Source organism: Mesorhizobium sp. M0139 (assembly GCF_040322455.1).
Taxonomy (GTDB): Bacteria; Pseudomonadota; Alphaproteobacteria; order Rhizobiales; family Rhizobiaceae; genus Mesorhizobium.
In genome coordinates, this window is the sequence record NZ_JAMYTN010000010.1 from 115,344 (window position 1) to 293,244 (window position 177,901).

The 177,901-nt window shown below is 60.0% G+C and carries 149 protein-coding genes, 1 tRNA gene, 16 pseudogenes and 1 other annotated feature; of the genes and pseudogenes, 69 read left to right on the forward strand and 97 right to left on the reverse strand.

The features are described from left to right. Positions 1-130 precede the first annotated feature (130 nt). The 11 genes and pseudogenes from NKJ58_RS18510 (at position 131) to NKJ58_RS18560 (ending at position 7,816) form a co-directional block, all read left to right on the forward strand. Positions 131-325, forward strand: a complete 195-nt coding sequence (locus tag NKJ58_RS18510; RefSeq protein WP_023681907.1) for a hypothetical protein — start codon at positions 131-133, stop codon at positions 323-325. Positions 326-467: 142 nt separating this feature from the next. Continuing rightward, on the forward strand, positions 468-1,760 hold the full coding sequence (murA, locus tag NKJ58_RS18515; RefSeq protein ID WP_023681908.1) for a UDP-N-acetylglucosamine 1-carboxyvinyltransferase: 1,293 nt from the start codon (positions 468-470) through the stop codon (positions 1,758-1,760). A gap of 167 nt (positions 1,761-1,927) precedes the next feature. Beyond that, entirely contained in the window at positions 1,928-2,362 is a 435-nt protein-coding gene (locus NKJ58_RS18520; RefSeq protein WP_023681909.1) for a DUF2948 family protein, read from the forward strand. 134 nt (positions 2,363-2,496) lie between these two features. After that, on the forward strand, positions 2,497-3,789 hold the full coding sequence (gene hisD / locus NKJ58_RS18525) for a histidinol dehydrogenase (protein ID WP_023681910.1): 1,293 nt from the start codon (positions 2,497-2,499) through the stop codon (positions 3,787-3,789). A 6-nt stretch (positions 3,790-3,795) separates the two neighbouring features. Then, positions 3,796-4,281, forward strand: a complete 486-nt coding sequence (locus NKJ58_RS18530; RefSeq protein ID WP_023669283.1) for a UPF0262 family protein — start codon at positions 3,796-3,798, stop codon at positions 4,279-4,281. Next, entirely contained in the window at positions 4,269-4,733 is a 465-nt protein-coding gene (locus NKJ58_RS18535; protein ID WP_081725519.1) for an arsenate-mycothiol transferase ArsC, read from the forward strand. Before NKJ58_RS18530 ends, NKJ58_RS18535 begins: the two co-directional genes overlap by 13 nt. Positions 4,734-4,918: 185 nt before the next feature. After that, positions 4,919-5,137: a translation initiation factor IF-1 gene (gene infA / locus NKJ58_RS18540; RefSeq protein ID WP_006200926.1), complete on the forward strand. Its 219-nt coding sequence runs from the start codon at positions 4,919-4,921 to the stop codon at positions 5,135-5,137. 19 nt (positions 5,138-5,156) lie between these two features. Further along, the gene (locus NKJ58_RS18545; protein WP_023681911.1) at positions 5,157-5,783 is read left to right on the forward strand and encodes a Maf-like protein; all 627 of its coding nucleotides are present in this window, start codon (positions 5,157-5,159) and stop codon (positions 5,781-5,783) included. Next, entirely contained in the window at positions 5,780-5,971 is a 192-nt protein-coding gene (gene yacG, locus NKJ58_RS18550) for a DNA gyrase inhibitor YacG (protein WP_023669280.1), read from the forward strand. Before NKJ58_RS18545 ends, yacG begins: the two co-directional genes overlap by 4 nt. A gap of 214 nt (positions 5,972-6,185) precedes the next feature. After that, positions 6,186-6,261: transfer RNA gene (locus NKJ58_RS18555), tRNA-Phe, on the forward strand. A 212-nt stretch (positions 6,262-6,473) separates the two neighbouring features. After that, positions 6,474-7,816, forward strand: a pseudogene (locus NKJ58_RS18560) (tyrosine-type recombinase/integrase). A 228-nt stretch (positions 7,817-8,044) separates the two neighbouring features. On the opposite strand, the gene NKJ58_RS18565 reads toward NKJ58_RS18560, so the two are convergent. Both NKJ58_RS18565 and NKJ58_RS18570 read right to left on the reverse strand, forming a co-directional pair. Further along, complete coding sequence (locus NKJ58_RS18565; RefSeq protein WP_031196150.1) at positions 8,045-9,355, reverse strand: type II toxin-antitoxin system HipA family toxin; 1,311 nt, start codon at positions 9,353-9,355, stop codon at positions 8,045-8,047. A gap of 12 nt (positions 9,356-9,367) precedes the next feature. After that, complete coding sequence (locus NKJ58_RS18570) at positions 9,368-9,664, reverse strand: helix-turn-helix transcriptional regulator (protein WP_023707989.1); 297 nt, start codon at positions 9,662-9,664, stop codon at positions 9,368-9,370. 573 nt (positions 9,665-10,237) lie between these two features. Between NKJ58_RS18570 and NKJ58_RS18575 the strand changes: the two genes are divergently transcribed. Further along, a complete protein-coding gene (locus NKJ58_RS18575) occupies positions 10,238-13,843 on the forward strand; it encodes a YobI family P-loop NTPase (RefSeq protein WP_502902314.1) in 3,606 nt (1,201 codons plus the stop codon). Between the two features lie 131 nt (positions 13,844-13,974). Here the strand turns inward: NKJ58_RS18575 and NKJ58_RS18580 are convergent. After that, positions 13,975-14,490 (reverse strand): annotated as a pseudogene (locus NKJ58_RS18580) (IS30 family transposase); the annotation flags it as partial. A gap of 117 nt (positions 14,491-14,607) precedes the next feature. On the opposite strand from NKJ58_RS18580, the pseudogene NKJ58_RS18585 reads away from it, so the two are divergent. After that, positions 14,608-14,758: pseudogene (locus NKJ58_RS18585) on the forward strand (helix-turn-helix domain-containing protein); the annotation flags it as partial. 280 nt (positions 14,759-15,038) lie between these two features. Continuing rightward, positions 15,039-15,431, forward strand: a complete 393-nt coding sequence (locus NKJ58_RS18590) for a hypothetical protein (protein ID WP_156932575.1) — start codon at positions 15,039-15,041, stop codon at positions 15,429-15,431. A 165-nt stretch (positions 15,432-15,596) separates the two neighbouring features. Here the strand turns inward: NKJ58_RS18590 and NKJ58_RS18595 are convergent, their stop codons facing one another. Both NKJ58_RS18595 and traA read right to left on the reverse strand, forming a co-directional pair. Continuing rightward, a complete protein-coding gene (locus tag NKJ58_RS18595; RefSeq protein ID WP_031196156.1) occupies positions 15,597-15,812 on the reverse strand; it encodes a helix-turn-helix transcriptional regulator in 216 nt (71 codons plus the stop codon). 128 nt (positions 15,813-15,940) lie between these two features. Continuing rightward, positions 15,941-18,403: pseudogene (gene traA, locus NKJ58_RS18600) on the reverse strand (Ti-type conjugative transfer relaxase TraA); the annotation flags it as partial. 193 nt (positions 18,404-18,596) lie between these two features. Here traA and NKJ58_RS18605 point away from each other — a divergent pair. The 10 genes and pseudogenes from NKJ58_RS18605 to NKJ58_RS18655 all read left to right on the forward strand — a co-directional run bounded on the left by NKJ58_RS18605 (position 18,597) and on the right by NKJ58_RS18655 (position 26,527). After that, entirely contained in the window at positions 18,597-18,893 is a 297-nt protein-coding gene (locus NKJ58_RS18605) for a conjugal transfer protein TraD (RefSeq protein WP_245261065.1), read from the forward strand. Between the two features lies 1 nt (position 18,894). Then, on the forward strand, positions 18,895-19,140 hold the full coding sequence (locus NKJ58_RS18610; protein WP_023707994.1) for a conjugal transfer protein TraD: 246 nt from the start codon (positions 18,895-18,897) through the stop codon (positions 19,138-19,140). A gap of 728 nt (positions 19,141-19,868) precedes the next feature. Further along, complete coding sequence (locus NKJ58_RS18615) at positions 19,869-20,036, forward strand: RNA-binding protein (protein WP_245261057.1); 168 nt, start codon at positions 19,869-19,871, stop codon at positions 20,034-20,036. A gap of 141 nt (positions 20,037-20,177) precedes the next feature. Next, positions 20,178-20,774, forward strand: coding sequence for a hypothetical protein (locus tag NKJ58_RS18620; RefSeq protein ID WP_023707995.1), 597 nt, complete (start codon positions 20,178-20,180; stop codon positions 20,772-20,774). 1 nt (position 20,775) lies between these two features. After that, positions 20,776-21,843, forward strand: coding sequence for an XRE family transcriptional regulator (locus tag NKJ58_RS18625; RefSeq protein WP_023707996.1), 1,068 nt, complete (start codon positions 20,776-20,778; stop codon positions 21,841-21,843). Between the two features lie 40 nt (positions 21,844-21,883). Continuing rightward, a pseudogene (locus NKJ58_RS31505) lies at positions 21,884-22,339 on the forward strand (IS1 family transposase); the annotation flags it as partial. 415 nt (positions 22,340-22,754) lie between these two features. Continuing rightward, positions 22,755-24,116: a GmrSD restriction endonuclease domain-containing protein gene (locus tag NKJ58_RS18640; protein WP_352853595.1), complete on the forward strand. Its 1,362-nt coding sequence runs from the start codon at positions 22,755-22,757 to the stop codon at positions 24,114-24,116. Beyond that, the gene (locus NKJ58_RS18645; protein ID WP_023708001.1) at positions 24,113-25,285 is read left to right on the forward strand and encodes an AAA family ATPase; all 1,173 of its coding nucleotides are present in this window, start codon (positions 24,113-24,115) and stop codon (positions 25,283-25,285) included. The genes NKJ58_RS18640 and NKJ58_RS18645 overlap by 4 nt, the downstream gene beginning before the upstream one ends. 9 nt (positions 25,286-25,294) lie before the next feature. Then, positions 25,295-26,140 carry a hypothetical protein gene (locus NKJ58_RS18650; protein WP_352853597.1) on the forward strand — a complete coding sequence of 282 codons (846 nt, stop codon included), beginning with the start codon at positions 25,295-25,297 and terminating at the stop codon, positions 26,138-26,140. Positions 26,141-26,404: 264 nt separating this feature from the next. Next, positions 26,405-26,527: a DEAD/DEAH box helicase family protein gene (locus tag NKJ58_RS18655; RefSeq protein WP_245261067.1), complete on the forward strand. Its 123-nt coding sequence runs from the start codon at positions 26,405-26,407 to the stop codon at positions 26,525-26,527. Here the strand turns inward: NKJ58_RS18655 and NKJ58_RS18660 are convergent. Continuing rightward, positions 26,516-26,703, reverse strand: a pseudogene (locus tag NKJ58_RS18660) (integrase); the annotation flags it as partial. The gene NKJ58_RS18655 and the pseudogene NKJ58_RS18660 sit on opposite strands and share 12 nt — an antisense overlap. A gap of 209 nt (positions 26,704-26,912) precedes the next feature. Between NKJ58_RS18660 and NKJ58_RS18665 the strand changes: the two are divergent. Then, positions 26,913-27,239 (forward strand): DUF1294 domain-containing protein, encoded by a 327-nt coding sequence (locus NKJ58_RS18665; protein ID WP_023708004.1) that lies wholly within the window; start codon positions 26,913-26,915, stop codon positions 27,237-27,239. A 168-nt stretch (positions 27,240-27,407) separates the two neighbouring features. On the opposite strand, the gene NKJ58_RS18670 is transcribed toward NKJ58_RS18665, so the two are convergent. Further along, entirely contained in the window at positions 27,408-28,556 is a 1,149-nt protein-coding gene (locus NKJ58_RS18670) for an ImmA/IrrE family metallo-endopeptidase (RefSeq protein ID WP_023708005.1), read from the reverse strand. Between the two features lies 1 nt (position 28,557). After that, positions 28,558-28,929 (reverse strand): hypothetical protein, encoded by a 372-nt coding sequence (locus tag NKJ58_RS18675; protein ID WP_023708006.1) that lies wholly within the window; start codon positions 28,927-28,929, stop codon positions 28,558-28,560. Between the two features lie 102 nt (positions 28,930-29,031). Between NKJ58_RS18675 and NKJ58_RS18680 the strand changes: the two genes are divergently transcribed. The 4 genes from NKJ58_RS18680 to NKJ58_RS18695 all read left to right on the forward strand — a co-directional run bounded on the left by NKJ58_RS18680 (position 29,032) and on the right by NKJ58_RS18695 (position 32,650). Further along, positions 29,032-29,286: a multiubiquitin domain-containing protein gene (locus tag NKJ58_RS18680; RefSeq protein ID WP_023708007.1), complete on the forward strand. Its 255-nt coding sequence runs from the start codon at positions 29,032-29,034 to the stop codon at positions 29,284-29,286. Then, positions 29,261-30,454 (forward strand): DUF6791 domain-containing protein, encoded by a 1,194-nt coding sequence (locus NKJ58_RS18685; RefSeq protein ID WP_084565753.1) that lies wholly within the window; start codon positions 29,261-29,263, stop codon positions 30,452-30,454. Before NKJ58_RS18680 ends, NKJ58_RS18685 begins: the two co-directional genes overlap by 26 nt. Then, positions 30,451-30,852 carry a ubiquitination-like system serine protease family protein gene (locus NKJ58_RS18690; protein ID WP_023708009.1) on the forward strand — a complete coding sequence of 134 codons (402 nt, stop codon included), beginning with the start codon at positions 30,451-30,453 and terminating at the stop codon, positions 30,850-30,852. Before NKJ58_RS18685 ends, NKJ58_RS18690 begins: the two co-directional genes overlap by 4 nt. Positions 30,853-31,069: 217 nt before the next feature. Beyond that, positions 31,070-32,650 carry a hypothetical protein gene (locus tag NKJ58_RS18695; protein WP_352853600.1) on the forward strand — a complete coding sequence of 527 codons (1,581 nt, stop codon included), beginning with the start codon at positions 31,070-31,072 and terminating at the stop codon, positions 32,648-32,650. A 133-nt stretch (positions 32,651-32,783) separates the two neighbouring features. Here NKJ58_RS18695 and NKJ58_RS18700 read toward each other — a convergent pair whose 3' ends face one another. Continuing rightward, a complete protein-coding gene (locus NKJ58_RS18700; RefSeq protein WP_156932577.1) occupies positions 32,784-33,557 on the reverse strand; it encodes a hypothetical protein in 774 nt (257 codons plus the stop codon). Between the two features lie 303 nt (positions 33,558-33,860). On the opposite strand from NKJ58_RS18700, the gene NKJ58_RS18705 reads away from it, so the two are divergent. Beyond that, complete coding sequence (locus NKJ58_RS18705; RefSeq protein WP_502902313.1) at positions 33,861-33,992, forward strand: MucR family transcriptional regulator; 132 nt, start codon at positions 33,861-33,863, stop codon at positions 33,990-33,992. A gap of 105 nt (positions 33,993-34,097) precedes the next feature. On the opposite strand, the gene NKJ58_RS18710 is transcribed toward NKJ58_RS18705, so the two are convergent. The 16 genes from NKJ58_RS18710 to NKJ58_RS18785 all read right to left on the reverse strand — a co-directional run bounded on the left by NKJ58_RS18710 (position 34,098) and on the right by NKJ58_RS18785 (position 48,397). Further along, positions 34,098-34,376: a DUF2274 domain-containing protein gene (locus tag NKJ58_RS18710; protein WP_023708012.1), complete on the reverse strand. Its 279-nt coding sequence runs from the start codon at positions 34,374-34,376 to the stop codon at positions 34,098-34,100. Between the two features lie 13 nt (positions 34,377-34,389). Next, positions 34,390-35,607 carry a TraB/TrbI/VirB10 family type IV secretion system protein gene (locus NKJ58_RS18715; protein ID WP_023708013.1) on the reverse strand — a complete coding sequence of 406 codons (1,218 nt, stop codon included), beginning with the start codon at positions 35,605-35,607 and terminating at the stop codon, positions 34,390-34,392. A gap of 10 nt (positions 35,608-35,617) precedes the next feature. Further along, the gene (trbG, locus tag NKJ58_RS18720) at positions 35,618-36,646 is read right to left on the reverse strand and encodes a P-type conjugative transfer protein TrbG (protein ID WP_031196164.1); all 1,029 of its coding nucleotides are present in this window, start codon (positions 36,644-36,646) and stop codon (positions 35,618-35,620) included. Continuing rightward, the gene (gene trbF, locus NKJ58_RS18725; protein ID WP_023708015.1) at positions 36,636-37,367 is read right to left on the reverse strand and encodes a conjugal transfer protein TrbF; all 732 of its coding nucleotides are present in this window, start codon (positions 37,365-37,367) and stop codon (positions 36,636-36,638) included. Before trbF ends, trbG begins: the two co-directional genes overlap by 11 nt. After that, complete coding sequence (gene trbL / locus NKJ58_RS18730) at positions 37,368-38,690, reverse strand: P-type conjugative transfer protein TrbL (RefSeq protein WP_352853602.1); 1,323 nt, start codon at positions 38,688-38,690, stop codon at positions 37,368-37,370. It lies immediately after the preceding gene. Positions 38,691-38,726: 36 nt separating this feature from the next. Then, complete coding sequence (gene trbJ / locus NKJ58_RS18735; RefSeq protein ID WP_023669263.1) at positions 38,727-39,452, reverse strand: P-type conjugative transfer protein TrbJ; 726 nt, start codon at positions 39,450-39,452, stop codon at positions 38,727-38,729. Beyond that, on the reverse strand, positions 39,449-41,899 hold the full coding sequence (gene trbE, locus NKJ58_RS18740; protein ID WP_023669262.1) for a conjugal transfer protein TrbE: 2,451 nt from the start codon (positions 41,897-41,899) through the stop codon (positions 39,449-39,451). Before trbE ends, trbJ begins: the two co-directional genes overlap by 4 nt. After that, positions 41,893-42,165: a VirB3 family type IV secretion system protein gene (locus NKJ58_RS18745; protein WP_023689361.1), complete on the reverse strand. Its 273-nt coding sequence runs from the start codon at positions 42,163-42,165 to the stop codon at positions 41,893-41,895. Before NKJ58_RS18745 ends, trbE begins: the two co-directional genes overlap by 7 nt. Next, positions 42,165-42,473 carry a TrbC/VirB2 family type IV secretion system protein gene (locus tag NKJ58_RS18750; RefSeq protein WP_023669260.1) on the reverse strand — a complete coding sequence of 103 codons (309 nt, stop codon included), beginning with the start codon at positions 42,471-42,473 and terminating at the stop codon, positions 42,165-42,167. Before NKJ58_RS18750 ends, NKJ58_RS18745 begins: the two co-directional genes overlap by 1 nt. A gap of 11 nt (positions 42,474-42,484) precedes the next feature. Continuing rightward, positions 42,485-43,453, reverse strand: a complete 969-nt coding sequence (gene trbB / locus NKJ58_RS18755) for a P-type conjugative transfer ATPase TrbB (protein ID WP_023669259.1) — start codon at positions 43,451-43,453, stop codon at positions 42,485-42,487. Then, positions 43,450-43,863 carry a CopG family transcriptional regulator gene (locus NKJ58_RS18760; RefSeq protein ID WP_023708017.1) on the reverse strand — a complete coding sequence of 138 codons (414 nt, stop codon included), beginning with the start codon at positions 43,861-43,863 and terminating at the stop codon, positions 43,450-43,452. Before NKJ58_RS18760 ends, trbB begins: the two co-directional genes overlap by 4 nt. Positions 43,864-43,980: 117 nt before the next feature. After that, complete coding sequence (locus NKJ58_RS18765) at positions 43,981-46,011, reverse strand: conjugal transfer protein TraG (RefSeq protein WP_023708018.1); 2,031 nt, start codon at positions 46,009-46,011, stop codon at positions 43,981-43,983. A 313-nt stretch (positions 46,012-46,324) separates the two neighbouring features. After that, positions 46,325-46,726 carry a ubiquitination-like system serine protease family protein gene (locus NKJ58_RS18770; protein ID WP_023708019.1) on the reverse strand — a complete coding sequence of 134 codons (402 nt, stop codon included), beginning with the start codon at positions 46,724-46,726 and terminating at the stop codon, positions 46,325-46,327. Continuing rightward, a complete protein-coding gene (locus NKJ58_RS18775) occupies positions 46,719-47,897 on the reverse strand; it encodes a ThiF family adenylyltransferase (protein WP_352853604.1) in 1,179 nt (392 codons plus the stop codon). The genes NKJ58_RS18770 and NKJ58_RS18775 overlap by 8 nt, the downstream gene beginning before the upstream one ends. Then, on the reverse strand, positions 47,872-48,141 hold the full coding sequence (locus NKJ58_RS18780; RefSeq protein ID WP_031196169.1) for a multiubiquitin domain-containing protein: 270 nt from the start codon (positions 48,139-48,141) through the stop codon (positions 47,872-47,874). Before NKJ58_RS18780 ends, NKJ58_RS18775 begins: the two co-directional genes overlap by 26 nt. Before the next feature lie 16 nt (positions 48,142-48,157). Further along, a complete protein-coding gene (locus NKJ58_RS18785; RefSeq protein ID WP_023708022.1) occupies positions 48,158-48,397 on the reverse strand; it encodes a DUF2188 domain-containing protein in 240 nt (79 codons plus the stop codon). A gap of 136 nt (positions 48,398-48,533) precedes the next feature. On the opposite strand from NKJ58_RS18785, the gene NKJ58_RS18790 reads away from it, so the two are divergent. Then, a complete protein-coding gene (locus NKJ58_RS18790; RefSeq protein WP_023708023.1) occupies positions 48,534-48,854 on the forward strand; it encodes a helix-turn-helix domain-containing protein in 321 nt (106 codons plus the stop codon). Between the two features lie 132 nt (positions 48,855-48,986). On the opposite strand, the gene NKJ58_RS18795 is transcribed toward NKJ58_RS18790, so the two are convergent. Both NKJ58_RS18795 and NKJ58_RS18800 read right to left on the reverse strand, forming a co-directional pair. Beyond that, complete coding sequence (locus tag NKJ58_RS18795) at positions 48,987-49,184, reverse strand: hypothetical protein (RefSeq protein WP_156932381.1); 198 nt, start codon at positions 49,182-49,184, stop codon at positions 48,987-48,989. Next, positions 49,171-50,487, reverse strand: coding sequence for a hypothetical protein (locus NKJ58_RS18800; RefSeq protein WP_023708024.1), 1,317 nt, complete (start codon positions 50,485-50,487; stop codon positions 49,171-49,173). Before NKJ58_RS18800 ends, NKJ58_RS18795 begins: the two co-directional genes overlap by 14 nt. An 806-nt stretch (positions 50,488-51,293) precedes the next feature. Here NKJ58_RS18800 and NKJ58_RS18805 point away from each other — a divergent pair. The 4 genes from NKJ58_RS18805 (at position 51,294) to NKJ58_RS18820 (ending at position 58,273) form a co-directional block, all read left to right on the forward strand. Then, positions 51,294-52,592: a hypothetical protein gene (locus NKJ58_RS18805; protein ID WP_023708025.1), complete on the forward strand. Its 1,299-nt coding sequence runs from the start codon at positions 51,294-51,296 to the stop codon at positions 52,590-52,592. Continuing rightward, positions 52,589-53,830, forward strand: a complete 1,242-nt coding sequence (locus NKJ58_RS18810; protein WP_023708026.1) for a caspase family protein — start codon at positions 52,589-52,591, stop codon at positions 53,828-53,830. Before NKJ58_RS18805 ends, NKJ58_RS18810 begins: the two co-directional genes overlap by 4 nt. Continuing rightward, entirely contained in the window at positions 53,827-57,840 is a 4,014-nt protein-coding gene (locus tag NKJ58_RS18815) for a DNA/RNA non-specific endonuclease (RefSeq protein ID WP_084625864.1), read from the forward strand. Before NKJ58_RS18810 ends, NKJ58_RS18815 begins: the two co-directional genes overlap by 4 nt. 208 nt (positions 57,841-58,048) lie before the next feature. Beyond that, positions 58,049-58,273 carry a hypothetical protein gene (locus NKJ58_RS18820; protein WP_023708028.1) on the forward strand — a complete coding sequence of 75 codons (225 nt, stop codon included), beginning with the start codon at positions 58,049-58,051 and terminating at the stop codon, positions 58,271-58,273. A 423-nt stretch (positions 58,274-58,696) separates the two neighbouring features. Here NKJ58_RS18820 and NKJ58_RS18825 read toward each other — a convergent pair whose 3' ends face one another. The 4 genes from NKJ58_RS18825 to NKJ58_RS18840 form a co-directional block, all read right to left on the reverse strand. Then, a complete protein-coding gene (locus NKJ58_RS18825; RefSeq protein ID WP_352853606.1) occupies positions 58,697-60,508 on the reverse strand; it encodes a 5'-methylthioadenosine/S-adenosylhomocysteine nucleosidase family protein in 1,812 nt (603 codons plus the stop codon). Then, positions 60,466-60,981, reverse strand: coding sequence for a hypothetical protein (locus NKJ58_RS18830; protein ID WP_156932383.1), 516 nt, complete (start codon positions 60,979-60,981; stop codon positions 60,466-60,468). The genes NKJ58_RS18825 and NKJ58_RS18830 overlap by 43 nt, the downstream gene beginning before the upstream one ends. Continuing rightward, positions 60,935-61,435 carry a hypothetical protein gene (locus tag NKJ58_RS18835; protein WP_023708031.1) on the reverse strand — a complete coding sequence of 167 codons (501 nt, stop codon included), beginning with the start codon at positions 61,433-61,435 and terminating at the stop codon, positions 60,935-60,937. Before NKJ58_RS18835 ends, NKJ58_RS18830 begins: the two co-directional genes overlap by 47 nt. A 503-nt stretch (positions 61,436-61,938) precedes the next feature. Next, a complete protein-coding gene (locus NKJ58_RS18840; protein WP_198020971.1) occupies positions 61,939-62,832 on the reverse strand; it encodes a nucleotidyl transferase AbiEii/AbiGii toxin family protein in 894 nt (297 codons plus the stop codon). A gap of 477 nt (positions 62,833-63,309) precedes the next feature. On the opposite strand from NKJ58_RS18840, the gene NKJ58_RS18845 reads away from it, so the two are divergent. From NKJ58_RS18845 to NKJ58_RS18860, 4 genes are read left to right on the forward strand one after another with little or no spacing between them, the layout of a single operon-like run. Further along, positions 63,310-63,606: a DUF2604 domain-containing protein gene (locus tag NKJ58_RS18845; protein WP_023708032.1), complete on the forward strand. Its 297-nt coding sequence runs from the start codon at positions 63,310-63,312 to the stop codon at positions 63,604-63,606. Further along, complete coding sequence (locus tag NKJ58_RS18850) at positions 63,599-64,216, forward strand: putative metal-binding protein (protein WP_023708033.1); 618 nt, start codon at positions 63,599-63,601, stop codon at positions 64,214-64,216. The genes NKJ58_RS18845 and NKJ58_RS18850 overlap by 8 nt, the downstream gene beginning before the upstream one ends. Further along, positions 64,213-64,701: a Mov34/MPN/PAD-1 family protein gene (locus tag NKJ58_RS18855; RefSeq protein ID WP_023708034.1), complete on the forward strand. Its 489-nt coding sequence runs from the start codon at positions 64,213-64,215 to the stop codon at positions 64,699-64,701. The genes NKJ58_RS18850 and NKJ58_RS18855 overlap by 4 nt, the downstream gene beginning before the upstream one ends. Before the next feature lie 3 nt (positions 64,702-64,704). Continuing rightward, complete coding sequence (locus NKJ58_RS18860) at positions 64,705-66,261, forward strand: E2 ligase fold family C protein (protein WP_023708035.1); 1,557 nt, start codon at positions 64,705-64,707, stop codon at positions 66,259-66,261. Positions 66,262-66,459: 198 nt separating this feature from the next. Here NKJ58_RS18860 and NKJ58_RS18865 read toward each other — a convergent pair whose 3' ends face one another. Next, positions 66,460-67,875: a mannose-1-phosphate guanylyltransferase/mannose-6-phosphate isomerase gene (locus NKJ58_RS18865; RefSeq protein WP_023708036.1), complete on the reverse strand. Its 1,416-nt coding sequence runs from the start codon at positions 67,873-67,875 to the stop codon at positions 66,460-66,462. A gap of 240 nt (positions 67,876-68,115) precedes the next feature. Further along, positions 68,116-69,102 carry a nodulation protein NodZ gene (locus NKJ58_RS18870; protein ID WP_023708037.1) on the reverse strand — a complete coding sequence of 329 codons (987 nt, stop codon included), beginning with the start codon at positions 69,100-69,102 and terminating at the stop codon, positions 68,116-68,118. 995 nt (positions 69,103-70,097) lie between these two features. On the opposite strand from NKJ58_RS18870, the gene gmd reads away from it, so the two are divergent. The 3 genes from gmd to NKJ58_RS18885 all read left to right on the forward strand — a co-directional run bounded on the left by gmd (position 70,098) and on the right by NKJ58_RS18885 (position 73,884). Continuing rightward, positions 70,098-71,168: a GDP-mannose 4,6-dehydratase gene (gene gmd / locus NKJ58_RS18875; protein WP_023672397.1), complete on the forward strand. Its 1,071-nt coding sequence runs from the start codon at positions 70,098-70,100 to the stop codon at positions 71,166-71,168. Further along, positions 71,168-72,112 carry a GDP-L-fucose synthase gene (fcl, locus tag NKJ58_RS18880; RefSeq protein ID WP_023689384.1) on the forward strand — a complete coding sequence of 315 codons (945 nt, stop codon included), beginning with the start codon at positions 71,168-71,170 and terminating at the stop codon, positions 72,110-72,112. Before gmd ends, fcl begins: the two co-directional genes overlap by 1 nt. Positions 72,113-72,462: 350 nt before the next feature. Further along, the gene (locus NKJ58_RS18885; protein ID WP_023708038.1) at positions 72,463-73,884 is read left to right on the forward strand and encodes a phosphomannomutase; all 1,422 of its coding nucleotides are present in this window, start codon (positions 72,463-72,465) and stop codon (positions 73,882-73,884) included. Between the two features lie 169 nt (positions 73,885-74,053). Here the strand turns inward: NKJ58_RS18885 and NKJ58_RS18890 are convergent, their stop codons facing one another. From NKJ58_RS18890 to pdxR, 4 genes are all read right to left on the reverse strand, one after another. Beyond that, the gene (locus NKJ58_RS18890; protein WP_023697832.1) at positions 74,054-76,450 is read right to left on the reverse strand and encodes a transketolase; all 2,397 of its coding nucleotides are present in this window, start codon (positions 76,448-76,450) and stop codon (positions 74,054-74,056) included. A 51-nt stretch (positions 76,451-76,501) separates the two neighbouring features. Then, positions 76,502-77,452, reverse strand: coding sequence for a PDR/VanB family oxidoreductase (locus tag NKJ58_RS18895; RefSeq protein ID WP_023697831.1), 951 nt, complete (start codon positions 77,450-77,452; stop codon positions 76,502-76,504). 6 nt (positions 77,453-77,458) lie between these two features. After that, a complete protein-coding gene (locus NKJ58_RS18900) occupies positions 77,459-77,950 on the reverse strand; it encodes an MOSC domain-containing protein (RefSeq protein ID WP_023704114.1) in 492 nt (163 codons plus the stop codon). Positions 77,951-78,108: 158 nt separating this feature from the next. Then, on the reverse strand, positions 78,109-79,605 hold the full coding sequence (gene pdxR, locus NKJ58_RS18905) for a MocR-like pyridoxine biosynthesis transcription factor PdxR (RefSeq protein WP_023708039.1): 1,497 nt from the start codon (positions 79,603-79,605) through the stop codon (positions 78,109-78,111). Between the two features lie 83 nt (positions 79,606-79,688). Between pdxR and NKJ58_RS18910 the strand changes: the two genes are divergently transcribed. The 5 genes from NKJ58_RS18910 (at position 79,689) to NKJ58_RS18930 (ending at position 88,914) form a co-directional block, all read left to right on the forward strand. Further along, positions 79,689-80,921, forward strand: coding sequence for a trans-sulfuration enzyme family protein (locus tag NKJ58_RS18910; RefSeq protein ID WP_023708040.1), 1,233 nt, complete (start codon positions 79,689-79,691; stop codon positions 80,919-80,921). Positions 80,922-80,973: 52 nt separating this feature from the next. Then, entirely contained in the window at positions 80,974-81,876 is a 903-nt protein-coding gene (locus NKJ58_RS18915) for a dihydrodipicolinate synthase family protein (RefSeq protein WP_023685525.1), read from the forward strand. Between the two features lie 1,163 nt (positions 81,877-83,039). Then, entirely contained in the window at positions 83,040-83,498 is a 459-nt protein-coding gene (locus NKJ58_RS18920) for a (2Fe-2S)-binding protein (protein WP_023708041.1), read from the forward strand. Positions 83,499-83,501: 3 nt separating this feature from the next. Continuing rightward, positions 83,502-85,712 carry a xanthine dehydrogenase family protein molybdopterin-binding subunit gene (locus NKJ58_RS18925; RefSeq protein ID WP_023708042.1) on the forward strand — a complete coding sequence of 737 codons (2,211 nt, stop codon included), beginning with the start codon at positions 83,502-83,504 and terminating at the stop codon, positions 85,710-85,712. 1,138 nt (positions 85,713-86,850) lie between these two features. After that, positions 86,851-88,914, forward strand: a complete 2,064-nt coding sequence (locus tag NKJ58_RS18930) for a carbamoyltransferase family protein (protein WP_023708043.1) — start codon at positions 86,851-86,853, stop codon at positions 88,912-88,914. Between the two features lie 644 nt (positions 88,915-89,558). Here the strand turns inward: NKJ58_RS18930 and NKJ58_RS18935 are convergent. Further along, positions 89,559-90,197, reverse strand: coding sequence for an FMN-binding negative transcriptional regulator (locus tag NKJ58_RS18935; protein ID WP_023672382.1), 639 nt, complete (start codon positions 90,195-90,197; stop codon positions 89,559-89,561). Positions 90,198-90,245: 48 nt separating this feature from the next. After that, a complete protein-coding gene (locus NKJ58_RS18940; protein ID WP_245266008.1) occupies positions 90,246-91,046 on the reverse strand; it encodes a helix-turn-helix domain-containing protein in 801 nt (266 codons plus the stop codon). Between NKJ58_RS18940 and NKJ58_RS18945 the strand changes: the two genes are divergently transcribed. Beyond that, positions 91,045-92,124: a trans-sulfuration enzyme family protein gene (locus NKJ58_RS18945; RefSeq protein ID WP_245261060.1), complete on the forward strand. Its 1,080-nt coding sequence runs from the start codon at positions 91,045-91,047 to the stop codon at positions 92,122-92,124. The two genes, NKJ58_RS18940 and NKJ58_RS18945, sit on opposite strands and share 2 nt — an antisense overlap. A 548-nt stretch (positions 92,125-92,672) precedes the next feature. Then, on the forward strand, positions 92,673-94,319 hold the full coding sequence (locus NKJ58_RS18950; RefSeq protein ID WP_352853609.1) for an MFS transporter: 1,647 nt from the start codon (positions 92,673-92,675) through the stop codon (positions 94,317-94,319). A gap of 408 nt (positions 94,320-94,727) precedes the next feature. Here the strand turns inward: NKJ58_RS18950 and NKJ58_RS18955 are convergent. The 11 genes and pseudogenes from NKJ58_RS18955 to NKJ58_RS19010 all read right to left on the reverse strand — a co-directional run. Further along, a pseudogene (locus tag NKJ58_RS18955) lies at positions 94,728-95,120 on the reverse strand (nodulation factor fucose acetyltransferase NolL); the annotation flags it as partial. Between the two features lie 1,289 nt (positions 95,121-96,409). After that, entirely contained in the window at positions 96,410-98,377 is a 1,968-nt protein-coding gene (rlxS, locus tag NKJ58_RS18965; RefSeq protein WP_023708047.1) for a relaxase/mobilization nuclease RlxS, read from the reverse strand. Between the two features lie 186 nt (positions 98,378-98,563). Beyond that, complete coding sequence (locus tag NKJ58_RS18970; RefSeq protein ID WP_023704126.1) at positions 98,564-99,250, reverse strand: lytic transglycosylase domain-containing protein; 687 nt, start codon at positions 99,248-99,250, stop codon at positions 98,564-98,566. Continuing rightward, positions 99,238-99,786 (reverse strand): S26 family signal peptidase, encoded by a 549-nt coding sequence (locus NKJ58_RS18975; RefSeq protein WP_352853611.1) that lies wholly within the window; start codon positions 99,784-99,786, stop codon positions 99,238-99,240. Before NKJ58_RS18975 ends, NKJ58_RS18970 begins: the two co-directional genes overlap by 13 nt. Beyond that, the gene (locus tag NKJ58_RS18980; RefSeq protein ID WP_023672373.1) at positions 99,783-100,052 is read right to left on the reverse strand and encodes a helix-turn-helix transcriptional regulator; all 270 of its coding nucleotides are present in this window, start codon (positions 100,050-100,052) and stop codon (positions 99,783-99,785) included. Before NKJ58_RS18980 ends, NKJ58_RS18975 begins: the two co-directional genes overlap by 4 nt. 171 nt (positions 100,053-100,223) lie before the next feature. Further along, a complete protein-coding gene (locus NKJ58_RS18985) occupies positions 100,224-100,547 on the reverse strand; it encodes a DUF736 domain-containing protein (RefSeq protein ID WP_023672372.1) in 324 nt (107 codons plus the stop codon). After that, a complete protein-coding gene (locus NKJ58_RS18990) occupies positions 100,544-101,764 on the reverse strand; it encodes a hypothetical protein (protein WP_352853613.1) in 1,221 nt (406 codons plus the stop codon). Before NKJ58_RS18990 ends, NKJ58_RS18985 begins: the two co-directional genes overlap by 4 nt. Beyond that, positions 101,682-102,425 carry a hypothetical protein gene (locus NKJ58_RS18995; protein ID WP_245261062.1) on the reverse strand — a complete coding sequence of 248 codons (744 nt, stop codon included), beginning with the start codon at positions 102,423-102,425 and terminating at the stop codon, positions 101,682-101,684. Before NKJ58_RS18995 ends, NKJ58_RS18990 begins: the two co-directional genes overlap by 83 nt. 265 nt (positions 102,426-102,690) lie before the next feature. Next, positions 102,691-103,110 (reverse strand): annotated as a pseudogene (locus tag NKJ58_RS19000) (DUF2958 domain-containing protein). Between the two features lie 246 nt (positions 103,111-103,356). Next, positions 103,357-104,319 (reverse strand): ArdC family protein, encoded by a 963-nt coding sequence (locus NKJ58_RS19005; RefSeq protein ID WP_023753774.1) that lies wholly within the window; start codon positions 104,317-104,319, stop codon positions 103,357-103,359. Positions 104,320-104,858: 539 nt separating this feature from the next. After that, positions 104,859-105,092: a helix-turn-helix domain-containing protein gene (locus NKJ58_RS19010; RefSeq protein ID WP_023708050.1), complete on the reverse strand. Its 234-nt coding sequence runs from the start codon at positions 105,090-105,092 to the stop codon at positions 104,859-104,861. Positions 105,093-105,196: 104 nt separating this feature from the next. Between NKJ58_RS19010 and NKJ58_RS19015 the strand changes: the two genes are divergently transcribed. Then, complete coding sequence (locus tag NKJ58_RS19015; protein WP_081731646.1) at positions 105,197-105,478, forward strand: DNA -binding domain-containing protein; 282 nt, start codon at positions 105,197-105,199, stop codon at positions 105,476-105,478. Between the two features lie 94 nt (positions 105,479-105,572). Here the strand turns inward: NKJ58_RS19015 and NKJ58_RS19020 are convergent, their stop codons facing one another. The 12 genes from NKJ58_RS19020 to NKJ58_RS19075 form a co-directional block, all read right to left on the reverse strand. Continuing rightward, entirely contained in the window at positions 105,573-107,483 is a 1,911-nt protein-coding gene (locus tag NKJ58_RS19020; protein WP_023708051.1) for a putative bifunctional diguanylate cyclase/phosphodiesterase, read from the reverse strand. Between the two features lie 293 nt (positions 107,484-107,776). Then, complete coding sequence (ubiM, locus tag NKJ58_RS19025; RefSeq protein WP_023708052.1) at positions 107,777-108,958, reverse strand: 5-demethoxyubiquinol-8 5-hydroxylase UbiM; 1,182 nt, start codon at positions 108,956-108,958, stop codon at positions 107,777-107,779. A 415-nt stretch (positions 108,959-109,373) separates the two neighbouring features. Then, positions 109,374-109,490, reverse strand: coding sequence for a cbb3-type cytochrome oxidase assembly protein CcoS (ccoS, locus tag NKJ58_RS19030; protein WP_352886926.1), 117 nt, complete (start codon positions 109,488-109,490; stop codon positions 109,374-109,376). A 101-nt stretch (positions 109,491-109,591) separates the two neighbouring features. Then, positions 109,592-110,584 carry a cbb3-type cytochrome oxidase assembly protein CcoS gene (gene ccoS, locus NKJ58_RS19035; RefSeq protein ID WP_198023244.1) on the reverse strand — a complete coding sequence of 331 codons (993 nt, stop codon included), beginning with the start codon at positions 110,582-110,584 and terminating at the stop codon, positions 109,592-109,594. Beyond that, positions 110,581-112,869, reverse strand: coding sequence for a cation-translocating P-type ATPase (locus NKJ58_RS19040; protein WP_352559076.1), 2,289 nt, complete (start codon positions 112,867-112,869; stop codon positions 110,581-110,583). The genes ccoS (NKJ58_RS19035) and NKJ58_RS19040 overlap by 4 nt, the downstream gene beginning before the upstream one ends. Next, positions 112,866-113,363, reverse strand: a complete 498-nt coding sequence (locus tag NKJ58_RS19045) for a FixH family protein (RefSeq protein ID WP_352853615.1) — start codon at positions 113,361-113,363, stop codon at positions 112,866-112,868. Before NKJ58_RS19045 ends, NKJ58_RS19040 begins: the two co-directional genes overlap by 4 nt. Beyond that, the gene (gene ccoG, locus NKJ58_RS19050) at positions 113,360-114,919 is read right to left on the reverse strand and encodes a cytochrome c oxidase accessory protein CcoG (RefSeq protein ID WP_352853616.1); all 1,560 of its coding nucleotides are present in this window, start codon (positions 114,917-114,919) and stop codon (positions 113,360-113,362) included. The genes NKJ58_RS19045 and ccoG overlap by 4 nt, the downstream gene beginning before the upstream one ends. Before the next feature lie 128 nt (positions 114,920-115,047). Then, entirely contained in the window at positions 115,048-115,911 is an 864-nt protein-coding gene (ccoP, locus tag NKJ58_RS19055; RefSeq protein WP_023708059.1) for a cytochrome-c oxidase, cbb3-type subunit III, read from the reverse strand. A gap of 2 nt (positions 115,912-115,913) precedes the next feature. Beyond that, positions 115,914-116,063, reverse strand: a complete 150-nt coding sequence (locus NKJ58_RS19060; protein ID WP_023690689.1) for a CcoQ/FixQ family Cbb3-type cytochrome c oxidase assembly chaperone — start codon at positions 116,061-116,063, stop codon at positions 115,914-115,916. A gap of 11 nt (positions 116,064-116,074) precedes the next feature. Continuing rightward, a complete protein-coding gene (ccoO, locus tag NKJ58_RS19065; protein WP_023708060.1) occupies positions 116,075-116,806 on the reverse strand; it encodes a cytochrome-c oxidase, cbb3-type subunit II in 732 nt (243 codons plus the stop codon). 11 nt (positions 116,807-116,817) lie between these two features. Continuing rightward, positions 116,818-118,428 (reverse strand): cytochrome-c oxidase, cbb3-type subunit I, encoded by a 1,611-nt coding sequence (gene ccoN, locus NKJ58_RS19070; protein WP_023708061.1) that lies wholly within the window; start codon positions 118,426-118,428, stop codon positions 116,818-116,820. 551 nt (positions 118,429-118,979) lie between these two features. Continuing rightward, positions 118,980-119,726: a Crp/Fnr family transcriptional regulator gene (locus NKJ58_RS19075; RefSeq protein WP_023708062.1), complete on the reverse strand. Its 747-nt coding sequence runs from the start codon at positions 119,724-119,726 to the stop codon at positions 118,980-118,982. A gap of 152 nt (positions 119,727-119,878) precedes the next feature. Here NKJ58_RS19075 and hemN point away from each other — a divergent pair, with 152 nt between their 5' ends. Continuing rightward, on the forward strand, positions 119,879-121,228 hold the full coding sequence (gene hemN / locus NKJ58_RS19080; RefSeq protein ID WP_023708063.1) for an oxygen-independent coproporphyrinogen III oxidase: 1,350 nt from the start codon (positions 119,879-119,881) through the stop codon (positions 121,226-121,228). Positions 121,229-121,464: 236 nt separating this feature from the next. On the opposite strand, the gene queE is transcribed toward hemN, so the two are convergent. From queE to queC, 3 genes are read right to left on the reverse strand one after another with little or no spacing between them, the layout of a single operon-like run. Continuing rightward, a complete protein-coding gene (queE, locus tag NKJ58_RS19085; RefSeq protein ID WP_023708064.1) occupies positions 121,465-122,199 on the reverse strand; it encodes a 7-carboxy-7-deazaguanine synthase QueE in 735 nt (244 codons plus the stop codon). Continuing rightward, positions 122,196-122,552 (reverse strand): 6-carboxytetrahydropterin synthase QueD, encoded by a 357-nt coding sequence (queD, locus tag NKJ58_RS19090; RefSeq protein WP_023708065.1) that lies wholly within the window; start codon positions 122,550-122,552, stop codon positions 122,196-122,198. Before queD ends, queE begins: the two co-directional genes overlap by 4 nt. Beyond that, positions 122,552-123,250, reverse strand: coding sequence for a 7-cyano-7-deazaguanine synthase QueC (queC, locus tag NKJ58_RS19095; protein ID WP_023708066.1), 699 nt, complete (start codon positions 123,248-123,250; stop codon positions 122,552-122,554). The genes queD and queC overlap by 1 nt, the downstream gene beginning before the upstream one ends. Positions 123,251-123,810: 560 nt before the next feature. Between queC and NKJ58_RS19100 the strand changes: the two genes are divergently transcribed. Then, entirely contained in the window at positions 123,811-124,200 is a 390-nt protein-coding gene (locus NKJ58_RS19100; RefSeq protein ID WP_023673549.1) for a hypothetical protein, read from the forward strand. 407 nt (positions 124,201-124,607) lie between these two features. Here NKJ58_RS19100 and NKJ58_RS19105 read toward each other — a convergent pair. Further along, positions 124,608-125,557 (reverse strand): annotated as a pseudogene (locus NKJ58_RS19105) (IS1380 family transposase); the annotation flags it as partial. Positions 125,558-125,653: 96 nt separating this feature from the next. Beyond that, positions 125,654-125,755, reverse strand: a pseudogene (locus NKJ58_RS19110) (LysR family transcriptional regulator); the annotation flags it as partial. Positions 125,756-126,329: 574 nt separating this feature from the next. Between NKJ58_RS19110 and NKJ58_RS19115 the strand changes: the two are divergent. Both NKJ58_RS19115 and NKJ58_RS19120 read left to right on the forward strand, forming a co-directional pair. Further along, positions 126,330-126,605: an acyl carrier protein gene (locus NKJ58_RS19115; RefSeq protein ID WP_023708072.1), complete on the forward strand. Its 276-nt coding sequence runs from the start codon at positions 126,330-126,332 to the stop codon at positions 126,603-126,605. Continuing rightward, positions 126,606-127,811 (forward strand): beta-ketoacyl-[acyl-carrier-protein] synthase family protein, encoded by a 1,206-nt coding sequence (locus NKJ58_RS19120; protein ID WP_023708073.1) that lies wholly within the window; start codon positions 126,606-126,608, stop codon positions 127,809-127,811. On the opposite strand, the pseudogene NKJ58_RS19125 reads toward NKJ58_RS19120, so the two are convergent. The 5 genes and pseudogenes from NKJ58_RS19125 to bluB all read right to left on the reverse strand — a co-directional run. Then, positions 127,798-127,962: pseudogene (locus NKJ58_RS19125) on the reverse strand (LysR family transcriptional regulator); the annotation flags it as partial. The gene NKJ58_RS19120 and the pseudogene NKJ58_RS19125 overlap by 14 nt on opposite strands. Positions 127,963-128,130: 168 nt before the next feature. Next, a pseudogene (locus NKJ58_RS19130) lies at positions 128,131-129,013 on the reverse strand (IS1380 family transposase); the annotation flags it as partial. Positions 129,014-129,714: 701 nt separating this feature from the next. Beyond that, positions 129,715-129,969, reverse strand: coding sequence for a helix-turn-helix domain-containing protein (locus NKJ58_RS19135; RefSeq protein ID WP_031197535.1), 255 nt, complete (start codon positions 129,967-129,969; stop codon positions 129,715-129,717). Between the two features lie 451 nt (positions 129,970-130,420). Further along, positions 130,421-132,241: a glutamine--fructose-6-phosphate transaminase (isomerizing) gene (gene glmS, locus NKJ58_RS19140; RefSeq protein WP_023708077.1), complete on the reverse strand. Its 1,821-nt coding sequence runs from the start codon at positions 132,239-132,241 to the stop codon at positions 130,421-130,423. Positions 132,242-133,122: 881 nt separating this feature from the next. Further along, a complete protein-coding gene (bluB, locus tag NKJ58_RS19145; protein WP_023690605.1) occupies positions 133,123-133,758 on the reverse strand; it encodes a 5,6-dimethylbenzimidazole synthase in 636 nt (211 codons plus the stop codon). A gap of 2,146 nt (positions 133,759-135,904) precedes the next feature. Between bluB and NKJ58_RS19150 the strand changes: the two genes are divergently transcribed. Then, positions 135,905-136,660 carry a Crp/Fnr family transcriptional regulator gene (locus tag NKJ58_RS19150; RefSeq protein WP_023706251.1) on the forward strand — a complete coding sequence of 252 codons (756 nt, stop codon included), beginning with the start codon at positions 135,905-135,907 and terminating at the stop codon, positions 136,658-136,660. A 538-nt stretch (positions 136,661-137,198) separates the two neighbouring features. On the opposite strand, the gene NKJ58_RS19155 is transcribed toward NKJ58_RS19150, so the two are convergent. The 7 genes from NKJ58_RS19155 to panB all read right to left on the reverse strand — a co-directional run bounded on the left by NKJ58_RS19155 (position 137,199) and on the right by panB (position 142,474). Beyond that, positions 137,199-138,173, reverse strand: coding sequence for a hypothetical protein (locus NKJ58_RS19155; protein ID WP_023708080.1), 975 nt, complete (start codon positions 138,171-138,173; stop codon positions 137,199-137,201). A gap of 170 nt (positions 138,174-138,343) precedes the next feature. Beyond that, positions 138,344-138,754 carry a DUF2285 domain-containing protein gene (locus NKJ58_RS19160; RefSeq protein ID WP_023673629.1) on the reverse strand — a complete coding sequence of 137 codons (411 nt, stop codon included), beginning with the start codon at positions 138,752-138,754 and terminating at the stop codon, positions 138,344-138,346. Positions 138,755-138,812: 58 nt separating this feature from the next. Continuing rightward, entirely contained in the window at positions 138,813-139,187 is a 375-nt protein-coding gene (locus NKJ58_RS19165) for a transcriptional regulator domain-containing protein (protein WP_352498917.1), read from the reverse strand. Positions 139,188-139,209: 22 nt separating this feature from the next. Next, positions 139,210-139,842 carry an acyl-homoserine-lactone synthase gene (locus NKJ58_RS19170; RefSeq protein WP_023707030.1) on the reverse strand — a complete coding sequence of 211 codons (633 nt, stop codon included), beginning with the start codon at positions 139,840-139,842 and terminating at the stop codon, positions 139,210-139,212. A gap of 92 nt (positions 139,843-139,934) precedes the next feature. After that, positions 139,935-140,660 carry a LuxR family transcriptional regulator gene (locus NKJ58_RS19175; RefSeq protein WP_023708081.1) on the reverse strand — a complete coding sequence of 242 codons (726 nt, stop codon included), beginning with the start codon at positions 140,658-140,660 and terminating at the stop codon, positions 139,935-139,937. Between the two features lie 93 nt (positions 140,661-140,753). Then, the gene (gene panC, locus NKJ58_RS19180; RefSeq protein ID WP_023685567.1) at positions 140,754-141,617 is read right to left on the reverse strand and encodes a pantoate--beta-alanine ligase; all 864 of its coding nucleotides are present in this window, start codon (positions 141,615-141,617) and stop codon (positions 140,754-140,756) included. After that, entirely contained in the window at positions 141,614-142,474 is an 861-nt protein-coding gene (gene panB / locus NKJ58_RS19185; RefSeq protein WP_023707031.1) for a 3-methyl-2-oxobutanoate hydroxymethyltransferase, read from the reverse strand. Before panB ends, panC begins: the two co-directional genes overlap by 4 nt. A 162-nt stretch (positions 142,475-142,636) precedes the next feature. On the opposite strand from panB, the gene NKJ58_RS19190 reads away from it, so the two are divergent. The 11 genes from NKJ58_RS19190 (at position 142,637) to groL (ending at position 154,627) form a co-directional block, all read left to right on the forward strand. Then, complete coding sequence (locus NKJ58_RS19190) at positions 142,637-143,605, forward strand: NUDIX hydrolase (RefSeq protein ID WP_023673634.1); 969 nt, start codon at positions 142,637-142,639, stop codon at positions 143,603-143,605. A 67-nt stretch (positions 143,606-143,672) separates the two neighbouring features. Beyond that, complete coding sequence (gene nadA, locus NKJ58_RS19195; protein ID WP_352853620.1) at positions 143,673-144,647, forward strand: quinolinate synthase NadA; 975 nt, start codon at positions 143,673-143,675, stop codon at positions 144,645-144,647. Further along, positions 144,644-146,185, forward strand: a complete 1,542-nt coding sequence (locus NKJ58_RS19200; protein WP_352544301.1) for an L-aspartate oxidase — start codon at positions 144,644-144,646, stop codon at positions 146,183-146,185. The genes nadA and NKJ58_RS19200 overlap by 4 nt, the downstream gene beginning before the upstream one ends. Beyond that, positions 146,185-147,039, forward strand: a complete 855-nt coding sequence (nadC, locus tag NKJ58_RS19205) for a carboxylating nicotinate-nucleotide diphosphorylase (RefSeq protein ID WP_352447893.1) — start codon at positions 146,185-146,187, stop codon at positions 147,037-147,039. Before NKJ58_RS19200 ends, nadC begins: the two co-directional genes overlap by 1 nt. Positions 147,040-147,131: 92 nt before the next feature. Continuing rightward, positions 147,132-148,145: a biotin synthase BioB gene (gene bioB, locus NKJ58_RS19210; protein ID WP_023727898.1), complete on the forward strand. Its 1,014-nt coding sequence runs from the start codon at positions 147,132-147,134 to the stop codon at positions 148,143-148,145. Next, on the forward strand, positions 148,142-149,293 hold the full coding sequence (locus NKJ58_RS19215) for an 8-amino-7-oxononanoate synthase (protein WP_023727897.1): 1,152 nt from the start codon (positions 148,142-148,144) through the stop codon (positions 149,291-149,293). Before bioB ends, NKJ58_RS19215 begins: the two co-directional genes overlap by 4 nt. Further along, positions 149,290-149,925, forward strand: a complete 636-nt coding sequence (gene bioD / locus NKJ58_RS19220; protein WP_023673640.1) for a dethiobiotin synthase — start codon at positions 149,290-149,292, stop codon at positions 149,923-149,925. Before NKJ58_RS19215 ends, bioD begins: the two co-directional genes overlap by 4 nt. Next, complete coding sequence (locus NKJ58_RS19225) at positions 149,925-151,190, forward strand: adenosylmethionine--8-amino-7-oxononanoate transaminase (protein WP_023727896.1); 1,266 nt, start codon at positions 149,925-149,927, stop codon at positions 151,188-151,190. The genes bioD and NKJ58_RS19225 overlap by 1 nt, the downstream gene beginning before the upstream one ends. Next, positions 151,187-152,170: a 3-oxopimeloyl-[acyl-carrier-protein] synthase BioZ gene (gene bioZ, locus NKJ58_RS19230; RefSeq protein WP_352853622.1), complete on the forward strand. Its 984-nt coding sequence runs from the start codon at positions 151,187-151,189 to the stop codon at positions 152,168-152,170. Before NKJ58_RS19225 ends, bioZ begins: the two co-directional genes overlap by 4 nt. A gap of 432 nt (positions 152,171-152,602) precedes the next feature. Next, on the forward strand, positions 152,603-152,899 hold the full coding sequence (gene groES, locus NKJ58_RS19235) for a co-chaperone GroES (RefSeq protein ID WP_019863563.1): 297 nt from the start codon (positions 152,603-152,605) through the stop codon (positions 152,897-152,899). 63 nt (positions 152,900-152,962) lie between these two features. Further along, positions 152,963-154,627, forward strand: a complete 1,665-nt coding sequence (gene groL / locus NKJ58_RS19240; RefSeq protein WP_286460910.1) for a chaperonin GroEL — start codon at positions 152,963-152,965, stop codon at positions 154,625-154,627. An 843-nt stretch (positions 154,628-155,470) separates the two neighbouring features. Here the strand turns inward: groL and NKJ58_RS19250 are convergent. From NKJ58_RS19250 to NKJ58_RS19315, 14 genes and pseudogenes are all read right to left on the reverse strand, one after another. Then, positions 155,471-155,629: pseudogene (locus tag NKJ58_RS19250) on the reverse strand (ATP-binding protein); the annotation flags it as partial. Positions 155,630-155,801: 172 nt separating this feature from the next. Continuing rightward, a complete protein-coding gene (locus tag NKJ58_RS19255; RefSeq protein WP_198025870.1) occupies positions 155,802-156,338 on the reverse strand; it encodes a DDE-type integrase/transposase/recombinase in 537 nt (178 codons plus the stop codon). 306 nt (positions 156,339-156,644) lie between these two features. Next, on the reverse strand, positions 156,645-157,331 hold the full coding sequence (locus NKJ58_RS19260) for a response regulator (protein ID WP_023679590.1): 687 nt from the start codon (positions 157,329-157,331) through the stop codon (positions 156,645-156,647). A gap of 718 nt (positions 157,332-158,049) precedes the next feature. Beyond that, positions 158,050-159,090: a P-type DNA transfer ATPase VirB11 gene (virB11, locus tag NKJ58_RS19265; RefSeq protein ID WP_023673699.1), complete on the reverse strand. Its 1,041-nt coding sequence runs from the start codon at positions 159,088-159,090 to the stop codon at positions 158,050-158,052. Then, positions 159,074-160,213 (reverse strand): type IV secretion system protein VirB10, encoded by a 1,140-nt coding sequence (gene virB10 / locus NKJ58_RS19270; RefSeq protein ID WP_031203435.1) that lies wholly within the window; start codon positions 160,211-160,213, stop codon positions 159,074-159,076. Before virB10 ends, virB11 begins: the two co-directional genes overlap by 17 nt. Then, positions 160,206-161,090: a TrbG/VirB9 family P-type conjugative transfer protein gene (locus tag NKJ58_RS19275; protein ID WP_352853623.1), complete on the reverse strand. Its 885-nt coding sequence runs from the start codon at positions 161,088-161,090 to the stop codon at positions 160,206-160,208. The genes virB10 and NKJ58_RS19275 overlap by 8 nt, the downstream gene beginning before the upstream one ends. After that, positions 161,087-161,800 carry a type IV secretion system protein VirB8 gene (locus NKJ58_RS19280; RefSeq protein ID WP_023707035.1) on the reverse strand — a complete coding sequence of 238 codons (714 nt, stop codon included), beginning with the start codon at positions 161,798-161,800 and terminating at the stop codon, positions 161,087-161,089. Before NKJ58_RS19280 ends, NKJ58_RS19275 begins: the two co-directional genes overlap by 4 nt. Next, the gene (locus tag NKJ58_RS19285; RefSeq protein ID WP_081726271.1) at positions 161,797-161,955 is read right to left on the reverse strand and encodes a type IV secretion system lipoprotein VirB7; all 159 of its coding nucleotides are present in this window, start codon (positions 161,953-161,955) and stop codon (positions 161,797-161,799) included. The genes NKJ58_RS19280 and NKJ58_RS19285 overlap by 4 nt, the downstream gene beginning before the upstream one ends. Before the next feature lie 27 nt (positions 161,956-161,982). Then, entirely contained in the window at positions 161,983-162,870 is an 888-nt protein-coding gene (locus NKJ58_RS19290; protein ID WP_023673703.1) for a type IV secretion system protein, read from the reverse strand. 58 nt (positions 162,871-162,928) lie between these two features. Continuing rightward, the gene (locus NKJ58_RS19295; protein WP_023673704.1) at positions 162,929-163,612 is read right to left on the reverse strand and encodes a TrbJ/VirB5 family protein; all 684 of its coding nucleotides are present in this window, start codon (positions 163,610-163,612) and stop codon (positions 162,929-162,931) included. A gap of 13 nt (positions 163,613-163,625) precedes the next feature. Further along, a complete protein-coding gene (gene virB4 / locus NKJ58_RS19300; RefSeq protein WP_023685155.1) occupies positions 163,626-165,995 on the reverse strand; it encodes a type IV secretion/conjugal transfer ATPase VirB4 in 2,370 nt (789 codons plus the stop codon). Then, positions 165,995-166,321 carry a type IV secretion system protein VirB3 gene (locus NKJ58_RS19305; protein WP_023673706.1) on the reverse strand — a complete coding sequence of 109 codons (327 nt, stop codon included), beginning with the start codon at positions 166,319-166,321 and terminating at the stop codon, positions 165,995-165,997. The genes virB4 and NKJ58_RS19305 overlap by 1 nt, the downstream gene beginning before the upstream one ends. Continuing rightward, positions 166,321-166,626: a pilin major subunit VirB2 gene (gene virB2, locus NKJ58_RS19310; RefSeq protein WP_023673707.1), complete on the reverse strand. Its 306-nt coding sequence runs from the start codon at positions 166,624-166,626 to the stop codon at positions 166,321-166,323. The genes NKJ58_RS19305 and virB2 overlap by 1 nt, the downstream gene beginning before the upstream one ends. Positions 166,627-166,700: 74 nt before the next feature. Next, positions 166,701-167,486: a type IV secretion system lytic transglycosylase VirB1 gene (locus NKJ58_RS19315; protein WP_023673708.1), complete on the reverse strand. Its 786-nt coding sequence runs from the start codon at positions 167,484-167,486 to the stop codon at positions 166,701-166,703. Positions 167,487-168,777: 1,291 nt separating this feature from the next. Here NKJ58_RS19315 and virG point away from each other — a divergent pair. Beyond that, positions 168,778-169,503, forward strand: a complete 726-nt coding sequence (gene virG / locus NKJ58_RS19320; RefSeq protein ID WP_023685159.1) for a two-component system response regulator VirG — start codon at positions 168,778-168,780, stop codon at positions 169,501-169,503. 689 nt (positions 169,504-170,192) lie between these two features. On the opposite strand, the gene virD4 is transcribed toward virG, so the two are convergent. The 3 genes and pseudogenes from virD4 to NKJ58_RS19335 form a co-directional block, all read right to left on the reverse strand. Continuing rightward, a complete protein-coding gene (virD4, locus tag NKJ58_RS19325; RefSeq protein WP_023746487.1) occupies positions 170,193-171,938 on the reverse strand; it encodes a type IV secretion system ATPase VirD4 in 1,746 nt (581 codons plus the stop codon). 247 nt (positions 171,939-172,185) lie between these two features. Continuing rightward, the gene (locus NKJ58_RS19330) at positions 172,186-172,962 is read right to left on the reverse strand and encodes a hypothetical protein (protein ID WP_245263145.1); all 777 of its coding nucleotides are present in this window, start codon (positions 172,960-172,962) and stop codon (positions 172,186-172,188) included. Positions 172,963-173,261: 299 nt separating this feature from the next. Continuing rightward, positions 173,262-173,564 (reverse strand): annotated as a pseudogene (locus NKJ58_RS19335) (integrase core domain-containing protein); the annotation flags it as partial. 30 nt (positions 173,565-173,594) lie between these two features. On the opposite strand from NKJ58_RS19335, the pseudogene NKJ58_RS19340 reads away from it, so the two are divergent. Beyond that, a pseudogene (locus tag NKJ58_RS19340) lies at positions 173,595-175,042 on the forward strand (IS30 family transposase). On the opposite strand, the pseudogene NKJ58_RS19345 reads toward NKJ58_RS19340, so the two are convergent. Further along, positions 175,021-175,912: pseudogene (locus tag NKJ58_RS19345) on the reverse strand (IS3 family transposase); the annotation flags it as partial. The pseudogenes NKJ58_RS19340 and NKJ58_RS19345 overlap by 22 nt on opposite strands. Further along, positions 175,545-175,661 (reverse strand) — a sequence feature (AL1L pseudoknot). It overlaps the preceding pseudogene by 117 nt. Positions 175,913-176,414: 502 nt before the next feature. Between NKJ58_RS19345 and NKJ58_RS19350 the strand changes: the two are divergent. After that, positions 176,415-177,901, forward strand: a 1,487-nt coding sequence (locus tag NKJ58_RS19350) for a potassium transporter Kup (protein ID WP_352853624.1), incomplete at its 3' end; no start/stop codon positions are given.

Here is a 177,901-nt window from a genome sequence, read left to right on the forward strand (position 1 = left end):
CCATATAGAACCGGCAAGCGCAAGGCGTCTGTGAAAGGCTTTGCCAGACAAGTTTCGCTGACACGGCGGCGCCACAATGCTAGCTATCCCTTGAACAGCAGGCCCTGCCAGTCGCGGGCGGGACGGAACGATGGACGACAAGACAATTCCACCGAAAAAGGCTGATCCGGAAAAAAAGGACGGGACTGACCGCAAGGACCGTCTGGCCGAGCAGCTGCGCGCCAATCTCACGAAGCGCAAGACGCAAGCGCGCTCGCGGCGCACCGGTGATCCTGACCAGCGGCCCGAAGGACTGCCGGCTGCTGAAAAAATGCACAAGGACTGACCGATATCAGCCACACTGGCCGGTCACCTTGGCCAAAGGGGCTCAGAAATCCTATTTCTTGAACCAAGCCGGCCAATGGTCTAGACGGGCCGATACTCAAACTGACGAAAACCGGCCTATCGGGCCGAGGGGACATTCTCTCATGGATCGCATCAGAATTGTCGGCGGCAACAAGCTCGCCGGAAGCATTCCGATTTCGGGCGCGAAAAACGCCGCTTTGCCGCTGATGATCGCCTCGCTGCTCACCGACGACACGCTGACGCTGGAAAACGTGCCGCATCTGGCCGATGTAGAGCAGCTGATCCGCATTCTCGGCAATCACGGCGTCGACTATTCGGTCAACGGCCGCCGCGAGAAGCAGAATGAGGGCTATTCGCGCACCATCAATTTCTCGGCCCGCAACATCGTCGACACGACCGCGCCTTACGAGCTGGTGTCGAAGATGCGGGCATCGTTCTGGGTGATCGGCCCGCTGCTGGCCCGCATGGGCGAGGCGAAAGTGTCGCTTCCCGGCGGTTGCGCCATCGGCACGCGGCCGGTCGACCTGTTCCTCGAGGGCTTGCAGGCGCTGGGCGCCGACATCGATGTCGACACCGGCTATGTGCTGGCCAAGACCAGGAACGGCCGCCTCGTCGGCAATCGCTATGTCTTCCCGAAAGTCTCGGTCGGCGCCACCCATGTGCTGATGATGGCGGCGGCGCTGGCCAAGGGCGAGACGGTGCTGGAAAACGCCGCCTGCGAGCCCGAAATCGTCAACCTCGCCGAATGCCTCAACGCCATGGGCGCCAAAATTTCCGGCGCCGGCACGCCTGTTATCACCATCGATGGCGTCGAGTCGCTGTCGGGCGCGCGCGTGCGCGTCATCCCCGACCGCATCGAGACCGGCACCTATGCCATGGCGGTGGCCATGACCGGCGGTGATGTCGTGCTCGAAGGCGCCCGCCCCGAGCTGCTGCAGACCGCGTTGGATGTGATTGCCCAGACCGGTACCGAGATCACGCCGACCAATTCCGGCATTCGCGTCCGGCGCAACGGCGCCGGCATTTCGCCGGTCGACGTCATGACGGCGCCGTTCCCGGCCTTCCCGACCGATCTGCAGGCGCAGTTCATGGGCCTGATGACCATGGCCAAGGGCAAGTCGCGCATCACCGAGACCATCTTCGAAAACCGCTTCATGCATGTGCAGGAACTGGCCCGGCTCGGCGCCCACATCACGCTGTCCGGCCAAACGGCGATCGTCGACGGCGTCGCCAAGCTGAAGGGCGCACCCGTGATGGCGACCGATCTGCGCGCCTCGGTGTCGCTGGTCATCGCCGGTCTGGCGGCCGAAGGCGAAACGACGGTCAACCGCGTCTACCACCTCGACCGCGGTTTTGAGCGGCTGGAAGAAAAGCTCTCCAATTGCGGCGCGGTGATCGAGCGGATTTCAGCTTGACCGCACGGCAGTTGCTTCAGACAGACAGGCGTCTGGTGCTGCCTTCATTCACCGCCAACACTTCAAACCCGAGGCGCTAGCCTCGGGTTGAATTTGTGTCGCGGTTGCACGGACCGGAAAGACCGCCTAACAGAAGGCTGAAACCAACTTTCAGGTGTGCATTCGGCATGGCAGCCCTCAAACTCATTGCGCTCGACGATCAGGATCTGAGCATCGTCTCGGCTCACGTCCAGGACGCCGTAATGAAGGTCTCCGACCTCGAATACCTGCCTTCGGCCAAGCGTTTCATATTGACCATGAACCGCTTCGTCTGGGAGGCGAAATCCGGACTGTTCAGCAAGCACAATGAGCGGCGCCAGGCGGTGTTGCATTTCGACCGCGTGCTCGGCGCCAAGACCAGCGGCATTGCCCGCGATCGGCCGGCCGAGGTGCTGTCGCTTCTGGCAATCAGCTTTATCGAAATCAGCAAGCCGGCCGGCATCGTCGAGTTGGTCTTTTCCGGCGGCGGCGCGATCATGCTCGACGTCGAATGCATCGAGGCACGGCTTGCCGACATAGGCGGCGCCTGGGAAGCCACCTCGCGTCCGGTGCATAGGGTCTAGAGCATGATCCCAAAAAGTGGGTGCCGGTTTTTGTTGGACAAAACGGGAATCGTTTGTCCAGAGATCATGCTCCAACAAAGGGCTAGATCATGATGAGATTTCAACCAAATCTCACCATGATCTAGACGCAGCCGATGGCCATTACGCTTATCCAGTCCGATGCCGGTTTCGCGCAGCGTTTCGCCGCCTTCCTGACCACCAAGCGGGAGGTATCGGAGGACGTCGACACTGCCGTGCGCGCCATCATTGCGCGGGTTCGTGCCGAGGGCGACGCTGCCCTGGTCGACTACACGCTGAAATTCGACAAGGCCGACCTCAATAGTCTCGGCATCGCCGTGTCGAAGGACGACATCGCTCAGGCCTACAAAGACGCCGATCCGCAGACGGTCGAGGCGCTGAAGTTCGCCCGCGACCGCATCCGATCCCATCACGAACGGCAAAAGCCGCAAGACGACCGCTATACCGATGCCGCCGGCGTCGAACTGGGCTCGCGCTGGACAGCGATCGAGGCGGTCGGGCTCTATGTGCCCGGGGGCACGGCGAGCTATCCAAGCTCGGTGCTGATGAACGCCGTGCCGGCCAGGGTGGCAGGCGTCGAGCGCATCGTCATCGTCGTGCCGGCGCCAGGCGGTGTCATCAACCCGCTGGTGCTGGTGGCCGCCGATATATCAGGCGTTTCGGAGATCTACCGCGTCGGCGGCGCGCAGGCGATTGCCGCCCTTGCCTATGGCACCGAGACGATCCGGCCGGTCGCCAAGATCGTCGGGCCCGGCAATGCCTATGTCGCCGCCGCCAAGCGCCAGGTGTTCGGCACGGTCGGCATCGACATGATCGCCGGACCGTCTGAAGTGCTGGTGGTGGCAGACGGCAGCAACGACCCCGACTGGATTGCCGCTGATCTTCTCGCTCAGGCCGAGCATGACGTGTCGGCGCAGTCGATCCTCATCACCGACGATCCGGCCTTCGGCAAGGCCGTCGAACAGGCGGTCGAGCGGCAGCTGCAGAGCCTGTCGCGCGCCGAGACGGCGGCTGCCAGCTGGCGCGATTTCGGTGCGGTGATCCTGGTGGAGACCATCGAGGCCGCGCTGCCGCTGGTCGACCGCATCGCCGCCGAACATGTGGAACTCGCCATCGACGATGCCGAGGGCTTCCTGGCCAGGATGCGCAATGCGGGTGCTGTGTTTCTGGGACGCCATACGCCCGAAGTCATCGGCGACTATGTCGGCGGCTCCAACCACGTGCTGCCGACGGCGCGTTCGGCGCGCTTCTCTTCGGGCCTGTCGGTGCTCGATTTCGTCAAGCGCACCTCGATCCTGAAGCTCGGGCCGGAGCAGCTGAGAGCACTTGCGCCGGCGGCGATTGCGCTGGCCAAGGCGGAAGGCCTCGACGCGCATGGCCGCTCCGTCGCCATCCGGCTGAACATGTAGGCGGCGATGGCGGACGGCGATCAAACCCGCGCAAGGCTGATCGATGTCGAGCTCGACGAGTCGATCGGCCGTTCGACGCCCGATGTCGAACATGAGCGCGCGGTGGCGATCTTCGACCTGATCGAAGAAAACAGCTTTCAGCCGGTCAATGATGACGGCGCCGGGCCCTATCGGCTGAAGCTCTCGCTGGCCGAATCCCGGCTGGTGTTTGCGGTCGCCCGCGAGGATGGTGCTGATGTCGTCACCCATATCCTGTCGCTGACGCCGCTCAGGCGCATCGTCAAGGACTATTACCTGATCTGCGAAAGCTACTACGACGCCATCCGCTCCTCGACGCCGAGCCATATCGAGGCGATAGACATGGGCCGGCGCGGCCTGCACAATGAAGGCTCCCAGACGTTGATGGACCGGCTGGCAGGCAAGATCGACATCGACTTCGACACGGCGCGGCGGCTGTTCACGCTGGTCTGCGTGCTGCACTGGCGGGGTTAGACCTGACTGGGGCGCCCCGCTCGATCCTGTTTTTGTGCGGCATGAACGCCGTGCGCTCGCCGATGGCCGAGCAGCTGGCGCGGCGCATGCTGCCGCCGGCCACTTTCGTCGCCTCTGCCGGCGTGCACAGGGGCGAGCGCGATCCGTTCGTCGACGCGGTGCTGGCCGAAGAGGGCCTGACGCTGGGCGAGCGCCAGCCGCGCTCGATGGACGATCTCGAGGACGATTATTTCGACCTGATCGTCACCCTGGCGCCGGAAGCCCACCACGCCGCGCTCGAGCTCACCCGCTCGCTTGCCGTCGACGTCGAATACTGGCCGATGCCGGATCCGACCGATGTCGGCGGCAGGCGCGAGCAGATCATGGCCAGCTATCGCGACGTGAGAGAACGGCTGAAAGCGCGCATCAGCCGACGTTTTCTGCTTCCGGAGGTAAAAAACGCGGCGGATTGATGCATCTCGCTCAAAAGCGGTCCCGGTTTTGAGACAACGACATGCATAAAACGAAAGCGTGGAGCGCGTCGCATATGACGCGATCTAAGCGTGTTCACAAGCGCACGATTATCATATAGGTTCCGCCGAAATTCCGGCCTGGGCGCTCCAGGGCGCCGGAACTGCAATCCAAGCAAAGGTATCGAATGCCGAAGGAAGAAGTCCTCGAGTTTCCGGGTGTCGTGACGGAATTGTTGCCCAACGCGATGTTCCGGGTGAAGCTCGAAAACGAACACGAGATCATCGCCCATACGGCTGGCCGCATGCGCAAGAACCGCATCCGTGTGCTGACCGGCGACAAGGTCCTGGTCGAGATGACGCCCTATGACCTGACCAAGGGCCGCATCACCTACCGTTTCAAGTAACAGTCCGGCGCGAACCGCGATGAGCATCCTGCAGAAGCTCGTGCTTGCCTCTGGTTCGCCGCGCCGGATCGAACTGTTGCAACAGGCCGGCATCGAGCCGGACCGCGTGCTGCCGGCCGATGTCGACGAAACGCCGCTGCGCGCCGAACATCCGCGCTCGCTGGCCAAGCGGCTGTCGAAGGAAAAGGCCGAGAAGGCGCTGGCCTCGCTGAAAAGCGAGGAAGACTATGCGCCAAGTTTCGTGCTGGCCGCCGATACGGTGGTGGCGGTCGGACGCCGCATCCTGCCCAAGGCCGAGACGCTGGACGACGCCGCCAATTGCCTTGGACTGCTTTCGGGCCGTTCGCACCGGGTCTATTCCGGCATCTGCCTGATTACGCCGGGCGGCAAGCTGCGCCAAAGGCTGGTTGAATCCAGGGTACGCTTCAAGCGGCTTCCACGCGAGGAGATCGACGCCTATGTCGCCTCCGGCGAATGGCGCGGCAAGGCCGGCGGCTATGCCGTCCAGGGTCTCGCCGGTTCGTTCGTCGTCAAGCTGGTCGGCTCCTATACCAACATTGTCGGCCTGCCGCTCTACGAGACGGTGGCGCTGCTTTCGGGCGAAGGCTTCAAGGTCCACACCAGCTGGCATACCGCGCGGCCATGAGCCTGGACGATAAGGTCACACCACTGCGCCCGAAGCGCCCCTGCCCCGAATGCGGCAAGCCGTCGGCGCGCGAGACCTATCCGTTCTGCTCGAAGCGCTGCAAGGACATCGACCTCAACCGCTGGCTGAAGGGCGCCTATGTCATCACCGCGCGGGATGACGAGGACGAGAGCGACGAGCCGAAGTAGGGTTTGGGCGGTGCCGGCCGCGCAATTCCACTTCGCCGACCTTACGCAATTGCTGCTTTGCCGGCGTCGGTATTGTCTGCGACAATTGCCCCGGAAAATCAGCGCTTAGGCGCTGGACAGGCCGGATTCCCGTGCTATAACCCACGCGCTTTCAAGGGGTGCCCCACGGCGCTTTCCTGAAATCCGGTCAGGCGATGTCTCGTTTGCCGGCGAGGCCCAGATAGCTCAGTTGGTAGAGCAGCGGACTGAAAATCCGCGTGTCGGTGGTTCGAATCCGCCTCTGGGCACCATCCGCTCTTCTCCCGACACTCCCTTTCGCCGAAGTTTCTACGCTGGAGTTTCTGCAAGCGACCGGAATTGTTGATCTTTTGCAGTCGCATGACGCAATTAAGCGGGACAGGGAACGCTTCAGGCGCATTTGGTCCAACGAGGCGGGGGGATGGTATTTCCGTTGGTATTCGACATCCTGATGGTATCGAAACAGCCAAGGGAGACCTGACGAATGCCCCTCTCCGACGTGAAATGTCGAAGCGCCCGCCCCGCTTCCAAACTCGTGAAATTATCTGACGGGGGCGGGCTGCAGCTGTGGGTACAGCCTACGGGCTCTCGCCTCTGGCGGCTCGCCTACCGCTTTGAGGGCAAGCAGAAACTGCTCGCGCTGGGCAGCTATCCCCTTATCTCTCTCGCCGAGGCACGGGAGGCGCGCGATAATGCTAAAAGGCTCCTGCTAGCTGGCGTCGACCCTGGAAAGGAACGCAGCTTGCGGAAGGCCGATTCGGCAAAGGACTCCTTTCGCTCAATCGCGGACGAATATGTCGACAAGCTAAAGAAGGAGGGACGTGCCGACCGGACGATCAGCAAGGTCAATGGCTGCTCGATTTTGCCTATCCGATAATCGGCGACAAGTGCATTCGGGAGATCGATACGGCCACCATCCTTACCGCCCTCCGTCGCGTCGAGGTTCGCGGTCGATACGAGTCGGCCAGGCGACTGCGCTCCACCATCGGCAGCGTGTTTCGATACGCAATCGCGACGGCACGCGCCGAGACAGATCCGACCTTCGCCCTCAGAGGCGCACTCATCAGTCCGACTGTAACGCCTCGCGCCGCGATCACTGATCCGAAGGCCTTGGGCGGTTTGCTGAGGGCAATCTATGCATTTGACGGACAGCCTACAACCCGAGCTGGTCTGAAGCTGATGGCGCTGATGTTTCCCCGCCCCGGCGAGCTTCGCTCCGCTGAATGGGAAGAGTTCGATTTTGAAAGCTCGGTATGGACCATCCCTGAGGCACGCATGAAAATGCGACGGCCGCACCGCATACCCCTATCAAGGCAGGCGATCAGCGTCCTGACTTCACTGAGAGAGATCTCTGGTGGTGGATCGCTGCTGTTTCCTAGTGTTCGATCGGCTTCGCGTCCGATTTCCGATAACACGCTTAACGCCGCGCTGCGCCGTATGGGTTACGGCAAGGAAGAAGCAACCGCGCATGGTTTTCGAGCAACGGCATCAACTCTGCTGAACGAATGCGGCAAGTGGCATCCGGACGCGATAGAGCGGCAGCTGGCCCACATTGAGAACAACGACGTTCGGCGCGCCTACGCCCGGGCAGAGCATTGGGACGAGCGCGTCAAGATGATGCAGTGGTGGGCCGATTATCTGGATGAACTCAAGAGCAAAAACCTGCGGGTGATCTCAATCGAGGGACGCCGCAAGCCTGCTGTCCACACACCGCGACCATCCACTTTGAACCCAACAGCGGCCGTTCATCAAACGCCGATACAAATCTCCAACCGCCGGAATCATACTGACCGTCGAAAAACGCCACAACTCAACGCCAAATCGTAGGCCCGCATTGTCAGATTTCCTGGAGAGAAAGTTGGACCGCGTTCGGCGGGAAGCTGCCGTTCTGCAGCCGACCCCATTTCCGTCTTTCAAGCTGCCGATGGCCGGTTCCGAAACCGGCCATCTACCCGGCCCGGAGCCGGGGCGCTATTAGAGCGAGAATCCCGTGGGCAGTGTGCGGTCCGTCCTTTCGCCGGCATTAGTCCGTGGATCCGCTATCCCCGCCCGACTTTAACCTCCACAACCTTCCTCTCCATAGATCCGGGACAAGCCCTTGATGCGCGTCGCGATCGCGTCGACGAGGCGACCAACGATCTCATGGATGATCCCCTCCTGGCGAAGCTCTTGGGCGCACTCCGATGCCATGTCGGGCATCACCGCGAGCTGATGGCGGATTGTCCGCACCGTGTACTCGCTGCCAACCTTTGCTGAGGACGCACAGCGCCCCCAGTGGCGCGGCATGATCTCCTCGATGGGATAGACCCTGTCGATCTTCATCGCCAGTTTAAGGTCGCGCATCTCAGATTGGATCTCTCCCCCGAGGTGCGGCAGAATGGAGGAGATGTCGTAGAGCGGAGCTAGGCGGGCCTCGCCCTGGGCACCGAGCAGCATCGAGTAGTTCTTTGCATGCGCGTCCGTGCCGGCGATGATCCAGTTGAAGACGTTCGCGGCCATGAAGATCTGACGGTCTTGGACGGGGTCGAGGGAGGCCGACAGCACCTTTCTGGAGATCGTCGTGATACCTGGCCCACCCTGGTTCTCGTACTTGAGCGTCGGCATCACCGACAGGGCCTGGCACATGTCCTCCTGATGGATGCGGATGGTCTTGCCCTCGATGTTGCGGCGGTCGTAGCGCTCGATAACGATCGCCTTTTCGCCTGCGAAGTCGAGAACCTGGCTATGTGCAGCATCCATGCCGAGCTTGGATGCAAGCTGCAGGCAGAAATGCTCGTTCTCGGTATGCCCGTGCAAGTGCGGCAAAGGCGGCTTGAAGATGTGTGTCGTGGGCGTGTCGCCTAGAGGGATCCCCCAGCGATTGCTGCCCTTATCGAAATAGAACGCCGTCTTTGCCTGCGCACCAGCGAGACTGAACTGACCAGGATCGCCGATTCGCCGGGTCGCTGCACCATCCTTGCGCAGGTCGCGCAGGCGGTCGCCGATCTGCGCCTCGGTGAGCAACTCCACGTTCTCGCCGCGGGAAACCTGATCGTCACGCGGAAGGAACTGGACGGCGCCCGCGCAGTCGCGGCCGACGTTCTTGAGCAGGGCAAACGGGTTTCGGGCGGAGACCTGGAATCTCTGGGCCCATCTGGCGAGGGTCTGCTCATTATCCGGCAGCAGGCCCCAGAGGAATGCCTCGACGACCTTGCCCTCGTAGGTCCTGGTGATCGTCGGCATTGACAGGGAGAGCGGGATCGCCACCCGGCCCTCCATCCATGCCTCGTGGTAGGAGAACGAAAGCTTACCGCCCTGCAGGTGGTGGAGCCCCCCAACTGGTCTGCCAGCGATATAGACGCCGAGGGTGTCGATCGGGTTCACCATGATCATCGTCACCTAGAGCTTGTAGGGAATCTCGTCGTCGTCATCGTCGACATGCCGTTCTTCGGCATTATGATGATGATTAGCAGCCGACGTCGGCGCCGGCGGGATCTGAAAGTCCAGCTCCACACCAAGCGTGGTCAGCGCCAGCAGCACGTTGCCGATCTCGGCGCTGGGCTTGCCGTTCTCGATCCACGACACCCACGTCTGCGTGGTGTTGATCATCTTGGCCAAGGCAGCCTGTGACAGGCCGCGCCGGGTGCGGGCCTCCTTGATCAGCATACCAATGTCGCGAGCTGTTCTGATCTTCATGGCGTATATCGGTTTCAGTATGATCTAGCTTGATATAGAATCGTATATTACAGGCGTCAATATGCGCCGCTATATCAATTTTCGCTATATATGTTCCCATATGGGCGATCTCCATATACTAACTTATATAACTCATTGCGCCACGCAAACACTATCGGCATGTGCGATCAAACCTTCGACAGGGTACCATCGAGAATGACCGCGCGCTGGTCGAGAACTGGAACGACGTTGTTGGCCTGGACCAGACTGTCAGGTCTTGGTAAGACTTGGCGATGAGCGGTCAGTTCGGCATCCCGCCCGCTTGGTGTCGGACTGCAGGTCTCGCCTCAGCCGGCCCCGCGCATAGACCCAGGTTTCGTGACCATCTATCCATCAGTTGGGCAGCGGCAGCTGGCCCTGGTTTGACCACGAGGTTGAGCTTGCACCCGGACTGACGACCAGCTCGTCCGCCTTTTCGGCTCTCGAAGGAATCGCCGACATCACTCATATTCGGACGTCCCCCACCCATGTTCTAAATCGGCTTTGGCCATACTTGTGCGCATGCTAAGCGTTGAAGCGCTAACGCCTCTGTTTATGGGACTTCGAAATAGCTTGCGGGAAATCATCGCTAGAATCCTTAACTTGCTTTGCCGCTCGAACGACGCGGTCGATGTACAATCAAAGTTTATCGATCTTGCGCCAACCGAGAAGGCAGACGAGGCAGGAGTATATTCCGATGCGCTCCTGTACGCGACGAGCAATCCCAGAGTTTCGAACATCGCTTTGACCGGGCCTTATGGCTCGGGAAAAAGCAGCATCATCAGGGCCTTCCTAAAAAAATACCGGCATCCAATTCTGCAGATATCGCTCGCCGCGTTCCTTCCTGAGGCAACCGCCTCCGGTGGCGCTGTGAGCAAACAGGAGATCGAGAGAAGCATCCTTCAACAGATGCTCTATGGCGCGGATGCGAACCAGCTGCCGCTCTCGCGATTTAAGCGAATTAGGTCGCCCAGTAGATGGTCGATCTTGCTTTCTCTGTACGTGATCCTTGGCGTCGTGGCCTGTTGGCATCTTTTCCAAAAACGCGATGACGTCATCAATGGCAGCTTCTTCCTGCCTCTTTCGATAAGTAACTGGCCCACTTTTCTGTGGTTTGCCGTGGGAGCATCGTTCCTCTGGCTGACGGTCTACCAATTCTACAAGATCAGCTTCGGCCTGTCTCTCAAGAGTATTTCTCTAAAAGATATTGAGATCACACCTGTGGCGGTCAGCCAAGAATCGATTCTTAATCGGCATTTGGACGAGATTATATACTTCTTTCAGTCAACGAAGTATGTTCTCGTCATTATCGAAGATCTCGACAGGTTCAACAATTCCGAGATATTCATTACTCTCCGCGAGATAAATAGCCTCGTAAATGCGAATGCTGGCGTGAAGCGGACAATACGCTTCCTTTACGCATTACGCGATGACATGTTCGCCAACACGGACAGAACGAAGTTCTTTGAGTTCATCATCCCCGTCATACCAGTCATCAACAGCTCGAACTCGATCGATAAAGTCCTGGAGCAGGGGAAGCGGCTTTCGCTGGACAGTCGACTTGATCGCCAGTTTCTACGTGAAGTTTCGCGATATCTGAACGACCTGAGGCTCATACAAAACATTTTCAATGAGTATGCCATCTATGTCGCTAATCTGGAGACTGATGGCGACAATGTGCTGGACGCAAACAAACTCCTAGCGGTTCTGATATATAAGAATGTATTCCCGAGTGACTTTGAGAGCCTTCATCGTGGCAAGGGCAATCTCGCGGAGATCCTTGGCAAGCATGATGAGTTTATCGCTCGCGGTGAGGCAGAATATAAGGCCGCTATTGAGCGCATCGAGCATGAGGCCGACGTTGCCGAACGGCAAATTCCAGCCGATCTGCTCGATCTCCGCCGAATTTATGCGATGGCGTTGTTTGAGAAACTACCTGCTCAGGCGTCCCACATCGGTCAGAATGGACAGACCCAGATTGAGATTAGCACACTCGCGAGAAGTGAAAATTTCGACCAGATCATCAGTAGCCAAACTATTACCTATCGTAGTCTCAACGGGTATCACCAGACCATCAACATCTCGAGCTTGCAGTCCGAGGTCGATAGTCTGAGGACGTTTGCGCAGCGCAAGGAAGAGGTTGAGCAGCGGACTGCTGAGGCTAGGAGCTCTACCTCTAGAAGGCGGCGAGCGCTGCGGGAGAAGATCGCCGCTCTGCGCTCCGCTAAATTCAATGAGGTTATTCGACTGAATGTAAAAGAAATGAGCGATCTTTTTGGCGCGTTCGGCGAAAATGGCGAGCTGCCTCGCTTTCTAGTGATGGAAGGCTATATCGACGACACCTACTACCAGTATACATCGCTGTTCCATTCGGGTCGACTGTCGCCCAACGACAACAAATTTCTCATTCAGATACGCGGATTCATAAACCCGGACCCCAACTTCCTGATCGACAATGCGAAGGAAGTCGTGGCTGCGATGCGTGGCGAGGATTTCCGTCAGCACTACGTCCTCAACGTCAAGATCGTCGATTGCCTGCTGGGTGACGACGCCGCGTATGCGGACCAAGGGGCGAAGATGTTTGAGTATTTGGCTTCTGATTTCGAGGATTGCGGCGCCTTCTTCACTAGTTACTACGCAGCGGGAAAAGAAGTGCCCAAGTTGGTTGCAGGACTGCGAGCCGGGTGGCCAGGCTTCATTCCGGCTGTCCTTGCCAATCCCGGGCATCTCCCCCATGTTGGTCAGATAATCGCGCATTTGCCTGAGCCGGCCCTCAAAGCGCTGCCGGCCGCATATCCCGAGATTTCGCCATTCGTCTCCGAAAAGCTGGCTCAGATTCTCGCGCTCGGGACCAACATCGACCCGTCTCGTCTAAAGCCCCTTGGGATCGAGCTGGAAGACCTCAGAAGTATAGAAGGTTTTCCTGGAATTGCTCGCTTCCTTTTTGAAGAGGGTTCCTACACGCTCTCCGTTGAGAACCTAGAGTTCATTTTCCAAACTGTTCTAGGAGTTGACGATCTCGAGCCCTTGCGCACTCGGAATTACACGACGGTCACCGGAATCGGTAATGCGGTTCTGAGTTTAAGGATCGAGCGCGGCTTCGTTGACTATCTCAAGAACGTACTCCTGCGGCTTGAGGACAATTCGCGCGAGAGCGTGGCCACCATTCTGTCCATTATCGGTCGAGAGGATGCCGATTTTGACGATCTGAGTGCGTTCCTCGAAAGGCAGTCGGCTACCATCTCTTCCCTCGGCGATGTGCCAGTCCGTTTTCACTCACTCGTTTTCCAGTTGAGCAGAATTGAGCCTTCCTGGGAGAATTGCCTCGCCTTCATGGGCAGCGAGGCCTTCGATGCGGCAACTTTAACCGGTTTTCTGGAGACGAAGGCAGCGCTGGCGGCACTTCCGCAGCAGGCTATTCCCTCGGACGATAAGGCAGCCGCCCTGCGCCAGTTCCTGATCAACGACGACGCCCTGCAAGACGCAACGTATCGAATCTATGTCCAAAGGCTACCGAGGACCTTCATTAAATTTCCGAGTAATCTTGGCCCTGGTAAATTGCGGGTACTGATCGAGAAAGCGAGGGTCAATTTTACGAAAGAGAATGTGGACGCGCTTAGAGAGCAAATTGACCTCCGAGTCCTATTCGTGGTCGAAAACATTGATGCATATTTACAAGACGAGGCGACGTTCGCCCTCGAAGACGATTTCCGTGAGTTGCTCCTAGGCGAGAATATCGGTGACGCCCGTAAACTGGCGATCATCCGGTCAATGGATCTCACCTTGCTCGGTGGCCTGCAATCTCGGGCGGGCAAAGTGGGCGCGATCTTGGAGAGGACTGGGGCGGACGTGAGCGCTCTGGGTGTCGAAGCCGCGCGCGCGGTCATCCTGAACTCGGCACCGATCCCGGTCCAGATTTCATTGTTCAACAAGTGCCAGAAAGTCTTGGGCGACGGTGATGTACGCGAGATCCTCGCCGCCCTCCCGGAACCATTCTCCGAGATCAAGACCGGCTATCATAGCCCGAGGATCGACAAAACAGACATCAACGTTGAATTTGTGAAGTGGCTCGATGAGCGCAACATCATTTCGTCCTGGGGCGAAACGTTCTTTGGTGATTCGATTCGTATCAACCTCTACCGCCGTGACACCAGCTCCTAAGTTATGTGGACAAAGATTGACGAGGTGATGCGCTTCTGCGCGCGTCCAACGCAGCCCGCGAACGAACGGCAGCTCTTAGGATGAAGTAGGAGTGCAGCGAACGGCCGAGATTGGGCGGTGAGTTAAACTTGTCATCGCAACACCCTCTGCAACCTATCGGCCGGGGTCTCGAAGTCCAGGGTTTTTCGAGGTCGCTGATTAAGCTTCCGAGCGACGGCGTCGAGTTGATCCTGCGAGACGAGGGATAGGTTGGTGGTTCTTGGGAAGTGCTGTCTGAGCAGGCCGTTGGTGTTCTCGTTGCTGCCGCGCTGCCAAGGACTGCGCGGATCGCAGAAGTAGACCTGTAGATCGGTTGCGACGGTGAAGCTCTTGTGACGAGCCATCTCCTTGCCTTGGTCCCAGGTCAAGGAGCGCCGCAACTCCTCGGGCAATGAGCCGATCTTCTGCGCGAGAGCGGCCACCACGGTCGCCGAGTCCCTTCTCGCCAACTTCACAAGCATCGTGAACCGGCTGTGCCGTTCGACGAGGGTGACGATGTTGGTGTCGTTTGCGCCAGCGAGCAGATCACCTTCCCAATGGCCTGGGATGGCGCGATCCTCGGCCTCGGCGGGACGCTCGCGGATGGAGACCATATCGAGGATTTGTCCTTGCCTGTTGATTGCCACTGAGAACTGACCCGGCAACCCAGGATATTTCCACCGAGAATTGACCCATGTTTGACCCTTACCCTGCGTTTTTTCAGCGGGGATTACGGAGTGATCGACATGGCATTATTGAGCGTGATCCGACGCTGGCATTATCCAGAACATCTATCGATCCGAGAGATTAGCCGTAGGACGGGCCTGTCTCGGAATTACGGTGCGCAAATACCTGCGGGTGGACGAGGTGGAACCGAAGTTCAAGGTTCCAGAGCGGAATCGAACTGTAAGCTATGTATTTGACTTCAATCGGATAATATCAGTGTGGATATCGATCCGTACCCACAAAATTACCCAATCCAAAATCATACCGGTGGTTCGGTTCCGTTATCCACAGAAATTGCATCGCATGATGAGATAGATGCTATCATTTCACCAGCTCCCGCAACCTGATAGTGTCTCAGTTTGAAATTTGGCCGGCTTCTTTCCGCCGCCGTCCGGCCGTCGCGCCACGCGCCAAACTTCTATATGCTTGGTAGAAAGCCTGGGGGGATGGAATGGCAGGCGTGAAACTTTCTGGGAATGCAACGGTACTCGACGTGGTCCGAACGCTGGACCAGCCTCGGGGGTATGTTCTTGGCGTGTTCAACAACATGCACGATTACAAAAGGCGCCACGGGTCAGCATTCGTACGCATTGGCATAACGGGACGAGGTATGATGCCGAACTATCGGCTTGAACCCACCAATGACAGTGTCATGGGCTTCCTGGCCGATCTCGTCCAAGGTGGTGATGTGGATCGACATTTTGTCGCTTACCACGGTCGAAATCATGAGCAACTGGACTGGGGTCCAAAAGAACTTAAGGGGCCGCATTGGAGTAGTGCCTATTTGGACCACGAAACCGTGCGCACCCTTCTCCTAGAATTGCCTACTGGAAAGAGAACTTGAAGAATGCCTACTGGACTTAAAGGCCTGAGCGCGCCGTCAATGTCATTGGCAACGCCGTCAGCGTCATGCGCATTGTAACTGGCGAGGACGCAGACACCGTTTGACAGCAAAGACCCCGCTCAGACGGCTCCGAGTTTCAAACTGAGACGCTACCCGCAACCGGATTTATCGTATTTCATCACCTTCTCGCCTCGGCCTCCAAAATACCGGATCCTCTACCCACCGATTGATATCGGATTCGCGCCACCCCGCACCGTTGACGCTTTTTTTCAACTGAGCTGGGAAAGTACCATCGGCGATCTTACGATAGAGGGTGGAGCGGGACAGGCCGGTACGGACAAGCACGGTTCTGAGGCGGATTATACGGTCGGGTTCGGGCATGGCGCGCGGCCTCCGGCTGATGGTGATCGACACTTGCTGGGACACAGAGGGCGGCCTGCGCCAGTCCGGAAGATCCATTCCCGTCTCACCGCATCGTGGCGTGCAAACGGGGGCAAATCGGAGGGGTGTCAGAGTCCAAGGCCTCGCCCCTTCCCAATCCCATGGCTGAAGGCGAGTTCCGCGCCCAGGCGACGGCCCGAATCCACGTTGATGCCAAGCTCGCGTTTGCGGTTTGCCAGTAGGGATTCAAGTTGAGGATCGCGTTCAAGGCTCTTGGCCATGTCGGACATGGCCATGCGCGTTGACTTGTAGCCGGACATGTCGCCGGCCTGGTATTGCTCCTGTCCGGTCCGGTCGAGCTTCTGCCAGCGTTCCACGAAACGTTCCACCCGGCTGCCGGGATCGATGTCCATCCCGGTACGGATTTCCGTCTCAAGCTGGAGAGCAAGCACGACGCGGTTGACGCGGCCGGCGCTCGCTTCACGAACCAGCTCGGGATTCTTGACGTAGGCCGCTTCGGCATCGCGCCAGCCATGAGGCCGCACCTTCTCGAAAGCGATACGGGCATCCCTCAATTCGCGCATCTGGTCGGGAATGCCCTGCCCATCCGGGTTGCCGACGCCGAGGATAGCGTCGAGCGCACGCGCGTGACGGACAAGCGCCTTCGTGCGAGCGCTGCGCAACGCCGCTTCCGCGTCCACCTGCACATTCGTGTCGCTGCGGCACTCCAGTGGCGACATTGCCTCTGCCGGGCGTGGTGCCTGCATCTCCTATCCGCGTCCCGACACTTTCCCTTCCCGGCCCGCGCCCACCTTCCTGCATGGGCTCGCCGTCTGCGGGCGAGCGCAATCCGTCCAGCAGCCCGCTGATCCGGTCGCGGAGCTGTTCTGGAACGATCCGGCGCACGATCTCGACCACACGCTCGCGGAAGGTGATGCCGCGCCGCGCCGCATAGCTCCGTGCAGGGTCGATCTGCTCGTAGTCCGACGCCATGTCCTTGGCGCGGTCGCGCGAAAGAGTATGGACGAGCCGCTCCCGTGTACTGAAGTCGTCGCCGCCGTAATGCAGGTCCATCCCGTCTCGATGCCGCGACAGGGCTACGTAGCTGTCATGCGCATCCATGCCCGGCGTGGCGAGCACATGGGTCCGGTCGACGGTCATGCCCTGCGCCTTGTGAATGGTCGCGGCATAGCCATGGTCGATATGCGCGTAGTCTTTCAGGTCGAAGCGAACCGATCTGTCGTCATCGACGCGAACCATCATGTGCTGACCTCTTCGATGACACCAAGCGTACCGTTCTTGACCCCAAGCCCACGCTCGTTGCGGAGGAACATGACCCGGTCGCCGCTGGCGAAGTTTCTTGGGCCGCGTTCGACAGTCACTTGCACTTCGTCGCCGAGATCGCCGGCAGCGCGCATGCGCTCGCGCGCGGCCTGGTTGAGCGCGCGCACCTCGTCGTTTGTGTGGGTGAGGATGATCCGGCTTGCCTCTGGATGCGCCTGCCTGTCGCGATCCCAGCACTCGACGAGTTCACCTCGCGCCTCATTGCGCGTTGCAGCCTGATGCACCATGCCTTGCGCGTCGTAGGCGCTGATCGCAGCGCCGATCCTGCCGGTTGCCAGATCGCGCGTGGCGTCGCGCTGCCAGTCTTCGCGCTGCCGGCGCACCTGTCCAATCTCGACGCCGCCATGACGCTCGTGAATCGAGCGGAATGCAGCACCGGCTTCGATCGCCTGCAGCTGCTGCGGATCGCCGACGAGGACGACTTTTGCGCCAACGTTGGCGGCATGGGAGAGCACGCGCTCCAACTGGCGCGTGCCGACCATGCCGGCCTCATCGATCACCAGGACATCGCGCGTGGTGAGCAGATCGCGGCCTTGTCCCCAACTGTGTTCCATACTGGCGATGGTGCGTGACGGGATGCCTGATCCGCCTTCCAGATTCTCGGCGGCAATGCCAGAGAGTGCGGCGCCTCGGACCTCATAGCCCGCCGCTGCCCATGCCTGGCGCGCAACGCCAAGCATGGCGCTCTTGCCCGTTCCGGCAAAGCCGACGACGACACCAAGACCGCGACCGTCGGTGATGTGCGCCAGCGCATCGCTCTGCTCGCCCGACAGGATAAGCCCGCGTTGCGCAGCCCGCGCCAGAGCAGCCTCGCGATGTGCCTCACTCACCGCGTGGCGCTCGTCCAAATCGATACGCTCCGCCGCGCGATGCAGGCGCTGCTCGGTCTCGATCATCTGCCTTGTGGTGAAACGGTCTTCGCCGCGCCGGTCCTTGCCGAGTTCAACCAGATCGGGTGCGTTGCCGATGGCTGCCACGACCGCGTTGAACTGCTCCATCCCGTCGCTGTGGCGATGCGAGAACTTCGCAATGTCCTTTCGGGTGAAGGTTGATTGCTGATGCGTGATGGCGTCCAGCGCCATTCATGGATCGGCAATGATGCGCGCGCCGTTGTTGCGCGCGATCTCGCGATGCAGTTCGGCGCGATCTGCTTCAATGTCGCCAGCAGCAAGGCCACTGCCCTCAATGCGCTGCGCCGGCGCACCAATCTGGGTTTGCGGCTCCAGTGAAATGCCCTGCGCCTCCAGGCCGTTTGCACGTTAAACCGCACGTCGGCACGACGTATAAGCGCGCCCTCCCTCGAAAAATTCTCGGGATGGACCAGCCCGTCCCTGGCTGTCTCGGCGACCCTGAAGCCTTCCGGCAGGCGCTCAACTATCATCCAGAGATCGACAACCGATGGAGACAGCCATGCGCAAACCACGCGACTACGATGCGTAACTGAAAGTGCTGGAAGAGAAAGCCCGCGAGCTCAAAACGCGAAAGGTGCAGCAGCTTGGCGAGCTGGTGATCGCCACAGGCGCCGATCAGCTCAGCGCGGACGAACTGGCCGGCGCACTGGTCGCAATCACCGAGACGAAGGACACCGCAAAGCGTGAGGCATGGGCCAAGCGTGGGGTGATGTTTTTCGAGAGCCGGTCCCGGCGAACTGGTTCGGAACCTCAGCGCAACCCTCGCAGCGCTCCAGCGCAACCGGGCAGCCCGCAATCGCCGGCAGGCGGAACAGGCCCGCAATGACATGCGCACCTGGCAGGTCGAGCGTCGCAGGCGCACCCGACATCTGATCGAACTTGGCGGGCTCGTCGTCAAGGCGGGCATAGTCGATCTGACCGGTGACGATCGCTCCATGATCTTCGACGCGCTCATCTGGATAGCGGACAAACTCCGAAGCGAAGACGATCAACGGACGCGAGATGTGGCCGGAATGGGGAAAGAGGCGTTGATGGCGGAGCGGAATGAAGACCTAAAGGGACAGCAAGCGTAGCGATGTTTGCCGCCAGCGGCGGGCAGTGCGGAGACTTCAAATATCGTAGCGCCGCCCACTTCCCTCCGACCGTCGATTTTGGGTCGCAGCACCCGGCCGAAAACGCTCCGGTTTACAGCGACGAACGCCGAATAGCTACCGATCGATGGTCAACGAACTCAGGACCCGCAGCAGGCGGGGCTTGACCGGCGGTGGGCGCTTGAACCTGCATTGTTCTAAGCAAATCCGCCGGACGACAAATCCCAATTTCAGACATAGCCTGCTCGTTTTGCCGTTCTCGGACGCTGTAAATCTGGTTAATGTTCGATTCTCGCATGTAACACCGGCTCAAACTGTTCGATCTGGTGCGCGGCTGCTTTGGGCCGCCAAGCGTCTATCTCGGTTTACCCGCATAGGCGAGAACGCCTATATGCCTAGCGGAAAGCATAGGAGCGATGATGTCGGCCGATCAAGAATGGCGATGGTTAATCACATGGGACAATGCGGTTCCCAATCGTGACTCCACCAAGCTTCTCAAGCGGCTACAAAGGCTTGGGGTTTATCGAGAGATGACGCCCCGGACAACGATAGTCTTTGCGCCCACCAAAAAGATAGGCTGGAGGCGAATGAGGAAGTTTCTCCGGCGATATCTACACCCACGTGATGGGAACGCGGCATACGTAAACCTTCGTAGTGGACGCGTCTTCCACCTTGGCGTCACCACTGGATATTCATGGCAGGAGGTCTGAATGCCTTCCGGACCTAAAGGCCAGAAGCGCCCCGCCGACGCGATCAGCAACGCGGTACGCGTCATGCGCATTGCCACCGGCGACAAAGCCGAGGACGTGCACGACGATGGCAAGAGCGCCGCCGCCAAAGAGCTTGGTTCGAAGGGTGGCAAGAAGCGCGCCGCATGACGCCAGAGCGGCGCGCCGAGATCGCGCGGAAGGCGGCTGCAAGCCATTGGAATGCCAAGGAAAAATAAACTCGGAATATTTTGCTTCTCTTTTGATAGGATTTTCTGTACGGTCTCATGCATCGAATTAGGGGACACAGCGATGCCGCGTGATGAAGCCTACAGTCGCCAAAAACTGGAACGGTTTTTGCCGGTTTTGTATAGTGCCGCTCGCGACGGCGTCCGTGCCGGCCTGAACGATTATCGGACGACTGGCCACATTCATCGGAAGACAACGAGGCGCAGTATTGTGCGGGATCACATCGTTGACAACCTGCGCGCCAACCTCATGCTCGATCCAGAAGTGTCTATCAAGGATAGAAACCAGACCACTTATTTCAATATCGGTGAATTTCGCTTACTTGCCAAAATGGCCAATCAGGATGGTGCGGTGGGGTTGAACCGCAATCAGATTTCTTTGGGTTTTCAGGAAAATGGGGCTTTGACGCTTTTTGCCTCCGAGGAGCTGGGTGAGACTACGAATCTCTATTTAAGCTACGTCCCCAATTCCATCACTCCCGACGAACCTTTCGTTTATGTGATCTGCCCGAAGGCAGACGGCTATCATTGGCGGATGGAATTGGAACCGCCGGCAGCCGCCGCCGATGCCGAAATCGGTCGCGGTCCTGCGCCAGATGATTATGGCGACGATCTTATTCGGGTTATACCGGACGCAAAGCCGGACACCTCCGAGACTTGAAATGGCGAAGACATTCAACCCAGAAATGCTCGCACTGGCGCGAGAGTCGAAGGGATTCACGCAAGGCGATTTGATCGATCGCCTTGCGGAGCCGATGTCGCAAGGAAAATTGTCGAAGATTGAGAACGGTCTCATCCAGCCGACCAACGAGGATATCGACGCGCTGGCGTTGGCGCTCGGTTATAAGCGCGAGTTCTTTTTCCATCCGCATTTAAGGCGAGCAGAACCGGCGACCTACCATCGAAAACGGCAGAAGCTCACCAAGGCCGATTGGGCGAAAATTTATGCCAAAGCTGAAATCTATCGAATTACCACTTCCATCTTCCTTCGCTCTGTAGAATTGGCGCCGAGCAGAGCGAACCCTCCTTATATCGACCCCGATGAAGTTGGCGGCAGAGTTGACGACATAGCCCGCGCCGTGCGCCAGGCATGGTCGATGCCGCGCGGCCCAGTCGAAGACGTAACAACACTCATGGAGAGTGCCGGCATCGTCGTCGTCCCCTTCGACTTCGGGACGGAACTCTGTGACGGCTTCTGTCAAAGTGCTTCTGAAGGAATGCCCCCTGTCGTGTTCATCAACACACGGCAGCCAAAGGACAGGCTGAGATATTCCCTGGCTCATGAACTTGGGCATCTGGTGATGCATAAAATCCCAAATCCGGAAATGGAGAGGCAGGCTAATCTATTTGCTGGTGAATTCTTGATGCCAACAGCCGACATCGCCAAGGACTTCTACAGCCTATCTCTTGAGAAATTTATGGCACTCAAAAAATACTGGAAGACCTCAATGGCTGCCCTCATGTTGAAGGCGCGGGACATTGGCCGGCTGAGCGAGAGCGCTCACCGATACTACATGATCAATATGTCCAAGCGTGGCTGGCGAACTAAGGAACCTGTCGACATCGAAGCGCGTGAAAGTCCGAAACTGATCTACCAACTGGTCCGCGCGCATATGGGACACCTGAATTACACTCTTGACGATCTTTCCACGCTTACCGGCCTCCCCACTGAAACATTCCAAGATTTTTTCGGCCTCGTAAGCACACCGCGATTCCGAATCGTCAGCTGAACCTTTATGCTTGGCACTAAGCATATAAGTTCACCTATTTACGACAGACGGCCGCGCCTATCTCAATGCGGTTGAGGAAGCCTTAGGAGCGGATCGATTACGCGATGCTCATCAAGCAGTATGGCGAGCCGGAGAGCAACAAGTCGCCAGAGCGCCGCTTCAGCCAGTCCGTCTGCACTGGCGCGACCAAGACGCGGATTGAAGGCGATCCCGATCCTATGCACGTCAGCACGTCGCATATCGAGCGCGCCAATCTCACGATGCGCATGGCGAACCGTCGCTTCACGCGTCTTACCAATGCGTTCTGAAAGTGTTCCAAAGCCATGTCCACATGGTCGAGATCTACATTGTCTGGTACAACTTCATCAAAATGCACAAGACGCTGAAAATGACGCCGGCAATGGCCGCTGGCATGGCGCAGACGATCTGGTCGATGGACGATCTTTGCGAGAAGATGGACGCCGTTGCGCCAAAGCCGGGAAAGCGCGGTCCTTAGAAAAGCAGGTATCGGAATGAATGATCATCGGCTGCCGGGGCGCTATAAAGCGCTCATTGCGGCCAACCTGTCGATTGCCTAACAGGCATTCTCCTGCGGCCCATTTATCCGAAGAGCATCTATATCGCGATGTTTGTTATGGCCGTATTGCTTATGGCCTTGTCGGCTAAGATGGTGTTTCTGGCGCGTAAGGAGTCATCCACCTCGCGGCGCGACACGAACCTTTTTCTCATCCTTGCCGCCACGTGCTTTGGCGCAAGCGCCTATGGAATTTATCTAACGCTGCGTTCCATCTTGAATTGAAGGGGCGACCGAGAGCGCGTCAAGTTTCAAACTGAGACACTACCCAGGAGGGCGGTAGATTGTTTCGGACGCTGCCGATATATGTCTGTCGGAACCATTATTGGAGCGCACCTTGCAAATCCCCATCCGCCTCGCGTCGGGAGAACGAGCATCTGTCGCTCTGCGGCTGGACCAGTCGCAGCCCGACGGGCTCTGCCGTTGGACCGCAGAAGACGTTTCGCATGAACTTACAATCAGCACAACGGAAGCCGGCCGGATCGTGGGCGTCGAAATGTCCGGAGATATCGGATCGACCCCGGACGAGATCAGCGAAGCCTTCATACAGGCGCTCGCGGAGCGGTCGATCCAAGAGGCTGCGGGCATAGAGGTCACTGAGGAATCGGCAGACGGCTCGCCCGAGCCCTTCCCCTACGATCCGGAGTTCATCCGGGTCGACACGAAGCCTTTCAACATCAGCCTAGTCTACGACATGATCAAGGACGGCGACATCAACCTGTCGCCCGATTTCCAGCGCCAATTTGTGTGGACTGATGTCGGCGCGCGGTCGCGGCTCATCGAATCGATAATGCTGCGCATTCCGCTGCCAGTCTTCTACCTCGCCCAGGATTATGACGGACGCCTGCAGGTGGTCGACGGGCTGCAGCGCCTTACCGTTATCGAGCAATTCCTCGACAACAAACTGCGCTTGCGCGACCTGGAATATCTAAAGGACGAGGAGGGTAAGGTCTTCCGACATGACGATCCCAGCCGCTGCATCGACCAGCGTTACCGCAAGCGGATCATGCAGACGCAGATCATGATGAACATCATCGACGCTCAGACGCCGGTGGACGTGAAGTTCGACATCTTCAAACGCATCAACCAGGGCGGCCGGCCGCTCAACGCCCAGGAAATCCGCAACTGCATGTCGTCGCCGGAGACACGTCATCTCCTGCACAGCCTGTCCCGGTCACCCGACTTTCTGGAGGCAACATGCTCGAGCGTGGGCACCGTTCGCATGCAGGACCAGGAGATCGCGCTTCGCTTCGCGGCGTTCCGGCTGGCAAACCTTGAGTATCAGTCGCCATATGCGGGCAATATGGAGCGCTTCCTCGACCAGACGATCGAGACACTCAACCGTAATCCGGGTTCGTTCGACCAACTGGTCCCCGCCTTTGAGCGCGGCATGCGCAACAGCGCACACCTCTTCGGCGCCTTCGCCTTCCGGAAATGCGGTCCGCACGACCTTCTCCCGGGCGCTAGGCGCAGGCTGATGAACAACTCGCTGTTCACGACTTGGTCGGTGGTCCTAGCGGAACGGGACGAGAAGGAGGTTCAGGCGGTCAAGCCCGGGAGTTTTGCCGAGATCGTTGCTCACGAACTCGACAGGGACGCCAACTATTATGACAGCGTCTCGTTCGGCACCAACGATCGGCGTCGGTTGCTCTACGCATTCGAAAAGGCCCAAACCCTCTGCGCGGAGCATATGGGATGATCTGCGAGGTCCACCTGACCAATTTCAAATGCTTCCAGCAAGAGCAAATCCCACTCAAGCGGCTTACCGTGCTGAGCGGCGGAAACGGAGTCGGCAAGTCGAGCGTGATTCAGGCGCTCCTGCTTCTCCGTCAGACCGGCGACCAGGCCCGTCTACTGGCGGGGGCCGTCAGCCGCACCGATGGGGGACATCCGCATTTTAGCATCAAGCTCAATGACAACTATCGGCTAAGTCTAGGCAACAGCGCCACGCTCACGAACGCGGATATCGAATCCGACATGGTTGTTCTGGGGGTGTCCGGCGATGGTACCGACCGCGTCATGTGCAGCTTCGAGGCGAGCACCACCAAGCCGACGACGAGCATCGCCTGCGTCGAGGCGCCGGAGGACCTACTCGAGCGTGTGGGCGCGTTCCCCATCTTCCAGCAGGAATTCCATTACCTCGTCGCCGAGCGGGTCGGTCCGCGTGACCTGCAGCCGATGGCCGACCAGCTCTTCATCTCCACCGGCTATGCGGGCGAGTTCACGGCGTTCGCGATCTCACAGGCGGAGGCGGAGAGCCGCATGGTGGCGCAGGCCTTGTGCATCGAGGCTGATTCCAAGCTCTTCCGAGTCCAGCTTGAGGCTTGGATGGGGCGGCTGGTGCCGGGAGCACAGATTTTCACAACGCCTCATCCTGATCTCAATCGCGTGCAAATGGCGATCGGCCGGCGGGGCGCGACGGCGAAAGCGCTTCCCCCGGCCAATACCGGCTTCGGAATAAGCTATGCCTTGCCGGTGGTGGTGAGTGGGCTGCTCGCGGCTCCAGGATCGATGCTCATCGTCGAAAACCCGGAGGCCCATCTCCATCCCGGCGCTCAGACCGCAATCGGGATTTTCCTCGCCTCGGTGGCCTCGGCAGGCGTCCAGGTCCTCGTCGAGACCCATAGCGAGAATGTCCTGAACGGTGTCCGCCTGGCCGTGCTGCGGGACATCATCCCACATGATGATGCGAGTTTCCTGTTCCTGTCGCTCGGTGAGGGCCCTGGACAGCCCATCCTCCACCCGATCACGATGGACAAGGCGGCCGAGCTCACGAGTTGGCCGCCCGGCTTCTTCGATCAGCAGGGTGCCGACCTGGCCGAGATGATGAAGGCACGCCGAGCCCTGGCTGCACAGGCCAAGGTCTGACCGATCGGCATGCCGGCGAGCCTTATCCACAGCCTCGGAAGATATGATCCGCCATCGGGTGCGACGCTTGAGTCGTTGATCGGGCGTCTCGAGGCGCTGCTCGTGCTCGACGATGAGCTGCGCGAAGCCGGGTATGCGATCCACAAGGACGAAAACCTCTACTATGCAGAGGTCCTTCCGGGCATCGCTCTCTACCAGATCCTCTTCGAAAGCCCAGAAGGTATCGGCCGGGACATGCAGCGGCTCCTCCAGCTCGCAATCGACAGGACCGTGTCGACGACATTGGCCGAGCTTGAGGCGCGGGGCGCCGTCGGCGAGCTTGGACCCTGGGCGGAAGAGGGGGCGCGGAGCGTCAACGACCTCGACCGATGGATCGCGGTGATGCGCGAGCAGCTCACGGCGTATCAAGGCGATCGCGACGGCTTTTTGCTGGAATGCCGCCAGGCGTTCCCGGATTTCGAATTCAGCAAGCGTTTCCCCGACTGTCTCGGCACCTTTAAGGGAGATCTGATCGACTTCGTCGCGGTGATCGTGTCCGCGCTAGTATCGCTTGCCGACGACATGCCGAAGTGCATGGAGCAGCCGACCACACAGGCGTGCATGAAGGCGTTCACCGCGATGTCGGGCTACGAGACCTCGATGGAGGGGGACGCGGACCGCAAGGAAGCGCTGACCTTCCCGTTTGCGGGCAAGGACGGCACAATCCGGATCCTGTGCGAGCCCCATATCAAACTTCATTGTTCAGCCCGTGCCGGTGACACCGAATATTATTTCCATCGCATCTATTTCTCGAATGCGGAGCATGCCGAGTTCAAAGGCAGGACCCTTATCGGGCATATCGGCGAGCATCTCTGACGATGAGGATGGAGGCCGGTGATCAGCCGATCCCCCTGCGCAGCCGCCCAGGCTCGTGGCGCTTCCCAAGCTTAGCAGGTCGAGTGCAACCAGATCGACGCCTGCCGGCGGCAGCAGCGGCGGTGTGACGATGCCGGCCGCCGTCTTGGTGGCAGCAACAGCCATCCGGAGGCCGAATGCGCGTGGCTCGGCAATCTCATCCATCACGCGCAGACCGTCAGCCGCTATATGGTTCTGGTCGCAAGCGAGCAAAAGCTCCTGATGATGCAGCCGTATCAGGTCTACGCGGTGAAGGCCATTGTCGAATCCATCGCGCAAGACTGCGGCAATGGCTACGTCTGGCATACCACCGGCAGCGGCAAGACGCTGACCTCCGCAACCACGTAGCTTGCTATCAATCGCAAGGTCGAACAGCGCTCGGTCCCCGTGTCGACCTTCGCGGTCGAGAAAGACCGGATTTCCCAAATCTGACGAACCTTCAGAGGTCGTTTGACGCCTACTCTCTTGCCTGCATTCCAAGCGGAATGGCCTTGTCCGACGAGGTCATACTGCGAATGTCCCATATCGTTTCTCCTCAGGCCACTATTGGCCAGAGCACAAACGTTCAGGAGATTGTGGGGTCGAGAGCGGTCGGTCGGCTTTTGCGTTCCGATTGGCGAAAGTCGCCCTTCGGGTCACCATGACGACGTTTCAGATACCCCATTTAGATGGACCCGTTGCCATCCGTTGGTTTAACGGGCTTAGGTTATACTGGCCCGAAGGTGAGGAGCGCATGCCTGAGCAGTTTGCAATCGGGGTCATCGGCTACGTTCTCGCGGTAAACTTGCTGGCGTACGCCTTCATGGCGTTCGATAAGGCTATGGCCAAGAACGGTTCCCAACGCATTTCAGAGTCGACGCTTCTTACACTCGCCATCATTGGCGGCAGCATCGGAACTGTGATCGCGCAAAAAACGATCCGGCACAAGACGCGCAAGGAGCCGTTCCGCTCCAGGCTCGCTCGCATCGTCCTGCTCCAAGTCCTCGCGGCAATCGCGATTGAAGTGGGATTGCTCTTTCCGGGATCGCGCGAAACGCTCTCGCAATTCCTCGCATTCTGAGGCGAATTCGGGGTCGAGAGCAGACGGTCCGGTGCTGGTGCGAACCAGCAGAAAGGTGCCATTCCGCTGGTGACGCCGTCTTGGCCGCAACGACGTTGCCTGCCGCTGCCTGAAAGCAGGCACTGGCACCGCGTTGGCAGCTTTTGCGCCTCAAAGCGACATTGAGGCTCAGGCCGGCATAAGAGCGGTTTTAACCTCACCTCGACCGATCAGCTTGGAAAAGCGACGATAGTCCGAATGCTCGAACCGCCAGCGGCCGGCGGAGATCGCAGGATGCACGCCAGCTTTCTGCGCCGCCTCCAATACTTCCTCAGTGCTGCTGTCCTTGTCGATCCGCTTCCATATGGCAGGAGGTATAAGAGCGTTGCGCGCAAACGAGTCCGCCTCCGCTTCTATGGTTTCCGAACTCGCCACATCCAGATCATCCAAAATGACCTGTCGATCAGGACCCAAGTGGCAGACCACGTGGGCAAATTCATGCAACAGCGTAAACCAAAAATTGTCCAAACGATCGTGGCGAAGGGTCAGCGCCAGCACCGGAACGCCATCGCCACGGCACATCGCCGCGCCGTCAAGAAACGTTCCCGGAAGGTGTTCCAATATTACAAATATTATCCCCATATGATTAAGTTCTGTTACGACGTGAGCACTCCAGTCAGGAAATGTGCTAACCATAGCAAGTTTTCGTGCCGCCAACTGTGGATCTTTTATCTTATTCCTCTTGATAGAGATCTTTTCTGCAAGCGACAAGACGGTCGCACACCATGCCTCAAGCGCCGACAAATCCGTCTTGGCGTTGGTTCTTTCAGTTCTGGTCTTGCGCAACATAGCGACTGCCGGAGTAGAAGCTTTCGAGCGCGATAGAAAGTCAGCAAAATTCTCTTTCTCTTTCATTACGCCAAGCTTCCGGAGCTTCCCCTCCGCTGCAATTGAGGTGCTCGAGTTACCCGTAGCAGGCTCGTGTTTGAACGACCCTATCAGCGAAGTCACTGGAACGCCCAAGTGCTGGTGCAGTGCTCTGATTTGGTCAACCGTTGGTTGTCTCTGGCCGTTGAGTATCTCGGATACCCGCGATTTACTTCCGAGATATGGGATCAGATCACGTTGTGACAGTCCTGTCTGTGCCATGCGAAACTTGATCGCCTCAGCAGGCGTGGCTACCTCGACGGGATGCTGTGATCGCTCCCATCGTTCGATGACGGCTTGCAGCACTTCGAGCTCGTCGCGATCCTTTGGGCTGTTATGCCCGAACAGCGCCGCGGCACGCTTGAGTGCCGATTGGTGGTCCTCGTTCGTGCGTATAGGTCGAACCGTCATATCACCTTGCTCCCTGTTTTATCTGTGGCGCGCGCCCCACTCTAGTCGCGCCCGCATATTCAATGAGAACCATCTGCGCCCCGCAGTCAGCGAGGAGATCGACCCGATAGTCACCGTTGAGTTGGATTCGGACCGTGATGCCGTCAATGACGGCTAACGGGTAGAACTCAGCGATTTCAGCCATCGAGCGCCACGACCCTGCCTCGAGCTCAGCAACCAAGGCCTGTACGGCTCCATCAAGGCCGTCACGGGCACGACGGGCAAGTTCGTGCAACCTCGATATCCCCATCAGCTTCATGGCTAATCGCGACTCCAGCACAAAATAGTTCCCGAATGTGGGACGATTCTTGCGCTCGACCTCGCGCCGTGCCATATAAGAATCAGCGTTCCCAGAAGTGGGAATAACACGCAGAAGAGCCGGGACCAAGGGATTTTGCTCCGGACATTCGCAGGCGCACATACGAAAGGATTGAAAATGGCAAATCCCAATGCAGACACCGTCGAAATTTTCGTCAACACCCAACCACATCACGTGTCAAAAGGGGAAATCTCCCATGCCGACTTGGTGAAGATTGCCTACGGCGTTGTTGGCGAAGAGGTGCGCGGGTACTCAGTCACCTATGAGCGAGGCCCCAATCCCGACAAGCCGGATGACGTTCTTCCCTTCGGTGGGAGCATCAAGGTGAAGAAGGATATGCGCTTCGATGTCTTCCCCACTGGTCGCTCCTGACGGAAGTCTGGCGCGCCTTGAAGTCAAGGGGCGCCACTTCGCCATTCGTGCAAATTATCTCGTCATGGCCGTTCCTTATCTGAACTGCCGGGGCGAGCTTCGTCGCGGGTTTATCGCAGACCCGTTGAACCTCACGAATGAAACAGAGATAGGCATACCGGCCAATCACCAGATGTACTTTCTCGGGGAGGATCCGTGCGGGCTCGATGGCCAATCGCTCCTCAGCATTCTTGGAGGCGGCGAGAACAGGACGCTGATTTTCGACGATAATTATTCGAGCTATTATTATTCTCATAAGATCGCGAATGCACCGGGCCAGATGCGCGACTATGGGTCCCTATTCGAGAAATTCGAGCAATATTATCAAGTGATCTCGGGGCCGGCGGTGTACAAATTTCCGGAAGCGGATCAGTTGTTTCTCGACGTCGATTTCGGCGCCGACATCCAAAGTCCTTTCAACTTTCCTGACACGCATTCCTCCCACGCCGAGCTCCACGAACTCAATCGCCGGATTTCCCATGTAAATGTCGGCATAGTCGGCCTCGGCGGTACGGGCTCCTATGTGCTCGATTTCCTATCAAAGAGCCCGGTCAAAGGGTTGAAGCTCTTCGACGACGACGAATACGTGGTTAAAAACTCGTACAGATCGCCCGGAACGACTCGATTTGAGGATTTCAAAAAGAACAAGGTCGATCTTTACGTCGAGCGATATTCAAGTTTTCGAACGGGCGTGACAGGCCAGGCTATCCGCGTGAGCCAAGACATGCCGGGTGCAATTCCGGACTGCGACTTCGTCTTCCTTTGTGTCGACAAGGGCAACAGTCGTGCGAAGGTCGTCGAGCTTCTGAATGGCCTCGGCAAACCGTTCATCGACGTCGGAATGGGACTGACGCGAACCGATGGACCCCTCAACGGCAGGGTCCGCGCGACGCTCGTCGACGACGACACCCGATCGGCCGTGCTCGCCGCATCCATCCTCCCGATGGTCGACGACGCCGACCATGAATATCAAACGAACATCCAGATCGCGGAGCTCAACGCCCTCAATGCCGCCATCGCGGTCATGCTGTTTAAGAAGAGGTTCGGTTATTATGCCGACACCGACCCCGGCTATAATTTGCTGATGAATTTGGACCGCCTGAAGATTTTCCGAGAGACACTGGCATGATCCACCGAACGGATGCTTTAGACTTGGTTCCCTGCGAGCGATTTCCCGACGAGGTCACGCCGGGTAAATTCTACTATAGCGATGAGTTTCGGTCTTCGGTTCACCTTTGCGCCTGCGGATGCGGATCGAGAGTCGTCCTGCCGATCAAGCCGGCAGGTTGGCAGCTCATGCAAAACGCAAGGTCGTTCACAATATCGCCCTCGGTCGGCAACCGGGAGCTCGCCTGTCGTTCGCACTATCTGATCGAAGGTGGGCGCATCATTTGGCTACCCCCGATGTCCGACCGCGAGGTTCAGGCAAGTCGCGCGCGGGACGAGCAGCATATCGAGAAAATGCACGTCGTCACATTCTGGCAACGGGTCCGGAATGTTCTGCGCTGGCTCCTCGGAAGGCGCTAGGCCGACTTCGGCACGGCCATCAGGCGTGGTTTAGAACTTTGGGCAGGATGCGCTCGACAGACGCCATGTACCCCTTCTCGAAAGGGTGCTGTTGGGCCGTGTAGCAGACCGGCGCTCACCTTTTGATCGCGGCGACGTGTGACAGGACGCGAGCGAATGTATATAGACAAGGCAGCGCGCGGCCGCCGATCGAAGTGCGAGCGAACAGGCGGTGGCGATGGATGACGACGAGAGTGCTAGCGGCAAGCTCCCCGGCGACAAGCTCTCGAAAATTGCGCGCGGCGAGCCGCTGACGGCTGCCGAAGAGATCGCACGCGGCGCGCGTGAGCGCGCGACCGAGCGCCTCGCCCGCGAGTATCTGGAATCGCCGTCGGTCAAAATGGCGCGGGAGCTTTACTTTTCCCCTGCGGCAAAGCTGGCCCGCGATTACGCCAATTCGCCTGCGCAGGTAGCGCTCGGGCTTAGCCCGGCCTTTGGAGCGGCCGAGATCGTGCGCATGGAAGCGATGCGCACTCTACTCGAACCATCCACGGCGCTGGCCGCGAAACTCAATGCGATCCAGCCATTGGCAATCGACCATGCCAAGCTTGCCTTGATCGGCGCAATCATGCCGTCGATTGATCCCAAGGTGATTGCGGCGATCCAGGGCGTGCAGCCGCTCAAGATCGACCCGTTGTTGGCGAGCACCGTCAGCCAGGCGCAGCGGACATTCGAAGAGGCAATGCGACCGCTCGGCGGCATCGGATCGGCGATCAAGCAGCTCGAAGAGCAGCAGCGTGCTGTCCAGAAATCGCTATTCGCCTCGCTTGGCGGACCGTTCGGTGACATCGCCAAGACCTCGCAATGGGCGAGCACGCTCGGCAGGATCGATACCCCCGATATCACCAAGCTGCTCGGCGGGGGCCTTGGCACGGCTGTCGGCCACATGCGCGACGCGATCGCTAAGAACTTCGTCGGTTCGGCCGCGATCGATCAGGCCAAGATGAGCGCAATGCTTGGGCTGACCGCCCGGTTCGAAGCCGATTTCGCGGCGACCCAACTCAAGATGTCGGCGCTCGCCGGCATTGGCGAAGTATTCGACCGGCGCAGCCATTTCCAGATCGACGCCTATCATTCGCTCTTCGGCGAGTGGCGCACGCGCGTCGATCTGCCGGAAAATTTCTGGCGCGACGGGCGTGTGCGCAAGCGTATGTATCGCGAGGCCGAAGTCGATGAAGGGCTGGTTGTCGCCCAGCCTGGCATGGCGCTCGAGATCATGATCGAGAGCGGGCTGACCGTCGGGCTTCGCTCGGAAGCCAATGCCGTGGCGGTCGTGACGCTTGGCGAAGTATCGATGACCGTGCGGTCGCGCGGCACCAGCAAGGATGCCTATGTGTTGGTCGGGCGGTTCGAGCAAGAACTGCGCGCTTATGTCGAGCGCAAGCTCGAAGAGCGCTTCGGACCGGACTGGTTCAAGCTGCGCGCGTCGAACCTGATCGGCAAGGCGAAGGAGATTCGCAAGGTGGCGATGGCGCGCGGTGAAGCGGTCGCACCGCTAGTCAATTTTACCGAACTGGGTGAACTGTCGGGGATCATCCAGAGCACGAAAAACTGGGATGAAGTGTTCGGCTATGTATTCGTCGACAAGACCGAATTCGACCATGACATGCAGAAGCTGATCGCAGTCCGGCGTCCGACGATGCACATGCGCCGGATCGACGGCGTGCGCCTTGTCGAAGTGATCTGCGTGATGCAGCGGCTGTCCGAGCAGATGGCGGACGATGGGGCGTGGAAGCTCGCGGCCGAGTCCGATCGCTAGGCAAGCCGCGCGGAAACCTGCCCCCACCTTTGGTGGGCAATGGGGAGCGAGGCAAGCAGAGCAGACCCAGGCAATGCGTCGACTGTCGGCGCAGAGGTTGCGTCAGGATCGGGTGTTAGGCTAAGCGCTTGCGCTATCTGCCGCGTCTCCTTGGGGGACGACGAACCAGAAGCACTGCTTCGTATGGAACGTCCCAGCGGTCCGTACAACGGGCAAAGACTACTATATGGTCTACCCGTTCATCCTCCGTCGCCTCGGCGGCCAATCCCTCCATGGTCTTGCGCGACTCCCCACGTAGCGCCTCGGGAAATGCATAGAAAATCATGCGCGCCTTACGCTGCAGCGGGGGCTGAACCTGAAGCGAGCTGATGTGGCCGGGTTCGCGGAAATTCTTGCACACCATCGCACGCAGCTTGATCAGGTTCCTTTCGATAATCTTCTGCTCACTGGGATCAGCCGATGACAAAAGGTGCAGACCGGCGGTCGTCCAGCCCGGTGATTTACGCTGTCCAAGCTGCTTGATGATCGAACCAAACAGAGGTCCCAACTGAGGTTTCGGTTTTGGCAGGGCGATGCCCGCATCGCGGCTTATGTAGTACCGGTCGAGCGGTTCGGACATTCCGCTAGGCGAGAAGATGGAATTTTCCTCCCGCAGGCCCGCGATGTTGAAACCCGTGACGAGATAGAGACCGAGGAAGTCGAGTTCATCCCCAAGCAGGCTGAATGACTTTTGAAGGTAGATGCGCTCACCGAGGTAGTGAAGGTAGGTGAGCGGGTGATCGAGAATGTCGGCGATGCAGATGAGATCAGCGATCGTAATCGTCGGCGCAAGCTGGTGGTCGGCAGGCACCCAGCCAATTTCCTTGAAGTCCGTCTCAGCTGAGCTGAGAACCGAAAAAATCATCAAGTGTCACCGATATCCTAATGATCTGATCGACCGATGCGGGATCAATACCGATCGGCGGACAATCGCTTCGGCCGCGGCATCGCCCTCCTTTGCAGAAGTTATGAGTGTGGCGAGGCGCGCAGACTGCTGGGATGGATATAGGACCATGTCCGAGACATGCCGTTTCACGCGATCCGGCGCACCGCGTAGCCCCTGCGGAGTAAGGTGATTGGACTTCGCCTCAGCTATAATCACGGTGCGATCGAGTGTGACGAGTAGGTCTGTTTCGAACTGCTCGGCGCCAACTGGCCTGCTGCCGGTTTCGTGGACACCGAGATAAGGTGCCTGGCGAAGGACTATCCCATCGTCGCTCCGAACTATTCGGCCGCCCGATCAGCGCTGGCAAAATCGTTAGGTTTGGGAAGGAAGGCTGCTCCGGCCAAGAAACCTTCCTAAAGCGTAAAGCGAAAGCCTGATCTCAAATTGTGCGAAACGCTCGCTGGGACCGGCGGCAACGCGGTCAGGATCAAGAACCTAGCTGCTCCAAAACGACACTAAGCGCTAACCTTTGTCCAGTGTGGAAGATGATTGCCTTCTTGGTTTCTCAGACGCGCCGGCGCCCGGCAGACCTTCCTTTCTGGCCTTGGCAAACGCCCGGTCGCCTTCCAGGAACCCGACCAGCATAAAGGGGATCAGTTCCGCCACCGTTTCGGACTCGCCATAGGTCTCACGGTAAAGTGCGGCATAGTCGTTGAGTGCTTGGCTCAAGTCGGCGGCAACGGTGATGGTGATCTTCGAAGGTGTCCGGTCCGGAAGTTTTCCGAGTTTTAGGTTAGCCATGAAGTCCTCCCGTTCACCCCGTGTATGGCCGCAACACGAGGTCCTTGTGCACGATGACGCGCAACGGCCAACCAGGGCGGACGGTGATCGTGGGTTGGACGTTCAGGTTCTTTTCAGTGATCCGTTGGCCGGCTTGGCTGACGTTCTGCTGGGTGGATTCACGAATCGCCTTGACTAAGTCGCTTTCGTTTTCCCCAAAGGTCAACTCGGTACCAACCCCCAGCAATGTGGCCACGGCGATGCCCTTGATCAGCTGCCAAGTATGGAAATCCACCTTGTCCTCGAGCCCGGCATAGCCGGCCGCGTCGGTCACGGGCAGATTGTCGATTTCGATCGATGAGCCGTCCGGCATCACAATGCGTTGCCACACCAACAGAGCGCGCCTTTGGCCAAAGGCTACAACGCTATCGTAGGTGCCGATCAGCCGTGAGCCCTGCGGGATGAGCAGGATGCTGCCGGTGACGCTGTCGCGCACATTCTCGGTAACCTGCGCGACGACGAGGCCGGGCAAGTCGGAATTGATGCCGGTGATCAGGCTTGCCGCAATCACGCTGCCGGCCATGATCTGATAGGGCGAAGCCGGCGTCTGCAGCGCATGCGGATTGTAGATCCCGCTGGTGTTCCGTTGATCGATAAAATCGAGCTTGCGCTGTTGGTTGTTCTGGTCGCCCTCGGCCGGGGCGACGGAAGCTCGCGTGCCTTCGGTATCTGGCTGCTGAGGCGCCGTCTCGAAAGGTGAACGTCCGCCCTGCCCATTGCTAAGAGCTTCCGTTTGCTGGAGTCGGTTTTCGATGCGGAACAGGACTTGCGACTCGCGCGCTTCAATGGCTTGTTGTGCAAGCCGCTGCGCCTCGGCGGAAACGTCTTGCCCGGGCGCGATGCCAAGCTGGCGCTGGTGCTCGAGAATAGGACGGCCGAGATCCCCGGGCAGCGGCGGTCCAAGCACCGGAGCCTTTGGCTTAATCCCGGAATAGTCTTTAGGCAGCGCTTCGAGTCCCTCGGCGGTCGGCTTGCGGTCGGTGCTGTAAAGCTCTTCGGCCTGCTGCTTCAGGCGCAACGCAGGCCCCTGCAGCGCCATCATCGTGACGCCAAAAACGGCGCCGGAACCAACAGCAGCGATCGCGACGATTATGCCGCGCCTGAACCGCACCGCTCGGCGGGGCGAGGCTCGCAGCTGCAGCTGTTCGGGATTGAGCTTCGGCGGAGCATTCGGATGGGAAGTATCGGTCATGAGCCTCCCCTCACCTGCCAAAACGCGAAAACAGCGAAACCCGCCGCGGCGGTTGCCGACCGTCGGTTCTCGTAATGCGCACCACCTGCTGCTGTTTGGTGCCCAGCCTTAGCTCGGCCGCAGCAAAGAGGCGATCGACGATGTAGTAGTTGCCGTGCATCCGATAGTTGACGAGCTGGTTGTCCCCGTCAGCACCGACGATGAAGAGCGGTGGCGCCTCGCCCTGATCGATGCGCTTCGGGAACTCTATGTAGACCTTGCTGCCATCATCGAAGGCGCGCGTCGGTCTCCACGGCGGCGTGTCGCCGGTGATCGAATAGCGGAAGCGGATGTTTTCGAGTGCTACGTTCGAGGCCGCGGGCATTTCAGCCTCTGCCTGAGCGTTGCGCCGCCGAAGCGCCACGAGTTGGTCTTCGCTGTAAATCCAGGAGAGCGCCGCCATGGCAGTTTTCTCAGTGCTTTGAAGCTGCAGGTGATAGGATCGCCTGTCCGTCGTGATGACCAGATTGGTGGCAAGCCCCGGCGCGAATGGCTTCACCAGCACATGAGTGCGCTGGTCATCGCCTGAGCCACTAACGGTGTCACCGATCACCCAACGGACCGTATCGCCGGCTGAGACCGAGGTCAGCTTCTCGCCCCGCTGCAATGAGATATCGGTGACGCGCTCCGGCGCGGCGTAGAGCTGGTAGAGCGCGCCGTCGGCAAAGGGGTAAACCTGCACCGCATTGACATAGCCAAACTTGGTGGGTTGTTGCGTCGCCGCCTTGTTGGCATCGGCGACCTGTTCTTCCGGCGAGCGCTTATCTGGGGCGGGCTTGCCGGGTGCGGGCATCAACTGACCAGGCAACGGTAACGGTTTCGGCACTTCCACGACCTTGACCGGCTTCTCCGGCGCCTTCTCGATCGCGGCTGGTTTGAAGTCCTCGTGGTCATAGGAAATCTGAGGCGGCGGCACTGGCTTCGAGGCACAGGCCGAAAGAACCGCAGCAGACGCCGACAGGATCAAGGCAGCACGAAGCAATGGGGCTCTATTTGTCATTGGCGGGCTCCTTAGGGGAAACGGGGGTTGGCGCGGCGCTGTCGAGCTCGCGCGACCAGTCGATGGCGTTGATGAAGACGCCGAGCGGGTTCTTGCGCAGCTGCTCGGTTGTCCTAGGCGGGCGGATGAGGATGGTGAGGATCCCGATCCAGCGCGTCGTGCTGGCGACGCTGCCGCGCTCGAACACCTGCTCGGTCCATTTGACCTGGAACGAGCTGTCGGAAGCCCTGACCACGCTGGTCACCTGCACTGACACGCTGCGCGTGCCGATTTGGCCGAAAGGGTCGTTCGCCTTGGCATATTCGTTGAGGAAGAGCGCCGCTCGGTCGGTGGCAAAGTCGTAGGCCGACAACCAATTCTGCCGCACCAGAACCGCATCGGTGGAAACCGAACGGACATTCTGGATGAAGCGGCTGAGATGCCAGGCGATCTGGGCATCGTCGGGCTGGTAGTTTTGGACTGCCGGCGCGACCGCGTGCGCCTCGCCAAAGCGGTCGACCTCGACGACATAAGGCACGACGCGGCCCTGCATCGACTGCCACAGAAGCCCACCGGAAAGCGCCGTCGTCAGAGCCAGGCAGCCAAAGGCCATGAAGCGCCAGTTCTTGGCCTGGACGCGCGCCGTGCCGATGCGCTCATCCCAGAGTTGGCTGGCCTTCTGGTAGGGTGTTACGGGTTCGGGCGTCTTTCCATAACGCTGAACGGGTCGCTTGAAGAGCATCTAGTCTTCCTTGTCATTGAGGGAGGGATTGGCGCCGCTTCCGCCCCGATCTCCATCGCGCACCGCCTGCGTGGCAGCATTGCGATGGGCGCGTGCGGTCTGTTCGGAACGCAGACGCCTTGCCCAGACCGGCGCGGGGTCAGAGGCTGCAGCGGGCGAGGTTCCTGTCTTTGACGCGGTCGGCATGCCGCCGGTCGCGGTCCAGCCGGCATCGCGACCGGCGTCGGCACTACGGCGGAATGGTTCTGCTGCGGATCGCATTCCCCGCATCGCGGCGCCGCTAACGGCACTCGCAACCCCATGCAGCCCAGCAGCTACCCCGGACAGCCCGGACTCGGGCGATGTCGCGCGCCCCGTTTGCCAAGCGACGGTGGCAGCGGACCCCATGGCGGCGCCGGCACGGACTGCGGCGAGGCCGCCGCCTGTTGCCATGCGCGCGCCGGCAAACGTAGCGCCTCCGGCAACGAGCGTTGATCCAGCTGCGGCCGCGGTTGTTCCAAGTGCCGCGCCGGCGCCAAGCTGCGGCGCGCCGGAAACAAGACCCGAGGCAATCCCGGGGCCGAAAATGCCGAGCCCAAGCAGCGCCAGCGCACCCAGCACCTGAGACATGGCCGCCGCCAGGTCCGGCTCCTGGCCCTGCAGGGCGGAAGCGAACTCGCCAAAGAGCGTGGAGCCGATGCCGACGATGACGGCAAGCACCATCACCTTGATGCCCGACGAAATCACATTGCCGAGCACGCGCTCGGCCAGAAACGCCGAACGGTTCCAGAGCGCGAAGGGCACCAGGACGAAGCCGGCCAGCGTGGTGAGCTTGAACTCGAGGATGGTGATGAAGAGCTGGATGGAAAGAATGAAGAAGGCGATGAGGACCAGGAACCAGGCCAGAAGCAGCACGAAGATGGTGAGCGCGTTACCGAAGATCTCGGGGAAGCCTACTAGCTGGCTCGCTTGATTGAGGAGCGGCCAGGCGCCCTCGAAGCCGGCCGCGGCAATGCGGCCTGGCCGCAGGAGACTGTCGGCGGACAGGTTGCCGGCCGATGCGTTGATGCCGAGACCGGCAAAGGAGCGGTAAATTATGTCGGCGAGGTTCTTGAAATTGTTCAGGACGAAGGCGAAGGCGCCGACATAGAGCACTTTGCGAACAAGCCGGCCGAGAATGTTGGGCTCGCCGCCGAACGCCCAGACCAAGCCCGCGAGCGTGACGTCAATGCCGATCAGAATGGTGGTGAGAAAGGCGACGTCGCCCGAAAGCAGACCGAACCCACTGTCAATGTAGCGGGTAAAGGTCTCCATGAAGCGATCGATGACTCCGAGGTCGTTCATGTCGCCGCCTTCCTCGTTGTCTTGAAGAACTGCCGCTCAGTTGCCGGGATAAGCCGTGCCGGTGCCCAGGAAACGCTTCGTCGTCTCGCGAGCGGCTTCCTCAGACTGCGCCTTGCGCGCCGCATCCTCGGCTTCGGCCCGGAACTGGGTCGCAAGCAGCGTCTGGATCTGCATCTGCTGCTTGGTCGAAAGCGCGATCAGCTGATTGGTAGCCTGGCTTGCCTCGAGGGCACCTGCCGCGCCCTGACTGCGATTGACGAGATCGGTAAGCAGGTCGCCATCGGCCTGCACGTTCTCGACGATCTGCGACTGCGCGCTCATGGTCTGGCGGAACGCCTGCATGGCGCTCTGCCAGCGCTCGCGCGCGGCGCTCGCCACATCGCTGACCTTGATGGTGGCGTCGTAGCTTTCCGGATATTGCTGGCGCCACTGGTCCTGCAGCTTGTCGAGATCGAAGCTCAGGCCGCTCGCCTGGGTCATCAGACCGTCAATCCGTTGGAGCGAGCCGGTAAGCTGGCCCACGGAAGAGAAATCCAGGCGCTGAAGGTTGCGCGCCATGTTCTGCAGCATGGTCGCCTGGTTCTGAAGCGACTGGATTTGGTTGTTGATCTGCTCCAATGCGCGTGCTGCCGACAGCACATTTTGCGTATAGTTGGACGGGTCAAATACGATGAGCGCATAGGCCGGCTGGACGTAGTCAGCCATCGGTTTGGCAATCAGGGAAACGGTGACCAGGCTAGTAAAAAGGCGGCGTCCGATCATGACGATTGCTCCTTGTTAGGTTGAGGAAATTGCTGGAGAAGCTCGGCAGCCCAATCCAGGCCGCGCGCACTGAAGAAACGGGCGGCAAAGCTGCCCTGCCCTTCTTCGGAAAGAATATTGTCGATCAGGGTCTGCGCGGCCGGGTCGGAGGCGCCGCAAAGCGCAAGAGCGATCGGGCCTAGCCCGAGCTCGAAGAGGCGATTGCCGCGGCGCGACTGCAGATAGTAGTGGCGCTTCGGCGTGGCGCGGGCGACCAATTCGATCTGTCGCTCATTAAGACCGAAGCGCTCATAGGCTGCCCGTGCCTGCGGCTCCACCGCACGATCATTGGGGAGAAAAATGCGCTGCGGGCAGCTCTCGATGATTGCGGGTGCGATAGAAGAGCCGGCGATGTCGGCAAGCGACTGCGTCGCGAAGATGACGGAGACGTTTTTCTTACGCAGCACCTTAAGCCATTCGCGGATGCGGGCGGCAAAGAGCGGGTTGTCGAGATAGACCCAGGCCTCGTCGAGCATGAGCAGCGTCGGCCGCCCGTCAAACCGGTCCTCAAGACGATGGAACAGATAGGTGAGCACAGGCAGCACAGCGCCTTGGCTGTGCATCAGCTCCTGGGTTTCGAAACACTGCACATCCGAGATGGCCAGCCGGTCGTCATCGGCATCGAGAAGGCGGCCGAATGGTCCGTCGAGCGTGTAGGGCATCAATGCCGATTTGAGCGCATTGGACTGAAGCAGGACCGACAGGCCAGTCAGCGTGCGTTCCTGCGCCGGCGCGGTGGCGAGGCTGGTGAGCGCCGACCAGATTGCCTCCTTCACCTCCGGGGTGACGGTGACATTCTCGTGGGCAATGAGGCCGGCGATCCATTCGGCCGCCCAGCTCTGTGTGGCCGGGTCGTCGATGTGGCGCAGCGGCTGGAAACCAAGCGCACCATTCGCACCCAACGCATGGTGGTCGCCGCCCATGGCAAGCGCGGCGGCGCGGGCCGAATTGCCTTTGTCGAAGACATAGATTTGCGCGCCAGCGTAGCGCCGGAACTGCAAAGCGATCAGGGCAAGCAGAACCGACTTGCCGGCACCGGTCGGCCCGACAATCAGCATGTGGCCGACATCGCCGATATGGGTCGAAAGCCGAAACGGCGTCGAGCCGCTGGTTTCGGCGAAAAGAAGCGGCGGAGCGTAATCGCCGGTGACCTCGGCAAGGTGCTCGTTCTCCGCTGGACCTGCCCACACGGACGACAGCGGCACGAGATGGGCAAGGTTAAGCGTGTGAACGAGCGGCTGGCGAACGTTGGCGTAGACATGACCCGGCAATGAACCAAGCCACGCTTCGACGGCATTGATGCTTTCGCGAATGGTGGTGAAGCCGAGCCCGTTGACGATCCGCTCGACGGCGCGAAGCTTTTCCGCGGCGGCTTTACGGTTCTGATCCCACACCGTCACCGTTGTGGTGAGATAGCCGAAGCCGACATGATCGCCGCCCAATGCCTGCAGTGCTGCATCGGCATCGAGCGCCTTGTTGTCGGCGTCGCTGTCGACGAGAGGCACCGGTTCGTTGGTCACCACCTCGCGCAGAATAGCCGCGATCGATTTGCGCTTGGCAAACCACTGCCGCCGGAGCCGAGTCAGCGTCTTCGTGGCTTCCGCCTTGTCGAGTGGAATGAAGCGCGTCACCCAGCGATAGGCGAAATCCTGGTTATTGAGCGCATCAAGGATTCCTGGCCGGGTGACGTTCGGAAAGCCGAGAACTGTGAGGGTGCGCAGATGCTGCTCGCCCAGCATCGGCTCTAGGCCGCCGGTCAGCGGCGCGTCAACCAGGACGCCGTCGAGATACATTGGCGTTTCCGGCACGGCGACCGGATGACGGCGTGTCGAGATCGTGCCGTGCAGGTAGGTCAGGGTCTCGGCATCGTCGAGCGCGCGCACCTCGGGCACGAAGCCCGAAAGAAGATCGAGAACGCGGTCAGTCTCGTCTCGGAACCGGGCAAGCTCCTGGCGCCAGTCTCTTTCCCCTCCCAAGTCATGCGAGTCGACGAGAGCACTTTCCGCGCGCGCTTGGCCATCGGGCCCAGGCATGAAGACCAAGGTCAGATGATAGATGCTCTCGAAATGCGCGACCTTGCCCTCGAAGGCCGCGCGCCGTTCCTCATCGATCAGCCATGAGGCAGCATCGGGAAGGGCCGAGCTCGCATAGCCCAGCGCTTCGATGCGCTCGGCCTCGAAGAATAATGCCCAGCCAGAGCCGAGCCTTCTCAGCGCATTGTTTGCCCGCGCGCATATGCCGATGAGTTCGGCCTCCGTCGCGCTTTCAAGGTCGGGGCCACGAAACCGCAATGTCCGTTGGAAGCTGCCATCCTTATTGAGCACGATGCCGGGCGCGACGAGTGCTGCCCAGGGCAGATGGTCGGCAAGCCGGTCGGCTTTGCCGCGGTATTCGGAAAGCTTCAGCATGCAAGCCAGCCCTTTTGACGAAGATGACGGACAAGCACGCTGGCAAAATCCGGATCACGCCGTGCGGCAAAGACCGCGAGCGTGTGGCCGGCGATCCAGAGGATCAGACCGGCAATCCACTGCTGCAGGCCTAGGCCGATGGCCGCGGCCACCGTGCCATTGAGGATCGCCACCGCCCGCGGCGCGCCGCCGAGCAGGATTGGCTCGGTGAGCGCCCGATGGACCAGAACCTCGAAGCCTTCGATATGCTGCTCTCCGGTGCTCATCAGACGACTGCCCCGCCGCCAAAGGAGAAGAAGGAAAGAAAGAAGCTCGAGGCCGCGAAGGCGATCGACAGGCCGAAGACGATCTGGATCAGCCGGCGGAAACCGCCCGCCGTGTCGCCGAAGGCAAGGGTCAGACCGGTGGTGATGATGATGATCACCGCGAGGATCTTGGCGACCGGCCCCTGCACCGATTCCAGAATCTGCTGCAGCGGCTGTTCCCACGGCATGCCGGAGCCGGCAGCGTGGGCCTGGGCCGTGAGAAGAAGCGCGACGGCGGCGAACGAAAGAAAGCGAAGCTTCTTGCGCATGAGGTGACCTTTCAGAGCTGCTGGAGTTGCGGAAGTGTGAGCGGGGTGACGGCGTAATCGCCGCTGCCGTCGAGACCCGTGACCTCGGCGATCGCGTCAACGCGGCGCGCGGGTCCTCTTCCGGCAATAAAGATGACCAAGTCGACGGCATCGGCGATCAGCCGGCGGGGAACGGTGACAACGGCTTCCTGGGCGAGCTGCTCAATACGATAGAGTGCGGAGCGTGCCGAATTGGCGTGAACCGTGGCAATGCCGCCGGGATGTCCGGTGTTCCATGCCTTCAGCATATCGAGCGCTTCCGCGCCTCTGACTTCGCCGACGATGATGCGGTCGGGCCTCAGCCGTAAGGTCGAGCGTACGAGATCGGCGAGTGTGATGGAGCCCCGCCTCGTCCTCATGGCAACGCAGTCCTTGGCCGCGCATTGCAGCTCGCGGGTGTCCTCAATCAGGATCACCCGCTCATCGCATTCGGCGACTTCTGCCAGTAGAGCATTGGTAAGTGTCGTTTTGCCCGACGATGTGCCGCCGGCGACCAGGATGTTGCGCCGCTCGCGCACTGCCTTCCTCAGGGCATCAGCCTGCAGCGGGAGCATGACGCGATCGGCGACGTAGTTGGCCAGCGTGTAGAGTTTTGCCGCCGGTTTGCGGATGGCGAAGCATGGCGCCAGCACGACCGGCGGTAGCAGACCCTCGAAGCGCTCGCCTGATGGCAATTCGGCACTGACAATCGGACTATCTGCATGCGCCTCGGCGCGTACATGGGAGGCGACGAGCCGGATGATGCGTTCCGCCTCGGCAGGATGCATATGCACGCCTGTATCGACCCGGCCTTCTCCCAACCGGTCGAGCCTCAGCGCGCCGTCGGGGTTGACCATCACCTCGATGACGGTCGGATCGGCAAGGGCCTCGGTGATCGCGGCGCCCATGGCTGTGCGCAGCATGGCTCGGCGGCGGTGGTCCGCTGCGGGATGAGAGTTCATCCTTCGCCTCCGTTGCCATTGCCGTAACCAAGCGAGCGCTTCCCGGAGGCTATCTGGCGACCGACCTGCTCGACGAATTTGTCAAAGCGCTCTTGGGCGATCGCCTGTGTCGCCCGATCCGGAATTGGCGTGTGCGCATGAAGCGTGATTGAAAAGCGGATTAAGAGCGCCAGGCTCTCCAGAGTTATTTCGGCGTCGCGCCTGACATGGTCGAGATCGCGGGAAAGACGGTCCAGCCGCTTGCCGTAGCGCTGGTCGAGCTCGTTTTCACCACGCCGTTCGATGAAGGCCTCGACCGCTTTCGCGACGATTGCCGATTTCGTGGTCGACGGGTTGCGGCTGAGGGTTTCCAGCTTCTCGCTCAATTCGGGTTCGAGCAGAAACTGGTGGCGAATGCGATGGGGCTTCATACGTCTCGTTCCGACTGGCCGGCGCTGATGCGCCGGTGCGAACGAACATCGCCGAGATCCGCAAAATCGCTTATGGGCGTTATCTACGCCGAGATACGCCTCAGTTGCGGAAAGCGTTCAGAAGCCGGGGATGATGTCCTTGTCGTCGCCCCTTCCCTCGCTGAGGCCGTAGGCGCTCGCCGCGGTAGAAACCCGGTCCATGACGCGCTTGTCTGCGAGTGCCTCGGCGTCATCGTCCGACAGATTGAAGAGGTCATCCTGATCAGGCTCCCGAGAGACGACGACGTGGTCTTCAGGCAGGCCGGGATGACGCTGCTGTTGCACGCCGCTCCCTTCTTCGATTGCCGCGCCGGCGTGTTCGTCATCGGCAGCGAGACGGCGGTCAACACTGCGGACTTGTCCGCTCCAATCGTCGGGGCGCGACGCAGGACAGTCCGCGTACAGACCGTCGCGCAACACCGGCGCCGGCAGCACCCGTTCGGTGAAATTCGGATCCTGGTAATAGCGCAACTTCTGGGCGCGGATCGGCGGCAACCCCGAAACGAGGATTAATTCGTCAGCTTGCGGCAACTGCATCACTTCGCCAGGCGTCAGCAGCGGGCGAGCAGTCTCCTGGCGACTGACCATGACGTGCGAAAGCCAGGGAGCCAGCCGGTGGCCGGCGTAGTTGCGCATGGACCTGAGTTCCGTCGCTGTACCGAGCGCATCCGATATGCGTTTGGCCGTGCGCTCGTCGTTGGAGGAAAAGGCAATGCGCACATGGCAATTGTCGAGAATGGCGTTGTTCTCGCCATAGGCTTTGGAGATCTGGTTCAAGGATTGCGCGATCAGATAGGCGCGGATGCCGTAACCCGCCATGAAGGCCAGCGCGGTCTCGAAGAAGTCGAGGCGACCAAGAGCCGGAAATTCGTCTAGCATCATGAGCAGTTGGTACTTGCGGCTTTTCTTCGGGTCACCTTCCAGCCGCTCCGTCAGTCGCCTGCCGATCTGATTGAGCACCAGTCGCACCAGTGGCTTGGTGCGCGAGATATCCGATGGCGGCACCACCAGATAGAGCGACATCGGTCGTTCCGCATCCATGAGGTCGGCGATGCGCCAGTCGCAGGCCGATGTTGCCGAGGCAACCGTCGGATCACGATAGAGCCCGAGAAACGACATGGCGGTCGAGAGAACGCCAGAACGCTCGTTCTCTGACTTGTTCAGCACCTCGCGAGCCGCCGAAGCCACGACGGGATGGACCCGAGGTGTGTCGGCCGTGCCGAGGTGGTTGGTGGTCATCATCCGCAGCAGTGTCGTGGCAAACGAGCGTTGCGGATCCGACAGGAAAGTGGCGACGCGGGCAAGCGTCTTTTCTTCTTCCGCGTAGAGCACGTGCAAGATGGCCCCGACCAAGAGTGAATGACTAGTCTTCTCCCAATGGTTTCGCCGCTCCAGGGCGCCTTCCGGATCGACGAGAATGTCCGCGATGTTCTGAACGTCGCGGATCTCATCTGAACCCCTGCGCACTTCCAGCAGCGGATTATAGCGCGCCGACCTCGAGTCGGTCGGATTGAACAAGAGGCAGAAAGAGAACTTCGACCGCCAGCCGGAAGTCAGCTGCCAGTTCTCGCCTTTGATGTCGTGAATGACGGCCGAGCCGGTCCAGGAAAGAAGCGTTGGAACGACCAATCCCACGCCCTTGCCCGAACGTGTCGGCGCAAAGGCCATGACATGTTCCGGCCCGTCATGTCGCAGATAGTGATCCTTCAGTTTGCCAAGGAAAACGCCGGCCGGCTCAAACAGGCCTGCCTTCTCGATTTCCCGAGCCGCGGCCCATCGTGAGGAACCGTAGGTGGTGACCAACCCCCTCTGCCGCGCGCGCCAGAGGGAGCCAGCTATTGCGGCCGCACACCCCAGGAATCCGCTGGCTCCGGCAAGCATGCCGGCCTTGTCGAAGACCTCAGGCGCATAGGCGTCGAATTGAAACCACCATTCGAAGAATTTCCACGGCTTGTAGATCGGCCGGGCCGCCGCGGCAAACCATGGCGCGCCAAGCTGCGGCTGATAGTCCAGCATGTGGGCGCACCATTGCGTTGCCGCCCATACGCCAACGATGACGATGGCGAACACAACTACGATCTGGCCGACAAGGAGCTTCGTCGGTGTCACGGGCACAGCCTCCACTGTTTGGTAGCAGATGGAAGCAGCATGACGTGACGTTTCAGAATATGAAGATACCCAATATACGCGCCCGTGCGATGCAGTGAACGTTGCAGGCTTGGAAGACTGGGGCGCCAAGAAGTGTCATCGCGAAGGGCGACGAGCGAATGACTTGTATTGGGCCGACTGCGGACAGGCAGCTTTCGGAAACATGATTGCGAAAAAGCCGCCCTCGTCACGGTCTGTCCGTACGAAAAGTACCGGCACGATGAGAGCCTCAGTGCGAAAGAAAAATGTCACACTGAGGCTCACCGAAGGTGGGCTATAACCCGAACAGACGCCGGACAAGCTGCCATATACTTGCGAAGAAGCCAGGCAGTGGCCTATGGGCCTCATAGTAGGCCTGCCTACGCCTTTCATCCCTCAGCATGCCTGTAACCGTCTGGGCCGCGGTCATTTTGGGCTCCCACAAGATCCGTCCGTCGCGGATGATGTAGTGGGAATTACAGGGAAGTTGCCCGCTGCCTATTGACGGCTGTAGTGACGGCCTGCCGCCACGTTCGGTAAACCGCCATTCCGCAGGTCCGAGAGGTATAGCCACTTTGCAGCCGCAGCCGCAGGCGCACAGGTGCACCGCAACCTGGTATTCATCGGACACATACAGGACGCCTTTATCAAGCTCCTTGGGCACGAAATGGACCTTTTGAAGCCGGATATCATTCATGGCGCGTCTCGACGAAAAAGCGTGGCATGGTTGTGTCCATCAAGATGTGGTAGGCTGGATGGTCCTCGACGTAAAAACCCCGGTATTGTTTGTATCGGATCACCGCGATGCAGGCATTCATCGCGTTCAACTCGGATATCTGTATGTTGGTGCGATATTCATCGCCGGGCTGATCAGCGGTCTCGGATAGAGCCTTGGCCCTGATCTCTTCGGCGTCGTCAGGCAGATAGACTGTTGCGCGCAGCATGCCTGCCAGCGCAGACTGCTGGCGGTTCAAACCCAAGCCGACGTCGATGAAGGGAATCTTCAGGCCGATGAGCAGGTCGAAAACTCCGGCGCGGGCCGACCCCTTATCGACGCAGACGAAGGCGAAGGTGACGCCTTGCAACTCCTCAGTTGACGACTGGTCGATGAATTTCCTTTCAAGTTTCAACCCGCTCCGGAAGTTGCCATAGCGATCTTGATACAGGTCGGCCTTGGCCCGCTTGAAATCGTCTTCCTGAAGCCGGCCGGGAGATCGGTAGGCATTGTGGACGTGGAACACGTCGGCGTCGAAACCGCGGATTTCGCGCACATTCGTCTTGACCATGAAGTCAAGCACATAGGCACCGGTCCCACCGAGCCCGATGATTGCGACCACCTCATCTTTGAACCGCGCCGCCAAATCGCCAATCTCCGCGCGGCTAGTTAACGTGTCCTGATAGGTGAAGACACTATCTGCGACCACATCGTGGTCGACCGCGAACGTGAGGGGTGTCGCTTGCGGGTAGCGGCTCGCGGCCGGACCGGACAGCAGAGCTACGTAGTGCTGGATTTTCTCAAAGAAATCCGGGAAACCGGTTGGCGGTTTGTTCGAGAACGAGCGCTCAACCAACACGTCATCTCTGGTCAGGGCCAAGGTTCTCGGGCCACCGCCCAGGTTCGGGATCGGCCGCCCGTCGGCCTCATGGGGAACCCCACCAGCGAAGAAGACCTGATGGTCGTCTTGCTGGACCTTTTCAGCGTCGACGAAGACAAGCTTAGTCACAAAAGCGCCCGTGCACAGCTCCAGTTGCGCGTTGAGGTAGGGAATGTCGCGGACAACCAAATATCCGCTGTCGAACCGGAGCGCGAAGCCCCGGTCGAGCAGCCGTTTTATGTCGGGATTATGATTCGCTAGTGCGATTAACACGGAACGCCATCCCATCCTTTGCCTTGACGGTGCCTCCGGGGGAGAGGATTCCATCTCGGTCGTTGTGGCCCCGGGTGTAGGTGACCGAATAAGTCGCGCCCGGATTTTGGGGATAGTCCGGATAAGCATGGGTAACGACCTCGACATAAGTCAGTTCGTCTTTTTTCGGCACCTCGTGCGGCGTGCCGTTGACCACGACCGTGATGGTCTCGTCGTGGCCCTTGTTATCATCTTCCTGCGCCATTGTGCTGTCCTTTCGCTTAGCCGCGCGGCGGATTGGGGTCGTGGCCGTGGCTATCGCTCTGCGCGATCTTGCCGTCACGGTTGTGAATCTTGAGCTCGGTCGATTGGTTGCGGCTGACCCCGCGGCCGAAGTCTACCGCCTCTTTCTTGCTGTCGAAGTGACCGGACGACCGCTGGCCTCCGCCCCTCTTCACGTCCCAGCCGCCATCGTGGTTGGGAACCACATGATGCGTACCGATGGTCTTCTGTGACGCCATATGTCTTGTATCCTTTCGTTGGTTTCGGTATGGGAAGTACGTCTACTCCGAACAGGTATGCCGTCTCGCATATCGATTGTCAAGCACTCTCTGTGCTGCTACTCTGAACAGAGGAAAACGACAGAAAGAGGCAATCGTGACCACGCCGCTCGGCAACAAGATTCGCGCGCTGCGCAAAGATAAGGGCTACACGCTGGACAGGCTTGCGGAGCTCGCTGACTCCAGCAAGAGCTATATCTGGGAGCTTGAGAACAAGGAGCCGCCACGACCGTCCGGCGACAAAATCAGCAAGATCGCCACGGCGCTCGGCGTCACCACCGATTATTTCCTGACCGACGATGTCGAATTGGAGGATGCTGCAGATCAGGCGTTCTACAGGGAGTACAGAGCGCAGCGGCCGAAGACCAAGGCACGTCTGCGCCAGATGTTCGCGGTCATAAAGGACGATGAGCAGTAAGCGGGCGCCCACGCTGCGGCAATTGCAATTGCGGGCGCTTCTCAACGCGGGGTTTCGCCCCCGATGTTCGGCGGGTCGCCTGAGAGTGCTGGGGCCGCCGTTTCCGAAACGATGACCTGTTTCCGGGCGAACTCAGCTTCTGTGGTTGCCAGAACCATGTGATTTAAGCGTCGCCCGTATCTTGGAGGACCCTTTGAAGACGTCGCGAATCGCCTTTTGCGTATCCGCAATGCTGCGGGCCAGCTTTTCCGGCAAAGGCTCAGGTGCCAGGCCCTGCCTCTCCTCTTCACGATTGATCAGACGCTTGAATGCAGAATTACGCTTCATCATCGCGGCTCTCTGTCATCATCAGATTTGATCGAACGCGGTGCACGTATCGAAGGTTCAACTCGGGCTCGAAATAATGTTTCCGCTTCACCCATATGAAGCCGTCGGCCCGCGAAATGACCGCGACATCGATCGGGCCACCAACGGTCTGCATGCCACGCGAGACATGACGTTTCAATGACGTCAGGTTAACGAGGGCCTCCGCCATAGAGGCCAGCTCGGACTTTGGCATGAATTCGACCATGTCCTCAATCTCCTTGCGGGATTGTGAACGGATTTCCTCAAATTCCTCCTCACGCAACCTTTTGTTGAAGGCTGTCTCGGCCTCGCCAGCTTGCCGGATCAGTAGCCGCCGCTCCGCCTCGGGCATATCCAGTTGAGCAATGATATCTTTCGAGATGCTTGAAATCGTGTTGTTCACGAAGGTCGTTATGTGTCTCTCGATACCCTCATCAAGGCCGTACAGGAACCGTTCCACCATTTCCCTCTGCGCAAACGGCAGGACACGCGACCGCTCGCCGTCGCGATCGATGTCGACAAAGTTGGTCCGGGCGTATTTCAACTTTCCGAACACCACGCCGTCGATTTCGAAGGAGATCAGTGAAGGAAAAAGGTCCCTAGACCCGAACCCGGCGATGACGATGCCCGTTTGCGAGCCCGTCCTGGTCTCGCTCAGAACCGCGCGCTTGGTCAAAGCGACGACGCGATCTGTAAAACCCCGGTCGTCCGCACGCATAAAGTTCTGTTCAACGATCTCGCGGATTTGAGCTTCACGACCTTTTGTAATCCTCGGAGCGGAACCGCCGATGAACCTGGCGGGCTTGACGCGCCGGTAGATCTGCTCGAACGTCGCCAGCACGAGATCAACAATTCTGTTGAGTTCGGTCTCCAGATGCATGCTTTTCTTGAAGTCCTTCAGCAGACGTTCAAGCCTTGTCGTGATGCGCTCGTTGATCTGGCGGATCAACGGCATGAGGATTGATTCGACCGCGGCTGTCTGGACCTTCGCTGAGGCATCGTTTCCCCACGCGTTGAGATATGTCAAAAAATCCAGTGCCGCATCTTGCAATCGCGGGAAGGACTTGCAGTCGCGTCGATAGTCGCTGATCAGAATCTGTAACGGCGCCTGCATGAACTGCATGCCGTTGTAAATCATGACCCCGATAGGGTCCCGATGGGACAAATCGAAGAGCTTTTCGGCGGAATCGTAGGTTTTTTCCTCGACATCACCCGCCGAAATCGTGACAGCGCTATCAGCGGCCAAGGCCACTGCGGATTTATTTAGGATGGCGATTTCCGCTGTCATGGCGCTACAGCGTCAATTGGCATCATGTTGAAAAATGCCGAAGCCGGATCGGCTTCGGACTGAAAACGTGCCCTCATCAAAAGCCGCCCACTCCCCATAATTCGGCTCGATTCTTTTGTGAGCTTACGCGGCTTTGCCGGCAAGGGAAGTGATTACTTCACTATTCTTCACAAAATTGTGGGGCCAAGCTGTGCCAACGAGCCTTAGCGCGACCCTAGAGTAATACAAGGCCCCGGACGCCCGCGTATCGAATTGACTCGGCGAATGGCAGGTTTCAGAAACTATGCTGCCGCACTCGAACGGCCGAGTTGAGGCGCATTGCAGACTGGAAACATCGGGCCGAAAGTTGATTGGCCGCTTGCATCAACCGCGCCTGTGAAGAGGACATGCTCGGATGGCCTGACGCGTAGTGCCGATTCGTCCAACGTCTCTCAAGTTTGACGTGTACCAGAAGGTTAGCCGGCGAGATCAGCGGACTAGGTGCGATGGGGGCCGTAGTATGTAGATCAGATCGCCCGTCTCTGACAGCCGGAACGACGCAGAGCGCCGGGTCGCGTTTCTCCGTTAGTGATGCTGCACCCCGGACGACGGGGATGATCGCCGGCTCGGCGCTAGAGTTTCTTTTCGCGTGAAGAAACGCCGCGAACTGATGCGAGTTGCATGATCGGGCTTCATCCGCTACATATAGCCTGATTTCGTGTATAGCACTAACAACTTGTTGTTTGAGCCAGACTTCACAATAATATTGGCCGCTCCGGCATAGCGTGACTACTGAGCGGAAGGTTTCATTTTCTGCGGGGGATGTGATGCCAGTATGCTTCATCCACGGCGTGAATGTTCGCAAAGACGACCCAAGCTACGACCGCGACGTGGCCGCACGCGACGAGCTGATCCGGAGCCTCCTCCTAAAACCCTTGGCACAGCGAAATCCGCGTTATGGCGGGCTGAAAATCATCAACCCGTATTGGGGCGGACTGGGCGTTACCCACGCCTGGGGGCAGGCGACGGTGCCGAACGTCAGCCTCCTGGAGGACCTCGGGACGGCGCAAAGCAATTTCCAGTCCGACCTGGAATTGACGATGCTGCTGAAGGAGCAACGTGGGACGGCTAGCGAACTTGAGGCTCTCGGTGCGGCCGATCCGATCGCAGCGGCCGCGCGACGCGATGTGCAGGCGCTTCTCGAGGCGGTGTTGGCGCCGCTTATCTATTCGGAAGAACCTCTGGTCGATCGCGGACCCACGCTGGACGCCGAAGCGCACGGTGCGCTTGAAGGGATGCTGCTTGCCGCAGCGCAGGAAATTGCAGCGGACTCAGCCGTTGTGGCTGAAGTGCAAGCGGCGCCTTCCGGCAACGCCGCACTTGACCTTCTTCGCGACCGCCTCGCTGAACGCTTCACCAAACGTGCCAGCCTTGCAGCCAAACCCGCCGACGCCGGGGAGGGCGCCAACCTTGAGGAACTTGGCCCGTCCTGGCTAACCGGCGCGAAAGACCGGATCCAGCAATTGTTCGATCGCGCAAAGTCGAAAGCGGGAAGAGCACTTTCGGCTGGCACGCTTGATGCCTATCGGGCGCGGCTCCACGCCCAGATAGGGCGGTTCCTCGGCGACGTTTTCGCTTATCTCCAGCATCGCGGAGATCGGGCATCTCCGGGTCCTATCCCGAAGCTCGTTCTTGATGAAATCCACAAGGCACGTAAGAGCGGCGGGCCGCTGGTTCTAATCACCCATTCGATGGGCGGCAACATTCTGTACGATCTGCTGACGACGTTCGATCCTGCATTGGAAGTCGATGCCTGGATCTCGGTCGGCGGTCAGGTCGGCCAGTTCGAGGAGATGAAGCTGTTCCTGGCGAGCGACCCGGCACTCGGCCCGCCGGCGAAGGTCAAGCCGTTCGGCGGGCGAGTGAAGACCTGGCTCAACGTCTACGACCCGGTCGACGTGCTGAGCTTCCTCATTGCGCCCGTATTAGAGAGTGCGGATCCTCGCTTCGTCATCAAAGACCTGAGGTTCAAGTCAGGAGCTAGCACACTTGAAGCACATGGCGCTTACCTCAAGCGGCCAAGCTTCTACACGCTTATCGCCAAGGAACTGGAGCAAAGAGTATGAGCATCGTTCCTCCGCATGAGCGATCACCTGCGGAACCATTCCTGGTCTATGACGCCCGGAAGCAGCTTGAGGGCAAGCCGGGCCTGCACGCGCTGATCGCGGGCGTGAGCGCCTATCCGAAACTGCCGAGCGCGAACGGGCTTGGCATGGTGCCGTTGTCGTCGACCTCACTGACTGCCTACCTCATGTTCTACTGGTTGATTAACGCTAGTCAGAACGGCCTGCTCGAACAGCCGCTCGCGACCTGTCGGCTGCTGCTGACGCCCTCCGCTGAAGAACGATCGGACAGTGCTGGACGTGCGCCTGGGATTGCTGCGTTGGCCCCGCCCAATTGCTCTATGCCCCTGTTCCGGGCTGCGGCCGAAGCCTGGCGGAACGATGCCGCGACCAACAAAAACCATAGCACGCTGTTCTACTTTGCCGGCCATGGCATACAGATCACACGCAATAACCAGGCCTTGCTGCTCGACAGCTTCGGTGACATCGGCCCGGTGTCGCTGCATTCCGTGGATTGCAGCGTCTTGCGCAACGGAATGGCGCCCTCGTTAGCACATCCGGACATCGCGCGGACCCAATTCTACTTCGTCGACGCCTGCCGGAACCTGCCACCGGCCAACCTCTCGCTGGAGAATGTGCGTGCTGGAGATGTCTTCCAAGTTCATGCAAGCGGCCTTGACGATCGCCGGGCGCCGATCTTCTTCGCCTCGCCACCTGACGGTAAGGCGCAGGCGGTTCCCCGGGTGCAGACCCTGTTCAGCATAGCATTGCTCCGTTGTCTCGCGGGTCGGGCCGCTTTCCCGCCCGATCGAATGGCTAACGGCCGGGCGGCGAACCACTGGTATGTCTCCACGCAGTCGATCGCCCAAGGACTGCCGATGGTGCTCGATGAGGTCAACCGGGAATATGGCGGTCAGCAGAGCTGGACCATGGATGGTGGCGGCAACGATGCCGTACTTACCCACATCAATGGTACTCCGACCGTTCAACTGCAGATTGAAGTCGATCCAGAGCGTGCGCTCGGCAGCACCACAGTGGAACTGAAGATGGGCGGCGCGGCAGCGGCCCTCGCCCAGTTCAGGTCGAACCGTGATTCTCATCCCTTCCGAAGGGACGTCCCCGCCGGAATCTACGAGATCGGTGCCGTAGTAAATCCGAAGATAGACGGGCTGCGTGAAGCCGACCAATTCACTCACACGGTCGAGCCTCTGCGTTGCCGGACGAAGGTGAGGCTGTCATGAGCGCCGCGCGACCGACATCACCCACCTCGCGCCGAGGGCGGCCGAGTCGAAAGACCGGCTCGCTCAAATTCACCACGGATTTCCGGTCGAACGAGTTGAAGGACCTGGAAATCCCGCTGGAGGTCAGAGCGCTCGATTCCACGGTCATGGCCAGGACCACAAGCTTGCAAACCGTTGGTGAGCTGCCGCCCGGTCAATATTATGTTGTGGCCTCCCTGCCGGGCGGCCAGAATCTGTCTCAAGCGGTAAAGATCCCGAAGAATCCCTCGTCCTTACCTGTCGAGGTACAGCTTTCCGTCCGCGAGTCGCAGCGCTCGGCTAGGGAGACGGACGAGAGAACCGAGTATATGGGCCTACCGGTCAGGACTGCGCTTAGCTCAGCGCCGCCGGTTGACCAAGCGGGCTGGAGATCGCCCGTGCCGCTGTCGCAGGATCCGGCCAGCGCGTTCGCGGCTACGACGGGCACTGGCGCCAGTACGTTCGAATCCGCACCCCGCGACGCTCGCTCCGGCGCCCGGCAGGGCGGCCTCGAGATGCTGGGCGCGGCCCCGAGCGGCTTCACCATGGCCGCACTGGGGGAGTCGGAGAGCGTCTTGCTGCTTGCCGAATTCGCCGCATTGCAGTCAGGCATGCCGCCACCAACGCGCGCCGCGGGCCGCCTTGCCGCCCTCGAAGTCATGGGGCCGGCGGGACCGGCCACGGCGCCGGCCATCGCTTCGCAAGCGGAAGTGCAGGCCGCTGCCGGACCGCTTGACGTTCAGCTCGCTTTCTTCCGCGGCAACCCACTCTCTTTCAAATCGAGCCTGGTGGTCGACAACACGCCATGGATAGCGAGCGTCGCAGATCGGAGCATCCGGATCGCGATCAATGGCAACGACTCCCCATGCACGCTGCAGGTCATCGAGGCCGGCCGGCCGCCACTGAATATCGCCCTTCCGGTTTCTACCGAACATGGCTGCCTAGTCGAGATTTCGAGACTTGCGGCACCGCTGAATCCGACGTCGGATGTGGACGTGATCTCGATCGATGTTCATCTCGACAGTGCTGCCGCCAACTCGCTGCTTCGTTATCGCGCGATGGGAGAGCTCAGGCAGGTTGAGACCAGCCTTGGCGATGGTCAGACTTTAACCGCCCACCACCTGCTTTCGGAGAAATTCGAAGATCCGGTCGCTGCGGTCGTCGGCGGCTATACTCTGCTCCGATTCAATAAGTTGGACCGGCTGCCGGACAGCTGGACCAAGAATCTTTCAAACCGATTCGAATGGCTGCCGGATGGGGCGGTGGTCCGCGGAGAGCATCTCGCACGGCTGGGAAGGCACGACGAGGCCCTCGACGCTTTCTTGCTTCTTTCCGGGCGTGGGCTGCCGATGTTCACCGAAGGCCTCGGATACGTGATGGATCGGCTCGACCTTTATCTGCGAACGCTCGAAAGCTCGCTCAGTCGGGACGCATTGCAGCGAGCTCGCGGCCTGACCGCATTGCTGCGCAAGTTCTGCGAATATTCGAGCAATAATCGGCAGCTGCTCAGCTACACCGGCGTTTCGCCAAACAGGCCGGGCAGCGAGGTGGTTCGTGACTTTCGCGGCGGTGAACCCGGCTTGGGCCTGCTTACCCTGCGCCTCGACCCGAACGGCGCTGCGATTATGCCGAACCCACGCCAGGCGAGAGGAAATACGCCAACCATGCCGCTCGAGACCCAGGGTGCTGCGGAGCCCTCGCTCCGTCCGACCGCACGAAGCCTGGCGTTGCCGGAGGCGGTTCTCGCTGCCACGGAGCAGCGCTTTGCTGAGCGCACGGCGGAACGAACCGCTCACATCGAAAAGATAGACAAGGCCAAGGAGCGGAAGGGAAGCCTGCTAGAGGTCGATGACCAAGACAGGATCGCGTTGCGGAGCCAGCGCGTGCTATCACAGCCCGGCGTCCGCGATATCCTGGCGAGTGGGCCCGGCGGAAATCAGCTCGAAACGCTAGGCACAGTCGATCCAATTGTTCTCGAGCGGATCATCGGCGGTGACAATCTGCTGGGTACCGCATTCCTGAAAATTGGCACCAAGGTCTCTCGCACGGTCGCGCGCGTCGTCGTCCGCGGTCCGGCGGGCGCGACGCTGGGATTCGGCACGGCTTCGCTGGTATCGCCGCGGCTGGTGATGACCAACAATCACGTGTTTCCTGACATTCTCGCGGCGCAGTTCTCCGAGGTAGAGTTTGACTATGAAACCGGGGAGGACGGACGGCCGCTCCCCCTCAGCGTCTTCAGGCTCGAGCCTAGCATGTTCTTTTACACGGATCCCGATCTCGACTTCACCATCGTCGCCGTTACCGAGCGATCGCAGGATGGCCGGTCCTCAATTGGTGATTTCGGCTTCAATCGCCTCACTGAAGAGCTCGGCAAGGTGGTGCTAGGCGAATCCGTCAACATCGTCCAGCATCCTGACGGGCGTCCAAAACAGATCGCGCTTCAGCAAAACGAACTGATTGATCGGCTCGAGAATTTCCTTCATTATCGGACGGACACCCTGCCTGGCTCCTCGGGGTCGCCGGTGTTCAACAATCAGTGGGAAATGATCGCACTTCATCATTCCGGCGTGGCAGCCCGGGATGCCAATGGCCGAATTCTCAGCCGCGATGATCGGATATGGACGCCCGACATGGGCGAAGCCGCGGTAAAATGGATCGCCAACGAAGGTGCCAGAATCAGCAGTATCATCGCCCGGCTCCGCAGTCTCACCAGCCTGTCGCCGCAACAACAGGCTTTGCTCGACCAACTGTTGACGCCTCCGATTTTGGCGCCGGAGACCCAGCCGAGCCCGGCCGCGATCTTGAATTCGCCAGGAGACTCCCAACCAATGACATCAAGCACGTCCAGCGCACTTGACGAACCGAATGCTTCGCGAGCCGCTTCGCCGGCTCAGAGCACGATAGCCGGCGAAATCGTCTTCAACGTGCCTCTCACTATTTCCGTCAGGCTGGGAACTCCCGACGCGGTGCAGGCGCGGCCGGTTGCTCCGGCGACAAGTGCTCGGACAGACCTCCTCGAGCGGCTCACGCCCAAGCAGCCGATCGTCGACCGCAACTACGCATCCCGAGCCGGCTATGATCCGGCGTTTCTCGGACCTAATTTTTTTGTCCCACTTCCCACAGTAGCGGATCCCACTACCGTTTCGACTATGGCCGATGGTCGCCAGGCAATCCCCTACGAGCATTTCTCCATCGTCATGCACAAGTCGCGCCGCCTCGCGCTGTTCACCGCCTCAAACGTAGATGGTCGTCAGGCAAGCCGCCGTCCCGAACCGGGACGTGACTATTCGCGCAAGGGGCTGACCGGACTTGGTCCGAACAATATAGAGGAATGGGTCACGGAAGCCCGAATTCCAAGCTCGCATCAACTGCCCGACAAATTCTACAGCAACGATCGAGGCGCGTTCGACAAAGGCCACGTCGTGCGGCGCGACGATGTTTGCTTCGGCACATCCTTCGCTCAGATCCAGCGGGCCAACGGCGATACCTACCACACAACCAACTGCTCGCCTCAGGTGTCAGGTTACAATCAATCGGCACGAGGGGTCGACAATTGGGGAGATCTCGAAAACTTCGTGCTTTTGCAGGCCAAGGTGGAAACCTATTGCGTCTTCGCCGGGCCGATCTTTCAGCAGACGGACCGCGAGTTCCATGGCGTGGGTGAGGACGGTCCGCTTCGGGTCAAAATTCCCAGGAGCTACTGGAAGGTTGTTGTCGCCGCCGAGGCGGGATCGTTGCAGACCTTCGCCTTTGTCCTAGATCAGGATCTTAGCGATCTCCGCCTAGAAACACCGGCTGTTGAGGAAGCGATGGAACCGTCTGCCTTCGAGTTCGAGCCGACCCGCGAGTGGCGGCGCAGGATGGTCGCAATCTCCACGCTCGAGGAGCGCCTCGGCAACACGATCCGATTTTCGGAGGTGCTGCGCCAAGCAGATCAATTCGGCAAGCCGAATGGCGACGAAATCGTCCGAATCGCTCGCATGCAATCGTGACGCTGGCTCGTTGCCGTGGGCGTGGAGGGGATAGCTGCCGCTCGGCTTCGGACCCCAAATTGGTCGTTTGCACTAGCGTGCGCGATGTTCGAATGCGGTGGCCGCTTTCACCTGCCCCGGTTCTCACCAGTGGCGATGGCGCTAACTTCACGCTCGCTTGCTCTGGGCGAACCGTCAAGCTCCAGCGCCGAGATGGGACATTACGACTATGCTTGAGAAGTTGCGATTAAGGCTTAGCCAGATTCCCTACAGTGCCGTCACCGCGACGATCGCGATCGTCGTGGCGTCTCTAACACCGTTCTTTAATTACTTCCATGTCGTGCGATCGGTGAAGTTAACAAGTAGGCCAACTTGTCGCCGGGAATACTTCCTGAAGGACGGCCAGGCGTTCCCGCTCGGTGTCGAGGCAACCGACCGCAAAAAGTGCGTGTGACGCTGTCCTCCAATCACGAGTTGAGCGGGTTGCACACCTCGCCGTGGCACGGAACGTCCGTGCGCCTGCGCAGTTCTACGGTAAAGATCGGCTGAAGGTCGTAGACAACTTCCGCCAGGAAAGCTTGATCGGTGCAATTTTCTCGAGGCGGAGACACGCGTCCGCTCTAGGGTATGAGCCAAGCCCAAGCGCAATGGCTGGGCACAAATCATCGGCCGCTAACACCACATGTAACCCAATCAACTGCCGAATCTAGTGCCCCACCTTGTCCATAAGGCCCGCAATTCCGACTGAGGCGCTACCCAGAAAGTTCATTTGCGATTTGTAGAACTATCCAACGACCGCTTTGGAGCCGATAGCGGTCTGACAGCTTCCGATCCCAACATACAAAAGCGGCCATCAACCCATTGTGGACATGAGCTCTTATTTCACCGCTGCAATCATCTTTTCGAATAGCAGCCTTGTCACCGCCGCGGCGTTCAGAGCACCGATGATATGCCAATCGTCGTTCTTGTGGCCATCACAGTAATCGACGATCCCACGGACGACGCCAATCTCTTGGGATCGCGACCAGCCTGCATCGCGCAGGCCCGCACTTTCCATTTCCACGGCCAGAATGCCGTACTTAGCGCGCAGCTCGTCCCGGACCACTGGGTCTTTTAGAAGGGTATCACCTGCACCGACTCGTCCGAAATGGACGACCGTGGGCGACATCAATCGACGCGGGTCAGATAACCGCACGACTGGTTCTCCGTCTGCGCCTAAGAGTACGTCGGGGGGCAATGCATCAGTCGATAGGCCGTAGGCTTTGAAGGCCTCATTCCGGTAAGACACCCATCCGGTGTCGAATCCTTTCAGGTGGGACTGCAAGTTACGGACCATCTGCGTCAGCGAATACGACACCTTCTGCGGCGAGTCTCTGTATTCGATGCTGCCGTCCGGCTTCCGCTTCAAGAAGTCGATTTCCATGATGCTCTGCCCGATGACGACGTCGCCTAGCCTGATGTCTTCTTGGGCATTGGTCGGAAGCGGACAACCGCCCGCGATGCCAACCATGATAGTGTGAGTGGCGTCGATCGACCGCATAAAATCGGTAGATGTCACCCCCGACAGTGTATTTCCCATCTCGGCTAGAACGGCCACGGCTATCTCCTTGACCATTCCGTCGATCTCGTAGTTTATGAGTTTGTAAACATGCGGGTCATTATCAAACTGCTTGTCGCGGCCTTTTCCGAAGACCACTTCCACGGCTTCGCGCTCCTTAGGAAGCGCGGTCAAGATAGCCAAGTCGACCTTATATCTTAAGGTTTTTTGGATTTCAGTCATAGATGCATATCCGTCTGTCTGTGAAAATCGGAATGCTTCCTCGAATGATGGATGAAATGCCATCGTTTCCAGTTTTTCGATAGGGCAATCTCTTATCTCAGCAAGAATTCCGCGCGATCGGCATTGTTTCAACAACGCCGCAAAATCAATATCGTCTCTGGGCTTTGCAGACGGAATGACCTCCCCCGTTGATATTCCCATATTCTGGAAGACGGCCGAAGCTTGATAATCCTTGGCATAGCTGCCGAAATAGTAGCGATTTACAAGGTTGTGAAGCGCGTTCTCGGCAGCCATGTTGCCGGCTTTGATCGGTAGAAGACCCGTCACGTGAGGAACGACGAAGGCATCCTTTCCAAGACGCTCGGGAACATCACGCCAAGCACGCTCGAATTCCAGGTCGGAGGTTGCATCCGCTTTCAGTGCGTGGAAGCGGGCGTAGAGCCCTTCGTTGTTCGCTTCCAACAGCCAGTCGGATGTGATGTCATGAGTGGCGCTACGCTTGCGTCGCTCCCAACCCACATTCTGTCTCGACGGTTTTGAATACACCCTGTGCTGTGCCGAACCGCGGCGGTACTGCTCCAGCTTGTCGAGGCGGAACTCCTCAAGCGAGCTTCCGCCTCCAAGAAGCTTGAAAAGGGAAGCCGTATCACCGCGCAGGAACGGCTTTAGCAATCGTCCCGCGATGTCGGACTCCTGATAGGATGCCGCTGGCACAAGTATGCGTGATCCGAGGATGACGGCGAACCTGACCGCCAACTCCATTTCCTGTAGCGCGCCACGACTCCGTGCATATTCGTCCCGTTCTTCGAGGAAGTGGATGTCGAAAAAGTGGAGAAAGAATACGCGAGGATGGATCGACGCCGGTTTCAGAAACAGGGAAGTCTGAGCTGGTTTAGGTCCTTTCGACATAGATCGCGATACCTGAAAATCAGCGGATCAAGACTTCCCCTAAGGTCGTGTACGCCCCATGCTGACAGCTCGTCGGAAAAATTTCTGGGGATGCCGTCAAGCAGAAAGATAGCCTTATTGTCGGCAAAAGCGATCGCGATCTCGGCAAACGTATTTGCGCCGATGTAGCTACGCGTGCCGTGCTTTTCGAAGTTTGCGACAACAATACCGATCGTCCTGGGATCGCGCACCTTTTTGATGTGTCTCTTGGAGACCTCTTTCTTGAACCTCTGATAGCTCTTCTGCTCGCTGAAGTCGGCTCCGGCATCGACGTCGTCCGGTGCAACGGCCAGGACATCGTGCTCGGCAAGTCGAGAACAAATTTCGTCCATCTTATGGGCGAACGCCATACTCCCGCACACGACGAAGCGCCGTCTGAACGAATTATCATTCTTTCTGGTCCACGGCATACCCGATGAGGCGGCGTTCGCCATCGAAAACATCTCCTTGACCTGACTCGTATAGCCAAGTGGGGCGCTCGCTGAATTCCGAGTAGCGTATCACGAATTCTGCCGGCGACACCACATACGCCGGCGGGATGTGTACAGGAAGATCGTCGGGGAAATCGTCGAAAAACACTGGCTGCCGCCGCTGGATCACTCGTCCGATCTCGTAGCATGTCGTTTTGCCGACATATCCGTTCGGGCCGGTAATCACGTAGACAGCATCTGCCGAGAATATTCGTTCAAGGGTTTCCGTCTGTATCTGAGCATCGGATTGATCCAGGGGGTCGCTCTCGAATCGGACGAACTCTTCCCCGCCTATAATTTCGCTTCCGGATGGAGAAGTGACATCAAGGCCCGCAAGCCGGAATACCTCGATTGTTGACCTGACTTTTGGATAGTTCGGACGACGGAAACTGCCAATAACCGCGAGCTTGAACACCACGATCTTTCACCCAGCTTTGAACGGCCAAGCCTCCTTAAGGCGAGTTTTACTTGCACATTCTCGGTGTTCAAACAACATCGTTCGGTGACCTAGCAATGCATTGCAGATCCAACTAGCGCAGTCGGTGCCTCGATCGAAAAGGAGGAAGCGCGCCGACAGGTGTCTGTTGGCGTCCTATGACCGAGTTTGGCGCACAGGGGACATGTAGCCGCCAAGGTAAGTCCCCTTTCAGGCGAGGTCGATGATGATCTCTGCGACCGAGTTGAGGCGCAAAGCAGTGGTTGGCGAAGTAAAAAGATCGAGAACTGTTCCTGTCGCGACAACGCCACCGCCAGTGCCGGCCGATTGCTCAGATTGGAACAACAGGCCCTGTATTCGGCCGTACGCTTCTCAGACTTGAATTACTCGCCCGGCTTCTGCAGAATGGGCGACGAGGCATTGATGGTTTCATTCCCGGAGACGCGAAACGACTTTGTCGAATGACAGTGGCTTTTGATCGAACATCATCGGCGGCATGCCACGGTGGTCGGAGCGCAGGTCCGCACTCGCATTTCGGAAGGCACGAGCTGAAGCGTCCCGGACCACCCCCGTACGTGGCTCGCCCAGCTAGAGCGGAAAAAGACCGCCTTGTGCTTGGCTACCTGTTCGAGCAGCTCAAAGTCCAAGGCCGCACCCTTCCCATCTTCGGTGTCGAGCAGAATCGCTATGTCGTAGTAATGCCGCGAGAGATATTGCGGCGTCGGCGTTTCCTCGGGCCTGTGCGTCTCGGCATGGAGGGCGGTTATCTTTCCCATAAAGTCCGCCGAACCGACAACACGGTAACTGTGGAATCCGGATTCTCGAAGAAATCTGGAAAATCTTCCGCCGCATAGGAACGGGTCGTCTTCTGTCGGTATGCCATGGGTCGCCACGGGCGCCGAACTCGAGCTGAACCCCCGAAGTGGTGTCGGCCATGCCTTCGTACTCTTCCGCGGCCGGCGCGGTCGGATAGTGAAAGTTGATCGTCTGTAGATCATTGCTGCGCGCAGCGCCGGCAGCAGCTTCTCTGCAACGTGCATTTCGACGTCCCCGACGAGCTCCTCGACAAGCCTGCCGGCCTGTTCTGCTGATCCCGTCCCGCTCGGATCACGATCGCCGATATAGCCGAGCTCGGCGCGGTCGAACCACAGATCTATGTCCTCTGAGAATCTGCGGATCGCGCCGTAAGCTTTGGATAAGGACGTTCCGCCTTTGAAGAGCAAGGTGGGCGTCCTCCTTGGCACCTCGAAGAGTCGTCTCAAAGTCCCGCAGACCCAGAAGTCCTTCTCTACGATCGTATTGGCAACGCCGCGGATCGCGCCCGTTTCGCCGAACAGCGCGGAGCGTTCGTGTGCCGGCAAGAGGGGAACCTTATTCACCCAGGGCACCCACTTGCGTTGTTGCGATGGCGACGAGCGTGCCGCATCCATGCGGGAGGGCGAGGCCCAACCCAGGCGCGTTATTCCAAACGAGCAGGGACAACTTGCGGGGGTATTGCCGACTTCGACGTTGGATATTGCGGCGTGGGTCCATTTTGCATGTTACCAACTGAATCACCGAGTGCCCGAGTTGCACGCGGCCAGTGGAATGAGCAAGCTGCGGCGCGTTCATGAATAGATGGTGGCCGGTATTTTGCCAATGCTCTAATCGATTATAGTTGCGAAGAGCAGTTTCGGCCGTTTACTTGCCCCACAAGTCCCCATAAAAAGGAGACAGCATCGATTCGATGTTATCCCCTGTCTTTCGCGTACTCGCGGTCCGTGGCGCCGAGTGGACGACTGAGGACCGCCAGCCCGCTCACCAGCAGGTCTGCACTGGCGGCTTGGGGCCCGTTGGTAAGCCACAGGAGTAGGACAATGTCGGAGGATTCGGGCAAGGGCGAAAATCACGGCGGCGGCCCCGGGAAGATCGAGATCACGGTGGTGGTGAACGGCCAGCCCACACAGGTCGAAGCCAATCCCAACCAGCCGCTTCACGTCGTCCGCACCAAAGCGCTTGAAAACACGCAGAACGTCGCCCAGCCGGCCGAGAATTGGGAATTCAAGGACGAGGCCGGCACCTTGCTCGACGTCGACAAAAAAGTTGGCGATTTCGGTTTCGCGACCACTGTGACCCTGTTCCTCAGCCTGAAGGCGGGCGTCGCAGGTGCCTGAACTCCAAACTGTGGACCCGGAGGTGTCCCGAGCGAAGTTCGATCGGCAGATCGGCTGGTTCCAAACACAAGCAGGTATTTACCGGGCTCAGGGTTGTTTCCTGATCGAGGCGAGCTTCCCGACGGCCTTCTTCATCTTCGTACCGCCGAAGATAAAGCCACAGATAATCGGTGCAGCTGTCGAGATCGACTTCTCCAATTACGACCTCCGACCTCCGTCGGTGGTCTTCGTAGACCCCTTTATACGCCGGCCGATTGCCCGGAAAGATTTGCTGCTCAGGATGCTGAGACGACCGCATCTACCCGGAACCCCACCGGATATGATTTTGGTCCTCATGCAGCAGAACGCTCCGTCGCTGTCGGACTTCATCCAGGCCAACAGTGCGGAACACACGCCATTCCTGTGCATGGCAGGCGTCCGGGAATACCACGACAATCCAGCCCATTCAGGTGATTCATGGCTTCTCCATCGGGCTTCTGGCGAGGGCTGTTTGGCCTTCATCCTGGACAAGATCATCAAGTACGGGACCGGTCCCGTGGAGCAGCTTCAGTATCAGTTCCAAATCTCAGTGGGAGCCATGATAGCACCCCTACCCGCCATTCCAGAATGACCGAGCTCAAGGATGTCGGGACAGTCGCTCTTCCCCGAGACTGTCTTTCAAGTGTCCAGGCGCACCTGCGCTCAGTTGGGCGACAGGGCCATGAGGGGATGGCGCTCTGGGTCGGCGTTCAGCAAGACCAACACTTTGGCGTAACAGAGACCGTTATCCCAGCACAGCGTCACATTCGTACGGGTGACGGCGTTTGCGTGATAGTTCCGGCCGAAGAACTACACCGGCTCAATGTCTGGCTCTACAAGAGCAACCTTAAACTCTTCGCCCAGATCCATAGCCATCCGGGCCGAGCCTACCATTCGACGACCGACGACGCCTACGCGGTCGCTACCACAGTTGGGTGTCTGTCGCTGGTGGTGCCCAATTTCGCCCGCGAGCCTTTCGATCTTGCTCGGGTCGCCGCCTATCGACTTGACGCGAAGGCGAACTGGAATGAGTTCCCATCCGCGGCACTAAGGCGGATGATCACGATAACGGGTTGAACGATGGCACTCGCTAACTTCATTGACCGCGCCGCCACGGCAGCTTCTCAGGTGCTGGCCGACTTTCATCTATGCGACTTCAAAGCAGCCCTCGAAAAGCAGGTCGTGGCTGTGGCCTTCGACAGCCAAGCCGCTTCGTGTGCCGAGGGCCAGGCGACGCTTGACCTTACGGTCAGGTTGCTTGCCAGACTGTATCCGGTCCTGGCCATACTCCCCCTGGATATGGCCGCGAGCTCTCAAGCTCAAGCGCTCGAGCGCTTGGCAAAGTCGATCAATCCAAAAATCAGCATCCGGCGTTCCGGCAAGTATGCGACGGTCTGTGTAGCTGCAGGCGCGGTGCACCCATCACTTCGGTGCCCAACGTTTTTCATGGGATCCCAGGGTTGGGCGGCAAAGCTGTCGCGTACGGACCCGGTGGGCTCTGGCTCGAGCTTGCTGCCCTATGGAGCTGGCGCCGCAAGCTGCTTCGCCGCGGCCAACGTCTTTCGAACCATCTTTGCTTCCCAGCTGACCGGCGCCGAGCTGGACGAGAACATCGACCTCTCTTTATGCACCTACAACAAGAGCAACGCCGGCGATTCCAGCCCCTTAAATTTCCCTGTCGACCTTGGCGAAACGCACCTCGTTGGGCTCGGCGCGATAGGCCATGGCTCGCTCTGGGCGCTGGCAAGGCAATCCGGTCTGTCGGGGCGCCTGCATGTAGTTGATCACGAAGCTATCGAACTCTCAAACCTGCAGCGCTACGTGTTGGCAGGTCAGGCGGAGGTCGGCCTCTCTAAGGCGGCCCTCGCGACCAACGCCCTTCGGTCCACCGCCCTTGAAGTCGAGGCGCACCCTATGAAGTGGGCAGAATATGTTGCGCGCCGGGGCGATTGGGTATTCGACCGAGTGGGTGTGGCGCTTGACACCGCCGCCGACCGTCTAGCTGTCCAAGGTGCTCTGCCCCGATGGATCGCGAACGCCTGGACTCAGGAGCAAGATCTAGGCATCTCGCGGCATGGTTTCGATGACGGCCAGGCTTGCCTTTGCTGCATGTACATGCCGACCGGGAAATCCAAGGACGAACACCAACTGGTCGCGGAGGAACTCGGAATGCCGGAAGCACACGAGGAGGTAAAAACGCTCCTGCAGACCAATACCGGAGTCCCTAATGAGTTCGTAGCTCGGGTGGCTACGGCAATGGCTGTGCCGTTTGAGCCGCTCGCCGCGTTTGTTGGCCAGCCCCTCCGTTCCTTTTATCAGCAGGTTATCTGCGGCGGCCTGGTGTTCCAGCTTAGCGATGGAAGTCGTCTCGTTCGAACCGTGGTTCCGATGGCCTTTCAATCAGCGCTTGCCGGGATCATGCTTGCCGCAGACCTGGTCAAGCATAGTGCGGGTTTTCCGATGAGTCCGACGACAAGCACTCGCGTGAATCTACTGCGCCCCCTTGGTTCTCACCTCCATGATCCGAAAGCCAAAGATTCCAGCGGCCGCTGCATCTGCAGCGATGAGGATTTCGTTGCCGCCTACAGGCTGAAATACGGCTGTGCCGTTGAACAGCTGAGCAACTGGTCCGCCTGAGAAAGATCTGAAGTCTTCGTTACCGCGGACGGCGCGCTGTCAAGCGCTCACCGACGTTTTCGACCACGATCGAGTGCCTGGAGAGCGCGGGGCGGATACTATGACACGCTCGGCCCGCTGCTTGCCAATGTCAGGCCCAGAACCCACGACAGAGATCCTTGAGCGACGCCTCGTCGTTTAACTTTTTTGTACTGTTATCTACGTTCGACCATATTCGTCGTCGAAGCGAACGATATCATCCTCGGCGAGATAATCGCCGCTCTGCACTTCGATGATCACCAGGTCAATTCTGCCTGGGTTCTCGAGCCGATGCTTATGGCCGCAGGGGATGTAAGTAGATTCGTTTGTCCCCAGGAACAACTCCTGCTCGCCATTGACGATCTTGGCGGAGCCGCTGACCACGACCCAGTGCTCCGAACGATGATAGTGCATCTGCAGGCTCAACTGGCGACCGGGCTTCACCTCGATGCGTTTGATCTTGAAGCGCTCGCCTTCCTCCAGAACCGTATAGGAACCCCAGGGTCGGTGTACCGTGCTATGGACCAGATGAGCTTCATGTCCCGAAGCCTTGAGGCCCTCGAAGAGCTTCTTAACGTCCTGAACGCGGTCGCGGGATGTGACAAGCAAAGCGTCCGGGGAATCCACGATCACCAGATCGCTTACGCCCACCGTGCCGATGACGCGCTTGTCGGAGCTCACATAGGTGCCGGTCGTGTCGACCATGTGCACATCGCCGTGTATCCTGTTCCCGCTTTCGTCGGGGGCGATCAAATCGGCCATTGCGTTCCAAGATCCGATGTCGCTCCAATCCATGTCGCAGGGAATCACGGCAAGTTTGTTAGTTTTCTCCATGACAGCGTGGTCGAGCGAGATCCGCGGCGCGGAACCGAAATGCTCAGGCGCGAGTTCGATTTTGGCAAAGCCTTGGCATTGACTGGCGCGGCCGTTCTCGTAGCTGTCGGCGACGGCCTGGAGCACCTCGGGACAATGCAAAACCATCTCGTCGAGCATGGTTTGCGCACTGAAGCAGAAGATGCCGGCGTTCCAGAAGAAGCGTTGAGACGCGACATAGGCTTTGGCTGTATCCAGATCCGGTTTTTCAACGAAACGGACGACGTTCTCACCATCTGCTTCGATGTAGCCGAATGCCGTGTCCGGTCTGGTTGGGGTGATGCCCAATGTGGCGATCCGCCCGAGCTTCGCATGTTCCATGGCCAGGCCCATGACGTCTAGAAACGCAGGCAGGTTGCTAATCAGGTGATCGGCCGGGAAAACGCACAGGATCGCGTCAGGGCCTTGCGTTACCCTCGCATGGATCGCGGCTGCAGCCACGGCGGCGGCCGTATCCCGAGCTTCGGGCTCGAGCAGAAAGGTGCGTGGCAGGACCACGGAATCCAGTTCGTCAAATTCGTCCTTGGTCAGGAAGAGGTGTTCCCCGGATGTCACAGCGACGAGTTCCACGACACCTTCTATCGAAGCGGCACGCAGCACAGTGTGCTGAATGAGAGAATATCCATCCGCTACTTTGAGGAAAGGTTTGGGGTGCGATTGCCTTGAGGCAGGCCATAGCCGCGATCCGGCTCCGCCGCTGATGATCACGGGAATCACTTTCATAACTAACCTCGATTTCGTCTCTGGAGTGATCGCCCGCGTTCTTTCGAGCGTCAGCGTCACGATCGCCGTCGCTCTGGCTTGTCTGCGGCCCCCGCGTAACAGCGAAGTTCTGGCGCGTTGCGGGCGGCGCCAGATGACGACCCTATCGGTAATGTACGACGCCTCCACTGGCGTCGATGAGAAATGCGCATTCAACTAAGCCTGTTGGTTGCCTCTGCCGAATTGCGCAGGTCGCGGGTCTTAACTGAGATCAGAGACTTGGCTGTCTTCTATCAAAGTCAAACGACTTGGCTCCTTCAGATCGAATTCAATTACCCGTGGTGCGAATAGACGTGCATATCGTGTAAAGGCGCTCGTCGGGGGAAACCGAATTACGGTATCGCAGCGCCCGAGAAGATACATCTCAACGAGGGCGGAAATTCCGCCGTCAATCCCGAGTGCTGCAGTGTGTAAGGGGCCACCTTGATTGGATCCGAAGTGCTTCGGGACAGTGAGCAGATCGGGAAACCTGGCCGACAGAAGATCCAGTATCCGCGCGCTGTCCGTGCATAAGAACAGCCGCACAGGCCTAGGGTGCGGTAACGCCTTAGCCTTCTCAATTGCAGCGCACACTTGCCGAACGGCGAGCTCCGGATCGGCCCAGTAGGGCGCATGCTCCATGATGTCTTCACCGTTGCCGTGCCGAACATGAATCCCGATGATGCTGTGCCCCTCAAAACATTCCTGATAAATGGCATCTATGCGGGCTTGAATTTCTGGCCGAGGCTTGACACTCTGGAACACCTGCCGCTCTGCTTCCTCATCGCACCGCCACATCAGACAAGCGTCACACACTACTGTGTTCGCTTCGACATCGTGTTCGGCCTGAAAGAGCTCGCCCAACTCATCGCGCTCTTGGAAAATCTGCTCATCTGGCCGGTAAAGGCACTCGATCGCCGGCCTGTTCCACCACTCTGGGAAGAATGGACCAGGGAAGGAAACGTCGTTGATCCGGTCGTCGGAAATAGCCGGCACCCCAGCGATGTCATTGATCGGCTGGAAGAACACCGGAAACGCATTTGTGAAGGGTTGGTCGAGGTAGCAGGCCCCCCGCCAGTCGATGGCTAGAGTTCGTCCCGACCGCTGCGCGTAGCGCCAAGCGGCCGCCAACGACCACAGACAATCACCGAACCCCGTACGCCTCCGAGAGACGACGAACCGGCGCTTTTCCAATCCACTAACATGCATTTTCGGAAATCTCGTTTCGGAGAGGAGGTTGCATCCGGTTTGGAATCCTTAGTCGACACTAGTAGACCCTGACGCCGGGCCCTTGGCAGAGGCCGGGCCATAGGGCAGAAGAGCTCACTCAGCACTGCCCACTAATCCCGTGACGCTCGCAAAGCTTGAAGCCGATGCCCTCGCTTCCGGTTGCCCTCGCTTCCGGTTCAGCCTTCTCTACTGGGCCTCCGCGGCATATGTAAAATCTATTGAGTGGATGCCGGCCATCCATGTGTTGGATGCCATGATGAAGGGGCTCGGCTGACGCGGGCCCGGTCAATAGAGCCGAAACAGCCGGGAAACGCTGCTACACTGCCTGCCGAAGCAAATCATTCCGTCGACGCCGTACGCCAAGGGTGCAAGGCTGCATACAGCAACCGGTACCGGGCGAGATGAGGTCGACGGCTCGACGCGCCTGGAACCAGCTGATCGACAGAATCCGCAGTCGGCTCCCAAAGTTCTGCACGACCTGTGCCGGATGCTGTGGTGAGGGCTCGCGGCCACGAACTTTGTCCTCACCCCGAACGGAAGCTCGCGCTGCGACTCCGGGCCGGCGATGCGCCCCCGCTGCTCGCTCAGACCATCCATTCTGTGGATGCACTTTATCCAAACAATCGATTTCACTGATCCAAACAATTCCCATTAGAAGACGCTGAAGCAAGAAAGAAAGGCGTCCTCACTCGCTGATAGAAGAGCAAATCAGCTGCAAGGTGCTTGGAGTACAGTCGCTCACGGCGTGAGCTGAGCGGTACTCTGACCGCATGTACGAATCCGACAGGTGAGCGGCGCAACTCTATTTTGCTGTGACTCCAAGCAAGAGCAGGTGTGCTCGGCTGGCGGACTGTCAATGACGAGCCGCGCGCCGCATCTGTCAAGTGCTCCATAGGGCACAGGGCGGGCCGCACATTGTGTCGGCGTGGCGAGCCCGGAGCCGAAACTTTAAAATTTAATAGAGCAGGAATAGAATGGGTGATAGCAGGAAAGTTGCTCTTATTACGGGCATAACTGGACAGGATGGTGCCTATCTTGCCCGTCTTCTTCTCAAAAAAGACTACATCGTTCATGGGATTAAGCGACGTTCCTCTTCCTTCAACACCGGTCGTATAGAAGACCTCTACCAAGACCCGCACGAATCCGATCCGCGCTTAATCTTGCATTACGGTGATCTCACTGATTCGACTAACCTCATCCGCGTGGTTCAGGAATCTCAGCCAGACGAAATTTACAACTTGGCTGCTCAGAGCCATGTCCAGGTGTCGTTCGAAACACCTGAGTACACAGCAAACGCGGACGGTATCGGTACATTGCGACTTCTTGAGGCGATTCGCCTCCTCGGTCTGACGGACAAGACCCGCTTCTATCAAGCCTCGACGTCAGAGCTATACGGCCTCGTGCAGTCCGTACCGCAGAACGAAACGACGCCCTTTTATCCGCGCAGCCCTTACGCCGCCGCCAAGCTCTACGCCTACTGGATGGTCGTCAATTATCGCGAGGGCTATGGTATGCACGCTTCCAACGGCATTCTTTTTAATCACGAAAGCCCCCTTCGTGGCGAAACTTTTGTGACGCGCAAGATCACCCGCGCTGCCGCTGCTATTTACCTGGGCAAGCAGGACAAGCTTTATCTCGGCAATCTCGATGCTCAACGCGATTGGGGCCATGCGCGTGAGTACGTGCGAGGTATGTGGATGATGATGCAGCAGGATCAACCGGATGATTACGTGCTGGCTACGGGCAAAACGACTCCTGTCCGCCAATTCGTCGAGTGGGCTTTCGAAGATGTCGGCGTCGAGATCGAATGGCGTGGCAAGGGTGTCGACGAAAAGGGCTATGATCTAGCGAGCGGCAGATGCCTAGTCCAAGTGGACCCACGCTACTTCCGCCCCACGGAAGTCGATCTTCTCCTGGGTGACGCTACCAAGGCGAAGGAGAAGCTCGGCTGGGTGCATGAGATATCCGTGCGCGACCTTGCTGCGGAAATGGTCCGCGAAGACCTGAAGGTCATGCAGACATCTGTAGTCATGAAGGAAGCGTAATGTATGATCTGAACGGAAAAACCGTGTGGGTCGCTGGCCACAAAGGTATGGTGGGCAGCGCTGTTGTACGCCGACTCGCGTCTGAAGACTGCAAAGTTGTGGCCGCCCCTCGGGGAGAGCTAGATCTCAAGCGACAGACCGAGGTTGAAAACTTCGTGGCAGTGATGAAACCGGACGCTATCATTATGGCGGCGGCAAAGGTAGGTGGTATTCTCGCGAACGCCACCTATCCGGTCGACTTTCTTTACGACAATCTGATGATCGAGGCCAATATCTTCGCGGCAGCCCACGAAAACAATGTCGACCGCGTCCTCTTCCTCGGCTCGTCTTGCATCTATCCGAAGATGGCACCACAGCCCATTCCTGAAAGCGCGCTTTTGACCGGGCCACTAGAGCGCACCAACGAATGCTACGCCGTCGCCAAGATCACCGGCATCAAAATGGCTCAAGCCTATCGCCAGCAATACGGCCGCGACTACATCTCCGCTATGCCGACGAATCTCTACGGGCCAGGCGACAATTATGACTTGCAGTCAAGCCACGTCATCCCAGCGCTGATCCGGAAAGCGCATGAAGCGAAGCTCATAAGTGATAAGCAAATCACCATCTGGGGCACGGGCACACCACGTCGGGAATTCATGCACGTCGACGACTGCGCCGACGCATTAGTCTTCCTTCTGAAGAACTACTCTGACCATGATCACGTCAATCTCGGCTGCGGACAGGACATCACGATCCTAGAGCTGACTCGAATGATCTGCCGTGTAGTCGGATTTACTGGGGAGATCGCGCATGATCACTCTAGACCTGACGGTACACCGCGAAAGCTCATGAGCGTCGACAAGCTGCGCACTTTGGGATGGGCAGCAAAGATCACTCTCATGGAAGGCATCGAGAGTGTCTATCATGCATTTCTAAACGGGAGCTACACCGAACGGCGATAGATAAGAGGATTTGCTGCGTCTCAGGCCTGTACGCGCTTTCGGGACCCAGAGCTAATGTAGACTGAGACAATCACTCGATGGCGATAGCGCTCATGTGAGCCAGCCGCGAGGAGCCCCGCCGGACCCGGACCCCATCCGCTCCAACCTCGTCCTTGAAGGTCACGGTGCGCTGCCCACGCCGACGCCGACTGCGTCAATCCTCACAAGGGTAACCGTCGATAACCGAACGCGTCTACGGTAACCGAATGTACTTCTTGTTCTCGTCCGAGGGATCTGTCGATGGGCATTCCGGACGAGCCAAAGTTTGAGCATGTTACCTTCAAAACCCGGTTAGCAACGTCGGATTTGGTATGAAATTCGGAACAAGTGGATTACGGGGCCTGGCGACAGAATTGGCAGGAGCCGCCTCTGCCCTATATGCAACGGCATTCGCGACATTCCTGCTGGAATCCGGCCTGGCCAGAATTGGCGACGAGATACTCATAGGGCGCGACTTTCGCGCCTCGAGTCCGGCCATCGCCGCCGTCTGTGCGGCGGCACTGTCCGCGCTCGGCTTCATCGTAGTCGATTGCGGCGCAGTCCCCACCCCTGCCCTGGCACTGTATGCTCAGGCGCGTAAGAGTGGTTGTTTGATGATCACAGGCTCGCACATTCCGGCCGACCGTAATGGAATAAAATTCTATCGACCCGACGGTGAGATCGACAAGGGTGATGAGCGGGAGATAACGCGCATCGCCTTGCAGTTGGAGAAGCGCGGATACGTCCTTGAAGGTGCTGTTGCACGTCGGCAGCACCGGGAGGCCGAATGCAAGGCCTTTTTCATGGCGCGCAATCGAAAGCTTATGGAGATTAATGCTCTAAAGGGCTTAACGGTGGGCGTATATCAGCACAGCACAGTCGCGCGCGATCTCTTGGTTGACATTCTCTCATATCACTGTGCGACGGTCGTAACCCTGGGACGTTCGGAAGGTTTCATTCCTGTCGACACTGAAGCGGTCTCTGACGAGACTGCTCAACAGTTCAAGCTCTGGGCCAAAGAGCATCGGCTTGATGCGGTCGTCTCGGCAGATGGCGATGGTGACCGCCCACTGGTAGCTGACGACCACGGAGACCCCCTTCGCGGTGATTTGTTAGGCCTGATTACCGCGAACTTCCTGCAAGCGAAGGCAGTCGTCACGCCGGTCACATCAAACTCTGGTATCGAGACCGCAGGTTCTTTTAAAGTCGTGCGTACCAAGGTTGGATCGCCATTTGTTATTGCTGCCATGCTCGATTTGGTTGCGTCGGGTCACGAGCGCGTGGTTGGTTTCGAAGCAAACGGTGGTTTATTGACAGGCACGGACTTTGACCCGAACGGAACTAAACTGCCGGCGCTACCTACACGCGACAGTTTTCTCCCCATCCTCGCGGCACTTTCCCTTGTTAATACAAGTGGGCAGCCACTGTCGAAAATTGGCAGTTCCTTTCAATTGCCGGCGGCGGCGGCGGATCGCTTGGAAAATTTTTCCGTCGAAAGCAGCACTCGCCTCATGACATACCTTCGTACAGCGGAAACTAACATCGCCGCCTTCGTCGGGTCGATTGGAGTGGTAAGCAAGGTTAGCGATGTTGACGGACTTCGTATCACTCTCGCGGATAAGCGTGTCTTGCATTTGCGTCCATCCGGAAATGCCCCGGAAATGCGGTGCTACGTCGAAGCCGAAAATCGGGAGGATGCGGAGCTTTTGCTCCGGACTGGATTGGATCGAATTCGTAATTGGGCGCAAGGCTAAATAAAAGCCGCCTCCCTGCGTATTCCCAGGTGACCCTGGGGGTCGCACAAGCTACTCAAGCGCGATCAGAACGTCCACAGTGTCCCGGCCCTGTCCGCTTTGAAGCGAACCGGAACGCCCGTGGAAACAGCCGATCCGTACCAGCCACGGAGCATCCGGTCGCTCATGGTCAAGGCAGCGCCTTGCGGTAGCGAACAGCCGGTCCCGCACTGACCGCCTGCGCCGCATGTACGATGGCGTTGGTGTCCAGGCCGTGGTGACGGTATAGGTCCGCAATAGTCCCCGTCTGGCCGAACTGCTCGACCCCGAGCGCCTTCACGCGATGCCCGTTAACCCCACCGAGCCACGCGAGCGTCGCCGGGTGGCCGTCGATCACGGTGACGATGCCGCAGTCACGCGATAGCGGCGCGAGCAGCCGCTCGATATGACTCAGGGCGCCAATCGCGCCACGCTGCCGGGCACGTTCCGCCGCCTGCCAGCCCGCATTAAGCCGGTCCGCGGAGGTGATCGCGAGCAGCCCGACATCGCGCCGGTCCTCCGCCAGAAGACCCGTCGCGGCAATCGCCTCCGACGCGACGACGCCTTGATAAGCAATGACGACACTCGCGTTGGGCCCAGGCGGACGCAGCCAATAGGCGCCATTGACGATGTCCCGCGCGAGCGCCGGGTTCATGTCGCGCAGCGGCTGCTCGAGCGGCCGGGTTGACAGGCGAAGATAGACCGATCCTCCGGTCTGATCACGCAGCCACGTCATCTCATCCGGATCCCCCTCGCCATTACGTTGCATGTAATCGAAGGCAAAGCGCATGATCACGGACAGTTCGTCGACGAAGGCCGGTTCGAAGGCGCAAAGCCCATCCTGCGCCATGCCGATCAATGGGGTGCCGATCGACTGGTGTGCTCCGCCCTCGGGCGCTAGCGTCACGCCCGAGGGCGTTGCGACCAGCATGAAGCGCGCATCCTGATAGCAGGCGTAGTTTAGCTGGTCGGCCGATCGGTAGATGAAGGGATCATAGACTGTCCCGATCGGCAGCAGGCGCACGCCATTGATCGAGTGCGAGAGACCGAGTGCCCCGAGCATGATCATCAGGTTCGACTCGGCGATCCCGAGCTCGAGGTGCTGCCCCTTCGGCCCAAATTCCCAGGTAAAGGTCGACGGAATGCGTTCGGCCTTGAAGGTGTCCGCCATGCTCTCCCGGGCGAAAAGGCCGCGCCGGTTGACCCAGCCACCGAGATTGGTCGAGACCGTCACATCGGGCGAGGTGGTGACAATGCGGTCGGCAAGCAGACTGCGCTCGCGTGCGATGTCGTTCAGGATCTGGCCGAACCCCATCTGGGTCGAGAGCGGCTTGCCGGGCTGCCCCGGTGACGGAAGGGTTTCAGGCACCGGCACCGACGGCGCAGACAGCCTCCTACGCCCCTCACTGAAGAACGGCGCCTTTGCGAAGAAGGCGTCAAGTTCCGCTTCCGGCAAGGTGGCGGCCGCCCATTTGTCCCACTCCTCACCCCGCTTTACGCCCATTTGCAGGCGGTAGTCTTCCATCTGCGTGGGCGTCATCTGCCCCGCGTGGTTGTCCTTGTGTCCGGCAAGCGGCAGACCGTAGCCCTTGATGGTGTAACAGATGAAGCAGACGGGACGGTCATGCCTGGACGCCGCCTCGAAGGCTTCGAGGAGGCTCGGCATGTCATGCCCGCCAAGGTTCGTCATCAACGCCTGCAACTCGTCGTCGGAGCGGCGTTCGATCAGAGTGGTGACCGGCCCTTGGTCTCCGATCTCGTCGAGCAGCCGCTTGCGCCAGGCAGCACCCCCTTGGAAGGTCAGCGCCGAATAGAGCTGGTTCGGACAGCGCTCTATCCACTCGAGCAGCTTCTCGCCCCCCGGCTCGGCAAAGGCAGCCTCTTGCAGAGCGCCGTGGCGCAGGACCATCACGTCCCAGCCGAAGTTGCGAAAAATCTGCTCGAAACGCTGCCAGAGGCCCTCCCGGATCACGGCGTCGAGCGACTGGCGATTGTAGTCGACCACCCACCAGCAGTTCCTGAGCCCGTGCTTCCAGCCTTCGATCAGGGCCTCGTAGATGTTGCCCTCATCCATCTCGGCGTCGCCGATCAGGCTGACCATTCGGCCCTCGGCACGCTCCTTCATCCAGCCGTGACCCGAGACGTAGTCCTGCACCAGCGACGAGAACAGCGTCTGAGCAACGCCGAGACCCACCGACCCGGTCGAGAAGTCGACATCGTCGACATCCTTCGTCCGCGAAGGGTAGCTCTGCGCGCCCTTGTAGCCGCGGAAGTTCATGAGCTTTTCGGGGGTCTGGTTGCCCGCCAGATACTGAAGTGCATGGAAGATCGGCGCCGCATGGGGTTTGACCGCCACCCGATCCTGCGGGCGCAGGACCGAACCGTAGAGCGCGGTCATGATGGTACTCAGCGACGCGGACGAGGCCTGATGCCCCCCGACCTTGATCTCATCGCCCTCGCGGACGTGGTTGGCGTGGTGGATCGTCCAGGCTGCGAGCCAGGAGACGCAGCGCTCGATCTCGTTCAGATATTCCAGTTTCCTCGTCATTCAGTTTCCCGCAAATCAGCTGCCGGTCTCACAGGACCCCCGCCCAAATGGTCAAAGATCGAGTTTCAACACACCTGTCGCGCGCGACACACAGGGGATGAAGCGGTGGCCGCGTGCCTCCTTGGACAGGACGGCATCCCGATGGATCGGCTGTCCCGCCAGCATTGCGCATTCGCAGGTCCCGCACACCCCGTTCTCACACGAGGCCATCAACGGCACACCGGCCGCACGCAAGGCGGCCAGTGCCGTGGTCTCAGCCGAAACCTCAACCACCCTGCCCTCAGCCAGTTCTATGACGAACGGTTCCGGTGGCGCGCCATCAAACTCGGGAGGCTGGAAAGTTTCGAAATGAACAGTACCCTCGGGCCAGTGTTGAGCCGCGCGCCCCACAACCGCCATGAAGCCAGGCGGTCCGCAGTAGTATGTCTGCGCGTCGTCCGAACGGTTCGCCAGCAGCGCGGCGATGTTCTGCCGGGTCTGAGGCTCGTCGTCGAAATGGATCCGCACATTGCCGCCAGGAAGATCGCTCCCGATCGCCGCCAAGAGTGGCGTGAGCGCCCGGCTGCGGGTGAAATAGTGCAACTCGAAGGGCTTGGCCTGCCGGGTGAGCGCGCGCGCCATGGCCAGAATCGGGGTGATCCCGATTCCCCCTGCCAGCAGCAAAGTCGGCCCCTCGCCTGGCTTGAGCGCAAAATGGTTGCGTGGCGCGGAGACAGGCAGTGTGGAGCCGACGGCAATGGTTTCGTGGATCCACGCCGAGCCGCCACGGCCGTCATTCTCGCGCTTCACCGCGATGGTGTAGCGGCCAAGCTCGGTCGGGTCGCCGCAAAGTGAATACTGACGCACCTTCCCTTCAGGCAGATGGACGTCGACGTGAGAACCCGCTTCGAACGCCGGCAGCACAGGTTTGCGTGGGTGTTTCAGGTCGATGACCAGCACGTCGCCCGGCTCCTTGCGGGCGGCGGTCACGGTCAGCTTCATGATGATGCGCGGCGAGGCCATGGCGTTTCACTCGTCGATGGGCAAGATCAGATCACCGGGGCGGATCACGCCCCCGACCTCGATTGTGCAGTTCAGGCCGGAGCGGTTCAGAAGCCCCTCGTAGAGACCCGGAAGCCCGAGCAACTCCTCGATATACTTGCACGGCACATTCATCCGGGCGGCCCTGAGAATCGTTTCCCCGACCCGGAAGCGTTTGCCGACAAGATGGCTAAGCGGAACGCCTCGTGTCGTCAGATTGCGCCGGTGATCTTCGGGTGCGAGCTTGGCCTTGAAGCCCGGAATTCTGGGTTCGCCCTGGGCGATGGCGTCCAAGACTTCAGCTTCGATCAGCGTCACTTCGCGAACGTCAGGACGCGCGGAATAGGTCCCCGTCCCCAGGTAGTAGCGGTCTCCGACAACGCCTTGGCCGGCAATAAGCTGCGCCTGCGCCAGCTCCTCCATTTCATAGGAGGCGGCAGGCGCGATATGGACGTGAAGCAGCTTTCCTCGCCAGGTCATCATCGCTCTCGGAAATTCGTCCGTGGAAACCTGCTGCAAAACTGGCCTGATCAACAGCGCCAGTTGCATGGCATTTTCCCGGTCCAGTTGGCTGTTTGGAAAGAAATACGGGGGGCCCTCGGACCGTTTTCAGCGCCAGCTTTCGGCGTCGCCCCGGCTCAGTTGTTCCGCGCCGGCATCGCGTCTTGCACCTGCTTGACAACCTCTCGCAGGACCTCAACGCCCTTCCCGATCTGCCGAATGCTCAAGGCGGCATAGCCCATGACAAGTCCGACGCGATCGGTGCGGCCTTCGTCCGAAGGCCGTTCGTAGAGCGGCGAGATCAGGTGTAGCCCCAGGCCAGCGTCGCGGGCGGATTCGACCAAGGCCGTTTCCCGCGATCGTGGCAGGTCATTGAACCAAACCGCGACGTGCAGTCCCGCATCTGCTCCCTGGACAGTGATGCGATCCCCGAAGCTGTGCTGCAAGGCACCCAACAACGTTTCCCGACGCTCGCCGTTCAGCCTGCGCACACGGCGCACATGGCTTTCGTAGCCGCCGCTCTCGATCAACGATGCCAGCGCTTCCTGTTCAGCGACCGGCGAATGCCGGTCTGCGAATTGTTTGGCGGTTGCGAAGACCTCCTGCAATTCGGGCGGGACGACGAGGTAGCCGATGCGCAGCATCGGCGAGAGCGTTTTGGAGATCGTGCCGAGGTAGATGACAGCCCCGTGGTCCTCGAGACTGTGCAGCGGAGGGACCGGATTGATGTCGTAGCGATATTCGCTGTCGTAGTCGTCCTCGATCACATAGGCGTTGTTGTGCCGCGCCCATTTCAGAAGCTGATGGCGGCGCGCGATCGGCATGACGCCGCCCAGCGGAAACTGATGCGATGGCGTCACATAAGCCAGTCGTGCTCCGATCCCCGCTAGCAACTCGGTCCTCATCCCGTCTTCGTCGACGATGACCGGGATGGGTGAGGCACCCGTACTGGCAAAGACCTGACGCGCCATCCTGTAGCACGGATCCTCGATGACGAAACGGTCGGCGGGATCGAGAAGCAGGCGCGCGCACAGATCAAGGCCCTGCTGCGAACCGTTCACAACTATGATCTGGTCGAGGTCGCAGCTCAGGGTCCGGGCGCGCCAGAGATAGCCCTGAAGCGCCTGGCGAAGCCGGCGCGAGCCGCGAGGATCGTCATAGGCAAGACGCAGCGGGCGCTGCCCCATCGCCTCGTTCATCGCGCGTTTCCAGACCAATGAAGGGAAATCCGACGGCGCGAGGTCGCCATAGCGGAACTCGACCTTCAGCCCAGTCGGCAGATAATCTGGCCAGGGTGACGTCGCGCGCAGCAGCTCGCCATATGCGGACAGGTGGATTGGGCCGACCCGTTGCGCGTGAGTGCGCCCCGTCCCATGGCCCATCAACGAAGACGCAACGCGAGGTCGTGCGCCTTGACGGACTTCGATGAAACCCTCCGCAGCCAGTTGTTCATAGGCGACCGTCACCGTGGTTCGCGAAACGCCGAGGTCATTTGCCAGGGCCCGGGAGGATGGCAACTGACTGCCGGTTTCGTAGACGCCGCCGAGGATTTGCTCGCGAAGGGCTTCGTATATCTGGCGTGCACCCATCGCGTGCGAGCGCGCTGCAGACCCGGCACTTGAAGACTGGACCATCTCTTTCATCGCCAACTGGATATTTCACATTGGCCAGGTTGCCGTCAATCTTTCGGAACCCCAAGAGAGATCGCAGAGGCCGAATGACCAGCTCCCATCAATCCGAAACCGATGCTCCCACGGGGTCGCTCAACCGCACCAGCCCCGGATTTGCCACCCGGGCGATCCATCATGGCTACGATCCGGCCGGCTTTTCCAATGCCGTCCAGCCGCCAGTGTTCCTGACGTCAACCTATGGGTTCGAAAGCGTGGCAGCAAACGATGCCGCCGCCGCCCTTGGTGGAAGGCTCTATGCGCGCGAATACAATCCCACGACCGAGATCCTCGAGCAGCGGCTCGCGAATCTGGAAGGAGCCGAGGCAGGGCTGGTTGTTGCCTCGGGGATGGCGGCCTTCGGCACTCTGATCCTGTCGCTCCTGTCCCAGGGCGATGAACTCATCGTCCACAAGACGCTTTATGCGAACACGCTTGCCATGGTCGAACAGGCGGTCCCCCGCTTCGGCATCAAGGTCGTCGCGGTCGATCTGTCAAATCCTCACAATCTCGATGCTGCGATCACCGAGCGGACGCGGCTGGTTTTCTTCGAGACGCCGGTGAATCCGCTGAGCCGCATCCTCGACATAGCGGCAATTGCCGAGCGCGCTCACGCGCGCGGTGTAAGGGTTGCAGTCGACAGCACCTTCGCCTCGCCCGCGCTCCAGCGACCGCTTGAGCACGGGGCGGACATCGTGCTCCATTCGATGACCAAGTACATCAATGGTCATGGCGATGCCCTTGGCGGGGCGCTTCTCGGCGACGCCCAGACGCTCCGTACGCTGCATGAAACGGGCCTGCGCTACATCACCGGCGCAGCGCTCTCGCCCATGTCAGCTTTCCTAATCCTGCGCGGTCTCAAGACGCTGACGCTGCGTATGGAACGGCACAGCGCCACAGCCCTTGCGGTGGCTCGGGCGCTGGAAGCGCACCCGGCGGTGGCATTTGTGAGTTATCCGTTCCTCGACTCGCACCCTGATCAGGTGACGGCGCGAAAACAGATGTCCAACGGATCGGGCATGTTGGCCTTTGGCCTCCACGCTGGATACGAAGGAGCGCGCCGGATAATGGACCGGCTCAACCTGATCATTCGCGCCGTCAGCCTCGGCGATGCCGACAGCCTCATCTATCATCCAGCAAGCCTCACCCGTGCTCGGCAGCCGATCCGCAAGGATGCCCATTTGGCCGATGGAGTCGGCGAGGATCTCATGCGTCTCTCGGTGGGGCTTGAAGACGCTGATGACCTGATCGCCGATCTGCGGCGGGCTTTGGACGTCTTGTAATGACCTGGCGTGCGGCCACCTCTGCGCTCACACATAGATCTGGAGCCTTGCCATGGCATTCCTGAGCGGTCTTTCCGCGTTCCCCATCACCCCGACCAATCGTGACGGCCGCGTCGATAGCGTTGCCCTGCGCAGGCTGATTGCTCGGCTTGGCATTGCTCAGGTCGATTCCATCGGTCTTCTCGGCAGCACCGGCACATACATCTATCTGTCGCGCGAGCAACGGCGGCGGGCGCTCTCCGAGACCTTGGACCAAACGGCGGGGCAAATGCCGGTCGTGGTGGGTGTGGGCGCGCTGCGCACCGATGAAGCCGTGGGGCTCGCGCAAGACGCCAAGGCCCTTGGAGCAGCTGCGGGTTTGCTTGCCGCCGCCTCCTACACCCCGCTTACTGATGACGAGGTGTTCGATCATTTCTCCACTGTGGCGCGCGAAAGTGGCCTGCCGATCGTCGTCTACGACAATCCAGGAACGACGCATTTCCATTTCAGTCCACCCCTTGTCAGCCGCCTGGCAAAGGTGGCTGGGATTGTCGCCATCAAGAATCCGACAGACAAAAGCGATGCGATCAAGAACCACCTGACCGCCCAGAGGCGCACACTGCCGGAAGGGTTCTCGATTGGTTACAGCGGCGACTGGAACGCCGCCGAGGCCATGATCGCCGGCGCCGACACATGGTACAGCGTCCTCGCGGGCATCCTGCCCGAGGTCTGCATGACGATCGTCACAGCGGCGCAACAGGGCGATGCGGCCGAAGCGCGACGGATCAATGCCGCGCTGGTCCCGATCTGGAGCCTCTTCAAGGAGTTCTCGAGCCTTCGCGTCGTCTATGCACTCGCTGAATTGCTCGACGTTTGCAGTGCCGAACCCCCGCGTCCCATCCTGCCTCTGCCCCCAGCAGCGAAGCGCCAGATCGCCGCCGCGTTGAAAGGTTTGCCATCGGATGCCAGCCGGTGAACAGCAAACCCCGTTCGGCAAGTGAAAGGTATTTACCCGCTCATTTCGAGAACTGATCGAAAACAACGCACTCGGCGTGCTGATAGCCATGGCTGGAGCGGTCTCGACGCCAATCACACCCCCTTCGAACTCGACAATCGACTGCGGAGGTACAGACTGCGCAGGGCACTCCGCCCATGCCGCACCGTTCGCCTTCAAACTAGGAATCGGTGGTTTATCCATTGGAATGGCATCGAGCCGGCGCTTTACTTCCGGCCCGGTGCGCGCATTGAAGCCGGTGCCAATGCCGCCGGCGAACACCAGATTTCCGTCCTCGACATTCGCCAGAGCACGCTTCCCGACCGCCGTAACTGTTGCCGGGTTCGCAGCCGATGACGATGAACTCATCACTCAGCACGCATTTTGTCTCACCCATTCTTGGCGCCGGCCGGATCGATATGGACTGACACGCAGCTTGGAGACGATGCCCATCGAGGCCGAACTGGGAGACTTGCGCGAGAATGTCGCTGCCGCCGCTGATCTCGTCGCTCAGAACGATGCCGTTTGGCGGCGTCTCAGCAGGTTAACTAGCGCTTTGCGCCGATCGACGAGTGGCCGATCGCGAAGACCCTCGCCGTCGATCTTGAGCAGGTCGAAGCCGGCAAGCATGGTCCTGACGTCTCCCGCCGCGGCCAAGAGCCCGCTGAAGACTGGGAATGCGCGACAAGCCTTCTGGTCAACGACGAACGCCTCACCGCCTATTATCGCGTCCGAGGCGCCGAGCTCGGCCACCGCCCGGGACGATAGCCGGAAACCTGAGGGTCCAGTCGTGGAGGTTGCGGGTCGAGGTAGGCCCCCATCGATAGTAGTCCCATTTCATTTCGTGTAGCCAATCAGGGCCCTGCCGGACGCGGCCGACCAGCGGTCGATGTTCGCGACGACCCGAATGTCCAGTCTCGTGTAACCCAGCCTAAAGCGGCCTGTCCGCCCAAAAAATGACATTCAGTTGCCTCCAGCCTTTCGACACGACCCACTTCACGATCTCGTAACTCGCCAACCTAGCGGCTTGTTGCTTGAGCTGCGCGTTCCTACGGTGTGGTCGCTAGGCCTCAGCAACAAGAGCTCGGTTGCCAGGCGGGCGGAGGCTCAACGAGATAGCCAGCTCAGGACAAGGAGAGCAAGCAATGGTCGCTTTTACCCTCAATGGCGAGGCGCGAACACTCGACGTCGATCCAGAGATGCCGCTGCTCTGGGCGGTCCGTGACGTCATCGGACTCACGGGAACGAAATTCGGTTGCGGGCTTGCCCAGTGCGGCGCTTGCACGGTTCACGTTAACGGCATGCCGACGCGCTCGTGCCAGACCGCAGTCGGCGACATCGAAGGAGCCTCGATCACCACCATTGAGGGTGTGTCGGGCAAGATAGGCGAAACGGTCCAGGCCGTGTGGGCCGAGTTCGACGTACCTCAATGCGGCTATTGCCAGTCTGGCCAGATCATGTCGGCCGTGGCCCTGCTTACAGAAACGCCTAAGCCGTCGGACGATGATATTGATTCGGCGATGAGCGGCAATCTCTGCCGCTGCGCCACCTATCATCGCATCCGCGCGGCCATCCACGAGACCGCCAACCGGCTGGAGACTTGAGGCATGTCGCAGTTTCTCTCGAAGTATAACTCCGTGCGGCCCACGCGCCGCCGGTTCCTCGTCGGCGCGGGCGTCACCACCGCTGGCCTCGCCGTAGGCTACCGGCTAGTGCTGGCGGCGTCCGACATCGCACAAACGACTACTGCAAAGGTTCAGGCGAACCCCTTCCAGACCTATGTCGAGATCACAAAGGAGAACCGAATCATCATCTACTCCTCGCAGTTCGAGATGGGACAAGGCTCCTATTTCGGCATCGCCACCCTGGTTATGGAAGAGCTCGACGGCGACTGGGCGCAGGTGGACGTGGTCGGCGGATATGGCAATACCGCGCTCTACGGCAATCTCGCCTGGGGCGGGGCCGCACAGGCAACCGGTGGCTCCACGTCGATGAGTTCGTCGTGGGAACGCTACCGCAAGGCGGGTGCTGCCGCACGGGCCTTGCTGGTGGCGGCCGCGGCGCAGCGGTGGGATGTGCCAGCCGGCGAGATCAAAGTCGCTTCCGGGGTCGTGTCGCACGCCTCAGGGATGCAGGCGCGCTACGGTGACCTGGCTGAAGCCGCAGCGGGAATGCCGGTTCCCGACGACGTGCCGCTAAAGCCGCGCGACAAGTGGGCCCAGATCGGATCGGACAGCCTCAAGCGCTACGATTCCGCCGGCAAGACCAACGGCGCGCAGACCTACACGATCGACCTCATGATGGAGGGACTCCAGACGGCCGTTATGATCCATCCGCCGAAGTTCGGCGCCGAGATCGAGAGCTTCGACGCAACCAAGGCGAAGGCACTCGACGGCATTGTCGATGTCGTCCAGACGCCGCGAGGCATTGCCGTGGTTGGCAGGGACACCTGGACGGCGCTCAAGGGCCGCGAACTCGTGGAGGTGACCTGGAACGAGGAGAAGGCCGAAGGGCGCGGCACGGCCGAGATCATGGCCGAATACAACAAGGCAGCAGACGATCTGGGCGCGGCCACCGCGCGCGACGACGGTAACACTCCCGCAGCGTTCGCCAGTGCTGAGAAAATCATCGAGGGGCACTACGAATTCCCCTATCTTGTCCATGCTTCGATCGAGCCACTCAACGCGGCCGCCCGAATCAACGAAGACGGCACCATCGACGTCTGGGGCGGACACCAGATGCCCGACCTTTATCAGGCGGCTGCCGCTCAGGTAGGCGGCACCACGCCGGAAAAGGTGAGGCTGCACGTGATGAAGACCGGCGGCAGTTTCGGCCGCCGCGCGGTCTTTGATGCAGATGTCATTATCGAAGCTGTTTCCACAGCGCGTGCACTGGGACGCGGCAAGCCAGTGAAGGTGCAGTGGACCCGCGAGAATGACATGCGGGGTGGGCGGTACCGGCCGGCCTATGTGCATGCAGTCAAGGCGGGGCTCGACAAGAAAGGCAATGTCGTCGCTCTCCATGACCACATCGTGGGCCAATCGGTCTTGGGCGGTTCGACCTCTGCGGCGATGATCAAGAACGGCATCGATCCAACCTCCGTAGAGGGCGCCACCAACCTGCCCTATGCGATCCCGAACCTGAAGGTCGAGCTGACCACCACGGACGTGAACATCCCGGTGCTGTGGTGGCGTTCGGTAGGCTCCACCCACACCGCTTACGCGGTGGAAACCCTGATCGATGAGCTCGCCGCCGCTGCGAACCGTGATCCGGTCGACTTCCGCTTGTCAATGCTCGGTCACCATCCACGGAATGCCGCCGTGCTTAAAGTGGCTGCTGAGAAGGCAGGCTGGGACAAGCCTCTGCCGGAAGGCCGTTTCCGCGGCGTGGCCCTGCATGAAAGCCTCTCGACCTATGTCGCCGATGTGGTGGAGATCACCCTCAACGATGAAAATGGTTTCAAGGTCGACCGCGTTGTCTGCGCGGTAGATTGCGGCACCGCGATAAATCCTGACCAGATTCGCGCTCAGATGGAGGGCGGTATCGGATTCGGGCTAGGTGCGATCCTCCAGGAGGAGCTGACCCTGAAGGGCGGTGTCGTAGACCAAGAGAACTACGATACCTATACACCGCTCAGGATCGAGCAGATGCCGCGAGTCGAGGTGCACATTGTGCCGTCCGAGGAGCCGCCCACGGGAGTTGGTGAGCCAGGTGTGCCGCCGATCGGCCCGGCCGTCGCCAACGCGCTACGGGCGGCGACGGGCAAGACTATCCGCAAGCTGCCGATTATAAAGAACATGTCAGGAATGACACCATGAAACAGCCGCGATGAAGATCGCGCCGTTTTCGAAACGCCTCCTGACAGGCGCTCATCTCCATGGGTCAAATTCCGGCGGCTGCCCGCTCCAATATCCGGTTTGGAGACGGCACCCCGTGTTCTGAACGACCACAGACGGGCCTTGGCGCCGGTTCCACTGAAGAACCGCTTTCGAGACGCAAATGCGTCCACTCCATGAAGAGCACAACCGTATAGCACCAGGAAGGCTAGCTACCTCCATCGCTTCGGAGACCCAGGCCCTCAGAAAACCGAACCTCCCGAGCTCAGAGGCGCTCGTGATCACAATCGCGCTGGTGCGTGGATCATTGTTCAAGGGTTTGCCGATAGGCAGGCGAGATGGCCGATCGACATGATCTTCGCCCGATGCTCTACAAACACAATGCCAGCCGCTGTCACGGAGTCGCGAAGACGAAGGCAATGTGGGTCGACGCCGATACTCATCGTTTGGTTGACAGAGCGCTTGGAATGCCATGCGCTTCACATCGGAGTAGCCATCCGGGAAGCCTGAAGCGCTTTGAAAACGCATGTGCTGCGGCTGTTATTCATAGCGTGGATGACTTTGATCAAAACAATCGATTTCATCACTCTTCCGGAATCGTGCATGGACAAAAAAGAGCCTCACGCACCAATCACACGCTGCTCTAACGCGTGACGAAAGCTGCCTTAGGTATAATCCAAAGGAGAAAATCTTCGATGCGCCCTGACGTGCAGTGGAGGTCGTGCCGAGAAAGTGAGTTGCAACTGGCCGACAATGTCGGGCGGTGCGACCATGGTCGCTTCGGAGAATGAAATCGGGCCAGTTCACGGGGGCGGTACTGTTATTCGTCGACGGCCGCCCTTCCCAAGAACAGGCGGCATCGCAAGTTGGTTCTGCCGATGAAAACGACATCGCCGGATACAGGTCAGCAGCCGCTCAGGATTGGATGATCCAGCCAAGCTCTCGGCGTGATGGCACTGTAGGCGTCACAGTCGAAGCAGCTCATTGATCGTTTATGAGGCTTTCTTCGATGCCGCTGATGCCTGACGGGCGGTCGCAGCTGCAGGCGACAACACGCCTATTTAGTTGGAAACAGTCGAGGTAAGCCAATTTGGCTTCCCGTTACTATTTGGAGAAAGAAATGCTGTGCCTAGGAATCAGCGGCGGACTTGACCAAGTCCATGAAAACCGATTCGAGCGTCCGAACGCCTTTATGCACGATGGCGCCGCGGTGCTCGTCCGAGACGGAAAGGTGATAGCCGCCGTAGAAGAGGAACGCCTCAATCGAATCAAGCACTCGAACAAGCTGCCAAGTGGTTCGATTCAATACTGTCTCTCGACGGCCGGGGTTCAGCTCAGCGACATTGATCGTGTCGCGGTCTACGCCAGCGAGCCCTATGCCAACGCCATGCTTGAAGGTATGTCCGCTTCCCAACCGGACATTCTCTCCACTCCGTTGGATGCTAAAATGTTGGTGCAGAACCTGTTAGCGCGTGAGTTCGGCACTAAGTTGGACAGTTCGCGTATTTCATTCGTAGGTCATCATCAGGCGCACGCCGTGAGCGCCTTTGCAATGTCGGGCTTCGAACAAAGTCTCATTCTAGCGATTGATGGCTGTGGTGATTTCCTGTCGGGCCTTGTGGCGGTAGGGTCTGGCACAGAAATTACGCAAATCGAGGCTTTCCCGGAGGACAATTCTCTTGGGCTGTTTTATCTCGAGACGATCCGCTGTCTCGGCTACGGCATGTTCGACGAGTATAAGGTAATGGGACTCGCGCCCTATGGCGACCCCGCTCCCTATCGCGAGCTCTTCGAGCAGTTGTACGAGCTCTCCGCCAACGGTGGCTACCGTGTTCACCTCGACCGCATCGGTCCGGCGTTGCTCCGCAACATCGAGATCAGGCGAAAGGGAATGCCTTTCACCCAGCAGCATCGAGATGTGAGTGCGTCACTGCAGGAAGCGCTTGAGCGGATCGTGTTCCACATTCTCCGGCACCACCGTGAGGCCACCGGCATGAAGCGGTTGTGTCTGGCGGGAGGGGTAGCCCACAACTGCACGATGAACGGCAAGCTGCTGTATTCAGGGCTTTTCGAAGACATCTTCGTGCAACCCGCGTCTCACGACGCTGGCTGCGCATTGGGAGCTGCGCTGATAGTCTCTAACGAGATGGGCCGCCCCGCGCCGCGTGAGCGACTGCAGGAGGTCTATTGGGGTCCTGATCTCGGGAGCGACCGCGCCGTGGAACAGGAACTGAATGCATGGTCCGGACATCTCGAGGTTGAACGCTCTTATGACGTAGCGAGCAGTGCAGCCCACTGGATCACCAACGGCGCCGTGATCGGCTGGGTGCAGGGTCGTTCGGAGTTTGGGCCACGTGCGCTGGGCAACCGCAGCATTCTTGCCGACCCTCGGCCCGCTGCAAACAAGGACCGGATCAATGCCATGGTCAAGAAGCGCGAAGGCTATAGGCCTTTCGCACCATCTGTGCTGGAAGAGGATGCGAGCGAATTTTTCGACCTCCCGGACGGTAAGCACGAATTTCCATTCATGAATTTCGTCGTTCGCGTGCGTGACTCAAAGCGCGCCTTGTTGGGTGCCATTACGCACGTTGACGGTACGGCTCGGCTGCAAACAGTATCGCGCGATGCCAACCCAGCTTACTGGGAGGTCATCAATGCCTTCAAGAAGCGGACAGGCACTCCAATTCTGCTCAATACGTCCTTTAACAACAATGCTGAACCGATCGTGGATACGGTTGCAGACGCGATTGCCACATTTTTGACGACAGAGCTGGATGGACTTGTGGTCGGGCCCTTCCTGGTAAAAAAACGGGCTGCAACGCTGCAGGATTGGACTGCGCTTGCGATTTCATTGCCTCCCTCAGTCTCCCTCCATCAAACCCGTGCTTACACAGCGCGAGATCATCAGGAGACTGTCTGCGAGATTATTCCGAACCACTCCAGCATTGACAGTGTGCGAATTTCAAACGACTTGTTTAATCTACTGATGCGGATCGAGGGCGAAGCCGTGTTGCGAGATCACCTCAATATGATTGAGCCGGATCAGGCCAGGCATGCAGCTCTAATGGAGGGCCTGCGAAGACTGTGGGAGCAGCGCCTGGTTCGGTTGCATCCCTCACAAGCTGGTCGGATGGATCATGGGTCCGATCAAACGCTGGACCAGCCCAATAAGCAATCAGCCTGATAGAGATGCACCTCAAGCTCGGCCAATCAAGGGTGTTTGTCGACCCCGCCTGCGAGCTCCCGCTGTGATTACGGGGTCGTCGCCTACGCGGCGGCGCCCACCAACATCTCCATCAGTCGCTTCGGCGACAAAGCCAATCATCTCCCGTAAGAGCAAGTGCTTTCGGGCAAGGTCTGCAGGTTCAAGGAGTTCGTTGAAGGCGCCGCCAGCTGGAGCTGCGTCGAGCGCATCATCGCGCATGGTCGAGCTCGGCGCCCAAGGGAAATCGCCCAATTCGACACGCGTGCGTTTGCGCCTCATTCAAAACCGCTGCGCGGGTGGTCGAGGTGAAATCGGAAGTCCGTCTGTGCCAGCCGACGACGTTCCCGCAGCGCATCCTGCACATCGCCCTCGATCGCATTCCTCAACTCGCGACATACGACGGGGCGCAGGCGCCGGAAACGAACCCGCCCACCGCAACCTGCAAACTCCCGCCTGTCCTCACGACGGAGCAATCCTGTCGCCTGACCAGGCGCGTGGAAAAGCATCACAAGGGTGACCACAGCGTCGCTTCAGGCCGTCAAACGCTATTGCCGTGCGTCAAGGCGGACTAGGTGACCCGTCGGGAAGCCGGCACCAGCGGCTTTGTCGGGACAAGACACATGCTATTGGGATTTGACCGCCGCAGCCGCGAGCATCGCTTCTCCCATCGCAATGGCCCCTTGGGCACGCAGCATTTCGCCAGGGTTCTGAATGTCGCGCAACTCTTTGTTCTGGCTGAGTTTTGATTTTCCAACCAGGCCGGTGATCTCGATCTCCAAGGCGACGATTGCCCTGACCATCGTGTCGATGAAGTCCTTCGGCGCGTCGCCCATCTTCCATGGGACCGGCTGCGAGGCTTCTTGCATGTGAGTGAGCTTCGCCACGTTGCGGCGCACATACCGCTCATCATCCCGGACAGTGATGCGTCCGTGGGCATGGACGACGAGATAGTTCCAGGTCGGCACCTGCTTGTGGAATTCATGCTTGCTCGGATACCAGTTCGGCGAGATGTAAGCGTCGGCCTCACGGAAGATTACGAGAACCTCATCGCCATTGGCGACTTCCTCCCAGACTGGGTTCTTGCGAGCGACATGGCAATTGAGAACGCCCTTGTCTCCCTTCGAGCGGTCAAGCTCGAAAGGGAGGTGGTTCGCGTCCAGCGTGCCTTTGCTTTGGGTGACGAGGATACCCAGCGGGTGTCTCTCGATAAGGTCAAACAGGGCGTTCTGATCAGGGACGGCAAAATGAGGCGGAACGTACAACGGTTATCTCCTGTCGCGAATGTGCGGTTGTTAGTAATCGGCGGGGCCTTACGGAACGTGCCCCTGAATCTTCGCTGCCGTCGACGAGTGCCCCGGATTTCGGTGTCCACCACGCTCAAGCACCGCCATCGTGAAGTGGGCGGGCACATCAGATGCCGCCGCATATGAGTGAGGTTGGTCAGTGACAAGCCGCGCACTCTCGCCTTCGCTTAAAATTTCCACGTGGGTACCTACCACAACGCTCAGGGCACCCTGACTGACCGAGATCAGCTCGCGCGTATCCGGACTATGAGCGTCCGCGGAAAACACATCGCCCGGCATCATGACCCAGCTCCACAGTTCGAACATCGTGCGTCCCGAGGTCGACGAATGCAGTTGCGCAGAGCTTCCCTTGGCGCTCGTCCAAAGCCTCCTGGTCTCTGTCCGCTCGATGGGAAGGCGCACCGTGGAAGGGTGCTCGTTCAACAAATCGGCCACCGAGAGCGAAAACGCCGCCGCCAGCCGACACAGTATGCCGATACTGGGGTTCGCCCTACCCTGCTCCAGCGCGACCACGGTTCCCTTCGATAGGCCACTTAGTTTAGCCAGGCGATCCAGGGTCAGGCTTTGGTCACGCCTCAAGTCTCGGATCCGGGCTGCTATCGCTTGCCCAAGCGCTTGCTCGGCATCAAACGCTTCCGTAACATTGGTCATTATATTGACTTGGGTCCTCGGCTCACGTATTGCGGTCAGTATAATGACCGGCACGAAATTGCAACTGCCCGTTAGGAAGGAATAACCGATGCGTTTTGAGACGAAGGCGATCCACTGCGGCCGAGGTGTCGACGCGTCCACGGGGGCCGTATCCATGCCGCTGCACACCAGCACGACGTTCGAACGAGGCGCCAACGGGTCATTTCCGTCCGGCTTCGAATACACAAGGGATGGAAATCCGACACGCAATGCGTTCGAGGCGGCCATGGCGACGCTTGAGGGAGGGGGAGACGGCATCGCCTTCGCTTCGGGCATGGCCGCAATCGCTGCAGTTTTCGAGAGCCATCCGTCGGCGGGTCGGATCGTTCTGCCGGATGACATGTATTTCGGCATTCGTTCGCTGATCGAAGAGACCGACATTGGGTCTCGCTTCGACTTTGCCCCCGTCGACATGCGCGATTTGGATGCTTTGCGCGCCGCGGTGACATCGAAGCGGACTGGCCTCGTCTGGGTCGAGACGCCGTCAAACCCGATGATCCGCGTTGTCGACATTGCGGCCATCTGCGCAATCGCGCACGAGGCAGACGCCTTGGCGGTGGTGGACAATACGTGGGCCACCCCAGTGCTTCAACTGCCACTCGAAATCGGGGCAGACGCGGTGATGCACTCGGCGACAAAGTACATTGGCGGCCACTCGGATTTGATGGCCGGTGTCGTCATTGTCCCAAACGCGTCACCCCTCGGTCGCCCATTGCGGATGGTCCAGAAACACAAGGGCAGCGTCGCAGCGCCCTTCGACTGTTGGCTGGCGTTGCGGGGCCTGCAGACATTGCCGGTCCGCATGCGCGCCCATTGCGAAGGCGCCCAGAAAGTGGCCGAGGCCCTGGCGTCTCATCCGCGCGTCGAAAAAGTGCTCTTTCCTGGTTTGCAAACTGATCCGGGACACGATCTTGCTACGCGGCAAATGAGCCATTACGGAGCGATGCTATCCTTTATCGTCGAGGGCGGAGCCGATGCTGCAATGGCCGTGGCCGGCCGCCTGAAGATTGTTGTCCGGGCGACAAGCCTTGGCGGGACGCATTCTCTGATAGAGCATCGCGCATCCGTTGAAGGTGCGAAGTCCAAAGCGCCAGGCGGATTGCTGCGAATTTCTGTAGGGCTTGAACATCCTCAGGACATTATAGATGACCTGATGCAGGCCCTAGGCGAAACCTGCAAAGCGGGAGTCCAATGACGGGTGCAAGAACTCTGGCGCCGCTTTACGTGACGGCTGGCGCAGCCGACGATCGGCAGAACAATGTTCCTGCTGAGTAGAACGCACGTCCTCTGGTGAACCGCTACCGCCGTGTCGCATTGTCTCGGGCGTGGTGGTCGCCTGGGTGATGAACGTCTTCGGGTTTCCGGACGATGGCCACGCGCTCGACCGGATAGCGGAAATACCCAGATTTGCCGTTGACCTACTGCTGCTCGACCTCGTCGGAGATCGCGGTCAACAGATGGGATGGATGTGCTGGCACTACGGCAGTTTGACAAGCCGGCCATCGGGGCGCTAGCACCGTCCAAAGCCAAGAGTCGCAGGGCAGAACTGACCGCACCCAGCGGGCTGCGGGACCCATCAGCTAACGGCCAGGTTGGTACCTCAAGGCGCATCAGCACCATGGATGTCACATTGTCCTTGTTGCGAGCGCGATTTCGGAACTTCGTTGTGACGCAGTCTGTGCACAGAGCGCACCGCTCTAAGCAAATGAGCGGACGAACGACACCCAGTGGAGGAGAGAAGTGATGCGGCGTCAAGATCCTCCGCGCTTTGCGGCAAACACACTGATCCCTCTTCACAACCCGGTCTTTCGTTCTATCTGGACAGCCACGCAGATATCCAGCCTTGGCTGGCTGGTGCAGAGCGTGGCTATAAGCTGGCTCATGGCGACGATTTCAGCCTCCGATCTAATGGTTGCGCTCGTACAGGCTGCATCGACACTGCCCGCGTTCTTCTTGTCGATCCTTGCTGGAGCCATTGCAGACAGCTTCAGCCGCCGCGGCGTGATGCTTGCCGGACACTGCCTTATCGCACTGGCATCCACGGCGCTGGCACTCGCTGTGGGACTGGGCTTTGTTAGTCCATGGCTGATCCTGGGACTGAGTTTCTTGGCCGGATGCGGCTTTGCCTTGAACGATCCAGCATGGCACGCGTCGGTAGGCGATATCCTGGAAAAGCGCGACATACCCGCCGCAGTGACGCTGATGTCGGTGGGCTACAACGTGGTTCGGAGCATAGGACCGGCGCTGGGCGGTGTAATCTTAGCTTTGCTAGGCCCCCTTACGGCTTTCGCCCTCGCTGCGCTGAGTGACTTGGTCCCGTTGAGCGCTGTTCTGCGCTCAAAGTGGCAAGTTCGCTTTTCGCCTCTTCCGCGCGAGCGGATGACTACGGCCATTCATGATGGCATGCGATTCACGGCAATATCCTCAGAGATCAGAGTGGCGATTGTGCGTGCAACCCTATTCGGGCTGTCAAGCATCTCGATCCTTGCTCTGCTCCCCCTCCTGGTTCGCGACCAGCTGGCGGGAGGGCCAATTGTTTACGGGGTGCTATTGGCTGGCTTCGGCACAGGCGCCTTCATAGCCGGCATTGGCAGCAGCTACTTGAGACGCATTACGTCCCAGAACCGATTGATCACGCTCGCATCCGTTGCTTGCGCAACGTGTTGCCTTTTGATGGCCCTCACATCGTCGGTGGCTGTGGCGGCGATCGCGCTTGCAATCGGTGGCGCTGGCTGGGTTGTCACCTGGACCGGAACCGACGTGTGTGTGCAGTTGGCAAGCCCAAGGTGGGTCGTTGGTCGGACCCTGTCCATCTATTACGCCCTGACCTACGGCGGCATGGCAGCGGGCAGCTGGATCTGGGGTGCTGTCGCGCAGTACTATTCGCTGACGTGGGCTTTGGAAGGTGCTGCAGCGGCACTGTTGCTGGTCGCGGCTGTGGGAAAGCTATTGCCAGTGCGGCTATGGGAGGAATCGGATCAAGCGGCCGTGGACTTCAGGCCACCAGAACTGGCCCTCCCTTTGAAACCCAGGAGCGGTCCGATCGTGATCAAGGTGGAGTACTCGATACCCGAGGAGAGTATCGATGAATTTCTGAGCTGCATGCGCGAAAGGCGGCGCGTTCAGAGCCGCGCCGGTGCGCGGGACTGGACCCTCCAGCGCGACCTTCAGAAGTCGACGCTTTGGACCGAGACATTCCGCACGCCGACATGGACGGACTATCTTCGTCTAAACCATCGGCTGACGGTGAATGACAGGGAGGTAGGCGAGCGCCTTGCCGCTCTGCACATGGGTGATTCTCCGCCTCGCATCTCACTTTCAATCGAGCGGTCGACAAGCCCCGCCCCCGGCAGCCAAGTCCAGCCTGTGCCTTTTGTATTGCGCCCGTGAGATAACCAAGACTTGTCTGGGCTTGGACACGGAACGAGCTACTCCTTGATTTGTCGAGCCTGCCCGGATTGCAAATCGTTCCGGCCGGTTAGGCGAGCATGAGAATTCGCGCGGCAATTATGTCAATCACGGGTCCCATGTTCAGCCCGCCCCCCCTCTGCCGCCAGATCGGCTTGAGCACGGATTCAGGTCGCCCGTCCTTTGCATAGCGGCGGGCAACGAATAGCAAGGGGGCGAAGGGTATCCCCGTCTGCGAAGCGGGCAGAGGAGGAATCCGCAAGGCGGGTTGCTGGGGAGAGGGGTCGCGCGCCTCTTTCCGCCTCACTTAGAAAACGTGCGGCCAAGCACGTTCATGTCGGCCGTGGGCGGCCGCAACAATTGCCTACAAGGCGCAAGCGTCGTCACATATTAAGCGTAGCCGCGCGACAACCATCCGTGGTCACGCGCAATCCTGCGAATTGTCAAGCGGAGACAACGATCGCGGCACCAAGCAAAGTGGCGAACCCGATTCTGCTCGGGAGATCCCAAAGCTCTCCGAACCCTATTAGATCCATGAAGCGAAACACGGCGCCCTGAAGCAGGTAAAGCAGCAGTGTGCTCTGACCAAGCTCCACCGCAACAAAGCGAGCTACGCGAGTTGAATGGCCAACTCTCCAGCATAGGAACATAAGCTGCGTTGTGACTGCAGAAGTTGCTACGGAGCCAATGAACATCAGCAACACTTGTCTCGCCGACTCTCCATCGTAGATCGAAACGAGATTGTTGTAGACGTAAGTCCCTTCCCCAAACAAGAAAGCACACTCACGGCGTGCCGAGCAGCTTGGCCAAGGAGCCGCACTGGGGCCTCCGGAGTGAGTGTTATCGCTCAAGCAGCCACGTCGGCGCGGCCTAAAATCTTCGATGAGCGCGTCAGGAGAGCGTCGATCTCCACATTTCTTCCAGGAGATCGTCCCCACATCATGATGGCCACGGCTCTAACGGGCTGGTGCCCTCCCTTTCCCGTTTTTTGTCTCGATGCTCGGTTGCGCCGCCCGCCGGGGCAAGGCAAAAAAATCGTCGAGGCTGAGCCCCCACTGCGGCTTCGGCGAAATATTCATCCACGGGTTCGCATCACCGCGGGCAGCGGGCGAGTTCGTCGATAGGAGTGCGGATGGAAGTAGGCGATGCACATCGTCACCAGCGGCTCAGATTGTGTGAGGTCCACGGCTCGCTGGTTTCCGCCGACGACGGCGCGGACGGCATCGGTATGCGCAGAGCGGGTCCGTCGGCTTGGCGTCAGTTTCGGGGCAAGGGGCTATTGCTGGTCGCGCGGCGCTGAGTTGGGCGGAAGGATCGACGGCGCAACCCGGGGCTCCCGCGCGACGAGCAGGTTTTTTTCCCGGTCTGACCTGGCCTCGACTCCAGATGTCGCGATGACCGACGTGGCCGGCGCGATTGAACGGGTCTCATGCCCAAAGCTGCCTCGGTGCCCAGTAGCGGCACCGCATGACCCACCCGGCGCTGCTCGAAGTAAACCGCGGCCAGCCAACATCCGAAGGTGCGCCAGACCCGATGTCGCGGCGGCCTGATGGCTCCGGCGCCGTGCCGCGGCAGAAAGCTGCCGATCTCGTCTGGCATGGTCGCTGACCGCATCGTCACCCGGGCCATCGCAGCGACTTTTCTCCGTTACAAAGTCCCCGCGGGACGGACTGCCAGTTCACGCCAGGGCCAACAGCACCCGCAGGGGCGACCGCCGCGTCTGCCGGTCCTGCGAGTAGAATAAGATCGGGAAGTGCGGCTTCATCCTCGATGCCAGAGCTCGCTTCGCCGTACCGCGGCCGCCATAGCCCCTTGCGCTATCACGAGTCAGCCCACCTTTCTAGCTGGCAGCCATCGGGAGCCGATCCGCAACCACAGGGCGGCACCTGTCGGCCCGGCCTCCGTGTCAACGCAGAACATGATGCATATTCCCAGCGCTTTTTGACAGAGCGAACTACAAAATGCAGAACACTGACTCTCCGCCAAATGAATGCTGCGAGCAAGCAGCAGGCGGAGGAACTCCGTCTGGGCTGAGTACCTGTTTCAACGTGAACAAATAAATTGTAGCCAGTTCACGAAACGCCAGGCCCGCTCCTCTGCCGTCCGATCGTCCAGGAAATCCCCGCGGCGCGCACCACGCCAGACACCTCCTTGCCGATATGATGCTCAAGCACCGGCCGCCAGGGCACCAGCGTGAACTCGCGCGATTTCTCGATGACAGCGTATTTTCCGCCGGCGAGCTCGACGCAGCGGCGCAGCGTACCGTCTATTCGATTGCCATGCTGCGCTTCAGAATACGAGAGCCCGAGTTCGTCCGAGAGCTGACTGGCAACACGGTTCAGCTCTCGTTGGCGCAGCATTGAAAGCATGTTGGCGCGATAGATGACCCGATCCTGCGCATCATGGGCAAGACCTTGCGCGATCAGCCACTGCTGTCGGCGGGCCTGGACCTGACGTACTTCTCGACCGAAGCCAGAGTCGCGCAAGGACTCAGGGTGGGCTGATACCAGCTCCTGGTCGATCCAGGTGGCGCCGTCAAAGCCTACTTGGCTCTCCAGCGGCATTGATGAGAGCTTGTCGACGACAACAGGCTGGGCCCTCGCTCGTTGACGCTCGTAATCCGCGACGCGGTTGAGATGGTCGGGCGCGACTGTCCATGTGCCGTCCGGCTCGCGCTCGACGCCACCGGTCGCACGGCGGATCGCCTCCAGTCGCCGCACGTGCGTTTCGGCAAAGCGTTCGGTGGCCGAGGGGTCATGCTTGAGATGGATATCGATGCTGTAGCGCCCGTCGTTGACCGTGGCGATGCCGGCAATTGTGCGGTCGACTTTTCTTGGCCCGGTGTCCCTCGGCCTGATCCGCACTATGCAGCCTTCTGGTGTCGGTTGGGTGGCCTCGCCTTTGCCGATATCAAAATAGTGGCTTTTGCCGTCCACGCCGTCGACGACGAGGTAATGGCGGTCAGTGATTTCGTCGGCCAGCCCGCGCCCGACGACACGTCCGACCACGGTTTGGGCCGACCCGTCGGATCGATCGTGGATAAGATAGTCGGCGGCACTGCGGACGAGCCCCTTGCCGGTCAGCTCGCGATGGATGGTCTTGACAATGTCGCCGCGCTCGCCGATGCGGCGTAGCGTGGCTTCGAGATCATCCTCCAGGCGCCAGCGACCCGAAGGCATCTCCTCGGCGAGGCCCATCCGCTCGAGCTTGCGCAGGCGGCCCTGGTGCAGCGTCTGGCGAAAGGTGTCTCGGCTGGCTGGTGAGACATGCCCCTCGTCGCGCATGCGCATCAGCTGCCGGTCGATGCTGGTGAAGCGTTCCTGCTCCATCTCCTGGCGCAAGCGCTGCTCGATCTCGCGGTCGGTGCGCGGGCCAAGGTCGAGGCTAACCAGTTCGGCTGCGCGCTCGCGCAGGCCAGAGGAGATGTAGTCCCGCGCGATGACGAGGTTTTCGCCGTGATCGTCCCTGCCGCGCACGATGATGTGGGTGTGAGGATGGCCGGTGTTGAAATGGTCGACGGCCACCCAGTCTAGCCTGGTCCCGAGGTCTTCTTCCATTTGCGCCATGAGGCGCCGGGTGAGCAGCTTCAGGTCATCATACTCGATACCGTCTTCAGGGGCGACGATGAAGCGGAACTGATGACGGTCACCGTTCGCGCGATCGAGAAAGGCCCTGCCGTCCGCGTGGTCTTTGTCGGCAGCGTAGAGCTCGCCACGCTCGCCTTCCCGGGTGACGCCGTCGCGCTGGAGGTAGCGGAGGTGCGCACGAGCTCCGTCGACTCCCTTGCCGGCCAGCTTGACGATGCGTGCCTTGACGACTGCGCGCCGCTGCCGAAACGCCGCGTGGCGGTCGCGTGCTCTAAGAACGGCGGCAGCAGCCCCGCCGCGCCCCACCCGGCTTCCGATGAAGCGGCTGCCGCGTCCGCTCCTGCCGCCTGCTCGGTTGACCGCGGCCTGGACCTGGCCAGCGTAGCGTTTGCCCGCCTTCGAGCCGCGCGAGCCAATTTTGCCGAGCCTCGGCGTGAATTCGTCATCCTGCATGCGGCCTCCGATGAACCAGCAGCAAAATCAGAGGCTTGCGCGCCAGACCCTCCTGGACCCGCAGGCAACCTCCCGGGAAAACGATGTGCAGACAAACACTTCGCCGCCCCAGGAGGCGATGCCTTTATCTTGCCTTCCGCGGACCTGCCTCCCTGCCCCCCGCCCGAACCGCGGTAGCCGCTGCCCTCACCTGCGATCCGGCCGGCCTGACCTTGCTCGCTCCGATCCGAGCGGCACCAGGAGGTGGCCATTCGGGCCGGTCACGGAAACACCGTTTCGGAGGAAAAACAGCGACTGCCCGGAAGGGATTCCCGGCGCGCTTTTGGAACGGGATTTGTCGGTGAGCGCGTCCATATCGGCGGCCGAAATGCCCGCCGCCTTGACCTCTTCCAGATACGAAACCGTCTCGCTGGGCAGTGGCCGCCCACGCTGCAAATGCTGTTCGTAGCGCTCCGGCCCGGCGTTATAGGCTGCAAACAGGCCTGGAAATCCGAAGCGGTCATACATGGCGCGCAGATAGGCAGTGCCTGCCAGAATGTTGTCGCGAGGGTCGTGCGGGGCGGCTCCCAGGCCAAGCTCTGCGCGCAACTCCTCGTAGGTGCCTGGCATCACCTGCATCAGGCCAATGGCACCGGCGCTCGACGTGACCGGCCGTCCATTGAGCCTTGTCTGCCCCCGGCTTTCGGCATCCATGACGGCATAAATCCAAGTCTGTGGAATGCTGAAACGCCGGCTTGCTTCGGCTACGAAGGGCTGCCATCTTGCAAGCTGCGGACTATGGGAGATGACGACCGGCTTCGTGTTGGTCGCCGCGGAACAGGAGCATGGTGCGAGAGACACCATGCCCAGCATCAGGAGGGTCACTCGGTCCATAGCGGCACGAGCCTCCCGATGATATTTTCGGTCGGCACCGGCCCGAAATAGCGGCTGTCGAACGAGCGATTTTTGTCGCTGCCGAGTAGGAAAACCTCGGCAGCGGCGAGCCTTCGGCAGGCATTCCACCAAGGCAGCGGACGGTGCTGCGTGTCGGTTGCAAGCCGGCGCGCGACAATCTCGCCGCCGATGATGATGGCGTCGCCGAAGGCGCAGACATGCTCGCCAGCCAGCGCGGCAAGGTGCTTGACCAGCGGCACGTTGCTGGGCAGATAGAAGCGTTCGGCGGCCAGATCGACGACCGGTTTTGGCGGGCGGACGAGTACGAGATCACCAAGAGCCGGCGATCCGGACGCGACGCGATAGAGGCCGACCGGCGCACTCGCCGAGGCGTTCCAGACCAGCCAGGGCGATGGTTTGCCGAAGGCGGCGAAGCCGATCAGGGCAAGGCCCATCGTGGCCATGGCGATCGTCTTGCGCGCCCGAATGCGCCGCAGATGGCTGCCGATCAGATGGATGGTGGGACGCCGGCTCATGAGCGGCCTCCCTCGCCGGCCGAGCCGGAATCGTGCCCGCCGTCCTCGGGCCCGGTCTCCTGCGCGTGCCCCTTCGACCAATCGTCGAGTTCGTCGATGTGATAGCGGACATAGCGGCCGTGCTTGCGGAATTGCGGGCCGCCGCCTTTGAGGCGCATCTTCTCCAGCGTGCGCTGGGACAGCCCGATATAGAAGGCCGCCTGCGCGGTATTGAGAAACGGACTGCCCTTCTTGGCGCGGGCTGCGCGTTCGTTTTCGTCGTCCATGATGATCCTCGTTTCGCTACGGACAAGCCAAGGCGAGGATCGGCGAGCGAGATCGTTTTGGGGACGGGCGAAGAGTGGGGGGCGAGTTTTCGCCGCCCCCTTCGGCGGCCTCACGGGTCCTGAGAGAGGACCCCGCGCCGGTGGCGGCGCGGGGCTTTCCGGATCGGCCGGTTAGTCGACCGGGTTCCAGATGATGGCGTAAGTGTCGTCGTCATCCTGGCCGGCGGCGCGGCCGAGATTGGCGTAGAGCTTGCGGGGGCCAAACTCGGGGGCGGCAATCGACAGGCTCACATAGTCCTTGCCGGAGGTCTCGCCGGTGCGGATCCAGCCCGCACCCACTTCGACCCCTTGCGTCAGCACCCGGAAGTCGGGATGGGTGTCGGCGCTCTTTGCCTGATTGGGCACGATATCGATGTCGGCGCGGACGCTGAGCGTCTTGAGCTGGCCCTTGTAGCCGCCGTTTTCCTGTTTGGTGACGTATCCGATCGCGGTCATTTCCAGTCTCCTCTTGGTGCTCGCAAGGGACCATTCCCCTGCGATGGCGGACCGTGATGGGCGGGTCCGGACCGCCGGAACCGGGACGGCCGCAGCGATAGCGGAGGACCCGCGCGGGCAGCTTTTTTGAAGCGAAGCGGCGCGAGGAAGCCGCCGCAGGCGGCGGGGAAAAAAGCTGCCGGCGAGGGTTTCGGGCGGGCCTGATCCGCCCATAGGTCGACAAGCCAGCCGCAGGGAATGGTCCCCGAGACACAATGGAGACAGGTGGCGCGATCGGTGACACAAGAAGCCGGCCGCAATGCAGAGCGCCGGCTGCGCGGGCTCTGTCGGCAACCGGATCGGACAATTGGCCCCATGGGCCTTTGGCGCCTCAGCAAGCAACCCGGCGCGGTGCGGGGCTGCCGAAATGGGGCGAACTGGCGTCGGAATTTCTCGCGCGCGGCACTGGCTCGACAAGACGCCCAATAGGCAGCCGGCGTGGCCCGTAGCGGCGCGCGCGACCTGAGCGGCGGTAATCGAGAGAACCGCCGCTCGGGCCCTGATCGACTATTCGCGCACGAACAGCGGCTGCACTTGTGTCCACTGATCGGCGGTGCGGAGCCGCTGCGGCTGGTGTAGCTTTCGGCCGGGAATTTCATCCAGCGCGGCAGCCAGGTCTCGACCCAGGGGCGGCCATTCTCGCCCGCCAGGAAGTCGCGGATGATGTTCTTTTGCGTCTTGACCTTCTCGGCGACATTGCCGTCCGCGACCAGCTTGCAGCCGACGTCGGCCAGCATCGAATTGGCGATTTCCTTGTCGCGCAAGAGGTCGAAGAAGGCATCGTCCGGTTGCCACCATATGCCCATGTCGACGTTCAGGTGGTTGCCGAGCGCCTCGACGACGGCGCTGCCGGCTGCAAGCGTCTCGGCCATGACAAGGGTGAGAACGCGCATGACATCGTCGTCGCAGAGCGCCAAGAGGCGCGCGAACACGCCGGCGATAGCAACGGCGTCGCCATTGCCGCCGGCTACCAAGCTATCCTCATCCGGTGATCCGAGCAGGGCCAATACCTCGCGCCGCTTTTTGCCGAATGCGGCTTCAGCCTTGCAGCCGGCAAGGCTGGCAGTCACCGTCTCGTTGGCTGCGCGCTGCGGCTCAGGCCGCACCTGCCACAGGCCCGAACCGGTGATGGCGTGCGCCACCACGAGGCGCAGCGCCACGGCGGGATGGTCGAGCATGGCCGCGCGCACGGCGGCATGGCGATGCAGATCGATATAGTTGTGCATCGGGCCGGTGACTTCGGGGCGCGGCAGCTTGGCGGCTGTTTCTTCTTGCTCGCCGCCCTCGCGGGCGCGGCGGGCTTCCTTGCGTGACAGCCAGCCCTCGTGACACTCGACCTCGCCGCGATGCGAGACAGTGATGACGATCTTGCCGCCCTTCTTCTTCGGGGTCTTCTCGTGGTCCATGCGTGGAAATACTGGCCCGGTTCCAGCGCACAACCTCGCTCCAGCCCTCGTTGAGATAGGTGTCGCGTTTGGTGGCAATCGCTTCGTTCTGCTTTTGCCAGAACAGGTCGGCATCGGCGAAATAGCTGTCGTCGCCGAACAGGTCCGAGGTGATCAGGCCGGGATACTCCTCGATGGCAAACAGTGCCACCTTGGTGGAAATCGACTGGCCGCCGAACAGCCATTGCTTCAATTGATAGCCACGCGGCGCGTATTGATCGGGATCGGCACAGAGTGCCAGCCAGTCCTTCTGCTGCGCCTTGGAAGACATGGTGAGATGGCGCACCGGCTCGGTGTCGATCTCCTCGCGCCGATAGGCTTCGCGGATTTTGGGCAAGAGGTCGCCAAGCGCCAGAATGCGTTTGACCTTGAGATCAGTGATGCCGAAGGTCACAGCGATGTCGAGAACGGTGCGGCCTTGCCTGACAAGCCGCGAAACGTCTCCCATTGCCATACTTCGTCAGGATCGAGGCGGGCGAGGTTTTCGATCAGGAAGCTTCGAGCGCATCGGCGTCGTCACCGTCCTCCATGATGGCGCAGGGCAAGGGATCGCCTTCACCGCGCTCGTCGGCAAGCGATTTCGCGGCGAAATAGCACCGCCTGCCGGGTTGTCCCCGCCGCGGAGGCCGAAGGCCGACGCGGCGGGACGGTTTTTGCGCCTATCGGCGCTGCTGTTCCGCCGTGTCGGGCGGAAGCTCGGAATGGGGCTTTGATAGGGCGTCTGCTGCCTGCCGCAGCAGTCGCTCGGCCTCGGTGACGTGGCCGCAAAATGCGGGCGGCTTCGGCATGGACGGAGATCGGAAAGCGCGCCTGGAAATGCAGGTCGCGCTCTATGCCGAGGCCAAGCGGCCCTTTTACGGATGCAAGCTCGGCCAGACTGACGCTGCCAAGTTCGGGGAAGCCGAAGCCGAGATCGCAAAGACCGAACAGCGTGTCGCCATCGGCGTCGAGTTCGCTCAGAAGCGAGGTCGCGGCACCTGTCGGATCCAACAGTTTCACAACGGGAAAATGGTGATGTCGGCGCCGGCGGCGCCATGGGCGAGCAGTCGTGCGCGCAGTGGATTGGTGATCAGTATCATGGAAAGACTCCTTGTCAGAACGGGTCGCGTTGACTTCTTGCGTCCGGCGGGAGAAAGGTTCACCGGACCTTCCTCTGATCCGCCTCCCCATTAGAGACCGACCTCGAGCAGCTTTGCGCCGCGCGCGGACACATCGGCGCGTCCATCAGGAGGGTTTGCCCGCGTGGTGATCGGCTGGACGCCGGGAATGAGCGTCTGCTCCTTTGCGGCGTCGGCTCGGTCGCGGTCAGTTGAGGTCGCGCATCGTCATGCCGCAATGCCTTCTTGCGCCTCGCCTTCCGCATCGGCCGGAAGGCCAAACAGGAAATCAGCGGCCTTCGAAGCTAGGCTGGCGGCACGGAATATAGCGCGGTTGTCCTCGCGCAGCACCTTCAGCCATGAGCCGATGTAATCGGCGTGACGCACGGTCGGCTCGATGCCGAGATTGCTGCAGACGAAGGCGGCAGTGATTTCGGCGACCAATTCTTCACGCGCGTAGGCCTTGGAGCCGAACGAGCCGGAGAGGTCGCGAGCAAGCCGCGTCGGGTGGCCGGTCCAGTGGCCTAGCTCGTGAAAGCAGGTCCGGTAATAGTCGATCTGCTGATGGAACGCTGGCTGCGGCGGCACCTGAATGTGGTCGCTGCACGGCATGTAGAAAGCGCGATCGCCGCCGACCCTGAAATCCGCACCGCTGGCGAGAATGAGCGTCTCGGCCTGCGGCACGATCTCGCACTGTGGCAGCGGCTCGGCAGGGGCATGGAGGTGTTCCGGAAGATTGTCGCATTGCGCGACATTGAAGACGGTAAAGCGCTTCAGAAAAGGCACGGCCTGTGGTGCATCGCCCTCGTGGCGTGCGCGCTCCTTCTCGTTCTTTGGGACAAAGCGGTCGGCATGCACGATCGTCGTGCCGCGCTCGCCCTTCCTGACATTGCCGCCCAGGGCAAGCGCCTGCCGGAAGGTCAGCCATTTCTGGCTGGGATAGCTGCGCTCGATGACGGCGCCCCACAGGATGAGGATATTGATGCCGGAATAGGTGCGCCCCGTGGACGCATTCCTCGGCAGGCCGAGGCCTGCTTTTGCGCTGCCCCATGGCTTGACCCATGGCACGGTGCCGCGCTCCAGCTCGGCAATGATGCGGTCGGTGATCTCCTGATAGAGGCTTGCGCCTGGGCGCCTGCCCTTGCCTGCGCCAGCCTCTCCGCTGGTGGTACGCTTGCTGTTTGCACGCATGTGTTATCCTCCGCTCGCCAATCGCCGCGCCTTTCCCCGGAAGCGGGGTGGGCGGCGAGTCGCGACCGGAAAGGCCCGCCGTGGTAGGCGGACCGCATCCGAAGGACCGGAACGAAGAGGAGGACCCTGAGCGGCACGCGAAGGGTTGCGGGCTGCCGCGGCGGGTCTAGAAGGGAGTGCCGCCCGCCCCGCGCCACCGGGAAAGGCCAACAGACAAACCGCGCCGCCCGCAAGGGCGGCGGCCGTCACAGCCCGAAGGGCTGCCCACGCCAAGGGGCGAAGCCGAATGGCCGAGACCGCCTGAGCTTGCCGAAGAAAAGCGGGCTCGGTTCACGAGCACCTGGTGCGCGTCGTCAGGCGCGCGGGCGCCCGCCAAGTTTTTTCGCACATGGTCAGGCGCCGCAGTTACGTCGAGAACCAAAAGGCATCGGCGCCGTGCGCGCGGCTTCCTCCGAAAACCAGCGCTCGCCTTTCAACAAATTGAGGCGTTGTCCCCCTCAATATTCCTGTCCGTGATCATGATAGATGCGGCGCGCCCGCTAGGACCGGAGGCTGGAGAGAATCTCGCACGGATCAGCGTCAAGGGCCGCAGTTATGTCGAGAAACTCGATGACATCGAGACGCCGCTCTGCGCCCTCGTACTTGGCCACGAAGGATTGGGGACGACCAAGCTTGTCAGCCAGCTGCTTCTGGGTCAGGCCTTTGGCCTTGCGCAGCAAAACCAGCCGGGCCAGGAACCGCTGGTGGCGGGGCGATCGAAGGGATTTGGGCATGGAGGCGAACCGGTCGGGTAAAGACCGGATCAGCGACTAATCCCGGTTTCGGATTATCCCATTTTGGGATATACTGCCTGCGCTCACAGGCGAGGTTCGCAGGCATGAATGGACCAATGGGAACAGATGAGACTCGAAGCTCAAGTTTGAGCGATGAAGTCCCCTGGTCGGAGAACCTCACGAGCTACGACAGGGAGCATTTCACGATCTACCTGCGGATCCTGGATGCCTGCGCCGAGAATGCCAGCGAAAAGGAGATGGCCGAGCGCATCCTCGGCATCGACCCGTCCATTGACCCGGTCCGCGCCCGCAAAGCTCTTCGCAGCCATATCGACCGTGCGAACTGGATGGTGACGACCGGCTACAAGGAACTGTTCGCCGGCTGATGCACAGCGCCCAATGCCACGTGTTTCGAGTAGGCAAGTCTCTGTAGCCAAATTCGGCAGCGCACGGCCGCGACAGCGGGCGCTGCGGGAGCGGTCACAACTGGTTCGCGTACTGTTTGACTGCCATTTCCAGTGCTTGCATCAAAGGCACAGCCTTGGAGAAGAGGAAGCCTTGAGCGGTTCGGCAACCAAGCTTGTGCAGGGTTTGCCGATCCGCCTCTGTTTCGACGCCCTCGGCCATGACCTCGATCCCGAGCATGTCACCGAGTTGGATGACCGATTTGACAAGCAGTCGGTCCTCTCGGGACTTGGCCAAGCCGCGAATGAAGCCTTGGTCTATTTTCACCTTGCGTATCCGACGGTCCTTGAGAGATGCCAAGGTAGAAAAGCCGGTGCCGAAGTCGTCGAGCGCGATGGAAATACCGGCATGCGAAAGCCGTCCGAGCTTTTCATCCACTCTGTCCGGATCCACCGGCGATTCTTCGGTAATCTCGATTTCGAACATCGTCGCAGGCAGGCCTCTTGCGGCCAGACCATCCAGAACCATGTCGTCGATATCGCCGGCTTCCAGTTCGCGCGGGGAAACATTCATCGCCACACGAATGTTACGACAGTCAGCTTTCACCAAGCCGTCGATAAAAGCACAACAGTCGGCGAATACGGTTTGCGTCAGCAGCTGAAGCATTCCGGTTTCGCGTGCGGCTGTGATGATTTCGGGTGGAGAGATGGCACCATGTGTCGGATGGGACCATCTCAGCAAGGCTTCAAAACCGACCACGGCCTCGGTGTCGAGTTTCACGATCGGCTGGAACCAAGGTTGCAATCTTCCCGTCTTTATCGCCGAATGAAGGTCCCGTTCGATGGACTGGCGGCGTTGGAGTTCCCGGTCGAGTTCGGCATCGAACAGGCAAAATTCGTTCCTGCCATGGCGCTTGGCCGTATAAAGGGCGATATCGGCCCGCAACAGCATTTCAGTCAGGCTCGACGTCTGCGCCAAGTATATCCCTATCGATGCCCCGACGCGCACGGACGCGACCCCGATATAGGGGCGAGCAATTTTGGCTATGATATTGGAGGCGAGATCACTGGCAGAAAGCGAAGCTCTCGTTGAGGGAAAAACCAGCACGAATTCATCGCCGCCGATACGAGCTAGCGTTGAGCCTTCCGGTGCTTCCTGCTCTATGCGGCGGGCGATCATGACAAGCAGTTCATCACCGGTCCTGTGACCGTAGGTGTCGTTGACAGATTTAAAGCCGTCCAGATCAATCAGCATTGCCACGAAGGGGCCATCCGCGGTCTTGAACCGACCGATGGCGTGTTCAAGGCCCCGCCTGTTGAGAAGGGCGGTCAAATGGTCCTCCCTGGAGTTGCGCTCCATTTCCGACGCAAGTCGCTCTGCCTCATGTCTCAGGCGGCTTGCTTCGCGGAAGCGCGCCTGCCCAACAAACGAAGCTCGGACCAAGCCGCCCATGAAGAGCAGAACGGTGAAAGCCAGAATGTAGCGTTCAAAATTGCCTTTCGCCAAAAGGCACGCCACCGTGATGAGGAGTGGAGGTGTGATGAAGCTGGTCGCCGCCGCGGCATACGAACTGCCATATGTAACCGCACCAGCTGAAATGCCCGCCAGTATGACCAGATGCATCGGTGCTTGAGGTGTTGTGTATCCAACAGTCAGCACGGCCGGGAAGGACCAGGCAAACCCTGCCAGAAGGGCAAGGACGCCAAACATGCGAAGGCGCGGCAAAACGCCAAGCAAATCCTGATGGCGCCCCGTTTCCTTTAGCTGAAAACGGGCGAGTGCAAGCCGGGCGGCATTTAGCGCATTGACGACCAGGAACCAGCTTGCAGCGGCAAAGCCGCCGCCAGAAAGGGCCTGCACCCCGCAAATCAGGCCTGACAGGATCGCGCTTATCGGCATCGACACGAAGAGCCCGGCCCTCAGGTCAGCAAGCTGATCCTGACGGATTTTGGCCTCCAGCGATTCTTCTTTCTTTAGGGGTGCCATGAATGGACCAGCTTGCTTCCGTCATTGTTCGCGAGGACCAAACCTATGCAAGCCCACTGAAGGACGGGTTAACTACCCAGCGAGGGTAACCAGTGCGCTCACCATGCTTCGGGTCACACCTTTGGCTTAGCATTGCCGAATCATCAAGGTTTCGCCCGCGCGCGTGCCTTGATCCGAATCATGCCATGATCGGCAACGTCACCAGGAAGCAGCCTTGCCCGCGACGCTGCGAGCCAGCAAGACAAAGAAGCCGCGCCGAGACAGCGCTCCAGAGCGGTAGCGCTCTGTGCGATTCACCGCCTGAGCATGGCCGAAATGCCATGGCGGACAAAGGGAAGATGTTGGGCAAAGCGGAGCCCAGCATGTCTTGCAAGCCGTGCCGCCGGGTGCTCGCTTGAGTAAAGACCGACAAGCATGTTGGTGGCATGATAGAGCGGCGCCGCCGACAGCCGCAGCCGGCTTTCGTATCTGCCGAGCATGTCGGGATCGGCAATGTCGCGGCGGGCGCGACATGCTGTCAGTATTTTATGAGCGAGTTGCTTCTGGCCGCTGAGGCCGATGTTGAAGCCATGCGCGGTCACCGGGTGCATGCCGATGGCAGCGTCTCCTATCAGTGCCGCACTCGGTGCCGAGAACTTGTGAGCCCAGGTCGTGACCAGCGGATAGGCATGGCGGGTGCTTGCCAGGGTCATCTGCCCGAGGCATCCTCGACACCGGTTCATCAATTCCATGAGGAACAATTCGTCATCGAGAACAGACAGTCTATCGGCCTCGATTGAGCGCAAAGTCAGAAGCAGCGACGACACGCCTTCCATGAGCGGCAACATCGCTATGGTCTGATGGTGGTCGAACCATTCGACCGCGATCTGGTGATGGAAGCGCTCGTGCCTCACTCGGCAAATCAGCATTGAGTGGCCAAGCGGATGGATGTTGGCGCCAATGCCGAGCAGGTCGCGCATCGCGGACAAACGCGAATCCGCTGCGACGAGCAGCCGAGCGGCCAATTGCCTGCCATCAGAAAGCGTTATGACCGCCTCGTCGTCGCTATTTGTTGCATTGACGACCGAGTTGCCGCACAGCACCGGGGCATGATCCTGGAAGTAGACAATTTTGAACAGGGCATCGCGGATCCGACAATTTGGGACCAGAAATCCGAGTGGTTCCCCAGATCCGCTGGGAGTATCGAAGCACAGGGCGAAAGGGCTCGATCCGTTGAGCACGCGCGCGCCATGAAGCGGTGATTTGTCCGATGCGGGGATGGCATCCCAGGCGCCGAGCTCGCGAAGGATTCTCACTGATGCGTGGGTCAGCGCGATCTCGCGACCGTCGAAAGCCGGATTCGCGAGGCTGTCGAGCGACTGCCGTTCAACCACAGCTACCTTGAGTCGGCTCCGGGCGAGCGATGCTGCGAAGGCAAGTCCGACCGGCCCAGCTCCGACGACAATGATGTCGAATGTCTCGACAGAGCCGGCCATCAGCGTGCCGCCATAGCGGCTATCTGCGATACGAAGCGCTCTTGAAGCATCGCAATCACCCACGGTTTGCCGCTCATCTCCCCAGCGTCGATAGACATGCGTTCTCCGTTGGAAGCCTGGTCAATGAAACCATGCCGATGAAGAGATAACGCTGATCTGGATCAACCAGGCTCGACAAACCCGGCAACTGCGGGTTCACGGTCGAGTGGTCGATTGCCGCGAAAACGTTGCATGTCTAGTCATTCTGAATGGTCGGCTTCCCAATCGCGTGCCCCTCCTACCCAAAGGTTCGGCAACGTGTTGTGGCTGATCCGTTCTTCGCACGCGCGCCGATATCATCATGACGAGGCAATCCAGCTAAAGATTCGGTCGATGACGACCAGCATCCGCACAGTCGTTGACGCCGCCGACCGGTTCAGCCTCGCGGCTCTTCCCGATCGATAAGGATCCGCTGGGCGGAGCCGTCGAGATCTTCGTATTGGCCGCTCGTCAAGATCCACAGGAAGCCCCGGTCCAAGCCCCACCAAAACAGGCAGCGGCCATCGCATTCCCTCAGGACGGGCGTCTTCGCTGCCGACAGCGTGCTCGCCAACCATGACGGGCGCTATACGCCGAAGCAACTCGCCGACGGCCTCATGTCCAAGTGATGTGGGAAGGGAGCAGAACCAAAGGGACTCTGCTTGGCGTCCCCGCTTTTTCCGCAGCTATGAAACCGTCACCGAACGGGTCCCTACTGAGGAGGAGGCCGTCCTTGACTTGCCCGACGCCGGCAACCTTCTCAGCCGCAACCATCGCTGCCTTCCGCTGACGCTCATCGACAATCGCCCCCTTCAGTTCGACAAGGCCGTCGCTGACCCTCACATCGATCAAGTCACCACCGCTCCAGGTTTGTGACTGCAGTTCGGCAAGGATAGCCTTGCGGATCAGGTCGTCATCGGGTGGCGTGGTGCCCTGTTTCGGCATGGCGCGGATCAGGACAAGCAGCAAATCAGTTCGCGTGATGATGCCGACGACCCTGTCCCGATCGACAATCGGAACATTGTTGATGCGATGTTGCATCATCAGGTCGACAATATCTGCAATCGGGGCGCCAGGAGGCGCCGAGATGACGGGTGTGGTCATCACCTGATGGATAATCCGTCCATTCGAGCGCGCATAGTCATTGGCGGTTGTGCCCGGGCCAAGATCAAGCTCCAGCCAGCGCGGACGCACACGCTGGGTCCCGAGTTCCTCTCGGCGCAAGAAGTCGCTTTTGCTTACAATGCCGATCAGGGTGCCGTCGCTGTTCGCTACCGGCAGGCAGCTGACCTTTTTTGAAAGCATGAGCTCGACCGCTTCGGCTATCGTCGCGTTCGCATGCGTCGTGATGACTGGCTTCGTCATTATGGATTCGGCTTGCATCCTCACCCTCCTGATCTTTCGTGACGACGATAGGACATCCCGACCCGCGGCGCGTTGATCTGAGTCACTTGGAACGAGGAGGATTCTATCGCGGTCGATAAGAATGCGCTCCGCCGCGCCATCGAGATCGTCGTACTGGCCGCTTCTCAACGCCCACAGGAAGCCGGACAGGCCGAGTGCGCCAAGGAATAGCGCCACCGGAATGAGATAGGCGAGCGTCGTCATGAGGATCGGGCCAAGGCGCCGGCCCGCGCGGGCCTGTCCTGCCGCGCAGTTTCGGACGACGCAGCCGTTGCGAAGCCTTGCAGACGCATGGCATTTCCAATCACAAGCAATGACGAGGCAGACATCGCGACCGCCGCGATGAGAGGCGTAACATGACCCAGAATGGCGATCGGCACGGCCACAGCATTGTAAACGATCGCAATTGTTATGTTCTGTCGGATCAGGCTTCCCGCCTTGCGCGACACGTCCAGCGCCAGCGGGATCGCCAAGAGGCTTTCGCGCAGAAAAACGAAGTCGGCTGCATTGCGGCCAATGTCGGCCGCCGTGGCGGGTGCGATCGAGACATGCGCGGCGCTCAGCGCTGGTGTGTCGTTGAGCCCGTCGCCAACCATCAGAACCTTGTGCCCGTCTCTCGCCAGGCTCTCGATGCGTTCAACCTTGCCGGACGGTAGCAGGCAGGGAACGAAGTCATCGACACCAAGCATGTCGGCAACCTCGGCGCAGGCTTTCGCAGTATCGCCCGACAGCATTTCCACGCACATACCAGCGTTGCGCAGTTGATCGATCGCTGCCCTGGTGTCGAGGCGCAGCGCATCCTCGAAAACGAAGGATGCGACAATCATGCCGTTTTTCGTCAGGACTGTTCCGCCGTAGCCATGTTTGCCTTCGCCGCCGGTTCGAGCCTTCCAGCCAGCCCATCCGCGTCTACCCAGCCGCCAGATGCTACCGGCGGCTGTGGCTTCGATCCCGAAACCCGGGTGCTCGGTCACCGCGTCGAATTTGTGCTGGCTGCTGCTGACGGAAAAGCTGGCAATGGCCTTTGAATATGGATGACGCGAATGCGCGGCCAAGTCGGCAGCGATTGCCAGCATGGCGGGATCAATCGAAGCTGCGTTGACGAGCCGTGGCTTCCCAAGCGTGAGCGTCCCGGTCTTGTCGAACACGGCTGTATCGATCGTCGCCAGGCGCTCCATGGCCGAGCCATCCTTGACCATGATGCCGTTCTCGAACAGGCGCCGCGCGGCGACTACCTGAACGATTGGAACGGCGAGGCCAAGCGCGCACGGGCATGTGATGATGAGAACAGCGATGGCGATCGTCATCGCCCGGTGCCAGTCGCCAGTCACCGCCATCCAGCCCAGGAAGGTTGCCAAGGCGGTGAGATGAACCACGGGCGCGTAGAGTGCCGACACGCGGTCGGCGATACGGCGATACCGGGCGCGACCACCTTCGGCGGCCTCCATCAACCGAACCATTTCCGCCAGGAATGAATCCTTGGCGGCCGCTGTCGCCTCAATCGTCAGCGGACCGGTGAGGTTGAGGACACCGGCCTGCACAATCTCCCCTGGCGCGACGTTTCGCGGCGTGCTCTCGCCAGTGACCAGTGAGCAGTCAAGATCCGACGCCCCATGAACGATCGTGCTGTCGACGGGGATTCTCTCGCCGGCTGCAATGAGCAGTTGCATCCCCGGTTCGATTTCGCCCACCGGCAGATAGTCCCGAGCGCCATCGCCGCGCAGCACCATGGCACCGCGTGCGGCCAACTGTGACAGGTTCTTTACCGCGGTCCGCGCGCGTTCCCGCATCACGTGATCGAGCGTGCGACCGATCAGGAGAAAGAACAGCAGGGATACCGATGCGTCGAAATAGGCGTGGTCGCCATGGGTGATCGTCTCATAGAGGCTCATGGCGTAGGCCAGCGACACGCCGACGGCTATCGGCACGTCCATGTTCATGTGGCCGTGGCGCAGCGCATTCCACGCCGCCTTGAAGAAGATGCCGCCGGCGAAGGCCAGCGCAGGAATGGCGATCAGAGCCGAGACCCAGTGGAACAGGTCGCGGGTGGCGCCCTCGGCGCCGGACCAGACCGACACCGAGAGCAGCATGATGTTGCCCGCAGCAAAGCCGGCAACAGCGACGGCGCGGATAAGCTCCGAAAGCACCTTGTCCTTTGCATCAATCTCGGCTTCGAACAAATGCGCCTGATAGCCGAGCCGGCCGAGCACAGCGACCAAAGGTGGAGCCTCGTCGCCGCGCCAGCGGACTGAGACCCGCTTGGTTGACAGGTTCACGCGAGCTGCCTCGACGTGACCGAGTTTTCCCAAGGCCGTCTCGATCGTCTGGATGCAGGCGCCGCAATGAACGGTCGGCACCGAAAGGTCGGTCTGATGAAGGTCGTCGCCAAGCGATCGGCTGGCCAGCCTGACCTCCTGGCTGGACGGCAGAACTGAAGTGGCGCTGACAAGATCCAGCGCGACTTCCGCGCCCGGTGCACAGCAGCTCATTTTAGCGCTCCATTGGAAATCATGACCCTGCGCACGTCGCGATAAGGTTTTGCCAGGCCGGCATCGGCGTCGATTTCGACAATCCACACTCCGTCCCTTGGCACGTGTTGTGCTGCAAACTCCTGGCCAGAGACGAGGACGAGCGTGACGGACTCATCCTCTTTCTCGTAAGCCGGATGGCGAAACAGCACCTTCACGCCATGCAGGGAAACCGGTTTGCCCGCGGCGTCGATGATGCCATAGCGGACTTCGTCCCATGCGATGGTCAACTGGCCGGTCCAGCCAAGCGCTGCCTGCGCACGGCCTTCCTCGGCCTTCTTGTTGAATTGCTGGCTCGCCACATAGGTATTTTCGACGACAAGGCCGGTCCAGCTTGTATTGGCAAGCGTCGCCATCGTCAGATTGACCGCGATGACCACGCCGAAAAAGGCAAGGACGGTGGCCAACATGTGCCTGCCGGTGAACTCGCGGGGTTTTCGCGTGGTGGCGGTCATCTGGCGATCTCCGGCGCATTGAAGGTGGCGGTGTATTCGTTGGACTCGAAGCTGACCTTGTCTTCGACCCGGAATGTGAAGGTCTGCGCTTCGCCGTGGATCTGATCGGCAGGCACGCGCACGAAAATTTTCAGCATCTTCAGCCGGTCGGGTTCGACCTGGACTGCAAAGGAGCGATCGGCGGGGAGATGGACGCCAACGATGCTCATCTCCGCGCCTGGCAAACCCCCGAGGGTGACGATAATCGTTCTCGGTTCGGGGATCATGTTCAAGAGCTTGACGGTATAGCCATTGCGGATCGAGCCGTCCGAGAGCGTCACGAATTGCGGGTTGCGGTCGTGTAGGACATTGATTTCGAGCCGGTCGCGCGTCAGCAGCGAAAAGAGCAGGCCCAGCCCGATCAGCGACCACATGGCCATGTAGACATAGGTTCGTGGCCGAAAGATCTTGCGGATATAGAAATGCGCCACCCTGTCCGAAAACAGGCCGTCATCCGTCCTGACCAGTGATGGATCGACCGAGCTGGGGCCGCCTGCGGTGGCCAGCATCATGTTGGCGTTGTAGTCGGAGAGCGTCGCGTAGGAGATCAGTCCTCGCGCTTTGCCGAGCTTGTCCATGACGCCGTCACAGGCATCGATGCAGAGCGCGCAGGTGATGCATTCGAGTTGCTGACCGTCGCGTATGTCGATCCCCATCGGACAGACGGCGACACAGGCATTGCAGTCGACGCAATCGCCGACGGGATGCCCTGCGGCAAGAACCTTCTTGGCGTGACGCGTGCGCGGTTCGCCGCGCCAGTCATTGTAGGTGACGGTGAGCGAGCTCTCGTCGAGCATGGCTGCCTGGATGCGCGGCCATGGGCACATATAGGTGCAGACCTGTTCGCGCATCAGCCCGCCAAACGTGTAGGTCGTCGCCGTCAGGACTGCGACGGTGATGTAGGCGACAGGCGCTGCCGTGCCGGTGAAGAATTCGCCGAGCAGCGTCGGCGCATCGGCGAAATAGAAGATCCATGCGCCACCAGTCGCTACGGCTATGACCAGCCAGATGACGTGTTTCGATGCCCGCAGCACAAGCTTACGAGTGGTCCAGGGACCGGCATCGAGCTTGATGCGTGCGTTGCGGTCGCCCTCGATCGCGCGCTCGACGACCAGGAACAGATCGACCCATACGGTCTGTGGGCATGTGTAGCCACACCAGGCACGGCCAACAGTCGACGTGATCAGGAAAAGACCGACGCCGGCCATGACCAGAAGGCCGGCGACATAGTAGAATTCCTGGGGCCATATCTCGATGAAGAAGAAGTAGAAGCGCCGGTTGACGACATCGAGCAGCACCGCCTGGTCGGGGGCAAACGGACCGCGGTCCCAGCGCAGCCACGGCGTCAGATAGTAGATGCCGAGCGTGATCGCCATCACGATCCATTTGAATCGGCGAAAGCTGCCCGAGGCCCGCTTCGGGAAGATCTTCCTGCGCGCGGCATACATTGGCTGGCGCACCTTGGCGGAGTTGACCGTCGTGGGTTCGATCCGTTCTATTTGCGTGTTATCGAGCACGAGAAGCTCCAGTCACCAGCGACGATTTCGCCGGAAGCCGACTCATCGGTTCTGGATGATGCCGAGGCCCGGCTTGCGCCGGGCCTCGTCGCTTGGCGGGAGGGGGAGGACGAGAATAGGCTGCTTTCCTATTCTCCGCCGCCAAGCGAATGGATGTAGACCGTCAGTTCCTTGACCTTGATCTCGCCGAGGCGCGCGCCCCAAGCCGGCATCACGCCGTGTTTCGGTGCGGTTACCTGGGCGGCGATGGCCGCTTCGCCTGACCCGTAGAGCCAGATGGCGTCGGTCAGATCTGGAGCGCCGAGTTCCTTGTTGCCTTTTGCATTGTCGCCATGACAGGCCACGCAGTTTTCGGCAAAGACCTCTGCGCCCGGCGCGACCAATGCTTGATTGACGACGGCCCCCGACAGACTGGCGACGTAGGCGCTGACCTGTTTGATCTGGTCGGCGGTGATGATGTCGGCAAAGGCGGGCATTTCCGACAGGCGCGTATCCGGATCGGTGGCGAAGCGAATGCCATGGGTGATCGTCTGCTGGATCTGGTCCGCCTTGCCGCCCCACAGCCAGTCGTCGTCGTTAAGGTTGGGGAAGCCCTTGGAGCCCTGGGCGCCGGAACCATGGCACTGCACGCAATTGAGCTTGAACGCGGCACCGCCGGCGGCGACGGCGAATTTGCGCAGCGTGTCGTCCGCCGCGATCTCCGAAACACTTTTCGCTTCTATCGCGGCGACATATTTGCCCTTGGCCGCTTCAGCCGCGGACAAATCGTTCCCGACATCGTTGCGGCTGGAGTAGCCGAGCACCCCCTTGGTTGCCGTGTGCAGCAGAGGCCATGCCGGATAGGCGATGGTGTAGCCGATCGCCCAGACTATGGTGATGTAGAACGTCCAGATCCACCAGCGCGGAAGCGGGTTGTTGAGCTCCCGGATGCCGTCCCACTCATGACCGGTGGTTGAGATGCCGGAAACCTCGTCGATGTGATCGCTGCTCATGATCAGTCCTCCTTCAGAGGAATTTGAGCTGCTTCGCCGGCTTGCCTGCGGCTTCCGGGACGAACTGCAAAGGCAACGGATCCGATGAAGAAAAGAGCCATGGCAAGTAGGCCCCAGCTGTCGGCAAACTCCCGCATGAAATTGTACGTCATGGCCATTGTCCTCAGCGGTAGCCGGCGGTCTCATCGTAGTTCTTGAAATCGACCAGCGTGCCCAGCATCTGGAGATAAGAAACCAGCGCGTCCATTTCGGTGACTTGCTGCGGGTAGCCGTCGAAGTCGCCGATCTTGGCCTTGGGGTAGCGGGCCTCGAGGCCGGATGTGTCAGCGTTGGGATCAGCCTGCGCCATCAAATCGGCATTGGCGTTGGCGATCATGTCGTCGGAGTAAGGGACGCCGACGCGCCTGTTGGCGACCAGATGCGTCGAGAAGTCCTTCACCGCGATCGGCTTGTCCTTCAGGAAGGCATAGCTCGGCATGATCGATTCCGGCACCACGGACCGTGGATCTGTCAGGTGATCCACGTGCCACAGGTTGGAATACCGGTCGCCAACGCGGGCGAGATCCGGTCCGGTGCGCTTCGATCCCCACTGGAAGGGGTGGTCGTATATCGACTCGGCCGCCAGGCTGTAGTGGCCGTAGCGCTCGACCTCGTCACGGAACGGCCTGATCATCTGGCTGTGGCAGAGGTAGCAGCCCTCGCGGACATAGATGTTTCGCCCGGCAAGTTCGAGCGGCGAGTAGGGGCGCATGCCTTCCACCTTCTCGATCGTATTATCGAGATAGAAGAGCGGCGCGATCTCGACGATGCCGCCGATTGTCACGACCAGCAGCGACCCGAGGAGGAGAAGTGTAGCGTTCTTCTCGATGACCGCGTGTCTGTTCATCAACCTCATTTTCTGTCTCATCATCGCGCAAGCTGGAGGGCGGGGGTGGAGCGCGGCATCGGATCCTGCTCGCGCCGGTAGCCGAGGATGGTCATGGCGATGTTCCAGGCCATGATCAGGGTGCCGGAGAGGTACATGGCCCCACCGATGGCGCGCATGATGTAATAAGGGTGCATAGCGGCCACGGTTTCGGCGAAGGAGTAGACCAGGAAGCCCTGCTCGTCGTATTCGCGCCACATCAGGCCCTGCATGATGCCGGACACCCACATGACAGCGGCGTAGACAACGATGCCAAGCGTCGCCAGCCAGAAGTGCCAGGTAACGAGGCGAAGCGAGTAGAGCCGTTCACGGTTCCACAGCTTCGGCACCATAAAGTAGATTGCGCCAAACGAGATCATGCCGACCCAGCCGAGCGCACCGGAGTGAACGTGGCCAATGGTCCAGTCGGTATAGTGCGACAGAGAATTGACCGTCTTGATCGACATCATCGGGCCCTCGAAGGTGGACATGCCGTAGAAGGCGATGGCCATCACCATCATGCGGATGATCGGGTCAGTGCGCAGCTTGTCCCAGGCGCCCGACAGCGTCATCAGGCCGTTGATCATGCCGCCCCATGACGGCATCCACAGCATGATCGAGAACACCATGCCAAGCGTCTGCGCCCAGTCGGGCAAGGCCGTGTAGTGCAGATGATGGGGCCCAGCCCAGATGTAGAGAAAGATGATTGCCCAGAAATGGACGATCGACAGACGGTAGGAATAGACCGGCCGGTTTGCCTGCTTGGGCACGAAATAATACATCATGCCGAGGAAGCCGGCGGTGAGGAAGAACCCGACGGCATTGTGGCCGTACCACCACTGCGTCAGGGCGTCCTGGACTCCGGAAAATGCGGAATAGCTCTTGGAGCCGAGAAAGGAGGCCGGCATCGACAGGTTGTTGATCACATGCAGCATCGCGATGGTCACGATGAAGGAAAGGTAGAACCAGTTGGCGACGTAGATGTGCGGTTCCTTGCGCTTCAGGATGGTGCCCAGAAACAGGATCAGGTAGCCGACCCAGACGATGGTCAGCCAGATGTCGACATACCATTCGGGTTCCGCATATTCGCGGCTCTCGGTGATGCCGAGCAGATAACCTGTCGCGGCCATGACGATGAAGAGCTGGTAGCCCCAGAACACGAACCAGGCGAGATCGCCACCGAACAGCCGGGCGCGGCATGTGCGTTGGACGACATAGAGAGACGTGCAAAGCAACGCGTTGCCGCCGAAGGCGAAGGCGACGCCCGAGGTGTGCAGAGGCCGCAAGCGGCCGAAGTTGAACCAGGGCTGGATGTTGAGATCGGGATAGGCAAGCTGCAGCGCGATGACCACCCCGACCAGCATGCCAACCACACCCCAGAACATGGTGGCGATGGCGCCGTAGCGGATTGGACCATCCATGTAGGCGGACGGGTCGATCGGAGCGGCAGGCTTGAACTCAGTGTTACGCAGTAGGATCGCAGTGAAGCCAGCCAAGGCGAAGAACAAGACCCACATATGCTGGCGAAAGGGTTCATCCACCCCAGCGCCAGCCGCCACCAAAGCCGCGAATGCGAACAGGCTTAGAAGCACGATTTCTTTGCCGAATTTCATCGCAAGCCCCGATTTCCAATTTCGGCGGATGCCAAACCGCGGTGCCTTATTGCGCAGCCGTCGCCTGCTCGCCCTGATCCATGTCAGAGCCGCACCATTTTGCTCGAGCAGCATCGAGTTCGGTGCGATCAGACTGCGACGATCGAAGGTGGAAGCGCACCACCGGCCGCCCGTTTATGGATGGGGCCTGGCGTCCCCGGTCGGGCCCCGGGTGCGGAGGCGACCGCGGGCGTGTGGGGGAGCGCACCTTCTGCGACGCTGGAAAGCACGTCGACGCCTTACCGAACCCGCGTTCAATGCCTTGGAACAGCCAGCGCCAGCGTTACGCTGCCGTCGTGACATTCATGGCTTGGGGACGGCGATTTTCCCCTGCGGATGAGGCGTATTGACTTCGGCCAAGTGTGGATGCTTCGCCGACGAGCCGAAAGGCAACTGGCGCATACGATCGGATGGAGAACGGGCTGTCGCTACGCGACTTCTTCTGAGCCCAACGCGAGCATGCCCTGCCCCGAATGAAGTAGGTGACGGGGGCCATGCAGCTTCTGCGTCATTCAAACGGCTGTAGCGCCTCGGCCGCCGCAGCGCCGTTCCAGCCGGCTCATGCTGTCCACGGTGACGCGGCGGTTGTTCTCGATCCGAATCACGCCGTCCATTCTCAGGCTGGTCAGCTGACGGCTCACGGTCTCGTTTGTGATTCCAAGGAAATCAGAAATGTCGGCACGCGTCATCGGCAGCTCGAAGCACGTCGAGCTAGCCGTCGGGTCAACATTGGAGTCGATGTTCCGGGCAATCATGAGGAGAAAGCTCGCCACCTTCTCTGGTGCGGTCTTGCGCCCCAGAGTCACCATCCATTCGCGTGCCTCGTCAAGTTCGTTCAGCGCCTGCTTGAGCAGGCGATGCACAAATTCGGGTGACTGCTTCATCATCCGTTCGATGGCCGCTCTGGGAAACGAGCATAGCGAGACAGCTGTTGCCGCTTCCGCATTGATCGCACTTTTCATCTTGAAGGGCCGACCCAGAAAATCCGGGGCGAACTGCAGGCCGACAATCTGTTGGCGTCCATCTGACAGGCTCTTCGTGAGCTTCACCACGCCTGAAAGCACGTTCGAATAACAGTCGACCGCCTCGGCGTCGCCGATCAGTTCGACCCCCGGCTCGATATTGTGCCGCGACGACGTCTTGGCGAGCTGAGCCAAATGGTCTGGCTCTAGCGCGCCACAGACACCGCGGCGCCGTGCCTCGCAAGACAGGCAAAGAACGGGGATGCCGGAACTGTGAATATCCTGCCGTAATGTCATTCGATCGCTCTAACGGTCCGTGCGGGCAGGATAGCATCCACGGTAGAAAAATCCTTGCGGCAGTTTGTCCGTGCTGAAGGTTGATCGAAATCAGGGCTTAGGCTCATCCAAGCATCCACAGTTCGGGCGACGCAAACACGGTGGACCACGACATGCGACAAAAGCTAGTTGCCAGATTTGGCGAGAACGTCCCGCGCTACACGAGCTACCCGACCGCGCCGCATTTCAATGCAAGCGTTGACGCTACCGTTTGTCGTGGCTGGCTACAGCGGCTCGACGAGGGCGACGAAATCTCGCTCTATCTGCACATCCCATACTGCGACAAGCTTTGCTGGTTCTGTGCCTGCCATACCAAGCAGACACGCCATTACGAACCGGTGACCACATATCTGCGCTCACTGCATGCCGAGATCGCCACCGTCGCCAGTCTTGTCGCAGGCAAGGGTCGCGTCCGTGCCGTCCATTTCGGTGGCGGTTCGCCGACCATGCTCAAACCCGAAGATATGGTGGCGCTGGGAACCGCCCTGCGCAACAGCTTCGGCTTTCTTCCCGGCGCCACGATCAGCGTTGAAATCGAACCCAACGATATGGACGATGCCCGCCTCGATGCGCTTGCCGAAATCGGCATGACCCGTGCGAGCCTCGGCGTTCAGGATTTCGATCCGAAGGTGCAAAAGGCGATCAACCGCGAGCAGAGCTTCCTGCAGACCAAGACGGTCGTCGACGGCGTTCGTTCGCGCGGCGTCGAATCCGTCAATCTGGACCTGCTCTATGGTCTGCCGCACCAGACCAGGGAAAGCGTCGCTTCTACGGTCACGCAGGCACTGACCCTGGAACCGGATCGGATCGCACTGTTTGGCTACGCGCATGTACCGTGGTTCAAGAAACATCAGACGATGATCGACGAGGCCTGGTTGCCGGGTCCCGCGGAGCGCTTTGCCCAGTCGCAACTGGCTGCACAGGCGATTGTAGACAATGGATACGAGGCAATCGGGCTCGACCATTTCGCCAAACCAGGCGATGCGCTGGCGATTGCGGCACACACCGGGACTTTGCACCGGAACTTTCAGGGCTACACGGACGATTGCTGCGAAATCTTGATCGGGCTCGGCCCGTCATCCATTAGCCAGTTTCGGCAAGGCTATGCGCAGAACATGCCTTCAACTAGCGAATATAGACGCATGGTTGATGACGGCGGGCTGGCCGCTGTTCGGGGTATCGCACTTTCCAACGACGACCGCGTTCGCGGCTGGATCATCGAACGTTTGATGTGCGACTTCGCCTTCTCGGCCATCGATCTGGTGGAACGCTTCGGCGAGGCCGGCCAGAGGCTCCTCCTTCAGTCAAGTTCCATGGCCCTCCACGATCCGGTTCGATTGCTTGAACTTGATGGCGACAGATTCGTTGTGCCGGCTGAAAGTCGCCCTTTCGTCCGAAGCATCGCGGCCAGGTTCGACAAATATTTCGAAGCTGGAACGGCCAGGCACTCGGCGGCAGTCTGAGCACTCAGAGGAACGGTCATGCCTCTCAGTCGATCATGGACCGCGGTACGTTTGTTGATCGGCGACCGTCTATCGAGACAAGATTCTGAGCGGACCAGACGCGTCTTGGCGCAGCGACGATATCGTCCGCTCGAGCCCTGCCTGTCGGATCATGGTTGTCGGCGACAGCTCCCTTCGACCTGAACCACCCGTTCACCCGAATTCTGCCGGCGCAGTTCCAGTGGAAAGGGCCTGGGCTAGACGGCTCTCTTGTTACCCCAGAGCACAACGTGCAGCTGCGGCAGCACGCGGGCCTCGAACCATCTGTCGCGGGTCACGCTGTCAACCAGCCACTCCATGCGCTTCAATATTCCGTCAAGGTCGACAGGCGCGTCATCATTTGTGGGGTGTGGCGGCGTGTGATTGCCGGGCTGCAGATAGATCGGAAGTTGCGGAAATTGCGCAGCGGCGTCTTTCGCGTAGGTGTAGTCCCTTTCGTCGAAAACAATGAGCTTGAGCACGACTTGGGGCTTGCCTTGTGCCGCCTGGAGGCACGCCTCGACAGCGGCCCAATCTGTCGTCATTCGGCTTGACGGCGGCTTTGGGCTGAGGATCAGCACGTCAAGCTGCGCAAACCAGTCCCTGGCAAGCGACCCTTGGGTTTCCAGCGCAAAACGGTAACCGTCACCATGGCCCCGGTCGATGAGCGCGCCGAGCGGCTGGATGGCCGGATTGCCGCCTGATAGCGACACCATCACCGGGCGGCCACCGGAAAGGGCAAGCACATTTTTCCACACCGCCCCAACGGACATCATCTCCCATTCATGCCGGAATTGATTGTCCACAGCATGGAGGCTGTCGCACCAGGAACAGCGATAGTCACACCCGCCGGTTCTGACGAAGATCGTCGGCAAACCTATGAGCACGCCCTCGCCCTGGATCGTCGGCCCGAAAATCTCGCTAACGCGGATTGCGGGATGAGTATTCGTCATGGCCGGTATTCCGCCCAGGTTTTCGGCGTTTCGCTCACCCGCACGGCCGCGGTTTCGCTCAGGCGTGCCTTGCACCAGTCGTAGAAATGTCTGGCCAGATATTCCGCCGTGATTTGCTCGTGTCCCAGCACGTCGTTGAGATGCCGGTGGTCGAAGCTCTCGTCGATGTAGCGTTTGAATGGCGCCAAGTCGTGGTAGTCGCGCACGAAGCCGTGATCGTCCAGTCCATCCGCTGAAAGCTCCACTTCGACGATGTAGTTATGTCCGTGCAGGCGCGCGCATTGGTGATCGGGTGGCAATGAGGTGAGCTGATGCGAGGCTGAGAAGTGGAATTCCTTGGTGATGCGGAACATTACGCGGTGGTCCTTCGCAGCGCTCCGAGCCAGAAGTCGGAGTCCTCATACTCGGTTGGGTCCGGGTGCCCAGCGATGTGAAACGCCTCACGCCGCTCGACGCAGGTCCCGCACCTCCCGCAATGACGCTCGGCGCCCTTGTAACAGGACCAGGTCTGCGCAAACGGCGTGCCGTATGTGGCTCCATCCATAACAATGTCCGCCTTCGTCAGGTTCACATAGGGTGCATAAAGGCGAATCTGCGCGTAGCCGTCGAGCGCGTGGTCCTGCATCATCTGGAAAGCGTCGATGAAGGCCGGACGGCAATCGGGATAGACAACGTGATCCCCACCATGCACGGCCGTCGCCACTGCGTCAGCGTCTTGCGCTGCGGCGAGGCCGAAGGCAATGGCCAACATGATGGCGTTCCGGTTGGGCACCACCGTTATCTTCATCGTGTCTTCCGCATAGTGCCCGTCGGGCACGTCCACATTGTCGGTCAGCGCGGAGCCGGAAAGGTCGCCGCCGATCTCGTGGATATCGATGATTCGCTGCGGGACACTCAGGCGCTCCGCGCAAAGGGTGGCGAAGCCCAATTCCTTCCTATGCCGTTGGCCGTAATCGAACGATAGCAGGCCGGTCAGCTGGTGCTCCGCTGCCACCTTGTGGGCAAGAGTAACGGAATCCAATCCGCCGGAGCAGACGACGAGAGTCTTCATCGTTGGATCCTTGTTTTAACCGGGTAGGCTGCGACCGGAGATTTCTCTGCGCTCCAGTACTTCAGGAAAACCATTTTGTGAAGTGAACGGAGACCAATTCGTGCGCTTGCGTGCGATGCGCAAAAAGCCATCGCGGTGAGCTGCAAGGACACTGACTGGCGAGACGTCACCCTTCAGCGGAATGCTCAAAGTCGAACGCTTCTCGGGGACAAAGTTCTCGACGAGCAGAGCCTGTCGGTCCCGAGCGCCGAGCGACTCCATTGCAACGGTTTCGGAGTACAAAGCTGAGATGGGCTTGCCGCAAACAGCTCACTTACCAGGGATGTTCAGCGATGCCGAAATCCAGATATCGGGGTGGATTATGAGATCAATTGTCGCGACAGCTTTGGCTGGCCTGCTCCTCGCGCTTCGTAGATGCAGCGCATTCCACGTCAGGATCATTTGATGAGCACGCCCTCAATGGATAACCGGCGAACCCTGAATAACCGGTCGTGAGCCGACATCTGTGAACAAGCGGTGTGGTCGATTGCAATCACCCATGTCTTGCGCACAGGTACCTTATGGCAGTGGATGAACTGAACTTGATGGTTTTACAGATGGCAGTCGAAAGCGTCCGCTCGCTCTCGTTGAGCTTCGCTGAAAAAGCCGCCGAGATAGCCACCAGGAGCCGCGGCAGCCTGCTTTTCAACGTGCGGATCGACGGTGACGCGCAGGTCCAGAGGGTCGCAGCCATCCGATATCACGGCGGCCAATTCGGCGTGCTGGCGTTAGACGGACACGGCCTAGTTACCCACTATTGCATCGTTAACGGTATGTTCTCACATTACATTGCGGCCTTGGAGAGCTGGCACAGGATGCCCCTGTCGATGCAGGCCAAGATGGATGCCAACGGCAATGCCCGTCTCTTCGTAGCGGCGTTGCGGGATGCCGGACATATGCTGGGCACCTAGCATTTGGCCAGAGTGCATCTCTGAATTTGCAAGTGCATCACTGCGATGGCGCCGGCATGATCGTCATGCTCGAAACGGGCTGCGGCGGCCGCGGCAAAGGGGTCGCCGCGATGATGGTGTCAACGGCGTTGCATCGATGCGAGCGTTTAGAACAGAGGTCTCCTCCTGGCATCGAGCGTATGCAAGGAGCTACGCAAGCGCAAATGTATCAAGTATTTTGAAGGGACGACCCCTCATGCATACTTAGCTGCGATGCTCGGGCGGCATAAGCCTCGTTGCCATCTAGCCGCCTTGATGCACGGCGATAAGCTTTTGACGGCCTGAAGCGACGCTGTGGTCGCCGTTGCGGTGCTTTTCCACGCGCCTCGTCAGGCGCCGGGATTGCTCCGGCGTGATGGCAGGCGGGGGACGAAGCGGATATCGCCACCGTGGGCGCCGACCTCGACCCGCGCGATGATGCGCTCGACGCGGCTCCAACTAGCGGCGCCGTCAACGAACTTCTTGAACCTGCGGACCTTGCCTCTCTTGGCCGACGCTTCGAAGCGTGCTGTCGTGCTGGCCTCCAGATCCGCCACATGCTTGCGCAGGGTCGTGGTGGGCGCGAGGCCAAAGATGAAGTCGACGCGCAGCACCAGTCGATGACCTGGGTTGCAATAATGGCTATCCCCGCGGAGCAGGATTCGAATGTTCGGCCAGTTGATCCGGATCGCCCGCACCAGACGGCGCAGGTGGGGGCGGATCTCAGCCCCACTCGGCCGCTTGGCCGGTCGCAGGATCGCGCTGACGAACCGTCCCGCACCATCGAACACGACGATCGGCTGGAAGCCGTACTCGTATGGTGGGCATTGAACAGGCGAAGCTGTTGGCCTCCGTGCACACCGTCGAAGGTGTCGTCAATGTCGAGTACGATCCGCTTCGGCACTTGCCGGAACGAGGCGCAATAGAGATCGACCATCGCCCCTCCCATCGCGACTAGCTCCCGCACCCCGGGTAGGTTCTCCAGCCGGCACAGCGTCGATTGCGACGCCAGATCCCGACCCGACGGCAGCGCATCCTGGGCCATCTTGAAGACCGGATCGCGGCGCAGCCGGTTGGCGTCGTTGCCGTCCTCGTAGCCGGCGCCGATCATCTTCATGCGAAAGTCGATCATGTCCGCCAGGCTGTGGACGACCTGGTCCGGGCAGCGCGGATCGTCGATGCAACGCGCCAGACGCTCGGCCACCCGCAACCGCTTTTCCACCTCGGCCAAGGCCAGAACGCCGCTGTTGGACGACAGCATGCCGCCGTCGAAACGGGCGACGACGGACTAGCCGCCGACTGATGACAAACCGCTCAGCGGCAGCGCAAGATCGTTCATGGTGGGTGTGGTCTCCGGGAAATTTCGGATCGGCTTAAGCAACCAAATCCTACGTCATTTCAACGGGCTTGCGCCACATCCACCAACCCACATGAATTTGGTTAGGTTGATGCTGCGTGCCGCCGCCGTGAGGCCGCGCTCGCTAAGCAGCGCGTCGAGAACGACGAGAAGATTCAGATCGAGCCCTTTGAAACGCATGTCTTAGCTATCCATAGCGTGGATGAATTTGATTGAAACAAACGATTTTACCAATTTTCCGGAATGTCGCATGGACCTGGCAGGACCTCACGTGCGCCGATGACTGCCTCTATCGCGTGGCGAGTCCCTTGAGAAGAGCCCGAAAGAGGAAATCTGTCGCGTGCGGTGGAGATTGTACTGGGAATGAGAGGCAGCGCTCCAAATCATGTCGAACTCTCCGACGAATGGCGACCGGTACATAGTTGATCGCAACTGGTCCGGAGCTATGAAACATCTCGATTACATATGAGGTGCCGAGTGAATACGCTGACGGCACCCACCGTCGCAGCGTTTAGCTGACGTTTGACGACGGTTCCTATCCATTTACACGCAGATTCTTGATGTGCTGGCGCAAAACCGGGAGGCCGGCGACTCTTCTTCGTCATCGGGCTGACGCCGAAGAAGCCGGAGCTCGTCCGGTTCCTATGGGCATTGGGCTTGGTCGGTCGCACAGGCTCTATGAGGGGCAATTTTGGCAACGCGACGCGACTCGGGTTTTGAACGACGCCGAAAACGCAAGCTAGAAAGGAACAAGATGGCAGATCAACTCGCCAACGAAATAATCGCAATGATCAAGAAGCGCGCCGCGTCGGAGGGCGGCATAGCGCCTGCCACGGGCGGCGAGATAACGGCCGCCACGGGACTGACTTCGCTCGGTATCGATTCACTGGGATTGGCGGACGTTCTCTGGGACCTGGAGCAGGCCTACGGCATCGAGATCGAGATGAATACGGCCGAGGCATGGTCGGATCTCCAGAATGTTGGGGACATGGTGGAAGCCGTGCGCAGCTTGCTCGCTACGGGGGTGTGAATGGACAGGCGCGTCGTGATTACTGGGATTGGCGGAATTTGCGGGCTTGGAACCAACGCCGCCGCCATTTGGACAGAGATGCGAGAAGGCCGCTCCGCCATCGGCCCAATCGTCAACTCCGAGTTCCATGAATTGAGGGTCAGGATCGGTGCCGAGATCAAGGCCCTGCCGGAGCATGACATCGACAGCAAGCAACTCATCTCCATGGACCGCTTCAGCCTGCTCGCTGTGCTTGCGGCGCGGGAAGCCATGCGTCAGGCCGGACTTTCCTCCAAAGAGGGAAATAGCTATCGCTTCGGTGCGACGGTGGGCGTTGGCGGCTGCGGGTGGGATGCGATCGAGCAAACCTACCGCGCCATCCTGCTGGGCGGTAAGCGTGCCGCTCTCTTGACTGTACCCAAGGCGATGCCGGGTGCCGCTGCCGGCCAGGTCAGCATGAGTCTCGGCCTGCGCGGGCCGGTCTTCGGCGTCACGTCCGCCTGTTCCTCGGCAAACCATGCGATTGCCTGCGCGGTGGACCAGATCAGGCTCGGCCGGGCCGACGTGATGCTTGCCGGCGGCAGCGAAGCGCCGCTCATATGGGGTGTGCTGAAGGCATGGGAAGCGATCCGCGTGCTTTCGCCCGATACTTGCCGGCCATTCTCGGCCGATCGCCAGGGCCTGTCGCTTGGTGAAGGAGCCGGCATGGCGGTGCTGGAAAGCTACGAGCATGCCCTGGCTCGGGGCGCCACCATCCTTGCCGAAATTGCGGGTGCCGGCCTTTCCGCCGATGCGTCCGGCATCGTCGCGCCGACTGTCGAGGGGCCGGAGGCAGCAATGCGGGCCTGCCTTGCCGATGCCAGGCTGGATGCCGAAGATGTCGACTATCTCAACGCGCACGGCACCGGCACCAAGGCCAACGACCAGATCGAGACGGCGGCGATCAAGCGCGTCTTCGGTCAGCACGCCTTCTCAATGTCCATTTCTTCTACCAAGTCCATGCACGCGCATTGCCTCGGCGCTTCCGGCGCGCTCGAGTTGATCGCCTGCGTGATGGCTATCCGCGAGAGCGTCGTGCCGCCGACTGCCAATTATCGTGAGCTGGACCCCGATTGCGATCTCGACGTCACGCCCAATGTGGCACGCGAGCGCAAGGTGCGCGTGGCACTGAGCAACTCCTTCGCCTTTGGCGGCACGAACGCGGTTCTGGCGTTCAGGCAGGTGTAGAAGCCATGAGAGATGCCTCCGGCAACATTATCTCTCGCATCCAGATGCTTGCCGGATAACTATTGTGAAGGGCGGGTCATTGACCGCCTCGGCGAATGCGGGAAGTGGCAGCGGAAGCTCGACGATCCGGGGGTATCGTCTTTGCGAAATTCTTAACTGTTGAACCGGCTTGGACGTACCGCCGCCCCGTAAAAGGTAAGCGAGGCCCTGCGGGCTCGGCTTGAGGGTCTGAAGCTGTACACGACAAATTTCTGGAAGCCGCAGGGTCGGCTCTGCGCCCGTTATGTCGCCTGAGTGCTGCCGGCCCGGCCGCGCCGCGGGCGCCGTCAACGAACTTCTTGAACCTGCGGACCTTGCCTGTCTTGGCCGACGCTTCGAAGCGCGCGGTCGTGCTGGCCTCCAGATCCGCGACATGCTTGCGCAGGGTCGTGGTGGGCGCGAGGCCAAAGATGAAGTCGACATCGTTGGCGCGGCACCAGTCGATGACCTGCGGGTTGCAATAATGGCTATCGCCGCGGAGCAGGATTCGAATGTTCGGCCAGTTGATCCGGATCGCCCGCACCAGACGGCGCAGGTGGGGGCGGATCTCAGCACCACTCGGCCGCTTGGCCGGTCGCAGGATCGCGCTGACGAACCGTCCCGCACCATCGAACACGACGATCGGCTGGAAGCCGTACTCGTCATGGTGCATTGAACAGGCGAAGCTGTTGGCCTCCGTGCACAGCGTCGAAGGTGTCGTCAATGTCGAGTACGATCCGCTTCGGCACTTGCCGGAACGAGGCGCAATAGAGATCGACCATCGCCCGTCCCATCGCGACCAGCTCCCGCACCCCGGGTAGGTTCTCCAGCCGGCACAGCGTCGATTGCGACGCCAGATTCCGACCCGACGGCAGCGCATCCTGGGCCGTCTTGAAGACCGGATCGCGGCGCAGCCGGTTGGCGTCGTTGCCGTCCTCGTAGCCGGCGGCGATCATCTTCATGCGAAAGCCGATCATGTCCGCCAGACTGTGGACGACCTGGTCCGGGCAGCGCGGATCGTCGATGCAACGCGCCAGACGCTCGGCCACCCGCAACCGCTTTTCCACCTCGGCCTAGGCCAGAACGCCGCTGTTGGACGACAGCATGCCGCCGTCGAAACGGGCGACGACGGACTTGCCGCCGACTGATGACAAACCGCTCAGCGGCAGCGCAAGATCGTTCATGGTGGGTGTGGTCTCGGGAAATGGTTCGGATCGGCTTAAGTAGGCATTCCTACGTCATTTCAACGGGCTTGCGCCACATCCACCAACCCCCATGGCTTTTTCAGGCTAGCAGAGAGGGTGCTGCGGTGCACTCACTGACACGAGATCGCAAATGGAGGCGCGTGACCACCAGAACTGGCGACACCCATGGTGGTCCGCTGGACCCGCAGGAGGAACCACAAGGTGTCAGCGGGCAGAGCGCAAGCGAGTGCCTACTTCGATCTTTCTAGAAGCGCGCCGGCAGCCTGGGCGGGGGGCTTGGGGGCCAGACTGCCGGCGCACGCCACTCACGAAGAGCGGCCCCTTTTCGTGGTTCGAACGCCCATAGTCAACCCGGAAACGTCAGGATGCCCGCCATGGTACTTTCAGAGCGGCGCGACTCGCCATGTTGGACGATTCAGCCTAGGAGTAGCCCCTCTCGTAGGCCGAGTTGATGCTCAAGCCAGCATCGCCTTGCCGAACTAGGAAGAGTTCGCCGTTACAATCCTTCGTCGCGAGCCGATGCCGTCGTGCACGTTTCGTAGCACTCCGGGCGGCTATATCGCTTGTTGTTCGGCGAGCTGCGCCAGAAGGCATTCGCATCAAATCGACTCAAGCGTCGACATCAGCCGCAAGCTTCACATCACAACAGCTAGTCCACCCATTGCAGATCATCCGACTGATCAGGCGGCGTCCGAAATGTCCAACTCCGACTCAAGAATTCCCACAGGTATGGAAAGCGATTTCGCTATCCGATCCCGATAGCCCTTGCTGTACCTCAGACCTCGCTCGATGTTTTGGATTTCCTCAGCGGCCAGCCCGCACGCGACGGCCAGGTCGTCGATCGAATATCCAAGGTGCTCGCGATAAGCGCGGACGATGTGGGTTCCCTGGGACATAGCCGTCAAGACTGGTTCGGGAATGCGCGAATCCTTCATAAACATCTCCAAGAACTGGGAGCTCCCTCAGAGATTCCTCCCGAGGCGCACACCTAGCAAATAAAAAAAATGGTCGTCCATTCGGCCGAACCGGCCTCATGCATGGGATGGGCCGCTGAATTGGCCGGGCCGGAATATGGCGGCTCACCTGCTTCTGATCAAGTATCAAGACTGCCCGTGCTGAGAGCCTGGTCGGCGTAGCGCATGCGACCTGCGATCCTTCGTGGACCATTCTCGCCGATGGCTTTCTTGAACAGCAACTCGAACTTTCGGCACGGACACTGCTTCCTTCGGCAATCTCCACCGGCGAGGCAGCGAAGGACCCGCTCGTAACCGCTACCGAGTTTCACAATTGCAGCAAACAATGGTCATCTGGTTTCATCCGGGCTTCGGATCCAGACAAGGGGTACCGCTTTCCTGGAGGCGCATCGCCACCTGTACAGGTTCACAATCATTCGACCGTGACCGATTTTGCGAGATTGCGCGGCTGGTCTACATCCGTCCCCATGAAGAGCGCCGTGTGGTAGGCTAGAAGCTGTATCGGGAGCGAGAAGATCATTGGCGCGATAATCTCGTCGACAACCGGCAGCACGAGCGTGTGCATGGTTTCGAGTTTCGATACGGCTGCCCCTTTTTCATCGGTGATGAGGATAATCCGCCCTCCACGGGCAGCCACTTCCTGCATGTTGGAAACGGTCTTGTCGAAAAGACGGTCATGGGGCGCGATGACGATCACTGGCATGTTCTCGTCTATCAAGGCGATCGGCCCGTGCTTCAATTCACCCGCTGCATAGCCCTCGGCATGGATGTAGGAAATCTCCTTGAGCTTCAGCGCACCTTCCATCGCTAGCGGGAAGCTGGTGCCACGGCCGAGATACAGGACGTCACGACACTTTGACAGTTCGCGCGACAAGAACTCGATTTCCGGCTGGATGCACTCGAGTACGTGGCCCATCACGCGCGGCAATTCGGCGAGGCTCCTGACGAGCGCCTGCAGCTCGTCTTCGGGGACGGTCCCGCGGGCTCTGGCCGCGCCGATGGCGAGTGCTGCTAGAACGGCAAGCTGGCAGGTAAAAGCCTTGGTAGAGGCGACGCCGATCTCCGGTCCGGCAAGGATCGGGAAAACCGTATCGGCCTCCCGAGCGATGGTCGATTCGCAGGCATTGACGATAGCGCCAATTTTCAGCCCACGCTCCTTGCAGTACCTCAATGACGCAAGCGTATCGGCGGTTTCGCCGGACTGCGAGATGAAAAGAGCCGCCGACTGCGGCGGCAACGGGATCTCGCGGTAACGGAATTCGGACGCAACGTCGATTTCAACCGTCAGGCGCGCATAGCGCTCGAACCAGTATTTTCCGATCAGTCCGGCGAAATAGGCGGTCCCGCAGGCAGAGATCGCCAAGCTCGGGACCTTGGCGAAATCAATGCCAGGAACCATGTCGCGACTGTCTATGATGTTAATGTAATGATGGAGAGCATGGGCTATGACCTCGGGCTGCTCGTAAATCTCCTTCTCCATGAAGTGGCGATGGTTGCCCTTGTTGGCGAGATCGGCCGCGGCCGTGGAGATATGGCGCGGACGCTCGACGGGACGGCCGTCGACATCGAAGATATGGGCGCCCGAATTGCCGACAACGGCCCAGTCGCCGTCGATGAGATAGGTAATTTCATTGGTGAAGGGAGCAAGGGCGATCGCGTCGGAGCCCAGGAACATCTCGCCGTCGCCGTGGCCGATCGCGAGCGGTGGTCCGTTGCGCGCCGCCGTGATGGTCGACGGTTCATCTTCGAAGAGGATGGCAAGCGCATAAGCGCCCTTGACGCGTTTCAGCATGGCACGCGTGGCCTCTTGCGGCCTCATGCCCTCTCGGCGGTATCTTGCCAAGAGATGCCCAACGACCTCGGTGTCGGTGTCGGTCTGGAACTCGGCGCCATCCGCCGCCAATTCGTCCTTCAGCTCGGTGAAATTCTCGATGATGCCGTTATGGACTACGGCGACACCGTCGCTAAAGTGCGGGTGCGCATTGCGTTCGGTCGAGGCCCCGTGGGTTGCCCAACGCGTGTGGCCGATGCCGACGTTGCCGCTCAGCGGCTCTTCCTTCAGTCGCGTCTCGAGATTGACGAGCTTGCCCTCGGCGCGCCGGCGGTGCAAGGCACCCTCGATGATCGTCGCAACGCCGGCGGAATCATAGCCGCGATATTCCAAACCCTTCAACGCGCCGATCAACCGATCCGACACCGGCTGTTGCCCAACGATGCCAACAATCCCGCACATGTTCGTCTCCGCATCTTTGCGGGCAGCACCAGCCCACGCGAGACGGATACCCGTCCGGCCGCTTTAAGTGGCGGCCTTGTAGTGGAATTCCATAATATTGGTAAAATTGATTGTTGTGATAACTACCATCCACCCGATGGATAGGTCGGCCGCTGTGGAGCCACGACCCAAACTTCTATTCGCGCCTGACGCTCTTATGAGGATCGCAAACTCACACCCGCGGCAGGATCACGGCCTCGGAAAGGCCAGGAGGCCTTGGACAGTGGACGGACGACGGGCCTGCGACCCCTTGTCAGGCAGTCGGCATCTAGGAGCATGGTGCCGCCGACTTGGGCATCGGCGATGGTCTGTCTTGGCGACAGCCTGAGTTCGCTTCAGGACCGTCGTCTTCTCGCGCGGCTGCCGGTGTCAGTTGACGATAACAAATGTCCGCCGGGGGCGAGCGCCTCGCGCACGGCACGTGCCAGCCGCGGTCGGTCCGGGACGCCGTCGAGGCGTTGGCCGTGAAGACTCGACGGGGCGTGACACCAGAGTAGCGAGTTCGTAGCGCGTAGCCGGCGACGAATTCGCAATTGGTCGCGCCGGCGCCGGTCAGCCGGCGCTGCGCGGCCTCCAGTTGGTCGGCGTAGTGCGACGACATGGCGGGCGATCGTGGCGATCGGCACAGCCGCCCCGCAACAGAGGTCGACCACCTCCATGCCCGGCTTCAGCCCGGTTGTCGCAAGCGCCATCTTCGCTGCGGTCGCGCTTGTCATGCTGCTCTTTCCTGGCCTTTGCAAGAACACGAACCTCGGCTTCGGTCGGAATGGCAATGTGGCGAAGGGCGACCCGATCTGCGTCAAGCTCATCGCCAAGGAAGAGGCGAATGATGGGCAGCCCCACTACCGCCTGATCACCACCGGCGGCCGCCGATGTTCCCAGCATTCGCGTTCCAAGGTCGGTATGTCGTGCTCCTCGCTGGCATAGCCGAGGCAGAAATAGCCGATCAGCGTCCATTCGGGCGGCGTGTCGAGAATTTCGGCCATCTCGGTCGCATCGAGGATCGACACCCAGCCCATGCCGATGCCCTCCGCCCGCGCCGCCACCCACAGTGTGTGCACTGCCATGACGGCCGAATAGTCGATGGTCGCCGCCATGGTCATGCGACCGAGCCCATGGCCTTGCCGGGTCGTGCGGTCGGCGAAGACCGCGAACTGACAGGGCGCCTCGTCGAGCCCGGCAAGCTTCAGCCGGGCATAGAGTGCGGCGCGCTCTCCCGAAAAGCGCGTGAGCGCCTCGGCATTGCAGCGCTCGAAGCAGTCTCTCACGGCAGTGCGCCGCTTGAGGCTGTCGACGACTACGAAGCGCCAGGGCTGGCTGAGGCCAACGGAGGGCGCAGTGCTGGCGAGCTCGAGCAGGCGTTCCAGCGTACCCTCCGGCAGAGCCGTCGGCTCGAAGCGCCGCACATCCCTGCGCCAGCGCAGCAGCGTGATCAGCCCGGAGCGAAAATCGTCGGTGAAATCTGGAGGTGACGGCATGGCGGTCTGGTTAGGTATGTATTGGACACTAGGGAGTACAGTGTGGACAGCCTACTGCCCATTGCCAAGCTGGCTTGTTGCGTCCGACAATCGCGTCATGCGGCCCCAACCGCAAACGATAGAAAAATGTTTCCTGGTGGGCGGCGCTATTACGATGCAATCGACCAAGCCCGTTTCGATCAGCTCGCACGGCGGTGAATCGCGTACCAGGCCGTTGATAGATGCGCCATTGACACTCAGGCGCACCCGTATCGCTCACCAGGCCTCGGAATGCGGAGAACGTCGGCCTGGAACGCGGAGACTGCGACAGGCGTCTCAGCTTGCATATACTCGTCCTGCCGCACCGCCTGCAACTCAGTCGACCACGTCGGCCTCGACGTCCCCGAAGATTCCCCAGGTCATTCGGCCGATATCATCGTCTGACATCATAGCGCCGCAGCGGACAGCACCAGCTGCCCAGTTTCATTTGGGGCATCGCTGAGCTTCCAGTCGCCACCGCAATTTCGTCTTCCACCAGCGTCAGGCCTGACCCAAATTGCAGCTCATCCCTCTCACAGTCAATTCGCGCTTGAATTATCTGTTCTACTTTCGTTCACTGTTCGGACGACACATTAGAAAGAGCTGGAATGGAATCTATCATCAGCCCCTCGATAGCCGCCAAAGGTGGCCGCTGTTCAAGCCCGCCGAAAAGATTGGATGCCGTTCACAAGGAGAGAGCATCAGTGGGACCATGCCGGCACCATGGATGGGCTGGTGCCGTCATGAAGTTGGAGGGCGACTTGCCTCCTCTAGCCGTTTTCGCAACCTATTCCGTCGCCGTCTCGGTCAAGATCATAGATATCGGTGCCTACGACAGAGACCGGCCCGTGTACGTATGCGGGACCATTGCCCTTTCCGGAGGAACAGTCGACATCGCTGGCGATTGGAACACAGGCGCCTGTGTAGTTAGGGTCGCAGGATTCTTGGCCATGAGCGCTGCTGATGAAGGACGCCAGACCCAGAGCGACCGCGCCTAGACGATGAAACCGCATCAAACACCCGCCAGCTAACACCCAAGAAATCTTAGCGGGCGTTTTAGCTCCATGCAATATTAGCGCTGGCTTGGGCGCCTATATATCACCACCAAGCTCCAAAGAGATAAGTTATTGCCCCACTGCAATGATCAAGATCGCGTTGAGGGCGCACGATGGCGGGCTACTTGATTTCGGTTTGGCAGATGCGTGGCCAAAGACCGACGCGTGCTGCCAGGCATATGCATCTTCGGCGGGGTTTGACTTTTGATATTGCTAGGCAGGAAGGTCGCTAGCCGTACAGACCAGCTTATTACCGAGGTCGAGAATCCTAGTACCGATCGCTGGTAGTGCATCCACAGCAGTCTGATTTGACAGCCGTCGTCGAGCCGGAGTTCGCATCGCCCTCTGCGGTGAGGCCTCCGTAAGCGTCTGCGACGACCGACAGAGTCGACAAGCACGCGCTTCGTTCAGCGCCCCGAGGTGATCATGGCTGAAAGCGGCCCTACAAGGGCGGCCGATAGTAGCCTTCAAGGCCTACAAGAGGCAAACGCTGTGGAATCGTGTGCAGGGCGAGGTCGGCGGCCCGGTCCCGAAGGAGCATAAGAAGAACAAGGCCGAATGGCTGAAGCCGGGACTGGTCCGCCGGTCACGAGGTCGGAGGGCGAAGAGAAGCTGCGCCTCGCGAGGCTACGGATTTCTGGGAGGATAACCAAAGAGCGCGGCCAGTCTTAGGTATATTGTACGATTGTTACCCAAGCGGCGGCCGCATGGACTCTCATCATCTTGGAACTACATTGTCAGAATGGCACAGCTCTTTGAATCCGCCCCAATGAGCGCTTCATTTCAGATGATCGTGGACCACTATGAGACAGCGGTTTCACTCCAGGAGCGCATTGTAACTCGCGCTCGACAAGTCGGCTTGGCGACCAAAAGCGATGACGAATTTCTGGAGCATCTGAATGCCGCGTTAGAGCGGGTGCGCCAAAGCTTGGCTCGGGCCGATTAACGTAATTGATTAAAAAATGGGACAACCGCGGTCGGCAGGCATACAGTGTGCCATCGACGGCAACTCTAAGGGCGTCCGTCGGCTGTGAGCGATCAACATGCTTCCGCCCCAATAGGGAGAGGGAGCTATGACAGACTCCAGTTCACGAACTCACACTGCCGCGCAATGCGACACCCGCCAAAATTCCATCTATCGCAATTCGCTGCTGCTTCGAATGTGCTCGGCAGATTTGGCCTTGCTGCAACCTCATTTGGAAAGCGTCTCCCTTGGACTGAAGACGCATCTCGAAGTGGCGGGGTCTCCAATCAGAACCGTGTACTTCTTCGAGAGCGGTCTCGGGTCAGTGGTGGGCGAACTGCGGCCTGGTATTGAAGCTGAGATCGGAATCATAGGTTGTGAGGGTATGACCGGCTCAGCGCTTATCATGGGCGATGACCGGTCAACGCACGATTGTTACGTCCAATTAGAGGCCCGAGCCTTTGTTATCGATGCGGGCCTCTTCACCAAGGCGCTTTTGACAAGCCCAACCCTGCGAAGTTTTCTGCTCCGCTACGTTCACTACTTTCACCTCCAGGCAAGCTTCACCGCGCTCAGCAATGCCCGGATGAACATAGTCGACAGGCTCTCAAGATGGCTGGTGATGTGTGATGATCGCGTCGACGGGAACAGCTTTGCGATTACGCACGAGTTCTTATCAGTTATGCTCGGTGTCAGGCGGCCCGGCGTCACCATAGCGCTGCAAACCTTGGAGGGCCAAGGTCTGATACGCTCAATGCGAGGAGAGGTAGTCATTCTTGATCGCGCGCGTCTAATTGCGCTGGCAGATGGGTCATATGGCAGGGCTGAAGCCGAATACGCTCGGCTAGTCGGCAAACTGCATTGATCGCAGGCGCCGCGGCGTCCGTAGCGCCGCGACGGTGATCGCCAACGAATGTGCTCGAACAGGAGATGGTCGATCTCCTGCATTGGAGTCACGTAAGCCGCCTAGACAGAGCCTTCACCGCCGACGTTGCCGAGCATCGGGATCCACGACGAAGCTGTCATGCCGGCACCGCTGCATGCGCCGCGCGAGGAACAAACCGCCCCTCGCCTTCGTTCAGGATCCCGAAGCACGATACGGCTGTGCACCACCTTCCGGCCACTCAAAGGAGACCCGAGACGACTCGGTCCGTAAAGGAGGTTTTCGAAGAGCATCTGAGGCTTCGCGCGGCAGGCGATATCGAGGAGGATCTCTTGGGCGCACTGCCATCTAACCTCGATTAAACAGGCACTGATGCGCTGGCTGGAGCAATGGCGAGACTCATTGCACCAGCCAAGTTCAGGGCATATGCAGACAACCGCTTTTGGCCCGGAACAGATCGATTGGCGGCATAGCCTTATCTTCCCTCACAACGGGAAGGCTGTTTCGGGACTTTTCGAAATCAGCGGATCACAGGCTCGCCATGGAAGCGGCGGCGCGATGGAGGAGAAACGCCGAAGCCAACTTCCATCATCAGCCGTGGCCTGTGCGACGGCACGGTGCCCATATGGAACCCGAACGGATCCTCGACGAAACCGAAACCGGCCTTGCCGGTCAGCGTGACCGGACTCTGCTTGCCGTAGACGTCCAGAATCTCTTGCGCTGGATGGCCGACGACAAGCGTAAATTGGTGCTTGAGGGCGCGGCGATCATGGCTGCCGCGAACATAGATATGCGGGCCGGTCCCCTCGTCGACGGGCACCAGATAGAAAAAGAACTTCAGCATCCGCCAGTCGTCCAGGTCGAAGTGGTATTTGCCGAGCGAAGCCAGGTTCTTGTCCGCGTCCGACGCCTGGCCGGTCGGGAAGCTCCACCAGACGCGCGTCGTGATCAGCGTCGCCTGGCCGCCGAGATAGTGCGCCGCGATATCCATGAGCAGCGGATCGTTTTGGATGGCAACGGCCGACTTACAGCCCAGAATGCGCTCGAAATAATGGCCGCTGAGCAACGGACGGCCAAATCGCGCCTCAGCCTCCGCATGCTCCGCCGGCATGAACTCGAGTCGGCGATCGAAATTGCCGAAACAAGGTGTGCACCTGGCGAATGCGGCTACATCTTCAGCCACCATTGCAGGCAGGACAAGGCCGGGAAAAAGCCCATCCATCCGCAGCGCGTCGACAACGTCGTGGCAATTGACACCGGCAAACATCGTGTCCTGGGCTCTTTGCGGCCTTCGGACCGGCTTTGCACCGCGCCAGTGCATTCTCCGTGCCGGCATGGTGCGCGCCAACATGAACATGGGCAGCCACGCCGGGTTCTCGCGAATATCCGACAGGTAGGTCGGAATGCGTACGGCTATGCGACGCAGCATGCTGCCGTTTCGCGCGATTGTCTCAAGGCTTGCAGCGCCGGCTTTGTCGGAGTTCATAACGGTCATCGGGGTCCTCAGGTCATGAATGCACTTATCGACGAAGTTGGGTCCCGGTGTTTCGCCGAAACCCGATTCGCCGCGGAAGAACTAGGCGCTTGCCACGTTTTGTGCAACGCACCATTGCAGTGAGAAAATGGAGGTTGCGCGTTCGTATAAGACAATCGCAACCACTCCAATTACCTCAGGAACTGTCTGTAGCCGCCGCCCATCAGGTAGCGGCCGCGTTGGATGGCGCGACGTACCTGATCGCGAAGATGGCCGCCTGGATGACGCCAATCTTCTTCGACACGGCGTCTCCCGAACAAGGCAATGGCGACCTCCTGATGAGATGCTCCCGCCAGCGAGCCATCCAAAGCCTGCAGTACAATACGCAGACGCGCTCCGCGGTGTTCCGGCGGAAAGCAAGCAGCTGACACGCGGCGGCAATCATTGATGTCGTTCAGGAACTGAAGGGCAGCGACATGGAACTTGAGGTGCTGCGGCTGAAGGATCGCGTCGACATATAGCCGCAACGGGCGGAGTACGGACGCACCGGAAACGGCGATCTGCAGACTCCGGCAGTTCTCCCTCAGCAGCACGTGCTGCATGCCCGCAGCTGTCAGCAGGATGTCCTTGCAGCATGAGAGCGAAGAAAGGTGAAGCGGTTCAAAATCGTGGTCGAGCCCCAGCGGCTCCGCGGCCGCTCGTAGAATACAGGCGCAATCGCGCGGATCCCAAAAGACCCTCGCCGATGTAGCGTCCGACTGTGGCGCGTCCGCGAAAAAGGAGGCTCCATTGTCTTAGGAAAGCTGATTCTGTCGTCAACTCGATTATCTTCATGTCGGCCTGGGTTCCGACAAAGCAGGCGGACGGTGCCATTTTGGCGTGGTCGCGCTGGAATTGTGGATTGCGCCGAAGAAACTCCCAGGCCCAGCCAGTGCGTGGCAATCGTCTGGCGTAGTGGTAAGCGTCCTGGCGACGCCAGTCCGGCCAGCATACAAGGCCGACCGTCGCTTCCTTGGACAAACCAGCATCCTTCATGGCACAGGTGTCCACAATGGCGCTATGCTGACGGGCCTAGAACCGGTTGCCACAGTACCGGTCCGCTCAGACGTCCCCTGCTGCGGATGCGCAAAAGGCTCGCGTGGGAAATCTCGAGAAACCCAGCCACCGCCTCCGTTTTGCCGACGCACTTGGGTTCTCCGATGCGCGACAATGGCCACGTAGCAAGGCGGAGGATCCGCTCCATGCGCGTGTCCGTCACCGTTACGATCCGGGTCAGATCCTTGGCCAAGCCGAACTCGATCATGCCCGCGAAGAGCTCGTAGGTCGCCTGAGCCAGCCCGCCCGCTGCCTTGGGCGCCGACGGAGGAAGATCGAGCGCGAAACGACTGCTCTCCCATATGTCGGTGGTCGAGGGCACGACGTCAGCACCCAGCAGCACCGGGAAGGTGTCGCGCAACATTGTGGGTCCGGTGCTGGGCAAAAGACGCACGCAACCGCGAATTCGCCAGTCGGATCCTTTGAGGAGCAGATAGACAGGCTTGAGAGCATCAAACGGATCGGATTCCATCTGGTCTTCGGTATCAACTTCCCAATCGAGCCTTTCCTTGAACACCCGAAACCTGAGCCCGTGCATCTCTTTGAGCTCGCCTGCAAAATCACTGTAAAAGTCTGGTGCTATCAGTTGCATCATGGTCGCCTCCATGTGGGATGTGTTCCCGCCATCGAAGGGCAAAGCTGACAGCGATGCAGCCTGTAGAGGTTTACAGGTATCGTGGCTGAGAATCAGGATCTCGTCAGGCCGGAGGCAGCCATTCGTGCAACGGCTTGGTTGATCGTTCGAACGCCAAACTTTGCCTTGGCGTTTTCCAGATGAAAGGTCACGGTGCGCTTTGAGACGCCGAGAAGCTGGCTAGTATCCCAAGCCGACTTGCCGCGCGCCGCCCATTTCAGGCACTCGAACTCCCGCGGGGTGAGCGTTACACCATCCACCACGCGATGATCGGCGAGCCTTCGCCGGACATGGATATGAAAGTTGATGGCCACCAGCTGCAATGCTTTTTCGTAACGTGCCAGTGACCGCAACAGAGGCGGACGGGACTCGTCGGAAGCAAAGGTCAGGGCAGCAAACCGGCCGAGATGATCATGCATGGACATCGTCAGGCCGCCGCAGATGCCAAACTCAGCCGCACTCTCTAGAATTTGTTGCTGCGAATTCGGCAGACCGTGCCGAGCGCGATCCACACCCCAATCGAATGTATCCCAGCCTTGCAGCCCGCGCAGGATGACCGGATCGAGACTGTGGTACCGCTGTTGCAGATAACGTGACGTCCAGGATGAAGGATAGTTTGAAATCAATTGGGGGGCGTCGCCGGAGGCTGACGGGTAGGTGAAATAGGCGAATAGCGGGAAGTCGAAGCCGGCTGCAGCGGAGGCCATTGCCTCACCGAGATCGGCAGCATCAACACTTGCAGACAGTTGCTCGACGAAGTTCTCAAACACGCGATGCATGTGTCCTGTGCGTAACCTCCGTAACGCTCAATGCCAGGCAGAGACCTTGTTTTAGATGATCCCGGACGAATACGGCGCGTGCCGAGAACGTGGCTAATCTGTTGAACCAATCCGAAATAGTCTGACGTTGTCTATGAGCCGTGTGCCGCCGAGCCAGGCGGCGGCAAGCAACCGTGCCGGTCGATCGAGGCTCGTTATCGGGTGCAGATCTGCCTCATCGCGAAGTTCCAGGTATTCGACCTCGCGATAGCCTGCAGCCAGAATTGCTGCGCGAGATTCTGCAAGCGTTGGCAGGATGGGTGAGCCGCGCTCAAGCCGCTCAGCCGTCTTGAGCAGGACCGATGATAGCTTGGGAGCAACAGCGCGTTCCGCTGGCGAGAGCCGCACATTGCGCGATGATAGCGCAAGACCGTCGGCTTCACGGACTGTCGGACAGGCAACAATGGTGATTGGAATATCCAGATCCCGGGCCATGCGCCTGACCAGGTGAATTTGCTGAAAGTCCTTTTCGCCAAAGAAGCCGAAGTCAGCGCTGGTCTGCAGGAAGAGCTTGGCGACGACGGTCGCCACGCCGTCGAAATGCCCCGGCCGGAATGTACCGCACAGGCCTTCGCTGACACCGCAAACCGAAACGGTGGTGGCGAAGCCCGCCGGATACATCTCCTCTGCATCTGGCGCATAAAGCAGGTGCGCGCCAACCGATGCCAGTTTGGCGGCATCCTCGTCCTCGGTGCGGGGATACGCGGCAAGATCGGCCTGGCTGTTGAATTGCTTCGGGTTGACGAAGAGCGTCACTATCACACGGTCTGCCTTCTCGAGTGCAGCGCGCACCAGGCTGAGATGGCCCTCATGCAGGACGCCCATCGTTGGCACCAGGGCTATCCTCACACCTTCGCAGCGCCATGCGGCGACGCTTTCGCGAAGCTGGTCAACGCTCCTGACGATCGGCACGCTCACGCTGCTTCTCCGCTCTTGGTGGCGTCCGTGTCGGCGGGCTTGGGCGCATCGGCAAACACATGCTCTGCGGCGGGAAACTGGCGCTCCTTCACCTCGCGCGCATAGGAAGCGATCGCAGCCGCAGCCGCCTCCCGGAGTTCAGCATAGCGCTTGACGAACTTGGGCCGGAAGTCGCCGAAGAGGCCCAGCATGTCGTCGACGACGAGAATCTGGCCGTCACAGGCTGCCGAGGCACCGATGCCAATGGTCGGGGTCGCCACCTCCTTGGTGATCCGGCGGGCGAGCGCCTCAGGAACCTTCTCCAGGACGACCGCAAAGGCGCCCGCTTCGCCCACCGCAATTGCGTCGCGCCTGATGCGCTCGGCATCCCCGCCCCTGCCCTGTACGCGGTAGCCACCGATGGTGTTGATGGCCTGCGGCGTCAATCCGACATGGGCCATGACGGGCACGCCGCGTGCGGCGAGGAAGCCGATCGTCTCTGCCATCGCTTCGCCGCCTTCGAGCTTGACGGCCGTGCAGCCGGTCTCGGCCATGACGCGCGCGGCATTGCGGAAAGCCTGCTCTGGGCTTTCCTCGTAGGAACCGAACGGCAGGTCGACCACCATCAGCGCCTGCTTGATGCCACGGCGCACCGCCTGGCCGTGCGTGATCATCATCTCCAGCGTGACGCCGAGCGTCGAGGGCAGGCCGTGGAGAACCATGCCGACGCTGTCGCCGACGAGCACCACATCACAATGGGGATCGACAAGCCGGGCGACTGGGGTGGTGTAGGCGGTAAGGCAGACGAGCGGCGTCCCACCTTTGCGCGAACGAATATCCGGCGGTGTGATCGCCCTGGTGTCACCATAAGCGCTCATGGGACCCTCCTTCCCCTACGTTACCAGCTGCGGCTGTCGCCTTTGGCACATTTTTGTGCAGGTGCGAAGAGCAAAAAAATGGCCATGCAGCTGCGGGGTGTTGACGTGCCAATTGGCACGCTTACACTAAATCGATTAAGGTGCCCCCGAGTTGGCCAAATAATGGACGATCAGGCAATAGGACTCAGGAAAGACAGAGCCGCCGGCAAGGCCGACAACGTCAAAGTGGACTTGATCGCCTTTGTGGTCGCCGTAAACGGCAGTCAACCCTGTGTCCTCACCATCGGCCAGGCGGACACCTTGCCCTCCGGTCCCTTTGCGCTTGAGCACCGATCGCTGCAATCCGGCTTGAGGGGGTGGGTCGAGCAGCAAACCGGCCATCGGCTGGGGTACATTGAGCAACTCTACACGTTCGCGGATCGGGATCGCATCGGCGCCGAGCGCCAGCAGCGCGTCATCTCCATCAGCTATCTCGCATTGACGCGCAAGGAACAGGCAGCGGGCTCGCCCAAGTGCGGATGGCAGAGTTGGTATGAATATTTTCCATGGGAGGACCACCGCTCCGGCACGCCTGCGGTCGTGCTGGACGTTCTGCGGCCGCGCCTGATCGAATGGGCAAACGGGGTTGGCGATTCGGCCACGCGACGTGAACGCTGGCAGCGGGCGACGATAGCCTTTGGCTTCGACGACCGCCTTTGGAACGAGGAACTCACGCTTCAACGCTATGAGTTAGTCTACGAAGCAGGCCTGGTCCAAGAGGCCGTAAGAGGGCGGGACGCAGGACCCCCGCCGCTGGTGCCCAGCAAGTCCATGGTCGCCGATCATCGCCGCATCGTGGCGACCGGCATTGCGCGGCTGCGCTCCAAGATCAAATACCGCCCAGTCGTCTTTGAGCTGATGCCGCCGGTCTTCACGCTTTTGCAGCTGCAGCGAACCGTGGAGGCGCTCGCCGGCAGGCTCATCCACAAGCCGAACTTTCGCCGACTGATCGAACAGCAGGAGCTGGTCGAGGAGACCGGAGAGGCCACCACTGAGACCGGCGGCCGGCCAGCGAAGCTTTTCCGTTTCCGCCACGCCGTTCTCGACGATAGGCTCATCGCCGGGACAAAATTGCCGCTGGCGCGGGGTTGACATCCCTTATACTCACAGCAAGTATATGCTGGTTATTTTCAGTTAGAGTATAAGCGGGAGGGGGTCTATGGGCGCCATGCTGCCTACGGCCGCGTTGCTCTACGAGCGCGTCCGACGAGTGATCCCGCCGATCGAATGGCCGGCTTTCTCCGAGGATATCGAGGCGATCCTTGCGCTGAAGCGCGAGCGCAACGCGATCATCCTGGCGCACAACTATCAGACGCCCGAGATCTTCCACTGCGTGGCCGACATCGTCGGCGACAGCTTGGCACTAGCCCGCACGGCCGCGACGGTCGAGGCGCAAGTCATCGTGCTGGCCGGCGTCCATTTCATGGCCGAAACGGCCAAGCTCCTTAATCCGGGCAAGACCGTGCTCATTCCGGATCTCAGCGCCGGTTGCTCGTTGGCGGACTCAATCACGGCAGAAGACGTGCGCTTGATGCGCCAGCGTTATCCCGGCGTTCCGATCATCACTTATGTAAATACGTCCGCCGAAGTGAAGGCCGAGTCGGATATCTGCTGTACATCCGGCAACGCCAAGGCGGTCGTCGAATCCCTTGGGGTTCCCCGGGTGATCATGTTGCCGGACGAATATCTGGCCCAGAATATCGCCGCCCAGACAGATGTGCAGATCATCGCCTGGAAAGGGCGTTGCGAGGTGCACGAGCGCTTTACACCGGCCGACATTCGCGAGTTGCGCGAAAGCCATCCCGGCGTGGTCGTGCTCGCCCATCCCGAATGCCCGCCCGACGTCGTGGCTGAAGCCGATTTTTCCGGCTCGACGGCTGCCATGTCCGACTATGTCGAAAGGCAAAGGCCGCCACGTGTCGTGCTGATGACGGAATGCTCAATGAGCGACAACGTCGCGTTAGCGCACCCAGAGGTCGAGTTCATCCGGCCCTGCAATTTGTGCCCGCATATGAAGCGGATCACGCTTGCCAACATCCGCACGGCGCTCGAGCAGAACCACCATGTCGTAACCGTCGAACCCGGGATCGCCGGGCGCGCGCGGCTAGCGGTCGAACGGATGCTGGCAGTTTGAGCGCCGACCCCCGCAGCTTCTTCGGGCGGCCCATCATCATCGGCGGCGGCATCGCCGGACTGATGACCGCGCTTCAACTGTCGCCGGAGCCGGTGCTTCTTCTGTCAAGGTCGCTGCTGGGAGCTGACAACTCGAGCACCTGGGCCCAGGGGGGCCTGGCTGCAAGTTTCGGCGAAGACGACGATCCGGCAATGCACCTGGCCGATACGGTTGCCGCCGGGGATGGTCTCTGCGACAGAGCCGTGGCGAGCCGCATCCTCCAAGCCGCGCCCAAGGCCATAGAGGGGCTTGCGGGCTTTGGGGTTCGCTTTGACCGCACGCCGGAAGGATCACTGTTCCTCGGATTGGAGGCCGCACACAGCCGACGTCGCATCGTTCATGCGCATGGGGACGGCACCGGGCGTGAGATCATGCGTGCGCTGATCGCGGCTGTGCGTTCCACTCCGTCGATAGTTGTCGTGGAGGGCGTGGAAGCGCGCCGGCTCGCCGTGCGAGAGAATGCGATCCGAGGCGTCTGGGCGAGCTGTTCGATCGCACCTTTCTTCTTCGGCTCACGGCGGGTCGTCCTCGCCACCGGTGGCATCGGGGGACTGTTTTTCGACACCACGAACCCTTGGGGCAGTTGCGGACAAGGCCTTGCGCTTGCGGCCCGCGCTGGAGCTGTCCTAGCCGACCTCGAATTCATCCAGTTCCACCCGACCGCGCTTGACGGCCCAGAACGCCCAATGGCGCTGGTCAGCGAGGCTGTGCGAGGCGAAGGTGCTGCCCTGATTGATGAAACCGGCCAGGCTTTTCTCCAGAGCGTGCCAGGGGCGGAACTTGCGCCTCGCGATGTCTTGGCCCGCGCCGTGTGGAACCACCTTGCGGACGGCCACCATGTTTTTCTCGATGCCCGACAACGGCCAGGCCCGGCATTCGCTCGACATTTCCCGACAATCGCATCAGCCTGCCTTGGAGCCGGCATCAATCCCGCGCGCGATCTCATCCCCATTCGTCCGGCCCAACACTACCACATGGGTGGCGTTGCCGTGGACAGCTCGGGCAGGACCTCCGTCAAGGGGCTGTGGGCCTGCGGCGAAGTCGCTTCGACAGGACTGCATGGCGCCAACAGGCTCGCCAGCAATTCCTTGACCGAGGCAATCGTGTGCGCCCGCTGGGTCGCTGAAAGCGTCGCCGGAACGCCTGCGCGCAGAACAAGGCCTGCGTTTGCGAACGTTTACCCACCGCCCGCTCCCATAGCCGTGCGCGTTTTTCTGTCGCGCGCACTCGGCATCGTCCGGGATGGTCAAGCGTTGAAAGCAGCCGCGCGTGCCTTATTGCCGCTCGCCGAAAGCAAGGATGCGGTCTCGGATCCGGCGGCTGTCGGGCTAATGATTGCTGTTGCCGCCTTGTTGCGCGAAGAAAGCCGCGGCGCTCATTACCGGACAGATTTTCCTCATCATGCGACTGCCGCCCGACGGTCCGAAATCACGCTCGAAGCCGCCTTGGCGGCTGCGCGGGAACTCGGACACTCGCCAAGCTCCGAAGGTGCAAAGTGATGATGCTCTCACCGCTCCCCACGGTCCTGCTTGAGCCGCTTGTACGGGCATCTCTTCTTGAAGACCTTGGCAGAGCCGGCGACTTGACCACGGACGCCATCGTCCCGAAGGAATACCAAGCGGGAACCGTGTTGGTGGCGCGACAGTCCGGAGTTGTCGCCGGCATCGATCTGGCGATGCTCGCTTTCGGCATGATTGATCCTGGTGTCGAAATCTCCGTGGAGCGGACAGACGGCTGCAATGTCGTGGATGGAGAGGTCATTGCATCAGTGGTTGGCCCGGCCCGAGCCATTCTCACAGCGGAAAGGACGGCACTCAATTTTTTGTGCCATCTGAGCGGCATCGCCACAGCAACGGCATCGATCGTCGCTGCGGTTCGTGGATATGGCGCGAAGATCGTCTGCACCCGCAAGACAACGCCCGGATTGCGGGCAGTCGAAAAGTATGCCGTGCGCGCAGGTGGCGGGTCCAATCACCGCTTCGGCCTGGACGATGCAATTTTGATCAAGGACAACCACATCGCCATCGCAGGCGGCGTCCGGCCAGCGCTCGAGCGAGCACGAAGAGCGGCCGGTCATCTCGTCAAGATCGAAGTCGAAGTCGATACTCTGGCCCAGCTGGAGGAGGTACTTGGCTTCGCTCCCGATGCGGTTCTGCTCGACAACATGTCCCTCCCCGATCTTCGCCGCGCCGTCGCAATGGTCGGTGGCCGCGCTATCACCGAGGCTTCTGGCGGGATCACGTCGCATACAGCGCGAGCGGTTGCCGCGACCGGCGTTGATCTGATTTCGGTCGGCCGACTCATCCACAGCGCGCCGATCCTGGATATCGGCCTCGACCATCGGGGCTCATGATTGTCTGAGTAACGAACAGGATTGGGTCAACTGTCCTTTCCGATCATCATAGTCAGATAGCAAAGACCCGCAAGACAGACCGGAGGAACAGCATGGAGATGCAAACGACAAGTTCAACGCAGACATCGCCGCACGCTCAATCGCCTGACCCGCCTGACGCTGGAGCGTGGACCCTGGAAAAGGCTCAGGCACTTTACCATGCCCCCTTCAACAATCTCCTCTTCCTGGCGCAGACCGTGCACCGCCAGAATTTCGATCCAAACAAGGTCCAGCTCAGCCGGCTGCTCAGCATCAAGACCGGAGGATGCCCGGAGGATTGTGGCTATTGCAGCCAGTCGGCGCGTCACGAAACCGGGTTGGAGGCGTCCAAGCTGATGGATGTCAGGCGCGTCATCGCCGAAGCGACCAAGGCGCGTGATGCCGGCGCCACCCGTTATTGCATGGGCGCGGCCTGGCGAAACCCCAAGGCGCGCGACATGGATGCGGTGGTGGCGATGGTCGAAGGCGTCAAGGCGCTGGGCCTGGAGACCTGCATGACACTCGGCATGCTCGATCTTGAGCAAGCCGCTCGACTGAAGCAGGCGGGTCTCGACTACTACAACCACAACATCGATACGTCAGAACGCTACTATAGCGAGATCATCGGTACGCGGAGCTTTGCCGAGCGGCTCGAGACGCTCGAGCACGTTCGCAAATCCGGCATCAAGGTCTGCTGTGGAGGCATTGTCGGCATGGGCGAGGAGCCGGTGGACCGGATCGACATGCTGGTGACGCTGGCCAATCTCCCGGAACATCCGCAAAGCGTTCCGATCAACATGCTGATCCCGATCGCCGGTACGCCGCTTGCAGACGCCAAGCCCATTGAGCCGATCGAATTCGTGCGCGTGATCGCGCTGGCGCGCATCATGATGCCGAAATCGCATGTCCGTCTGTCCGCCGGCCGCACCGCGATGACCGACGAGATGCAGGCGCTGTGCTTTTTTGCCGGCGCCAACTCGATCTTCTTCGGCGACACGCTGCTGACGGCGGACAATCCCGGTGAGGACAAGGATACCCTGCTGTTCCGGCGCCTTGGCATCGATCCGATGGAACTCGAGGCGCAATGAACGGGGCGCTGCTTGCCCGTTTTGATGCGACCTTGCAGGGACTAGCGCGCAAGGACCGGCTGCGGACGCTTTCGCCCCGCGCCGGGCTGGACTTCTCGTCGAACGACTATCTCGGGCTGGCCGCGTCCAGAAGACTTGGCGATGCGGTTGTGGCGGCGATTGCGCGGGGCACGCCGGTTGGCGCCACCGGGTCGCGGCTGTTGCGCGGCAATGCACCGGAACACGAGCAGCTCGAGGCAGATGCGGCGGCATTCTTTGGAGCCGACCGCGCGCTGTTCTTCGGCAGCGGCTACATCGCCAACTTCGCTCTGCTGAGTGCCCTGCCGCAGAAGGGCGATCTTTTGGTCCTCGATGAGCTCGCCCATGCCAGCATGCATGAGGGTGCGCAGGCCGGGCGCGCACAGTTCGTGCTGGCCGCGCACAACGACGCCACCGCTGTCGAGGATGCGATTACACGGTGGCGCGTCGCAGGCGGCATGGGATGCGTCTGGATCGCGGTGGAAAGCCTTTACAGCATGGATGGCGACTGCGCGCCTTTGGAGAGCCTGGTCGCGCTTGCCGATCGGCACGGCGCATTCATCGTCATTGATGAGGCGCATGCCACCGGCGTCTGGGGATCGGACGGCCGGGGGCTTGCCGCCGCTTTCGAGGGCCGCGACAACATCATAGCGCTCCACACCTGCGGCAAGGCGCTCGGCGCATCTGGTGGGCTCGTGACCGGGCCGAGGGCACTGTGCGAATATCTGATCAACCGTTGCCGGGCATTCATCTACGCGACCGCGCCATCGCCACTGATGGCGGTCGTGGCGCGCGAGGCACTCGCAATGCTCGCCGACGAGCCTATGCGGCGTGTTCAGCTGCATGAACGCGTCGCCAGCGCCGGCCGGTTGGTCAATCGCTGTGGTGTGATACCAAGTGGCTCTCAGATCCAGCCCTTAGTAATCGGCGATGTCAGGCGCACCATGACGGTGGCGGCGCGCCTGCAGGCCCGCGGCTTCGACATACGCGGCGTTCGTCCTCCGACCGTGCCCGAGGGCACGTCGCGGCTGCGCATCTCACTGACGCTCAATATTGGCGAAGCCGACATTTCCGCCATGGTCGAGGCGCTGGTCGAGGTGTTGGCCGAAACATCACCGGAGGCGATATGACCCAACGCATCGTCATCACCGGAACGGATACCGGAGTTGGCAAGACCGTGTTTGCGGCTGGGCTCGCCGGTTTGCTGGACGGCTTTTACTGGAAACCGGTGCAATCGGGCCTCGACGGCGAGACCGACAGCGAGGTTGTCGCGCGGCTTGCCGGCTTGCCCTCAGAGCGCGTGCTGCCGGAAGCCTACCGCTTGCGGAGCCCGCTGTCGCCGCATCGTTCGGCCGAGATCGACGGCGTGGCGATCAAGGCTGCCGATCTTGCTTTTCCCGTCCTACCGACGCCGCTCGTCATCGAAGGCTCCGGCGGCCTAATGGTGCCGCTCAACCGGCGCACAAGGTTAATCGACATCTTCGCTGAATGGCGGCTGCCCGTTATTCTGTGCGCCCGCACCACACTCGGCACCATCAACCACACCTTGCTATCGGTCGAGGCGCTCCGCGCCCGCTCCATCCCGTTGGCGGGCATCGCTTTCATCGGCGATGAGATGGCCGATACGCAACGGACCATCGTGGAATTCAGCGGTGCCCCGCAGCTCGGCAGGCTGCCGCACCTCGATGTGCTGACGGGGAAAACACTGAGGGACGCAATGGTTGCCGGCTTCGCCTTCGCCTCGATTACTGGAGGTGACTGATGTCGCAGTCTCATGTGTGGCATCCCTTCACCCAGCACGCACTCGAGAATGCGATCCCAGAAATCGTCCTGACTGAGGGCGCCTATCTCCACAGGGCCGACGGCGCCCGCATCCTGGACGCCATCTCCTCCTGGTGGGTCGTCACACATGGCCACCGCCATCCCCGCATCATGAAGGCAATCGAGACAACCGCGTCGAGCCTCGACCAGATTATCTTTGCGGGCTTCACGCACGAGCCGGCAGAGCGCTTGGCCAAGGCGCTTGTCGGCCTCGCTCCCGCTGGACTCGACTGGGTGTTCTATTCCGACAGTGGCTCGACCTCAGTCGAAGTCGCGCTGAAGATGGCGCTCGGTTATTTCCGCAACATCGGCGCGCCGCGCTCGCGCATCGTCGTCATGGAGCACAGCTATCATGGTGACACGATTGGAACGATGAGCGTCGGTGCGCGTGGCGTGTTCAACGCCGCCTATGAACCCTTGCTGTTCGAGGTCGACATCATCCCCTTTCCGGCCGCGGGGCACGAGCAGGAGACGCTGGATCGTTTCGAGGCTGTGACCCGCGATCGACGAGCCGCAGCCTTGATCGTCGAGCCGCTGGTGCTGGGCGCCGGCGGCATGCTGATGTATCCAGCATCGGTTCTGGCCGAATTGAAGAAGATCACTGAGGCCTCCGGCTCGCTGCTGATCGCCGACGAGGTGATGACCGGCTGGGGACGCACCGGAACCATGTTCGCCTGCGAGCAGGCATCGATTTCTCCAGATATCCTGTGCACCTCCAAAGGCTTGACCGGCGGCACCATCCCGCTGGCCGTAACGCTTGTCACCGATGCCATCTTCCGGGCGCACTATTCCGAGGACCGGAAGAAGACGTTTTTCCATTCGAGCTCCTACACCGCCAATCCGATTGCCTGTGCGGCAGCACTCGCCAATGTCGAGATCTGGCGCGACGAGCCAGTGGCCGGGCGGATCACGGCCTTGAGCGTGATGCAGGCCGTCGGGCTGCAACGCTTTCGGGACAATCCATATTTTGCCGACTGTCGAGCCACGGGAACGATCGCGGCGCTCGACCTGCGAACCGGTTCAGCAGGTTATCTCGCCGAGATTGGTCCGAAGCTGCGCGCTTTCTTCCTCGAGCGCGGCCTACTTGTGCGCCCGCTCGGCAATGTCCTCTACCTTCTGCCACCCTATTGCATCGCAGGCGACGAGCTCGAACGACTATATGACGCCATCGAGGAGGCCGGGGAACGCTTCGGGTCAAGGCCATGAGCAAGTCGTCGCGCATTCTCGGACTTGGCCATCACGTGCCTGGGCGCAAGGTGGCCAATGCCGAGATCGAGAGCAATCTCGGCCTCGAGCCGGGCTGGATCGAAAGGCGTACCGGAATCCGTTCGCGCTTCTGGGCAACGGACGAAGACACGCTGTCGGGTCTTGCCACCCGGGCTGGCGACATGGCGCTGGTGAACGCCGGTATTGCGCGCCACGACATCGGTCTGCTGTTGCTTGCCACCTCGACGCCCGACCATCTTCTGCCGCCAAGCGCGCCGCTGGTCGCACACAAGCTTGGCCTTGGCCGCGCAGGCGCGGTCGATATGACCGGCGCCTGCGCCGGCTTCATCTATGCGCTCATGTTTGCGGACGGGTTCACCCGCCTGCATGGCAAACCAGCGCTGGTCATCGCCGCCAACATCCTCAGCCGCCGCATCAATCCAGCCGAGCGCGCGAGCTCAGTCTTGTTCGCCGATGCCGCCGGCGCCCTGGTGATCGGTCAGTGCGATGATGCTGATCGGGGCATTCTCGGTGCCTCGGTGGCTTCGGACGGCTCGCGCTACGGGCTGATCCAGATTCCCGCAGGAGGAAGCAACACGCCGTTCCATGGCGACCTCGACCTCGGGCAGACCCGGATGACGATGACCGACGGGCCCCAAGTGTTCGCAAAGGCCGTCGAGATGATGACCGATTGCTCGACAGCCGCGCTAGCCACTGCGGGAGTGCGGCCACACAATGTCGGCCGGTTTGTGCCGCATCAGGCCAATACTCGGATTTTCGGCGCGGTCGGAAGAAACCTCGGCATTGCGGACCAAGCAATTGTCAAGACGATTGCCGAATACGGCAACTCTTCGGCCGCGACGGTCCCGCTGTCGCTCTCGCTCGCCAACCAGATGAAGCCATTCCAGCCAGGAGAGAAAATCCTTCTGGCGGCGGCGGGTGCGGGTCTCAGCGGCGGCGCTCTCGTGGTTGGAATCTAGCCGGCCGGCTCACGCGCGCAGGATTGGTCATGAACGGCAATAGGAGCAACAGAACCAATGCCAAAAAATGGCCTTCTGAAGCTCGACATGACCAAGCTGACGCAGCACGACTCGTGCGAGCCTCTGGATGAGTTCAAATGCAACACCCGTTGCACCAATCGTACCATCTGAATAAAGCTCAATTACAAAGGGTGAGCCGCCCCATATATGTCGGATACCCGACATTGTTCACATAAAAGGCTCGATGCTTACACGCTCTTTGCTGCCTGCTCTTTGCTGTCTTCTCTTTTCTCTTTGCTCTTTGCTCTTCCGTCTTGACTAGCAGGAGCCTGCGGCTTATCTCATTGCCGCGTTAGCACTCGCTTCGGCTGAGTGCTAGGCATGCTCCGGCAACGGAGCACCGTTCAACATCCGCACCAAGGAAATCCAAAAATGGCAAAGTCGAATTTCCGGCCGCTGCATGACCGCGTGGTCGTACGCCGGGTCGAATCCGAATCCAAGACCGCCGGCGGGATCATCATCCCGGATACGGCGAAGGAAAAGCCGCAGGAAGGCGAGATCATCGCCGTCGGCTCCGGCGCTCGCGACGAAGCCGGCAAGCTGGTCCCGCTGGACGTCAAGGCCGGCGATCGCATCCTGTTCGGCAAGTGGTCGGGCACCGAAGTCAAGCTCAATGGCGAAGACCTTCTGATCATGAAGGAATCCGACATTATGGGCATCATCGGCTGATTATCGGCCTCACCGTCAACTGAATTTCGGGCTTGATCGCAAGCCCCTGCCAGGAGCTAAAAAATGGCTGCCAAAGACGTAAAATTCTCCCGCGACGCCCGCGAGCGCATGCTTCACGGCATCAACATCCTCGCCGACGCGGTGAAGGTGACCCTCGGTCCCAAGGGCCGCAACGTCGTCATCGACAAGTCGTTCGGCGCACCGCGCATCACCAAGGACGGCGTCACCGTCGCCAAGGAAATCGAACTTTCCGACAAGTTCGAAAACATGGGCGCGCAGATGATCCGCGAAGTTGCTTCGAAGACCAACGACATCGCCGGTGATGGCACCACGACCGCGACCGTCCTGGCGCAGTCGATCGTCCAGGAAGGTAACAAGGCCGTTGCCGCCGGCATGAACCCGATGGACCTGAAGCGCGGCATCGACCTGGCCGTGACCGAAGTGGTCGCGGCTCTCGGCAACGCTGCCAAGAAGATCAAGACCTCCGAGGAAGTTGCCCAGGTCGGCACGATCGCCGGCAATGGCGACGAGTCGGTCGGCAAGATGATCGCCGAAGCGATGCAGAAGGTCGGCAATGAAGGCGTCATCACGGTTGAAGAAGCCAAGACCGCCGAGACCGAGCTGGAAGTCGTCGAAGGCATGCAGTTCGACCGCGGCTATCTCTCGCCCTACTTCGTCACCAACGCCGACAAGATGGTTGCCGAGCTCGAGGACGTCTACATCCTCCTGCACGAGAAGAAGCTGTCCAACCTCCAGGCCATGCTGCCGGTTCTCGAAGCCGTCGTGCAGACCTCCAAGCCGCTGCTCATCATCTCGGAAGACGTCGAAGGCGAGGCTCTGGCCACGCTGGTCGTCAACAAGCTGCGCGGTGGCCTGAAGATCGCCGCCGTCAAGGCGCCGGGCTTCGGTGATCGCCGCAAGGCCATGCTGGAAGACATCGCCATCCTCACCGGTGGCCAGGTCATTTCGGAAGACCTCGGCATCAAGCTCGAGAATGTCGGCCTCAACATGCTCGGCCGCGCCAAGAAGGTGTCGATCTCCAAGGAGAACACCACCATTGTCGACGGCGCCGGCAAGAAGGACGAGATCCAGGGCCGCGTTGCCCAGATCAAGCAGCAGATCGAAGAGACCACGTCGGACTACGACAAGGAGAAGCTGCAGGAACGTCTGGCGAAGCTCGCGGGCGGCGTCGCGGTGATCCGCGTCGGCGGCGCGACGGAAGTCGAAGTCAAGGAAAAGAAGGACCGCGTCGACGACGCCCTCAACGCGACCCGTGCGGCCGTGGAAGAAGGCATCGTTGCAGGCGGCGGCGTCGCTCTCCTGCGCGCTTCGGCCAACATCAAGGTCACCGGCGTCAATGCCGACCAGGCTGCCGGAATCAACATCGTTCGCCGTGCACTGCAGGCTCCGGCCCGTCAGATCGCTTCGAACGCAGGTGCTGAAGCTTCGATCGTTGCCGGCAAGATCCTCGACAACAAGGGCGCGACCTACGGCTACAACGCCCAGACCGGCGAGTATGGCGACATGATCGCCATGGGCATCGTCGACCCGGTCAAGGTCGTTCGCACCGCTCTCCAGGACGCGGCCTCGGTCGCCGGCCTGCTCGTCACCACCGAAGCCATGATCGCGGAGGCTCCCAAGAAGGAGTCGGCCGGCGGCGGCATGCCTGGCGGCATGGGCGGCGGCGGCATGGGCGGCATGGGCGGCATGGGCGGTATGGATTTTTAATCCAGCCCCTATCAACTTACAGCGGACAGGGCGGCAGCAATGCCGCCCTTTCCTTGTGTGCCGAACATGATCGAAACCTTGGAGTGCGTCCCGAGGATCTCGTTCGAGCCTCACCGCATGGTCGAGAATTAGGATCTTGTCTGATCGAGCAATTCGCGGGCTCAACCTGGTCAAACCGGCGCCCCCTACGAACTGCCCGATCCTTGAGGATTCCGCTGCGCGACAATCACGATGATTCATTCAGTTGGTAGCTATAGGCGGTGAATCATGAGGGGCATTGAGGAGCGTGGCAAGGCGCCCATCTCGGCATTTAACTCCATCGAGCGTGATATCAGGGACAATTCTCTCATCGGAACCGGCGGCTGGCGTTGAAGGACCCGGTGAATCATCCTGATCTATAGTGGAGCAGACGCGCTCTGAGCCTCAAGAGCGTTTCCTCCTCTGAGTATCCTTGATCTGCCGCTGGACATTCTCGTTGATATTGCTGAGCGGCTCAGCCCGATGGATCTGCTGAGGATTTCGCACACAAATCAAGAGCTGCGTGTCGCCGCGATGATAGTCGCAACGCCTCAAGAAAGGCGGATTCAGGTTCAGGCCATCTGTGGCAGCCCTTGCACCGGGCTCCAGCAACGTCTCGTCGTCGTGGCCGAGGGGCCTCGTGACCCCGACGACTGCGCTTCGGCCTTGTGGGGCCTCGGAGCGGGCGTGGCAGCGCTTGCACCCGAGCTCCAGCGGCGTCTCATCCTCCTCGCCGAAGACCATTGCCCTGGAGGGCCTCGGAGCAGGCGTGGGTGGCGGACATAGCAGCCTGTCCCATACCTATGAATACGTTTGGCTGAAGCAGACCGATGGCTGCGCGTCGAAGCCGAAGCCGTCGAGTTCGCGGACAAACGGGAACTGCGCGATCTTGCTCGACATGAGCGTGTCGAGCTGGTCGCGGATCGCCGTCAACTTCAGCCGATCCAGGATTGCGATCAGCAGGTCATGATCTAGGGTCGTCATCACCAGCTCCCTCCGGCCACCGCTCCGTACTCGGCGAGTGGCCGCAGCAAGGTGGCCGGGGGTGATCTTGATCCGCTCGGCGCGCACCGGCCCTTCGAAGCCGGCAACGCCGACAAAAGGCTCTGTCGCAAACCTGGAAATGGGGTTGTGAACGGCCATTTCGGCCTGTCCGTCAGGCAGCGAGGAGATCGAAACAGCGATCGACAGACTTGTAGGCATACCTCGCCTGTCGCTTGCCCATCATGTGGATCATCTCGATGCCGGAGAGGATAACCACGTCGTTCGCATGCGACTTGAAGCCGAGCATGGATCGAATGCGGCTTGATACGCCGGTGATCCTGTTCGATCCGATTGTTGAGATGCCGGCTATTGCGGAGCGGATCGGCTTCAGCGGTCGCCGCGATCGCTGCCGCAGCCGGCTTTCAGCGTCGCAGGAAAGGATTGCTTCGTAATTGGTCTGGCTGCCGTCGATGACGATGCGCTCCGGCCGGCCATGGCGCGTCAGCGCCTTGCGGAGGAAGCGTTGGGCCGCCACCTGGTTACGGTTTTCGCTAAAGAAGAACTCGACCGTATCGCGGAGGATGTCGATAGCGCGGTAGAGATACCGCCGCGGACCTTGATGTACGTCTCGTTTGCTGCCGACCACACGCTTGCGCCGGTTGAAGCGCTCCAGCAGCTGCGGCGAGAAGTGGGCGACCCAGCGATGCACAGTGGAGTGGTCGACCTCCAACGCGTTCGGCCATCATCTCTTCCAGATCGCGCAGGCTCAGAGTGTAGGCCAGGTACCAGCGCACGCACAGCAGGATCACCGACTGGTCGAAATGGCGGCCCTTGAACATCACGTGCTCCTCCACAGCTGAGGCGTTTTTCTTGCCATGCTCGCTTACAAAAAGGTTTGCGACAGAGCCGTTCGAACCGCATGCCGACACCATCGTCAAGGGCGGCCGCGGTGTCCATTATGGCCACAAGCTCAACCTGACGACGGCAGGCAGTCTGTTCTTTCAATTTAGACCAACTATGCGGATGCCGCCTCAGTCAATTCAAGAATGTAACCAATGCCGCGCATGGTCGTGATACGTGGCGTTGCACCTGACCTACTCAGGTGTCCACGTAAGCGATAGATTCCGACTTCAAGCGCGTTGGCAGATACCTCGTCGTTGAACGAATAGAGGTGATCTTCCAACTGCGCACGAGGCACGATGCGGCCTGCACGGATAAGCAGATGCTCTAAAATACATAGTTCGCGGCGTGCGATCTTCAGAGGATGACCCGAGACGGAAACCTGTCGGCCGATCGGATCGAAATTGAGATTGCCAAATACAACGATGGGGTCGGTCACCTGTGTCGACCGGCGCAGAATGGCTCTCATTCTGGCGATGAGCTCATCGAAAGAGACGGGCTTGAGCAGAAAGTCGTCCGCGCCACCGTTGAAAATTGCAATCCGCTTCTCGAGATCGTTGATGCTACTCATAATGAGGGTTGGAACTGAATGCCCGTTGCTCCTTAGCTGTCTCAGCCAGCCCAAGCCATCGCCATCTGGCAGAGCCAACTCCAGCAGGAGAATTTCATAGGTTGCGCAACAAAATGCCCTCGACGCCTGTTCCAGGTTGCCAACTACATCAACGGCAAAACCGCTATCCCCGAGCGCAACTCGCACAGCGCGCGTAAGATCCACATGATGATCAATGAGCAGCGTTCGCATTTCACGTCCTATCAAGGTCGGACAGGTCACCGTCCGCTGTAAGACCGGGGCGACAGCGGAAGTCGCGCAACTCTTCGTAGTGTTCGTAACGCTCTTTCCGATGGGTGATCGCGGGAGCATGCAAGCCGCACGCCTGCAATAGTCGGGGATGGAACACGTGAAGACCTGTTGACGGGCTGAAACCGTCGGTCGGCCAGCCCACAATGCCACCGACTCTGCCTGCGATTTCTCTGCGCATCGATCCTCCTATGGGTTGCGTCGCAAACTCCAGCTGAGGTCGCAAGGGCAGGTTGCGGCTTTGTTCATTGAGAGGACCCCCTGGAGGCAATACCAGGAGGATTCCCTATATGGCACTTCCCGATTTACCACCGGTCATTCCGAACCACGTTCGGCGTCTTTGAAGACATTCATTGAGCGCGGCTAGGTAAATCAAGGGTACGACCTGCCGGGTGTCGGTGCCGCTTTTGAAGCAGGCATCGGCACCAGCTCGGTGAGCGTCGCCCGCGCAATTCAGCGGACGCGCTCGATACACCCAGTCGAATCGTGCCGCGACTTGCCGCGCCGACAGGGCGCCCGAAGACTTCAGACTTGTGACCGAAGGTCTACGCCCAGTCCTCCTCCCATTATCCACCTCCCTCAAATCAAAGTGGAGGTTCAATCTGAACAAATTACGCCATCGTATCACAAACGACTTACCGTTCCCCGACGTGCTCTAGCCTTAGTGCTTGTTAAGAAGGTCGGCTACTGTCTCTCCGCGTCGCCGGGCATCGGCGGCGAGCCACACCTCCCCCACCTCATACACGTCGCCGTGGGTACTGAACGGCACAATGACGTCAATGGCAGCCGACAGCAGGTCAAGAAGCGTGTGGTCTTCCACAGCAGCTCCTTGCGGGCTGCTCTTGACGAGTGAAAAGAGCTTTTTAAAGCCTTGGACCGGATCCGCCCCATGAATCGTTGATATTGATCCCGCATGGCCGGAGACGACTTCGCTAAGGTAGGCCCAAGCAGCATCATCGCGCATCTCGCCAAGCAATATTCGATCAGGGCGCATGCGCAAGCTGGCTTGCAACAGTTGCTCGGCTGTCACCGCACCTACGCTTGCTCGGTCCTTCGGATAGAGTAATCGGACATGGTTCTCGTGCGGGATTGCAAGTTCGAGCGTGTCCTCGATACTTATCAGCCTCTCTTGCGGGGGTATAGCGTTGATCAAAGTCTTGCTCATTGTCGTTTTGCCGCTTCCAGTAGGTCCGCAAAGCAGCATCGTGAGCCGCCCGCAAACGCATGCTCGCAAAAATTGCTCCAAGTCACCATGGTCGTAGTGCTGAAGAATCGTTTCGTCCTGCCGCTCTTGGCGCTCCTTTCGTGACCGCCATTGATTCCAACGCGAGTATTCGTAGCGAGAAGAAACTTCCTTGAGTTCGGTCACACGACTTGAGGGACGCCGTATCGTCAGGCTTATTGTTCCTGAGGGAACAGCGGGCGGCAAACAGATCTGCAGCCGCTCTCCGTTCGGCAGCTCAGTCGCACAGAGGGGGCTTTGCGGTCCGACATCTTGCTTGCGCAGCGCTCCAGCGAGGATCGCGATGTCCTCCAGATCGTCATAAGATAGCGGTAGCGGATGTTTCGTGAAAACGCCGGCCTGTCGGACAAAGGCTTCCCCAGGCCGGTTGATAGCGACCTCTTCGGTCCTTGGCTCCTCAAGCCATTTCAAGACAGGGTTGAGAAGCAAACGCAATTGAGGGTCAGCCTCCGGTCGCATTGTTGTCTCTCCGGCGTTGGCGATGTTGGGGGGCTGGCGCCACGGCGATCGGTCTAAGATCGTATACATCTGAGAAATCGAGGTCCCGAGCCACAAAGATCGATACAGCATCTCCCTGGTTTTTCTTCAGAGTTGGCGGAACGTTGATCGTTGCTCTAAGGGTCGTGTCAACGGCTTGTCCGGCGTTGCTCTGGAAGCTGTTGATGCCGCTTCCTCCACCTGAGCTGCCAGCGTATTGACCGGCGGCCTGAAACGCGCCTTGAATGACGCTCATGAGCATTGCTCCACCAAAGCGCTGCCAGAAGTGATTATCCACCGTGCCAGGCATTCCGGAGCGGCCGAGCTCGTCAGCGCCCGGCGACGCTAGCGAAACGAGGGCATGGTCAGGCGTTTCGATGCGCGTCCACAGCACGAAGACACGCGCATCCCCCTGTTGGAGACCACGCTGGATCTCGCCAATCACGGTCGTCCCGCGATCCAAAAGCACCACGTTGTTGGTGGCGCCGCGGACGTCTTTAGGTAAGACGCACTTCACATAACCCGGTAAATTTGTGTCGACTGCCGTTTGCAAAATGCAGGGTATTATCGTTCCTTGGGTAATCACGAGATCAGGGTGCGGCAAAAGTGTGGCCCGGCTTGGCTCCTGTATATCTGGCTTCAATCGCCTCGTCAGATCGCCAGCCTCTGAAATCTCATGCGAGGTCGCGGGAGCATCCCTATGGTTGTCTTCGCTCCGCTGACCGTCGTTGGGCATTTGACCGCTGCCACTGTAGGCGAAAATTGGTGTTTCCTCCGGCGGCGGATCAGCTGGCGCCGGAGGCGGCATGGATGGCGCAGGATCTCCTGCCTGCGCCGCCTGTACGGGTGCTGGAGCTTCGGGAGCAATCTCAATCGGCACGGGGCGGAATGGCTCGGCGTCGGCGACAATTGCAGGTTTTGGCTGAGTTGGCTCGTCTTGTGTGCTGGGACGACCGCCGAGCCAGATGAGCGATAGAGATGAGATGAGAACAAGTGCAGCGATGGCCAACTTCTGCAATCCCGAAACATGCCGGCGGGCCGGCTCCGAGACCATCGATCCTGAGGCATGGACATCATGTCCCGACTGTGGGCCGGTTTCATTCATCGGCCGGGCCTTTCAAAACGCGCCACACGTCGGGTGTCACTGTACCGGTCCCTGGCGCTCGTCCCACAGGGTCATAAGCCCTGTTGAAAATGGACAAGACCGTATTGCCATCTCTCAGACGCCATTCCCGGGCGACTGCGGATACTTCAACATAGTCTCCTTTGACCGTGTAATTGGCAGCGGCTTCCTTGCCGTCGGGATTGATAATGTAGAGGGAGGGTATGCGGGAATTGCTTGCGAAGCCAAATACGGTGGTAAAGCCATTATCGAAAACTTCCAGCGGCGCCAGCGATCGATCGCCCTTTGCGACGTAGTGAAAATTGCTTTCGTCCGGACTGGTAGTTGCGGCGGGCCGATTCAACAAATCCTGAACTCTCTCGTCGCGCAGCACTTTCGCCCGGGCCTGACCAAGAATCGAGCGCCTTTCTGCGTCCTTTCTCTGAGCAGCAGCGTCATCAGCAGGATAGGTGAACTGCACACTGTAGTATAGGTCAGGTTGCTTCTCATCGAGTTTTGGCATCGCTTTCGTTGAAATACTGAAGACGTATCTCCGTGTACCGGACTCACTCTCGGCCAGCACAATGACGGGCTGCGGCGGGAGCATCCGGCTAGCCTTAAAAAAGAGATAGTTGGCACGCGGGAGCGCAGCCAGGTCTTTGCTATTGGAAACGGCCACGGCTGCGACTGTCTCGTTGGCCGCGAATGTGACAACCAGCGTTGCCCCCACTGCGGTAGACAGGCGCACCACTTCGTCAGGACGGTAAGCCAGGTAGCGCATGCGCGCATCATGCTTGCCGGCAAGTGGTGTGTCTTCCGCGGACGCTTCCATCGTTAAGAAGAGTGAACAGACCAGCGCGAGAAACGCTCTTTTTGTCATGGCTGCACATAGCCCAGGTTCGATACGCTATCTTCCGAGCTTTGATAGGAAGCGACGAGTAGACCTCCCGGATTGGTGAGCCTCGATTGCCCAGGCAGACCCGTCAAGCGCTCGTAGCGGATGGTAGCTGTCCAGGTGGTCACTATCGGCATCTGCCCATCGACAACAAGCGTACGTTTGTAACGGATCTGTTGAACGTCCGGACTGATGTCGTTTGAAGAAATATGCCCGACCTCGAGCTTGCCGCGTTTGCCGACCGTGACTTGCGGCGAGGTGGGATTCGGATAGTTGAAGAAATCTTGATATTGCTGTCGCACAGCCGGCGCGCTGAAACTGGATACGAGGTCATAGGCGTATTGGGCTGTATCTGCTGTGTACCCCTCGCGCAGGCGTACATATTCCCACAGCGAAGCATTTATGACGGCTCGGTCTTGGGTTGCCGGCAGTCGAGAGACTGACACTTCGCTGTCGACGGTCCCATCCGGCCGGACCCAGAGGAACACAGGTACGAGCTTGGCCAACGGGACCATGGCAGCAATGGTAAATGCCTGTGCAACATTTCCTAGGACCGCCGCTGCGGCAAAGGCTATCAGGGCCTTTGACAGGCGCCGCGCAGACTTCGCTCGTGAAGTTTGAAACGCTTCCACCTTCTTATAGTGGGCGGCTAGCGTTTCTCTCTCCACCAGAAGGGCATGTTCAGGAACTTTCACTTTGGCTCTTCCGCGCATTCGACCCGAAGATCCTCAGGGGTGGTTTCCCATTGTCCCACGTTCAGTTGGAATGGGGCACCCGCGCATGTCGCAAGCCCATGGCTCGTCTTGCAGGCGGCCAAAGCGAGGATTGACAGAAGTAGGCAATATTTCATGTTTTTGGCACCGAGCTTGTCGATTGATTAAGCACCCGCCGTTTTGGCAAAGTGGCGATTGAGGCTGTTAAGAGGTCGGTTCGCACCTCCCCAAGAGCCGCCGGCGATGCTGCTGGCGATCGTCGGAAGCGCGACGATCAGAGCGTCACCAGCTAGGAAAAGCATGTCGAGCTCGTAAAGCCCGATGATCTTGGCTGCTGTCGTGCCCGAGAATTTGATCATCAAAAGCATGGCTGCCAGCGAGACTGCTTCGGCAGCGATTACTATCGTTGCAACGATGTTGAGGAGGAGAAGCAGCAGCCCGTACGAGAGCAGTTGGCCGATCCATCTGGTGGCTATGTCTCGAGTGTGATCAAAAAGGTAGCCTACAAGGACCAGGGGGCCGATCGTCAAGAGCACCTTCGTCAGAATTCCAACGGCATCGTAGATCTCGAACGCTGTCCACAGCGCGCCGTAGAAAATCCATTGCGCTCCCTCGAAAGCAAGTATGTCCTGGCCGTTCATAGGCCCAATTTCGGAAGCAATCAGCTGAAAGACATACTGGCTTGAAGCAAACATGAGATCGAGCTTCTGGGGGATTCCGATGAAGGGCAAGTCGCTGCCACTGATGTCGTGAGCCAACCTCGGAATCGTGTCGTCGAAGAGCGCTTCAATGTACTGCTGATAGTTGGCCTGCCCTAAGATAAGGGCGACGACAATCGACACCATGATTACGCGCGAGATACCCCCGCGCGCATCGACTTGACCACGCATGACCAGACAGCCTTGGATTATTATCCAGAGCGTGACACACGCAACCAGAGGCGCACTGACCGCCGCTTGGACGTTTTCAAGCACTTTGTGCAGCCCGGACGTGAAGGCCCCATGAAAGATCGTGTGTATAGTCGTGAATGGCGCGGGAATTTTGAAATTCATGGCGTGAGCCTGATGTGTCCCTGATCAGCGCAGCTGAGCCTGATGAACTCTGTGTGGTTTACGGGAGGATGCTAAACATATTAGCGGTGTCCTGATGTTCGCGACGCTGCGTGGCGGCCTCCTCCACGGCGTGAAGGCTCCCTTGTGCAGTGGCCATTGTCAGCAGACTCGTGGCCTGGACATTTTGGATCATCGCATCGTGAATCTGCTTGAGGACCAGACCGTTGGTCACGGTGGCCTGCATAATATTTCCCGAGCGGGAAAGCTGACCAAGCGTGCCGGCGTTATCCTTAAGGCGCTTGTCCATCATGCCCAAAGTGTCGGCTGCAATAGCTGCGGCATTGGCGGCCCCGGCGATTTGTCCCTGTAACAGTTTCGCTTCTGAATCGGTGCCGTTGACTATCCGATTTGGGTCCTTCGCAATGTTACGGGCCATAATCGAAGCTGGCGCCCGAGCATCAAACATCTGCTCCTCCAGCTTATTGCTCGACGGGTAGTGATTTCCTTGGTTAAGTGAGCTTAGCAGTCCCGTGACAGCGAATGACGACGTTAGAATTGTCACCATTTCAATCGTGGTAGCGAGCGTCTCGATTGACCTCTCAAGGATCGCCGCATTGGAAAGCGCTGTTAAGGTCGCTTGTGTTTCTGTTACAGGGTCGCTGACGATAAATTGCGAACGGGCCTGTCCGTGAAGCAGAAGGGAAGCAGCAAGGGTCGTTACTGCAAGTTTGGCAAATTTCATGAATATTCCTCCGTCAGTCTTGAACTTCGTGGTACCGGGCCATGAACTTGTCGAGCCACCCACTTGGGGCGTCTCCGTGCTGGTTACGAAGCTGGTCGGCAAAGCGCACTGTGTTGGCCCGCCCCGAGAGTACGGCTACGTACTCGCGCATCTGCCCAAGATCGAATTCGCAAACAATACTCCCGCTATCGCGCTTGAGCAAAAACTTGCGGCTGCCGATTGCCATTCCCTGGCGGATTGCCTCGAACTCCTGCGCAGTGCACTTCAAGCCATCGACATACGCAGAGCGGTCCGCCGTCGGTGATGGGTAGAAAATTTTCGTCATACATTGCGCAACGAGACTAGCTCCGAGAGGCGATTCCAGAACGTGTTCAGGCTGCTGCGTTGCGAGTATCAACATGCCGTTGTTTTTGCGGACCGTGAGCAAGAACTTGTCGATAACGGCCGAGAATTGGGGGTTGAGTAGATAGAATCGAAATTCGTCGCAGCTCATGACGAACCGACGACCATCGACGATAGCGCCCACTCGATGCAGAAGGTATGCGGCGGCCGGTGCACAGACCTCCTCATATTCCAGGAGCTGCGTCATGTCGAAGCCCGTAATGGAGGCATCCAGCCTTACTTCGTCCACGTCGCCGTCAAAGGCCCATCCAAGCGCCCCCCCTCTACACCACCGCTGCAGCCGTGCTCCTGCGCCCTCGGAGGGGCTGTGCAATAGGAACTCGCGCAGGCCCGCAAGTGAGCGCATAGGGGGTTCGAACGAAAGCTGACGAACAATGCCGCGTTCCAGCCGACGGCTTTCCTCCGGCGAGATCGGACCACGGCCGTCACTCTCGATCAGGGCCATCAACCACTCGCGCAGAAAGTCCCGGGAGGCGGAGGTGTTGTCCAGTCCACGCAGAGGGGCCAAGCCGCTCGGAGCGCCTCTGCGCAACGCAAGATATGTCCCTCCCGTGGCTCGCACCAGCAGTTCACCACCCCGATCCTTGTCGAAGAAGACGATCGCACCATTGCGATCGACCAAGCTTTGCTCAAGCATCGCGAGGACAAAGGTCATCAGCGTCGTCTTGCCTTTGCCAACGGGCCCGAATATTGCCGTCATGCCGACGTCATTCTCATGGGGGATGTAGTCGAAAGAAGTTCCACCGTTTGTGCGAAAGCGCGCAACAGCATTGCCCCAGTGGCCGGAACTGGAACCGCTTGGGAAGTTCTCAAATGAGACGAGCCCGGCAAAATTGTGTGAGGTGATCGCCCCCGGGCGCGTGCGCCACCTGTTGTTCCCCGGAAGTTGGGACCAATATGCGGCCTCCATGCCGATGCCCTCTTGGACGATAACGGCGCCCGCGTCGGCCAGCCGTGCGCGGGCACTTGCTGCGCGATCTGCAAGGCTATTGAGGCTGTCGGCATAGACGCACAGGCTCAGATGATGCGAACCCATCACGAATTCGTTGCTTGCCAGTGCGTCCTCTGCCTCGGCAAGTTCATTGATCTGGGTGAGAGCCTTGTCGCCGGCACTCGTCATCTGGCTGGACTTAAGGCTTAGTTTGGCATGAGCTTGTGGGCGAGTGAGGAAGGAAAAGCTCTGGCTCAGGACAAGCGGGAAGTTGGCGGACAGCAAGGAATTTAGCATGCCCGGCCGCGTCGTCGCCGGATATTCACGGAACGAAAACAATGATCCGACGGAGCTATCCCCGGGCCTTCGAATCTCAAGCGCCCGCTTCCCGCAGATGACCTGGTCAGTGTAGATCGAGGCGCCAAGTGAGCCGGTAACCATCGGAACCGGAAGAAACCGGCAAGTCATCATGAGCCGAAGCGCCTCGCCGATTTCCGTGAAGAGCACGTTGCCTTTCTCACGAATGCCCAACCGGCGCAGACCGTAACCGCCGAGTGCGCCAGCAGTGATGTGCCAGAGGTCTTCCAGGCTCCGCATTTGGGTGGCTAGATCGTGCTCATTCCGTCTGCGGGACTTGGCAATCCGCAAGCCGATCTTGCCGATTGCGGTGCGGGGGGACACGATCAAAGTGAGGAAGTGATCGTTGCGAAAGAGCTTTCCCGACAGCACACGACGCTCGTAGGCCTCGCTCAGACTGCCAGCGAATGCACTTTGAAACTGGCGCGGCGCCGGCGCCGGCACATCGTTGTGTCTCACAAGATGAGCGTATATCGAGACATTGTCATCGGCGATGTTGCGCAAGAGAGTGTTGAACGCGCGGCAGCGCGAGTTGCGCATCTCAGCGTCTTCCAAATCAAAGGGCACACCGTTCACATGTGCCATGGCCATGATCGATCCGTCTTCCAGAAGGACAACCTGATCGCTTACGTGACCAACATACGGAAGGTAGATCTCGCCAGACCTCTCGGTCCGGCCGCTGGCGCCGAACATTACACCATTCCTCTTCCGCGTTTCGGCACTCTGATCGGATTGGCGCTGACGCTTGCGCCTCCCCAGACCGGCCCGTCCACGCTTCTGCCGGCCGTCTGCAAATAGAGCAGCACGACGCTTGCCGCGTTATAGTCACGCTCAACAACCAGCCGTGCTCCGAACCAGAGTGGCACGAGAACGATTTCGTAGAGCGGGTTCTGAAGGATAATGATAACAAGCCCAGCCAACATCATGAGCAATCCGGCCAGCGTCAGCGGCACCCCCAGAAACAGTGCGGGGCGCGTCGCCGCCACATAGAGGGTGCTCACTTCCAACCGGTCGCTCATCAGCCGCCGCCTATGAGCGCCTTGCCCAGGAAGCTGGCCCCGAACATGATGACGATCCCTCCAACGACACCCGCAACCAGGCCAAGTGAAGCACGACCGAACATCCAAGAGATACCGATGGCTACGAGCCCGAGCACGGCCAGTGATTGTCCAAAGGGGCCAAGTATGAACGTGCAGATATTCTGGACCATCTTGGCAGGATCCGTCCCTCCGGTCACCTGAGCCGCGGCTGGCCCGCTGTAGAAGACCGTCCACGCCGCGCCTGCAGCAGCGGCCGGTACATATTCAGCCGCCATGCGCAGCATGGAAAAAGGCGAAGGAACACGCGTTTTAAGCGCACGAAGTATCTTGAGTGGCGTCATCATTGCATCTCCATGTTTCAATCGAATACGAGTTTGTTCGGGTTCGAGGGTTCCCGTGCTTTCGCAGCCTGGCTGCCTGTCGGATCCGAGGGATCGGCCCCGGAGCGGTCTGGCTGATACGAGCCCCAGATGTCCCAAGAATCTTGGTTGGGCTGCTTCTTTCTATTGGCCTGTTGGCTCTGCTGGAGCAGAGGCGGCACGGCTTTCCGACCGGGTGCCTCAAGGTGCGGCACATCTCGAGCAGTCGGCTCCAGCGTTCTCTCAAGGAGACTTGAGATGTCCTTTGCGGCCGACTCGACCTTGCGTACATAACCGTTGGCGAAGCCATGCGTGACGTCGCCCGTGTTATAGGCCGAGATGGCACGGCGAAGCGCCAGTTGCTGTGCCACAGCAGTGGTGCCGCCGGCATACCGGCTTTCAAGCAGGTGGGCGGCAGCCGAAAGCGAGGCGCAGGGCTCGAAAGCCCTTTCCGGCGTGAGATTGAGCATGGCAAAGTTCTTGCTGTTTATCTGCATCAATCCAACATCGACAGAATGTTGTGCTTCGAGGCGTTCCTTGATGCCCCGCGTGGCTTCCAGGTGGTCTATCCAGCGAAGCTGCTCACCTGTGGTGTTGTCATGAGCCACCAGCGTTTCAAAGCCACTTTCAATCTTGGCAATCGCGGCCAGGGTGGACGGCGCAACCCAGGGGGCGCATTTGCGCGACAGGCTGCGGAACTCACGCGGAGAAAGTGGCGCGGGCTCGGCTGGGAGTGACATGGATGTCATCAGGACGATGGCCAGCGGCCAAGCTGCAATAAACATTCCCTATCACCTACCTTTCCAAGCCGCCGGACGGGTTCTGGCCCTGTCCGGCACGCGCTTATCGGGGAGGTTTGTTACTGTGTGATGTTCAAGTTCAGCTTTTCGGTTTCAATTGAAGCAAAGACCGTGTTCGTATCAGCGTGGGTGAGCATCTTGCGCATGCGTGGGTGGCGCGGGCCCGATCAGCCAGCGACATCCGGAGCATCTTGGTACAATGACTCCTTTACAGGATTGCTCGTCCCGGCCGTCCGTTGCTCCTGGAGTGTGGGCCGCGACTTTGGCGTCATGGACGGTACTTCTGTCAGCGCCAAGCCAAGGACAAAATGGGGAGCTTGGCGGGCTTGTTCAGGCTCGGGATCACCGTGGGGAATCGACTAAGGCGATAAAGCGGCCCAACTTTGCCGGTATGCTGCCGGTCCTTAAAGAGCAGCCATGCGCGGCCCTGCATACTCAGATCATTGCTTGAGACGCGAGCTCGTCCGCGAAGCTGGCTCGAAGGCGCAAATCCGCGGCGGCGAGGGTCAACTGGGAAGACGTGGCGGCGCAGCCCATCCTGGTGCGAGCCTCGTTCAGCTGTTCGGCCGCCGCCGCCAAAGGGTGGATCATGCACAGTCCCATCGGCAGATAACCGCACGTCATTGACGCAGTCCGACGGCGCAATGGACAAGCATAGTGACACGCTCAAGATGGAGGAGTTGCAGTAACTGAGAAATGTTAGCCCGGACGTTCACCGCAACCGGCTACCTGCCGGTCGCCGAACAGCATTTGAGGCCGCCGGCCACCTTGGACGAAGCCGGCTTGGCAGGAGACGCACTATTTTGCACAAGACCGCTGCAGCGAATCACGGTCTTCTTCCGCCGACCGCCTCTCCGATCAAGCCAAACGCCGCGCTGCTCAACCATGTCCGAGCTGGATCCACGAGCCGGAGGATATCGAGATGATCCAGGTCCGCAAACTCCAGGATGACCAGGATGCAAGGGCATAGCAGGAAACTTGGCATCCATGAGGTCGAACTTGAGTGATATTGGCAGGCCTGCACCAACGGGGGAGCTCGAAGCGAAAAAGCGAAGGACCACACGGCAGGGTCATGTCGGCGCTTGGACCTGTCTGGTGGCCACGGGCTGCCTTGGTGCGGTCAATTCGCTGGGGATGAAAAGAACAGGACGAGCACGGCCTCACATTGGCCGCACGCAACGGCGAGTGGTATCAAGGAGCAGCTGTTCTGGGTCGGTGCCCCAGGGTTGCTCGGCAACAGGTTTAGACAAGGGGATTCAAGATTGAAGGTGTGCCGTTGAAACATGTTCTTGTCATTGACGATGATGCCGCAATGCGGCGCCTCATCGCCGAGTATCTCACGATGCATGCCCTGAAGGTAACCGCAGTCCACGATAGCAAGCAGTTTGACTATGTTCTTTCACGTGAGCCAGTCGATCTCGTGGTTGTTGACCTTAACCTAGGCCGGGAGGATGGACTTGCGATCGTCCGCAATCTGGCGACAAAATCGGATGTTCCTATCATAGTGATCAGCGGCGACCGGCTTGATGAGGCGGAAAAAGTGGTTGCACTGGAGCTCGGCGCAACCGATTTCATTCCCAAGCCTTTCGGGATGCGCGAATTCCTGGCCCGCATTCGAGTAGCGCTACGCCAGCGCATTTCTAGTCCGCGAACCAGAGAGCAGCGCTCATTTCGCTTTGGGGCCTGGAAGCTCAGCGTGAAGCAGCGGCGACTGATCTGTGCGGAGCGTGGCGAGGTCAAGCTTACCGCATGTGAGTTCAATCTCTTGATCGCATTTCTGGAGAACCCCCGCAACGTGCTATCCAGAGAACGGCTTTTGCTCGCGAGCCGTGTGCGTGGAGAAGAGGTGTACGATCGAAGTATCGATGTCCTAATCATGCGCTTGCGCCGAAAGCTGGAGGCTGATGCGGCCAACCCTCGCCTGGTCAAAACATCCCGTGGCGCAGGGTACTTCTTCAACGCTGACGTAGATGTTAGCTACGGAGGCACGTTGGCCGCGTGACAGTGAGCTATGCTGGAGATTGGGGTGACGAGGCTGATCAAGCCTTCCAACAGTACCAGCCTGATCAATTACGGCGAGAGCTACCGGTCCGGAGATCGCATCAGCCCCTCTCTGCATATGCACGCGGCCGCCTGAATTGCCGATTTCGCTCAGCTGCTGCTGAATGGCGACGGCTTGCGGCGCATTCAGGGCCCTCTGCGTCTCCGCTGGCCACAACAGCGCTGTGGGATGTTCATTGTTGGGACGACTCACTCGGGTGGCAGGTGGTTGCATGGTCAAGCTCATCCGGCGAAGGGCGGATCTGCTGTTGGCTGGCAGCCAGGACTGGGGGCGGCGGCCCGAACTCCGGCGTCCCAGAGCTTGCGAAAGCCTCCGACACGCTTCTGTTGAGGTCATCCCGTCCATCGGGCATCCTGGGTTGCTGAAAAAAGATGAGGCGGCTTGATGATCCTGCCCTCGCTGAAGCACCTCGCGAGACCCCCTGTTCCAGTCGCAGAAGCTCCTCTGGATTGGTTGGCGGCTCGTCAGCTCGACCATCGAACAGCGGCCGGGGCGCCTCGGACACGTGCTGCTCAAAGCCCACTCGCCGGGCTTTGCCCGCTTGCCCCTCTTCCAAGCCGGCGTCCTGCACCTGCGACAAAGCTGTTACACGGGATGGAGTTTTTCGCGGGGTCCACACCAGCCTCACATCAAACTGTATCGTCAAAGTCCTGCGCCAATTCACACAGCGGGTCATCGAGTTGAGATCCGGCGGAGAGCGCCTCCTCTGTTCCCGTCAAGGGCGCCGGCTCCGGGAGGGCGCCTGTCTGGCGTTCAAAGATGCGTTTCAGAATGCGATCCGAGAAGTAACGCACCTTCCTCAATTTTAATGGTGGCAGACCTTTGATGAGAACAATCTCGTAGTCGTCATCGAGCAGCCGAACCTGTTCGGGACGCAATAGCGGTGCACCTTGATGTGAATTCTGAATGGTCCAGTCGAACGTTCGCGCCTGGCTGTGGGAAATCGATTTGGCTTCAAACGTGTATTCACCGATGGCCTTGGAAATGTAGTTCGGAGTCTCGTCATCAGCCGTGGCCATGAACACTTGCAGTCCGGTATTGCTGAGAAAATTCTGCTTGCCAGCCTCTCCATAAGCCCCCGTCAGTGCCGAAAGGCTTTGGATGATGAGCATGAAACGCCCCTTGTAGCCCGCGATAGTCGTGATTGCGGTCTCGATCGCCTCCAGCTTACCCAGGTGCTTGAACTCATCGAGCAGGAAGAGAACCTCGTGCTTTTCATCCCGGCGGGCCAGCGACCGCTGCAGAATTGAAACGATTTGCTGAAAAAACAAGCGTATCAAAGGCGCGATCACCTCAAGGTCGTTCGGACCAACGCAAAGATAGATGCACGTTCTGCGACGGCGAAGATCATAGACCGAAAAGTCCGAGCGACTTGTGGCCGCCTTTACAGCGGGATCCGCCCACAGGTTGAGCCCGCCATCGCCGAGCACGGAAGTGTAGGAGGTTAGGATTTTCGTATCGTTCCCCGCCATGTCGTCGAAGATGCGTTGTGCCTCTTTGTTCTGAGTCTCCATGGCGAGTCGCGCGAAGAGCTTAAACTTCTCCCCCGGCTGGGCGAAGAGGTCGTAGACGGCGCCGATTGTTGGCGTGCCCCGCTCGATGCAGGCAAGGATTCCCGCGACAAAGATATCTCGCGCGCCGCTGACGAAACCTTCCGCGCCCTCCCCCTTGGCCGTAATCAGGTTTGCGGCCAAGCGGCGGGCCTCGGTGAATTGCTGCTGTGGAGGCAGCGCTATAAGATCCAACAGCGGATTGTAGCAGTTTGTGCGCCGCTCCGAATCCAGCGGCGCGAATTTAAACACGTCGTCACCTGCGGCTTTGCGCGCCCTCGAGGTGAGCTCAAAGAGCTCCCCCTTGACGTCCAGAGCTATCACCGAGCCTTTGAATGTAAGTAGCGTTGGAATGACTATGCCGACGCCCTTGCCAGCGCGGGTCGGTGCAACGATGAGGCTGTGAGGCTGCTCGCCATTGGTCAGGTAGTAGCCAGGCCAGAAAGGGCCACTTGTCTTCCCAAACACCGGCCCTGTCACGCCACGGTATCGTCGCAGATATCCCGTGCGTCGCATTTCATCCACTCGAGCCCAACGAGCCGTCCCGTGGTGTTCGAGCTTGCGGCGCAATACGATCTGCTGAATCAGCAAGACGACCGCGGACGTCGAGAGCACGATAGCCGCGCCCCGATAGAAAACGGGGGTTGCGAAACCCAAATAGAAGGGCGTTTCAAACCAAAAGGCACGGACATCAAACGCCATCAGAGCCTCGCCGCTGCCGCCGTGGCGGAAGGTTGCGTAAAGACTTGCCGCACAGAAGCCCACGGCGAGTGAGCACGCGATGCTAATGGCTATGTTGGGGGGCGTCGTTTTTGTTGAAAGCATTGTTCCATTGCCGGATTAGCCGTAGCTAATGCTGCGCGTGCTTCAGAGACCGAACCGGCGTCGCGCGATGTCGCCGCTCGACAGATCGATGCCGCAGTGGGTGGTGCGATGCTTGCAGCGCATCACCCGGCAGACGTGGTTTTTGAAAGTTACACTAAGCAGGTACGTCAACGGCCAGCGAATTGGAAACGGCAAGGCCGTAGACGGAATTCGGGAGAGAAAGCGTCACTGTACCATGGCCGAGACATCAACGGCCGGAGCGATCTCTGCTTCTGGTGGCCTCCATTAGGTCCTCTCGGGCGTGATTGTAGGCTTGGCTTATGGACCGCCCGACTTGAGCACCCCGCTGCAGCTGTTCATAGGAGGTTTGCGGGCCTACTGTATCACGGACTGCAGCCTCAATACCTGCTATGTGGCCGTCCAGATTCGCACTCCGTTCCTCTGCTGCATGCTGCGGCGGCGGCATGTGCGGCAAGATGTCTTGCATGCCGGGAAAAACTGAGTGAGCTTGGGCCTGTTGATTTGCGTCGAACTGGTGATACATGTTGAGAATAGCATTGGATGCCATGTTTCTGACATTGCCATCCGGATCAGAAGAAGCCAATCCAATGGCCTGATCAAGAATGCGAGATTTGTTTTCCTCAGTAAACTTACTGAAGTGTGGCGCAACGTAATAAGTTCCGAGAGCTTGCGACGGCGGATCCATGTTGCCAATGCGATTAACAATAGCATCTTGCAGCCCTGGCGTTAGGTAATTACCTAGATTACTGGCCGCTCCGACTTTCTGCAATGCTATGTCATCCGTGCTGTACCCCAATTCGGCTGTTAATGTCGCGGCCAGATTGATGGCTGATCGTCCAAGCCGATTGGTCCGCCTTTCAAATCTCGCGAGGTCAGTTTCTGGCCCGGGTTGAGTGCCCCGAACGGCTGTTCGCTCGTGCGTCCCGAGGCCTTTGAAGCCCCCAAGATTTCGCGCTGTATCGCGCGGGTTAGCGGTTACCAGCCGTTCTGCAACATCGCTCAATGGCCCCTCTGGAACGTCACGGAGGCTACTGCTCCCCACGCCTTGAGATGATCTTGCAGCTGCGCGTGCCCGTTTGTTATCGCGATCCATTGCTCGCCTCCAAAGTAGTTATTCTACCCAGAGGTTACCACCGAAGCTTGACCTGCTAAACCGATATGATGTTACAGTTGTAGTATGGCAAAGGGTTCCCAGCTCTGTGGGTCTGCCAAGTGCCCGTCCAAGCCGAAGAAAATACGATGAAGCTGGCATCAAATGCGATGTGAACTGCCCCGGGCTTTCCGGAGGCCGTTTCGTTTGAGTTACGCGGCTATGGCTGGTTCATCCAACATGGCGTAGTAGCGTTCCTCGGCTTCGGCCGGCGGGATGTTGCCGATGGGCTCCAGCAGCCGGCGATTGTTGAAGCAGTCGACCCATTCGAGCGTGGCGAACTCGACGGCCTCAAATGAGCGCCAGGGTCCGCGTCGATGGATCACCTCGGCCTTGTAAAGACCGTTGATCGTTTCGACGAGAGCATTATCGAAAGAGTCGCCGGCACTGCCCACCGAGGGTTCGACGCCGGCCTCCGCCAAGCGCTCGGTGTATCGAATGCTGACGTATTGGGCGGATTCAACCGGTCGTCGCGACACCAAGGGATTGGAGGTGGCAATGACGGTTCACCAACGCGCTTAGATCGGTGCACTCGAAAGAAGCTGGATTCGCCCGGGCGTCCGCCTGCCTGGCAGCGTGAGAATCGCTTCCGGTTCTGGCAAGCTATTGCCTTGGGACATTCGAGCGAGGAGGCCGCACTGGATGCCGGTACATCAACGCCTCTTGGTCCGCGCTGGTTTCGGAGTACAGGAGGGATGCCGCCAACGCATTTGGCGCCGTGGGCGAAGCCGCCTTCGGGGCGATATCTTTCTTTCGGGAGCGCGAGGATATTGCGCTTGAGCTTGCCAAGGGGATCGGCATCCGGGCCATTGCTCGTAAGCTAGGTCGGCCGCCGAGCACAATCTCGCGGGAGGTCAGGCGCAATGCCGCGACGCGTAGCGGCAATCTGGATTACCGGCCAGTGCCGCCCAATGGCACGCCGATCGTGAGTCCCGCCGGCCTCCTGGCAAGCTGGCGGTCAATCCGGCTCTGCGTGAATATGTTGAGGAGCGCTTGGCCGGCAAAGTCACCAACCCCAATGGCGCCTCATTCGAGGGCCCCAAGGTGGGTGTGGAAAAAACGACAGAGCCGGAGGTGGTCGGCAACCTGGAGCCCCGAGCAGATCGCTAAATCGGCTTCAGATCGATTACCCAGAGGATCAAACCATGCGGATCAGCCACGAGACGATCTATCAGTCCTTGTACATTCAAGGACGCGGAGCATTGCGCCGAGGACTGACCGCATGTCTGCGTTCAGGCCGAGCGTTGCGCGTACCGCCCGAACGCGCGTACCGCGCGAACGGGCCCGAGTTCGCAACAAGTCCTTCATTGGAGACGCCCTTATAATAAGCGACCGTCCGGCCGAAATTGCCGATCGGGCTGTCCCCGGACATTGGGAAGGCGACCTCATCCTTGGCCTCGGAAGCTAGGCGATCGGTACGCTCGTGGAACGAAGTTCACGCTTCACAATGCGTGCTTCACCTGCCGCGCATGCAATGGCTATCAGCAGAGCCTGCGCATCAAGAACGGTCCACCACTTGCCGGCCACGGCGTTGAAGCAGTCCGCAGAGCCATAGCCCGATCCATGGGCAAACTTCCCGAGCAACTGCGTCAGTCGCTGACTTGGGCCCATGGAGCGGAAATGGCGCAGCAGCCGACCTGCGCATCGACACCGGGCTCGAGATTTTCTTCTGCGATCCCCAAGCCCGTGGCAGCGAGACTCCAACGAAAACACCAACGGCTTGCTGAGACAGTACTTTCCAAAGGGCACGGATCTCAGTCGGCACACAGCCCGGGAACTGGACGCAGTCGCCCATGCTATCAACACAAGACCGCGCAAAACGCTCGGCTGGAAAACACCTGCCGAACTCCTCGACCAACTCCTTGGGGGACAGTATGATGCCGGTGTTGCGACGATCCGGTTGAATCCGCCTTGGCTGCCTCTATCGCTGTGATGGATGAGCCCGCCTCCCCGCACGGGCCGCCGATCATCGAGAGCCTGTTCCAGGGCATCGAGAACGAAGGCTGCATGCGCCGTCCGGCTCACCCGCCAGCCGACGATCCGACGGGCATAGGTGTCGATGACAAAGGCGACATAGACGAAGCCCGTCCAGGTCGCGACGCAGGTGAAGTCGGAGACCCGCAGCATGTTCGGCGCGGAGCAGTGGAACTGGTGGTTGACGTGGTCGAGAGGGCAAGGTGCGGCCTTGTCGCTCACCGTAGTGCGGATCGGCGGACGATGCCTTCGAGGCTCATGGCCTTCATCAAGCGGGCAACCGTGCAGCGGGCGACGTCGAAGCCCTCGCGACGCAACCGCCGCCAGACCTTGCGAACGCCGTAGACGCGGAAGTTCGCCTCAAACCGTCGGACCTCATGCTTCGAGGCTGTATCCCATCTTGCCCGAGCCGACAGCCGGCAGGGGTCGACGCGCTTGGCGACATGGTCGTGGTAGGTCGACGGGGCGATCGGCAGCACCTTGCAGATCGGCTCAACCCCATGCGCCTTGCGGTGATCGTCGATGAACGCGATCGTGGCCTGAACCGGCGGTCGAGCTTCGCCTGGGCAAAATACGCGGAAGCCCTGCTCTCGTTGGCCTGCGAAGCTCGCGGCTCTCGCGTTCCAGAGCCTTCAGTTTCGTCGCAGCATCCGTGGGAACTCCGGCGCGCACGCCGCCGTCACGCTCGGCTTTCTTGCAGCCGATCTTGGCGGCGATCGATGAAACCGCCGCCCAGCGCGACGTATGCTCGCGTTCGTGATCCAGAACCAGCCGCACCGCGGGGGGTCCGGACCTCGGGAGAGAACTTGTTGGTCGCCTTGCTTGTCATGGTTCCACCTTCTCAGGAGTTGGAGCCTCCGATCAACCCGGGGCGGAACACAACAAGGGGCACGGATCAATCTGGGCGGAAACCCTAGAGAATCAGCCCTCAGAGCCTTTGGTAATAACCGACCCCTCGCACCTGTTTGGGCTGGGTGTACAAGTCAGGTTTTCATCAGGTTGGACGAGTATGTCTGGCAGCCAGAGCGCGACCACTTCCGTGCCCGCCCGCTCGTCTGGCAGACACACAAAGGAGAAAGATATGCCGTCAGCTACAAGCAGCGCCATCGTTTCCTGCCGCAGATCATCGCCCATCCGGTCTGGCCCTCCTTCAGGTCCCCTTGAGCCTGTGTCTCGTCGAGGAAATGGCCCGGGAGCGGGATCGTGGTTTCGTATGAGACAATCCGCCGGTGCGGCAACAAATGCGGTCCGCATCCGGAGCCATTACGTCGCGGCACTTGATATTGCAGTGCAGCAAAGGTAGAGGGCCGCCCCTTATCGGAGTGTCGTCCATGGTCCTTACCAATACCGGTAGCGAGGCAGAACCCGTCGAACAGTCGAGCCATCCGGCAATCGAACAGCAAAGCCCCAAGGTGCTGATGCTAGGCGCGCTCGGCGTTGTCTATGGCGATATTGGCACCAGCCCGATCTACGCGTTCCGTGAGGCGCTGGTGGCGTCGTCGGGCGGCAATGTCGCCGAGCGCGGCGATATCCTCGGCGTGCTGTCGCTGATCATCTGGTCGCTGACTATCATCGTCACCATCAAGTACATCATGTTCGTGCTGCGCGCCGATAACGGCGGCGAGGGCGGCGTGCTGTCGCTGATGGCGCTAGCGCGCGGCAGTTTCCCCAAGCGGTCGGCGGTGATCCTGGGCATCGGCATCGTCGGCGCCTCGCTGTTTTTCGGCGACGCGGTCATCACGCCCGCGATTTCGGTGCTGTCGGCTGTCGAGGGTATGAACGTCGTCACGCCGACCTTCCAGCCCTATGTGGTGCCGCTGACACTGGTCATCCTGGCCATGGTGTTCGCGGTGCAGCGCTTTGGCACCGGCGGGGTGGGATTGGTGTTCGGCCCGGTGACCGCCGTATGGTTCCTGGCAATTGGCCTTTCCGGTCTCAACCACATCATCGCCGATCCAGAAATCCTGTGGGCGGTGAGCCCGCACTACATCGTCGCCTTCCTGATCCATTCGCCCGACGTCGCTTTCGTGACCATCGGCGCCATCTTCCTCGCCGTCACCGGCGCCGAAGCACTCTATGCCGATCTCGGCCATTTCGGATGCAGGCCCATCGTGGTCGCCTGGCTGTGGATCGTGTTTCCCTGCCTGCTGCTCAACTATGCTGGGCAGGGCGCTTTCGTGCTGGCGAAGAACGGTCACGTCGGCCACCCATTCTTCGAGATGAACGAAGGCTGGACGCTGATCCCGATGGTGGTGCTGGCAACCGCCGCGACGGTTATCGCCAGCCAGGCGGTGATCTCCGGCGCCTTCTCGCTGACCAGGCAGGCGGTGCAGCTCAATATGCTGCCGCGTCTCGAAATCCTGCACACCTCGGAACGGCAGTCGGGCCAGATCTACATGCCACGTGTCAATCTGTTGCTGGCGCTGGCGGTGATGCTGCTGGTGGTCGGTTTCGGCGAATCGAGCAAGCTGGCCTCGGCCTATGGCATCTCGGTGACCGGCAACATGCTGGTGACGACGGTGCTGCTGTTCGTCGTCATGACGCGCATTTGGAAATGGCGCCTGTGGGTGGCGGTGGCGATGACGGCGGTGTTCGCCTTCATCGACATCGGCTTCTTTGCCTCCAACATCGTGAAGGTGTTCGAGGGCGGCTGGGCGTCGCTTGCGGTGGCCTTCACCATCGTTCTGGCGATGTGGACCTGGGTGCGCGGCAGCCGCTATCTGTTCGACAAGACCCGGCGCAACGAAATCCCGCTCGATTTCCTCGCCGGCAATCTGCTGAAGAAGAAGCCGCAGCTGGTGTCCGGCACCGCCGTGTT

Excerpts from the sequence above, each read along its gene's own strand:
- NKJ58_RS18860 (WP_023708035.1), top strand. The coding sequence starts at position 64,705 with ATGGCACTCGCTAACTTCATTGACCGCGCCGCCACGGCAGCTTCTCAG.
- NKJ58_RS19155 (WP_023708080.1), bottom strand. The coding sequence starts at position 138,173 with ATGACCGTTATGAACTCCGACAAAGCCGGCGCTGCAAGCCTTGAGACA.
- NKJ58_RS18745 (WP_023689361.1), bottom strand. The coding sequence starts at position 42,165 with ATGAGCACCGGAGAGCAGCATATCGAAGGCTTCGAGGTTCTGGTCCAT.
- NKJ58_RS19060 (WP_023690689.1), bottom strand. The coding sequence starts at position 116,063 with ATGACGTACAATTTCATGCGGGAGTTTGCCGACAGCTGGGGCCTACTT.
- NKJ58_RS18520 (WP_023681909.1), top strand. The coding sequence starts at position 1,928 with ATGGCAGCCCTCAAACTCATTGCGCTCGACGATCAGGATCTGAGCATC.
- NKJ58_RS19100 (WP_023673549.1), top strand. The coding sequence starts at position 123,811 with ATGGCAGTGGATGAACTGAACTTGATGGTTTTACAGATGGCAGTCGAA.
- NKJ58_RS19040 (WP_352559076.1), bottom strand. The coding sequence starts at position 112,869 with ATGAGCTGCTGTGCACCGGGCGCGGAAGTCGCGCTGGATCTTGTCAGC.
- NKJ58_RS19005 (WP_023753774.1), bottom strand. The coding sequence starts at position 104,319 with ATGCGTGCAAACAGCAAGCGTACCACCAGCGGAGAGGCTGGCGCAGGC.
- NKJ58_RS18715 (WP_023708013.1), bottom strand. The coding sequence starts at position 35,607 with ATGACCGATACTTCCCATCCGAATGCTCCGCCGAAGCTCAATCCCGAA.
- NKJ58_RS19165 (WP_352498917.1), bottom strand. The coding sequence starts at position 139,187 with ATGAAGGATGCTGGTTTGTCCAAGGAAGCGACGGTCGGCCTTGTATGC.
- NKJ58_RS18655 (WP_245261067.1), top strand. The coding sequence starts at position 26,405 with ATGCAGCCGTATCAGGTCTACGCGGTGAAGGCCATTGTCGAATCCATC.
- NKJ58_RS19175 (WP_023708081.1), bottom strand. The coding sequence starts at position 140,660 with ATGCATCGCGTGTTTGAGAACTTCGTCGAGCAACTGTCTGCAAGTGTT.
- NKJ58_RS19295 (WP_023673704.1), bottom strand. The coding sequence starts at position 163,612 with ATGAAATTTGCCAAACTTGCAGTAACGACCCTTGCTGCTTCCCTTCTG.
- trbJ (WP_023669263.1), bottom strand. The coding sequence starts at position 39,452 with ATGATCGGACGCCGCCTTTTTACTAGCCTGGTCACCGTTTCCCTGATT.
- NKJ58_RS19045 (WP_352853615.1), bottom strand. The coding sequence starts at position 113,363 with ATGACCGCCACCACGCGAAAACCCCGCGAGTTCACCGGCAGGCACATG.
- NKJ58_RS18885 (WP_023708038.1), top strand. The coding sequence starts at position 72,463 with ATGAAATTCGGAACAAGTGGATTACGGGGCCTGGCGACAGAATTGGCA.
- bioD (WP_023673640.1), top strand. The coding sequence starts at position 149,290 with ATGACCCAACGCATCGTCATCACCGGAACGGATACCGGAGTTGGCAAG.
- hemN (WP_023708063.1), top strand. The coding sequence starts at position 119,879 with ATGCGACAAAAGCTAGTTGCCAGATTTGGCGAGAACGTCCCGCGCTAC.
- trbB (WP_023669259.1), bottom strand. The coding sequence starts at position 43,453 with ATGAACTCTCATCCCGCAGCGGACCACCGCCGCCGAGCCATGCTGCGC.
- NKJ58_RS18900 (WP_023704114.1), bottom strand. The coding sequence starts at position 77,950 with ATGACCTGGCGAGGAAAGCTGCTTCACGTCCATATCGCGCCTGCCGCC.
- virD4 (WP_023746487.1), bottom strand. The coding sequence starts at position 171,938 with ATGCTTTCAACAAAAACGACGCCCCCCAACATAGCCATTAGCATCGCG.
- NKJ58_RS18930 (WP_023708043.1), top strand. The coding sequence starts at position 86,851 with ATGCTGTGCCTAGGAATCAGCGGCGGACTTGACCAAGTCCATGAAAAC.
- NKJ58_RS18785 (WP_023708022.1), bottom strand. The coding sequence starts at position 48,397 with ATGGCGTCACAGAAGACCATCGGTACGCATCATGTGGTTCCCAACCAC.
- groL (WP_286460910.1), top strand. The coding sequence starts at position 152,963 with ATGGCTGCCAAAGACGTAAAATTCTCCCGCGACGCCCGCGAGCGCATG.
- queD (WP_023708065.1), bottom strand. The coding sequence starts at position 122,552 with ATGTTCCGCATCACCAAGGAATTCCACTTCTCAGCCTCGCATCAGCTC.
- fcl (WP_023689384.1), top strand. The coding sequence starts at position 71,168 with ATGTATGATCTGAACGGAAAAACCGTGTGGGTCGCTGGCCACAAAGGT.
- NKJ58_RS18690 (WP_023708009.1), top strand. The coding sequence starts at position 30,451 with ATGATCCACCGAACGGATGCTTTAGACTTGGTTCCCTGCGAGCGATTT.
- panB (WP_023707031.1), bottom strand. The coding sequence starts at position 142,474 with ATGAGCGCTTATGGTGACACCAGGGCGATCACACCGCCGGATATTCGT.
- NKJ58_RS18625 (WP_023707996.1), top strand. The coding sequence starts at position 20,776 with ATGGCGAAGACATTCAACCCAGAAATGCTCGCACTGGCGCGAGAGTCG.
- NKJ58_RS19010 (WP_023708050.1), bottom strand. The coding sequence starts at position 105,092 with ATGCCCAAATCCCTTCGATCGCCCCGCCACCAGCGGTTCCTGGCCCGG.
- NKJ58_RS19275 (WP_352853623.1), bottom strand. The coding sequence starts at position 161,090 with ATGACAAAAAGAGCGTTTCTCGCGCTGGTCTGTTCACTCTTCTTAACG.
- NKJ58_RS18825 (WP_352853606.1), bottom strand. The coding sequence starts at position 60,508 with ATGTCGAAAGGACCTAAACCAGCTCAGACTTCCCTGTTTCTGAAACCG.
- glmS (WP_023708077.1), bottom strand. The coding sequence starts at position 132,241 with ATGTGCGGGATTGTTGGCATCGTTGGGCAACAGCCGGTGTCGGATCGG.
- NKJ58_RS18870 (WP_023708037.1), bottom strand. The coding sequence starts at position 69,102 with ATGCATGTTAGTGGATTGGAAAAGCGCCGGTTCGTCGTCTCTCGGAGG.
- NKJ58_RS18610 (WP_023707994.1), top strand. The coding sequence starts at position 18,895 with ATGCGCACCTGGCAGGTCGAGCGTCGCAGGCGCACCCGACATCTGATC.
- NKJ58_RS19150 (WP_023706251.1), top strand. The coding sequence starts at position 135,905 with ATGACAGACTCCAGTTCACGAACTCACACTGCCGCGCAATGCGACACC.
- NKJ58_RS18685 (WP_084565753.1), top strand. The coding sequence starts at position 29,261 with ATGTCTTCCCCACTGGTCGCTCCTGACGGAAGTCTGGCGCGCCTTGAA.
- nadC (WP_352447893.1), top strand. The coding sequence starts at position 146,185 with ATGATGCTCTCACCGCTCCCCACGGTCCTGCTTGAGCCGCTTGTACGG.
- NKJ58_RS18615 (WP_245261057.1), top strand. The coding sequence starts at position 19,869 with ATGCCTTCCGGACCTAAAGGCCAGAAGCGCCCCGCCGACGCGATCAGC.
- nadA (WP_352853620.1), top strand. The coding sequence starts at position 143,673 with ATGGGCGCCATGCTGCCTACGGCCGCGTTGCTCTACGAGCGCGTCCGA.
- NKJ58_RS19075 (WP_023708062.1), bottom strand. The coding sequence starts at position 119,726 with ATGACATTACGGCAGGATATTCACAGTTCCGGCATCCCCGTTCTTTGC.
- NKJ58_RS18810 (WP_023708026.1), top strand. The coding sequence starts at position 52,589 with ATGAGCATCGTTCCTCCGCATGAGCGATCACCTGCGGAACCATTCCTG.
- queC (WP_023708066.1), bottom strand. The coding sequence starts at position 123,250 with ATGAAGACTCTCGTCGTCTGCTCCGGCGGATTGGATTCCGTTACTCTT.
- trbE (WP_023669262.1), bottom strand. The coding sequence starts at position 41,899 with ATGCTGAAGCTTTCCGAATACCGCGGCAAAGCCGACCGGCTTGCCGAC.
- ccoN (WP_023708061.1), bottom strand. The coding sequence starts at position 118,428 with ATGAAATTCGGCAAAGAAATCGTGCTTCTAAGCCTGTTCGCATTCGCG.
- NKJ58_RS18805 (WP_023708025.1), top strand. The coding sequence starts at position 51,294 with ATGCCAGTATGCTTCATCCACGGCGTGAATGTTCGCAAAGACGACCCA.
- bioB (WP_023727898.1), top strand. The coding sequence starts at position 147,132 with ATGGAGATGCAAACGACAAGTTCAACGCAGACATCGCCGCACGCTCAA.
- NKJ58_RS18895 (WP_023697831.1), bottom strand. The coding sequence starts at position 77,452 with ATGGCCTCGCCGCGCATCATCATGAAGCTGACCGTGACCGCCGCCCGC.
- NKJ58_RS19170 (WP_023707030.1), bottom strand. The coding sequence starts at position 139,842 with ATGATGCAACTGATAGCACCAGACTTTTACAGTGATTTTGCAGGCGAG.
- NKJ58_RS18620 (WP_023707995.1), top strand. The coding sequence starts at position 20,178 with ATGCCGCGTGATGAAGCCTACAGTCGCCAAAAACTGGAACGGTTTTTG.
- NKJ58_RS18675 (WP_023708006.1), bottom strand. The coding sequence starts at position 28,929 with ATGGCACGGCGCGAGGTCGAGCGCAAGAATCGTCCCACATTCGGGAAC.
- NKJ58_RS18985 (WP_023672372.1), bottom strand. The coding sequence starts at position 100,547 with ATGACCGCGATCGGATACGTCACCAAACAGGAAAACGGCGGCTACAAG.
- NKJ58_RS18830 (WP_156932383.1), bottom strand. The coding sequence starts at position 60,981 with ATGGCGAACGCCGCCTCATCGGGTATGCCGTGGACCAGAAAGAATGAT.
- NKJ58_RS19290 (WP_023673703.1), bottom strand. The coding sequence starts at position 162,870 with ATGAATTTCAAAATTCCCGCGCCATTCACGACTATACACACGATCTTT.
- virB10 (WP_031203435.1), bottom strand. The coding sequence starts at position 160,213 with ATGAATGAAACCGGCCCACAGTCGGGACATGATGTCCATGCCTCAGGA.
- NKJ58_RS18545 (WP_023681911.1), top strand. The coding sequence starts at position 5,157 with ATGAGCATCCTGCAGAAGCTCGTGCTTGCCTCTGGTTCGCCGCGCCGG.
- NKJ58_RS18940 (WP_245266008.1), bottom strand. The coding sequence starts at position 91,046 with ATGGATACGGCCCCCGTGGACGCGTCGACACCTCGGCCGCAGTGGATC.
- ubiM (WP_023708052.1), bottom strand. The coding sequence starts at position 108,958 with ATGGCCGGCTCTGTCGAGACATTCGACATCATTGTCGTCGGAGCTGGG.
- NKJ58_RS19215 (WP_023727897.1), top strand. The coding sequence starts at position 148,142 with ATGAACGGGGCGCTGCTTGCCCGTTTTGATGCGACCTTGCAGGGACTA.
- NKJ58_RS18595 (WP_031196156.1), bottom strand. The coding sequence starts at position 15,812 with ATGCCCGAACCCGACCGTATAATCCGCCTCAGAACCGTGCTTGTCCGT.
- ccoP (WP_023708059.1), bottom strand. The coding sequence starts at position 115,911 with ATGAGCAGCGATCACATCGACGAGGTTTCCGGCATCTCAACCACCGGT.
- NKJ58_RS18800 (WP_023708024.1), bottom strand. The coding sequence starts at position 50,487 with ATGACAGCGGAAATCGCCATCCTAAATAAATCCGCAGTGGCCTTGGCC.
- NKJ58_RS18945 (WP_245261060.1), top strand. The coding sequence starts at position 91,045 with ATGCCGCTGCACACCAGCACGACGTTCGAACGAGGCGCCAACGGGTCA.
- NKJ58_RS19315 (WP_023673708.1), bottom strand. The coding sequence starts at position 167,486 with ATGTTTATTGCAGCTTGGCCGCTGGCCATCGTCCTGATGACATCCATG.
- NKJ58_RS19305 (WP_023673706.1), bottom strand. The coding sequence starts at position 166,321 with ATGAGCGACCGGTTGGAAGTGAGCACCCTCTATGTGGCGGCGACGCGC.
- NKJ58_RS19020 (WP_023708051.1), bottom strand. The coding sequence starts at position 107,483 with ATGGCACCCCTAAAGAAAGAAGAATCGCTGGAGGCCAAAATCCGTCAG.
- NKJ58_RS19190 (WP_023673634.1), top strand. The coding sequence starts at position 142,637 with ATGGACGATCAGGCAATAGGACTCAGGAAAGACAGAGCCGCCGGCAAG.
- NKJ58_RS18855 (WP_023708034.1), top strand. The coding sequence starts at position 64,213 with ATGACCGAGCTCAAGGATGTCGGGACAGTCGCTCTTCCCCGAGACTGT.
- murA (WP_023681908.1), top strand. The coding sequence starts at position 468 with ATGGATCGCATCAGAATTGTCGGCGGCAACAAGCTCGCCGGAAGCATT.
- gmd (WP_023672397.1), top strand. The coding sequence starts at position 70,098 with ATGGGTGATAGCAGGAAAGTTGCTCTTATTACGGGCATAACTGGACAG.
- NKJ58_RS18970 (WP_023704126.1), bottom strand. The coding sequence starts at position 99,250 with ATGGACCGAGTGACCCTCCTGATGCTGGGCATGGTGTCTCTCGCACCA.
- NKJ58_RS18590 (WP_156932575.1), top strand. The coding sequence starts at position 15,039 with ATGGCAGGCGTGAAACTTTCTGGGAATGCAACGGTACTCGACGTGGTC.
- virB11 (WP_023673699.1), bottom strand. The coding sequence starts at position 159,090 with ATGCGACCGGAGGCTGACCCTCAATTGCGTTTGCTTCTCAACCCTGTC.
- NKJ58_RS18925 (WP_023708042.1), top strand. The coding sequence starts at position 83,502 with ATGTCGCAGTTTCTCTCGAAGTATAACTCCGTGCGGCCCACGCGCCGC.
- NKJ58_RS18820 (WP_023708028.1), top strand. The coding sequence starts at position 58,049 with ATGCTTGAGAAGTTGCGATTAAGGCTTAGCCAGATTCCCTACAGTGCC.
- yacG (WP_023669280.1), top strand. The coding sequence starts at position 5,780 with ATGAGCCTGGACGATAAGGTCACACCACTGCGCCCGAAGCGCCCCTGC.
- NKJ58_RS18815 (WP_084625864.1), top strand. The coding sequence starts at position 53,827 with ATGAGCGCCGCGCGACCGACATCACCCACCTCGCGCCGAGGGCGGCCG.
- NKJ58_RS18890 (WP_023697832.1), bottom strand. The coding sequence starts at position 76,450 with ATGACGAGGAAACTGGAATATCTGAACGAGATCGAGCGCTGCGTCTCC.
- NKJ58_RS18865 (WP_023708036.1), bottom strand. The coding sequence starts at position 67,875 with ATGAAAGTGATTCCCGTGATCATCAGCGGCGGAGCCGGATCGCGGCTA.
- NKJ58_RS18980 (WP_023672373.1), bottom strand. The coding sequence starts at position 100,052 with ATGGACGACGAAAACGAACGCGCAGCCCGCGCCAAGAAGGGCAGTCCG.
- trbG (WP_031196164.1), bottom strand. The coding sequence starts at position 36,646 with ATGACAAATAGAGCCCCATTGCTTCGTGCTGCCTTGATCCTGTCGGCG.
- NKJ58_RS18680 (WP_023708007.1), top strand. The coding sequence starts at position 29,032 with ATGGCAAATCCCAATGCAGACACCGTCGAAATTTTCGTCAACACCCAA.
- NKJ58_RS18780 (WP_031196169.1), bottom strand. The coding sequence starts at position 48,141 with ATGGCGCAGGAAGATGATAACAAGGGCCACGACGAGACCATCACGGTC.
- NKJ58_RS19160 (WP_023673629.1), bottom strand. The coding sequence starts at position 138,754 with ATGCAGCACGTGCTGCTGAGGGAGAACTGCCGGAGTCTGCAGATCGCC.
- NKJ58_RS19015 (WP_081731646.1), top strand. The coding sequence starts at position 105,197 with ATGAATGGACCAATGGGAACAGATGAGACTCGAAGCTCAAGTTTGAGC.
- NKJ58_RS18565 (WP_031196150.1), bottom strand. The coding sequence starts at position 9,355 with ATGGTGAACCCGATCGACACCCTCGGCGTCTATATCGCTGGCAGACCA.
- NKJ58_RS18650 (WP_352853597.1), top strand. The coding sequence starts at position 25,295 with ATGCCGGCGAGCCTTATCCACAGCCTCGGAAGATATGATCCGCCATCG.
- queE (WP_023708064.1), bottom strand. The coding sequence starts at position 122,199 with ATGACGAATACTCATCCCGCAATCCGCGTTAGCGAGATTTTCGGGCCG.
- NKJ58_RS18665 (WP_023708004.1), top strand. The coding sequence starts at position 26,913 with ATGCCTGAGCAGTTTGCAATCGGGGTCATCGGCTACGTTCTCGCGGTA.
- NKJ58_RS19225 (WP_023727896.1), top strand. The coding sequence starts at position 149,925 with ATGTCGCAGTCTCATGTGTGGCATCCCTTCACCCAGCACGCACTCGAG.
- NKJ58_RS19115 (WP_023708072.1), top strand. The coding sequence starts at position 126,330 with ATGGCAGATCAACTCGCCAACGAAATAATCGCAATGATCAAGAAGCGC.
- rlxS (WP_023708047.1), bottom strand. The coding sequence starts at position 98,377 with ATGCAGGATGACGAATTCACGCCGAGGCTCGGCAAAATTGGCTCGCGC.
- hisD (WP_023681910.1), top strand. The coding sequence starts at position 2,497 with ATGGCCATTACGCTTATCCAGTCCGATGCCGGTTTCGCGCAGCGTTTC.
- NKJ58_RS18510 (WP_023681907.1), top strand. The coding sequence starts at position 131 with ATGGACGACAAGACAATTCCACCGAAAAAGGCTGATCCGGAAAAAAAG.
- infA (WP_006200926.1), top strand. The coding sequence starts at position 4,919 with ATGCCGAAGGAAGAAGTCCTCGAGTTTCCGGGTGTCGTGACGGAATTG.
- NKJ58_RS18795 (WP_156932381.1), bottom strand. The coding sequence starts at position 49,184 with ATGATGAAGCGTAATTCTGCATTCAAGCGTCTGATCAATCGTGAAGAG.
- NKJ58_RS18670 (WP_023708005.1), bottom strand. The coding sequence starts at position 28,556 with ATGACGGTTCGACCTATACGCACGAACGAGGACCACCAATCGGCACTC.
- trbF (WP_023708015.1), bottom strand. The coding sequence starts at position 37,367 with ATGCTCTTCAAGCGACCCGTTCAGCGTTATGGAAAGACGCCCGAACCC.
- virB2 (WP_023673707.1), bottom strand. The coding sequence starts at position 166,626 with ATGCTGCGCATGGCGGCTGAATATGTACCGGCCGCTGCTGCAGGCGCG.
- NKJ58_RS18530 (WP_023669283.1), top strand. The coding sequence starts at position 3,796 with ATGGCGGACGGCGATCAAACCCGCGCAAGGCTGATCGATGTCGAGCTC.
- NKJ58_RS19120 (WP_023708073.1), top strand. The coding sequence starts at position 126,606 with ATGGACAGGCGCGTCGTGATTACTGGGATTGGCGGAATTTGCGGGCTT.
- NKJ58_RS18975 (WP_352853611.1), bottom strand. The coding sequence starts at position 99,786 with ATGAGCCGGCGTCCCACCATCCATCTGATCGGCAGCCATCTGCGGCGC.
- ccoS (WP_198023244.1), bottom strand. The coding sequence starts at position 110,584 with ATGACGACGCTCGCCTATCTCATTCCGGTGGCGCTATTCCTTGGCGCA.
- NKJ58_RS18910 (WP_023708040.1), top strand. The coding sequence starts at position 79,689 with ATGACCAGCTCCCATCAATCCGAAACCGATGCTCCCACGGGGTCGCTC.
- bluB (WP_023690605.1), bottom strand. The coding sequence starts at position 133,758 with ATGCCGTCACCTCCAGATTTCACCGACGATTTTCGCTCCGGGCTGATC.
- NKJ58_RS18760 (WP_023708017.1), bottom strand. The coding sequence starts at position 43,863 with ATGAAGCCCCATCGCATTCGCCACCAGTTTCTGCTCGAACCCGAATTG.
- NKJ58_RS18990 (WP_352853613.1), bottom strand. The coding sequence starts at position 101,764 with ATGCTCGACCATCCCGCCGTGGCGCTGCGCCTCGTGGTGGCGCACGCC.
- NKJ58_RS19135 (WP_031197535.1), bottom strand. The coding sequence starts at position 129,969 with ATGAAGGATTCGCGCATTCCCGAACCAGTCTTGACGGCTATGTCCCAG.
- NKJ58_RS18710 (WP_023708012.1), bottom strand. The coding sequence starts at position 34,376 with ATGGCTAACCTAAAACTCGGAAAACTTCCGGACCGGACACCTTCGAAG.
- NKJ58_RS18695 (WP_352853600.1), top strand. The coding sequence starts at position 31,070 with ATGGATGACGACGAGAGTGCTAGCGGCAAGCTCCCCGGCGACAAGCTC.
- NKJ58_RS19285 (WP_081726271.1), bottom strand. The coding sequence starts at position 161,955 with ATGAAATATTGCCTACTTCTGTCAATCCTCGCTTTGGCCGCCTGCAAG.
- trbL (WP_352853602.1), bottom strand. The coding sequence starts at position 38,690 with ATGAACGACCTCGGAGTCATCGATCGCTTCATGGAGACCTTTACCCGC.
- groES (WP_019863563.1), top strand. The coding sequence starts at position 152,603 with ATGGCAAAGTCGAATTTCCGGCCGCTGCATGACCGCGTGGTCGTACGC.
- ccoO (WP_023708060.1), bottom strand. The coding sequence starts at position 116,806 with ATGAGGTTGATGAACAGACACGCGGTCATCGAGAAGAACGCTACACTT.
- NKJ58_RS18750 (WP_023669260.1), bottom strand. The coding sequence starts at position 42,473 with ATGCGCAAGAAGCTTCGCTTTCTTTCGTTCGCCGCCGTCGCGCTTCTT.
- NKJ58_RS18915 (WP_023685525.1), top strand. The coding sequence starts at position 80,974 with ATGGCATTCCTGAGCGGTCTTTCCGCGTTCCCCATCACCCCGACCAAT.
- virB4 (WP_023685155.1), bottom strand. The coding sequence starts at position 165,995 with ATGTTCGGCGCCAGCGGCCGGACCGAGAGGTCTGGCGAGATCTACCTT.
- NKJ58_RS18920 (WP_023708041.1), top strand. The coding sequence starts at position 83,040 with ATGGTCGCTTTTACCCTCAATGGCGAGGCGCGAACACTCGACGTCGAT.
- NKJ58_RS18575 (WP_502902314.1), top strand. The coding sequence starts at position 10,238 with ATGGGACTTCGAAATAGCTTGCGGGAAATCATCGCTAGAATCCTTAAC.
- bioZ (WP_352853622.1), top strand. The coding sequence starts at position 151,187 with ATGAGCAAGTCGTCGCGCATTCTCGGACTTGGCCATCACGTGCCTGGG.
- NKJ58_RS18845 (WP_023708032.1), top strand. The coding sequence starts at position 63,310 with ATGTCGGAGGATTCGGGCAAGGGCGAAAATCACGGCGGCGGCCCCGGG.
- NKJ58_RS18950 (WP_352853609.1), top strand. The coding sequence starts at position 92,673 with ATGCGGCGTCAAGATCCTCCGCGCTTTGCGGCAAACACACTGATCCCT.
- NKJ58_RS19260 (WP_023679590.1), bottom strand. The coding sequence starts at position 157,331 with ATGCGAACGCTGCTCATTGATCATCATGTGGATCTTACGCGCGCTGTG.
- pdxR (WP_023708039.1), bottom strand. The coding sequence starts at position 79,605 with ATGGTCCAGTCTTCAAGTGCCGGGTCTGCAGCGCGCTCGCACGCGATG.
- NKJ58_RS18570 (WP_023707989.1), bottom strand. The coding sequence starts at position 9,664 with ATGAAGATCAGAACAGCTCGCGACATTGGTATGCTGATCAAGGAGGCC.
- NKJ58_RS18770 (WP_023708019.1), bottom strand. The coding sequence starts at position 46,726 with ATGAATGATATCCGGCTTCAAAAGGTCCATTTCGTGCCCAAGGAGCTT.
- NKJ58_RS18645 (WP_023708001.1), top strand. The coding sequence starts at position 24,113 with ATGATCTGCGAGGTCCACCTGACCAATTTCAAATGCTTCCAGCAAGAG.